The 230,686-nt window shown below is 36.5% G+C and carries 235 protein-coding genes, 1 pseudogene and 1 other annotated feature (2 of these 237 running past the window's edge); of the genes and pseudogenes, 220 read left to right on the top strand and 16 right to left on the bottom strand.

Annotation, left to right across the window (positions count from 1 at the left end; all coding sequences use genetic code 11):
- The 3 genes in view from ABC228_RS05285 to lpdA are tightly spaced (at most 22 nt apart) and all read left to right on the top strand, a layout consistent with a single transcriptional unit that may run on beyond the window.
- Positions 1 to 496: the 3' portion of an alpha-ketoacid dehydrogenase subunit beta gene (locus ABC228_RS05285; protein WP_345824039.1), read on the top strand. 482 nt of this gene lie to the left of the window's left edge; 496 of the gene's 978 nt are visible here — the last part of the coding sequence; its start codon lies off the left edge, out of view; the stop codon is at positions 494 to 496.
- Positions 497 to 518: 22 nt separating this feature from the next.
- Positions 519 to 1,805, top strand: coding sequence for a dihydrolipoamide acetyltransferase family protein (locus ABC228_RS05280; protein WP_345824038.1), 1,287 nt, complete (start codon positions 519 to 521; stop codon positions 1,803 to 1,805).
- Positions 1,806 to 1,809: 4 nt separating this feature from the next.
- Complete coding sequence (gene lpdA, locus ABC228_RS05275; RefSeq protein WP_345824037.1) at positions 1,810 to 3,216, top strand: dihydrolipoyl dehydrogenase; 1,407 nt, start codon at positions 1,810 to 1,812, stop codon at positions 3,214 to 3,216.
- Between the two features lie 109 nt (positions 3,217 to 3,325).
- Here lpdA and ABC228_RS05270 read toward each other — a convergent pair whose 3' ends face one another.
- Positions 3,326 to 4,849 carry a glycine betaine uptake BCCT transporter gene (locus tag ABC228_RS05270; RefSeq protein ID WP_345824036.1) on the bottom strand — a complete coding sequence of 508 codons (1,524 nt, stop codon included), beginning with the start codon at positions 4,847 to 4,849 and terminating at the stop codon, positions 3,326 to 3,328.
- Between the two features lie 191 nt (positions 4,850 to 5,040).
- Here ABC228_RS05270 and ABC228_RS05265 point away from each other — a divergent pair, with 191 nt between their 5' ends.
- The 4 genes from ABC228_RS05265 (at position 5,041) to ABC228_RS05250 (ending at position 7,539) form a co-directional block, all read left to right on the top strand.
- Positions 5,041 to 5,901 (top strand): polysaccharide deacetylase family protein, encoded by an 861-nt coding sequence (locus ABC228_RS05265; RefSeq protein ID WP_345824035.1) that lies wholly within the window; start codon positions 5,041 to 5,043, stop codon positions 5,899 to 5,901.
- A gap of 135 nt (positions 5,902 to 6,036) precedes the next feature.
- Complete coding sequence (locus ABC228_RS05260; protein ID WP_345824034.1) at positions 6,037 to 6,156, top strand: GapA-binding peptide SR1P; 120 nt, start codon at positions 6,037 to 6,039, stop codon at positions 6,154 to 6,156.
- A gap of 141 nt (positions 6,157 to 6,297) precedes the next feature.
- Positions 6,298 to 7,251 carry an NAD(P)H-dependent flavin oxidoreductase gene (locus ABC228_RS05255; RefSeq protein ID WP_345824033.1) on the top strand — a complete coding sequence of 318 codons (954 nt, stop codon included), beginning with the start codon at positions 6,298 to 6,300 and terminating at the stop codon, positions 7,249 to 7,251.
- Between the two features lie 18 nt (positions 7,252 to 7,269).
- Entirely contained in the window at positions 7,270 to 7,539 is a 270-nt protein-coding gene (locus ABC228_RS05250) for a UPF0223 family protein (protein ID WP_345824032.1), read from the top strand.
- Positions 7,540 to 7,625: 86 nt separating this feature from the next.
- Here ABC228_RS05250 and ABC228_RS05245 read toward each other — a convergent pair whose 3' ends face one another.
- Positions 7,626 to 8,243 (bottom strand): YktB family protein, encoded by a 618-nt coding sequence (locus tag ABC228_RS05245; protein WP_345824031.1) that lies wholly within the window; start codon positions 8,241 to 8,243, stop codon positions 7,626 to 7,628.
- Positions 8,244 to 8,480: 237 nt separating this feature from the next.
- Between ABC228_RS05245 and ABC228_RS05240 the strand changes: the two genes are divergently transcribed.
- Both ABC228_RS05240 and ABC228_RS05235 read left to right on the top strand, forming a co-directional pair.
- The gene (locus tag ABC228_RS05240) at positions 8,481 to 8,675 is read left to right on the top strand and encodes a hypothetical protein (protein ID WP_427902208.1); all 195 of its coding nucleotides are present in this window, start codon (positions 8,481 to 8,483) and stop codon (positions 8,673 to 8,675) included.
- Between the two features lie 155 nt (positions 8,676 to 8,830).
- Positions 8,831 to 9,640 carry an inositol monophosphatase family protein gene (locus ABC228_RS05235; protein ID WP_345824029.1) on the top strand — a complete coding sequence of 270 codons (810 nt, stop codon included), beginning with the start codon at positions 8,831 to 8,833 and terminating at the stop codon, positions 9,638 to 9,640.
- A gap of 1 nt (position 9,641) precedes the next feature.
- On the opposite strand, the gene ABC228_RS05230 is transcribed toward ABC228_RS05235, so the two are convergent.
- Positions 9,642 to 9,833, bottom strand: coding sequence for a DUF5325 family protein (locus ABC228_RS05230; RefSeq protein WP_345824028.1), 192 nt, complete (start codon positions 9,831 to 9,833; stop codon positions 9,642 to 9,644).
- 133 nt (positions 9,834 to 9,966) lie between these two features.
- On the opposite strand from ABC228_RS05230, the gene ABC228_RS05225 reads away from it, so the two are divergent.
- Positions 9,967 to 10,281, top strand: coding sequence for a YlaH-like family protein (locus ABC228_RS05225; RefSeq protein ID WP_345824027.1), 315 nt, complete (start codon positions 9,967 to 9,969; stop codon positions 10,279 to 10,281).
- Positions 10,282 to 10,336: 55 nt separating this feature from the next.
- On the opposite strand, the gene ABC228_RS05220 is transcribed toward ABC228_RS05225, so the two are convergent.
- A complete protein-coding gene (locus ABC228_RS05220) occupies positions 10,337 to 10,540 on the bottom strand; it encodes a YlaI family protein (RefSeq protein WP_345824026.1) in 204 nt (67 codons plus the stop codon).
- 121 nt (positions 10,541 to 10,661) lie between these two features.
- Here ABC228_RS05220 and ABC228_RS05215 point away from each other — a divergent pair, with 121 nt between their 5' ends.
- A complete protein-coding gene (locus ABC228_RS05215) occupies positions 10,662 to 10,904 on the top strand; it encodes a hypothetical protein (protein WP_345824025.1) in 243 nt (80 codons plus the stop codon).
- 46 nt (positions 10,905 to 10,950) lie between these two features.
- On the opposite strand, the gene ABC228_RS05210 is transcribed toward ABC228_RS05215, so the two are convergent.
- Together ABC228_RS05210 and ABC228_RS05205 are read right to left on the bottom strand one after the other, a co-directional pair.
- Positions 10,951 to 11,565 (bottom strand): YhcN/YlaJ family sporulation lipoprotein, encoded by a 615-nt coding sequence (locus tag ABC228_RS05210; protein ID WP_345824024.1) that lies wholly within the window; start codon positions 11,563 to 11,565, stop codon positions 10,951 to 10,953.
- Positions 11,566 to 11,689: 124 nt separating this feature from the next.
- Positions 11,690 to 12,172 carry a hypothetical protein gene (locus ABC228_RS05205; protein WP_345824023.1) on the bottom strand — a complete coding sequence of 161 codons (483 nt, stop codon included), beginning with the start codon at positions 12,170 to 12,172 and terminating at the stop codon, positions 11,690 to 11,692.
- A 372-nt stretch (positions 12,173 to 12,544) separates the two neighbouring features.
- Here ABC228_RS05205 and ABC228_RS05200 point away from each other — a divergent pair, with 372 nt between their 5' ends.
- The 3 genes from ABC228_RS05200 (at position 12,545) to pyc (ending at position 17,600) form a co-directional block, all read left to right on the top strand.
- Positions 12,545 to 12,826, top strand: a complete 282-nt coding sequence (locus ABC228_RS05200; protein ID WP_345824022.1) for an Fpa/YlaN family protein — start codon at positions 12,545 to 12,547, stop codon at positions 12,824 to 12,826.
- A gap of 155 nt (positions 12,827 to 12,981) precedes the next feature.
- The gene (locus tag ABC228_RS05195) at positions 12,982 to 14,172 is read left to right on the top strand and encodes an FtsW/RodA/SpoVE family cell cycle protein (protein ID WP_345824021.1); all 1,191 of its coding nucleotides are present in this window, start codon (positions 12,982 to 12,984) and stop codon (positions 14,170 to 14,172) included.
- Positions 14,160 to 17,600, top strand: a complete 3,441-nt coding sequence (pyc, locus tag ABC228_RS05190; protein ID WP_345824020.1) for a pyruvate carboxylase — start codon at positions 14,160 to 14,162, stop codon at positions 17,598 to 17,600. Before ABC228_RS05195 ends, pyc begins: the two co-directional genes overlap by 13 nt.
- A gap of 33 nt (positions 17,601 to 17,633) precedes the next feature.
- On the opposite strand, the gene ABC228_RS05185 is transcribed toward pyc, so the two are convergent.
- Positions 17,634 to 18,584, bottom strand: coding sequence for a COX15/CtaA family protein (locus ABC228_RS05185; RefSeq protein ID WP_345824019.1), 951 nt, complete (start codon positions 18,582 to 18,584; stop codon positions 17,634 to 17,636).
- 547 nt (positions 18,585 to 19,131) lie between these two features.
- Between ABC228_RS05185 and cyoE the strand changes: the two genes are divergently transcribed.
- From cyoE to ABC228_RS05150, 7 genes are all read left to right on the top strand, one after another.
- Positions 19,132 to 20,076 (top strand): heme o synthase, encoded by a 945-nt coding sequence (cyoE, locus tag ABC228_RS05180; RefSeq protein WP_345824018.1) that lies wholly within the window; start codon positions 19,132 to 19,134, stop codon positions 20,074 to 20,076.
- Positions 20,077 to 20,139: 63 nt separating this feature from the next.
- On the top strand, positions 20,140 to 21,192 hold the full coding sequence (gene coxB, locus ABC228_RS05175) for a cytochrome c oxidase subunit II (protein WP_345824017.1): 1,053 nt from the start codon (positions 20,140 to 20,142) through the stop codon (positions 21,190 to 21,192).
- A gap of 46 nt (positions 21,193 to 21,238) precedes the next feature.
- Positions 21,239 to 23,089 (top strand): cytochrome c oxidase subunit I, encoded by a 1,851-nt coding sequence (gene ctaD, locus ABC228_RS05170; RefSeq protein WP_345824016.1) that lies wholly within the window; start codon positions 21,239 to 21,241, stop codon positions 23,087 to 23,089.
- Position 23,090: 1 nt separating this feature from the next.
- A complete protein-coding gene (locus tag ABC228_RS05165) occupies positions 23,091 to 23,714 on the top strand; it encodes a cytochrome (ubi)quinol oxidase subunit III (protein ID WP_345824015.1) in 624 nt (207 codons plus the stop codon).
- A 3-nt stretch (positions 23,715 to 23,717) separates the two neighbouring features.
- Positions 23,718 to 24,029 (top strand): cytochrome c oxidase subunit IVB, encoded by a 312-nt coding sequence (ctaF, locus tag ABC228_RS05160; protein ID WP_345824014.1) that lies wholly within the window; start codon positions 23,718 to 23,720, stop codon positions 24,027 to 24,029.
- 140 nt (positions 24,030 to 24,169) lie between these two features.
- A complete protein-coding gene (gene ctaG / locus ABC228_RS05155; protein ID WP_345824013.1) occupies positions 24,170 to 25,087 on the top strand; it encodes a cytochrome c oxidase assembly factor CtaG in 918 nt (305 codons plus the stop codon).
- Between the two features lie 59 nt (positions 25,088 to 25,146).
- Complete coding sequence (locus tag ABC228_RS05150; RefSeq protein WP_345824012.1) at positions 25,147 to 25,602, top strand: DUF420 domain-containing protein; 456 nt, start codon at positions 25,147 to 25,149, stop codon at positions 25,600 to 25,602.
- 37 nt (positions 25,603 to 25,639) lie between these two features.
- On the opposite strand, the gene ytvI is transcribed toward ABC228_RS05150, so the two are convergent.
- Together ytvI and ABC228_RS05140 are read right to left on the bottom strand one after the other, a co-directional pair.
- A complete protein-coding gene (gene ytvI, locus ABC228_RS05145) occupies positions 25,640 to 26,683 on the bottom strand; it encodes a sporulation integral membrane protein YtvI (RefSeq protein ID WP_345824011.1) in 1,044 nt (347 codons plus the stop codon).
- Between the two features lie 170 nt (positions 26,684 to 26,853).
- Positions 26,854 to 27,222: a YugN family protein gene (locus tag ABC228_RS05140; RefSeq protein WP_345824010.1), complete on the bottom strand. Its 369-nt coding sequence runs from the start codon at positions 27,220 to 27,222 to the stop codon at positions 26,854 to 26,856.
- A 265-nt stretch (positions 27,223 to 27,487) separates the two neighbouring features.
- Between ABC228_RS05140 and ABC228_RS05135 the strand changes: the two genes are divergently transcribed.
- The 7 genes from ABC228_RS05135 to coaD all read left to right on the top strand — a co-directional run bounded on the left by ABC228_RS05135 (position 27,488) and on the right by coaD (position 31,625).
- Positions 27,488 to 28,558, top strand: a complete 1,071-nt coding sequence (locus ABC228_RS05135) for a CAP domain-containing protein (RefSeq protein ID WP_345824009.1) — start codon at positions 27,488 to 27,490, stop codon at positions 28,556 to 28,558.
- Between the two features lie 130 nt (positions 28,559 to 28,688).
- Positions 28,689 to 29,075 carry a YlbD family protein gene (gene ylbD / locus ABC228_RS05130; protein ID WP_345824008.1) on the top strand — a complete coding sequence of 129 codons (387 nt, stop codon included), beginning with the start codon at positions 28,689 to 28,691 and terminating at the stop codon, positions 29,073 to 29,075.
- Positions 29,076 to 29,083: 8 nt separating this feature from the next.
- Positions 29,084 to 29,317 (top strand): YlbE-like family protein, encoded by a 234-nt coding sequence (locus ABC228_RS05125; RefSeq protein WP_345824007.1) that lies wholly within the window; start codon positions 29,084 to 29,086, stop codon positions 29,315 to 29,317.
- Between the two features lie 54 nt (positions 29,318 to 29,371).
- The gene (locus tag ABC228_RS05120; protein WP_345824006.1) at positions 29,372 to 29,812 is read left to right on the top strand and encodes a YlbF/YmcA family competence regulator; all 441 of its coding nucleotides are present in this window, start codon (positions 29,372 to 29,374) and stop codon (positions 29,810 to 29,812) included.
- Positions 29,813 to 29,887: 75 nt separating this feature from the next.
- Positions 29,888 to 30,163 carry a YlbG family protein gene (locus ABC228_RS05115; protein WP_345824005.1) on the top strand — a complete coding sequence of 92 codons (276 nt, stop codon included), beginning with the start codon at positions 29,888 to 29,890 and terminating at the stop codon, positions 30,161 to 30,163.
- 385 nt (positions 30,164 to 30,548) lie between these two features.
- Positions 30,549 to 31,106 carry a 16S rRNA (guanine(966)-N(2))-methyltransferase RsmD gene (gene rsmD / locus ABC228_RS05110; RefSeq protein ID WP_345824004.1) on the top strand — a complete coding sequence of 186 codons (558 nt, stop codon included), beginning with the start codon at positions 30,549 to 30,551 and terminating at the stop codon, positions 31,104 to 31,106.
- A gap of 33 nt (positions 31,107 to 31,139) precedes the next feature.
- Entirely contained in the window at positions 31,140 to 31,625 is a 486-nt protein-coding gene (gene coaD / locus ABC228_RS05105) for a pantetheine-phosphate adenylyltransferase (RefSeq protein WP_345824003.1), read from the top strand.
- Between the two features lie 90 nt (positions 31,626 to 31,715).
- Here coaD and ylbJ read toward each other — a convergent pair whose 3' ends face one another.
- On the bottom strand, positions 31,716 to 32,927 hold the full coding sequence (ylbJ, locus tag ABC228_RS05100; protein WP_345824002.1) for a sporulation integral membrane protein YlbJ: 1,212 nt from the start codon (positions 32,925 to 32,927) through the stop codon (positions 31,716 to 31,718).
- A gap of 231 nt (positions 32,928 to 33,158) precedes the next feature.
- Here ylbJ and ABC228_RS05095 point away from each other — a divergent pair, with 231 nt between their 5' ends.
- Positions 33,159 to 34,181, top strand: coding sequence for a SepM family pheromone-processing serine protease (locus ABC228_RS05095; RefSeq protein WP_345824001.1), 1,023 nt, complete (start codon positions 33,159 to 33,161; stop codon positions 34,179 to 34,181).
- 50 nt (positions 34,182 to 34,231) lie between these two features.
- Here the strand turns inward: ABC228_RS05095 and ABC228_RS05090 are convergent, their stop codons facing one another.
- Complete coding sequence (locus ABC228_RS05090; RefSeq protein ID WP_345824000.1) at positions 34,232 to 35,446, bottom strand: nucleotidyltransferase; 1,215 nt, start codon at positions 35,444 to 35,446, stop codon at positions 34,232 to 34,234.
- Positions 35,447 to 35,646: 200 nt separating this feature from the next.
- Here ABC228_RS05090 and ABC228_RS05085 point away from each other — a divergent pair, with 200 nt between their 5' ends.
- From ABC228_RS05085 to ABC228_RS05070, 4 genes are all read left to right on the top strand, one after another.
- The gene (locus ABC228_RS05085) at positions 35,647 to 36,174 is read left to right on the top strand and encodes a YceD family protein (protein WP_345823999.1); all 528 of its coding nucleotides are present in this window, start codon (positions 35,647 to 35,649) and stop codon (positions 36,172 to 36,174) included.
- A gap of 43 nt (positions 36,175 to 36,217) precedes the next feature.
- Positions 36,218 to 36,391, top strand: coding sequence for a 50S ribosomal protein L32 (rpmF, locus tag ABC228_RS05080; protein ID WP_345823998.1), 174 nt, complete (start codon positions 36,218 to 36,220; stop codon positions 36,389 to 36,391).
- A 98-nt stretch (positions 36,392 to 36,489) separates the two neighbouring features.
- A complete protein-coding gene (locus ABC228_RS05075) occupies positions 36,490 to 37,254 on the top strand; it encodes an enoyl-CoA hydratase/isomerase family protein (RefSeq protein WP_345823997.1) in 765 nt (254 codons plus the stop codon).
- A 92-nt stretch (positions 37,255 to 37,346) separates the two neighbouring features.
- On the top strand, positions 37,347 to 37,826 hold the full coding sequence (locus ABC228_RS05070; RefSeq protein ID WP_345823996.1) for an RsfA family transcriptional regulator: 480 nt from the start codon (positions 37,347 to 37,349) through the stop codon (positions 37,824 to 37,826).
- 93 nt (positions 37,827 to 37,919) lie between these two features.
- Here ABC228_RS05070 and ABC228_RS05065 read toward each other — a convergent pair whose 3' ends face one another.
- On the bottom strand, positions 37,920 to 38,399 hold the full coding sequence (locus ABC228_RS05065; RefSeq protein WP_345823995.1) for an N-acetyltransferase: 480 nt from the start codon (positions 38,397 to 38,399) through the stop codon (positions 37,920 to 37,922).
- A gap of 188 nt (positions 38,400 to 38,587) precedes the next feature.
- On the opposite strand from ABC228_RS05065, the gene ABC228_RS05060 reads away from it, so the two are divergent.
- The 42 genes and pseudogenes from ABC228_RS05060 to ABC228_RS04855 all read left to right on the top strand — a co-directional run bounded on the left by ABC228_RS05060 (position 38,588) and on the right by ABC228_RS04855 (position 82,836).
- Complete coding sequence (locus tag ABC228_RS05060) at positions 38,588 to 38,968, top strand: DUF3397 domain-containing protein (protein WP_345823994.1); 381 nt, start codon at positions 38,588 to 38,590, stop codon at positions 38,966 to 38,968.
- Positions 38,969 to 39,156: 188 nt separating this feature from the next.
- The gene (gene bshC / locus ABC228_RS05055) at positions 39,157 to 40,770 is read left to right on the top strand and encodes a bacillithiol biosynthesis cysteine-adding enzyme BshC (protein WP_345823993.1); all 1,614 of its coding nucleotides are present in this window, start codon (positions 39,157 to 39,159) and stop codon (positions 40,768 to 40,770) included.
- A gap of 238 nt (positions 40,771 to 41,008) precedes the next feature.
- Complete coding sequence (gene mraZ / locus ABC228_RS05050) at positions 41,009 to 41,440, top strand: division/cell wall cluster transcriptional repressor MraZ (RefSeq protein WP_345823992.1); 432 nt, start codon at positions 41,009 to 41,011, stop codon at positions 41,438 to 41,440.
- A 33-nt stretch (positions 41,441 to 41,473) separates the two neighbouring features.
- Entirely contained in the window at positions 41,474 to 42,451 is a 978-nt protein-coding gene (gene rsmH / locus ABC228_RS05045) for a 16S rRNA (cytosine(1402)-N(4))-methyltransferase RsmH (RefSeq protein ID WP_345823991.1), read from the top strand.
- A complete protein-coding gene (gene ftsL, locus ABC228_RS05040) occupies positions 42,451 to 42,819 on the top strand; it encodes a cell division protein FtsL (protein WP_345823990.1) in 369 nt (122 codons plus the stop codon). The genes rsmH and ftsL overlap by 1 nt, the downstream gene beginning before the upstream one ends.
- 15 nt (positions 42,820 to 42,834) lie before the next feature.
- Positions 42,835 to 45,069: a penicillin-binding protein gene (locus ABC228_RS05035; RefSeq protein ID WP_345823989.1), complete on the top strand. Its 2,235-nt coding sequence runs from the start codon at positions 42,835 to 42,837 to the stop codon at positions 45,067 to 45,069.
- A gap of 99 nt (positions 45,070 to 45,168) precedes the next feature.
- Positions 45,169 to 47,118, top strand: a complete 1,950-nt coding sequence (locus tag ABC228_RS05030) for a stage V sporulation protein D (protein WP_345823988.1) — start codon at positions 45,169 to 45,171, stop codon at positions 47,116 to 47,118.
- Between the two features lie 449 nt (positions 47,119 to 47,567).
- A complete protein-coding gene (locus ABC228_RS05025) occupies positions 47,568 to 49,043 on the top strand; it encodes a UDP-N-acetylmuramoyl-L-alanyl-D-glutamate--2,6-diaminopimelate ligase (RefSeq protein WP_345823987.1) in 1,476 nt (491 codons plus the stop codon).
- Positions 49,043 to 50,407, top strand: a complete 1,365-nt coding sequence (locus ABC228_RS05020; RefSeq protein ID WP_345823986.1) for a UDP-N-acetylmuramoyl-tripeptide--D-alanyl-D-alanine ligase — start codon at positions 49,043 to 49,045, stop codon at positions 50,405 to 50,407. The genes ABC228_RS05025 and ABC228_RS05020 overlap by 1 nt, the downstream gene beginning before the upstream one ends.
- 67 nt (positions 50,408 to 50,474) lie before the next feature.
- The gene (mraY, locus tag ABC228_RS05015; RefSeq protein ID WP_345823985.1) at positions 50,475 to 51,461 is read left to right on the top strand and encodes a phospho-N-acetylmuramoyl-pentapeptide-transferase; all 987 of its coding nucleotides are present in this window, start codon (positions 50,475 to 50,477) and stop codon (positions 51,459 to 51,461) included.
- A complete protein-coding gene (murD, locus tag ABC228_RS05010) occupies positions 51,458 to 52,807 on the top strand; it encodes a UDP-N-acetylmuramoyl-L-alanine--D-glutamate ligase (protein ID WP_345823984.1) in 1,350 nt (449 codons plus the stop codon). Before mraY ends, murD begins: the two co-directional genes overlap by 4 nt.
- An 81-nt stretch (positions 52,808 to 52,888) precedes the next feature.
- A complete protein-coding gene (spoVE, locus tag ABC228_RS05005; protein ID WP_345823983.1) occupies positions 52,889 to 54,001 on the top strand; it encodes a stage V sporulation protein E in 1,113 nt (370 codons plus the stop codon).
- A gap of 144 nt (positions 54,002 to 54,145) precedes the next feature.
- Positions 54,146 to 54,952 (top strand): cell division protein FtsQ/DivIB, encoded by an 807-nt coding sequence (locus ABC228_RS05000; RefSeq protein ID WP_345823982.1) that lies wholly within the window; start codon positions 54,146 to 54,148, stop codon positions 54,950 to 54,952.
- Positions 54,953 to 55,161: 209 nt separating this feature from the next.
- Entirely contained in the window at positions 55,162 to 56,445 is a 1,284-nt protein-coding gene (ftsA, locus tag ABC228_RS04995; protein WP_345823981.1) for a cell division protein FtsA, read from the top strand.
- 65 nt (positions 56,446 to 56,510) lie between these two features.
- Positions 56,511 to 57,638 (top strand): cell division protein FtsZ, encoded by a 1,128-nt coding sequence (ftsZ, locus tag ABC228_RS04990; protein WP_345823980.1) that lies wholly within the window; start codon positions 56,511 to 56,513, stop codon positions 57,636 to 57,638.
- A 306-nt stretch (positions 57,639 to 57,944) separates the two neighbouring features.
- Positions 57,945 to 58,865 (top strand): sigma-E processing peptidase SpoIIGA, encoded by a 921-nt coding sequence (gene spoIIGA / locus ABC228_RS04985; RefSeq protein ID WP_345823979.1) that lies wholly within the window; start codon positions 57,945 to 57,947, stop codon positions 58,863 to 58,865.
- Between the two features lie 19 nt (positions 58,866 to 58,884).
- Positions 58,885 to 59,604, top strand: coding sequence for an RNA polymerase sporulation sigma factor SigE (gene sigE, locus ABC228_RS04980; RefSeq protein WP_345824163.1), 720 nt, complete (start codon positions 58,885 to 58,887; stop codon positions 59,602 to 59,604).
- 120 nt (positions 59,605 to 59,724) lie between these two features.
- A complete protein-coding gene (gene sigG, locus ABC228_RS04975; RefSeq protein ID WP_345823978.1) occupies positions 59,725 to 60,504 on the top strand; it encodes an RNA polymerase sporulation sigma factor SigG in 780 nt (259 codons plus the stop codon).
- A gap of 166 nt (positions 60,505 to 60,670) precedes the next feature.
- Positions 60,671 to 60,928 carry a YlmC/YmxH family sporulation protein gene (locus ABC228_RS04970; protein ID WP_345823977.1) on the top strand — a complete coding sequence of 86 codons (258 nt, stop codon included), beginning with the start codon at positions 60,671 to 60,673 and terminating at the stop codon, positions 60,926 to 60,928.
- 56 nt (positions 60,929 to 60,984) lie between these two features.
- Positions 60,985 to 61,794 (top strand): peptidoglycan editing factor PgeF, encoded by an 810-nt coding sequence (gene pgeF / locus ABC228_RS04965; RefSeq protein WP_345823976.1) that lies wholly within the window; start codon positions 60,985 to 60,987, stop codon positions 61,792 to 61,794.
- Between the two features lie 24 nt (positions 61,795 to 61,818).
- Positions 61,819 to 62,490 (top strand): YggS family pyridoxal phosphate-dependent enzyme, encoded by a 672-nt coding sequence (locus ABC228_RS04960; protein WP_345823975.1) that lies wholly within the window; start codon positions 61,819 to 61,821, stop codon positions 62,488 to 62,490.
- A gap of 16 nt (positions 62,491 to 62,506) precedes the next feature.
- A complete protein-coding gene (locus ABC228_RS04955; protein WP_345823974.1) occupies positions 62,507 to 62,926 on the top strand; it encodes a cell division protein SepF in 420 nt (139 codons plus the stop codon).
- 8 nt (positions 62,927 to 62,934) lie between these two features.
- Positions 62,935 to 63,219: a YggT family protein gene (locus ABC228_RS04950; RefSeq protein WP_345823973.1), complete on the top strand. Its 285-nt coding sequence runs from the start codon at positions 62,935 to 62,937 to the stop codon at positions 63,217 to 63,219.
- A 9-nt stretch (positions 63,220 to 63,228) separates the two neighbouring features.
- On the top strand, positions 63,229 to 64,008 hold the full coding sequence (locus ABC228_RS04945; RefSeq protein WP_345823972.1) for a YlmH family RNA-binding protein: 780 nt from the start codon (positions 63,229 to 63,231) through the stop codon (positions 64,006 to 64,008).
- A gap of 168 nt (positions 64,009 to 64,176) precedes the next feature.
- The gene (locus ABC228_RS04940) at positions 64,177 to 64,680 is read left to right on the top strand and encodes a DivIVA domain-containing protein (RefSeq protein ID WP_345823971.1); all 504 of its coding nucleotides are present in this window, start codon (positions 64,177 to 64,179) and stop codon (positions 64,678 to 64,680) included.
- Between the two features lie 60 nt (positions 64,681 to 64,740).
- Positions 64,741 to 64,967, top strand: a binding site (T-box leader).
- 86 nt (positions 64,968 to 65,053) lie between these two features.
- Positions 65,054 to 67,810, top strand: coding sequence for an isoleucine--tRNA ligase (gene ileS, locus ABC228_RS04935; protein ID WP_345823970.1), 2,757 nt, complete (start codon positions 65,054 to 65,056; stop codon positions 67,808 to 67,810).
- A gap of 96 nt (positions 67,811 to 67,906) precedes the next feature.
- Positions 67,907 to 68,203 (top strand): annotated as a pseudogene (locus ABC228_RS04930) (SDR family oxidoreductase); the annotation flags it as partial.
- Positions 68,204 to 68,377: 174 nt separating this feature from the next.
- Complete coding sequence (lspA, locus tag ABC228_RS04925) at positions 68,378 to 68,845, top strand: signal peptidase II (RefSeq protein WP_345823969.1); 468 nt, start codon at positions 68,378 to 68,380, stop codon at positions 68,843 to 68,845.
- On the top strand, positions 68,846 to 69,754 hold the full coding sequence (locus ABC228_RS04920; protein WP_345823968.1) for an RluA family pseudouridine synthase: 909 nt from the start codon (positions 68,846 to 68,848) through the stop codon (positions 69,752 to 69,754).
- Between the two features lie 156 nt (positions 69,755 to 69,910).
- Positions 69,911 to 70,453, top strand: coding sequence for a bifunctional pyr operon transcriptional regulator/uracil phosphoribosyltransferase PyrR (gene pyrR / locus ABC228_RS04915; protein ID WP_345823967.1), 543 nt, complete (start codon positions 69,911 to 69,913; stop codon positions 70,451 to 70,453).
- Between the two features lie 195 nt (positions 70,454 to 70,648).
- On the top strand, positions 70,649 to 71,488 hold the full coding sequence (locus ABC228_RS04910) for an aspartate carbamoyltransferase catalytic subunit (RefSeq protein ID WP_427902210.1): 840 nt from the start codon (positions 70,649 to 70,651) through the stop codon (positions 71,486 to 71,488).
- Positions 71,485 to 72,771, top strand: a complete 1,287-nt coding sequence (locus ABC228_RS04905; protein WP_345823965.1) for a dihydroorotase — start codon at positions 71,485 to 71,487, stop codon at positions 72,769 to 72,771. Before ABC228_RS04910 ends, ABC228_RS04905 begins: the two co-directional genes overlap by 4 nt.
- On the top strand, positions 72,764 to 73,864 hold the full coding sequence (gene carA / locus ABC228_RS04900) for a glutamine-hydrolyzing carbamoyl-phosphate synthase small subunit (RefSeq protein WP_345823964.1): 1,101 nt from the start codon (positions 72,764 to 72,766) through the stop codon (positions 73,862 to 73,864). The genes ABC228_RS04905 and carA overlap by 8 nt, the downstream gene beginning before the upstream one ends.
- A complete protein-coding gene (gene carB / locus ABC228_RS04895) occupies positions 73,857 to 77,057 on the top strand; it encodes a carbamoyl-phosphate synthase large subunit (RefSeq protein WP_345823963.1) in 3,201 nt (1,066 codons plus the stop codon). The genes carA and carB overlap by 8 nt, the downstream gene beginning before the upstream one ends.
- The gene (locus tag ABC228_RS04890) at positions 77,054 to 77,809 is read left to right on the top strand and encodes a dihydroorotate dehydrogenase electron transfer subunit (protein WP_345823962.1); all 756 of its coding nucleotides are present in this window, start codon (positions 77,054 to 77,056) and stop codon (positions 77,807 to 77,809) included. Before carB ends, ABC228_RS04890 begins: the two co-directional genes overlap by 4 nt.
- On the top strand, positions 77,806 to 78,720 hold the full coding sequence (locus ABC228_RS04885; RefSeq protein ID WP_345823961.1) for a dihydroorotate dehydrogenase: 915 nt from the start codon (positions 77,806 to 77,808) through the stop codon (positions 78,718 to 78,720). The genes ABC228_RS04890 and ABC228_RS04885 overlap by 4 nt, the downstream gene beginning before the upstream one ends.
- Positions 78,717 to 79,418 carry an orotidine-5'-phosphate decarboxylase gene (gene pyrF, locus ABC228_RS04880; RefSeq protein ID WP_345823960.1) on the top strand — a complete coding sequence of 234 codons (702 nt, stop codon included), beginning with the start codon at positions 78,717 to 78,719 and terminating at the stop codon, positions 79,416 to 79,418. The genes ABC228_RS04885 and pyrF overlap by 4 nt, the downstream gene beginning before the upstream one ends.
- 2 nt (positions 79,419 to 79,420) lie before the next feature.
- Positions 79,421 to 80,041, top strand: coding sequence for an orotate phosphoribosyltransferase (pyrE, locus tag ABC228_RS04875; RefSeq protein ID WP_345823959.1), 621 nt, complete (start codon positions 79,421 to 79,423; stop codon positions 80,039 to 80,041).
- Positions 80,042 to 80,117: 76 nt separating this feature from the next.
- Positions 80,118 to 80,978, top strand: coding sequence for a LysR family transcriptional regulator (locus tag ABC228_RS04870; RefSeq protein WP_345823958.1), 861 nt, complete (start codon positions 80,118 to 80,120; stop codon positions 80,976 to 80,978).
- A gap of 146 nt (positions 80,979 to 81,124) precedes the next feature.
- Positions 81,125 to 81,622: an HIT family protein gene (locus ABC228_RS04865; protein ID WP_345823956.1), complete on the top strand. Its 498-nt coding sequence runs from the start codon at positions 81,125 to 81,127 to the stop codon at positions 81,620 to 81,622.
- A gap of 115 nt (positions 81,623 to 81,737) precedes the next feature.
- Positions 81,738 to 82,553: a lipid II flippase Amj family protein gene (locus tag ABC228_RS04860; RefSeq protein ID WP_345823955.1), complete on the top strand. Its 816-nt coding sequence runs from the start codon at positions 81,738 to 81,740 to the stop codon at positions 82,551 to 82,553.
- A 160-nt stretch (positions 82,554 to 82,713) separates the two neighbouring features.
- Positions 82,714 to 82,836, top strand: a complete 123-nt coding sequence (locus ABC228_RS04855) for a hypothetical protein (RefSeq protein ID WP_345823954.1) — start codon at positions 82,714 to 82,716, stop codon at positions 82,834 to 82,836.
- Between the two features lie 81 nt (positions 82,837 to 82,917).
- Here the strand turns inward: ABC228_RS04855 and ABC228_RS04850 are convergent, their stop codons facing one another.
- Positions 82,918 to 84,621, bottom strand: a complete 1,704-nt coding sequence (locus ABC228_RS04850) for an Rqc2 family fibronectin-binding protein (protein WP_345823953.1) — start codon at positions 84,619 to 84,621, stop codon at positions 82,918 to 82,920.
- A gap of 111 nt (positions 84,622 to 84,732) precedes the next feature.
- On the opposite strand from ABC228_RS04850, the gene ABC228_RS04845 reads away from it, so the two are divergent.
- The 15 genes from ABC228_RS04845 (at position 84,733) to spoVM (ending at position 100,946) form a co-directional block, all read left to right on the top strand.
- Positions 84,733 to 87,390 (top strand): calcium-translocating P-type ATPase, SERCA-type, encoded by a 2,658-nt coding sequence (locus ABC228_RS04845; RefSeq protein ID WP_345823952.1) that lies wholly within the window; start codon positions 84,733 to 84,735, stop codon positions 87,388 to 87,390.
- A gap of 131 nt (positions 87,391 to 87,521) precedes the next feature.
- Positions 87,522 to 88,397 (top strand): YicC/YloC family endoribonuclease, encoded by an 876-nt coding sequence (locus ABC228_RS04840; protein ID WP_345824162.1) that lies wholly within the window; start codon positions 87,522 to 87,524, stop codon positions 88,395 to 88,397.
- 72 nt (positions 88,398 to 88,469) lie between these two features.
- Positions 88,470 to 88,730: an extracellular matrix/biofilm regulator RemA gene (remA, locus tag ABC228_RS04835; protein ID WP_345823951.1), complete on the top strand. Its 261-nt coding sequence runs from the start codon at positions 88,470 to 88,472 to the stop codon at positions 88,728 to 88,730.
- Between the two features lie 29 nt (positions 88,731 to 88,759).
- Positions 88,760 to 89,377: a guanylate kinase gene (gene gmk / locus ABC228_RS04830; protein WP_345823950.1), complete on the top strand. Its 618-nt coding sequence runs from the start codon at positions 88,760 to 88,762 to the stop codon at positions 89,375 to 89,377.
- The gene (gene rpoZ, locus ABC228_RS04825; RefSeq protein ID WP_345823949.1) at positions 89,377 to 89,577 is read left to right on the top strand and encodes a DNA-directed RNA polymerase subunit omega; all 201 of its coding nucleotides are present in this window, start codon (positions 89,377 to 89,379) and stop codon (positions 89,575 to 89,577) included. The genes gmk and rpoZ overlap by 1 nt, the downstream gene beginning before the upstream one ends.
- Before the next feature lie 128 nt (positions 89,578 to 89,705).
- Positions 89,706 to 90,914, top strand: a complete 1,209-nt coding sequence (gene coaBC / locus ABC228_RS04820) for a bifunctional phosphopantothenoylcysteine decarboxylase/phosphopantothenate--cysteine ligase CoaBC (RefSeq protein ID WP_345823948.1) — start codon at positions 89,706 to 89,708, stop codon at positions 90,912 to 90,914.
- Positions 90,911 to 93,319, top strand: coding sequence for a primosomal protein N' (gene priA / locus ABC228_RS04815; protein ID WP_345823947.1), 2,409 nt, complete (start codon positions 90,911 to 90,913; stop codon positions 93,317 to 93,319). Before coaBC ends, priA begins: the two co-directional genes overlap by 4 nt.
- A 15-nt stretch (positions 93,320 to 93,334) precedes the next feature.
- Positions 93,335 to 94,279 carry a methionyl-tRNA formyltransferase gene (gene fmt, locus ABC228_RS04810; RefSeq protein WP_345823946.1) on the top strand — a complete coding sequence of 315 codons (945 nt, stop codon included), beginning with the start codon at positions 93,335 to 93,337 and terminating at the stop codon, positions 94,277 to 94,279.
- Positions 94,279 to 95,628, top strand: a complete 1,350-nt coding sequence (rsmB, locus tag ABC228_RS04805) for a 16S rRNA (cytosine(967)-C(5))-methyltransferase RsmB (RefSeq protein ID WP_345823945.1) — start codon at positions 94,279 to 94,281, stop codon at positions 95,626 to 95,628. Before fmt ends, rsmB begins: the two co-directional genes overlap by 1 nt.
- A 188-nt stretch (positions 95,629 to 95,816) precedes the next feature.
- On the top strand, positions 95,817 to 96,578 hold the full coding sequence (locus ABC228_RS04800; RefSeq protein ID WP_345823944.1) for a Stp1/IreP family PP2C-type Ser/Thr phosphatase: 762 nt from the start codon (positions 95,817 to 95,819) through the stop codon (positions 96,576 to 96,578).
- Positions 96,572 to 98,620 (top strand): Stk1 family PASTA domain-containing Ser/Thr kinase, encoded by a 2,049-nt coding sequence (gene pknB / locus ABC228_RS04795; RefSeq protein ID WP_345823943.1) that lies wholly within the window; start codon positions 96,572 to 96,574, stop codon positions 98,618 to 98,620. The genes ABC228_RS04800 and pknB overlap by 7 nt, the downstream gene beginning before the upstream one ends.
- Positions 98,621 to 99,502: a ribosome small subunit-dependent GTPase A gene (gene rsgA / locus ABC228_RS04790; protein ID WP_345823942.1), complete on the top strand. Its 882-nt coding sequence runs from the start codon at positions 98,621 to 98,623 to the stop codon at positions 99,500 to 99,502.
- Between the two features lie 2 nt (positions 99,503 to 99,504).
- Positions 99,505 to 100,167: a ribulose-phosphate 3-epimerase gene (gene rpe, locus ABC228_RS04785; protein WP_345823941.1), complete on the top strand. Its 663-nt coding sequence runs from the start codon at positions 99,505 to 99,507 to the stop codon at positions 100,165 to 100,167.
- A 2-nt stretch (positions 100,168 to 100,169) separates the two neighbouring features.
- Complete coding sequence (locus tag ABC228_RS04780) at positions 100,170 to 100,814, top strand: thiamine diphosphokinase (protein ID WP_345823940.1); 645 nt, start codon at positions 100,170 to 100,172, stop codon at positions 100,812 to 100,814.
- Positions 100,815 to 100,844: 30 nt separating this feature from the next.
- Positions 100,845 to 100,946, top strand: a complete 102-nt coding sequence (spoVM, locus tag ABC228_RS04775; protein WP_306418992.1) for a stage V sporulation protein SpoVM — start codon at positions 100,845 to 100,847, stop codon at positions 100,944 to 100,946.
- A 144-nt stretch (positions 100,947 to 101,090) separates the two neighbouring features.
- On the opposite strand, the gene rpmB is transcribed toward spoVM, so the two are convergent.
- On the bottom strand, positions 101,091 to 101,279 hold the full coding sequence (gene rpmB, locus ABC228_RS04770; RefSeq protein ID WP_345823939.1) for a 50S ribosomal protein L28: 189 nt from the start codon (positions 101,277 to 101,279) through the stop codon (positions 101,091 to 101,093).
- A 300-nt stretch (positions 101,280 to 101,579) separates the two neighbouring features.
- Between rpmB and ABC228_RS04765 the strand changes: the two genes are divergently transcribed.
- A complete protein-coding gene (locus ABC228_RS04765) occupies positions 101,580 to 101,942 on the top strand; it encodes an Asp23/Gls24 family envelope stress response protein (protein ID WP_345823938.1) in 363 nt (120 codons plus the stop codon).
- 34 nt (positions 101,943 to 101,976) lie between these two features.
- Positions 101,977 to 103,638, top strand: coding sequence for a DAK2 domain-containing protein (locus ABC228_RS04760; RefSeq protein WP_345823937.1), 1,662 nt, complete (start codon positions 101,977 to 101,979; stop codon positions 103,636 to 103,638).
- 40 nt (positions 103,639 to 103,678) lie between these two features.
- On the opposite strand, the gene ABC228_RS04755 is transcribed toward ABC228_RS04760, so the two are convergent.
- The gene (locus ABC228_RS04755; RefSeq protein ID WP_345823936.1) at positions 103,679 to 104,950 is read right to left on the bottom strand and encodes an NCS2 family permease; all 1,272 of its coding nucleotides are present in this window, start codon (positions 104,948 to 104,950) and stop codon (positions 103,679 to 103,681) included.
- 164 nt (positions 104,951 to 105,114) lie between these two features.
- Between ABC228_RS04755 and sdaAB the strand changes: the two genes are divergently transcribed.
- The 9 genes from sdaAB to rnc all read left to right on the top strand — a co-directional run bounded on the left by sdaAB (position 105,115) and on the right by rnc (position 113,116).
- On the top strand, positions 105,115 to 105,777 hold the full coding sequence (sdaAB, locus tag ABC228_RS04750) for an L-serine ammonia-lyase, iron-sulfur-dependent subunit beta (protein WP_345824161.1): 663 nt from the start codon (positions 105,115 to 105,117) through the stop codon (positions 105,775 to 105,777).
- A gap of 14 nt (positions 105,778 to 105,791) precedes the next feature.
- Entirely contained in the window at positions 105,792 to 106,667 is an 876-nt protein-coding gene (gene sdaAA / locus ABC228_RS04745) for an L-serine ammonia-lyase, iron-sulfur-dependent, subunit alpha (RefSeq protein ID WP_345823935.1), read from the top strand.
- A 15-nt stretch (positions 106,668 to 106,682) separates the two neighbouring features.
- The gene (recG, locus tag ABC228_RS04740) at positions 106,683 to 108,716 is read left to right on the top strand and encodes an ATP-dependent DNA helicase RecG (RefSeq protein WP_345823934.1); all 2,034 of its coding nucleotides are present in this window, start codon (positions 106,683 to 106,685) and stop codon (positions 108,714 to 108,716) included.
- Between the two features lie 107 nt (positions 108,717 to 108,823).
- Positions 108,824 to 109,396 (top strand): transcription factor FapR, encoded by a 573-nt coding sequence (gene fapR, locus ABC228_RS04735; RefSeq protein WP_345823933.1) that lies wholly within the window; start codon positions 108,824 to 108,826, stop codon positions 109,394 to 109,396.
- Between the two features lie 5 nt (positions 109,397 to 109,401).
- On the top strand, positions 109,402 to 110,409 hold the full coding sequence (plsX, locus tag ABC228_RS04730) for a phosphate acyltransferase PlsX (protein WP_345823932.1): 1,008 nt from the start codon (positions 109,402 to 109,404) through the stop codon (positions 110,407 to 110,409).
- The gene (gene fabD, locus ABC228_RS04725; protein ID WP_345823931.1) at positions 110,406 to 111,344 is read left to right on the top strand and encodes an ACP S-malonyltransferase; all 939 of its coding nucleotides are present in this window, start codon (positions 110,406 to 110,408) and stop codon (positions 111,342 to 111,344) included. The genes plsX and fabD overlap by 4 nt, the downstream gene beginning before the upstream one ends.
- On the top strand, positions 111,345 to 112,085 hold the full coding sequence (fabG, locus tag ABC228_RS04720) for a 3-oxoacyl-[acyl-carrier-protein] reductase (protein ID WP_345823930.1): 741 nt from the start codon (positions 111,345 to 111,347) through the stop codon (positions 112,083 to 112,085).
- A gap of 38 nt (positions 112,086 to 112,123) precedes the next feature.
- Positions 112,124 to 112,360, top strand: coding sequence for an acyl carrier protein (gene acpP, locus ABC228_RS04715; RefSeq protein ID WP_345823929.1), 237 nt, complete (start codon positions 112,124 to 112,126; stop codon positions 112,358 to 112,360).
- A 72-nt stretch (positions 112,361 to 112,432) separates the two neighbouring features.
- Positions 112,433 to 113,116, top strand: coding sequence for a ribonuclease III (gene rnc, locus ABC228_RS04710; RefSeq protein ID WP_345823928.1), 684 nt, complete (start codon positions 112,433 to 112,435; stop codon positions 113,114 to 113,116).
- A gap of 97 nt (positions 113,117 to 113,213) precedes the next feature.
- Here the strand turns inward: rnc and ABC228_RS04705 are convergent, their stop codons facing one another.
- Positions 113,214 to 113,435, bottom strand: coding sequence for a DUF1128 domain-containing protein (locus tag ABC228_RS04705; protein ID WP_345823927.1), 222 nt, complete (start codon positions 113,433 to 113,435; stop codon positions 113,214 to 113,216).
- A gap of 210 nt (positions 113,436 to 113,645) precedes the next feature.
- Here ABC228_RS04705 and smc point away from each other — a divergent pair, with 210 nt between their 5' ends.
- The 119 genes from smc to glnA all read left to right on the top strand — a co-directional run.
- Positions 113,646 to 117,212, top strand: a complete 3,567-nt coding sequence (gene smc / locus ABC228_RS04700; RefSeq protein ID WP_345823926.1) for a chromosome segregation protein SMC — start codon at positions 113,646 to 113,648, stop codon at positions 117,210 to 117,212.
- A gap of 15 nt (positions 117,213 to 117,227) precedes the next feature.
- Positions 117,228 to 118,226 carry a signal recognition particle-docking protein FtsY gene (ftsY, locus tag ABC228_RS04695; RefSeq protein WP_345823925.1) on the top strand — a complete coding sequence of 333 codons (999 nt, stop codon included), beginning with the start codon at positions 117,228 to 117,230 and terminating at the stop codon, positions 118,224 to 118,226.
- Between the two features lie 80 nt (positions 118,227 to 118,306).
- Positions 118,307 to 118,633 (top strand): putative DNA-binding protein, encoded by a 327-nt coding sequence (locus ABC228_RS04690; protein WP_345823924.1) that lies wholly within the window; start codon positions 118,307 to 118,309, stop codon positions 118,631 to 118,633.
- Between the two features lie 13 nt (positions 118,634 to 118,646).
- On the top strand, positions 118,647 to 119,996 hold the full coding sequence (gene ffh, locus ABC228_RS04685; RefSeq protein WP_345823923.1) for a signal recognition particle protein: 1,350 nt from the start codon (positions 118,647 to 118,649) through the stop codon (positions 119,994 to 119,996).
- 119 nt (positions 119,997 to 120,115) lie between these two features.
- Complete coding sequence (gene rpsP, locus ABC228_RS04680; protein ID WP_345823922.1) at positions 120,116 to 120,385, top strand: 30S ribosomal protein S16; 270 nt, start codon at positions 120,116 to 120,118, stop codon at positions 120,383 to 120,385.
- 14 nt (positions 120,386 to 120,399) lie between these two features.
- Positions 120,400 to 120,627 carry a KH domain-containing protein gene (locus tag ABC228_RS04675; protein ID WP_345823921.1) on the top strand — a complete coding sequence of 76 codons (228 nt, stop codon included), beginning with the start codon at positions 120,400 to 120,402 and terminating at the stop codon, positions 120,625 to 120,627.
- Between the two features lie 95 nt (positions 120,628 to 120,722).
- Complete coding sequence (locus tag ABC228_RS04670; RefSeq protein ID WP_345823920.1) at positions 120,723 to 121,112, top strand: YlqD family protein; 390 nt, start codon at positions 120,723 to 120,725, stop codon at positions 121,110 to 121,112.
- Between the two features lie 12 nt (positions 121,113 to 121,124).
- A complete protein-coding gene (gene rimM, locus ABC228_RS04665; RefSeq protein ID WP_345823919.1) occupies positions 121,125 to 121,640 on the top strand; it encodes a ribosome maturation factor RimM in 516 nt (171 codons plus the stop codon).
- Positions 121,640 to 122,377 (top strand): tRNA (guanosine(37)-N1)-methyltransferase TrmD, encoded by a 738-nt coding sequence (trmD, locus tag ABC228_RS04660; RefSeq protein WP_345823918.1) that lies wholly within the window; start codon positions 121,640 to 121,642, stop codon positions 122,375 to 122,377. Before rimM ends, trmD begins: the two co-directional genes overlap by 1 nt.
- A gap of 162 nt (positions 122,378 to 122,539) precedes the next feature.
- Positions 122,540 to 122,884: a 50S ribosomal protein L19 gene (gene rplS / locus ABC228_RS04655; RefSeq protein ID WP_345823917.1), complete on the top strand. Its 345-nt coding sequence runs from the start codon at positions 122,540 to 122,542 to the stop codon at positions 122,882 to 122,884.
- 123 nt (positions 122,885 to 123,007) lie between these two features.
- Positions 123,008 to 123,550 carry a signal peptidase I gene (gene lepB / locus ABC228_RS04650; RefSeq protein WP_345823916.1) on the top strand — a complete coding sequence of 181 codons (543 nt, stop codon included), beginning with the start codon at positions 123,008 to 123,010 and terminating at the stop codon, positions 123,548 to 123,550.
- 7 nt (positions 123,551 to 123,557) lie between these two features.
- Complete coding sequence (ylqF, locus tag ABC228_RS04645; RefSeq protein WP_345823915.1) at positions 123,558 to 124,412, top strand: ribosome biogenesis GTPase YlqF; 855 nt, start codon at positions 123,558 to 123,560, stop codon at positions 124,410 to 124,412.
- 124 nt (positions 124,413 to 124,536) lie between these two features.
- Complete coding sequence (locus ABC228_RS04640) at positions 124,537 to 125,310, top strand: ribonuclease HII (RefSeq protein WP_345823914.1); 774 nt, start codon at positions 124,537 to 124,539, stop codon at positions 125,308 to 125,310.
- A gap of 11 nt (positions 125,311 to 125,321) precedes the next feature.
- Complete coding sequence (locus ABC228_RS04635; RefSeq protein WP_345823913.1) at positions 125,322 to 127,022, top strand: hypothetical protein; 1,701 nt, start codon at positions 125,322 to 125,324, stop codon at positions 127,020 to 127,022.
- Positions 127,019 to 127,303, top strand: coding sequence for an EscU/YscU/HrcU family type III secretion system export apparatus switch protein (locus ABC228_RS04630; RefSeq protein ID WP_345823912.1), 285 nt, complete (start codon positions 127,019 to 127,021; stop codon positions 127,301 to 127,303). The genes ABC228_RS04635 and ABC228_RS04630 overlap by 4 nt, the downstream gene beginning before the upstream one ends.
- A gap of 90 nt (positions 127,304 to 127,393) precedes the next feature.
- Positions 127,394 to 128,560 carry an ADP-forming succinate--CoA ligase subunit beta gene (gene sucC / locus ABC228_RS04625; protein ID WP_345823911.1) on the top strand — a complete coding sequence of 389 codons (1,167 nt, stop codon included), beginning with the start codon at positions 127,394 to 127,396 and terminating at the stop codon, positions 128,558 to 128,560.
- 52 nt (positions 128,561 to 128,612) lie between these two features.
- On the top strand, positions 128,613 to 129,515 hold the full coding sequence (sucD, locus tag ABC228_RS04620) for a succinate--CoA ligase subunit alpha (protein WP_345823910.1): 903 nt from the start codon (positions 128,613 to 128,615) through the stop codon (positions 129,513 to 129,515).
- A gap of 73 nt (positions 129,516 to 129,588) precedes the next feature.
- Entirely contained in the window at positions 129,589 to 130,488 is a 900-nt protein-coding gene (gene dprA / locus ABC228_RS04615) for a DNA-processing protein DprA (protein WP_345823909.1), read from the top strand.
- Between the two features lie 260 nt (positions 130,489 to 130,748).
- Positions 130,749 to 132,827 (top strand): type I DNA topoisomerase, encoded by a 2,079-nt coding sequence (topA, locus tag ABC228_RS04610; protein WP_345823908.1) that lies wholly within the window; start codon positions 130,749 to 130,751, stop codon positions 132,825 to 132,827.
- Positions 132,828 to 133,238: 411 nt separating this feature from the next.
- On the top strand, positions 133,239 to 134,141 hold the full coding sequence (gene xerC, locus ABC228_RS04605; RefSeq protein ID WP_345823907.1) for a tyrosine recombinase XerC: 903 nt from the start codon (positions 133,239 to 133,241) through the stop codon (positions 134,139 to 134,141).
- A gap of 17 nt (positions 134,142 to 134,158) precedes the next feature.
- On the top strand, positions 134,159 to 134,704 hold the full coding sequence (hslV, locus tag ABC228_RS04600) for an ATP-dependent protease subunit HslV (protein WP_345823906.1): 546 nt from the start codon (positions 134,159 to 134,161) through the stop codon (positions 134,702 to 134,704).
- A gap of 18 nt (positions 134,705 to 134,722) precedes the next feature.
- Entirely contained in the window at positions 134,723 to 136,114 is a 1,392-nt protein-coding gene (gene hslU, locus ABC228_RS04595; protein ID WP_345823905.1) for an ATP-dependent protease ATPase subunit HslU, read from the top strand.
- Positions 136,115 to 136,144: 30 nt separating this feature from the next.
- Complete coding sequence (gene codY, locus ABC228_RS04590; protein WP_345823904.1) at positions 136,145 to 136,924, top strand: GTP-sensing pleiotropic transcriptional regulator CodY; 780 nt, start codon at positions 136,145 to 136,147, stop codon at positions 136,922 to 136,924.
- Between the two features lie 377 nt (positions 136,925 to 137,301).
- Positions 137,302 to 137,697, top strand: coding sequence for a flagellar basal body rod protein FlgB (gene flgB / locus ABC228_RS04585; protein ID WP_345823903.1), 396 nt, complete (start codon positions 137,302 to 137,304; stop codon positions 137,695 to 137,697).
- Between the two features lie 2 nt (positions 137,698 to 137,699).
- The gene (gene flgC / locus ABC228_RS04580) at positions 137,700 to 138,155 is read left to right on the top strand and encodes a flagellar basal body rod protein FlgC (protein ID WP_345823902.1); all 456 of its coding nucleotides are present in this window, start codon (positions 137,700 to 137,702) and stop codon (positions 138,153 to 138,155) included.
- An 11-nt stretch (positions 138,156 to 138,166) separates the two neighbouring features.
- Positions 138,167 to 138,469, top strand: coding sequence for a flagellar hook-basal body complex protein FliE (gene fliE / locus ABC228_RS04575; RefSeq protein ID WP_345823901.1), 303 nt, complete (start codon positions 138,167 to 138,169; stop codon positions 138,467 to 138,469).
- An 89-nt stretch (positions 138,470 to 138,558) separates the two neighbouring features.
- Positions 138,559 to 140,160 carry a flagellar basal-body MS-ring/collar protein FliF gene (gene fliF, locus ABC228_RS04570; protein WP_345823900.1) on the top strand — a complete coding sequence of 534 codons (1,602 nt, stop codon included), beginning with the start codon at positions 138,559 to 138,561 and terminating at the stop codon, positions 140,158 to 140,160.
- 12 nt (positions 140,161 to 140,172) lie between these two features.
- Positions 140,173 to 141,189 carry a flagellar motor switch protein FliG gene (gene fliG, locus ABC228_RS04565; RefSeq protein WP_345823899.1) on the top strand — a complete coding sequence of 339 codons (1,017 nt, stop codon included), beginning with the start codon at positions 140,173 to 140,175 and terminating at the stop codon, positions 141,187 to 141,189.
- Positions 141,182 to 141,922, top strand: a complete 741-nt coding sequence (gene fliH / locus ABC228_RS04560; RefSeq protein WP_345823898.1) for a flagellar assembly protein FliH — start codon at positions 141,182 to 141,184, stop codon at positions 141,920 to 141,922. The genes fliG and fliH overlap by 8 nt, the downstream gene beginning before the upstream one ends.
- The gene (fliI, locus tag ABC228_RS04555; RefSeq protein WP_345823897.1) at positions 141,919 to 143,238 is read left to right on the top strand and encodes a flagellar protein export ATPase FliI; all 1,320 of its coding nucleotides are present in this window, start codon (positions 141,919 to 141,921) and stop codon (positions 143,236 to 143,238) included. The genes fliH and fliI overlap by 4 nt, the downstream gene beginning before the upstream one ends.
- 2 nt (positions 143,239 to 143,240) lie before the next feature.
- The gene (gene fliJ / locus ABC228_RS04550; RefSeq protein WP_345823896.1) at positions 143,241 to 143,684 is read left to right on the top strand and encodes a flagellar export protein FliJ; all 444 of its coding nucleotides are present in this window, start codon (positions 143,241 to 143,243) and stop codon (positions 143,682 to 143,684) included.
- Positions 143,685 to 143,693: 9 nt separating this feature from the next.
- The gene (locus ABC228_RS04545) at positions 143,694 to 144,281 is read left to right on the top strand and encodes a MotE family protein (protein ID WP_345823895.1); all 588 of its coding nucleotides are present in this window, start codon (positions 143,694 to 143,696) and stop codon (positions 144,279 to 144,281) included.
- A 33-nt stretch (positions 144,282 to 144,314) separates the two neighbouring features.
- Positions 144,315 to 145,586 carry a flagellar hook-length control protein FliK gene (locus ABC228_RS04540; RefSeq protein WP_345823894.1) on the top strand — a complete coding sequence of 424 codons (1,272 nt, stop codon included), beginning with the start codon at positions 144,315 to 144,317 and terminating at the stop codon, positions 145,584 to 145,586.
- A gap of 9 nt (positions 145,587 to 145,595) precedes the next feature.
- The gene (gene flgD / locus ABC228_RS04535) at positions 145,596 to 146,096 is read left to right on the top strand and encodes a flagellar hook assembly protein FlgD (RefSeq protein WP_345823893.1); all 501 of its coding nucleotides are present in this window, start codon (positions 145,596 to 145,598) and stop codon (positions 146,094 to 146,096) included.
- 32 nt (positions 146,097 to 146,128) lie between these two features.
- The gene (locus tag ABC228_RS04530) at positions 146,129 to 146,503 is read left to right on the top strand and encodes a TIGR02530 family flagellar biosynthesis protein (RefSeq protein WP_345823892.1); all 375 of its coding nucleotides are present in this window, start codon (positions 146,129 to 146,131) and stop codon (positions 146,501 to 146,503) included.
- Positions 146,504 to 146,579: 76 nt separating this feature from the next.
- Positions 146,580 to 147,524: a flagellar basal body rod protein FlgG gene (gene flgG / locus ABC228_RS04525; RefSeq protein WP_345823891.1), complete on the top strand. Its 945-nt coding sequence runs from the start codon at positions 146,580 to 146,582 to the stop codon at positions 147,522 to 147,524.
- Positions 147,525 to 147,571: 47 nt separating this feature from the next.
- Complete coding sequence (locus ABC228_RS04520; protein ID WP_345824160.1) at positions 147,572 to 147,790, top strand: flagellar FlbD family protein; 219 nt, start codon at positions 147,572 to 147,574, stop codon at positions 147,788 to 147,790.
- Positions 147,783 to 148,205, top strand: a complete 423-nt coding sequence (gene fliL, locus ABC228_RS04515) for a flagellar basal body-associated protein FliL (RefSeq protein WP_345823890.1) — start codon at positions 147,783 to 147,785, stop codon at positions 148,203 to 148,205. Before ABC228_RS04520 ends, fliL begins: the two co-directional genes overlap by 8 nt.
- A 32-nt stretch (positions 148,206 to 148,237) precedes the next feature.
- The gene (fliM, locus tag ABC228_RS04510; protein WP_345823889.1) at positions 148,238 to 149,230 is read left to right on the top strand and encodes a flagellar motor switch protein FliM; all 993 of its coding nucleotides are present in this window, start codon (positions 148,238 to 148,240) and stop codon (positions 149,228 to 149,230) included.
- A complete protein-coding gene (gene fliY / locus ABC228_RS04505) occupies positions 149,227 to 150,390 on the top strand; it encodes a flagellar motor switch phosphatase FliY (RefSeq protein ID WP_345823888.1) in 1,164 nt (387 codons plus the stop codon). Before fliM ends, fliY begins: the two co-directional genes overlap by 4 nt.
- Before the next feature lie 21 nt (positions 150,391 to 150,411).
- Positions 150,412 to 150,774: a response regulator gene (locus ABC228_RS04500; RefSeq protein ID WP_345823887.1), complete on the top strand. Its 363-nt coding sequence runs from the start codon at positions 150,412 to 150,414 to the stop codon at positions 150,772 to 150,774.
- A gap of 16 nt (positions 150,775 to 150,790) precedes the next feature.
- Positions 150,791 to 151,489: a flagellar biosynthetic protein FliO gene (locus tag ABC228_RS04495; protein WP_345823886.1), complete on the top strand. Its 699-nt coding sequence runs from the start codon at positions 150,791 to 150,793 to the stop codon at positions 151,487 to 151,489.
- Positions 151,482 to 152,147 carry a flagellar type III secretion system pore protein FliP gene (gene fliP / locus ABC228_RS04490; protein WP_345823885.1) on the top strand — a complete coding sequence of 222 codons (666 nt, stop codon included), beginning with the start codon at positions 151,482 to 151,484 and terminating at the stop codon, positions 152,145 to 152,147. The genes ABC228_RS04495 and fliP overlap by 8 nt, the downstream gene beginning before the upstream one ends.
- A 34-nt stretch (positions 152,148 to 152,181) precedes the next feature.
- On the top strand, positions 152,182 to 152,451 hold the full coding sequence (gene fliQ / locus ABC228_RS04485; protein WP_345823884.1) for a flagellar biosynthesis protein FliQ: 270 nt from the start codon (positions 152,182 to 152,184) through the stop codon (positions 152,449 to 152,451).
- Between the two features lie 3 nt (positions 152,452 to 152,454).
- Positions 152,455 to 153,234: a flagellar biosynthetic protein FliR gene (gene fliR, locus ABC228_RS04480; protein ID WP_345823883.1), complete on the top strand. Its 780-nt coding sequence runs from the start codon at positions 152,455 to 152,457 to the stop codon at positions 153,232 to 153,234.
- A 2-nt stretch (positions 153,235 to 153,236) separates the two neighbouring features.
- Positions 153,237 to 154,316, top strand: coding sequence for a flagellar biosynthesis protein FlhB (flhB, locus tag ABC228_RS04475; RefSeq protein WP_345823882.1), 1,080 nt, complete (start codon positions 153,237 to 153,239; stop codon positions 154,314 to 154,316).
- Positions 154,317 to 154,334: 18 nt separating this feature from the next.
- Positions 154,335 to 156,371 carry a flagellar biosynthesis protein FlhA gene (flhA, locus tag ABC228_RS04470; protein WP_345823881.1) on the top strand — a complete coding sequence of 679 codons (2,037 nt, stop codon included), beginning with the start codon at positions 154,335 to 154,337 and terminating at the stop codon, positions 156,369 to 156,371.
- A complete protein-coding gene (flhF, locus tag ABC228_RS04465) occupies positions 156,368 to 157,492 on the top strand; it encodes a flagellar biosynthesis GTPase FlhF (RefSeq protein ID WP_345823880.1) in 1,125 nt (374 codons plus the stop codon). Before flhA ends, flhF begins: the two co-directional genes overlap by 4 nt.
- Positions 157,482 to 158,348, top strand: coding sequence for a MinD/ParA family protein (locus tag ABC228_RS04460; RefSeq protein WP_345823879.1), 867 nt, complete (start codon positions 157,482 to 157,484; stop codon positions 158,346 to 158,348). Before flhF ends, ABC228_RS04460 begins: the two co-directional genes overlap by 11 nt.
- A 9-nt stretch (positions 158,349 to 158,357) precedes the next feature.
- Complete coding sequence (locus ABC228_RS04455) at positions 158,358 to 159,410, top strand: protein-glutamate methylesterase/protein-glutamine glutaminase (protein ID WP_345823878.1); 1,053 nt, start codon at positions 158,358 to 158,360, stop codon at positions 159,408 to 159,410.
- Positions 159,411 to 159,412: 2 nt separating this feature from the next.
- On the top strand, positions 159,413 to 161,440 hold the full coding sequence (locus ABC228_RS04450; protein ID WP_345823877.1) for a chemotaxis protein CheW: 2,028 nt from the start codon (positions 159,413 to 159,415) through the stop codon (positions 161,438 to 161,440).
- A 26-nt stretch (positions 161,441 to 161,466) separates the two neighbouring features.
- The gene (locus ABC228_RS04445) at positions 161,467 to 161,940 is read left to right on the top strand and encodes a chemotaxis protein CheW (protein WP_345823876.1); all 474 of its coding nucleotides are present in this window, start codon (positions 161,467 to 161,469) and stop codon (positions 161,938 to 161,940) included.
- A gap of 1 nt (position 161,941) precedes the next feature.
- The gene (locus ABC228_RS04440; RefSeq protein WP_345823875.1) at positions 161,942 to 162,580 is read left to right on the top strand and encodes a chemotaxis protein CheC; all 639 of its coding nucleotides are present in this window, start codon (positions 161,942 to 161,944) and stop codon (positions 162,578 to 162,580) included.
- Positions 162,573 to 163,070: a chemotaxis protein CheD gene (locus ABC228_RS04435; RefSeq protein ID WP_345823874.1), complete on the top strand. Its 498-nt coding sequence runs from the start codon at positions 162,573 to 162,575 to the stop codon at positions 163,068 to 163,070. The genes ABC228_RS04440 and ABC228_RS04435 overlap by 8 nt, the downstream gene beginning before the upstream one ends.
- Positions 163,071 to 163,109: 39 nt before the next feature.
- Positions 163,110 to 163,880, top strand: coding sequence for a FliA/WhiG family RNA polymerase sigma factor (locus ABC228_RS04430; RefSeq protein ID WP_345823873.1), 771 nt, complete (start codon positions 163,110 to 163,112; stop codon positions 163,878 to 163,880).
- A gap of 24 nt (positions 163,881 to 163,904) precedes the next feature.
- Entirely contained in the window at positions 163,905 to 165,275 is a 1,371-nt protein-coding gene (locus ABC228_RS04425; RefSeq protein WP_345823872.1) for a flagellar assembly protein A, read from the top strand.
- Positions 165,276 to 165,301: 26 nt separating this feature from the next.
- Entirely contained in the window at positions 165,302 to 165,607 is a 306-nt protein-coding gene (locus ABC228_RS04420; RefSeq protein ID WP_345823871.1) for a hypothetical protein, read from the top strand.
- Between the two features lie 7 nt (positions 165,608 to 165,614).
- The gene (locus ABC228_RS04415) at positions 165,615 to 166,055 is read left to right on the top strand and encodes a DUF6115 domain-containing protein (RefSeq protein WP_345823870.1); all 441 of its coding nucleotides are present in this window, start codon (positions 165,615 to 165,617) and stop codon (positions 166,053 to 166,055) included.
- 169 nt (positions 166,056 to 166,224) lie between these two features.
- Entirely contained in the window at positions 166,225 to 166,971 is a 747-nt protein-coding gene (gene rpsB, locus ABC228_RS04410) for a 30S ribosomal protein S2 (protein ID WP_345823869.1), read from the top strand.
- Between the two features lie 112 nt (positions 166,972 to 167,083).
- A complete protein-coding gene (gene tsf, locus ABC228_RS04405) occupies positions 167,084 to 167,968 on the top strand; it encodes a translation elongation factor Ts (RefSeq protein ID WP_345823868.1) in 885 nt (294 codons plus the stop codon).
- A gap of 101 nt (positions 167,969 to 168,069) precedes the next feature.
- On the top strand, positions 168,070 to 168,792 hold the full coding sequence (pyrH, locus tag ABC228_RS04400) for a UMP kinase (RefSeq protein WP_345823867.1): 723 nt from the start codon (positions 168,070 to 168,072) through the stop codon (positions 168,790 to 168,792).
- Between the two features lie 2 nt (positions 168,793 to 168,794).
- On the top strand, positions 168,795 to 169,352 hold the full coding sequence (gene frr / locus ABC228_RS04395; protein WP_345823866.1) for a ribosome recycling factor: 558 nt from the start codon (positions 168,795 to 168,797) through the stop codon (positions 169,350 to 169,352).
- Positions 169,353 to 169,618: 266 nt separating this feature from the next.
- Positions 169,619 to 170,380 (top strand): undecaprenyl pyrophosphate synthase, encoded by a 762-nt coding sequence (gene uppS / locus ABC228_RS04390; protein WP_345823865.1) that lies wholly within the window; start codon positions 169,619 to 169,621, stop codon positions 170,378 to 170,380.
- Positions 170,381 to 170,395: 15 nt separating this feature from the next.
- A complete protein-coding gene (locus ABC228_RS04385; protein WP_345823864.1) occupies positions 170,396 to 171,202 on the top strand; it encodes a phosphatidate cytidylyltransferase in 807 nt (268 codons plus the stop codon).
- A gap of 75 nt (positions 171,203 to 171,277) precedes the next feature.
- On the top strand, positions 171,278 to 172,546 hold the full coding sequence (gene rseP / locus ABC228_RS04380) for an RIP metalloprotease RseP (protein ID WP_345823863.1): 1,269 nt from the start codon (positions 171,278 to 171,280) through the stop codon (positions 172,544 to 172,546).
- A gap of 179 nt (positions 172,547 to 172,725) precedes the next feature.
- The gene (locus ABC228_RS04375; protein ID WP_345823862.1) at positions 172,726 to 177,015 is read left to right on the top strand and encodes a PolC-type DNA polymerase III; all 4,290 of its coding nucleotides are present in this window, start codon (positions 172,726 to 172,728) and stop codon (positions 177,013 to 177,015) included.
- A gap of 182 nt (positions 177,016 to 177,197) precedes the next feature.
- The gene (locus ABC228_RS04370) at positions 177,198 to 178,073 is read left to right on the top strand and encodes an STAS domain-containing protein (protein WP_345823861.1); all 876 of its coding nucleotides are present in this window, start codon (positions 177,198 to 177,200) and stop codon (positions 178,071 to 178,073) included.
- 326 nt (positions 178,074 to 178,399) lie between these two features.
- Positions 178,400 to 178,870 carry a ribosome maturation factor RimP gene (gene rimP / locus ABC228_RS04365; RefSeq protein ID WP_345823860.1) on the top strand — a complete coding sequence of 157 codons (471 nt, stop codon included), beginning with the start codon at positions 178,400 to 178,402 and terminating at the stop codon, positions 178,868 to 178,870.
- Positions 178,871 to 178,887: 17 nt separating this feature from the next.
- The gene (nusA, locus tag ABC228_RS04360; protein WP_345823859.1) at positions 178,888 to 179,988 is read left to right on the top strand and encodes a transcription termination factor NusA; all 1,101 of its coding nucleotides are present in this window, start codon (positions 178,888 to 178,890) and stop codon (positions 179,986 to 179,988) included.
- A 13-nt stretch (positions 179,989 to 180,001) separates the two neighbouring features.
- Complete coding sequence (rnpM, locus tag ABC228_RS04355; RefSeq protein ID WP_345823858.1) at positions 180,002 to 180,277, top strand: RNase P modulator RnpM; 276 nt, start codon at positions 180,002 to 180,004, stop codon at positions 180,275 to 180,277.
- Positions 180,270 to 180,572, top strand: coding sequence for a L7Ae/L30e/S12e/Gadd45 family ribosomal protein (locus tag ABC228_RS04350; RefSeq protein ID WP_345823857.1), 303 nt, complete (start codon positions 180,270 to 180,272; stop codon positions 180,570 to 180,572). The genes rnpM and ABC228_RS04350 overlap by 8 nt, the downstream gene beginning before the upstream one ends.
- A 20-nt stretch (positions 180,573 to 180,592) precedes the next feature.
- Positions 180,593 to 182,755 (top strand): translation initiation factor IF-2, encoded by a 2,163-nt coding sequence (gene infB / locus ABC228_RS04345; RefSeq protein ID WP_345823856.1) that lies wholly within the window; start codon positions 180,593 to 180,595, stop codon positions 182,753 to 182,755.
- Positions 182,752 to 183,030: a DUF503 domain-containing protein gene (locus ABC228_RS04340; protein ID WP_345823855.1), complete on the top strand. Its 279-nt coding sequence runs from the start codon at positions 182,752 to 182,754 to the stop codon at positions 183,028 to 183,030. Before infB ends, ABC228_RS04340 begins: the two co-directional genes overlap by 4 nt.
- A gap of 45 nt (positions 183,031 to 183,075) precedes the next feature.
- A complete protein-coding gene (gene rbfA, locus ABC228_RS04335; RefSeq protein ID WP_345823854.1) occupies positions 183,076 to 183,420 on the top strand; it encodes a 30S ribosome-binding factor RbfA in 345 nt (114 codons plus the stop codon).
- Between the two features lie 87 nt (positions 183,421 to 183,507).
- Positions 183,508 to 184,404 carry a tRNA pseudouridine(55) synthase TruB gene (truB, locus tag ABC228_RS04330; RefSeq protein ID WP_345823853.1) on the top strand — a complete coding sequence of 299 codons (897 nt, stop codon included), beginning with the start codon at positions 183,508 to 183,510 and terminating at the stop codon, positions 184,402 to 184,404.
- A gap of 20 nt (positions 184,405 to 184,424) precedes the next feature.
- Positions 184,425 to 185,366 carry a bifunctional riboflavin kinase/FAD synthetase gene (locus ABC228_RS04325; protein ID WP_345823852.1) on the top strand — a complete coding sequence of 314 codons (942 nt, stop codon included), beginning with the start codon at positions 184,425 to 184,427 and terminating at the stop codon, positions 185,364 to 185,366.
- A gap of 148 nt (positions 185,367 to 185,514) precedes the next feature.
- Complete coding sequence (rpsO, locus tag ABC228_RS04320) at positions 185,515 to 185,784, top strand: 30S ribosomal protein S15 (RefSeq protein ID WP_090866595.1); 270 nt, start codon at positions 185,515 to 185,517, stop codon at positions 185,782 to 185,784.
- 121 nt (positions 185,785 to 185,905) lie between these two features.
- Positions 185,906 to 188,020 carry a polyribonucleotide nucleotidyltransferase gene (gene pnp, locus ABC228_RS04315; protein ID WP_345823851.1) on the top strand — a complete coding sequence of 705 codons (2,115 nt, stop codon included), beginning with the start codon at positions 185,906 to 185,908 and terminating at the stop codon, positions 188,018 to 188,020.
- Positions 188,021 to 188,145: 125 nt separating this feature from the next.
- Positions 188,146 to 189,099: a polysaccharide deacetylase family protein gene (locus tag ABC228_RS04310; protein WP_345823850.1), complete on the top strand. Its 954-nt coding sequence runs from the start codon at positions 188,146 to 188,148 to the stop codon at positions 189,097 to 189,099.
- Between the two features lie 23 nt (positions 189,100 to 189,122).
- On the top strand, positions 189,123 to 190,343 hold the full coding sequence (locus tag ABC228_RS04305) for a M16 family metallopeptidase (RefSeq protein ID WP_345823849.1): 1,221 nt from the start codon (positions 189,123 to 189,125) through the stop codon (positions 190,341 to 190,343).
- Positions 190,344 to 190,427: 84 nt separating this feature from the next.
- Positions 190,428 to 190,661 (top strand): YlmC/YmxH family sporulation protein, encoded by a 234-nt coding sequence (locus ABC228_RS04300; protein ID WP_345823848.1) that lies wholly within the window; start codon positions 190,428 to 190,430, stop codon positions 190,659 to 190,661.
- Positions 190,662 to 190,834: 173 nt separating this feature from the next.
- Positions 190,835 to 191,716, top strand: coding sequence for a dipicolinic acid synthetase subunit A (gene dpaA / locus ABC228_RS04295; protein WP_345823847.1), 882 nt, complete (start codon positions 190,835 to 190,837; stop codon positions 191,714 to 191,716).
- 2 nt (positions 191,717 to 191,718) lie between these two features.
- A complete protein-coding gene (gene dpaB / locus ABC228_RS04290) occupies positions 191,719 to 192,309 on the top strand; it encodes a dipicolinate synthase subunit B (protein ID WP_345823846.1) in 591 nt (196 codons plus the stop codon).
- A gap of 79 nt (positions 192,310 to 192,388) precedes the next feature.
- Positions 192,389 to 193,441, top strand: coding sequence for an aspartate-semialdehyde dehydrogenase (gene asd / locus ABC228_RS04285; RefSeq protein WP_345824159.1), 1,053 nt, complete (start codon positions 192,389 to 192,391; stop codon positions 193,439 to 193,441).
- Between the two features lie 26 nt (positions 193,442 to 193,467).
- A complete protein-coding gene (dapG, locus tag ABC228_RS04280) occupies positions 193,468 to 194,721 on the top strand; it encodes an aspartate kinase (RefSeq protein ID WP_345823845.1) in 1,254 nt (417 codons plus the stop codon).
- A 6-nt stretch (positions 194,722 to 194,727) separates the two neighbouring features.
- On the top strand, positions 194,728 to 195,600 hold the full coding sequence (gene dapA / locus ABC228_RS04275) for a 4-hydroxy-tetrahydrodipicolinate synthase (RefSeq protein ID WP_345823844.1): 873 nt from the start codon (positions 194,728 to 194,730) through the stop codon (positions 195,598 to 195,600).
- Positions 195,601 to 195,721: 121 nt separating this feature from the next.
- On the top strand, positions 195,722 to 196,453 hold the full coding sequence (locus ABC228_RS04270; protein WP_345823843.1) for a ClpP family protease: 732 nt from the start codon (positions 195,722 to 195,724) through the stop codon (positions 196,451 to 196,453).
- The gene (locus ABC228_RS04265) at positions 196,450 to 196,656 is read left to right on the top strand and encodes a YlzJ-like family protein (protein WP_345823842.1); all 207 of its coding nucleotides are present in this window, start codon (positions 196,450 to 196,452) and stop codon (positions 196,654 to 196,656) included. The genes ABC228_RS04270 and ABC228_RS04265 overlap by 4 nt, the downstream gene beginning before the upstream one ends.
- Positions 196,657 to 196,783: 127 nt before the next feature.
- A complete protein-coding gene (locus ABC228_RS04260; RefSeq protein WP_345823841.1) occupies positions 196,784 to 199,051 on the top strand; it encodes an FtsK/SpoIIIE family DNA translocase in 2,268 nt (755 codons plus the stop codon).
- A 292-nt stretch (positions 199,052 to 199,343) separates the two neighbouring features.
- Positions 199,344 to 200,066, top strand: a complete 723-nt coding sequence (locus ABC228_RS04255; protein WP_345823840.1) for a GntR family transcriptional regulator — start codon at positions 199,344 to 199,346, stop codon at positions 200,064 to 200,066.
- Positions 200,067 to 200,172: 106 nt separating this feature from the next.
- Positions 200,173 to 201,276: a BMP family lipoprotein gene (locus tag ABC228_RS04250; RefSeq protein ID WP_345823839.1), complete on the top strand. Its 1,104-nt coding sequence runs from the start codon at positions 200,173 to 200,175 to the stop codon at positions 201,274 to 201,276.
- Positions 201,277 to 201,449: 173 nt separating this feature from the next.
- Positions 201,450 to 202,976: an ABC transporter ATP-binding protein gene (locus ABC228_RS04245; RefSeq protein WP_345823838.1), complete on the top strand. Its 1,527-nt coding sequence runs from the start codon at positions 201,450 to 201,452 to the stop codon at positions 202,974 to 202,976.
- 1 nt (position 202,977) lies between these two features.
- Complete coding sequence (locus ABC228_RS04240) at positions 202,978 to 204,024, top strand: ABC transporter permease (protein ID WP_345823837.1); 1,047 nt, start codon at positions 202,978 to 202,980, stop codon at positions 204,022 to 204,024.
- Positions 204,025 to 204,978, top strand: a complete 954-nt coding sequence (locus tag ABC228_RS04235; protein WP_345823836.1) for an ABC transporter permease — start codon at positions 204,025 to 204,027, stop codon at positions 204,976 to 204,978. It begins immediately after the preceding gene.
- 164 nt (positions 204,979 to 205,142) lie between these two features.
- Complete coding sequence (yfmF, locus tag ABC228_RS04230) at positions 205,143 to 206,432, top strand: EF-P 5-aminopentanol modification-associated protein YfmF (protein ID WP_345823835.1); 1,290 nt, start codon at positions 205,143 to 205,145, stop codon at positions 206,430 to 206,432.
- The gene (gene yfmH / locus ABC228_RS04225; RefSeq protein WP_345823834.1) at positions 206,425 to 207,708 is read left to right on the top strand and encodes an EF-P 5-aminopentanol modification-associated protein YfmH; all 1,284 of its coding nucleotides are present in this window, start codon (positions 206,425 to 206,427) and stop codon (positions 207,706 to 207,708) included. The genes yfmF and yfmH overlap by 8 nt, the downstream gene beginning before the upstream one ends.
- A gap of 9 nt (positions 207,709 to 207,717) precedes the next feature.
- Positions 207,718 to 208,434, top strand: coding sequence for an elongation factor P 5-aminopentanone reductase (gene ymfI, locus ABC228_RS04220; protein ID WP_345823833.1), 717 nt, complete (start codon positions 207,718 to 207,720; stop codon positions 208,432 to 208,434).
- A gap of 88 nt (positions 208,435 to 208,522) precedes the next feature.
- Positions 208,523 to 208,780, top strand: a complete 258-nt coding sequence (locus tag ABC228_RS04215; RefSeq protein WP_345823832.1) for a DUF3243 domain-containing protein — start codon at positions 208,523 to 208,525, stop codon at positions 208,778 to 208,780.
- Between the two features lie 170 nt (positions 208,781 to 208,950).
- Entirely contained in the window at positions 208,951 to 209,739 is a 789-nt protein-coding gene (locus ABC228_RS04210) for a DUF3388 domain-containing protein (protein WP_345823831.1), read from the top strand.
- A 20-nt stretch (positions 209,740 to 209,759) separates the two neighbouring features.
- Positions 209,760 to 210,707, top strand: a complete 948-nt coding sequence (locus ABC228_RS04205; protein WP_345823830.1) for a helix-turn-helix domain-containing protein — start codon at positions 209,760 to 209,762, stop codon at positions 210,705 to 210,707.
- Positions 210,708 to 210,817: 110 nt separating this feature from the next.
- Complete coding sequence (gene pgsA, locus ABC228_RS04200; protein ID WP_345823829.1) at positions 210,818 to 211,396, top strand: CDP-diacylglycerol--glycerol-3-phosphate 3-phosphatidyltransferase; 579 nt, start codon at positions 210,818 to 210,820, stop codon at positions 211,394 to 211,396.
- Positions 211,396 to 212,643 (top strand): competence/damage-inducible protein A, encoded by a 1,248-nt coding sequence (locus ABC228_RS04195; protein WP_345823828.1) that lies wholly within the window; start codon positions 211,396 to 211,398, stop codon positions 212,641 to 212,643. The genes pgsA and ABC228_RS04195 overlap by 1 nt, the downstream gene beginning before the upstream one ends.
- Before the next feature lie 174 nt (positions 212,644 to 212,817).
- Positions 212,818 to 213,855, top strand: coding sequence for a recombinase RecA (recA, locus tag ABC228_RS04190; protein WP_345823827.1), 1,038 nt, complete (start codon positions 212,818 to 212,820; stop codon positions 213,853 to 213,855).
- A gap of 235 nt (positions 213,856 to 214,090) precedes the next feature.
- Complete coding sequence (gene rny, locus ABC228_RS04185) at positions 214,091 to 215,662, top strand: ribonuclease Y (RefSeq protein WP_345823826.1); 1,572 nt, start codon at positions 214,091 to 214,093, stop codon at positions 215,660 to 215,662.
- A 111-nt stretch (positions 215,663 to 215,773) separates the two neighbouring features.
- Entirely contained in the window at positions 215,774 to 216,571 is a 798-nt protein-coding gene (locus tag ABC228_RS04180) for a TIGR00282 family metallophosphoesterase (protein WP_345823825.1), read from the top strand.
- Positions 216,572 to 216,694: 123 nt separating this feature from the next.
- Positions 216,695 to 216,955 (top strand): stage V sporulation protein SpoVS, encoded by a 261-nt coding sequence (spoVS, locus tag ABC228_RS04175; RefSeq protein ID WP_010093295.1) that lies wholly within the window; start codon positions 216,695 to 216,697, stop codon positions 216,953 to 216,955.
- 262 nt (positions 216,956 to 217,217) lie between these two features.
- Positions 217,218 to 218,795, top strand: coding sequence for a tRNA (N6-isopentenyl adenosine(37)-C2)-methylthiotransferase MiaB (miaB, locus tag ABC228_RS04170; RefSeq protein WP_345823824.1), 1,578 nt, complete (start codon positions 217,218 to 217,220; stop codon positions 218,793 to 218,795).
- Positions 218,796 to 218,797: 2 nt separating this feature from the next.
- Complete coding sequence (locus ABC228_RS04165; RefSeq protein ID WP_345823823.1) at positions 218,798 to 219,226, top strand: YlbF/YmcA family competence regulator; 429 nt, start codon at positions 218,798 to 218,800, stop codon at positions 219,224 to 219,226.
- Between the two features lie 190 nt (positions 219,227 to 219,416).
- Positions 219,417 to 219,995, top strand: a complete 579-nt coding sequence (gene cotE, locus ABC228_RS04160) for an outer spore coat protein CotE (RefSeq protein WP_345823822.1) — start codon at positions 219,417 to 219,419, stop codon at positions 219,993 to 219,995.
- A 142-nt stretch (positions 219,996 to 220,137) separates the two neighbouring features.
- Entirely contained in the window at positions 220,138 to 222,735 is a 2,598-nt protein-coding gene (mutS, locus tag ABC228_RS04155; protein WP_345823821.1) for a DNA mismatch repair protein MutS, read from the top strand.
- A 24-nt stretch (positions 222,736 to 222,759) separates the two neighbouring features.
- Positions 222,760 to 224,628, top strand: coding sequence for a DNA mismatch repair endonuclease MutL (gene mutL / locus ABC228_RS04150; RefSeq protein WP_345823820.1), 1,869 nt, complete (start codon positions 222,760 to 222,762; stop codon positions 224,626 to 224,628).
- Between the two features lie 54 nt (positions 224,629 to 224,682).
- Positions 224,683 to 225,132: a Dps family protein gene (locus ABC228_RS04145; RefSeq protein ID WP_345823819.1), complete on the top strand. Its 450-nt coding sequence runs from the start codon at positions 224,683 to 224,685 to the stop codon at positions 225,130 to 225,132.
- A gap of 29 nt (positions 225,133 to 225,161) precedes the next feature.
- Positions 225,162 to 226,094: a tRNA (adenosine(37)-N6)-dimethylallyltransferase MiaA gene (gene miaA, locus ABC228_RS04140; RefSeq protein ID WP_345823818.1), complete on the top strand. Its 933-nt coding sequence runs from the start codon at positions 225,162 to 225,164 to the stop codon at positions 226,092 to 226,094.
- A 41-nt stretch (positions 226,095 to 226,135) separates the two neighbouring features.
- Complete coding sequence (gene hfq, locus ABC228_RS04135; protein ID WP_345823817.1) at positions 226,136 to 226,360, top strand: RNA chaperone Hfq; 225 nt, start codon at positions 226,136 to 226,138, stop codon at positions 226,358 to 226,360.
- 112 nt (positions 226,361 to 226,472) lie between these two features.
- Complete coding sequence (gene spoVK, locus ABC228_RS04130; protein WP_345823816.1) at positions 226,473 to 227,411, top strand: stage V sporulation protein K; 939 nt, start codon at positions 226,473 to 226,475, stop codon at positions 227,409 to 227,411.
- A 65-nt stretch (positions 227,412 to 227,476) separates the two neighbouring features.
- Complete coding sequence (gene hflX, locus ABC228_RS04125; protein WP_345823815.1) at positions 227,477 to 228,730, top strand: GTPase HflX; 1,254 nt, start codon at positions 227,477 to 227,479, stop codon at positions 228,728 to 228,730.
- Positions 228,723 to 229,958, top strand: coding sequence for a methionine gamma-lyase family protein (locus ABC228_RS04120; protein WP_345823814.1), 1,236 nt, complete (start codon positions 228,723 to 228,725; stop codon positions 229,956 to 229,958). The genes hflX and ABC228_RS04120 overlap by 8 nt, the downstream gene beginning before the upstream one ends.
- Before the next feature lie 97 nt (positions 229,959 to 230,055).
- The gene (locus ABC228_RS04115; RefSeq protein ID WP_345823813.1) at positions 230,056 to 230,451 is read left to right on the top strand and encodes a MerR family transcriptional regulator; all 396 of its coding nucleotides are present in this window, start codon (positions 230,056 to 230,058) and stop codon (positions 230,449 to 230,451) included.
- Positions 230,452 to 230,525: 74 nt separating this feature from the next.
- A protein-coding gene (gene glnA, locus ABC228_RS04110; RefSeq protein WP_345823812.1) for a type I glutamate--ammonia ligase crosses the window boundary here: on the top strand, positions 230,526 to 230,686 show its 5' portion. It continues 1,171 nt past the right edge of the window; 161 of the gene's 1,332 nt are visible here — the first part of the coding sequence; the start codon lies at positions 230,526 to 230,528; its stop codon lies off the right edge, out of view.

The raw sequence follows: 230,686 nt of genomic DNA, 5'->3' as shown, positions 1-230,686 counted from the left end.
AATTCGTGATAATGACCCGGTTATCTATCTAGAACACATGAAACTATATCGTTCTTTCCGTGGCGAAGTTCCTGAGGGAGAATACACAATCGAATTAGGAAAAGCAGATGTAAAACGAGAAGGAAAAGATGTAACAATTGTGACATACGGTGCTATGGTACATGCATCATTAAAAGCTGCCGAAGAGCTTGAAAAAAATGGAATTGACGTTGAAGTTATTGACTTACGTACTATTTCTCCAATTGATCTTGATACTATTTTGGAATCCGTTCAAAAAACAAATCGCGTAGTAGTCGTTCAAGAAGCACAACGTCAAGCAGGTATTGCAGCAAACGTTGCAGCAGAAATTCAAGAAAGAGCGATTCTACATCTAGAAGCTCCTGTATTACGTGTTACGGCACCTGATACGGTTTACCCATTCTCTGAAGCAGAAGAGGTATGGTTACCAAATTATAACGACATCATAGAAAAAGTAAACACTGTAATGAATTTCTAACAATAGATAGGAGGCTATATTAATGGCTTTTGAATTTAAATTACCAGATATCGGTGAAGGGATCCACGAGGGTGAGATTGTTTCATGGATGGTAAAAGAAGGCGACGAAGTTAAAGAAGATGATGTACTTTGTGAAGTACAAAATGATAAAGCTGTAGTTGAAATTCCTTCTCCGGTAGAAGGAACTGTTAAAAAGATTTATGTGCAAGAAGGTACTGTAGCAGTGGTTGGGGATACACTAATCTCTTTTGATGCGGAAGGCTATGAAGATGCTGGTAGCGAAGAAGCAGCAGAAGAAGCTCCTACAGAAGAAACAAAAGAAGAATCACCAAAAACAGAACCAGCAGCAAATAACGCACAAGTAGACGATTCTGTAGATGAGAGCAAACGTGTTATTGCAATGCCATCGGTCCGTAAATATGCACGTGATAATAATGTCAATATTAAACAAGTAACTGGTTCTGGAAATAACGGCCGTGTTACTAAGGAGGATATTGATAGCTTCTTAAATGGTGGTCAACCTGCTACACAAGCTACAGAAGCTGAAGCACCAGCTGCCGATGCGGATGCACCAGCTGCTGAAAAAGCTCCTGTTCTTGAAGGTAACTTCCCTGAAACACGTGAGAAAATGAGCTCAATCCGTAAAGCAATTGCAAAAGCAATGGTTAACTCTAAAACAAAAGCACCACATGTTACGCTTATGGACGAGGTAGATGTTACAGCGCTAGTTGCACATCGTAAGAAGTTTAAACAGGTTGCTATTGACCAAGGTATCAAATTAACTTATTTACCATATGTCGTAAAAGCAATCACATCTGCATTAAAACAATATCCAATCTTGAATGCTTCTATTGATGATGCAACGGAAGAGATTGTACAAAAACACTATTACAACATTGGTATCGCTGCAGATACGGATAAAGGACTATTAGTGCCAGTTGTTAAGAATGCTGATCGTAAGTCAATCTTTGCAATTTCTGCAGAAATTAATGAATTGGCAGATAAAGCTAGAAATGGTAAACTAGCACCAGATGAGATGAAAGGTGCTTCAAGTACTATTTCTAACATTGGTTCTGCTGGTGGACAGTGGTTTACGCCAGTTATTAATTACCCAGAAGCAGCTATTTTGGGTATCGGACGTATTGCGGAAAAACCAATTGTTCGTGATGGAGAAGTAGTAATTGCTCCAGTACTTGCAGTTTCATTGAGTTTCGATCATCGAATTGTTGATGGTGCAACAGCTCAAATGGCCCTAAATCAAATCAAACGTTTATTAAATGATCCACAATTAATCATGATGGAGGCGTAAGGATATGGTAGTAGGAGATTTTCCAATTGAATTAGACACATTAGTTGTCGGTGCTGGACCTGGAGGATACGTTGCTGCAATTCGTGCTGCACAATTAGGTCAAAAAGTTACAATCGTAGATAAAGGTTCTCTTGGTGGAGTTTGCTTAAACGTTGGATGTATTCCTTCAAAGGCACTAATCCAAGCGGGACATTCAGTTGAACATGCTCATGGCAACGAAGACCTTGGTATTAAATCAGGTAAAGTAACTGTTGATTTCACAAAAGTACAAGAGTGGAAAGCTTCAGTAGTTAACAAACTTACCTCTGGCGTAGAAGGCCTATTAAAAGGAAATAAAGTAGACATCGTTAGTGGAGAAGTTTACTTTGTTGATAAAAATACAGTAAAAGTTATGGATGAGAAATCATCGCAAACGTATACATTCAAAGATTGTATTATTGCAACTGGTTCATCACCAATTGAAATCCCAACTTTCAAATTCTCGGACCGTGTACTAGACTCAACTGGTGCCTTAAACCTGAAGGAAGTACCGAAGAAATTAGTCGTTATTGGTGCAGGTTATGTTGGTAGTGAGCTTGGTTCTGCATATGCGAACTTCGGAACAGAAGTTGTATTTTTAGAAGGTGCTAAAGATATTCTTAGCGGTTTTGAGAAACAAATGACTGCACTAGTTAAAAAGCGCTTGAAAAATAAAGGTGCTACCATTATTACTGAGGCAATGGCTAAAGGTGTAGAAGAAACAAAAGATGGTGTTAAAGTAACCTATGAGGTTGGCGGAAAAGAAGAAACTGTAGAAGCTGACTATGTTTTAGTTACGGTTGGACGTCGTCCTAATACTCGTGAAATCGGCTTAGAGCAGGTTGGAATCGAAGTAGATGATCGCGGTCTTATCAAGATTGATAAGCAATGCCGTACAAATGTTGAAAACATTTATGCAATTGGTGATATTGTTGCAGGACCACCACTTGCACATAAAGCATCTTATGAAGGGAAAATCGCTGCGGAAGCAATCTCGGGTGAAAAATCTGAAATTGATTACATCGGAATTCCGGCAGTAGCATTTGTTGAGCCTGAATTAGCGACAGTTGGTTTAACTGAAAAAGAAGCGAAAGATGCTGGCTATGATGTTAAAGTTGCGAAGTTCCCGTTCGGTGCAAATGGCCGTGCGCTTTCACTCAATAGCACAGATGGTTTCTTAAAACTAATTACTCGTAAGGAAGATGGTTTAATTTTAGGCGGACAAATCGCTGGACCAAATGCGAGTGACATGATTTCTGAAATTGGCTTGGCTGTTGAAGCTGGCATGACTGCTGAAGACATCGCATTAACAATCCATGCTCATCCTACTTTAGGTGAGATTACAATGGAAGCAGCAGAAGTTGCGTTAGGTACTCCAATTCACATGCTATAGAACTCAAATAGAGAGTGATGTCTAACATCACTCTCTATTTTTTTGATATGAAATTGAAAATTTGGATATCTTAGGAAAATGCTTTACTAATAAAGCGATTTGTGTGAATTTATGTTTTTCTTCTTTGTTCCATCTCTTTTACTTCTTGTTTAAAGGATTTCAATAGTGACAGTACAACTAAAAGCATAATAATGGTAAATGGAAAGGCAGCGATAATGGATGCGGTTTGTAAAGCATTTAATCCACCTTGCCACAGAAGAACTGCAGCTGCACTTGACTGAATAATTCCCCATATCAATTTAACCGTGTTGGGTGGATCAAGTCTTCCGCCGGTAGTTTGCATTCCTAATACAAAGGTTGCGGAATCAGCTGATGTGATAAAGAAAGTGCTAATAAGGAGTACGGCAATGATAGACATGATAGTGCCTAATGGAAAGTTTTCTAGTACAGCAAATAGGGCCGCTTCTTCACCGAGGTCATTGATATAACCCATGATATCTTTCCCACCAAAAAATTCTAAGTGAATTGCAGATCCACCAAACACAGAGAACCATAGTGCCCCGAAAATTGTTGGTACTAATAATACACCGAGTACAAATTCACGTATTGTTCTTCCACGAGATACTCGAGCAATGAAGGTACCTACGAATGGTGCCCAAGCGATCCACCATGCCCAGTAGAATATTGTCCATCCCTTAATCCAATCCGTATTATCCTCGTTAAATGGAGTCATCCGAAAACTCATATTTGGTAAGTTTTGAATGTAGTTTCCGAATGAGGTAGTAAAGAAATTAAGAATAAACGTTGTTGGTCCTAAAAACAGTAAAAATAGCATTAAGGCAACTGCTAGTACAATGTTGGAATTACTTAAATACTTAATCCCTTTGTTTAAACCGGTTGATGCTGAAAGCATGTATAAGACAGTAACAATAAGGATAATTAGTAATTGAAATAGAAAGGTTTGATCGATACCAAAGACAAATGATAGACCTCCACTAATTTGGATAGCCCCAAACCCAAGTGATGTAGCAACACCAAATACAGTAGCAAAAACGACAATGAAATCTACAACTGTTCCCCAGACATTTATTCCACGTTCACCGAATAATGGAACGAGAACACCACTTACTAGGCCAGAAGATTGTTTTCTAAATTTGAAGTACGCCAAGGCTAAAGCGATTGTTGCATACACCGCCCACGGATGGAATCCCCAATGAAAAAAGCTATACTGCATGGCTGTTTTAGCAGCATCACTGGTAACTGCCTCCCCGTATGGAGGGTTATGAAAATGTGAAAGTGGTTCTGCAGCACCCCAAAATACTAATCCAATACCCATACCAGCACTAAATAACATGGCAAACCAAGTTATATAGGAGTACTCTGGTTTATCGTTTGGTTTTCCCAGTTTTATCCCACCATATTTTGAAAAAATAAGATAGAGGGAAAAGACAAGGAATAGTGTAGCACTAATTAAATAAAACCATCCAAATTTATCAACAATGTACGTCTGAATTTTTGTTGTGACTGCATCTAGATTGCCATTCGGTAATATTGTGTCAGGAATTACACCCCAGATAATAAATAGAATACTTATAATAACAGATATGTAAAAGACTTTGGATACTTTACTCATACTTTTCATCCTTTCTATGTATTGATGTCAACCTAGTTGATAAAATGGTGGTACTGTCCTTACTATTACCAACTATTTCAATTACTATTTCACCTTTTTTTGGAATTACTATAATAGTGGTTGTCTTCCTTTTGAGGGTCGATTACACTTAGGATGAGACAAGTCTTATTATGACATCAGGAGGGAAATGTATGAGATTGGTGGTAGTATTTATTTCTTTACTTCTTCTTTTGTTCTTAGCAGCTTGTAATACCGCTGAACAAAACGGGGAATTAGAAGAAGGCTCAACAAAAAAAGAAGAGCAACCAACAGAATCACACCAAGAAGAAAACAAAGATTTAACTAGTGAGGAAACTGAAGTAGAGAATGAATCCGAAACAAACGAAGAGGATTCTACAATAGAAGAAGAAATAGTTACAGAAAAGTACCGAGTCTCAGAGAATTGGTCGATTGTTCCAATCGAAGAAGGGACAAATGAAAAAGTTGTTCTGTTAACAATTGATGATGCTCCAGATAAATATGCACTTGAAATGGCGAATACCTTAAAAGAACTAGAAGCTGGTGCGATTTTCTTTGTAAATGGTCATTTTCTTGATACACCAGAGGAGCAAGAAGTGCTAAAACAGATACACGATATGGGCTTTTTAATAGGTAACCACACCTATTCACATCCTTATCTTCCGAATTCAAGTGAAGCAGAACAACAGGAAGAAATAATAAAACTAAATGATCTTATTGAACAGGTAATTGGAGAACGTCCAGCTTTCTTTAGAGCGCCAAATGGTGCCAATACCGAATATACTAAACAAATTGCGAGTGAAGAGAAGATGGTATTGATGAATTGGTCTTATGGCTATGATTGGGAAGAAGAATATCGTTCAAAAGAAAAAATTATAGATATTATGTTAAATAGTCCATATTTAGGAAATGGGTCGAATTTATTAATGCATGATCGCGAGTGGACTGCAGCTGGATTACAGGATATTGTTACTGGACTAAGAGAGCAGGGTTATGAAATTTTAGACCCACATGAGATTGAAACAATTAAATAAACTAGAAATAATGACCAGTGAAGTGTTTTCACTGGTCATTATTTAACTTAATGTGTTATACTAATTATGCAATAAACAAATAATGTAACATATTATATTATGAATACTATAACATATTGAGAGGGGTTAGATTTGATGGGTACCATTGTTTGTCAACAGTGTCAGCAAACCATTGAACATTATGAAAATGAAAAAGTAACAATTCTTTATGGTACATGTCCAGAATGTAAATCAATTCCTAATCATAAGGATTAATATTAGTAGAGCTTGAAATTATTTCGAAGCTGCATCATTTATGCAGCTTTTTTTACGTTTTAATTGTGACGTTTAGTTAGCTATCATGTGATAGGAAATGTTAGGATATATAATATAACTGTCATAACGGGGGAGAATAGGATGACTTGGGAAACAAAATTGACAAAGCTATTATCAATAAAGTATCCAATTATTCAGGGTGGATTAGCTCATCTAGCTTATGCTGATTTAGCTGCTGCTGTATCCAATGCAGGTGCTTTAGGTCAAATTACCGCTATGAGCTTAGAAAGTCCTGAAGCACTGCAAAGAGAGATTATAAGAGTTAAAGAGCTAACGAATAAACCTTTCGGTGTGAATTTTGCCATTGGCCAGCATAACCGCCCTTTTGAAAAGATGGTTGAGGTCGCAATAGAGGAGCAGGTACCTGTTATTTCTGTAACTGGAGGAAATCCTAAGGCAGTATTGGATATGGTAAAGGGGCACTCGATTAAAACTTTAGTATTAGTTGCTGCAAAAAGGCAGGCAATGAAAGCTGAACAATTAGGTGCCGATGTCGTAATAGTAGTTGGGCATGAAGGTGGGGGACATCTGGGGAGATTTGATACAGGAACAATGGTATTAACGCCACAGGTTGTTGATAATGTTGCCATACCTGTTGTTGCTTCAGGGGGGATTGTTGATGGCAGAGGATTAATGGCAGGGTTAGCGCTTGGAGCAGAAGGAATCGAGATGGGAACTAGATTTATTGCTACGAAAGAATGTGTTCATGCCCATCCAGTGTATAAGCAAGCAATACTAAATGCGGATGAAAATGCAACTGTAATAATTAAGCGGTCACTTGGAGCTCCAGCCCGTGCACTAAAAAATAATTGGACAGATCAAATATTAGAATTAGAGAGCCAGGGCGTAGGTTATGATGGATTGAAATCGTATATAAGTGGAGAAGCTAATAGGAATTACATTCATAGTGGGATTCCCGATCAAGGATTCGGTTGGGCTGGTCAAAGTGTGGCCAGTATTACAAGTATTCCGACTGTGAAAGAATTGATTGATGCCATCATAAAAGAAGCAGAAGAAATTAGAAACAAATGGTAAATATAAGGGGTTGAAAAAGTGAATTATCAGTATCCATTTGATGCAAGCTGGACTAAGCAGGAAATAATCGATGTCATACAGTTTTTTTCACTAGTTGAAAAGGCATATGAAAAGGGGATTGACCGAGAAATCTTGCTTGCGGGCTATCGAAAGTTTAAGCGAATTGTTCCATCAAAAAGTGAGGAAAAGAGATTTTTTGCTGATTTTGAAAAGGATTCAGGGTATTCTAGTTACCAAGTAATGAAACATGCAAGAGAAAACGAAAACAAGACTATTAAAATGAACTAAGAAAGCCATTGTCATCGATAGACAATGGCTTTCTTATTGCAGAAGAAATAATTCATTTTTTAAATGACAATTTTTAAAAAGTTATCCTACTTCGCGGAAAGTGCCATTTTATAAAATGGTACTAATTGGTCATACGTTGCTTTAATTGTTTCAATCAAAGCATCTCCGTTTGTTACGGTTGGGTCATTAGGTAATAAATGTCTACCTACAAGAAACTCTGCTTTCTTTACATCACGAAAACGTTCAAGATGTTCTTCTTTTAGCTCTGTTAGTGAAATTGAATCTTTTTTCATGTGATCTAAGGAGATCACAAAATCTGTAGGCAATTTTTTTAGCTTGTTGAAATTAGCTAGAAAGCTCTTGGCAATATCATGTTTATTATCCAGTTCATATATACATGCAAACCATATGAATAAGTGGTCATCGAATAGGCCTACCTGAAAGTGAGGATGCTTCTTATAACCACGTTTATTATGTGATATTGCTAGCCATGTGTCATTAGGTGGATTAATCGTCCTTCTCGCATGCTTTGCAATATGTAAATATACTTCATTGCCTAATTGGCTAGATAAATAATCGACTAGTTCCTGTCCTATTTCTTTAAACTTTGGCTGAATTCTTGTTTGAATTGCTTCCATTCTCGCCTCTAGCCCATCTATATGGAAAGTCTCAAAATCATTGTTAACAAACCCATTAATGCTCATGTTATAAACAGCCCTTCTTTTTAAAAAATCAAATTATATTTATTATTATTAACAAGTAAATATAAACAAGTCAAGCTATAATACTTCGAATCAAATCAGCAAGAATTTAGAACGAAATCATGAAAACCTCATATATATAAAGAAAACAAAGAGATAAAAGAGTAAGAAATTTATGCAATTATATGTATTTTATTGATGGTAAGAATTCTTATTAATGGTTGAAAGGGTGTGGGAATTTTGAAGTACATTCTAGAAGAAGTAAGACGACAAGATGAAATGGAAAGAATACCGGTAATTCGAATGGAAATTGATTATGAATTATTGACCCTATATGACGCGTTACAAGCTGATGATAACGTTCAAATAATTAAGTCTAAAGAAAGACTAAAACAATTACGTAAGCAATTACTAACTATACTTGATAATAAATAACTTATTGTCTCAAGGTGAGTGACCCAAACTTACTTTGAGTCCTTTTTTGTGAATAACCTCCAACGAAATAAGAATCATATGCTATGCGTAATATATGACTGGTCCTACACATTCTGATACTATTAATATAAGATGACTAGATGGAGGCTTAACAAATGGAGAAAATGGAACGAAATAGACTCTTTCGTGATGCAAAAGAATGGATATTAGAAGCGGGTAAAGAAATTCGAAACAAGATGAGTGATCCGTTTGAGGTTGATACGAAATCAAACCCAAATGATCTGGTTACAACAATGGATCGAAATACAGAAAAGTATTTTGTTGATCGAATTAAAACCAAATATCCAGATCATTTATTGTTATCAGAAGAAGGATTCGGTGACGATGTTCGTTCCTTAGATGGCACGGTTTGGATTATTGATCCGATTGATGGCACAATGAATTTTGTGCAACAAAAACGAAATTTTGCCATATCAATTGGTATTTATCATCATGGAATTGGGGAGATAGGTCTTATTTATAACGTGATGGAGGATGTGTTATACCATGCTATTCGTGGTGAAGGGGCATATAAGAACGGTGAACGGCTACCACATTTAAAGTCTGGTGCAGTATTAGAAGAATCCGTAATAGGATTAAATCATTTTTGGTTATGCGAAAATCGTTTGGTTGAAGAAAAGGCTATGCAAAAGCTTGTAAAAACAGCTCGTGGTACTAGAACGTATGGTTCGGCTGCCCTCGAGTTCGCATTTGTTGCGGAAGGTGTTTTAGAAGGTTACATAACGATGAGTCTTTCGCCTTGGGACATCGCTGCTGGAGTAATTCTTGTTGATGAAGTAGGAGGGATTTCAACAGATATTGATGGAAATCAATTAAATTTAGTTGAGAAAAGCTCTGTATTTACAAGTCACCCTAGTATTCATAGACGGATTATTGAAGATTTTATTCAGAAAGGAAGAAAGTGACTCATGCTTGAGAGTCACTTTTTCTTCTCTTCATCGAAATTCCCATGCCCATTATAGTAAAACCTAATGCAATGAATATTACAATAAGCCAAATGTTTCTTAATGCTATCGCGAATCCAACCCCAATAAACATGAGTATAACTAACATGGCTAATAGAAGCATTGGTATATTTACTTTGTTCAATTTTGTCACCTCTTTTTTACTCAATGTAAGTATATCGTAATTGTTATGGATGTACAAAAGATTATCAATTAGTTAAGACTAGCATGATTGTCATAAATTTAGTATTATAAACGATGATGAACATAGATAATGGGGGATTCTTATGGTTTACGATTTTGTAATAGATCGATATGGTGTTGATCAACTTTTTACGGTTTTATACATAGCAAATATAATTTTAGCAGCCATCGCCTATAAACTAGGTTTCGCAAAGAAATTACCTATATTAAAATCAATCATCGTATATATTCTGCTTGCGGTTGGGATATTTGTATTGAATATATTGTTTATTGTTCTACCAGCAACATTAGCAGCAGATCCACTACCGATGACGGAAAGTCTAGTGATTATTTGTATTGTATTAGCCATTTACCGAGTTCGTATGTATCTGCAACGCCAGGCTAAAAAAACTTCTTAAATCATAAAAAGCCATCTTACAATTAGTAGGATGGCTTTTCTTGTACTTGTAGCTTTTATATCAGTTCATCCTCATTTTTCTTTTCTTCAAAAAATCGGAATTTTCCTGTTGAAATACGTTGTAAAGTTCTATCTTTTATTCTTTCATTACAACTATTACATAAGTACATATTAATTTTACGATTGCGAAGTCTTTTTGCTTGAAGAGAGTAATCCTCTATGGTTTCGACTATATCACATAATACACATTTTACTTGCATTAAATCACCTCACGTTGGAGTATATATCATTACTATATCATAAACTACAAAGGAACAGTTAAGATGTTTAATTTGTCCAATCTAGAGGAATATAATAACAAAAGCAGAAAAGGGTGATGATATGAAAACAAAGTATGTTATCTCCGCTATGGGAGCTGGTGTTGTAGGTTATTTGGTGGGAGCTAATTTAATGAAGAAAAAAGAAAAGGACAAACATGACGAGGAAGGCTCAACACTATACAATGCAGGTAAACCTGATCAGGTGGAAACTCTTGAATTGGATCAACTTGAAAATGCGAAAATGGTATCTGAAGGCTCGCAATTTGGCGTTCAATATTACAATAACGTAAAAGAAGAAGAGTAAATAAAAAAAATGAGGTGCTACCTGTATGGAGCACCTCATTTTGGGATTAGTTCTCTCGCTTCTCTCTTTGGTTTTCTGATTGTTCATTTTCGATATCATCAAGCTTTTGTTCGTCGCCATCTTCTATAATTTCTTTATTTTGATCAGGTTCTTCCGGTTGATTTTCTGGAAGTGGGAAGTCAGGCATATACCTACCGATAATCGCAGCTACTTCATCGACAACTCCTTGAATAGGATACCCTTGTTGTATCTTGTCGTTCATTCTCCGAATTCTTTCCATAATATCTGCATCAGCAGCAACTACTGCAGTTCTACCGTATGGGTCGTGCTGAAGTGCTTCTAACACAGAATATTTAATTGTTCCGACTCTTGAGCGATCTAATTCTTTATCAACATCTATTCCAACTAGAGCATAGGGTCCAATTACGATTGCCACAGCATCATTCACTTGAGGGACATCGCCAGCAATATTAGCTAAATGATTGGCAACTTCCTCATTTGATAAATCTCTTTTTTCTCTAGGGTCCGAGTTTTTCACATTTATAATTCGATCATTTTGATTTTCTTTCTCGGTTGGCAACGCGTTATCTTCGTTATCTTGTTGACATCCTACTAGCAACAGTATACTAGCTATGAACACGATACCGTTTCGTTTCAACATCTAACACTCCTCCTTATAGTGGAATAAAGTTATTCACTATACGGATATTTTGTGTACTTGATGCCGTATTATACAATTTAAACAAAAAACAGGCATCTATAGAGAAGATACCTGTTTTGTAACATTAGTTTATTACGATTTTATTCACGCCTTTAAGAGGGGTATCTCTATTAGAACCATCCTTATACATAAGGTGAACAGGCCCGTCATCTGTTAAAGGCTTACCATCAATAGCAAATAACAAATAGCTTTCGTACAACTCCTGAAGAGTTATCCTCACTTCTCCAGAATCTGTTGCAATAGTAGCATGTGTTGCGTCACTGTTTATTTCAGCATGATTTAAAAAATCATCTATCGGCATGACATAGGAATACTTAAGTATATCTTCTCGTTCATGACGTGATAGGCTTTTATTAACTGGGGGCTTTTCTTGCCTGCTAATTGCGCGATCCCATCTCTCAGCAGCTTCTTGAAGAGTATCGCTTTCTTCAAGCTTGTCGCTTTCATTAAATGCTTCTTCTAAAATAATTTTACGATCATCAAAGATCCAAACAGTCGGATCCATTGTTATGGAGTATGCTACATTTCCAATTATCGGAACAATCATGTTTTTCCACCTTTCAAAATATGTATCACTTATTAAGAATAGCAGAGATAGTCAATAAATTCACGAGTTATTAATTGAAAAAAATTATTATAAACAGTCTATTTCTAATGGATCTTGCAATAGAATGATAATAAGCGTAAAAAGAAAAGGAAATAGAGGTTGGAATTCAAATGCCAGTAAAAGTCCGATAAGTCAAACTTGAGATATAGAAAACCACTGAATGAAGTTTGACAAACCCGCATTAAACATTTGCAATTTCTAGTAGGAAAGGATAATATAATATAGAGAAACGTTCATGATTAATGTTGAAAAACAAGCTTATAGAAATAATGTATTTTAAATAGGTTTGTTTTTGTGGAGGGGATTTTTTTGATGCCAGAGGTAACGATCGATCATCGTGAAAAAGCCTACGCCCTTCTAAAGGCTGATGCTGATAAAATATTGCGGCTTATTGAAGTTCAGATTGATAATTTAACGATGCCGCAATGTCCATTATATGAAGAAGTTTTAGATACACAAATGTTTGGTCTCTCAAGGGAGATAGATTTTGCTGTTCGCTTAAACTTAGTTGATGAGGATGAGGGAAAGTCACTCCTTGAAAATCTAGAGAGGCAACTAAACATCTTACATGAAGCAGCACAAAAATCTGTCTGAGACGAACCAGTTTCTTGTAGTAGGATTTCTGTGATAAAAACTTTGCCTGCATATGAAATGGCAAGGTTTTTTTGTTTAAGTACTTAAATTAAATCTTTACTGCATAATTATTATTCTTCATTATCAGTTATTTATACAAATTGGAGAGGGACAAGATGCTACGAAAATTTAAAGATTATGATTTTACACTAATCATAACTCCATTGCTGTTGACCGGGTTTGGAATTGTCATGATTTATAGTGCTAGTATGGTTCTTGCAGTTGTTGAAGGATTTGAAAGTAATTACTACTTAATTAAACAAATTCAATGGTTTATTATTGGTCTTGCTGGGTTTGTGTTTTGTACCTTTTTTCCATATAGAAATTATCAGAAGCTAATAAAGCTAATTGTACTTGGTATTCTGTTTTTATTAGTTGCAGTTAAATTATTTGGAGAAGTTAGAGGTAACGCTAAGTCTTGGTTTGATATTGGTCCTATTAGTCTCCAACCAGCTGAATTTGCCAAGTTGGGGATTATTATGTATCTGGCTTCTGTTTACTCGAAAAAGCAAGCATACATAGACAATTTTAATCGAGGTGTATTACCACCGTTAATTCTTACTGTAATTATGCTTGGACTTATTGTTTCCCAACCAGACATTGGGACAGCATCCATCATATTTTTAATTGCTTGTTCCGTAATCTTTAGTTCAGGAATCCGATTTAAACATTTATTCTCACTAATAGCAATTGGATTGTTAGTGGTCGCAATTGCGATTCCAAATATGATTACTGATACTCGAATTGGGCGTTTTACAGGTGCTTACGCGCCATTTGAGGCACCTGATTCAACTGGTTATCACTTGATTCAATCTTACTTAGCAATTGGAGTAGGGGGGCTAACTGGTGAAGGACTAGGGCAGAGTATTCAAAAGTTAGGATATTTATTTGGGCCACATACCGATTTCATTATGGCAGTAATTGCGGAAGAATTGGGCTTTATTGGAGTCTTTATCGTAATAGGAGCGCTAGCAACTATCGTTTTACGTGGAATATTTATTGCAAGAAAATGTGAGGATAGTTTTGGATCATTGATGGCGATAGGGATATCATCGATGATTGGAATTCAAGCATTTATTAACTTAGGCTCAGCTAGTGGTATCCTACCAATTACCGGAGTTACACTACCTTTTGTAAGCTATGGTGGTTCTTCTTTATTAGTATTATTAGTATCCATGGGGATATTAAATAATATAGCAATGTCAGTAAAAAAGAAAGAACAGGAACCTACTTCACAGGATAGACAGGAGCTTCCAGAGACGAGGAAACAGTTTCAATTTAAAGGAGGAACAAAATGGTCAAGTTAAATAGGATTAACAAAGTATTAGTTGCTAATCGTGGTGAAATTGCTATTCGTGTCTTTAGGGCATGCACAGAGCTTAATTTACGAACAGTAGCAATTTATTCGAAGGAAGACCTTGGGTCCTATCATCGTTATAAAGCAGATGAGGCATATTTGGTTGGTGAAGGAAAAAAACCAATTGATGCATACTTAGACATTGAAGGCATTATTGAAATCGCAAAAAGAGTTGGAGTAGATGCCATTCATCCTGGTTACGGTTTCTTATCAGAGAATATTGAGTTTGCTAGACGATGCGAAGAAGAAGGTATTATTTTTATTGGCCCTACAAGTGAGCACTTACATATGTTTGGGGATAAAGTCAGAGCAAGAACTCAAGCCATTCAAGCTGGACTACCAGTTATACCAGGTAGTGATGGTCCTGTCCATTCTTTAGAAGAAGTAGAAGCATTTGGAGAAAAGCATGGTTTTCCAATTATAATTAAGGCCTCTCTAGGTGGTGGCGGACGTGGGATGCGTATTGTTCGCCATGCGACCAGTTTACGTGACAGTTACGAGCGAGCAAAGTCAGAGGCTAAAGCAGCGTTTGGAAATGATGAGGTTTATGTTGAAAAATTAATAGAACAGCCTAAGCATATAGAAGTTCAGATTATTGGAGATGATCACGGAAATATTGTTCATTTATATGAACGTGATTGCTCGATTCAAAGAAGACATCAAAAATTAGTTGAAGTTGCTCCAAGTCTTTCACTACCTTCAGAGCTACGAGAAGAAATCTGCAATGCGGCAGTTAAATTAATGGAAAATGTAAGCTATCTTAACGCAGGAACTGTAGAGTTCTTGGTAAAAAACGATCAATTTTACTTTATTGAAGTAAATCCACGCGTACAGGTGGAACATACCATTACCGAACTAATCACGGGTGTTGATATTGTACAAACACAAATAAAAGTAGCGGATGGTCAAAATCTACATGATTCTTCAATTGGAATTCCGCGACAAGAAAACATTTCGACACAAGGGTATGCAATTCAATCTCGTGTAACAACAGAAGACCCATTAAATAATTTTATGCCTGATACAGGTAAGATAATGGCTTATCGTACTGGTGGCGGATTTGGGGTGCGTCTTGATGCTGGTAATGGATTCCAAGGGGCAGAGGTGTCGCCACATTATGATTCATTACTTGTTAAGGTATCTACGTGGGCACTAACCTTTGAGCAAGCTGTTCAAAAAATGGTCCGCAATTTAAAGGAATTCCGAATTAGGGGAATTAAAACCAATATTCCGTTTCTTGAGAATGTAATGGTACACAAGCAATTTGTTACAGGAGAATATAATACAACCTTTATCGATGAAACTCCGGAATTATTTGTTTTTCCTAAGCGGAAGGACCGCGGTACGAAAATGCTTTCTTTCATTGGACATACGACCGTTAATGGTTATGAAGGAATGCCGAACAAAAATAAACCAACATTTGATGAAGTGAAGGTTCCAAAAGTTGATCATCTTGATTTACAAAGCGGCACAAAACAGATACTTGATGAGCAAGGGCCAGAAGGATTAGCAAAGTGGTTGACGACCCAGAATGAAGTATTATTAACAGATACTACGTTCCGTGATGCACATCAGTCATTATTGGCGACTCGAATAAGAACTAAGGATTTGGTGAAAATTGCGGAGCCGACTTCACGTCTTCTTCCAAACCTTTTCTCGGTTGAAATGTGGGGAGGAGCTACTTTTGATGTTGCTTACCGTTTTCTTAAGGAAGATCCTTGGGAGAGATTATTAAAGTTACGAGAAAAGATGCCTAATGTATTGTTGCAAATGCTGCTTAGAGCAAGTAATGCTGTTGGTTATAAGAATTATCCAGATAATCTAATTGAAGAATTTGTCCAAAAGAGCGCTAATGGTGGTATTGATGTTTTCCGTATATTTGATAGCTTAAACTGGGTGGAAGGAATGAAACCTGCGATTCAAGCAGTTCGAGATAATCATAAGATTGCGGAAGCTGCCATTTGTTATACCGGCGACATTTTAGATCCTAATCGGACAAAATACAATTTAGCATATTACAAAAATCTTGCGAAAGAGCTCCAAGAGTCCGGTGCACATATTTTAGGTATTAAGGATATGGCGGGATTACTTAAACCGGAGGCTGCGTATCAATTAATAACGGAATTGAAAGAAACCGTAGAAATTCCAATTCATTTACATACGCACGATACGAGTGGCAATGGTGTATATACGTATGCTCGAGCTATTGATGCTGGAGTTGATGTGGTGGATGTTGCATGCGGCCCAATGGCAGGATTAACTTCACAACCTAGTGCACAAACGCTATACCATGCTCTAGATGGTAAAGAGCGTCAGCCGAAGATGAACATTGGCTCCTATGAGAAGCTTTCTCATTACTGGGAAGATATCCGAGAATATTATAAAGAATTTGAAAGTGGTATGAAATCTCCTCATACGGAGATATATGAACATGAAATGCCTGGAGGACAGTATAGTAATTTAAGACAGCAAGCTAAAGCAGTTGGCTTAGGCGAACGTTGGAATGAGGTTAAGACAATGTATCGTCGTGTGAATGATATGTTTGGTGATGTTGTTAAAGTTACACCATCCTCCAAGGTGATTGGTGACATGGCATTGTTTATGGTGCAGAATAATTTATCTGAAGACGATATTTATGACAAAGGTGAAACGATTGACTTCCCGGATTCTGTAGTAGAGTTTGCTAGTGGCTATCTTGGCCAACCTTATCAAGGTTTTCCAAAAGAACTACAACGAATCATTCTAAAGGGTAAAAAACCAATTACTGAGAGACCGGGTAAGCTACTAGATCCAATTAACTTCGAGCACCTTAAAGAATCCTTATTCAAGTCATTGAATCGACATGTTACAAGCTTTGATATGATTGCCTATGCCCTGTATCCAAAAGTATTTATGGACTATCATGAGTTCTATGAGACATATGGTGACGTATCTGTTTTAGATACACCGACATTCTTCTACGGCATGAAAATAGGTGAAGTAATAGAGGTGGAGATTGAGCAGGGTAAAACGTTAATCGTTAAACTGGTTTCTATTTCTGAGCCTAGAGAAGATGGAACTAGAGTTGTTTACTTTGAGCTTAATGGGCAAGCAAGGCAAGTCAATATTCGAGATCATAGTGTGCAAACTCAAGTAACAACAAGACCAAAGGCATCTAAGACCAATGAAAAGCAAATTGGTGCAACAATGCCAGGAACTGTTCTTAAGGTTACCTGTGAACAGGGGCAGCATGTTGAAAAAGGCGATCATTTACTCATTACAGAAGCAATGAAAATGGAAACAACTGTTCAGGCGCCATTTACTGGTGTAATAAAAGCGATTCATGTTCAAGATGGTGACACAATCGCTGTTAATGATTTACTAATTGAATTTGAATAATAAAACAGGTAGCAGAAAATTTTCTGCTACCTGTTATTTAATGTTTGCTAATTCGTCTGGTTTTTGGTTCCTTCGTTCCATTAGTGCGCTTCTGGTTGATAAAAGGATGAAGTAGCTTAACATACCAAAATAGCACGTAATCACTAGTGCATGCAGTAATGCGATTCCAAGATTTAACATCGTAAAGATTATCATGGCCCCAAAGAAGACCTGTAGTAATATTAATGAAAACGTTACGATCCAACCGCCAATCATGACTTTACTATGACGATAATCTTTCATTATCCTAATAAATAGTGTTAGCGTCCACAAAAATAAGATTCCTGCAGCGAGACGATGCCCCATCTGAACCCATTGCTCAAATCTAAAGGTCGAAAAATTAAATGGAGTAGTATTCGTGCAAAATGGCCAATCACCACAAGCTAAGTTGGCGTTTGCATGTCTTACTAGTGCACCAGTGTATACTACGATTAATGTATAGATTGTCAGAGCATAAATCTCTACTCGATGCTTCTTCTTAATGACTAGAGAAGCTGCATCAAATTTCTTGTCAATTTCAAATATAAGTAACATTAATAAAAAGATTGCAGCAAATGAAATAAGTGAAATACCGAAATGTGCTGCAAGTACAAAGTCAGATTGTGCCCAGATTACAGCTGCAGCACCAATTAGTCCTTGTAGTACGAGAAAAAATACGGATAGGATTGCAAGAAACTTTACTTCACGAATATGTCCGATATGCTTCCAAGATAGATATGCCAATAGTAGTACCACTATACCGACTGATCCAGACACTAATCGATGACTCAATTCGATTACCAATTCAAAATCTATTTCGGAAGGTACCAGCTCACCCTTACATAATGGCCAACTATCACCGCAACCATCACCAGACTCAGTTTTTGTTACGAGTGCACCACCAATTAAGACAAAAACCATTCCGATAGTAGCGAGCACCGCTAGCCATTTTAATGTTTTAATCATCTGTTCAATCCTCACTTTATTCTAGTTGTTACAATTAAAGGAATTGTGTTAGTACGATTCACGTTTCTATTTTTTATTCCACTCTCAATGATAAGCTTTTTCTATACTAGAAATCAATTAAATTTATAGAGAAATCATGAATTGACACAGAATTGTTAAACTATACCTTAAATACGATAGCAACAACATAAAATAAGAAAAAAACCTTGCAATGTTTTTCATTGTCTGCTAGAAATAGTATAGGGGATATTCTGCAAAATAGTTCATTCTTCTGACTAAGTAAGTTGACATTTACATATGTACAATAGGTATTTGAAGGCGGTTTAGCCTTTTATTTATTTTTATTATGAAATTCACGAAATTGTCAGAAGTTATGAAAGATATCGCATTATATTACCTGTGGGCAAATAGATTGTAAACGGAAACCGTGATACAATTAGCATTATAGTTAGCATACTTTAGGGGAATATTAACAAGTAGTATGAAATGAAGTATGCTTATTTAATATGTCCCTTTTTATTAGGGAGTTGAAGGGGGGATATACACGATGGATAATGCAGAAACGACTTCCTCACAAATTATGGGAGATGCTAATGTATCAACGGGACTAAAAAGCGAAACAACTATAATAAGTGATGTGAAAGCACTAATTAAGGTTGGTATTGTAAATTCTAATTTGATTACTGCATTCACTGGATTCTTATTAGCACTTCACTTTACAGATGCTGCTTTTCGAGAAAATTGGCAAATCCTTTTGCTAACGCTTTCTGGTACGGCATTTGTCATCGCTGGTGGGTGTATCTTAAACAATTGGTATGATGCTGACATTGATCCATTAATGACTCGAACGAAGACTCGTCCAACAGTCACAGGAACTTTGTCGATGCAAACGATATTAGTGCTCGGATTATCTTCAACTGCAATAGGCTTCCTCTTATTAGTGTTTACGACAATTGAGGCAGCATTAATTGCAATGTTTGGGTGGTTTGTCTATGTCATTTTGTACACAATGTGGACAAAGAGAAGGTATACATTGAATACTATTGTAGGTAGTTTTTCAGGAGCTGTTCCACCGCTAATAGGCTGGGCCGCAATTGAACCAAGTATACATATTGTTCCAGTTGCATTGTTCTTATTGATGTTTGTATGGCAAACACCACATTTTCTTGCACTAGCAATGAAGAAGACAGAAGAATATCGTTATGCAGGTGTACCAATGCTTCCAGTAGTATATGGATTTGAGTTTACCAAGAGACAAATTGTCATTTATATTGCTTGTCTGTTGCCATTACCATTTTTACTTTTCTCTTTAGGACCGATATTTTTATGTGTTGCAAGCTTATTAAATATTGGTTGGCTTGTAATTGGACTAAGGGGATTTCTTACTAAAGATGATATGGGATGGGCAAATAAGATTTTTGTTTATTCCTTGAACTATTTAGTTATTATGTTTTTAACGATGGCGATTGTCACAATTGAATTACCCTTTTAGAAACGATATCCTTACTAATTAACATATATAAGGAAGGAATTATAGAAAGAGAGGTATGAATACATGAAAGGTTGGATGGGAAAATTTAAGGTATTATCCCTGTTAAGCTTGGTAGCGTTATTTCTATCAGCCTGTGGTATGGAAAACTTAACAGCTTTAGACCCTAAAGGTTATGGTGCAGAAAAATCTTTGGATCTAATAATTTTACCTACTGTAATAATGTTATTTGTTCTTCTGATTGTAATGGTTATCTTTACAATTGCTCTTGTGCGTTTCCGTAAAAAGAAAGGTCAAGAGGATTTTGTACCAAAACAAGTTGAAGGAAATAAAACATTAGAAACAGTTTGGACAGTTATTCCGATAATTTTAATTATCATAATCGCGGTGCCAACAATTATTTATACATTTAAGTTAGCTGATGAAACAGAAGCGAAGGATTCATTAAATGTAACTGTAACAGGTAACCAATATTGGTGGCATTTTAATTATGAAGGTCAAGAGATTCAAACGAGTCAAGACTTGTACATTCCTGTTGGCCAAAAAGTATACCTTAATATGAAATCCTCTGACGTAATCCATTCACTTTGGGTTCCTACGCTTTCCGGTAAAATGGACGTAAACCCTGAGAATGAAAACACGTTATATATCGAGGCATATGAAGAAGGGGTGTATTGGGGGAAATGTGCTGAGCTATGTGGACCTTCACACTCACTGATGGATTTCAAAATTGTAGTCGTTAGTCAAGAAGAGTTTGATCAATGGGTAGCTGATTTACAAAACTTTGATCCAGAAACTCAGCCAGAGACACAAACTGCTGTTGATGGTAGAGCATTATTCGAGGAAAATAATTGTATTGCTTGTCACGCGGTTGGATCTTCGCCAGTACAGGTTGGTCCTAACTTAACGAACTTCGGAGAGCGTTCTAAGCTTGCTGGAGTAGAAGAAATGACAAAAGACAAACTTATTGAATGGTTACTAGACCCTGAATCAATTAAGCCTGGAAATAATATGACTGGTAAATATCCAGAACTTAGTGAAGAAGATGCTGCTTTAATTGCCGATTATCTATTACAATTAAAGCCTTCTGAAATTACTACTGAAGATGCAGGTAACTAATCTGATTTAGATTTGGGATGGAAGATGGAAAAGGGAGGTTTATTTTGTGAGTATAGCAACTACTCAGAATAAAAGCTTCACTGCCGCTCTCTGGGATTATCTAACTACTGTTGACCATAAAAAAATAGGTAAGCTATATATTTATGCAGGTGGTTTCTTTTTCCTACTCGGTGGGTTAGAAGCGCTAATAATTCGTATTCAATTAATTCAGCCAGAAAATAATTTTATCTCTGCTGGCTTATACAATGAAATGATTACAATGCATGGGACAACGATGATTTTCTTAGCGGCGATGCCGTTGTTACTAGGGCTCATGAACGCAGTCATGCCATTGCAAATAGGAGCACGTGATGTTGCGTTTCCATTTGTAAACTCATTGGGTTTTTGGTTGTTCTTATTTGGTGGAATCATGCTTAATGTAAGTTGGTTAACTGGTGCGCCAGATGCCGGCTGGACAGCTTATTCACCATTATCAACTCAATCGCCTGGGCATGGAGTTGATTATTATGTATTAGGACTACAGATATCTGGTGCAGGAACGCTAATGGGTGGTATTAACTTCCTTGTTACCATCGTAAATATGCGTGCACCTGGTATGACATACATGCGTATGCCTTTGTTCACATGGACAACATTTGTTGTTAGTGTATTAATTTTATTTGCTTTCCCTGCTTTAACAGTTGGTTTATTCTTACTAATGTTTGATCGTATGTTTGATGCGGCATTCTTTGATGTAACACTAGGTGGTAACGGAATAATTTGGCAACACTTATTCTGGATTTTCGGTCACCCAGAAGTTTACATTTTAATCTTACCGGCATTTGGGGTCTTTAGTGAGATTTTCGCTACATTCTCTAAAAAGCGTCTATTTGGGTATACCGCAATGGTATTTGCGACAATATTAATTGCATTTCTAGGCTTTATGGTATGGGCCCACCACATGTTTACAGTAGGTATGGGACCAGTTGCCAACTCTATCTTTGCTGTTGCCACAATGGCAATCGCAGTGCCGACTGGTATTAAAATCTTTAACTGGCTCTTAACGTTATGGGGCGGAAGTATTACGATTAATTCTGCGATGCTATGGTCATTAGCATTCATACCTTCCTTTACTATTGGTGGTATGACTGGTGTTATGCTAGCAACTTCAGTTGCCGATTATCAATACCATGATTCTTACTTTGTTGTCGCACACTTCCACTATGTAATTGTAGGTGGGGTAGTATTTGGTATCTTAGCTGGCTTACATTATTGGTGGCCATTAATCTTTAGAAGAGTACTAAATGAAAAATTAGGAAAGCTTGCTTTCTGGACATTCTTTATTGGTTTCCATTTAACATTCTTTATTCAACACTTCTTAGGCTTAATGGGGATGCCACGTCGTTACTGGGTATTCTTAGATGAGCAAGGACTGGATACTGGGAACTTAATTAGTACAATTGGTGCCTTCTTTATGGCATTTGGTGTCATTGTCTTCCTAATTAATGCATTCTATTCTTGGTTTAAAGAAGAACCGTCACCACAAGATCCATGGGGTGGACGTACATTGGAATGGGCTGTTAAATCACCAACTCCATATTATAACTTTAAACAGCTTCCATTAGTTCGCGGACTTGATCCACTATGGATTGAGAAAACAGAAGGAAATGGCAAGATGACACCAGCTGAACCAGTGGGTGACATCCATATGCCAAACGGTTCTATCATTCCATTTATTATGTCGTTAGGATTCTTCATTGCAGGGTTTGGATTCATTTACCATAATGATACGAACCTAGCTTATATCCTACTATTTGGTGGTATGGCAATTGCATTAGGAAGTATGTTAGCTCGTTCATTGAAAGATGATTTAGGTTATCATATTTCAAAAGAAGAACTTGAAAGGGAGGCTGACTAATATGGGTCACGATCATTCCTTAAACCCAGAAACAATGCCACATAACCCTGAAAAGGCAACCCTTGAAGGGAAAAACAAATTCCTAGGATTATGGTTCTTCCTAGGCGGGGAAACAGTTCTATTTGCCAGCCTATTTGGTACGTATTTAGCTTTAAAGAACTCCACAGCTGGTGGACCTACTTCAGAGGAGCTTTTTGGTTTAGAATTAGTATTCCTGATGACAATGCTATTATTGACTAGTTCTTTAACTAGTGTATATGCAATGTATCATATGAAAAATAATAACTTTAAGAAAATGCAGCTTTGGTTAGGAATTACAGGACTTCTTGGTTTAGTATTCCTTGGATGTGAAATCTATGAGTTCTATCATTATATTCATGGTGAGCATTTCACGTTCCGCTCATCTGCATTTGGTTCTGCATTCTATACATTAGTTGGATTTCATGGAGGACACGTTCTATTTGGTCTTTTATGGTTATCTGCTTTAATGATTCGCAATGCAAAACGTGGCTTAAACCTTTATAATGCACCAAAGTTTAATACATTCAGTTTGTATTGGCACTTTATTGATGTTGTTTGGGTATTCATCTTTACAGTAGTATACCTAATGGGAAAGGTGGCGTAGCATATGGCAAATAACACCAAATCCGAATTTCATAAGCAACAGCATAAAGAGGAAATGAAAAAGCAAGTCATTACATTTGCCTTAATGATCTTTTTTACAATCTTAGCTTTCGTGGTTGTAGGAACGAATATGATGGATAAAATGCTTGCGATTCCACTATTACTAGTTTTAGCAGTCGTACAGGTAGGATTTCAGTTCTATTATTTCATGCATATGAAAGATAAAGGTCATGAAATGGTAGCAACTATGATTTACGGTGGTGTCTTTGCTGCAATATTAACTGTAGCTGCACTTAGCTTAGTAATTTGGTGGTAGGAATTAACAAAACCGGGGAAAATATTCTCCGGTTTTTTCTTTCTTTTTATAGTTAAAAAGTTGTCACATAATATATGTGTGCCATGAAAATAAATAGGTTATAATTAGGGATAGAATAGGTTTACTATGGAGTGAAAAACATGTGGCTTGAATTACAAATTTTTGGATTTCGTGCATTATGGAGTCCATATTTCTTCTTATTTGTTGTCTGTTTGGGATTATCATATTATCTAATTACTGGTCCATACCGACATAAGTTTGGTGTTAGCGAAAAACCTACAGGCAAACAACAAAGCTTTTTTTACATAGGCTTGATTTTGTTGTACCTTGTAAAGGGTTCTCCAATCGATTTATTAACCCATATCATGCTTTCAGCACATATGATTCAAATGGCTATCTATTTAATTATTTTTCCGATATTAATAATTAAAGGAATTCCAACATGGATTTGGGAAAAAATCCTACTAAAACCATTTATTAAACCAGTAATGAAACTTCTAACATTACCATTGATTTCGATTTTATTGTTTAATGCATTATTCTCGGTTTATCATCTACCGTTTGTTTTTGACTTAACGAAATCATCACAGGTAGCACATACACTAATTCATGCTGTTTTACTAGTGTTTGCCTTCCTTGTCTGGTTTCCAATTATGTCGCCAGTCAAAGAATTTGATAAGATGAAACCATTAGGGAAAATTTTCTATATATTTGGTAACAGTGTCTTGATAACACCTGCTTGTGTATTAATTATTTTCTCAGATGTTCCACTATACGCTGCTTACAGTGCTAGTGGTGCGTGGATTCAGGCATTAGCATTATGTGTACCAAATGATGTATTAAATGGGCTAGCATCATCCTTTACGATATCTGGTCCAGAAATGTTTTCCTCAATGGGAACGCTTGAAGATCAGCAGCTCGGTGGGATTATTATGAAGATTATGCAAGAAATAACCTATGGCGTTATATTAGCACGGGTATTTTATTCTTGGTTCAATCCTGAAACGCTTAAGATTGATCCGTTGCCAACAACTAGTACACATGATGCAAATAAATAGTGGAAACTACTTTTTCAATCTACGAAATAAATAAACTAAGAGAGAGGAGAGCTATTCTTATGGAAATTTTACCTACAATAAGTACATCGTTTATTCTACTGAGTGCAATTTTGGTAGCTATTGGCTGGAGATTCATTGCGACAAATAGACCAAGCGCTCACAAGAAAACGATGATTGCTGCTGCAATTAGTGCATTATTGTTTTTCATCATTTATATGTCTCGTACAATATTTCTTGGAAATACTAGTTTTGGAGGCCCAGATAACTTAGAGATTTATTATACAATTTTCCTAGTGTTCCATATTACATTAGCTACTACGGGAGCAGTATTTGGTATTGTAACGCTATTCTTGGCGTTCAAACGGAAGATTAGTAAGCATCGAAAGATTGGTCCGATTACGTCCATTATCTGGTTCTTTACAGCAATTACAGGAATTATTGTATATTTACTACTTTATGTGTTTTATCATGGTGGAGAAACGACTAGCTTAATTAAGGCTATATTAGGTATATAATAAAGAAAATGTGATAGCATCGCGCTATCACATTTTTTTATATTTTGAAATTTAGCTTGATAATTTCTGCTTCTCTAGCTGAAATATATACGATTACTAGCAATGGTCCGATAATGAATCCAAGTATTCCAAAAACCTTAAGTCCTAGGAACATTGATATGAGTGTTGCAAGAGGGGATAGTCCCATATGTTTTCCCATAACCTTAGGCTCTACTGTTCTTCTAATTGCTAGAAGAATAATGGCCAATATAGATAATTCAATACCCATTTCTACATTACCAGCCATGAACATGATTAATGCCCAAGGACCAAGAACGATAATGGAACCAATAATTGGTATTAGATCAATAACCCAAATGATGAGAGACATGATTAAGGCGACCTCTGGTGTAATAAGGAACAAACCAATTAAGGAGACAGCAAATATTAACAGACTTACAAGAAATTGTGCTTTAAAGAAGCCTACAATAACGCTTTTTATTTTAGAATTCATGTACGCTACTTTTTTAGCAGTTTCTTCTTTAAAGAAAATATATGTTTTCTGCTTTAGAATAGGAATCTCGAGCATGAATAAAAATAACGCTATTAAATATACAAGTAAACTAACAATATATTGTGGAACCTCAGCAAATATACTAGCAACCTTGTTAATTGTTACTTTTTCTTTTAATGTCGTACTAACACTGTTAACATAGTTATTAAAACTGTCAGTAACCGTTCTAACAAATTCATCTGGAAGATTTTTTCCATATTGACTAAATCGATCTTCCCATTCTCCGTAGATCTCATTAATTTTATTGATATGAGATGGAACATCTTCTACAAAGTTGATTGCTTGACCAACTGCCTTTGTAACTAAAAATGTACCAGCTACTCCCATAACGATTAGAAATAGTAGAAAAACAATAATAACTGCATTTTTTCGGCTTAATTTTATTCTGTTTTGAATAAAACGTACTATTGGATTTAGTGCTAAAGCTGTAATAAATGCTACGATTAGTGGAACAGAAATAGACAATACAAAATAGCCAATAATTAATAATACTATTGCTATTAGAAAAAACATTATTTTACGGAACAAAAAAAGTGATCTCCTTCCCCAAAAAACGGAAAAATTTTATGTAATTTACTTATACAAAATATAGCATGAATTGATGCATTTGGATAGGACTTATTTACTTGCCAGCCAAAAGAAGAGAATAAAAAATAAACCAGCTACATCCAGTAATTGAGTAGCTGGTTAAAAAAGTATTACTCACCTTTTAATTCTTTGAGTTCGTCACTAACTTTTTCTAAGATTTTATTAGCACGTTCCACTAGATTTTCTGGGAAGTTCTCTTCTTCACCATACTCAACTCCGTGCGGATAATAATGTTTTCCAAGAAGTGGCGTTAGTAATTTGATTACTGCATTACCACGATCAACATCGCCCTCTAGGGCATAACCTTGTATACGGATATAGTATGTTATATTATTTTCATTTGAACCAATCTTATAATCGTATGTAACGCGTTCATAGTCCCATTGACCTGCACGAATGAATGCATGCTTTCCCATAATATGATCCAATGGTTTTAAATCAACAACTGTATCTTCAATACCTAAATTTTCTAGTTTCATTATTTACACCTCACAAATTTTTGCTCACTAAATTTATAATAGTATTATTTTCCCCAAGTTGCAATGAAAAATGGGGAAATTTTGCACGATTTCTATTTTTATTCGTCATGAAATTGTAACCAAATAATAGAGTCGACTAGTATAATTATAATAAAAAATGGGATAACTTGATATAATTAAGTAGATTATTTTATCTTATATGAATGTTCTTTTATAGTAATACATATAGTTTACTATAAGAAATAGTAGAGGGAGTTATTTGAAGATGCGCTTTATTAGAGGGATTATTTTATTTTTAGTCGTTGCAACCATTACTTTTTATATACTAGAGAAAAATGACATTAAACCAGAAGAGGCAATAGACAGTATTAATCATATTATCACGCAAAAAAAAGATGATGTAAGCAAGAAAACCGTACCGGAAAATATTCTGGTAAACGACAAATTTAATGGCGATTTATATAAGTGGGTAGGGAAAAGCACAACTGAATTATTGGAGCAGTTAGGAGAACCAGTTCGCAAGGATTTAAGTAGCTACGGATATACTTGGTGGGTCTATACGAATAGCTCCACACAATATATTCAGTTTGGAATTATGGAAGACACCATTCAGACGATTTATGCTACAGGTAAGGATATTAATATTGATCCTTTAAGCATCGGTGAATCCTATGAAACTATAAACAGTGAACAAGAGATACTAGACGAGGTAACGTATAGTAGTGGTATTTCTTCTTATACCTTCCAATTAGAAGAAAAGGATCGTACAATGCGTCCGCTAATCAAATTATCGAATGATTTATTCTTGCAAGCTTATTTTGATACCTTTACTAATAAGCTTTCTTCTGTACGTATTATGACTGCTGAGGTTTTACTTCGTCAACGACCATATGGACTACAATACAGAGGTGAGTTACCGGAGGAAGTCACATTAACGGATGAGGAGTGGATAAAGGTAGAGGAAGGAATGGAACAACAGATTTTTGACATAACCAATGTTATTCGTCATAGCTTTGATAAGGGTACACTGACTTGGGAGGATAACGCCAGTGAGGTTGCATTCCTGCATAGTAAGGATATGTCGGAGAATAATTATTTTTCACATTACAGCTTGAATGGAGACGGTTTGAAAGAACGATTAGAAGCAAAGGATATTAATTATTTTTCAGCTGGTGAAAATATTGCAGCTCAGTATGTAGATGCTCCAGCAGCAGTAGAAGGGTGGCTGAATAGCGAAGGACATCGTAAGGCATTATTACATGATGACTATACACATCTAGGAGTCGGTGTATATCGCCTATACTATACACAAAATTTTTTATCGAAACCATTTTAAAAAATCGCATTTATTTGCGGTTTTTTTGTTTAGGCAAAATTCACAGTAATGATAGTAATGGCATATTTTACTATAGAGAAGAACGAAATAGTGAGCATTATTTTCAAACTAGTGTAATGGGGTGAGAAAAGTGAGTGAACACAATGTACATCCTACTATCGCCGAATTTAGAAGCTTTATTAATAAACACCCCGACCTTCGAAAAGAAATAAGAAGGAGCGGGAGGTCATGGCAAGAGTATTATGAAAAATGGGTTCTGCTTGGAGAAGATGACCCATTCTGGGATGAATATAAAGAGAACTCTACTGAATCAAATGAGAAAAAGGAGAATAAAACCGAGTTATTTAATCAACTTTTAAAAATGACAGAGAATGTCGATATCGAAAAAGTACAAAAGCAAGTTCATCAGTTGAGTGGCGCCATTTCAACGGTACAAGAATTAATTGATCAATACCAGGGGAGTAAAAAAAATAGTGGTACACCTAATAATCAAACCTTTAACTGGTTTAGGGATTAGGGATAGCTATGCATAAAGACGTGTACAATCACTTGCAAGCAAATCCAGAACTATTGAATTTTGTTCGACATAACCCTGAATGGTATCGATATTTAACAAGAAATCCATCTAGTATTATGGATATTCATAAGGAATCAAAGCAGTTTTATGGTAAAACATTTTCGCAACGACTGGATAAAGCAAACCAAAATGTTCAAATGATCGGTATGCTTTTGCAATTTGCAGAAATGATGAAAGATTAATTGTTTTTCATTTTCACCGTATAAATGATAAAATATTGGTGGAGGTGATTTCATATGATAGCTACCCTAGAATATGTAGACATTCTGGATCGATCTGAAATGCTAGGAAGAATGGTTCTCAATTCAGAAGTATTCGAAGCATATCAAGAAGCTAAATTGGCTTTAGACAATGATTCAGAAGCCCAGCAGCTTATTAACGATTTTAATGCTGTGAAGGATCAATATGAGGATGTACAAAGATTTGGTAGATATCATCCAGATTATTCCGAAATAATGAAATTAGTCCGCACAAGAAAACGTGAAATGGACTTAAATGATAAAGTAGCAGCATATAAGATTGCAGAAAGAAAATTTCAAGCTATGTTAGATGAAATTAGCCAATATATCGCATTTAGCGTAAGTGACAAAATCAAAGTTCCTAAAGATGGCGGAGCGCTAACTGATAGCGGCTGTGGCTGTGGCAGCGGTGGAGGCTGTGGTTGTAAGGCTTCCTAGTTTCGCTACTATTTGAACTTAATGATTTGTTTTGTTAAACTATTTGCAAAATAAGTTGAAATGTGAGGATATTTCATGAGAACAAAGAGACAAGGTATTGTTGTCTGGTATCAACATTCAAAGAACATAAAACAATTAAAACGATTTGGACATTTAATCTATACATCGAAGAGATTGAAATATGCAGTTCTATATGTTGAACAGGAAGGCTTGGAAGAGTTGGAAGCAAAATTATTAAAATACCCATTTGTATCAAAAGTTGATCGATCTTATAAGCCCTTTATTCGTACCGAATATGAAAATGCTAAGCCTGATAAAGCCAAGCAATATGATTATAAGATGGGGATATAATACCTTTGCGGGAAATCCGCAGAGGTTTTTTTGTGCATACGACAACGACACGAAATACATGGAATTCAATACATGCGTTAGTGTTATGAGATGGACATAAAAAAACCTGCAGAAATAATTTCTGCAGGTCCCTTTGTTTTCTTGCTAGAAAACAAAAAGGCAAAGGGAGAGGAGAAACCGGAGGAGAACTTATGGGGAAGTGTAAGTCTTCTCCGTGTTTTGAAACAACCAAGCTACGCATTAGCTGTTCCATTATGCTAGTATGTACAAGAGATAAATTTATATACATGTTTAGATGATTTTTTGTAAAACAATTATTTTTATTTTCTTACCTATTTGCTTTATGGTAGGATTGTAACGAGTGATGTACGAATGAGGTGGTGTAATGCGTGTAATCGCGGGATTACATAAAGGAAGACAACTAAAGGCAGTACCAGGAAAATCTACTAGGCCAACAACCGATAAGGTAAAAGAAGCAGTATTTCAAATGATTGGACCCTTTTTTCAAGGTGGTAGCTGCTTAGACTTATTTGCTGGTAGCGGTTCGTTAGGAATAGAAGCCTTAAGCCGTGGAATGGAACAATGTGTTTTTGTGGACAAGCATCCAAAAGCTATTCAAACCATTCGTGAGAATATAACTACTTTAAAATTAGAAAGTCAGATAGAAGTTTACCGAACAGATGCCTTAAGAGCGTTATCAGCAGCTGGAAAACGTGAACTCTCATTTCACTTAATCTTTCTAGATCCACCATATGGTAAACATAGCTACCGTGAATTATTAGAGGCTATTGAAAGGGAAAACTTATTGGCTGCAGATGGTATTATCTATTGTGAGCATGATTCAAGTGAACATTTACCAAATTCTGTAGGGAGATTCTCTATAAAAAAGCAAGCGGATTATGGTGGTACCATTGGTGTTACAATTTATCATTTAGAACAATAGGAAATTATACATATCATTCAAAGGGGTGCTGGCATGACAAGACTAGCAATTTGTCCAGGGAGCTTTGATCCGATTACTTATGGGCATTTGGATATCATTGAGCGGGGCGCAAAGATTTTTGATGAAGTTATTGTAGCTGTATTTAACAATCAATCGAAGGCTCCTTTATTCTCGGTAGAAGAGAGAATGGAGTTAATTAAAGAATCCACTAGACATATTCCCAATGTGACGGTAGATTCGAGCGCCGGGCTATTAATTGAATATGCAGATCAAAAAAATGCTCAGGTAATATTAAGAGGACTTCGTGCGGTTAGTGATTTCGAATATGAAATGCAGATTACTGCTATGAACCGTAAATTGGATAATAAAATCGAAACCTTATTCATGATGACGAATAATCAATATTCGTTCTTAAGCTCGAGCATAGTAAAAGAGGTTGCCAAATATAAAGCGGACGTAATGGATTTAGTTCCAAGTGTGGTAGCGGAGGCCTTAAAGAAGAAATATAATCACAAATAAAGAAGCCGACTATCTTGAAGTGCACCCGTTATTTTAGATCGTGTCTAAAAAAACGGGTGCACTTGAACTTTGCAAGCTACTTTTCGTTTGTTACGAATGATTTTTATAAATTCGTCGGTAGAGTAAGGCAATACTGATTCCGATAAAGCTAATGGTAAGAATAGGCCCAAATCTTTCTAATAATTCTAGCGTAGAAGTCCATTCATTCTTTTCGATCGGTGTAATAACAGGCATGTCTCTCATATCAAACACTTGTCGTTCTAAATATAGTGGCTTATAAAGCAAGATAGTCAGAATACTAGCAATAAATCCATGTAATATACGAGCAAAAAAGTATGGATAAAATCGGATGTCAGTTTTCGAAATAATGCTTGCAACCTGTGCCTGTATGGAGAACCCATTAAACCCTAAAATAAAACTGATAATAATAATACTAGAAAGTAGCGGATCGATACTCTCCTTTGATATCATGTTTGCTCCAAGGGTAATTTCAAATAATCCTGAAATAAACGGTAATGCTAATTCGAGTGGAAGCATTAATACGCTAAATATTTGATGAAAATACATTGCAATAATAGGTGTCAATCCGATTAAAAACAGCATTTTATTTAATACTGAAAATAAGATGATAAAGCCACCAACCATGACCAAGGTCTTAATAGAATGAATTACTGCATCCCCCATTATTTCACCAAATGGTCTAGTATCCCTTATTCTTGTCTCATGCATTAATTGAAATGCTCGTTTCAAGGAAACTCTTCGTTTTTCTTTTTTTATTGGTTTTTCAGAGGATCTCCCATAGAAACGCATGCAGATTCCGGTCAAAGTATTTCCAAGGTAGTGACAAATAGCTAACAACAGTCCGAGCTTGGCATCGTGGAAAAAACCGACTGAAATCGCGCCAAAAATAAATAATGGACTTGAGGAGTTTGTAAAGGCCACAAGACGCTCTGCTTCAATTTTTGTCAATTGCTTTTCTTCTCTTAATCGAACAGAAATTTTTGCTCCAGTAGGGTAACCACTAGCCATCCCCATAATCCATGCAAAGCTACCTACACCAGGTACGTTAAATAATGGCCGCATAATTGCCTCGAACAGCACTCCTAGAAATTTTACAACTCCAAAACTCAATAATAATTCTGATGTTATAAAAAATGGTAGTAAGGATGGAAATACAACCTCCCACCACATGTCGAGTCCACGTATACTAGCTTCTAATGCATCGTTTGGATATTTAATTAGAGTTACGGCAAAGAACACAGTTATCCCGGCCAATGCCAATGTTTTAACTATCTGCTTCAAATGACTGCCTCCTAGTAAAGAGCTTGACTGTACTTATTTTTTTGATAGTAGTAAAATAAATTTAGCTTCAAATAGTGCATCGAATATTTAATAAGACAAGTTGTAGATATCTATATCAATATACGCACATACAATGCCCGATTATGCCATACACTTTTAGAGTAAACTGAAATCTAACAAAAAAATGGGATGATAATGGGCCTTAAAAGAAGCTTTAGAGGGGGTCTACAGATGAAATTTTCAAAAGGACAGGTTTTTTCGGTTGTGATTGCAATCATTATTGCATTTTTCCTTAGTACATATGATCTTCCTTACTATATTCAAAAGCCAGGAGGAGCCGATGCTCTAAACCCAATTGTTCAAGTGGATAATGGCGATGATAGTGAGGGGGATTTCCACTTAGTTACAGTAAGAGGTGGACAAGCAACACCGATTCAATATGCATTAGCAAAAATCCTACCACATCATGATGTATTACCGCTGGATCAGGTTCGGCCAGAGGGAATATCTGATGATGAATACTTTCAAGCTCAATTACATATGATGGAAAGTTCTCAGGAAGCTTCGACGGTTGTTGCTTATACAGCAGCTAATGAGGATATTTCGATAGACTATAATGGCGTATATGTTGTAAGTGTAGTAGATGGAATGCCGGCTGATGGAATCTTGAAAATGGGGGATCGCATTATCGGAATTGATGACACTGAAATTAGTGAATCTGATGATCTTATTTCATATATAGATTCGAAAAAAGCAGGAAATACGGTTAGATTAACTATAGTACGTAACGAAGAGGAACTGGAAAAAGAAGTAACACTTGAAGCTTTTGAAGGTACGGACAATAAAATTGGAATTGGAATACAGCTTGTTACAGATCGTGATGTAAGTGTTAGTCCAGAAATTACATTTGCAAGTGGTAGTATTGGTGGTCCTAGTGCAGGGTTAATGTTTTCTTTAGAAATCTATGATCAGCTTACAGAAGGTGATTTAACTAAAGGACATCAAATTGCTGGTACTGGAGAAATCGATTATAACGGTAATGTAGGTCGAATTGGTGGGATTGATAAAAAGATTGTAGCCGCTGATCGAGAAGGAATAGAGGTATTCTTTGCTCCAAATGAAGGTGGCAGAGGCGGAGATTCTAACTATGAGGTTGCAAAGAAAAAAGCTGAGGAAATTGGTACAGATATGGTAATTGTGCCGGTTGATACCTTTGAGGATGCATTACATTATTTAGAAGAGGAATTACAATAAATAGAGAACGAACAGACTATAAGAATTAGTCTGTTCGTTCTTTTATCCTATTATTTTAATAGAACCGGTCCCATGAATTCCTGCTTTTGTAATGTATATCTGTTTGCAAAAGATAAAATACTATAATAAGTATTGGAAGCTCTCTCCTCTATTTCAAGCATCGGGTGCACATCTCGAGATAGCTTGGAGTAAATCGGAACCTCCATTTTCTTTTTTCTAGTATTAAGGTAATCTTGGCCTTTTTGACTGATACCTAATAAACGAACATATGGTACTGATGATTGGCTAGTAAGTGTTTGGATTTCACATTTTGTGGTATTGGTTAGTAAATGTACAAATATACGTTGAATTCTTGTCCATGTATATCGTTTCGTCTTAATGCGTTCGACCCAGTCATGAAATGATTTTGCTTCCTTGGCAGTCTTTTTGATGCGATATTCAATTCCTTCTTCCATCCCGTGAATATGTGAAAGCTGTTCTAGTGACATCGTAATCACGCGAAAATGGAGGAGAGGAAAGTAGCTTTCCCAATGATGTAGTGCCTGTGCTTTTTCTTCATATTCCATTAGTGCTGTAATTGTAGCCGAGGGCATCGTATGTGTTAAATCAGACAGTCTAGCTTGATGTTCAAAAAGCTGCTTACGTATACTAGTAGCACTTGCTATATTGCCAGTTATTTCGGAATCATGATAATTACTGCTTTTTCGCTTTATCGTTAACGGCTGAATTGGTAACTGATTTTCCAATATTGTCTTTACATAACTAAACCCTAAAATATTATTCGGTTGTGATAAGTCCATATCTTCTGTCGTAAGCCCAATTGATTGGTAAGCCTTTCTACTAGCTTCGGGAAAGGCTAATCCTTCGTTTAATGCTTTCTTCAAAGCATCTTGGTATACAGGCTGTTGGTTGATAAAATCAGAATAACCCTGAATAAAGTTATTTATGTTGCCGGATTCGCTGCCAAAACAAATGCTGTCAACTCCCAACTCATGAAGGGTCAAAACAGCTCCTTTGGAAAATAAATCACTACTTTGAACTGCAAATACAAATGGTAATTCGACTACGATGTCGACACCAGAGGAAATCGCAGCTTTTGCTCGATGAAACTTATCGATAACAGCAGGTTCTCCGCGCTGCAAAAAGGAACCGCTCATAACAGCAATCATACAATCTGCGTTAGATTTTTTCTTTGCTTGTTGAATATGGTAAGCATGTCCATTATGAAATGGATTATATTCTACAATCAGACCGCAAGTATTCATAAAAAACCTCCCGAATCCCATAAAATATATAATATAATTTTACCCTTAATATTTCCTGTTATGGTTGATTATAGAAAATATGGTACGGGAATGCTAATAATAAGAGAATTATTTCAATTATTTTTTATACTGTAAAGAAAATATATTGACAAAAGTACATTTTCCTTTTAAAATTACTCTTGTTGCCTTGAGGTGAAATTATGAAATTTACATTAGCACAATTAAAGAAAAATGCCTTTAACAAGCCTTATCAATTCTCTGCGGAAGTAGATGTTACAGAACTTGAAACCATGAACAATGATATTCGAAAGATTGGCCCTGTTCAGGTACAAGGAGTTTGTACGATGCAAGGCGACCAATATTTTTTTAAATTTACCATTACTGGTCAAATGACGTTACCTTGTGCACGTACACTTGTTGATGTAATATATCCTTTTGAAATTAAAGCAGAGGAGATCTTCTCCAGCTCCTCATATTATGATGAGGAAGATGATACGGAAATTCATCCGATTGATGGAGAAGTGCTTGACTTAATGCCGTATATAAAGGAAAATATTCTATTGGAGGTTCCTTTTCGAGTTTTTTCCGATGATGCGGATCCCGAGAAGGATACGCTTCATAAGGGAAATGGCTGGGAAGTACTTTCAGAGAAGCCTGAAGAAGCGAAAATTGATCCACGTTTTAAAAAACTGGAGTCATTATTTAAAGATAACGAGAAAGAAAAATGAGATATTCATGTTTTTGCTTTCGTATTTGAAGGAGGTGTAAGTCATGGCAGTACCTAAACAAAGAACTTCTAAAAAAGTTAAAAGACAACGTCGTACTCATAAAAAATTACACGTGCCTGGCATGGTAGAATGTTCAAATTGTGGTGAACTAACAAAACCACACCATGTATGTAAATCTTGTGGGCATTATGATGGAAAAGAAGTTGTTAACAACTAATAAATCTATCGAATGAAAAAGCAGATCACAGCAAGTTGTGGTCTGTTTTTTTTGTACATATAGCTTATTCAATAGATACAGATATAGGAGGTAACTAGATGACAGAAACGGTTATATATGAAAGAATAACTGAAAAAGAATATGGAATAATCACATTGAATCGACCTAACAAAAGAAATGCCATATCATTAGCAATGGCCGAAGAGCTTATGCAATGTATTCAATTTGCAAAAAAAGACAAGATTAAATTCCTTGTCGTAACTGGTGCAGGGGAGAGGACGTTCTGTGCGGGTGGAGATTTAAATGAAATGCACGGAAATCTTTCAGAACATGAGGCATTTGACAGTCTTATCAAAATGATGCAGGTTTTATATGAATTAGCAACGATTCCTATCCCCACTATTGCTCTGTTAAATGGAAGTGCAGTGGGTGGAGGATGTGAGCTAGCAACAGCTTGTGATATTCGTATCGCAAAGAACAACACAAAATATGGTTTTGTTCAAACAAATCTTGGTATTATACCTGGCTGGGGAGGCGGTGTGCTGTTAGCCAGAAGAGTGCACCATAGCTTTTCCAATCAATGGATAATGGAAGGAAGCCTATATGAAGCGGAGGCTTTACGGGAAAAAGGGTGGATTCATAGAATAGTGGAGGAAAGTGAATGGGAAGATACAGATAAACTACTAAAGCCTTATTTAACCAAATCTTTCAAACAAATGGAAATACTAAAGGAACTTTTCCTAGATACAATAGGCGTAATAGGTTTAGAGGACAAGATGAAAAGGGAAGTTCAAAAATGTGCATCACTATGGGAATCAGAGGCACATAAAAAAGCCGTTACTGATTTCCATAATAGAAGCTAGTATATAAAAGAATTATAACTTTATGGTAAAGAATTATTCTATCACTCCTATTTTCTGCATACATTGATAGCAAATAGATAAGGAGTGATGTTATGAATGCAACAAGGCAGGATGCCTGGACAGAGGATGAGGATGTTATATTAGCAGAAACAGTGCTTCGCTATATTCGAGAAGGAAAAACGCAGCTAGAGGCGTTTAAGGATGTAGCGAAGCAGCTATCCAGAACCTCTGCTGCGTGTGGGTTCAGGTGGAACGCTACAATACGTAAACAATATCAGGAAGAAATACAACGTGCAAAGGAAGAAAGGAAGCTTGGCGGTAGAAAACCAAATTGGGGAAATGAAGCTTTAAAATTAGATCAAGAGAAAGATACGATAGAGTCTGCTATTATGTTGCTCGAGAAGATGAAAACTAATTTTGCTCAACATCAAGATTTAGCCAAAAAAGAACAGGAAAAGCTATTATCTAAGTTGGAAGAAGAAAATGAAAAACTGAAGATGCAATTACAACGTTATGAAAATGCCTGGGAAGAAATGGGCAACCTATGGCAATGGATCAAGAACAAAAAATAATTTTGGTTCTATCATTGCTGCATTTATATAATTTTACATGATAAAAGACATGAACATCATTCATGTCTTTTATCTAATGAAAACGCTTATGAATTAGTTAATGATACGTTCATTAACTCCTTCTGGTAACCAAAGTAAAGGATTTTGACCGAAGTCTCTTTCCATCTCATATTTCGCTTTTTGAAATCCCATCTTCTCCCAAAAGCCATGTGAATTTACTCTTGGATTTGTTTTTATTGGTAAATTATCCTGCTTTGCAAAGTCAACTAATTTTTTTCCGAAGCCTTTACCTTGATAGTGTGGTAACACTTCCAGCTTCCAAAGCTCAAGATAATCATGTGATGGCTCAAAATATTGGTCATATTTTTTGTCCACCTTATACAAGCTCATCCTGGCTATTAAGGTGTCTCCATAATAAATCCCATAGAATGGTGATTCACTATCATTCTCCACAATATTAGATTGTAAATCTTCTAACATGGATAATTCCTGATTACCATACTCTTTAAAGCGCTTAAATTCTTCTAAAGTTTTATAATTGATTAATAGTCTTTCAACTCTTACATCGTTCATCTAACCCAACCCCTTTGTTGTCAGAAAAATTATTTATTTTAGTATTATTATAATATAAATTCTCAAAGAATTAAACTAACATTAAGTATTATTAAAAATTGTTAGGAAGAAATAAGCACAGAATATCGATATTTTGTTACAATTAAGAAATGATAAATCAAGAGTGCTTGAAGGGGTTACAATAACGAATGGGTGAACTTATCTTATTTATACTAGCGTTTCTAATCACATTACCAATATTTAGTACGATTGTTGTTTATTACATCTTAAAGTATATCTATGGGAATCCAATAAGGGCTTTTCACAAGGCAATTAATTGGACAACAGTACTTTATATTCTTGCTGTTAACACCATGTTAACCTATTTATTCGAAAGCTTCTTTATCGGGGATATTTTTGTTGTAATGCTCCTTATTTTAACCTTTCTAATTGTGAATCAATGGAAAAGAAATACTGAAATAGATTATGGTAGAGCGTTTAAATTGTTGTGGAGGTTAAGCTTTCTCCTTTTTTTCATTCTCTATATTATTCTTGTCGTCTACGGAATTATTGATCACATGCTGAAATAACAATATTCACAAACAGATTACATGAAATAATCAATTCTTTTTAGTACAATACGAATAGTTATGTAACATAAAATGGCTTTTAGACTCTTGGCTTGTAGTTGAGCGTAATCCGGCACGGAGAAGATAGGAACGAGTCTGAAATATCCATTATGTGAAGTGCTGAAAAACTCTAAAGGAGTACGTAATGAATGCGAATAGAACCGGTACATATTGAAAAACAAAATAATCTCGTTCGCGATTACCGTAACCAAAAAAAAATGGTTACGCAATATTTTGATTATGGAATAATGGATTTTGAGAAGCGAGTGCAAGAGCTAACTAACAGAACCTTTAAACGGCAGCAGGTTGCGGAGGTGTTAACTAGATTAAATAAAGCCTGGGGTGCACCGAGTTCAACCTTTGAGAATATTGAACGGTTAAAGTCTGAGGATAGTGTTGTGGTAATTGGTGGACAGCAGGCAGGACTATTAACCGGACCATTATATTCAATAAATAAGATTATTTCAATTATCCAGTTAGCTAAGCAGCAAGAGAAGCAGCTTGGCATTCCGGTTATTCCTGTTTTTTGGATTGCAGGAGAAGACCATGATTTTGAAGAAATCAACCATATCTTCATTCATCAGGATTCTAGAATGAAAAAATATAAGGTACAGCAGCGTATTCTTGATAAACGTTCCGTATCAGAAATCGACCTGAATCGTGATGATATAGATGAATGGGTTGATATTATTTTGAAGCAAATGCCAGAGACTCAATATACGAAGGATATCCGAAGAACGATTCTATCCTGTCTTGAAAACGCAACGTCTTATGTTGACTTTTTTGCGAACTTCATTTTTAAGCTCTTTCAAGAAGAGGGCTTGGTGCTAATGGATTCAGGAAATGAATTTGTAAGAAGGTTGGAAAATGATTACTTTACTCAGATGATAACCAAACGAGAAGAAATTAGTTCTGGTGTATTCACTGCCCATAAAGAACTACATGAAGCAGGATACGCAATTTCACTAGATGTCTCTCCGCATGACGGGAATCTATTTTATCACAAAGATCAAGAGCGGATCCTATTGATGATTAATTCAGAGGGGAACTGGGTTGGAAAACAAAATGAGATTTGTTTGACAACAGAAGAGCTGATTTCAATTGCTGAACATTCCCCGGAAGTATTGAGTAATAATGTTGTGACACGTCCTTTAATGCAGGATTTAGTATTTCCAACATTAGCTTTTATTGGTGGTCCTGGAGAAATTAGTTATTGGTCTGTGTTAAAACCAGCTTTTCATGCCTTGAATATGAAAATGCCACCTGTAGTACCGAGATTATCCTTTACGTATGTTGAACGCAAAATTCATAAGCTGCTACAAAGATATGAAATCACTCCAACAGAGGCGATTAATGGCGGTGTACTTCAAAGGAGAAAAGCGTGGTTTAAGAAGAAGATCAATCCACCAATAGAGGAAACAGTGACCGATATTAAAGCGGTTATTGAAAATGCTCATAAGCCTTTACGAGATATTGCAACAACCATTCGGGCTGATTTGGGAGATTTAGCCGAGAAGAATTTAGGGTATCTAATTCGTGATATAGAGTTTTTAGAAAAACGAATCACGAAGGCACTAGAACAACGATTTGAAAAGGAATTAAGTGAGTTTGATTTACTGGAAAACACGCTGCATCCGAATGGGCTGCAGGAGCGTATGTGGAATCCACTTCCGTTCTTAAATGATTACGGACTGGACTTCTTTAATGAGATTAATGGTGCCGTGTGCTCCTTTGATGAGGATCATTATATCGTGTATATCTAATACCCACCACTTCCCAACACTTTGAGATGAATTACAATATTAACTGTCTTTCTAATGAGATATAACCCTATAAACCCTTAATGATAAAGGGATATAGTGGTTTTATATCTATAGAAGGACAGTTATTTTTTTGTGTAAAATCAACTGGTATTTGGTTATTATAAATTTTTTGAAATATATTGTGGTGAAAAGTGGGGGGATGTGGTAATATTGAGATATGAAAGTGGGGGCGGACTAAATGTTCATGGGTGAATTCCAACATAACTTTGATACAAAGGGTAGAATAATTGTCCCTTCTAAGTTTCGTGATGAGCTTGGTGAACGTTTTGTTGTCACTCGCGGACTAGATAAATGTCTGTTTGCATACCCCATGTCCGAATGGTCCTTAATAGAGGAAAAGCTTAAGAAGCTCCCTTTAACAAAAAAAGATGCTAGAGCATTTACGAGATTTTTCTTCTCTGGAGCAGTGGAATGTGATGTTGATAAGCAGGGAAGAATAAACATACCACAGCCACTTCGAAATTATGCAGGTTTAGATAAAGAGTGTGTGGTAATTGGTGTTTCAAATCGCATTGAATTCTGGGCAAGTGAAAACTGGGATGACTATTTCAATGAATCTGAGGAGTCATTTGCAGAGATTGCTGAGAACCTAATGGATTTTGATATTTAACCAAAATCGTAAATCGCAAAAGTAGGTGTTAACATGTTTGAGCATTACACAGTATTAAAGGAAGAGTCCGTAAAAGGGTTAGATATTAAACCAGATGGTACATATATAGATTGTACGTTAGGTGGTGGAGGTCATTCTGAAAGAATTGCTTCACAGCTTAACGAAAATGGTTTATTAATTGCTTTTGATCAAGATATTGATGCGCTAAATGCAGCAAAAGACAGATTGTCTGACTATCAAGACCGGATATTATTTATTCATAGTAACTTTCGCAATTTACAAGAAGAATTAGTAAATAATCAAATTACTAATGTTGATGGTATCCTATTTGATCTTGGTGTATCTTCTCCGCAGCTTGATAGAGGAGAAAGAGGATTTAGCTATCAGCATGATGCTAAATTGGACATGCGTATGAATCAGGGTCAGAAATTATCAGCATTCGAGGTTGTTAATAATTGGTCCTACAACGAATTAGTTTCAATCTTCTTTAAATATGGCGAAGAGAAATTTTCAAAACAAATAGCAAGAAAGATTGAGGAATATCGAAAAACAACTACCATTGAAACAACCTATCAATTAGTTGAAATAATAAAAGAAGCGATTCCGGCACCGGCAAGAAGAAAAGGTGGACATCCTGCTAAAAGAATTTTTCAAGCAATTCGTATAGCTGTCAATGATGAACTTCAAGCCTTTCATGATGCGCTACACCAAGCGGCGCAAGTTGTAAATGTTGAGGGTAGAATAGCAGTGATTACCTTTCATTCGCTGGAAGACCGAATCTGTAAGCAAGCATTTAAAAAATGGAGTACGCCTAAGGAAACCCCTCGGAATTTACCGATAATTCCCAAAGAGTACGAGGCCCCATTTAAAGTCATAAATCGAAAGCCAATCGTGGCAGATGATCATGAATTAGAAGAAAATCGAAGGTCTAGGTCGGCGAAGCTGAGAATTGTAGAAAAGGTAAATAGCTGGTCTGAAGACTTTAATTTTGAGGAAGGGTGGAATAAATAATGGCAGCAAATCAAGCAAGAAGTTGGCAACAAACCTACACTTCATATCAACCGCAAGTAGAAAAAAAGGTTGTTATTCGTAAAAAAAGCTGGATTACAAAAGGTGAAAAAATGTTGTATACTGTTGTAGCAGCAGCTTTATTATTATTTGGTGGGTTTATTGTTTCTTATTCCTCCTCGATGGACGCATTGAATCGTGATATTCAATCACTTGAACAAACTGTTTCGAATCAACAAGTTGTGAATGAAGGATTAGTGTACGAAATTAAGGAGTTAAGTAGACCAGAGCGTATTACGCAATACGCGAAAGAAAATGGTTTAACCATTCAGGCTGCAGAAGTTAAGCAAGCAAACGCTTTTAATCAATAATGCAGGTGATAATAGATGAAAAAAAATAAAACAACCCATGCCATGGCTGGAGTGTTAATGGTTATCTTCGTCGTGGCATTTTTAATTGTAACAGGAAGGTTTTTATATATTCAGGCATCTGGCGCAGTTGAAGGTGTTTCGCTAGAGGAATGGGCTGATGATGTGAGGACGACCTCCTACACACTTGATTCTGAACGTGGGAAAATTTTCGATAAAAATGGCATGACACTTGCTTATGATATGCCAACCTTCCGAATGTACGCTATAGTCGATGAGGAATACTCAGATAATCTAGAGGAGCCTGAGCATGTCGCTGACCCAGTTGGTACAGCAGAAAAGCTGGCTCCTTTGTTGAATGCTGAGTCGAAATACATTTTAGAACGACTAAACTATGGTATCGAAAATGATAAATCTCAGGTTGAATTCGGCTCTATTGGTAAGGGAATTTCACTTCAAACGAAGGACGAAATTGTCGCATTGAATTTACCTGGAATTCGATTCGTCAAAGAGAATGTCAGGTATTATCCAAATGGGCTTTTTGCATCCCATATTATTGGTTTTGCTAGAGAGACAGAAGTTGAAACAGAAGATGGTGTAACGAACCAGATTAATGGGGTAACAGGTATTGAACATGAAATGGATGATTTGTTAAAAGGGCATGATGGTTATATTTCTTATCAGCGTGACCTTTATAATAAAAAGCTATTAGATCCTAACGAAGTCATTCAAATGCCAGATAATGGTGATGATGTTTATTTAACAATTGACCAAAAAATACAAACCTTACTTGAGGATGTTATGACACAGGTAGATGAGAAATATGAACCTGAACGTATGACGGCGATTGTTATGAATCCAAAAACAGGTGAAATCGTTGCAATGAGTAATCGTCCTAGCTATAATCCGAATAATCCAGAGGATGTTCAGAACTGGTATAACGATGCAATCTCAACACCATTTGAACCAGGCTCTACCATGAAGATGTTCACATGGGCAGCTGCAATAGAGTCAGGTGTATACAATGGTGAGGAGAAATACAAATCTGGGAGCTATCAAATAAGTGAACGAGTTACTGCCATTAATGACTTCAATAATGGTGAAGGCTGGGGAGCGATTTCTTATAACGAGGGCTTTGCGCGTTCTTCTAACGTAGCTGCTGGGAAATTGCTATGGGAAAAAATGGGACCTGATACCTTTTTAGAATACTTGAATGCATTTGATTTCGATGCAACGTCAGGTATTGACTTACCAGGAGAGGTTCAAGGAGAAATCCTTTACAACTGGCCATTAGAAAAACTAACAACCTCCTTTGGACAAGGTAGTACGACAACTCCAATACAATTAATGAAGGCTGCGACAGCAATTGCAAATGACGGAAAAATGGTAAAACCGTATATTATTAGTAAGGTAGTAGATTCGGATACTGATAGTGTTCTAGAAGAAAATCAACCAGAGTTAGTAGGGGAACCGATTTCGAAGGAGACTGCAGAACAAGTTAGAGAGTTACTAGTTTCAGCGGTTCAATCAGAATATGCAACTGGTAGTAGATTTAATTTGGATGATTATTCAGTTGGAGGGAAGACAGGTACAGCCCAAATTCCAAATCCGGATGGAGCAGGATATTTAACTGGAAATGAAAATTATGTGTTTTCTTTCTTAGGAATGGCACCAGCAGATGATCCACAATTAATGATGTATGTCTCAGTCAAGCAACCTAATTTAGAATTTGACTCTGGTATTGAACCAGGATCAGCACCTGTATCCTTTATTTTCAATAATGTTATGGAAAATGCACTACACTATCTAAATATTAATCCTGATAAAAGTGAGATGGAGAATGTAACAGTTTATAAAATGCCTAATTTAATTGGGAAATCAGTTACAGAAGCTAGTGAATTACTAACAAGTGCTAGTATTACGAACACCATTATAGGAACAGGGGATAAGGTAGTCGCTATAAGTGTTGAAGAAGGTGCTGAAGTTCTCCCAAATGAACGTATATTACTTGTAACGGATAGTCCGACAATGCCAGATATAATTGGCTGGTCCTTACGTGATGTGTTGAGGTTGGGTGACATGTTAAATCTTGACACGGAGACTATTGGAAATGGCTATGTTGTGACACAAAGTATCGAAATAGGAAGAGAAATTAGTGAAAGTGAATATTTAGGTGTGGAATTAAAGACACCTATGGAGAATGTGTCTCAAAGCAGTAAAGAAGAGGAACAGCCTGCTGATACATTCGAATAGATAAAGATAGAATGATAATTCTAGAATGAAAACAGTGTTCTAATCAGTTTTTTAAATCATATAGTTGATACAAGCCTACCTATGTAAAGGAGATGGACGATGAAACGAGTATCAACTGTAACAGTTAGAAAACGATTAGTCGCTGTTTTTCTTATTGGTATAATCTTTTTCGGTGTCATTGATTTTCGCTTAGGATACGTACAATTCATACTTGGCGATCAGTTAATGGAAAAAGCGGATGAGTCATGGAGTAGGAATATTTCTTTTCAGCCAGAAAGAGGGCGGATATTGGATAATAGCGGTAATATTTTAGCCGAAAATGTTACGGCGCCATCCGTTGTAGTTGTTCCGAGGCAAATAAAGAATCCAGAAGAAACTGCCAAAAAGCTAGCTGAAATATTGGACATGTCTGAAGAGACAGCTTATGAATACGTTACAAAATCAGCTATGTCTGTGAATATTCATCCAGAGGGAAGAAAGATATCCAATGAACAAGAGAAGGCAATACGAACGTTAAATCTTGAGGGAGTTTACTTGGCGAAAGACTCTATTCGGCATTATCCATATGGTGATGATTTAGCGCATGTTCTTGGTTTCGCTGGAATTGATAATCAAGGACTGATGGGGCTTGAATTATATTATGATGATTTATTAAGTGGTGAAGAGGGGAGTCTATCCTTTTATTCTGATGCAAAAGGAAGAAGGCTAAATCAATTGGCTGATGTCTATACACCACCAAAGGATGGTTATGATTTAGTGACAAGTATTGATTCACAAATCCAAACCATTATTGAGAGAGAGCTAGATTTAGCTGTTGCCAAATATAATCCTGATGGGGCATTGGCCATTGCTGTTGATCCGGATACAGGTGGGATCTTAGCCATGTCTTCTAGACCAAATTTTAATCCTGAAAATTATCAGGAGGTTGATGCGTCCATTTATAACCGAAACTTACCGATATGGAGTACGTATGAGCCGGGCTCTACCTTTAAAATCATTACACTTGCTGCTGCCTTAGAAGAAGGAATTGTTGATTTAGAAAAAGATGAGTTTCATGACCCTGGATATATTGAGGTTGGGGGATCGAAACTTCATTGTTGGAAGGCTGGCGGACATGGTAGTCAAACTTTTTTAGAGGTCGTACAAAATTCTTGTAACCCCGGATTTGTTCATCTAGGTGAGGAATTGGGTAAAGAAAAGCTATTTAGCTACATTGAAGAATTTGGATTTGGTTCTAAAACCGGTATAGATTTACAGGGAGAAGGATCTGGTATCCTATTTAAACCGGAAAATGTTGGTCCTGTTGAGTTAGCCACAACGGCATTCGGACAGGGAGTTTCTGTAACCCCCATCCAACAGGTTATGGCAGTCTCAGCTGCGGTTAATGGAGGGTATCTTTACGAACCCTTTATTGCTAAAGAATGGGTAGATCCTCAAACAAGTGAATCTGTTTCTAAAACAGAGCCTACCATGAAAAATCGAGTTATTTCGGAAGCAACATCAGAAGAAATACGAAATGCATTGGAAAGTGTTGTTGCCAAAGGGACGGGAAGACCAGCTTATGTGGACGGCTATCGAGTAGGGGGAAAAACCGGAACGGCTCAGAAGGTTGGTCCAAATGGTGGCTATATGGAAAATAATTATGTTGTGTCCTTTATAGGATTTGCACCGGCAGATGACCCGGAAATCGTAGTTTATGTAGCGGTAGATAATCCAAAAGGTACCGTTCAATTTGGTGGAGTAGTAGCCGCCCCGATTGTTGGGACCATTATTGGCGACAGTTTACGAGTGATGGGTGTAGAGCCTAGAGAAGACGGACTAGAGAAAGAGTATCAATGGCCTGATCAACCAAAAGTTGAGGTGCCAGACTTAATTGGTGTAAAAAAGGGTGAGTTGATGGAATATATGACAGATCTGACGATTGAGACTAATGGAACTGGAGATTATATTCTAGATCAGGAACCAGCGGCAGGAACAAAGGTAGAGGCTGGATCAAAAATTAGAATTTATTTATCGGAAGAGAAGAAATCGAAGGAGAAAGAAGAATAACGAATAATAATTTGCTATTTAGCGGGTAAGTTTACGGCATGGAGATTCCAATAATGAAGTATTATATTCATAAATAACGGGCGGGAAATTCCTAATAAGAGAAAGCGTAAGCATAAATGGTTAAAAGAAGAGCCTGCCCTTAAATTCTCTATAATGGTTTATGATTCATTAAATTGTTCCCCTTAAATTGCGAAATTAATATAAGGTATTTTTTTAAGCATATGTATAAAAGTCTCACCGGAACCTCCTTGTGAAATATTGAAAGACGAATATCCTTACAGCTGAATTTATTACAAATGTTGTTTCACTTTATTTAAGAAAATGATTCAGAATAACAGCTTCATTTGGTATAATAGATAGGATGAAAAAGTATTTAAGAAGGTAAACAACCCTCTTAAATCGACAATTGAAAGAGAATATTATGTTGGAGATAAGAAAGGATGTAATGGATGAGATTAAAGGAACTTCTTTCTTTACTTCCATTCTCTGAACAATTCTCTAAACTATACGACATCGAAATCAATGCTATTAAAATGGATTCTAGAGAAATTAAGAAGGGTGATTTATTTGTTTGTATCAACGGATTTTCTGTTGATGGACATGATTATGTAGAAGAGGCGGTGCAAAATGGAGCGTCTGTTATCGTTGCTGAGAGAGAGATAAATGTATCTGCACCTGTGCTTAAAGTTCCGGATACAGTTCGTTTTTTAGCGATGGCTGCAGCGAAGTACTACCAGCATCCAACCAATTATGTACCACTAATTGGTGTCACAGGGACAAATGGAAAAACTTCCGTTACCTATCTTTTAGAGACGATTTTTAATCATAATCATCAAAAAACAGGTGTCATTGGTACCATTCAAATGAAAATTGGCAGTAATACCTATCCTGTTGAAAACACTACACCGGACGCCTTGTTTTTACAAAAAACGATTCGTCAAATGGTTGACCAAGGGGTAGAACAGGTAATAATGGAAGTGTCCTCCCATGCACTTGATTTGGGAAGAGTTTATGGATGTGATTATAATATTGCTATCTTTACCAATTTAACACAGGATCACTTGGATTATCATGAATCCATGGACGATTATCTTAGAGCGAAAAGTCTTTTGTTTGCACAATTAGGAAATAGCTATCATACGAATAATAAGAAATTTGCTATTATCAACGTAGACGACTCAGTTAGTTGGCGGATCTCGCGTTCAACTGCTCAAGCAATAATTACATATGGAATTAAGGGAGAAGCAATTATTACTGCTAAGGACATACAATTAACACCAATGGGAACTCGATTTTTATTATGTACTCCATATGGTAATGCTGATATTAAAAGTAATTTGATAGGTAATTTTAATGTTTATAATATGTTAGCTGCAAGTGCAGCTGCCATTATATCAGGCATTTCATTACCAATCATAAAAGAAGCTTTACAAAGTATACAAGGTGTTCATGGAAGATTTGAACCTATAGTAAATGGTCAATCCTTTTCTGTCATTGTGGATTATGCACATACACCAGATTCGTTAGAAAATGTGTTGGCAACCATTCAAGATTTTGCTAAAAAGAAGGTATTTGTTGTCGTTGGCTGCGGAGGTGACCGTGACCGTTCGAAGCGCCCATTAATGGCTCAAATTGCGGTTAAATATGCCGATCAAGCCATCTTTACATCAGACAATCCTAGGACGGAAAATCCGCAAACAATACTAAACGATATGACCGCAGGAATTGAGGGATCTACAACCAATTTTCAGGTGATATCTGACCGAAGAGAAGCTATTCATTATGCAATCAAGCAAGCTCAAAAAGATGATATTATACTAATTGCAGGAAAAGGGCATGAAACATACCAACAAATTGGCCATATTAAACATCATTTTGATGACAGGGAAGTGGCCTTGGAAGCACTGCAAGCTAAGGAGAATTGATGATGCTATTTACAACCAATTGGTTAAGTACTATTTTTTCAACTAATAAAGGGAATATTCGTGAGGAATTCGTTATTGAAACAGTAAATAGGGATAGTCGAGTGAAAGCTAAGAACTCATTATTCATACCAATAGTTGGAGAAAATTTTGATGGGCACGATTTTGTTACCCAAGCCCATGAAAATGGTGCTGTTGCTGTATTATGGGAAAGCTCTAAAGAACTACCTAAAGATTTATCGAACGAATTGATCGTTTACTATGTTGATGACACAACAAAAGCGTTACAGGAGCTAGCAAGTCATTACCGTGATGAGGTGAATCCAATTGTAGTCGGGGTAACAGGATCCAATGGAAAAACCTCAACAAAGGATATCATTGCTTCTATTTCAAAAGAAAAATTTAAAACCCATTCAACAAATGGCAATTATAATAATGAGATTGGAATGCCATTAACTATTTTATCGATGGCTAGAGATACGGAAATCTTGGTTCTTGAAATGGGTATGAGTAGTTTTGGGGAAATTGAATTACTTTCAAAAATTGCAAAACCAGACTATGCTATTATCACAAATATTGGCGAGTCCCATATTGAATTTTTAGGGTCAAGAGAAGGAATTGCAAAAGCAAAATTGGAGATCACTAGTGGACTAAAGGAAAACGGGCGAGTCATTATTGATGGTGATGAAGAATTATTGTCACATGTCCATCAACAAGATAATGTACTATCTGTTGGATTTGGTAGTGAGAATGATTATGTCATTTCAAATATAGATTTAAATAGAAATGAAACGGTGTTTACTGGATCCGATGGTAATTCTTATGGCATACCTTTACTAGGTACGCATAATGCAAAAAATGCATCCTTTGGAATTGTTTTAGCTAGTTTACTTGGAATAGAAACCGAACAGGTTCAACATGCACTACGTAATCTAACCTTATCCGGAATGCGTTTTGAAATGCTATACGGTAAGAATGGTGTTTCTATTATAAATGATGCCTATAATGCATCTCCAACATCCATGAGAGCAGCGATTCAAGTTGTGAAGCAGTTAAATGGGTATCGAGAAAAAATATTAGTTCTAGGTGACATTTATGAACTCGGTAGTCAATCAGTCAGTATGCATGAATCGGTAGCAGAGGTAATTGATCAGTCGATTTCCGCATTGTATACAATTGGAGAAGATTCCCAAGCTATATCCAGTATCGTAAAATCGAAGTACCCAAAAATGAGGGTAAAACACTTCAACGATAAAGAGGATGTATTGGAGCCTTTGAATCAGTACTTAAATCAAGATTCACTCATCTTATTCAAGGCATCGAGAGGCATGAAGCTAGAATCATTAATTGTCGCGATTAATGACTAACAAAATTAGATAAGAATAAATATAGATTAATGGGTTGGACGGTTGGCAATTTAAGGAGGAAGAATTCGTGAATATAACTGTATTAATACTAACAATAGCAATAGCTTTTTTAATTACCGTCCTCTTGTCACCAATTTTAATTCCGTTTTTAAGACGTTTAAAGTTTGGACAAAGCATACGAGAAGAAGGACCGAAATCTCATATGAAGAAAACGGGTACCCCTACAATGGGCGGTATCATGATAGTGTTAAGTATTGTTATTACTTCTATCATTTTGGCTAATAAATATGGTGATGGGGAAATTGGGTATGAGCTAGGATTATTATTATTTGTTCTACTAGGATATGGTTTATTAGGATTTCTTGATGATTTTATCAAGGTAGCATTGAAGCGCAACTTGGGACTGACTTCTAAGCAAAAAATGCTTGGCCAGTTAGTAATTGCAATTATTTTCTATCTTATATTAAAGAATCACGGGTTTCCAACATATATTCAAATACCAGGAACAGATATTAAGTGGGAAATGGGATTTGGATATGCGATATTAATTATTTTTATGCTTGTTGGCGCTTCAAATGCTGTTAACCTTACGGATGGATTGGACGGTTTGCTGTCAGGAACTGCTGCGATTGCATTTGGTGCTTTCGGAATATTAGCTTGGTATCCAAACCCACAGGCAGAAGTCACAATCTTCGCCTTAGCAGTTGTAGGAGCATTATTAGGGTTCCTAGTGTTTAATGCACATCCTGCAAAAGTATTTATGGGAGATACCGGCTCTTTAGCTCTAGGTGGCTCAATAGCTGCCGTTGCTATTTTAACAAAATTAGAGGTCCTATTAGTTATTATTGGTGGGGTCTTTGTGATGGAAACACTATCGGTAATAATACAGGTTATATCATTCAAAACTACCGGAAAACGGGTATTTAAAATGAGTCCATTACATCACCACTATGAACTAGTAGGCTGGTCCGAGTGGCGAGTAGTTACGACATTCTGGTCTATTGGACTTATTTTTGCTGCTCTAGGTATATACATCGAGGTGTGGTTAGGTTGAATAAATTAGTTGATTTCCCTTATTCGCATGTGCTTGTTTTAGGCCTTGCAAAAAGTGGCACTGCTGCAGCAAAGGTCCTTATTGATAGTGGTGTGAGCGTACGTGTAAATGATTTGAAAACGTCTGAAGATGATGAGGTTGTTGCACAGTTACGTTCCATTGGGGCAGAAGTTATAGTTGGAGCACATCCTATGTCTGTTCTGGATGGAATTGATTTAATTGTTAAGAATCCAGGAATTCCATATGAGAATGTAGTACTTAAAGAAGCTGAGAAACTTGATATTCCGATTATTACAGAAATTGAACTTGCAGGACAATTAGCGGAAGGTACTATTATAGGAATCACTGGTTCTAACGGTAAAACAACGACGACAACACTTGTTTTTGAGATGCTTCGAAATAGTCAACAACCTGTTAAGCTAGCAGGAAATATTGGGATAGTGGCTACAGAGACTGCTCGAGAACTTCAACATAATGAAAAGATGGTTTTAGAGCTTTCATCATTCCAGTTAATGGGTATAAAAACCTTTAGACCGAAGATTGCAGTATTATTAAATATTTATGAGGCACATTTGGATTACCATAAGACCTTTGATAATTATAAAGAAGCGAAGTGTGCTATTTTTCAGAATCAACTTCAAGATGATTATTTAGTCTTCAACGCAGATGACCCACAAATTATGAGTGAGGCTAGCAATGCTATAGCAACTAAGGTTCCTTTTTCTGTTTCAAGTAAACTGGAAACAGGAGCCTGGATAGACGAAAAGGATCTTTATTTTAAGTCAGAAAAGGTTATTTCCTTAAAGGAAATTGTGTTGGTAGGTGCTCATAACCTAGAGAATATTTTAGCAGCAGTTTGTGCTGCTAAGTTAGGTGGGGCTACTAATGATGGAATACGAAAAGTGTTAACTACATTTACTGGTGTTTCGCATCGTTTACAATTTGTTAGTAATGTCGAAAGTCGGCTGTTTTACAACGATTCAAAAGCAACGAATATTTTAGCTACCCAAAAGGCCCTATCCTCTTTTACACAACCCATTATTCTACTTGCAGGCGGGCTTGATCGTGGAAATTCTTTCGATGAATTAATTCCTTATTTAAAACATGTAAGAGGGATGGTTGTGTTTGGAGAAACTGCTGAAAAATTAAGGGATACTGCAACAAAAGCGGAAGTACCAATAGTAAAATCTGCAATTGATGTGCAGGATGCCGTGCGTAAGGCGTTTTCATTCTCGGAAGCGGATGACGTGATTTTACTATCACCTGCTTGCGCTAGCTGGGATCAATACAAAACGTTTGAAGAAAGAGGAGACATGTTTATACAAGCTGTGCATACAATTAAGTAGGGGCTTGTATGAAGTTTTAAAGTAAAGGTTATACCCATTAAAAGAAACGCCCCTATATCAATTTGGTAAGGGGTGTTTTTATTGTTTAAAAATCGTATTACAATTAAGGACAAGCCAGATTATTTTCTGCTTTCGATAATTTTACTATTGTTACTAATTGGAATTGTAATGGTGTACAGTTCTTCTTATATATGGGCTGAATATAAATACGCAGATTCATTCTATTTTGTTAAACGACAGCTATTATTTGCAGGGGTGGGTGTAGCTGGGATGTTATTCTTCATGTACATCCCATATAGTAATTGGGCAAGATACTCGCGTATAATTCTTCTAGTATGCTTTGGACTATTATTACTAGTGTTAATTCCGGGAGTAGGATTGACGCGCGGAGGAGCGCAGAGTTGGATTGGTGTTGGTGCATTTAGTATTCAGCCATCAGAGTTTATGAAACTGGGACTTATCATTTTTTTATCGGTATACTTGTCTACAAATCAAAAATATATTACATCATTTAAAAAAGGTTTCTTTCCAGCGTTAATTCTTGTTTTTGCTGCTTTCGGATTAATTATGCTCCAGCCGGATTTAGGGACAGGAATGGTATTGGTATTAACCTGTATGATTATGATCTTTGTATCTGGTGCAAGAATACTACACTTCGCTGGGTTGGGGATGTTAGGTCTTGTAGGTTTTGCGTTATTAATATTATCAGCACCTTATCGTATTAGTAGAATTACAGCTTTTCTTAACCCATGGGAAGATCCACTAGGAGATGGGTTTCAAATCATCCAATCACTGTATGCAATTGGACCAGGTGGATTAATGGGTGTTGGATTAGGAAATAGCCTACAAAAGTATTTTTATTTACCAGAACCACAAACTGATTTTATCTTTGCTATTCTTGGTGAAGAGCTTGGATTTATTGGTGGAACAATATTGTTGGTTTTGTTTATTCTTTTATTCTGGCGTGGAATCCGAGTAGCTATTGAAGCTCCAGATTCATTTGGAAGATTCTTAGCACTTGGTATTGTTTCCATGCTAACAGTTCAAGTCATGATAAATATTAGTGTTGTAATAGGCCTAATACCTGTAACTGGTATAACGCTGCCCTTTTTAAGCTATGGAGGGTCTTCTTTAACACTCACACTTTGCTCAGTTGGCATATTACTTAATATAAGCAGATCGGCAAAATTATAAATTAGGTAAATTTTTATATAGAAAACTATTAACTGTGTACTATATGTTTTCTAGAATAGTATGTTATAATTTACCTAGCTCTTTAAAACGGCATCACATATGCCGTTTTAATGTGTTAATTTTTCTAAAAAGGAAAGAATAGGAATGAGCAAAGAGAAGATTGTTTCAATAGAGGACCGTATTCCAAAATTGAAACAAGCCCGTAAAAAGAAGGCCAATCGACGCCTTGTATTTTACCTATCTATTTTTTTCTTCTTAATATCTATCATTGTCTATCTCCAGTCTCCACTTAGCCATGTGAAAACAATTGCTGTTACAGGGAACTCGTTTTATCCAGAGCAAGAGGTTATAGAGCAAAGTGGAATTCAAGACGATACGAATATATGGACGATTAATAAAGAGGAAATAATTCGAACGTTGGAAAACAATCCACTAGTTAATTCGGTAACTGTCGAAACGAAGCTACCTTGGACTGTAGAAATCCATTTGATAGAACATGAGCGAATTGGTTACATAAAAAAGGATAATAGCTATTATCCAATTTTGGGAAATGGAACGGTATTAACACAAAGCAAAAAAGATCAGTTAACTGGAGATGCTCCATTACTTGTTAATTTTACAGAGGACGAAACGTTAATTAACATGTCACAGGAATTAAGCAATCTCCCTACAAAAATACTAAATATTATTTCAGAAGTCCATTGGGCACCTACTGACAGCAACAAGAACGAAATCATCTTGTATATGAGTGACGGTTATATGGTGGAAGCCTCAGTTCGTGAGTTTGCTGAAAGGATGACTGTCTACCCATCAATTGTAGCGCAATTAGAACCAGGGAAAGAAGGAATTATTCATATAGGTGTCGGAGCGTATTTTGAAGCTTTTGTTCAGGAAGCGGATGAAGAGGAAGCTGATTCTGAAGAAGAAGTTCAAACAGACGGACAGAATTAATGAAATAATAGAGAAGTAATGTAATATCCATTTTTTTCTAAGCGTAGTTTTCTAGTTTTTTTGAGAAATATCTATTATATATTTCTTTTTTTAAGAAAATCCTTTAAAATAGTAGATTATAGTATAGTATTAATTAGATAATAGAAGTAATCATTGCACTAGACAATCTATTAGTTATCTTGATGCTTCTGAATTAGGAGGTGCCTTTGTTGAACAACAATGACATACTTGTCAGTCTTGATATAGGTACAGCAAAAATTAAAGTAATAATTGGAGAAGTTTTAAATGACTCACTAAACATTATTGGTGTTGGCACTGCTAAATCAAATGGAATGAAAAAAGGTGCTATTGTCGATATTGATCAAACCGTTCACTCAATACGTAGTGCTGTTGAACAAGCAGAACGAATGGTAGGAATGCAAATTGATAGTGTAGTAGTCGGTATCAGTGGCAATCACATTCAATTGCAGCCTTGTCATGGTGTTGTAGCAGTACAAAGTGAAAACCGAGAAATAACAAATGAAGATGTAAAGCGTGTAATTGATGGGGCTCAAGTAATTTCGATACCACCGGAAAGAGAAATCATTGATGTTATTCCTAAACAATTTATAGTGGATGGGCTAGATGAAATTACTGATCCAAGAGGAATGATTGGCGTTCGCTTGGAAATGGAAGGAACAATTATTACCTGCTCAAAGACCGTACTACATAATATTCTTAAATGTGTTGAACGAGCGAATTTACAAGTAGCAGATATTGTTCTCCAACCATTAGCAGCCGGAACAGTTGCGCTTTCAAAGGACGAAAAAAACTTGGGAGTTGCATTAATTGATGTAGGTGGGGGTTGCTCTACCGTCTCCATCTTTGAAAATGACCACATTGTTTCAACGAGTGTTGTTCCACTTGGTGGCGATAATATTACGAAAGATTTATCAATTGGCTTACGGACTTCAACTGAGGAAGCTGAAGATATTAAAATAAACCATGGTCATGCATTTTACAATGATGCCCAAGAGGATGAAGTATTTGAAGCGTCCATAATTGGAAGTAATGCCAAGCAAACCTTTAATCAGTTACAAATAGCAGATATGATCGAAGCTAGACTCGAGGAGATTTTTGCTTTTGCTGAAAGAGAAATCCGGAGAATGGGATACCAAGGATTACCAGGTGGTTATGTATTAACTGGTGGAACGATGAAGATGCCTGGGGCACTTGAACTTGCAGGAGATTTGTTCCAAGCAAATGTTCGAATTGCAATCCCGGATTATATCGGAGTAAGAGAAGCACAATTTACAGCTGGTGTAGGAATCTTACAGTTTGCCTATCATAATGCAAAGATTCAAGGGAAAGAATTATTTCCAGCTATTAGCACATCGATGGAAGAACCAAAACCAAAACGGGTAAAAAAACAACCGACAAAAACAACAAGTACAAGTGAAAATAATAAAAAAGAATCTGGAATTGCTAATTTATTTAAGTATTTCTTCGATTAATCAGCGTTCCCATACTAAAATTAGCTTCTAGAAATCTTGTAATTTGCACATTAGGAGGAACGAAAATGTTAGAGTTTGATACAAGTATTGACCAATTAGCTACGATAAAGGTTATCGGTGTCGGCGGCGGCGGAAATAATGCTGTTAACCGTATGATTGACCATGGTGTTGAAGGTGTTGAATTTATTGCAGTTAACACAGATGCTCAAGCGTTAAACCTATCGAAGGCTGAAATAAAACTACAAATCGGTGGAAAGCTTACACGTGGACTTGGGGCAGGAGCAAACCCTGAGGTAGGGAAAAAGGCTGCCGAGGAAAGCAAAGAACAGTTAGAAGAAGTACTACAGGGTGCAGATATGATCTTTGTTACTGCTGGTATGGGTGGAGGAACTGGTACTGGTGCAGCACCTGTTATTGCACAGATTGCGAAGGATTTAGGAGCGCTTACTGTAGGTGTTGTAACAAGACCATTCTCTTTTGAGGGAAGAAGAAGATCTTCACAGGCGGTTTCCGGTATAGATGCATTAAAGAGCAATGTCGATACGTTAATTGTTATCCCGAACGATCGTTTACTAGAGATTGTAGATAAAAATACGCCAATGCTAGAGGCATTTAGAGAAGCAGACAATGTTTTACGTCAAGGTGTCCAAGGTATTTCAGATTTAATTGCGAAACCAGGCTTGATAAACGTTGACTTTGCCGATGTTAAAACCATTATGTTCAACAAAGGATCTGCGTTAATGGGAATTGGTATTGCAACAGGAGAAAATCGTGCAACAGAAGCTGCAAAGAAAGCTATTTCTTCTCCATTATTAGAAACTTCTATCGATGGTGCACACGGTATTTTGATGAATATTACTGGCGGAACGAATTTAAGTCTCTATGAAGTACAGGAAGCAGCTGATTTAGTAACGAATGCTGCCGATGAAGAGGTAAATGTTATCTTCGGTTCTGTCATTAATGAAGATTTAAAGGATGAAATCATTGTAACAGTTATCGCAACTGGATTTAATGAAACCAAGAAAGTAGAGCAACCGACGAGACAACGCCCTACTGTAACCCATAATCAGACCGCTGCTACTAGAGCAAATGATGATTATGTAAAAGAACCTACTCAACAAAGTAGACCAAAACAAGAAGAGGATGTTTTAGATATTCCTACCTTCTTACGAAACAGAAATCGTAATCGATAAATAATATGTTTAAAGGACGTATCATCTTGGATGATACGTCCTTTTTTATTCATTTTGCTATGAATTATCTTATGGAAATGCTCGACATAACTAGTTGAAATTAGCATTATTTTGCATACAAGAAGTGACAGACTTCGCTTATTAACTAAGCTATACTTCTTTTTATACTAAAACTTTGTACAGACTTATAAGAGAACTAGATAATGCCACAGCTCTAAGAACAACGGATGGATACTTATTATTAATTGTCAGTTCTTCTTATAAGTCTAGGATATGCACTTAGTCCGTCAAGAAAGGAAGCGTATCATGACCATATACCTTGATGCGGTTTGGGTATTAAATCTTCTTTTGGACATGATGCTGTTATTGCTTACACAAGCACTATGTAGGGAGCATACATCCAAAATTAGATTAGTGCTTGGAGCATTTGTTGCGTCCCTTATTGTGCCAATTACTCTTTACTTTCCTGAGTCCTACATCACGACCGTAATTGGGAAGATAGTATATTCTATTCTAATTATTTTGGTTACATTCCGATTTGTATCGGTAAATCGAACGATGAAGCAACTTTTACTATTCTATTTTGTATCCTTTGCCATTGGAGGTGGATTATTCGCTGCGCACTATTTTTTACAAGAACCAATAGCTTTATCGACTTCGGGAATCTTTTCCTTTAGTAGTGGTTATGGAGACCCAGTGAGTTGGATGTTTGTAGTAATTGGATTTCCAATTGCCTTTTGGTTCACGAAGAGCCGTATGGACAAGCATGCAATAGAAAAGATTCGATACGACCAATTATATAATGTAACGCTTATGATTAAGAAGAGAACATTCTCTACGTTTGGATACATTGATAGTGGCAATCAATTAGTTGACCCATTAACAAAAAGACCAGTTGTTATCTGTGATGAATCCTTCTTAATTCAATGGTTTGAACAGGAAGAATGGGACCAATTAAAACAAGCAGCTGAAGAAATTAATGTTGACAAGATCCCAGCCGGTTGGGAAGAGCACATAAAAATCGTGCCATTCCAAGGAGTAGAAGGGAAAAGCAACTTATTGTTTACAATTAAACCAGATGAATTAACCATTTTTTATGAAGGGCAACGAATTGTTTCTACAAAGCTTTTAGTTGGCATTCAATTTGCTGCCTTAACGAAAGACAAACGATACCATTGCTTATTAAACCCACAAATCATAAAATTAGCTGCTGTACACTCAGCATGACGAAAAGGAGCGATACATGGTGAAGAAACTTAAAATTAGAATGCGATTATGGTGGTACAGATTATTAATAAAACTAGGGATTAAGTCAGAAGAAATATATTATATAGGTGGAAGTGAAGCACTGCCACCACCCTTATCAAAGGAAGAAGAGAGTGAACTGCTTGTATTACTAACGAAGGGAGATTCTTCGGCACGATCAGTATTGATTGAACGTAACCTGAGATTAGTCGTTTATATTGCTCGTAAATTTGAAAATACAGGAATCAATATTGAAGATTTAATAAGTATTGGAACAATAGGATTAATTAAGGCTGTAAATACCTTCAATCCGGAAAAGAAAATTAAGCTAGCTACATATGCGTCGAGATGTATTGAAAATGAAATTCTCATGTATTTGAGAAGGAACAATAAACTAAAATCTGAGATTTCTTTTGATGAACCATTAAATATTGATTGGGATGGAAATGAGCTATTACTGTCCGATGTTTTAGGGACGGATGATGATATCATCACGAAAAATTTAGAAACGAAAGTAGATAAACATTTACTCCAAGATGCTTTATCCCAGCTGAATGCACGAGAAAAACAAATAATGGAGCTACGCTTTGGCTTAATTGGCGAAGAAGAAAAAACGCAAAAAGATGTTGCAGATATGTTGGGAATTTCTCAATCCTATATTTCTCGTCTAGAAAAGAAAATTATAAGACGACTTAAAAAAGAATTTAATAAAATGGTGTAGCCTTGATACTACAATAATCGATAAGGATTTTCATCGTGATTGGGTGATTTACATTGCATAAATTTTCCCTCTAGAGGAGATACTGTCCATGAACAGCATCTCCAACTGGGAGGGTACAGAATGACTAGACATAAAGTTGTAATATGTGGTGTTGATACATCCAAACTACCTGTGTTAACCAATGAAGAAATGCGTGAATTATTTATTAAAATGCAAGAGGGGGATATATTTGCGAGAGAAGATCTAGTGAATGGAAACTTACGTCTTGTATTGAGTGTCATCCAACGATTTAACAATCGTGGTGAATATGTAGATGATTTGTTTCAGGTTGGTTGCATCGGACTTATGAAATCCATTGATAATTTTGATTTAAGTCATAACGTAAGATTTTCAACCTATGCCGTACCGATGATAATAGGTGAGATTCGTAGATACCTACGTGATAATAATCCGATTCGTGTATCTAGGTCATTACGTGATATTGCCTACAAGGCATTACAAGTACGTGAAAAGCTTATAAATAAAACGTCTAAGGAACCTACTCCAGCTGAAATTGCCGAGGAGATGGGTGTACCGCATTCTGATGTGGTATTTGCAATGGACGCTATACAAGACCCCGTATCATTATTCGAACCAATCTATAATGATGGTGGAGATCCGATCTATGTTGTGGATCAGATTAGTGATGAAAAGGATAAGGACGATTCTTGGGTTGACAAGCTTTCGTTAAAAGAGGGAATGTATCAACTCAATGAAAGAGAAAAGATGATACTTAATAAACGCTTTTTCCAAGGGAAAACGCAAATGGAAGTTGCTGATGAAATTGGTATATCGCAAGCACAGGTTTCACGCTTAGAAAAAGCTGCAATTAGTCAAATGAATAAGCAAATGTTTGAGTAAATAAATACTTAAATAAACAAAGAGGAACAGATTATTGGATCTGTTCCTCTTTGTAGTTCATAAATACATACGCAACAATATGTCTTATCGATAAAAGTAACAGATTCTACTCTGAATGAACTTCTCTGTCACTGCATATATATTTCTACTAAGGCAGGTGAATCGGATGATTAAATTATCAGAGCTACAAGTGAAAGAGGTTATCATCGTTAATGATGGAAGAAAATTAGGTCATATCTCAGATTTGGAGATTGATCCAGATAGAGGTAAAATAATTGCTTTGGTCATCTATTTACGTGAGAAAAAAGGAGGTTTTTTTGGAAAACCAGAGGAATTAATGATATATTGGGAGCAAATCGTAACAATAGGTTCTGACGTAATTCTAGTCAAAGATGTTGATGGTCCAAGACTATACATTGATTAATCTTATAAATGAATCATGAATCAGTAGTTGTTACATATAGGGGGTATCCTATCACCATGCAAGAAATATTCCAGTACGATGACAAATCATTATTGCAATTAGATAAATGGCAAACGATTAATCCAGGATTACGAGCTGGCTTTACCTCTCGTAATGGTGGAGTAAGTCAAAAACCCTTCTTTACGAATAACCTGGGATTACATGTGTTTGATCATAAGAATGATGTGATATTGAATCGACAAGGATTGTCTGAAACAGTCGGTATACCCCTATCGAATTGGGTAGCAGGAGAACAAGTGCATCAAACATCTATTCATATAGTTGAAGCAGGAGATGCTGGGAAGGGCTCAACTTCAACTGATTCTGCTATCAAAGGTGTAGATGGACTAATAACAAAGGAAAAAGGAATACTTTGTACGGCTTTTTTCGCTGATTGCGTACCATTATTCTTTTTTGATCCGATTACGGAATATATCGGAATTGCTCATGCTGGCTGGAAAGGAACAGTTGGCCAAATTGCAGAAAAAATGGTAAAAGAATTAAGAGCACTAGGGGTTAATGTGGAGGATTTATTAGTAGCAATAGGACCATGTATTTCGAAAGAAAAATACGAAGTAGACGAATATGTTAAGGAGCGTATCCCAATTAAGCATTGTGAGAATGTGCTAACACCAATAGGTAATGAGCATTATTTACTCGATTTAAAGCAGTTAAATGTCGAAATTCTTTTACAATCAGGGGTCATTCGTAATAATATAGATATAACAAATTTTTGCACATTTAGCGATGATGCATTATTTTTTTCACATCGTCGTGATAATGGAAAAACAGGTCGTATGCTAGGATATATTGGATATACCCGTTAGTATTAAGGAGGAGATTGGGCAGTAATGGACGTATCACATAATTTAGAAATGATACAAGCAACTATTCAAGAAGCTTGCGGTAAAAGTAAACGAAGTCCGAAGGAAATAAACATCATTGGTGTCACGAAATATGTTACAATAGAAAGAACAAAGGAAGCACTACAAGCAGGAATTGAACACCTTGGCGAAAATCGTCAAGAAGGTTTCATGGAAAAGTATGAGCATTTTGGTAAACAGGCGACATGGCATTTTATTGGAAGTCTACAAACTAGAAAAGTCAAAGAAATTATTGATAAGGTAGATTTTATTCATTCCTTGGACAGACTGTCATTAGCCAAAGAAATTGATAAAAGGTCCGAAAAGACAGTAAATTGCTTTGTGCAAGTAAATGTAAGTGGGGAAGAATCCAAACATGGAATGAAGCCTGATCAAGTAGTTCCTTTTTTAGAAGAGATTTCGAAATACTCGAAAATTAAAGTTGTAGGTCTTATGACGATGGCTCCGCATACAGATGATGAACAGGTTATCCGAGGTGTATTCCGTGATTTAGCTGAACTAAGAAATGCAATAAAGGAAGAACATTATCAACATGCACCTTGTGATTTCTTATCCATGGGCATGAGTAATGATTATCATCTTGCAATAGAAGAAGGTGCAACCCATATACGAATCGGCTCTAAATTAGTTGGTTCTTAATAAGTGAGGTGGAAATATGAGTATTAAGAATAAGATTAAAACATTTTTCACGATGGATGATGAGTATGAGTATGAATATGTGAATGAAGAAGTGAGTGAGCATGCCAGTAATACGAAGCAAGGAAGTAATGTCATCAATTTACAGAGTGTGAAGGCTTCCTCCTCTAAAGTGATTCTTTGCGAACCTAGAACCTATGAAGAAGCACAGCAAATCGCCGATAATATTGTGAACAAACGTGCTGTTGTCATTAATCTACAGCGTGTCGATCATCAACAAGCTAAACGAATTGTTGACTTTTTAAGTGGTACGGTTTATGCAGTCAATGGTGTTATTCAACGTTTAGGTTCACAAACGTTTCTCTGCGCTCCTGATACAATTGATGTTTCAGGTTCTATTTCTGAAACATTGGAAGAAGATACTGATAAAGGATGGTAATGTAGATTATGTGGTTATATCATATATTTAATACACTCTCAATGGCTTTGCACATATATAGTGTTGGGTTGATTGTTTATATTTTTATGTCCTGGTTCCCTGGTGCTAGAGAATCCTCGTTTGGTAGTTTTATGTCAAGAATATACGAGCCATACTTAGAGCCATTTAGAAAATTTATTCCGCCATTAGGCTTGATCGATTTTTCTCCAATTGTTGCTATCTTGGTTTTACAGTTAGCAGGGACTGGAGTTAGAGAGTTGTATAATATGCTTGCTCCTATCATACTTGGGTGACCCTATTAGATGGATATTTATCAACATTTTAGAAAAGAGGAACATGGATTTATTGATCGGGTGTTGTCGTGGAAGGAAGGAGTAGAACGCTCTTTTCAAGCAAAGCTGACAGACTTCCTTGATCCGCGGGAGCAGCAGGTTATTGAGATGCTAATCGGTACTACAAGTGATGAACTACAAGTGAAGTTCTTTGGTGGTGGCAAGTACTCTGAACGAAAGCGAGCAATTATTGCGCCGTACTACGAGGAAATTACAAATGATTCCTTTGATATTTCATTAGTACAAGCCTCGTATCATGAGAAATTTGTCACTGTTGCACATCGAGATGTATTAGGAGCTTTCTTATCATTAGGGATAACGCGTAAAAAACTCGGGGATATCTATGCTGCTGATGGTAAGATTCAAATAATTCTAGATAAAGAAATTATTTCTTACGTCATAATGAATTTAACAGGTATTAAAAGAGCTTCAATTAGGCTTGAAGAAGTACAGCTTAAAAATGTAATCGAAATAGAATCAGTCTGGAATGAATCCGAGAAAATCGTCTCATCCCTAAGGCTTGACACCATTGTTAAAGAAATATACTCCATTTCTCGTAAAGATGCCCAAGTTCTGATACAAAAAGGAATGGTAAAGGTTAATTATAGGGTTGTTGAAGATGGAAAATTTCTACTGCGAGAAGATGATTTAATCTCCTTAAGAGGAAGAGGGAGAAGTAAACTTATTGGAATTAATGGACAAACTAAAAAAGATAAATATAAAATAACAACTGCCATCCTAGAAATATAGTAAAGAATTACTTTTTGATATATAATGAGTATCAAGGAGTAGTTCTTTTTCAATTTTAAAGGGAAAAATTATCTGAAATTGCAGGAAATCCGTATTTTTTGTCGAAATTTATTGTTATACTAAAATTGCACTTATATTATTTATTGATTAAATAGGGAGGTTAGTATTATGCCATTAACACCGTTAGACATCCATAATAAAGAGTTTACAAGAGCATTTCGTGGATATGATGAAGATGAGGTTAATGAATTCTTAGATCAGGTCATTAAAGATTATGAAATTGTCATTCGTGAAAAGAAAGAACTAAAAGAAAAGCTAGAACAAATGAATGAAAAGCTTAGTCATTTTACCAATATTGAGGAAACATTAAACAAATCCATTCTGATTGCACAAGAAACGGCAGAAGAACTAAAAGGAAATGCATCAAAAGAATCGAAGCTAATCATAAAAGAAGCAGAGAAAAATGCAGATCGCATCATCAATGAATCGTTAAGTAAGTCTCGGAAGATTTCTATTGAAGTAGAAGAATTGAAAAAACAAGCTAAAGTTTTCCGTACAAGATTAAAAATGCTTGTAGAAGCTCAATTAGATATGATTGGTTCTGATGACTGGGAAGATTTGTTTGAAGCTGAGATGGGGAAAGAGCTGGAATTAGCGAATCAAGAGTCTTAAACCTTGACGTATGTAGGAATTTTACATATAATGCTTACACAAATAGTAATCAAAATAAAACCAAATACGATGACAGAGCTAGTATAAAAACAAGTACTTGTTAAGCGAGCTAGGAAATGGTGTAAGCCTAGTACAGTACGTTTTTAGAAGATCACTCTCGAGTATCCATTCGAACGAATAGCTAGTAGAAATGGACGCATTATTCACGTTACGAATATCGAGTGAATTTAAAATGGTAATCATTTTAAGTTTATAAGGGTGGTACCGCGAGTCTTCTCGTCCCTTTAGGGATATGAGAGGCTTTTTTTATTTCTTTTTAAAATATTTTGGAAGTAATGAATTGTTTGAATGAAAAATAAGGAGGATATGATCAGTGGATTATAAAGAAACTTTACTGATGCCAAAAACGGAATTTCCGATGCGTGGAAATTTGCCAAATAAAGAACCGAAGCGTCAAGAGCAATGGGAAGCAGAGAATTTATACGATAAGGTCCAAGAAAGAACAAAAGGTAGACCATTATTTATCCTTCATGACGGTCCTCCATATGCAAATGGTGACTTACACATTGGGCATGCGTTAAATAAAATTTTAAAGGATTTTATTACTCGTTATAAATCAATGACTGGCTATCATGCACCATATATTCCAGGTTGGGACACTCATGGTTTACCAATTGAAACTGCTCTTACAAAGAATAAGAAAGTTGACCGCAAAAAACTATCGATTGCAGAGTTTAGACAGCTTTGTGCTGAGTATGCGATGGGACAAATTGATAACCAACGCACACAGTTTAAACAGCTGGGAGTACGTGGCGATTGGGATAATCCTTATATGACACTAACAGAGGACTACGAAGCTGCGCAAATCAAGCTATTCGGAGATATGGCAAAAAAAGGGTATATCTATAAAGGATTAAAGCCAGTATATTGGTCTCCATCTTCAGAATCTGCACTTGCAGAAGCGGAAATTGAATATTACGATAAGCGTTCTGCATCCATTTATGTTGCCTTTGAAGTAACAGATGGTAGGGGTGTTGTAGAAGAGGGCGACAAAATTATTATTTGGACAACAACACCTTGGACAATTCCAGCAAACCTAGGAATTAGCTTACATCCAGCTATCGATTATGTACTTGTGGAAGAAAATAAAGAAAGATTTGTAGTAGCGTCAGCCTTATTAGAGACAGTATCGAAAGAGTTAGAGTGGGAAAACCCTCAGGTTGTTAAGAGCTTTAAAGGAGCAGAATTAGATCGTGCAACAGCGAAGCATCCATTCTATGACCGAGAATCTCTTGTAATGCTAGGTGATCATGTTACAACAGATGCAGGGACTGGATGTGTACACACTGCACCAGGTCATGGGGAAGATGATTTCTTTATTTCCAAACAATATGGATTAGATGTTTTATGTCCTGTTGATGAAAAGGGTGTATTTACAAGTCAAGCACCAGGTTTTGAAGGCTTATTCTATGATGAAGCGAATAAAGTAATTACGGAGAAGCTTGAATCAGTGGGAGCACTCTTAAAGTTGGCATTTATCACACACTCCTATCCACACGATTGGCGAACTAAAAAACCAACAATTTTCCGTGCGACAGCGCAGTGGTTTGCATCGATTAAGGATTTTCGTCAAGATATTTTAAATGAAATCAAACAAGTAAAATGGTACCCAGCATGGGGGGAAACGAGACTGTATAACATGGTTCGTGATCGCGAGGATTGGTGTATTTCTCGTCAGCGTGCATGGGGAGTTCCTATCCCAGTCTTTTATGGTGAAGATGGAACACCAATTATTACCGATGAAACAATTGACCATGTATCCAATCTGTTTGCTGAGCATGGCTCGAATGTTTGGTTTGAGCGTGATGCCAAGGACTTATTACCAGAAGGATTTACTTCTGAGCATAGTCCTAATGGAAACTTTACAAAAGAAACAGATATCATGGATGTATGGTTTGATTCTGGTTCTTCGCATGCTGGTGTTCTACTACAACGTGAAGACCACAGGAGACCTGCTGATATTTATTTAGAGGGAAGTGACCAATATCGTGGTTGGTTTAACTCTTCCTTATCAACTTCTGTTGCTGTTACTGGTAAAGCACCATATAAATCGATAATTAGTCATGGGTTTGTACTAGATGGAAATGGTCGTAAAATGAGTAAATCATTAGGAAATGTCGTACTTCCAAGTAAAGTATTAAAGCAATTAGGTGCTGACATTTTACGGTTATGGGTTTCATCTGTTGACTATCAAGCAGACGTTCGTATCTCAGATGACATCTTAAAGCAAACATCAGAAGCATATCGTAAAATTCGTAATACGTTCCGTTTCATGCTTGCGAACCTTGCTGATTTTAACCCGGAAACAGATGGGGTTTCAGAATCAGAAATGACGGAAGTAGACCGTTATATGTTACATCGTCTGCAGCAACTTGTAAAAGAAGTTAAAGAAAGCTATGAAAAATACGAGTTTTCTCCTATTTTCCATCGAATTCATAACTTCTGTGCAGATGATCTAAGCTCGTTTTACCTTGATTTTGCAAAAGATGTGCTATACATTGAATCAGAGGATAATCTCAGACGTAGAAGCATCCAAACGGGCTATTACGAAATTTTAACAACATTAATTAAACTGTTAACACCAATTATTCCTCATACAGCTGATGAGGTCTGGGAATATATTCCTGGTGTGAATGAGTCAAGTCCACAATTAACAGACATCCCTGAGCCTAGAGTAATTGAAGGCTTTGAAGGGTTAGAGAATAAGTGGAATCACTTCATGGCTGTTCGTGATGATGTCTTAAAAGCATTAGAGGAAGCAAGAAATGAAAAAGTTATCGGTAAATCCTTAGAAGCTAAGATTACAGTTGTACCCAAAGATCAAGATACAAGAGAGGTACTTCAAGCAATTGAAGATATCCATCAGCTCTTTATTGTTTCAGAAGCGGTTATAACAGATCATGCAGAAGGAGCAACAGCATATCGCCTTGTTGATGTACTCGTTGAAAAACACCCTGGTGAGAAGTGTGAACGTTGCTGGATTGCTTCAGAAACCGTTGGTCAAAGTCAAGAACACCCAACATTATGTTCTCGTTGTGCAGACGTTGTGGAGAAACATTATACGGTTTAAGGAATTATTGTGTATCGAAAGACCAAGTCACAGTGGCTTGGTCTTTCTTAGTAATCAATTATGTCAATATGTGGCAAGCTGATGCCAAGATAAACCGGGCCAATGCCTGGTGAAGTAGCTTATGCAACAACTAAGGGGGCTATTGATGCACATACAATTACATTAGCGGCAGATCTAGCTCCTTTAGGAATTACGGTTAATGCTGTAAATCCAGGTCCTACTGATACAGGTTGGATGACAGAAGAAATTAAAAGCCAGTTGTTCCCAAAATTTCCTTTTGGACGAATCGTTGTCCCAAAAGATGCGGGAAGAATTGTTAAATTTTTAGTCAGTGAGGAAGCGGAGTGGAATACTGGTCAAATTATCTATTCAGAGGGTGGATTTAAGCGATAGGATGAGGGTGTAAAGATAACGAGGCATTCATGTCATTTTCCTTTACTAATTTAAATGCCCCTCATTATCATTGAATTTTGCTACGATACAGTATAAGATTAACTAAGGATTTTAATAGTTATTTATAAATTAAACATTAACTTACAGAGAGCAGTTGGAATCGGAGGACGGAGAATGTATCGTTACTATATTTTAGCAATTGTTGTTATTGCAATTGATCAATTGACCAAATATCTTGTGGTAAAAAATATGGAGTTATACGAGCAAATACCAATTATAGATAATTTCTTCTATTTAACATCACATCGAAATCGTGGTGCTGCATGGGGGATTTTAGAAGGAAAAATGGGCTTCTTTTATCTCATAACAGTTGTTGTCATAATAGGGGTTATTTTTTATCTACATAAATTCGGAAAAAATAACAAGCTGTTTGCAGTTGCCCTTAGCTTAATTCTAGGAGGTGCTATCGGTAACTTTATCGATCGTATATTCCATCAAGAAGTAGTAGATTTCTTTGACTTTGTCATATTTGGGTATGATTTTCCTATATTTAACATTGCGGACTCTGCCCTTACCATAGGTGTGGTTTTTGTTATTATTGCGACAATATTAGATGAGAAGAAGCAGAAAGGAAATGCTTAAATGTTATTACAACATGTCGTTACAGAATCTGAGGCTAAAACAAGAATTGATAAAATAATCTCTAACGTAAACCAGGAACAGTCTCGTTCACAAGTGCAATTATGGATTAACAAAGAGCTTGTAAAGGTGAATGGTGAGATTGTTAAGGCAAATTATAAATGCCAAGAAGGGGACCTTATTACATGGTCCATTCCTGAATCTGAGCCACTTGATATTGAACCCGAGAATATACCGCTAGCAATTCTATACGAGGATAAGGATTTATTAGTAGTCAACAAACCGAAAGGGATGGTTGTGCATCCTTCAGCTGGACATCAACGTGGTACATTGGTAAATGCTCTACTGTATCATTGTGATGATTTGTCTGGTATTAATGGTGTTGAACGACCTGGCATTGTTCATCGTATTGACAAGGATACAAGCGGACTATTAGTAGTCGCTAAAAATGATAAAGCACATTCATCCCTTGCAGAGCAATTATCAAATAAAGAAGTAGAACGCAAGTATGTAGCTGTCGTTCATGGGGTTATCAATCATGATACAGGTATGGTCGATGCACCAATAGGTCGAGATCCTAAAGACCGACAAAAAATGAGTGTTGTTGAAAATGGAAAGCATGCAGTTACTCACTTCCAAGTGTTAAATCGTTTTCAAGAATACACACATATTGAATGCCAGTTAGAGACTGGAAGGACACACCAAATTCGTGTTCATATGCGATACATTGGGTTTCCATTAGTGGGTGATCCAAAGTATGGACCGAGAAAGACATTAGATACCGAGGGACAAGTATTACATGCTAAAGTCCTTGGTTTCAAACATCCAACAACAGGTGAATGGCTACATTTTGAGGCTGAACCTCCAGCTTATTTTGTGGAGTTGCTTACAACATTAGAAAATATGTATTGACAGCTTACATGATTTCTGAAATAATGTAACAAATGAATAAGAGACCTTTAATTCAGTCCAGAGAGGCTAAAAAGGAAGCGGATTAAGTCGTAGGGATACGTCTATATAAAACCTTTTTTCCTCATGGAGAAAAGGTTTTTTTATTGAGGTGATAAAATGAACAAGAAAACAGAAATTCTAGACCAACAAGCAATCAATCGAGCACTTACTCGTATTGCACATGAAATACTTGAAAAAAACAAAGGTGGAGAAGACCTTGTAATTGTGGGTATTAAAACGAGAGGAGTTCCGCTTGCGAAACGAATACAAGAAAAGATTATGAAGATTGAGGAATTAACCTTGCCAATAGGTGAGTTAGACATTACGTTATATCGCGATGATTTGCAGAAAGCAGTTGAGAATAATGAACCTGAAATTCGAAATACGGATATTCCGGTTGATTTAACGAATAAGAAAGTTATTTTAATTGATGATGTGTTGTATACAGGAAGAACAGTAAGAGCTGCAATGGATGCAGTTATGGACTTGGGAAGACCATCGCAAATACAGTTAGCAGTATTAGTTGATCGTGGTCATCGAGAATTACCTATCAGAGCTGATTATGTTGGAAAAAATATACCAACATCTGATAAGGAAATCATTGTGGTTCAACTTGATGAAATAGATCGCGTCGATTTAGTTTCGATCTATGAAAAGTAAATAAGGTAGGGACCTTTAAATAAATCCAGAGAGGTTTACAAGGTTGCTTTGTTCATGTGTACGATTTCCTACTACACGTGTACCTCTTTGCGACCAAAATTGCAAAGAGGTTTTTTTATGCAACAAACAGTCACAATATTAGGAGGAGACATGGAACATTTTATATCTATTAATCAATTATCAAGTGACAAGATTATGCAATTACTAGATTCTGCTTCTTCCTTCCAGAAGAATAGTCCTACATTCTCGAAGCAAATATTTGCAGCCAATTTATTTTTTGAACCGAGTACGAGAACGAAAATGAGTTTTATTGTGGCTCAGAAAAAGCTTGGACTGGAAATACTGGACTTTCAAGCCGATTTCTCCAGTTTATTAAAAGGTGAGTCCTTATACGACACGGTAAAAACCTTCGAATCAATCGGTGCAGATGTTGCCGTTATACGTCATGAAGCAGACGATTGGATAACAGAATTAAGCACCGGTATTAACATCCCAATTATTAATGCTGGCGCAGGAAAAGCAGAACATCCTACACAATGTATGTTAGATCTATTAACCCTATATCAGGAATTTGGAAGTTTTGAGAATGTAAAAGTCGTGATTGTTGGTGACATAATACATAGTCGGGTAGCGAAGTCAAACGCCCTTGCCCTCCAACGTCTTGGTGCAAAAGTCTATTTAAGCGCAGCACCTGGATATGAGGATAATTCACTTGATTTTCCATATGTGACCATCGATGAAGCTGTAAAGCTTTGTGATGCATTGATGCTACTACGAATTCAGCATGAAAGACATGATACTCAGTATAAAACCATGGATTACCTAGAGAACTATGGGTTGACCAAACAACGCGAGAATGCCATGAGGAATCATGCAATTATTTTACATCCTGCACCAATTAATCGAGGTGTGGAAATAGAGGATGAATTAGTGGAATGTAGCCGTTCTAGAATTTTCAAGCAAATGTCTAATGGTGTCTATGTCAGAATGGCTATTTTAAATCATGTACTAAAAGAATGGGGGATTTCTAAATGAAGCTATTGTTAAAAAATACTAGAACATTAACGGAAAACGGTGAATTTGAAGCATGCGATGTTTTAATAGTAGAGAATATGGTTCAAACGATAAGTTCGTTCATTGAAATAGAGGATGTTGATAGAATAATTGATTGTCAAGAACGACTACTGGTACCAGGATTTATTGATGTACATATCCATTTGAGGGAGCCAGGAGGAGAACATAAAGAAACGATAAAGACAGGGACGAAAGCAGCGGCCAGAGGTGGTTTTACTACAGTTTGTGCAATGCCAAATACAAACCCAGTCCCAGACAAATTGGAAACCGTACAGCAGCTGTTAGAACGAATTAAAAATGATGCACTTGTACGTGTACTTCCATATGCCGCAATTACAAAAGGGTTGAAGGGTGAGGAACTTACAAATATTGATCAACTTTCTAAGCTTGATATCTTTGGGTTTACTGACGATGGGGTTGGAATACAAGCAGCCGATGCAATGTATCGTGCAATGCAATTAGCTGCCCAAAATGGCAAAGCAATCGTAGCACATTGTGAAGATAATTCAATCGTATACGGTGGTGTTGTTCATGATGGTGCTGTGAGTAAACGCCTTGATTTACCAGGCATTCCTTCCCTTAGTGAATCTGTACAAATTGCACGTGATGTTTTATTAGCTGAAGCAACTGGCTGTCATTATCATGTTTGTCATGTAAGTACGAAGGAATCTGTTCGTGTTATACGAGATGCTAAAAAAGCTGGTATTAAGGTAACCGCTGAAGTGACACCTCATCATCTCTTACTAAGTGAAGATGCGATAGAACAAGATGATGCAAATTTTAAAATGAATCCTCCGCTGCGAAGTAAAGAGGATCAAGATGCTTTATTAGAGGGATTATTAGAGGGGACAATTGATTTCATCGCAACAGATCATGCTCCACATAGTTCTGATGAAAAGGCACAAGGAATGCTACATGCACCATTTGGAATTGTTGGTTTAGAAACTGCTTTCCCACTACTGTATACCTACCTTGTAAAGCAGAACAAAATAACCTTAAAGCAACTAGTAGATTGGCTAACAATTAAACCAGCATCTATTTTCGGTCTACCTTATGGCAAGTTAGCAGCAAATGTAGTAGCAGATTTAACATTAATTGATGTGGAAAGAGAAATGAATATTGACAAACATACTTTTTATTCCAAGGGTAAAAATACACCATTTCACAATTGGAACGTAACTGGAGTACCAGTTTTAACCATATGTGATGGAGAAATTGTCTATGAGGAGGATTTTCATGTCTAAACGAAAGTTAGTCTTAGAGGATGGAACAATATTTATTGGGGAAGGGTTCGGTAGTAAACGAGAGATTAGTGGAGAGGTAGTATTTAATACAAGTATGACAGGATACCAAGAGATAATATCTGATCCGTCCTACTGTGGACAAATTGTAACACTAACCTATCCCCTTATAGGAAACTATGGCATCAACCGGGATGACTTCGAAACAGTAGCACCATTTATTAATGGATTAGTTGTGAAAGAATATAGTGAATTTCCATCTAACTTTAGATGTGATGAGACGATATCTAGCTACTTAGAAGCACATGATATTCCCGGGCTTACAGGCATTGATACAAGGAAGCTGACAAAACGCATCCGAGAAGCAGGAACAATGAAGGGCTACTTAGCTAACATTGATGTTGAAGACAAGGTCATCCTGGATAAATTACAAGCTACTCCGGAATTACACAACCAAGTTAGGCATACATCCACCATAAAGCCCTATATTGTTCCAGGTCGAGGATATCGCATTGTATTAGTAGATTTTGGGATGAAACATGGGATCTTGCGCGAATTAACGAAGAGAAATTGTCATGTAACAGTTGTTCCTTACAATTATTCAGCTGAGGGAATTTTACGACTTAAACCAGACGGAATTATGTTAACAAATGGACCAGGAGATCCAACAGATGTTCCTGAAGCGATTGATATGATTAAACAGGTGCTTCCGTATATTCCGATATTTGGGATATGTCTTGGTCACCAGCTTCTAGCACTTGCATGTGGGGCAAAAACAGAGAAAATGAAATTCGGTCATCGTGGAGGAAATCATCCAGTACAAGATATCGTAACTGGTAAAGCCTTTCTAACCTCACAGAACCACGGCTATGCTGTAACAAGGTCATCCTTAGACGAAACGAATCTTGCACTAACACAAGTTGCTTTAAATGATCAATCTGTAGAAGGAATTCGTCATAAAATATATCCAGCATTTTCAGTTCAATACCATCCTGAAAGCTCTCCGGGACCAGAGGATTCCAATTATTTATTTGATGATTTTCTTGAGTTAATTAAACAAAATTTAGTAAAGCAGGAGAGTGAAGTGTATGCCTAGAAATAAAGACATCCAGAAAATACTCGTCATTGGTTCAGGTCCTATTGTTATAGGTCAGGCAGCAGAATTTGATTATTCGGGAACACAAGCCTGTCAAGCGCTACGTGAGGAAGGATACACCGTAATCTTAGCAAACTCAAATCCAGCTACCATTATGACGGATCAAACCGTAGCAGATAAAGTATACATGGAACCTCTGACAGTAGAGTTTTTAACAAAGATTATACGAAAGGAACAACCAGATGCACTCTTACCAACATTAGGTGGTCAGACTGGATTAAACCTAGCAGTTGCTTTAGATAAAACAGGGATTTTACAAGAATATCATGTGAAGCTACTAGGAACTTCATTAGAAGCTATTCAAAAGGCAGAGGATCGAGAAAAGTTTCGCGATCTAATGAGAGAAATACATGAACCTGTCCCTGAAAGTCAAATTGTGACAACGGTAGACCAAGCACTTGTCTTTGCAGAAGAAATTGGTTTTCCATTAATCGTTCGCCCTGCCTATACATTGGGAGGAACTGGAGGTGGTATGTGCTACGATGAGACAGATCTCAGAGAAATAACTCGGAATGGTTTAGCATTATCACCTGTGAACCAATGTTTAATTGAACGAAATATCGCAGGGTATAAAGAGATTGAGTATGAAGTAATGCGCGATAAAAATGATCAAGCGATTGTCGTGTGTAATATGGAAAATATTGATCCTGTAGGTATTCATACTGGAGACTCTATTGTTGTAGCTCCTTCACAGACATTAAGTGACAGGGAGTATCAGCTTTTACGAAATGCATCACTAAAGATTATTCGAGAATTAGAAATAGAAGGTGGTTGTAATGTTCAGCTGGCGTTGGACCCACATAGCTTTCATTATTACGTAATTGAAGTTAATCCACGAGTTAGTAGATCGTCAGCATTGGCCTCGAAGGCTACTGGCTACCCAATTGCGAAGATGGCAGCCAAAATCGCAGTAGGGCTTACATTAGATGAAATAATCAATCCAATTACTGGTAATACGTATGCGTTATTTGAGCCAGCTCTTGACTATGTCATTACAAAAATTCCACGCTTCCCATTTGATAAATTTGTGACAGGAGATCGGAAGCTTGGTACACAAATGAAAGCTACTGGTGAAATTATGTCCATTGGTAGGAACTTCGAGGAATCCTTACTAAAAGGAATTCGTTCCATGGATATTGGAACAGAGCAACTTTGGTTGCAAAGCGTAACAACTGAATCCGTGGAAACCATAAAATCACGGTTATCAAAAGCTGATGATGAAAGGATCTTTATCATAGCAGAAGCGATAAGAAGAGGAATAAATACTGAAGAAATTTATCAACTTACAAAAATTGATTTATTTTTCCTGAGGAAGATTGAAGGGATTGTTCACTTCGAACAAGTGATACAAGCCAATAAATTTGCTAACGATATATTACAAGAAGCAAAGCAGAAGGGATTCTCTGATGCTCATATAGCTAGGCTTTGGGAAATTTCAGAGGATGAGCTCTTTCAATATCGTATATCAGATAATATTTCGCCAGTATACAAAATGGTTGATACTTGTGCAGCAGAATTTTATTCAAGTACTCCTTACTTTTACAGCACTTATGAAGAAGAGAATGAGTCGTTTGCTTCAACAAATAAGAAAGTTCTAGTTCTCGGATCAGGTCCTATTCGAATAGGGCAGGGAGTGGAGTTTGACTATGCAACAGTACATTCTGTATTGGCTATTAAAGAAATGGGCTATGAAGCGATTATCATGAATAATAATCCAGAGACCGTTTCAACTGATTTTAGTATTTCCGATAAGCTTTATTTTGAACCACTGACTTTAGAAGATGTGATGCATGTCATTCGTCTTGAAAATCCGATCGGTGTCATTGTCCAATTTGGCGGACAAACAGCTATTAATCTAGCTGAAGGTTTGGCACGAAGAGGTGTCACCATCTTAGGGACAGATTTAAATGCAATCGATACAGCTGAGGATCGAGACAAATTTGAGTTGCTATTAGATGAACTTTCTCTATTACGTCCACAAGGAAAAGCGGTCAAACGAATGGAACAGGCAATTGAAGTTGCGGAATCTATTGGGTATCCAGTGCTTGTAAGGCCATCATACGTCATTGGTGGGAGTAGAATGGAAATTGTCTATAGTACAGACGAGTTACAATTATATTTAAATAAAACAGGCCATATTAATGATCGCCATCCTATTCTAATAGACAAATACATTACTGGAATTGAAATCGAAGTTGATGCGATTAGTGATGGTGAAACAACGATTGTTCCTGGAATCATGGAGCATATTGAACGGTCAGGTGTCCATTCTGGAGATTCAATTGCTGTGTATCCGCCACAGAGAATCTCAGAGAATGTAAAGCAAAAATGCTTTGAGGCGACGATGAAAATTTCTCATGCACTACGTGTAAAGGGGCTCGTTAATATTCAATTCATTATTCAAGAAGAAGCGGTATATGTACTAGAGGTAAACCCAAGAGCAAGTAGAACCATTCCTTTCTTAAGTAAAATTACGGGTGTTACAATGGCGAATCTAGCAACGAGATGTATCCTTGGAGAAAAATTAAATGACTTAGGCTATGAATCTGGTATTCTCCCGGAGACAAGTCAAGTATCTGTAAAAATTCCAGTATTTTCATTTGAAAAACTACGAAGTGTTGATACTATTCTTGGGCCTGAAATGAAATCAACTGGAGAAGCAATTGGTTATGATAAGACGTTAGAAAAAGCGTTGTACAAAGGCTTATTAGCAGCAGGAATTTCGGTCCCAAGTGAAGGTGCAGTACTGTTAACGGTTGCTGATAAAGATAAGGTAGAAATGCTTGAAATAGCTGAACGATTTCATCAATTAGGTTTTCAACTATATGCAACAGAAGGCACGGCGTCCTTTCTAAGAGGAGCGAATATACCAGTTGCTGAAGTTGCAAAAATAGGTGCCAAAGAACCCAATGTATTATCAATTATTGAACAAGGACAAGTACAATTTGTGATTAATACACTAACTTCCGGTAAACAACCAAGATCAGACGGTTTTATGATTAGAAGGTTCTCTGTTGAGCATGGAATTGCTTGTTTAACGAGTTTAGACACAGCTAACGCAATATTGAATGTCATTGATTCAACAACATTTAGTGCACGTCCAATATCGACAAAAGAGGCTGTTATATTATGATTCATAAAGAGCTAATGACGATTATATCCACCAATAGAATTGCAGAGGATTCAATTGAAATGGTCCTAAAGAATCCGTGTATTAGTGAAATAGCTATACCGGGTCAATTTTTGCATATTCGGATTGGCGAGAAAACATTAAGAAGACCAATTTCCATTGCTGACTGTAACCGAGAGCAACAAACCATTACGATTATTTTTAAAATAAATGGAGCTGGTACGGAAGAATTAGCTATGTATCGGTGTGGAGATGTTTTAGATGTGCTAGCTCCAGTTGGCAACGGCTTTTCCATTGATAAAGAGTCACCCTCCACTATTTTACTAGTTGGAGGAGGAATCGGTGTTCCACCATTATATTTCCTGGGAAAAACTTTAAAGGATAAAGGATATACGGTAGTGTCCGTATTAGGATTTCAACATAAAGCTAGCGTGTTTTATGAAGATGAATTTAAAGCCTTAGGAGAAACAATCATTGTAACGAATGACGGAAGCTATGGTGAGAAAGGCTTTGTTACGGATGTATTGGACAAAGTTCCAACCTTTGATTCCTACTATTCTTGTGGTCCAATCGTTATGCTCAAAGCACTATCTACAAAACTAGCTGGTAAAGAGGGCTATTTATCCTTAGAAGAACGAATGGGATGTGGAGTTGGAGCCTGCTTCGCATGTGTGATACCAACAAAGGATGGAAATGGCTATAAGAAAATTTGTAAGGATGGTCCAGTCTTTCATGCAGAGGAGGTAAGTCTATGACACAGCTGCGAGTAGAACTGCCGGGACTTAGCCTAAAAAATCCTATTATGCCTGCTTCTGGATGCTTTGGATTTGGAAGAGAGTATAGTGAATTCTATGACCTTAGTAAGCTAGGTGCTGTGATAATGAAGGCTGCAACAGGTAGTGAGCGATTTGGTAATCCCACTCCTCGCGTTGCGGAGACTGCTTCTGGTATGCTGAACGCTATTGGACTGCAGAATCCTGGGGTCCAAAAAATTATCGAAACCGAAGTTCCTTTTCTAGCGCAGTATAATACCAATATCATAGCGAACATCGCAGGAAGTTCCTTAGAAGAATATGAATATGTCGCTCGTTCCTTTAACGATACCTCTTTTGTTCATGCATTAGAATTAAATATTTCCTGTCCTAATGTTAAAGAAGGTGGTATCCAGTTTGGTACGAATCCCAAGATGGCAGCGCGTGTTACAGAAATCGTGAAGAAGGCAAGTAAATTACCAATCTATGTAAAGCTGTCGCCAAATGTTACGAACATTATTGACATGGCGAAAGCAGTGGAAAAAGCAGGTGCAGATGGATTATCCATGATTAATACGATTACAGGTATGCAAATCCACTTAACAGAGAGAAAACCAATTATAGCAAATAAAACGGGTGGATTATCTGGCGCTGCGATTAAACCAGTGGCTATCCGTATGATTTATGAAGTAAGTCAGCAGGTGAAAATTCCAATTATTGGTATGGGTGGAGTGCAAAGCGCTGAAGATGTTCTAGAGTTTTTATTAGCAGGAGCAAGTGCAGTTGCTGTTGGAACAGCCAATTTTCAAAATCCTTTTATTTGTTCAGACATTATTGATGCGTTGCCAAGTACGTTGGAAAAGTATGATTTTCAATCGGTACAAGAAGCGATAGGAAAGGGGATTTTAGTATGACAGACTCCATTTATTTAGCATTAGATTTCTCCAATAAGAAGACATTGGATCAGTTTTTAGAAAGCAATCAATTTCAGGGTATCCCTGTGAAAGTTGGGATGGAACTATATTATCGTGAGGGTCCAAAGATTATAGAGAGTCTTAAAGCAAACGGTCATCGCATTTTTTTAGACTTAAAATTACATGACATTCCAACAACCGTAATGCATGCTATGAATGTTATTGCTAGCTTAGAAGTGGATATGGTAAATATTCATGCGCTAGGCGGAAGTGAAATGATAAAACGAGCAAAGGAAGGTCTTGTGGAAGGGAATCCAAATTATCACACGAAACTTATTGGCGTTACCATGCTGACATCTATGGATAATAAACAGATGAACGAGGAACTATTAATACCTGGAGATTTGACAAAGAATACAGTATATCTTGCGCGATTCGCACAAGCTAATGGTGCTGATGGGGTAGTATGTTCTGTTCACGAAGCGAGCCAAGTGAAGAAGGCTTGTGGAGAAAGGTTTGTTACCGTTACACCAGGTATTCGATTAGTTGATACAGCTGTAAATGATCAAAAGCGTGTGGCAACTCCTAGCTATGCACGTCAAAATGGTGCTGACTATTTGGTTATAGGCCGGAGCGTGACACAAGCTGCTAATCCACAAAAAGCTTATCACCAGGCTGTTATGGAATGGGAGGAATGACTATGAAATTAGCTCAGGAATTAGCAAGAGATCTATTACGTATTAAAGCAGTGCAAATTAATCCTGAAAATTATTTTACTTGGACATCTGGTATTAAGTCGCCCATTTATTGTGATAATCGAATAACGATGTCCTTTCCAGAGATACGCAAAAAAATAACATTAGCTTTTATTGAAAAAATGGAGTATTTGGATATAAAGCCTGACATAATTGCCGGATGTGCAACTGCTGGCATTCCTCATGCGGCATGGCTTGCAGATAGCTTGAATCTTCCTATGGTATATGTTCGCTCTAAACCAAAGGGACACGGTAAAGGAAATCAAATTGAAGGTTATCAAGTAGAAGGGAAAAAGGTGCTTGTTATAGAAGATTTAATCTCAACTGGTGGATCAGCACTAGAGGCTGTAGAAGCCTTGGAAAAAGCAGGGGCAATAGTAGTCTATGTGTTATCCATCTTTACATATGGTCTAGAAAAAGCAACCGTTAATTTTGAGCAAGTAAATCTAAATTTTCAAAGTCTCACAAACTATGATGAATTAATTGAGGGATTAGAAGCGGATGGGAAGCTTGATGCATTTCAAAAATCAGCGCTAATTGAATGGCGAAACTCAATCAAAATCTAATCGATGTGCAATAACTAGATTCTTATTATATAATGAAGATGTATAATAAAAAATTATCTATAAGAGGATTTAAATTATGAAGATTGAGGATTACGAATTACTTCTAAAATTAAATAAAATTGGTACTATTAGAGGAACCGCAAAAGCAATCTTAATTTCTCAGCCTGCTGTTACACAACGATTAAAATTTATTGAAGATTATTTTGGCGAAATGATTTTTATTCGAACACCAAAGAATTTGGTGCTAACACCTAGTGGAGAAATTATTTTACAGCATGCCAAACGAGTTATTGAGGAAGAGCAGGCGTTAAAAAACAGGCTCTCAACCTCAAGTATGGAAGTGCAAGGAACACTTTCTATTGCTTGTTCATCATTAATTAGTCAGCGATTTCTTCCAAAGATATTAGGGGAATACACAAGTCTTTTTCCAAAGGTAACGATTGACTTAGTAACAGGTATTAGTGAAGACATTAAGAAAAATCATAAGGATTATCATGTCTGTATTATTCGAGGTGAAAAGCTTAAAGAAAGTACTAGTATTCGGTTGTTTGATGACCCATTGTATATTTTTGATACAGAATCCTTTCCAAAAGAAACCTTAAAAGAGCGCCCATTAATATCATTTAAGAGTGATGATAGCATGCATGAACTAGTAGATAATTGGCTTTATCATCATCAGCATCGAATTAAACCTTTAAGAACGATTACGGTCGATCAGATTGAAACCTGTAAACAGTTTATGAAGCAAGGAATTGGCATGGCAGTATTACCCAAAAGTGTATCGGATTCGATGATGGATGAATTTCCACATGTTGCATTAGAATCTGATGGAAAACCTGTAACGAGATATACGTGGGTATCTTATCAAGAAGGAATTCGCGAGCTACCTCAAGTAGATCAATTTATTAATATGCTAACGGATGAGACGTTTTTTTAATAGGAATCAATATCACCTTATAAGATGAAATACCTATCAATTCATATGAAAAAAATTGATAGGTATTTTTTTACACACATGCATGAATCTATTGCGTTAGGGTAATAAGAGATACACTATATATTATGTATTCTAGGAGGTTAGCGATGCGAAAAATAACACTTTCCAATGGTAGCAAAGTGGAAGTCGACTGCTTAAGTTGTGCAATTACAGGTGGAAGCATGAAACCAGATGGTGGCGTTGTCATGGAGACAGAATTTTTTCACGCGCACCAAGATGTTGCCTATCCAATTAAAGGATTAATCATCCTGGCTTCTAAACGACATGTAACATGCCTTGATGAACTGACGGAAGAAGAGCAATTAGATTATATGAAGGCTTTATCGAAGATTAGAAAGGCCCAAAGAAACGTATTAGGAATAGAATATGTTTATTATTTTTATAACGAAGATACAACTCACCATTTTCATACATGGATGGTTCCAAGATATCAATGGATGTACGATTTCGGAAGATCAGTAGAATCAGTGAGACCGGTATTACTACATGCTCGCAATAATATGAATGATAAGGAAAATATTCAAGAAGTAATGAATGCCATTAACAGTCTGACAAAGGAATTAAATAAAGGTCCGTCATTGTAATAGGCTCCTCTAGTTAATTCTCTATATTTTATTAGATTCAGCATAAAAAAATGGGATTCTATGTTAAGATTGCTATATTCCATTTTGATTTAATTTAAGAAAAGAAGGTAATAAAGTGGAGTTTTTAACCGAAAAGCTATTATATATTGCTTTGTTTATTTTTGTCATTCATTCTATTGAAACACTTGCTTATGCAGTAAGATTATCAGGCGCAAGGGTGAAAATGATTGCTTCTGCTTTATCCTTATTCAATGTAATGGTTATACTGTCAAGATTAGCAAATATGATGCAACAACCGTTTACTGGTAGTTTAATTGATGGAGCACCTAATGAAAATGCACTAGAGTTTGTGGAGAATCAATTTCGCTTTTTGATTGGCGCTTCTACAGTTGGAACCGTTTTTGGAATAATACTTCTCCCGACGTTTATTGCAGTATTTTCCCGAGCGATTATCCATTTATCAGAAGAAAGAGGATCTATTCCATCTTTATTTAAACGAATATTTTCGTTGAAATACATAAAGCGTGGTATAAAGCATTTTAACCTACCAAAATTTACATACTTAAGATCGACTATAATGAAAGACATTCCGATTAAATTATTTTTTGTAAATATGGTTATAACTGCTATTTACACAATCGGTGTTTTATCAGCCTTGTACGCAGCGTTGTTAGTCCCTGAAAGAGCTTCAACAGCAATCATGGCTTCGGGCTTGATAAACGGGATTGCAACCATTCTATTAGTTATATTCATTGATCCTAAAATTTCCGTCATTGCGGATGACGTTGTCAATCAAAGAGGGAGCTATCAGAAACTTAAAAGTATTTCATTGTTGATGGTGACATCTAGGTTTTTAGGAACATTACTAGCACAATTATTGTTTATTCCGGGTGCAGCATATATTGCATGGTTAACCGGGTTTATTGTGTAACACTTTCTATTCATTTATGTGCTTGAGGTTGACAGTTAACAAAGTATTTATTGAGTGATTTGGGCTGAATTGTTGCAATTTTCACTTGGGTATCGGTTATCGTTTTTATATAGAAGAGAAGTCTTTAAAATATTTTTAAGGTTTATTTGGTAAAAGGTGGATGTGCGAAGATGACCCAGAGGTTAGTGAAGATGCAATACGATTTACCAAGAAGTTAGCTGTAATAGGTCTAATCTTTATATCATCGATTATTGCAATTTTACTTATATTCACTTTCTTATAAATAACTATTATTGTAAGCAAGAATACTATAAAACGGAACCGGACATCACGATAATCGTAAATGCTTTGGTTCCGTTGTTGGTTATTTCTTTAATTGAATAATCATTGATTTTTCAGGTGTAACAAATACCGTTTTTTGATTATCATACGTTACAAATCCAGGTTTAGATCCGTTCGGTTTTTTGACATGGCGTACTCTTGTATAATCAACAGGCACCGAGGATGATTCCTGAGACTTACTATAATAAGCGGCAAGCTGTGCTGCCTCTATTATGGTCTGCTCACTAGGATCTTTTGACCGGATGATGACATGTGAACCAGGAATATCCTTGGTATGTAACCAAAGTTCGTCTCGATGTGCTAACTTCATCGTCAGGTATTCGTTTTGTTTGTTATTTTTCCCTACTAAAATCAAGGTGCCATCTGATGCTTCATACTCCTCTGGCTGTGGAAGATGCTGCTTGCTTTTCTTCTTATTTTTTGTTTGTTTTTTTAAATAGCCTTCTTCTCGAAGCTCTTCTCGTATTTCTTCGATGTCCTCAACACCAGCTACTTGAACTTGTTGTAACAGCTGTTCAAAGTAGGTAAGCTCTTCGTTTGTTTTCACAATTTCTTCTTCAACTTTTACTTTAGAAGTCTTTAGTTTCTGATAAGTTTTAAAAAAGCTTTGTGCATTTTCACTCGGACTTTTATTAGGATTTAGATCAATAGTCATTTCATTTTGTTCTGGATCATAGTAATCCACAACGTTGATGGAGGAATCTCCTGGTTTAATTAAATGCATATTTGCCGTTAATAACTCACCCTGTTTTTGATAGCTATCAGCATTTTCTGCTCTTTTTATCGTACGCAAATGCTTTTTAAGCTTACGTTCATTCTTATCTTTCTCATTTTGAATAAATCGATATAAATCCTTTGCTTGTTGTTTTACTCGGTCTCGCTCCGCTTTACCAGAAAAAAATTCATCAAGCATTTTATTTGTAGAAGAGAAAGCAACTGTTTCACCTTTAAAGGAGTGAATGGCTATGACATGGAAATCTTCCCTAGTCCCTTTATAGATAACAGGTTCAAAGGAATCCGTTAACAGTTGATTTTTAATTTCTTGAAACTTCTCCATAAATACTTGTGCTGAACCTAAATTAGTTCGACTGACAATTTCCTTTGCGATAAAAGGCGATAACCCAACTAATTGAGAGACAATTTGGTTCTCTAGCTTACCAGCATTAAAATCTAGACGTTTGACAAATGCTTCACCGTCAACTTCCAATGGATTTAATTTGTCCTGCTGTGGCGGCAACACATACGCTGACCCTGGTAATACAGTCCGGTGCCTATTTTGTGCCATGGAAATATGTTTTAAGCTGTCTATTATTTGACCTTTATCCGTGTCAACTAGCATTAGGTTACTATGCTTACCCATTAGCTCTAAAATTAGTGTTTTAGAGGCTATATCTCCAATTTCATTTCTCGTTTTTATCGTAAAGTTAATGATACGTTCCATTCCGAATTGCTCAATGGATTCAATAATTGCACCAGATAGATGCTTTCGTAATACCATACAAAACATAGGTGCTACTGGTGGATTTTGATACGTATCATCTGTTAGATGGACACGAGAATATGTAGGATGAATCGATAATAGTAGTACATGATTTTTACCTTGACTTCTTACTGTCATCACAACTTCTGTGTCGGTTGGTTGATGTATTTTAGTAATTTTTCCTGGTGTTAGATATTGTTCTAATTCCTTTGTAACAGCTCTTGTTACGATTCCATCAAATGGCATGTGACTCACCTCTCTTCCTAAATTATATCATTTTTTGGGACAAGTCTGCATAGATATCACTAAGAGAATAGGAGATATTATATGCTCTCAATAAGCGTGGAGGAATGCAACGTGAAAAAGTGGTATCAATTAGATGTGGAACATGTAGAACAAAAGCTTCAAGTAACAGTAAATAGGGGACTTTCATCAAAGCAAGTAGAGCAGCGTCAGAAGCAATACGGTTACAATTTGTTGGAATCAAAAAAACAAACACCGAAATGGCTTATATTTTTGAAGCAGTTTCAGGACTTTATGGTATTGGTGTTACTTGCAGCCACATTAATTGCAGGAATGCTTGGTGAATTTGTTGACGCAGTTGCGATTATGGTAATTGTTTTAGTGAATGGATTTATTGGCTATTTTCAAGAGCAGAAAGCGGAGAAATCACTGGAAAAATTAAAAGAACTTTCAGCTCCTATGGCAAATGTTTTTCGCGATAAAAGATGGGAGAAAGTAAATTCTCGTGAGCTTGTTGTAGGAGATATTGTGAAGGTAGGTAGTGGTGATAGAATCCCTGCAGATATCCGTATCGTAAAATCAAGCAGTATGGAAACAGAGGAATCAGCTTTAACAGGTGAATCGTTGCCAGTAATGAAGCATGCATCGGCAATCATGAGAGACGATTTGGATGCTGGGGACCAAGTGAATATGGGATTTATGGGGACGTTAGTTACGCGTGGTTCAGGTATTGGAATAGTGGTTGGAACAGGAATGAATACTGTAATGGGCCAAATCGCTTCTCTCATGTCAAATACGAAAAAAATACCAACTCCTCTCGAGAGAAAGCTTGCTGAATTAGGAAAGATATTAATTGTTGTTGCAATATTATTAACAATTCTTGTAGTAGGACTAGGAGTAATACAAGGACATCCAGTTTATCATATGTTCTTGGCAGGAGTTTCTCTTGCGGTAGCAGCGATTCCAGAGGGGTTACCTGCTATCGTTACGGTTGCATTGTCACTTGGCGTTCAGCGTATGATTCGGAAGAAGGCTATTGTTCGGAAGTTATCCGCAGTGGAAACGTTAGGATGTGCCTCTGTCATTTGTTCGGATAAGACAGGAACCATGACAGAGAACCAGATGACTGTAAAAGAAGTCTTTTTAAATGGTGAGAATTTAACGGTGACTGGTGATGGCTATGATATTGAAGGACATTTTCAGATAGGAAAACAACAGCTAAAACGAGATTATCCAAATTTAGAGATGATGCTATTATACGGACAGCTTTGTAATAACGCAGCGCTTCAAGTGAAGAAGGGGAAGTACTTTGTTGACGGAGACCCCACAGATGGAGCTTTATTAGTTGCTGCCCGTAAGATTGGACTATCCACTAGCAATAGTGAAAGCTTTCAAGTAATTAAGGAAATACCGTTTGATTCTGATCGAAAAAGAATGAGTGTTGTAGTTGAGGATGAAAATGGAAGACGATTCCTCATTACCAAAGGTGCACCAGATGTTCTACTACCTCGTTGTAACTACTTCCTAGAAAAAGATGAACGAAAAATCCTAAAGGAGCAGGATAAACAAAACATTGAGCATGCGATAGATGATATGGCAGAAAAAGCACTGCGGACTATTGCCATAAGCATGAAGCAATTATCGAAAGATGTATCACTTGAAACGGGGTTTTTAGAAAAGGATTTAACATTTATTGGTTTATATGGAATGATTGATCCGCCAAGAAAAGAAGTAAGACATGCAATTGAAGAATGCAGACAAGCTGGTATAAAAACGGTCATGATTACTGGTGATCACGTCAAAACAGCTCGAGCGATCGCCAAAAACTTACGATTATTGCCGGATGATGGCTTGGTACTAGAAGGACAGCAATTAAATCAAATGTCGACTGATGAATTAGAAGAAATGATTGAGGATGTTTATGTCTTTGCAAGGGTCACACCCGAGCATAAATTAAAAATTGTTAAGGCATTTCAAAACAAAGGTCATATTGTAGCGATGACAGGTGATGGGGTCAATGATGCTCCAGCAATTAAAGCTAGTGATATCGGAATCAGTATGGGAATTAGTGGGACTGATGTTACAAAGGAGGCTTCCTCGCTTGTATTAATGGATGATAACTTTGCTACGATTAAAGCTGCTATCAAAGAAGGGCGTAATATATATGAAAACATTCGTAAGTTCATTCGATATTTACTTGCATCGAATGTAGGAGAAATATTGGTGATGTTGTTCGCGATGTTACTCGGAATGCCTCTTCCATTAGTACCGGTGCAAATTCTTTGGGTCAACTTAGTGACGGATGGTCTACCAGCTATGGCATTAGGGCTAGATCAACCTGAAGGCGATGTTATGAAGCGTGGACCTCGTAGCCCGAAGGAAGGTGTCTTTGCAAGAGGGTTAGGCTTTAAAATTATTAGCAGGGGATTCTTAATTGGAGCGGTAACATTAATCGCCTTTATGCTAACTTACCAAAACAATCCAGAAAATCTAATATATGGTCAAACCATTGCTTTTGCTACTCTAGTAATGGCTCAATTAATTCATGTATTTGATTGTCGTAGTGAAAAATCAGTGTTTGATCGAAATCCCTTCGAAAATATATATCTCGTACTAGCGGTAATATCTTCTATATTGTTATTACTAATTGTGATTTACTGGCCACCTTTACAACCAATCTTCCATACCATGACCTTAACATTACGAGATTGGATGTTAATAATTGGACTAGGTGCGTTGCCAACTGTCTTATTTGGATTTACAAAAAGATAATCTGTAAAAGAACCTTTCATTTATTGGAAAGGTTCTTTATTTTGATTTCAAACGATGGTATTCGTGCCGGGCAAAATCTTGTGCTATAATAACCAATAGTAATCGTTTTAGAGTGGGTGATATTAGTGGTGATGAGTATGACAGGGTATGGGGCGAGTTCTTTTCAACTTGATAATACTGCTATCACGGTAGAAATAAAATCGGTTAACCACCGATTTTTAGATATTATACCAAAATATCCAAGAGCTTTTTTGTTTTTAGAGGATAAAATAAAACAAATTATAAAGCACTATTTTAACAGAGGTAGAATAGAGATACATATTGATATTGAAGGGGAAACTTTTGTAAACAAATCCATTGTTACGGATTGGAGTCTAATGGATCAATTTATACAACAAATACATATTGCAAAGGAACGATATCAGTTAGAAGGCGATATTCCTGTTTCTATTATTACGCAATTACCAGAGTTGATTACGGTAACAGAGAAAGAAGAGAAGCCAAATGAGCTTCAAGAACAGCTTTTAGATTGCATTAAGCTTGCCTGTGAGCAAATGCTCAAGATGCGATTGGAAGAAGGAAAAAAATTAATACACGATATCATGAATCGTGTACAGGTTATTCGAGATATGATCCATCTACTGGAAGAGAGAAGAGAGACCGTTGTTTCGGAATATCGAACTAGAATTCAAAGCAGAATTGAAGATTATTTAGAGGACGCAACAGTTCTAGAGGAAAGTCGGCTTCATCAGGAAATAGCACTTCTAGCGGAAAAAGGAGATATATCTGAAGAAATTACTCGCTTATTAAGTCATGTAGATCACGTCGAGGAGATTTGCAAAAGTAATCAACCTATTGGTAGAAAGCTTGATTTTGTCCTTCAAGAAATGAACCGTGAAGCAAATACGATTGGGTCAAAATCTACTGATCATAAAATAGGTGTATGGACAGTAACAATGAAGAGTGAAATTGAAAAAATTAAAGAACAAGTTCAAAATATAGAGTAATGACATACAATCATACTTTAATTTTCGTAAAAAAGCTTATATAATAGGTTAGAATGATAAGGGGGAAGAAAATTGGGATTACAATTAATTAATATTGGTTTTGGAAATGTAGTTTCAGCCAATCGAGTGATATCGATTGTATCACCGGAATCAGCACCAATTAAAAGAATTATCTCTGTTGCAAGAGATAACAATAAATTAGTAGATGCTACATATGGAAGAAGAACTAGAGCGGTTATTATAACTGATAGTGACCATGTTGTCCTTTCAGCAGTACAGCCTGAGACAGTTGGACAACGTGTGCTGAGTCATGATGAAATATCAGATGAATAATCGCTGACAATCACATAGGAGGAAAAGACTTGATTGAAGAGAAAGGTATATTATTTATTCTCTCAGGCCCATCAGGTGTTGGGAAGGGAACGGTAAGAAAAGAGTTATTTGAACAAAAAACAGATTTAAAATATTCCATTTCCATGACAACCCGTGAAAAAAGGCCAGGTGAGATTGATGGAATTGACTATTTTTATAAAACAAATGAAGAATTCGAAAAACTAATTCAAGAAGATAAGCTACTAGAATACGCTAAATTTGTGAATAATTATTATGGAACTCCTAAGGAATATGTTGAAGAAACCTTAGCAAAAGGTCATGATGTATTTCTTGAGATTGAAGTTCAGGGTGCAATGCAAGTAAAGAAGAACTTCCCGGAAGGTGTATTTATCTTCTTATTCCCACCAAGCTTAGAAGAACTGAAGAATAGAATTGTAAATCGTGGGACAGAAACGGAAGAGTTAATCTTAAATCGGTTAAAAGAAGCTCGGAATGAAATTGAAATGATGGACGCCTATGATTATGTAGTTGTTAATGATGATGTCGAAAAGGCAGTTTCGAAAATTCAATCCATCATACAAAGTGAACATTGTAAGCGGGAACGTATTGCAGCGCAATATAAAAAGTTATTGGAGGATGAAATGTAATGATGTTAGAACCATCAATTGATGCATTACAAGAAAAAATCAAGTCTAAATATTCTTTGGTTACGTTATCTGCTAAGAGAGCGAGACAACTACGTGAATTAAAAAACGTTCGAATTGAAAAGCCAAAATCACAAAAATTTGTTGGCATTGCACTAGAGGAAATCGCAGCTAATGAATTGATATTAGAAGAAAACCAGTAAAATTAAATCCCTTGCATCTTCGTATGCGAGGGATTTTCCTATTCGTTCTAGAAATTATCTTTATCGAAAATTTATGGTATAACTAGACTAGAAGAATATTTTTCCATGTACGAGAAAGGTGTTTGTTAATGATGCAGAACAAAAATATTTTACTTGGTGTATCAGGTGGAATTGCAGCATATAAAGCTTGCGCACTAACGAGTAAGTTAACCCAGCAAGGCGCTAATGTAAGAATAATCATGACTGATAGTGCAACAAAATTTGTTTCACCACTTACTTTTCAAGCTCTATCAAGAAATGATGTCTATATGGATACTTTCGAGGAGAAAGATGCTGCAAAGATTGCACATATTGATTTAGCTGATTGGGCTGATATTGTGATTTTAGCACCAGCAACAGCCAATATAATTGGAAAGCTTGCTAATGGAATTGCAGATGATATGCTTTCAACAACACTTCTTGCTACCAAAGCTACAGTGTATATTGCACCTGCCATGAATGTTAATATGTATGAACATCCTGCTGTAGTGAGAAACATGAACCTGCTTACAGCGTATGGCTATCACTTTATTGAACCAGGTGCTGGTTACCTAGCGTGTGGTTGGATTGGGAAAGGTAGACTAGAAGAACCAGAAGCAATTATTGAAGTAATAAAATCCCATCAAGAAAAAGAAACACTATTAGCCGGTAAGAGAATTCTAATATCAGCAGGACCTACACGTGAAAAAATCGATCCGGTCCGTTATTTTACAAACCAATCAACCGGAAAGATGGGCTTTGCTTTAGCAGAAGCGGCAGCAGAAATGGGAGCAGCAGTCACCCTTGTATCTGGTCCAGTATCACTCGAAATTTCATCTAATAAGATTAAACGAATTAATGTCACTACTGCCGAAGAGATGTTTCAAGTAATGAATGTGGAATTTTCATCACATGACATTGTGATTAAATCTGCTGCAGTAGCTGATTATCGACCGAAGATTACCTATGATGAGAAAATGAAAAAGAAAGATGGTAAACTTCATATTGAAATGGAGCGAACAAAGGATATTTTAAAGTCTCTAGGTGAAAAGAAAGCACATCAATTTCTAGTTGGCTTTGCTGCTGAAACCCAGAACCCTATACAATATGGAAAAGGTAAGCTGAAGAACAAAAACTTGGATGCCATTGTTATCAATAATGTCTCAGAGGAAGGGGCAGGGTTTGGTAGTGATACGAATATCGTAACCTATATCAACAGTAAATCTGAGGAGCACGAGATCTCGATTGCTTCCAAAAAAGAGATTGCAAGAAGCGTTTTACAGTTAATTTTGCAAGATATGAAGGATGACGTAGTGTGAATATAGCGAAGGTAATTGTTGATGTACAAGCAAAGGCTATCAATCAGACATTTGACTATCTAATTCCAGATAAATTCCAAGATATCCTGACTGAAGGGATGCGTGTGATCGTACCATTTGGCCCTAGAAAAATAACTGGATTTGTTGTTGGGAAAAAAACAACTTCGGATTATTCTCAGCTTAAGAAAATAATCGATGTGTTAGATATCAGCCCAGTGCTGACAGGTGAATTACTAGAATTAGGGAGATGGGTTGCTGACGAGACCGTAACCTTATATATTACAGCTTATCAGGCGATGCTCCCACAAGTGTTGAAGGCACAATATAAAAAGGAATTAATACGCAATACAGCCGAGGAATTAATTCCAGAATTAGAGCATTTATTTGCAGGGCGAGATGTTATTAGTTATGAGGAGTTTGTGCATTCGAACATATCGTATGCCAAATTACAACGTGCTATCCAAGAATCTTTTATCTCCATTAATTATCTTGTAAAGTCAAAGATCACAAAGAAACTTGTTACTATAATCGAGCCTAGCCAGGAGACATACCAATTAGAGGAATCACTAATTGATATGTCACAGAACGCGAAGAAGCAAAGACAATTATTATCCTATTTTATTGAAAAACCAGAACCAATTGAACAAAGTAAACTATTTCAAATTACAAATACGAATCGAACTGTACTACGTGCCTTATTAGATAAGCAGCTACTCAAGGAAAATAAAAAGGAAATCTATCGAAATCCTTATCAGGATACGAATTTTGAAAGAACTTATCCATTGCAACTAACAGAGCAGCAATCGATTGCACTAAATCCTATTAAAGAAAAGATAAGTCACGAGGAGCATGATGTTTTTTTAGTTCATGGTATTACAGGAAGTGGGAAAACGGAGATTTACCTACAAGCTATTCAAGAAGTCATTAGTAAGGGAAAGGAAGCCATCGTCTTAGTACCAGAAATATCCCTCACACCCCAAATGGTGAAACGTTTTAAGGGGCGATTCGGCAGTGATGTCGCTGTTATGCATAGTGCACTTTCAAATGGTGAGAAGTATGATGAATGGAGAAAAATTCAGGCAAAAGAAGTTAAAGTTGTTGTCGGTGCAAGATCTGCTATATTTGCTCCATTTGAAAATATTGGAATTATTATTATCGATGAAGAGCATGAGACTACCTATAAACAGGAGGATCAGCCGAGATATCACGCGAGGGATGTGGCGATAAGACGTGGTCAATATCATAATTGTCCCGTTATTCTAGGTAGTGCAACACCGACGCTTGAATCATATGCAAGAGCAAAAAAAGATGTTTACCAACTCGTAACGTTAGATAAACGGACAAATAATCAAGAAATGCCGGCTGTCGAAATTGTGGATATGCGAGAAGAATTACATGCTGGCAACCGTTCTATGTTTTCGTCAACATTAAAGGAAAATATGGAAGCGACCATCGGTAGAGGAGAACAAATTGTATTATTATTGAATAGAAGAGGATATTCTACTTTTGTGATGTGTCGGGACTGTGGCCATGTTAAAGAATGTCCACACTGTGACATTGCGTTAACCTATCATAAGAAATCAAATCAACTTAAATGTCATTATTGTTCTTATGAAGAACCAATGCCTATTGTCTGCCCAGAATGCAATAGTGATTTAATTCGTTATTTTGGGACAGGAACACAAAGAATTGAGGAATCATTAAATCAATTAATGCCACATGCTCGTGTTATCCGAATGGATGTTGATACAACTAGGAGGAAAGGATCACATGAGAAGCTTCTTCACCAATTTTCAAACAAAGAAGCGGATATTTTATTAGGAACACAAATGATTGCGAAAGGACTCGACTTTGCGAATGTCACCTTGGTGGGAGTCTTGACAGCAGATTCAATGCTGCATCTTCCAGATTTTCGTTCCAGTGAAAAAACATTTCAGTTACTCACACAAGTTAGCGGCAGAGCTGGAAGGCATGAATTGCCTGGAAAAGTGATTGTCCAATCCTATACGCCAGAGCATTATAGTATTCAATTAGCTAGTAATTATGATTACAATCAATTTTTCATGCAGGAAATGCAAATTAGAAAATCCTTCCGTTATCCACCTTATGTTTATCTATCATTGATAACCGTTTCACATCCTAATCATGTAAAAGTTGTTCAAATCACACAACGTATTGTGCAGCTTCTATTAAAAGTAGTCCAAGAAGATACGACAGTTCTTGGTCCGACGCCTTCTCCCATTACACGGGTCAAAGATAGATATCGCTATCAATGCATGATAAAATACAAAAAAGAACCGAAATTACGCACTTATATTCAAAAAATAATGGATCAGTTTTCGGATGAAGTACGTAAAGAGAACTTATTAATAACAGTTGATATGCAACCATATCATCTGATGTAGAAAGTAGGTAATTGAATGAAACGAATTGTATTCATGGGTACGCCAGATTTTTCAGTACCAATTTTAAATAAGCTAATTCATTCCGAATATGAAATTGTATTAGTGGTTACACAGCCAGATAGACCAAAAGGCAGAAAAAAGGTAATTACACCTCCTCCTGTAAAAGTAGAGGCAGAGACACATGGAATTCCAGTATTCCAACCTGAAAAAATTGGTCGAGATTATGCGGAAATACTGACCTATAAACCTGACTTAATCGTGACCGCTGCATATGGCCAAATCCTCCCGAATGAATTGCTTACCGCACCTCGGTTTGGTTGTATTAATGTTCATGCATCCCTTTTACCTGAATTACGTGGTGGGGCTCCTATTCATTATGCAATTATGCAAGGGAAACCAGAGACCGGTGTAACGATTATGTATATGGTTGAGAAGTTAGATGCTGGTGATATGTTAACACAAGCTAGTATTCCAATTGAATCAGATGATCATGTTGGTTCCATGCATGACAAGCTTTCAACATTAGGAGCAGATTTATTAATGGAAACTATTCCTCAATTATTCGAAGGAAAAATTAATCCTGTTCAACAAGATGATTCGAAGGCAACGTTTGCATCGAATATAAAACGGGAGCAAGAGCGTATTGATTGGAATAGGTCGAATCTAGAGATTTACAACCAAATTAGAGGGCTTCACCCCTGGCCAGTTGCTTTTTCGACGTATCAACAAAAAAATATGAAAATTTGGTGGGGAGAACTTGATAATCAAAAGTATGATGGGGAGCCTGGCGAAATAGTTGCTAAGGATCAAGATGAAGCGTTCATTGTAGCTTGTGGAAATGGTAAAGGTATCCGTATTACCGAAATACAGCCTGAAGGTAAGAAAAAAATGGCTGTTAAGGATTACCTTCAAGGATCCAGTGATCGAATACAAGTAGGAATTAAAATGGGTGAATTGTAATGAGTAAATATCTTCTAAGAAATACAATCATAGATTTATTATTGCGAATTGATCAGGACAGTGGTTATAGTCATCTTTTAATTAGTCATGAAATAAAATCTAAGAACATTTCCGCAAAGGACGAAGGATTATTGACAGAAATCGTGTATGGGACGATTCAACGGAAATTGACTTTGGATTATTTTATCGATCATTTTATTAATGCGAATAAGAAGATGGATTCTTGGGTTAGAATGCTTCTACGTATGTCAATTTATCAAATGGTTTACCTTGATAAAGTTCCAGATCATGCCATTATTCATGAAGCTGTTGAGATTGCAAAATATAGAGGTCATAAAGGTATATCATCTCTCGTTAATGCTATACTCCGAAATGTTCAGCGGAATGGTGTACCAGATACTGCATTAATATCAGACGAGGTTAGACGGCTTTCCATTGAAACGAGTCATCCTGAGTGGCTTGTAAAGCGCTGGATAAATTGCTATGGATTTGAAACAACAAAGGAAATGTGCGAAGCAAATTTACACCATAAACCTATCTCTATTCGTGTCCAACCGATGAAAATGTCGAGAGAAGATGCCATTAACCACTTAATAAATGAAGGGTTCGAGGTATCGAAATCATTTTTTTCTGAACAGGGCATTATTATTGAAAAAGGAAACATTCTACGTTCTTCGTTATTTTCAGAAGGTCTGGTGACCATTCAAGATCAAAGCTCTATGCTAGTAGGGGAGATGCTTGATGTGAAACCAGGATATAAGGTACTTGATGCATGTAGTGCTCCTGGTGGAAAAGCGACACATATTGCTGAAAAAATGGAAAATGAGGGTGTTATTCATGCTCATGACCTTCACGAGAAAAAAATTAAGCTAATAAATAAGAAGGCTAAAGAATTAAGTCTTTCTATCATTGATGCAAAGGCAGCGGATGCTAGAGGATTAAAGGACCTGTATGAACCAGAAACCTTTGATAGAATATTGATTGATGCACCTTGTTCTGGTTTAGGGGTTATGAGAGGAAAGCCAGATATAAAATATAACAAAAAAAGCGAAGATATTGAGCGACTAGCTGTTATTCAAAAAGATATACTAGCTAGTGTTTCAACCTTATTAAAACAAAATGGCTTGCTAATCTATAGTACCTGTACAGTTGACCCTGCTGAAAATGAAGAAGTGGTCGAGGAATTTCTAAAAAGTCATCGTAATTATTCTGTTGATACAGACTTTTTCGAAGAATTACCAGATTGCCTTAAGAATTCAAAAGGTATTACAGATTTCGGACTGCAGCTATATCCTCAAACCTATCATACAGATGGATTTTTCTTAACGAGATTAATTCGTACTACGTAATTCTAAAAGACTTTTAATGTAAGAAAAAAGTAGAAATAAATATTCTTCTTTGGTAATTTGTGTAATACTTATATACAAATAAATATTTAGGAATATTGTAAAATCATTAACATGATAACGTCGAAATGTAAGGCGTATAGAAGTATTTTTGCTTGGCAAGAGTCAAGTTTTCTTTAAGGGGTGGTAGTATGAACGGACACTTTTTGACCGACAGGGGTCAAGTAAGAAGTCATAATGAAGACTCTGGTGGTATTTATAGCAACCCCAGTGGACAATTTTTAGCAATTATTGCTGATGGTATGGGGGGGCATCAGGCGGGCGATGTAGCAAGTCAGATGGCTACTTCAATCATGGACAAAAAATGGCAGGAAAAGCATGGCTTTGAGTCTCCCGAAGAGACAGAGGGATGGTTAAAACAAACCTTACATGACATGAATGTAGCAATCTTTGAGCATTCACAAGAAAATGAAGAATGTCAAGGTATGGGTACAACTATTGTAGTGGCCATTTGCACCGAAGAATTTATTACAGTTGCTCATATTGGAGATAGTAGATGCTATCTCTATAATGATTATAGCTTCAAACAGATAACCGAAGACCACTCTTTAGTTAATGCACTTGTTCAATCCGGGCAAATTACAAAGGATGATGCACTTGTCCACCCTAGAAAAAATGTTGTTTTACGTGCACTAGGAACAGGTGAAGTAGTAGAGCCAGATGTTCAGTCTATCAGCTGGGAAGAAGGAGACAAGCTATTGCTTTGTTCAGATGGTTTATCTGATAAAGTTCGTGATCAGGAGTTAGCTGATTATTTGGATTCTAGTAAAGATATTCAAGAGCTTGGTCAGGAATTAATCAATTTAGCGAATGAACGAGGCGGGGAGGATAATGTTTCACTAGTCATCATACAGCATGAAGCATTCAAGGAAGAAGGTGAATCATTATGTTAAATGGTCGCCTGCTAAATGATAGATACCAAATAAAAGAAAAAATTGGCGGGGGCGGTATGGCAGATGTTTATCTAGCCAAGGATACGATACTTGACCGAAGAGTAGCGATTAAGGTGCTTCGTCTAGAATATGCAAATGACGAAGAGTTTATCGCTAGATTTGACAGAGAGGCTCAGTCTGCAACAAGCCTATCGCACCCAAATATAGTGACGATATATGATGTTGGAGAAGAGGAACAAATTCTCTATATGGTAATGGAGTATGTCGATGGCATGACCTTAAAGGAGTTTATTCAACGATATGGTCCTGTCGATGTGCCTGAAGCAATTGAGATTATGAAGCAAATAACTGCTGCAATTGCTCATGCACATGAAAATGATATCGTGCATCGAGATATCAAGCCTCAAAATATATTAATTGATACATATGGACATATAAAGGTAACCGACTTTGGTATCGCTGTAGCATTAAGTGCAACATCTTTGACACAAACGAACTCTATTCTAGGCTCTGTACATTATTTATCTCCTGAACAGGCAAGAGGGGGATTAGCTACTAAGAAATCAGATATTTATTCCTTAGGGATTTTGTTCTTTGAAATGTTAACTGGTAGACTCCCTTTTTCAGGGCAATCTCCAGTATCAATTGCTTTAAAGCATTTACAAAGTGACACACCCTCTGTAAGAAGATTCAATCAGGATGTTCCACAAAGTGTAGAAAATATTGTTCTGAAAGCAACAGCGAAGGATCCATTCCACCGCTACAATACAGTTTATGAGATGGAAGAGAGTTTAGAAGTAGCACTTTCTCCTGAGAAGATAAATGAATCGAAATATGTGCCTCCTACTGAAGTGGGAGAAGAAACGAAAGCAATACCAATTATTACGGAAAGTCATTTAGAAAATGTTCATCAAGATACTATTGTACATCAAGCAAATGCAGAGACAAAGAAGGTACCGACTGGACAAGCTGTTAAAGGTAAAAAGAAAAAGAAGAAGGATCGAGATAATAGTAAAAAACGTAATAAGAAGCTGTTAATCATCTCCATTAGTCTTTTTGTGCTGTTGGCGATTATTCTACTTACCATATTTCTTGTACCGACCTTTACGGGACCAAAGGACGTTGCTATTCCAGATGTCATAGAATTGGAGTATAGTGAGGCTGTCCAAGAATTAGAAGCCAATAATTTGAAAGTAGAACGAGAAGATATCTATTCCGAAGATATTGAGGAAGATTTAGTAGTGAAAACGGATCCTAGACCAGGTAGAACGGTCAAGGAAGGCTCTAGTGTAACGGTTTTTGTAAGCCAAGGTAAGGAAAAAGTAGAATTCGAGGATTATGTGGGGCAGGAATTTACTCAAGTTGAACGACTTTTAAAAGAAAAACTATTCACTGATATTGTGGTGTACGAGGAATTTTCGGATCGTCCTGCAGGAGAAATTTTGACCCAAGTCCAGCCGGAGCCAGGTGAAAAGGTTATTCCTGGTGAAACAACAGTTATTTTTGAGGTAAGTAAAGGAAAAGAACCAATTGAACTGGATAATCTTATTGGTTTAACAGAGGAAGAAGCAAAAAGTTATCTGGATTCTATCGGATTGAAGATAAACGTTATTAAGGAGAATTCTGATACGGTAGCAGAAGGATTAATAATCCGTCATAATCCTGACAAAAATTCTGAGGTTGATGAGGGAGACACGGTTGATGTTTATGTCTCTATTGGTCCTGAAGAATTACCACCAAGGACACATTCTGTTCAGTTGTTTATCGAATATAATCCGCCGCAGGATGATTCTAATGGGGGCGGAGAAGACAACGGAGAAGGAAATTCAGAGCAAGACCCTGTTGAGCAAACAATTAGAATCTTTATTGAGGACATGAATCATCCGGATATAACAGAAGTGTACGATGAGTTTGAAATTACGGAGAACGAACAAAAAAAGATTGAACTTAAGATTGCTCCGGATTCTGTAGCCCGCTATAGAGTTATGCGTGATGATGAGGTAATTTATGATGAAACAATACCATACGAAGAGGGTGAATAGATGCCAGAGGGCAGAATAGTGAAAGCGCTAAGTGGTTTCTACTATGTTCAAGTGATGGACGATATCTATCAATGTAAGGGTAGAGGTGTATTTCGGAAAAGGAATATCACACCACTAGTTGGCGATTTTGTATCCTTTGATGTTCGTGAAGGAAACGAAGGGTATATAACAGAGATAGAACCAAGGACGAATGAATTAATTCGTCCTCCTATTGCCAATATTACCCAAGCGATTATTGTGAGCTCTGCTGTGATGCCAGATTTTAGCACAACTTTATTAGATCGCTTCTTAGTGTTAATAGAGGCCAAGGGTATTGAACCGGTTATTTTTATAACAAAGACCGATTTATTAACGGACGAACAGCAGCATGAAATGATAAAGTACCAAAAAGACTACGAAGCAATCGGATACCGAATAGAATTATTTTCAGCAAAGGAACCCACTGATATTGAACGGATCAAGCGTTATATGAATGATCATGTAACCGTAATTGCTGGTCAATCCGGGGTAGGTAAGTCGACACTCATTAATTCATTAAGACCTGAGTCAACCCTGAAAACGGGTGATATTTCAAAGAGTCTTGGTCGTGGGAAACATACGACACGCCATGTCGAATTATTTGAAATAAATAATGGATTAGTTGCCGATACGCCTGGTTTTAGTGCACTAGACTTTGAAGAGATTGAAGCAGAGGAATTATCCGCATGTTTTCCTGAATTGAGAGAGCGTCAGGATTTATGTAAGTTTAGAGGATGCTTACATGATAAGGAACCTAAGTGTGCTGTGAAAGAATCGGTAGAAAAAGAGGAAATTCCAAGCTACCGATATGAACATTATTTGAATTTCTTGGAAGAAATACAAACACGAAAGCCGAGGTATTAAATATGATTAAGATTGCACCATCCATACTATCAGCAGATTTTTCAATTCTTGGAGCCGAAATAGAAGATGTAGATAAAGGTGGAGCGGATTACATACATGTTGACGTCATGGATGGAAAATTTGTGCCCAATATAACAATAGGTCCATTAATAGTTGAAGCTATAAAGCCTAAGACATCTTTACCGTTAGATGTTCATTTAATGATAGAGAATCCTGATAACTACATACAGGCATTTGCTAAAGCCGGTGCTTCTATTATTACTGTACATCAAGAGGCGACTGTTCATTTACACCGAACCATACAGTTAATTAAGGTTGCTGGTGTAAAAGCAGGAGTCGCGCTTAATCCTGCTACACCTGTTGAAATGATACGGGATATCTTAGGAGATCTAGACCTGGTATTAATTATGACAGTCAACCCTGGTTTTGGTGGTCAATCCTTTATTCCACAGACGATTGAAAAAATTAAACAAGTAGCCAAATGGCGTGAACAATATAACTTATCATTTGAAATAGAGGTTGATGGAGGCGTTAACGGGTCAACGGCAAAAGAATGCGTTGAAGCGGGAGCTGAGGTATTGGTCGCAGGAAGTGCTGTATATAATCAAACTGACCGTAAAAAAGCAATTTCAGATATCCGAACTGCGGCAGAGCAATCGGAGTAGCGATGCGAAATGTAGCAATTATGGGTAATGGTCCAACTGATGTGCTACCTGATTTATCACGTTATACAGACTTTGTAGACTACTGGATTGGTGCAGATAGAGGGGCACTTACATTAATTGAAAATGATGTAGCACTTGATTTGGCAATTGGCGATTTTGATTCCGTATCGAGCTTTGAAATAGAGAAAATTAAACGAAAAGCGTTTCAATTTGAGCAGTATCCAATTGAAAAGGATAAGACTGATGTTGAAATTGCGTTGGATGAGGCTATGAAACAAAAGCCAGACACGATTTATTTTTTTGGAGTTACTGGGGGGCGGATGGATCATACGCTGATTAATATCCAACTACTCCATCAAGTCATAAGCAAAAAGGCTCGTGGTATAGTAATTGATAAACATAATGAAGTGGAATTAACTAACCCTGGTCACTATACGATTGAACAAGATAGTGCCTATGAAACAATTTCCTTTATTCCATTTACACCTGTTGTGAAAGGATTAACGCTAACAGACTTCTATTACCCTTTGAAAAAGGCAACGATTACGATGGGGTCAACTCTTTCTATTTCGAATAAGCTGATTTCAAATAATGGTACTTTTTCATACGATGAAGGCATAGTATTAGTTGTAAAGAGTCGTGATTAATTTTGCGATTCGCGGTAAGCGTGTTTGTAAATGGAGGAGGGCGAACTCATGAAATTTTATACTATCAAGCTCCCTAGAGTACTCGGAGGATTTGTTCGTGTAGTGATTGGTATCTTTAAAAAAGATAAATAAGCTTTCCTATGCTTTTGTCAAGAATGGCAGAAGCACTTTTTTTGACGATTGGATGAGCTTGATAAAAATTAGAAAAGCACCCAGTTTATAATGGGTGCTTTTAGCTAATAACTAATGTAAACAGTGTAAAATAGATCGGTTATATTAAACGCGTTCCACTTTACCTGATTTAAGTGCGCGTGCAGAAACATAAACACGTTTAGGTTTTCCATCTACCATAATACGAACTTTTTGCACATTAGCTTTCCATTTACGCTTGTTGGAATTCATAGCGTGAGAGCGTTGGTTTCCACTGCGAGTTTTACGTCCAGTTACAACACATTGTCTTGCCATGGTAATCCCTCCTACTCTAAACAAAAGTCAATTTAATACTTATACAATTTACCACATGTAAGGCAAGATTGCAATATATATAAAGAAATATCTCTTGACAGAATTAAGGGAATCGTTCATTGTAATAAGGGGTGAAAGCTTGCTTGCACCTTATTAAGTCATAATTTCTATACAATCATAAGGTAGTTTTGCTTTATAAAAATTATTATTTGCTATGGAACCTAAAGTGCAAAATTGGGTCTGTTGTAGTAAAATATCCTTAAGAACCTTAAGAATACAGATTTTTAAAGGAGGATACTAATGTCCATTGAGTTGAATACAAATGATGGTCATGTAACCATAACTAATGAAGTCATTGCTACAATTGCAGGTGGTGCTGCGGTAGAATGCTACGGTATCGTAGGTATGGCATCAAAAAGTCAAATAAGAGACGGAATTGCGGAAATACTACGTAAAGAGAACTATTCTCGAGGTGTTATTGTACGTCAAGAAGATAATCACCTACATATTGATATGTACATTATCGTAAGCTATGGCACAAAAATTTCAGAAGTGGCACATAATGTTCAATCGCAAGTTAAGTACACATTAAGTAAAACTTTGGGATTAGAAATTGATTCTGTTAATATCTACATACAAGGAGTACGTGTAGCAAAAGATTGATCTTTGCTCACCTGATTTAGAGGGAGGAACTATTGTGGCAGTACAGAAGCTTGACGGCATTACCTTTTCGCAAATGGTACTAACTGGAGCTCACCATTTAACGAACAATGCCAAAAAAATTGATGCACTGAATGTGTTTCCAGTACCAGATGGAGATACAGGAACGAATATGAATTTATCAATGACTTCAGGTGCAAATGAAGTAAAGAAAACGAAGTCTGAAAATATTTCAGAGGTGGCACAAGCATTCTCGAAGGGATTGCTTATGGGTGCTAGAGGTAACTCTGGCGTAATCCTATCCCAAATTTTTAGAGGCTTTGCAAAGGGAATGGAAAAGAAAGCAGCCCTGACAACGAATGATTTGGCTATTGCCTTTGATTCGGGTGTTCAAACAGCTTATAAAGCTGTTATGAAACCAGTAGAAGGAACTATTCTTACGGTCGCAAAAGATGCAGCAAAAAAAGCTGTTGAGGTTGCAAAACAGGAAAAAGATATTGTCATCATGTTTGAAAAAGTAATACAAGAAGCAAAAGCATCTTTAAAACGAACACCTGATTTATTACCAGTTTTAAAAGAAGTAGGTGTTGTCGACTCGGGTGGCCAAGGGCTTGTAACCGTATATGAAGGCTTCCTAGCAGCGTTAAAAGGTGAAGAACTTCCTGAGGATACAGAAGTTGTTGAAATGGATGATATGATTAATGCAGAGCACCATAAATCTGCTCAAGATTTCATGGATACGTCACAAATAGAGTTTGGATATTGTACGGAATTTATGGTTAAGTTTGAGGATGAAAAGCTTAGCAATCATCCATTTGATGAGGATGCATTCCGTAACGAATTAAGCGAGCATGGTGATTCCTTGCTTGTTGTTTCAGATGATGAAATTGTAAAAGTACATGTTCATACCGAATATCCAGGTAATGTGCTAACAATTGGTCAGCGCCATGGTAGTCTAATCAATATGAAAATTGAGAATATGCGAGAACAGCATACAGCAATTGTTGGTGATAACAAGCCAAAGGCCACGCCAAAAGAGAAGGCAGAGTTTGGGATTGTAACGGTTGCAATGGGCTCTGGACTAAAGAATTTATTTGAGAGTCTTGGAGCAACAGTTGTAATTGAAGGTGGACAAACCATGAATCCTAGTACGCAGGATATTGCGGATGCGATTGAACAAGCCAATGCGAAAAATGTGATTGTGCTTCCAAATAATAAAAACATTATCATGGCCGCTGAACAAGCAGCAGAATTATCAGAATTAAATGTTGCGGTTGTAACATCAAAAACCATTCCACAGGGAATAAGTGCTTTATTAGCATTCCATCCGGAGGAAGACCTTGAATCGAATAAGAATAACATGCTTGATGCAAGTGCAGCTGTTAAAACTGGTCAAATAACATATGCAGTACGAGATACGCAAATTGACGGTATTACCATTGAAAATGGTAATTTCATGGGTATTGCTGAAGGTAAGATCGTGACAACGCACAAAGAACGAATGGAAGCTGTAAAGCTTTTATTCCAAGAACTAATCACGGCTGAAGATGAAATTTTAACGATTCTTTCCGGTGAAGATGTCAATGAAGAAGAAGTGAATGAACTGATTAGCTTTGTTGAAGAGAATTATGAGAATGTGGAAATTGAAGTCCACAACGGAAATCAACCGATTTATTCTTATATTTTCTCTGTTGAATAAAAAAGATTCGCCAATATTTGTTGGCGAATCTTTTTTTGTGTTAAACACCGATAATTTTTAATAGGAAATCACATACAAATAATAAAGAAATCATGATAACGGCGAAAGATAGTTCTTTCTGTTTTCCTAGTGCCATTTTAACGATAGGATATGCGATGAAGCCGAACGCCATACCATCTGCAATACTGTAGGTAAAAGGTATCATGACGATGATAAGGAACGCAGGTATTGCTTCCGAAATATTATCTAATGGAATATGACGGATATTTTGTACCATTAAAAACCCTACAATAATTAGAATAGGACTAATTGCTACGTTTGGGATCATGGAAATCCATGGAATGATGAAGATTGTTGCGATAAATAGAATACTCGCTACAATCGCAGCTACTCCAGTTCTACCTTTTGATGCAATCACTGCTGCATTTTCTGCTGCCGATACAGTTGGTGATGTACCTAGAAATGCACATGAAAGCGATGATAGTGCAGTCGTTTTGTAACTAGCTTGATATGATTTCTCTCTGTTTAACATGTTTAATTGTCCGTTTAGTAATCCCATGTTCTCGAAGATTAAAATCAACGCCAAAGGAAAAACTGCAAGCCAAAATGATAAATTATCTAGAGCTGTAAATGCAGGCATAAACAGAAGGTCGGTTGACCCTAGGTTAACAGCACTTTGACCAGTATCTACAATTCCAAATAAAAAGGCCAGGACAGTACCAACAATCATCGTAATTAAGAAGTTAGCTGGAACGTTTTTTACAAATAAGAAAATCGCTATAAATAACGTTATCAGACTGACGAAAATAGCAGGTGAAGAAAAGTCACCAATTGCAATAATGGTGCTTTCACCACTTTTGATTAAGCCACTTTTTTCCAGACCAATTAGTATTAGGAAAAACCCTAATCCTACACTAATAGCATGCTTTAACGAATCTGGAATCGCTTCTTTTAGCTTGATACCTAATTTGGTAAATGCAGTTATCAAAAAGATTAACGAAGCAACGAAAACTACTGCAAGTCCTTCCTGATACGTAAGTCCACTTCCTTGTACAATTGAATAAGCAAACAATGCATTGATTCCCATACCGGGAATTAATATCAATGGTAACTTACCAAATACACCCATAAGAAGTGTTCCTACAAAGCTAGCTAGTATCGTAGCCAACATACCAGATTCAAGTGAAATTCCAGCTTCGCTTAAAATAGAACCATTAACTACAACTATATAGACAGTTGTTAAATACCCTATAATTCCAGCAATGATTTCATTACGAAATGTAGCTCTGTTGTTATTAGGAAATAAAGGCATGTATACTCCTCATTTATTTTGCTTATCCCTCTCCCACCCGATTATAAAGACTCTCAAGAGAAATTGAGAAAAAAATCTATAATCCACAAATGATTATTATAGTAGTTTTTGTTATAATTTACAATAGACGTTAAATTTTAAATAGAATTATAGGCGGTGTAATGATGAAGTACAATTCCGTTTTCGATATTATTGGTCCCGTAATGGTAGGGCCATCAAGTTCACATACAGCTGGAGCAGCTAGAATTGGTCTTGCAGCTCGTAATTTATTTGGAAAAGAACCATCATGGGCTAAAATACATCTATACGGGTCCTTTGCCAAGACCTATCAAGGACATGGAACAGATTTCGCCCTAGCAGGAGGTCTGCTAGGATTCGAAACAGATGATATTCGGATGAGTAAGGCTTTAGACATTGCTAAAGAAAGAAGCCTGGCAATCGACTTTATAGAAGATAGTGCTAAGACAGAACATCCGAATACGGTTCGTCTGATAATAGGTGATGATAAAGACCAACTTGAGATTGTCGGCGTTTCCATCGGTGGTGGAAAAGTAGAAATTACAGAGTTAAATGGCTTTGAATTACGATTATCTGGAACGCATCCAGCTATTCTTATTATGCATAATGACCGTTTTGGGGCCATCGCCTCCGTAACGAAGATATTAGCAAAACATGAAATAAACATCGGACACATGGAAGTAAATCGTAAAGATGTCGGTAAGGAAGCGTTGATGGTCATAGAAGTGGACCAAAACATTGAGGATGACATTTTGTTAGAATTAGAAGATGCAGATCATATTATTCAAATTTCCAAAATAGTTAGCTAGAGAGGAGATTTCACATGTTTCGAACTGTTGCGGAATTAGTAGAAATCGCAGAAAAGGAAAATATCTTAATTTCAGAAGTAATGATTCGTCAAGAAATGGAAGTGAAAAATAAAAGTCGAGAAGATGTTTTTGCAGGGATGGAAAAGAATCTTCAAGTAATGGAGAAAGCAATTGAAGATAGTTTAAAGGGAGTTCAATCTGTAACGGGACTAACCGGTGGAGATGCTGTAAAAATCCAAACGTATATGAGGGAAAGGAAGCCATTATCTGGACATTTATTATTAGATGCCGTCAGTAAAGCGATGGGTACAAACGAAGTAAACGCAGCGATGGGCGTGATTTGTGCAACGCCTACTGCTGGAAGTGCAGGATGTGTTCCTGGAACCTTATTTGCTGTTAAGGAACAATTAAACCCAACCCGTGAGCAAATGATCCGCTATCTGTTTACGGCAGGTGCATTTGGTATAGTTGTTGCAAATAATGCCTTTATTTCTGGTGCAGCAGGTGGTTGCCAAGCAGAGGTTGGCTCAGCTGGAGCAATGGCCGCTGCTGCTATCGTGGAGATGGCAGGTGGCACTCCTCAACAATCTTCTGAGGCGTTTGCCATGACACTAAAAAATATGTTAGGACTCGTTTGTGATCCCGTAGCTGGTTTAGTTGAAGTACCTTGCGTGAAACGAAATGCTGCTGGCTCTTCGCTTGCGATTGTCTCTGCAGATATGGCTTTAGCTGGAGTAACAAGTCGTATTCCTTGTGATGAGGTAATTGGTGCGATGTATCGAATAGGAAAACAAATGCCTGAATCATTGCGTGAGACAGGCGAGGGTGGTTTAGCCGATACCCCAACTGGAAGACTTCTCAAAGAAAAGATTTTTGGGATGTCGGTTTAGAAAGAGTGATGAAAGGTGTTAAAAAATTCTGTAATAGAAATTAAAGGTGTAGGGGAGAAATTTGCAGAGGATTTGCAGGCGTTAAATATTTTTACAATTGAAGACCTGTTACTGCATTTCCCCTCACGATATGATGTATATGATATAAAGCCTTTAAGTGAGTTAATACATGAGGATAAGGTGACATTAGAGGGAAGGGTGATACATGCTCCTTCTCTCTCCTTTTATGGGCGGAAAAAGTCCAGGCTATCGTTTACAATTGAGGTCGAAAATGTTGCTATAAAAGCTGTTATGTTTAATCGTGCCTTTGCCAAAAATCAGATTCATGCTGGAGATACAATAACATTAACCGGGAAGTGGGATGCTCATCGCCTGCAGATTACCGTTAGTAATTTTAAAAAGGGATCGATACAAGATAACACTGAGATTCAACCGATTTATTCGGTAAGAGGAAACGTGACAAGCTATAAACTTAAAAAGGCTATTCGGCAAGCAATCAATGATTATGGGAATGATTTGGAGGAATTTTTGCCTCAAAATTATGTAACAGCATATAAAATACCCACTCGTGGTGAGGCAATTAAAACGATGCATTTTCCTGCTAGCCGAATTGCCTTAAAGCATGCTAGAAGAAGATTTACATATGAAGAGTTTTTATTGTTCCAATTAAAAATTCAAGTGTTACGGAAGAGGAAAAAAGAAGCTACAATAGGGAATGCCCAAGATTATAGTTCTCAGAAGCTGAACAGCTTTATCGAGCAATTTCCTTTTGCGTTAACAAATGCCCAACAAAAATCATTAGAACAAATTCTATCCGACATGAAATCTCCCAATCGCATGAATCGCCTTTTACAGGGGGATGTGGGTTCAGGGAAGACAGCGGTTGCTGCAATTGCACTTTACGCAGCCATTACAGCTAATAAACAAGGAGCATTAATGGTTCCGACAGAGATACTAGCCGAACAGCACTACCAGTCTCTTCAATCCTTATTTGGTAATCTAGCAAGAGTGGAATTGTTAACTGGGTCTATTAAAGGGAAAAGAAGAAAAGAAATTTTATCTGCCATGGAGAATCAGCAGATAGACATTTTAATCGGTACACATGCCCTCATTCAAGACGAAGTATTTTTCCAAGATTTAGGGTTGGTTATTGTTGATGAGCAGCATCGGTTTGGTGTTGAACAGCGTAGAGCGTTAAGCAATAAAGGGCTACATCCAGATGTTTTGTTTATGACAGCAACACCAATCCCAAGAACATTAGCAATTACAGCCTTTGGAGATATGGATGTTTCGGTTATAGACGAAATGCCTGCAGGACGTAAGGAGATTGAAACATACTGGACAAAGGCTAATGCATTTGACCGTGTTTTAGATTTTATTCATCAACGAATAAATGCAGGAGAACAGGCCTATATAATTTGTCCGTTAATTGAAGAATCGGAAAAGCTGGACATACAGAATGCTGTAGATTTATTTCAAGAATTAGTATCGTATTATCCACCTTCAATTCAAATTGGTCTCATGCACGGAAGATTACATGCGGATGAAAAAGAGCAAGTCATGAAGGATTTTGCTTCGAATGAGGTTCAAATACTTGTATCAACAACAGTTGTGGAAGTAGGGGTAAATGTTCCAAATGCTACTACAATGGTTATCTACGATGCAGAACGATTCGGGTTATCTCAGCTACATCAATTAAGAGGTAGAGTTGGTCGAGGAAGTAAGCAAAGTTATTGTATTTTGATAGCAGATCCGAAGAGTGAGACTGGAAAAGAGAGAATGCGAATTATGACAGAGACGACTAATGGTTTTGAACTAGCCGAGCAAGATCTCAAATTAAGAGGACCTGGAGACTTTTTTGGAACAAAACAAAGCGGGTTACCAGAATTTAAGGTAGCGGATATGATTCATGATTACCGGGCATTAGAAACGGCTAGAAATGATGCACAAGAAATTATTGAGTGTAACCTATTAGAAGAGGATTCGAAGTTTTCTAAATTAAGAAAGCTACTTGAGAATGAAGGAGTTTATGATACGACACTTGACTAACTCTTACTTGCATAATTTGTTTTGGTATAATATATTACTATTAGTACCAAGTCATAATAGTAACGACAATTTACCAAATATAATCAATATAAGTGGATGGTGCTTTAATGAGGATACCAAAGATAAAGAGACAAGAACGACTTAGGGAAACGATAGACGAGACTCCTTTTATAACCGATGAGGAGTTAGCAAAAAAGTTTAATGTCAGTATTCAGACAATACGGCTAGATCGAATGGAGTTATCCATTCCAGAGCTTCGAGAAAGAATAAAGACAGTAGCTAAACATCAATGGAATGAAACGGTAAAATCATTACCGCTAGAGGATGTTATAGGAGAAATTATTGATTTAGAACTTGATACACGAGCAATCTCTATACTAGATATTGGCAGAGAACATGTATTTACAAGAAATAATATTGCAAGGGGTCATCATTTATTCGCACAGGCGAATTCACTGGCTGTTGCTGTTATTAACGATGAACTTGCATTGACAACAAAGTCAGAGCTTCACTTCATGAGACAAGTTCATCAAGGTGAGCGGGTGGTTGCCAAGGCTCTTGTTAAAGGACCAAATGAAAAAGGACTGACACTTGTCCATGTAGATAGTTTTGTAGATAGTGAAAAAGTTTTTGTCGGCGAATTTCATATGTACCGGTCAACGGAGAAAAAAGGAGATTAACATTCATGAAGATTGCAATTGATGCTATGGGAGGCGACCATGCTCCTAAGGAGATCGTATTAGGTGCTATGGATGCTATCAAGCAAATTGATAACCTACATATAACGCTTGTTGGTAATGAAGAAGAAATTAAAGAACATTTAACAGATAGTGAGAGGATTTCCATCATCCACACGGATGAAATGATTACTGGTGAAGATGAGCCAGTTCGTGCTGTTCGTCGCAAAAAAAATTCTTCTTTAGTGAAAATGGCTGAAGAAGTTAAGGAAAAACGCGCGGACGCTTGTATATCTGCTGGGAATACGGGTGCACTAATGAGTGCAGGGTTATTCGTAGTCGGAAGGATTCCTGGGATTGATCGGCCGGCATTAAGTCCAACCTTGCCAACTATAGACGGAAAAGGGTTTGTTATGCTGGATGTTGGTGCAAATGTTGATGCAAAGCCTAACCATCTCGTACAATATGCGATAATGGGGTCAATATATGCTGAACAAGTTCGAGCAATTAAAAATCCGAGAGTTGGACTTCTAAATATAGGAACTGAAGATGGCAAAGGGACAGAACTTACGAAAAAAGCCTTTGAACTGATGAAAAAAGCTCCAATAAACTTCATTGGTAATGTGGAGGCACGTGACTTACTAGAAGGTGTGGCAGATGTAGTCGTTACCGATGGGTTTAGTGGAAATATCGCATTAAAAACGATTGAAGGAACTGCTAGCGTATTGTTCTCGATGATTAAAGAAACTTTTATGTCTTCCTTAAAAACAAAAATTGCTGCTGGATTAATAAAAGGTGATTTAAAGGGTTTGAAGGATAAATTAGATTATTCCGAGTATGGTGGAGCGGGGTTATTTGGTCTTGCAGCACCAGTAATTAAGGCGCATGGTTCCTCGAATCGACGTGCGATTTTTAATGCGATAAAACAGACTTGTCATATGGTTGATAATCATGTAACAGAAACCATTAAAGATACGGTTGAATCAATGCAATCGACTGAGGAGGAAAATGAATGAAAAAAGTAGCATTTATGTTTCCGGGTCAGGGCTCGCAAAGTGTTGGTATGGGGAAAGAACTTCATGATCAATTTGCTGAAGTGGAATCACTTTATGCAAAGGCGAACGATTTGCTTGGCAAAGACTTGAGAAAATTAATGTTTGAAGGTCCAGTTGAAAAATTAACAGAGACAGAGAACACACAGCCTGCACTTCTATTGTCTAGTATCGCGATACATAAATTATTAATGAAAGAAGAAATTCATCCTTCTATGGTAGTGGGGCATAGTTTAGGTGAATATAGCGCACTAGTCGCGGCTGGATCCATTTCATATGAAGAAGCATTGCCACTTGTTGCTACTAGGGGAAAATTAATGGAAGATGCCTTTCCTAAGGGGCAAGGTACGATGGCTGCCGTATTAGGACTGTCAGAGCAAGCTGTAGATGAAGTGATTAAGCGTGTAACGGATGAAGTAGTTGATATTGCAAATTTAAACTGCCCAGGACAAATTGTTATATCAGGTTCACAGGCAGGTGTAGAGAAATCTAGTGCTCTATTAAAAGAACATGGTGCTAAACGAGTGCTCCCTTTAAATGTAAGTGGTCCATTCCACTCCAGATTAATGGAAGCTGCTAACGATGATTTTGCGAAGTACTTGGACAATGTTGCTATTCAGGATGCAGGCGTTCCAGTTTATGCTAACGTTACGGCAACTCCTGTCACCAATCATCGGGAAATTAAAGATTTACTATTAAAGCAATTATATTCACCTGTTCGATTTGAAGCATCTATTCGTAATATGCTAGAAGCTGATGTAGATGCATTTGTAGAAGTTGGGAATGGTAAAGTATTAAGTGGACTAGTAAAGAAGATTGATCGAAAAGCACCTATTTTTACTGTTCAAGATTTAGCTTCTATGAATGATTTTATTAAATGGTATAGGGGTGAAGCGTAAATGTTAACTGGAAAAACCGCAGTTGTTACTGGAGGTTCACGAGGAATAGGTCGTTCAATTGCTTTGGAATTAGCAAAAAAAGGTGCGAATGTTGTGGTGAACTATGCTGGTAGTGAGTCAAAAGCACAAGCAGTTGTTGAAGAAATTGAACAATTAGGTGTGAAGGCATTTAAAGTACAAGCAGATGTTGCCGATGAAAATCAGGTAAAAGATATGATTGGTGCTGCTATTGAAAAGTTTGGAAGTGTTGATATTCTGGTTAATAACGCAGGAATTACACGTGACAATCTGTTAATGCGAATGAAAGAATCTGAATTTGACCAAGTTATTAATACGAATTTAAAAGGCGTCTTTGTTTGTACAAAAGCTGTTACGAGACAGATGATGAAGCAACGCTGTGGTAGGATTATTAATGTTGCCTCAATTGTTGGAGTTAGTGGGAATCCGGGGCAAGCGAATTATGTTGCCGCCAAAGCAGGTGTGATTGGTTTAACCAAAACAACTGCGAAAGAGTTAGCTTCACGTAATATTCTAGTAAATGCGGTTGCACCTGGATTTATTTCAACTGATATGACCGATGAATTAACAGATGAACAACGAGAAGGAATGTTAAGTTTAATTCCATTAGCCAAATTAGGCCAGCCTGAGGACATTGCAAAAGTTGTTCGCTTCTTAGCATCTGAGGATGCAAATTATATTACGGGCCAAACCATTCATATTGATGGTGGTATGGTCATGTAATGGATAATGATTTTTCTTTGAAGGGAGGTGAACGTGTTATGGCAGACGTATTTGATCGCGTAAAAGAAATTATTGTTGATAAATTAGATGTTGAAGAATCTAAAGTAACAATGGAAGCATCTTTTAAAGATGATCTAGAAGCAGATTCATTGGATGTAGTTGAGCTTGTAATGGAGCTAGAAGATGAATTTGATATGGAAATTGCTGATGAAGAAGCAGAAAAAATAAACACTGTTGGTGATGCTGTGAATTACATAAATAATTTACAGTCCTAATATACCTAAGTTGGAAAGTCTCGCATCATGCGAGACTTTCCGTATATCAACAACCAGAGGTGGCAAGGCTAAATGAATCGTAAAAAATTAGAAGCAATGCTTGATATTGAATTTTTAAATATAGAGGTTATTACACAAGCATTTACACATTCATCTTATGTGAATGAGCATCGTGAGAAAAACTATTCTGATAATGAACGATTAGAATTTTTAGGAGATGCAGTGCTAGAATTAGGTGTTTCTCAATATTTATTCCGTAAATACCCAAAAATGCCAGAAGGAGAAATGACGAAGCTACGTGCTGCTATCGTTTGTGAACCCTCCTTAGAATTATTTGCCCGCAGATTACATTTCGGTGAGCATATTCTTTTAGGGAAGGGTGAAGAAATGACTGGCGGTAGAAATCGTCCAGCACTACTTGCTGATGTTTTTGAAGCATTTTTAGGTGCACTCTACTTGGATAAGGGGTTTGATACGGCTTTAGATTTTTTAGAGAAACACGTATTTCCTCAAATAGACACTGGTGCTTTTTCGCATGGGATGGATTATAAGAGTAAATTGCAAGAAATTGTACAACAGGATAAGAATCGAACAATTGAGTATAAGATTGTAGATGAAAAGGGACCTTCTCATAATAAAGAGTTTGTAGCAGAGATAAGTATTAATCAAACGGTATTCGGTGTTGGCGTAGGTCGTACAAAAAAAGAAGCGGAACAGCGTGCAGCAAAAAATGCCTTAGACAAGCTTGGGAAGTAAAAGGAAGCGTTTTTTCTTCAATGTGTAATTCTTAACAAAAATTAAACAAGTAAAGACTGTATTCATGTCTTTTCATGAAGTACAGTCTTTTTTGTTCTTACTTTCTTACCGTTCTTAACTCCTGAATGAAAGCTTGAGTCTCTGAAGCTGATAATTTTCCTTTTTGCACAACCATATCATACATAAATTTGATATCGTCGTATTTGGAAATATCATAGTCTTCAGCATCCATAATAGAGCGATTGACAACTGCTAGTCGTTCTGCGAGTTCTTCTAAAATAAATTGCAAATTTTCTTTTGATGGATTTTCTAAATTCATATTACACCTCTTAAATTATTCTTTTAGTAGAGCTATAAATCTTTCGAATACCTCGTTGCTCTTCTTTTGTGTCTATGTTTATGATAAAATAAATGCGTTAAAAAGCCAATGTGAAATCATATTTTTATTATTTTAATCATCCATTTTATAAAAAGAGAAACAGATTCGGATTAATAGTTAGATTATTTCGTATCTAATAGGAGAATGACTATGTTTTTAAAACGATTAGAAAGTGTGGGGTTTAAGTCTTTCGCAGAGAGAATCGGCGTTGATTTTGTACCAGGTGTTACGGCTGTTGTAGGGCCAAATGGAAGTGGTAAAAGTAACATCACCGATGCTATGCGTTGGGTTTTAGGTGAACAATCAGCTAAATCACTCCGTGGTTCTAAGATGGAAGATATTATTTTTCAAGGTAGTGACACTAGAAAAGCGTTGAACGTAGCGGAAGTAACGCTAGTATTAGATAATAGTGATCAGGCATTACCGCTTGACTATGATGAAGTAAGTGTGACAAGAAGAGTGTATCGTTCTGGAGAAAGTGAATTTTATATCAATAAGCAATCCTGTAGATTAAAGGATATTGTTGATTTGTTTTTAGATTCTGGATTAGGGAAAGAAGCTTTCTCTATCATTAGTCAAGGTAAAGTAGAAGAAATACTAAGCTCTAAAGCCGAAGAGCGTCGAACAATTTTTGAAGAGGCGGCAGGAGTATTAAAATATAAGCAGCGTAAGAAGAAAGCAGAATACAAGCTTGCTGAAACACAAGAAAACCTAAACCGTGTCGAGGACATTATTTATGAAATCGAAAATCAGCTTGAGCCTCTAAAACTACAAGCAGAAACGGCAAAAGAATATTTAATGCAAAAGGATTTATTAAAGGGTCAAGAGATTTCCTTACTCATTACAGAAATTGAAATGCTTCACGATGAATGGCAGGGATTATTGCAAGAAATTGAAGCAGAAAAAATGAACGAGATCAAACTGAAGACAGCCATTCAGAAAAAAGACGCTGCTCTCGCTAATGAAAGACAAGAAGTTGAACGAATTGATGAACAAATAAATGATTTTCAGGAGCGGTTATTAATAACGACGCAGCAGCTCGAACAATATGAGGGGAAAAAGCAAGTATTCCATGAGCGATCAAAACATTTCTTAGAAAATAAAGAAAAACTAGAAGTAGATAAGCGAGATGCCGAGAGTAGAATTCAAAAGCTAGAATCGGAGCTGTCAGAGGAAAATCGTAGACTTACAGATTTATTAGAAGCGAAGCAAAAAACAAAGCAGTTAGTGGATGATTTAAAGAGGAAATTAACTACTGACAAAGAACACCTATCTATTCAAATAGAAGAGCTTAAATCTGAGTATATCGAGTTTCTAAATAAACAAGCTGCGATGCGAAATGAAAAGCAGTCAATTACCCAACAATTACAGCAGATTACAGGTAAAAAGGATAAACAAGCTGAAAAGTTTCAAGATCTACTTCAGCTAAGAGAAGACTACTCGCAGCAGTTATCGAATACAACGGAATTACTTCAGGCAGAAGAGAATAACTATAGGCAAAAAGAAAATACTGTAAGACAATTGAAAATGGATATTGATTCAAAACGGAAACAATATCAAGAATCACAAACGAAGTTATACCAAGGATATCAATACATTGAGAAGCTAAAGTCTAAAAAAGAAATGCTTGAGGAAATGAAAGAGGATTTCCAAGGATTCTTTCAGGGGGTTAAAGCCGTTCTCAAAGCTAGGGAGGATGGTAAGCTTCATTCTATTCATGGTGCTGTTATTGAACTAATTGATGTGCCAAAATCATATATAACAGCAATTGAGACTGTTTTAGGTGGTCAAGCACAACATATTGTTGTCGAAAGTGATGAATCAGCTCGCAAAGCCATTTCTTGGCTAAAGCAAACAAATAGTGGAAGAGCGACGTTTTTACCATTAGGTTCTATTCAATCACGATTTATCCCTCAGGACGTACTGTCACAGGTAGAAAGGCATCCAGGTTTTGTAGGGGTGGCAGGAAAGTTAGTTTCTGTAAATGGCGCATATCAAAAAGCCGTCGATCATTTAATGGGACATGTAATAATCGCAAAATCACTAAGGGATGCAAATGATATTGCTAAGCTTGTGATGCGTAAGTATCGGATTGTTACACTAGAGGGTGATGTGGTAAATCCGGGTGGCTCGATGTCAGGAGGAGCTCAGAAAAAAACAAATCAATCCCTTTTTACGAGAGAAAAAGATCTAAATGAATTAACAGATAAATTATCTGACTTCCAAGCAAAAGCCACCGAATTTGAACAACAAGTACAAGAACAGAAAAACCAAGTATCGGAATTAGAATTAAAGCTACAGGAATTAGAGCAAGGTATTGTAGGAGATCAAGTACGATTACAGGAAGTAAGATCCAGCCATAAGGAAATCGAATTGAAGCTATCTTCCTTACAAGAAAATTTATCCATTTATGATCAGGATAATCAGCAATTCGAAAAAGATCGTCAACAGTTACAAAACCGTGAGCTAGAGCTGACAGATGATCTAAATAAAATCGAAAAAAAATTAATCGATTTCCAACAAGAAATTGATATGCTTTCCAAACAGGAAGTTGAATTTAAAGAGAACCAAGATCAACTCCAAAATGATTATCACCAATACCAAGTTCAATTAGCAGAACAAGAAGAGCGTGTTCGGAACCAACAGGAAAAAACGAATGCACTTCAAGGTCAAATAAGTGAATTAACTGACCGACATGATTCATATGTCGATGAATTAGACGAGCTAATAAAGCTTTCGCAATCAAATGAAACAGAAGATGAAATCAATGAAAAGCTTCATGAAAAAAGCAGTGAAAAAGAAACCATTACTACTTCTATTCAGGAATTACGCGCCGAGAGAATGGCGCGTACGACTCGAATGCAGGATAATGAGCGAGAATTAAAGGAAGAAAATAAAACACATCAGCAGTTGATGGAGAAGCTTCAACAGAAAGAAGTAAAAGCAAATCGTATTGATGTAGAGCTAGAAAATCGGCTATCTATATTACAAATGGAATATACGATTACTTATGAGAGAGCGAAGCAAGATTATGAGAAGGTTTCCGATATTGATGAAGCTAAAAATACAGTAAAAGAAACCAAAACACGTATTGAACGTTTAGGTAATGTAAATATTGGTGCTATTGAGGAATATGATCGTATTGCAGAGCGCTATACTTTTCTTACAGAGCAACGGGATGATTTGGTTGAGGCAAAACAAACGCTATTTTCTGTCATTAAAGAAATGGATGATGAGATGGAGCATTTGTTTAGTACAACTTTCTCTCAAATTAAAGAAGAGTTTGCAATTGTGTTCCAAGAACTATTTGGCGGAGGACACGCTGAATTAAAGCTAACAGATCCTAGTAATTTACTTGATACAGGTGTTGATATTATTGCCCAGCCACCTGGTAAGAAGCTACAAAATTTAGGGCTCTTATCTGGAGGAGAACGTGCATTGACAGCTATTGCATTGTTATTCGCTATCTTACGAGTTCGACCTGTACCTTTCTGTGTACTGGATGAAGTAGAAGCAGCCCTTGATGAAGCAAATGTTGTAAGGTTTGCTAAATATGTAAAACATTACAGTGAGCATACTCAGTTTATTGTAATTACACATCGTCAAGGTACAATGGAACAAGCAGATGTCCTATATGGTGTTACGATGCAGGAATCAGGAGTATCACGATTGGTATCTGTTAGGTTAGAAGAAACAAAAGAGCTTATTCAATCGTAAAGGAGTGCTCGGTACATGAGCTTTATTCAGAAACTAAAGAATAAATTCAAACAAGATAACCAAGAAGAGGTATCATCCAAGTATAAAGAAGGAATGGAAAAAACGAGGAAGTCCTTTTCCAGTAGAATTAATGATCTAATAGCTCGCTATCGTAAAGTCGATGAAGATTTCTTCGAGGAGCTTGAGGAGGTGCTAATATCAGCAGATGTTGGCGTTATGACAGTCATGGATTTAATCGAGGAGTTGAAGTTTGAAGTTCAACGCCGCAACATAAAGGATTCAATGGAAGTGAAAGACGTCATTTCTGAAAAATTAGTAGAGATCTACTATGGTGATGATGATGAACAAATAGAAACGTTGCAATTACAAGAAAAAGAACTTACGGTTATTCTAGTTGTTGGTGTTAATGGAGTTGGAAAGACAACATCCATTGGAAAATTAGCTCACCAGTTAAAACAGGAAGGTAAGAATGTAATGCTTGCAGCTGGCGATACATTCCGTGCAGGTGCAATCGAACAATTAGAGGTTTGGGGGGAGCGAGCTGAAGTAGAAGTGATAAAACAAAATGCTGGAAGTGACCCTGCAGCTGTTATATTTGATGCCATCAAGGCTGCTAAATCACGTCAAGCTGATGTTTTATTGTGCGATACAGCCGGTCGCCTTCAAAACAAAGTAAATTTAATGAATGAACTCGCAAAAGTAAAACGGGTTATTGAAAGGGAAGTTCCTGGTGCTCCGCATGAGGTTTTACTAGTATTAGATGCTACGACAGGTCAGAACGCTTTAAATCAAGCAAAGACTTTTTCAGAGGCAACAGATGTAACAGGAATTGTCTTAACAAAGCTAGATGGTACAGCCAAAGGTGGTATTGTACTTGCTATTCGTAACGAATTAAATATACCAGTAAAATTCGTTGGCTTGGGTGAAAAGGCAGAAGACTTACAAAAATTTGATGCGAATGCGTTTGTTTATGGTCTTTTTGCAGATATGCTAGAAGACACAAAAGAAGATTGAGGTTGTCTTCCACTTGCAAATTATGTATACGTTCGTTATGATAAAATGTAAAGGATTTTCACTTAACAAGGGGTGTTGAAATGCTAGAGAAAACGACGAGAATGAATTACCTTTTAGATTTTTACCAAGCATTACTAACACCCAAACAACGTAATTATATGGAAATGTACTATTTAGAGGACTATTCGTTGGGTGAAATTTCAGAGGAAGCAAATGTTTCAAGACAAGCGGTATATGACAATATAAAACGTACGGAAGCAATGCTAGAATCGTATGAGGAAAAATTGCACTTATACCAAAAGTTTGAAAAACGTATGAAGCTTATTCACAAGCTCGAGGAAAGGGCATCTTTATTAGAAGATAAAGAACTCTTAACCTATATTAATCAATTAAAAGAATTAGATTAGGGGGACACCTTCTATGGCATTTGAAGGATTGGCCGACCGCCTGCAGAATACCATTAAAAAGATTACTGGAAAAGGGAAAGTTTCCGAGCAAGATGTTAAGGAAATGACCCGTGAGATTCGCCTTGCATTATTAGAGGCAGATGTGAATTTTAAAGTTGTAAAAGATTTAATTAAGAATATTAAGGAACGTGCCATTGGTCAGGAAGTAATGGAAAGTCTGACTCCAGGTCAACAGGTAATAAAGGTTGTTAAAGAAGAGTTAACGGAGTTAATGGGAGGCGAGCAAAGCAAAATTGCTGTCAGTGATCGACCGCCGACCGTTATCATGATGGTTGGGTTACAGGGTGCAGGTAAAACAACAACAACTGGTAAGCTTGCTAATCTACTACGCAAGAAGCATAACCGTTCGCCACTACTAGTAGCATGTGATGTATATCGCCCTGCGGCCATTAAACAGCTGGAGACACTTGGTCAACAATTAAGTATGCCTGTGTTTTCAATGGGAACAGAAGCAAATCCGGTTGATATTGCCAAACAAGCATTAGAAAAGGCTAAAGAAGATCATCATGATTATGTTATCATTGATACCGCTGGTCGACTTCATGTCGATACAGATTTGATGAATGAATTAGAAGAAATAAAAGCAACTGTAAAGCCTGATGAAATATTCTTAGTTGTAGACGCTATGACAGGTCAGGACGCAGTTAATGTTGCAGAAAGCTTTAATAATCAGTTGGATATTTCTGGTGTTGTACTAACGAAGCTCGATGGTGATACTCGAGGTGGTGCTGCCTTATCGATTAAAGCTGTAACAGGAAAGTCAGTAAAATTCGCAGGTATGGGCGAGAAATTAGACCAGCTTGAAGCCTTCCATCCTGAGCGTATGGCTTCACGTATTTTAGGCATGGGTGATGTATTAACATTAATTGAGAAGGCCCAAGCATCTGTCGATGAAAAACAAGCAAAAGCGCTAGAAGAAAAAATGCGAACCATGTCCTTTACATTTGATGATTTCCTAGAGCAAATGGGGCAGGTAAGAAATATGGGTCCACTGGATGATTTACTTGCAATGATTCCAGGAGCAAATAAGATGAAGGGCTTAAAAAATGCCCAAATAGATGAAAAACAGCTTGTTCATGTAGAAGCTATCATTCAATCAATGACTAAAAAAGAACGCGAAGACCCAAGTGTCATGAATGCAAGTCGTAAGAAACGTATTGCAAAAGGATCTGGTACATCAGTTTCTCAAGTAAACCGTCTCTTAAAGCAATTTGACGAGATGAAGAAAATGATGAAGCAGATGACAAATATGCAAAAAGGTAAAAAAGGAAAAGGCTTCAAGCTTCCATTTAACCCATTTTAGCAGCTGGTTAAATCATATTAATTAATCAAAATAATGATGTAATGGAAAAACACTTTACAGACAAACAAGTTTCTGTTAGAATTTATTCTTGTGAGAAACTTTTAATGGAGGTGCAAGTAATGGCAGTAAAAATTCGTTTAAAGCGTATGGGATCTAAAAGAAATCCATTTTATCGTATTGTTGTAGCTGATTCACGTTCTCCTCGTGACGGACGTTCTATTGAACAAATTGGAACTTATAACCCTGTAGTTGATCCAGTTGAAGTTAAAATAGATGAAGCAAAAGCACTTGATTGGATGACAAAAGGTGCTAAGCCAAGTGATACAGTACGTAACTTATTTTCAAAAGAAGGCATCATGAAAAAATTCCACGAACAAAAAAATCAGTAAAGTAGTGTGATATCATGAAAGCCCTAATTGAATCGATTGTTACACCATTAGTCGATTACCCAGATGACGTTGTTGTGACAGAAAAAGAAGAAGATACAAAGGTTATTTATCATCTTACTGTCAATCAACAGGATGTTGGAAAGGTTATCGGCAAAAACGGGCGCATTGCAAAAGCGATTCGTACGGTTGTTTATGCAGCAAAGACGGATGCTAACAAACGAATCTATTTGGATATAATGTAAAAAGAGGGAAAGGGAAACCTTTCCCTTTTTATACATGCATAGATTTTCACGCATATGACCGCAACTCTAATTCGGCCGAGAGTGAGGAAATAAAAGTGAATATAATTAAAAAGATCGTTATTAAGCAAGTTATAACGGAAACAAGCAAGCAAAAGCTATACGGAAAATTTCATAAACATAAAATGCGGCTTGAGCAAGAGTGTCAACAGCTATTATTTGAGCAGCGTAAACTTCAGAATAAAAAAGGAATATCGAAGCAGGAACTACAGGAACGCTTTCAACAGGAAATTAAGAACCGTAAAGAAAAAATGAAGTTAGTTGAGTTTAAAATGAATCAATTGGAAATGCTAGAAATTGGTAGTGAAATTGTGGAACGCGAGGTTGAAGCTCTTGTTGAAGTCAATGTTGGTACGCATTGGAATGAAATCATGGAACAAACAGCAATAGTTATAAAGGATGATGTTGTTGTTCGAATTGATAATTAGCAGGTGAGAAAAATGGAAGAAAAATTGTATACAGTAGGAAAAATAATTAATACTCATGGAATACGTGGGGATGTGAAAGTTCTTCGAATTAGTGACTTTGAAGAGCGTTTCGAAATCGGGAATACATTATATTTAGTAACGGACAATACCGTTGTTCGGGAGTTAACCATTGATGGGCATAGAGTTCACAAAGGGTTTGATTTACTACATTTTAAAAACCTTAATAATATCAATGATGTAGAGCATTTTAAGGAATCCCACCTGAAAATCCCGGAATCAAAGCTAACTGAATTAGATGAAAACGAGTTCTATTATCATGAAGTTATTGGAAGTGAAGTATTTACCAATGATGGAAAACTCCTAGGTGTTATTAAGGAGATACTTGCCCCAGGTGCTAATGATGTCTGGGTTATTAAACAACCTAAAGGGAAGGATATATTAATTCCTTATATAGAAGAGGTAGTGCTTGAGGTAGATGTTGACGAGAAACGTATCGTTATTGAACCAATGGAAGGATTGCTTGAGTAATGCATATCGACATTTTAACATTATTTCCAGAAATGATTGAGAGTGTATTAAATACATCCATTTTAAAAAAAGCACAAGAGAAAAATAAGTTCAGCTATAACCTAGTAAACTTTCGAGATTACACAGAAAGCAAGCATAATAAGGTGGATGATTATCCTTATGGTGGTGGAGCGGGTATGGTGTTGTCACCACAACCGGTCTTTGATGCGGTAGAAGCAATTACAAAGGAAACATCATCAAAACCGAGAGTGATTCTGATGTGTCCGCAAGGGGAACGGTATACGCAAAAAAAAGCGGAAGAATTCGCTACATCAGAGCAGCTTATCCTTATTTGCGGACATTATGAAGGTTATGATGAACGCATTCGAGAGCATCTCATTACGGATGAAATTTCCATCGGAGATTATGTCTTAACGGGAGGTGAGCTAGGTGCCATGGTGATTGTAGATAGTGTAGTAAGACTATTGCCAGATGTACTTGGAAATAAGGAATCAGCCCCGCAGGATTCGTTCTCAACAGGGTTATTAGAGCACCCTCACTATACGAGGCCAGCAGATTTTCGTGGCATGAAGGTTCCTGATATATTGATGTCAGGTGACCACGCAAAAATTGAGGCTTGGCGCCGTAAGGAATCTCTTAAACGCACCTATGAACGTCGAAGAGATTTATTTGACGATTATCCATTAACAGAAGAAGATAAGAAAATTCTTGATATGATATCCAATCAAGATCGCTGACAAGGTTTGCTTAATCTCTTTTTCTTATAAAAAATCTAGTTGAAGTCTGGTTTGGATTATGGTATATTATTTATTGTGCTTAAGTGCGATTAAGTGCATATAAACGATGTTCCGCTGTTGCCATCGGGAATATGAGCATTGGTTTGGAAGGAGTGAAGCAGGATGCAAAAATTAATCGAAGAAATCACAAAAGATCAGCTTCGTAACGATCATCCTGATTTCCGCCCAGGAGATACTGTTAAAGTTCACGTTAAGGTTGTCGAAGGTAGCCGTGAACGTATCCAGGTATTCGAAGGTGTCGTTATTAAACGTCAAAACGGTGGAATCAGCGAGACATTTACAGTAAGAAAGATTTCTTATGGTGTAGGTGTTGAACGTACTTTCCCAGTACATTCACCTCGTATTGATAAAATCGAAGTTTCTCGTCGCGGTGTTGTTCGTCGTGCGAAACTATACTATCTTCGTAACCTACGCGGAAAAGCAGCACGTATTAAAGAACGTCGATAAGACTAGAAATCGAAGAATGCAATTAGAAAGGAGCTTGGTATTTTATTCAAGCTCCTTTTTACATAAAAAAATATAGTAGGGTAAAAAATAATCTTATACTTAGCAGGCCTCGGAGGTTAGATTATGGCGAAACGAAAAAGCGAATGGTTTGATTGGGTAAAAGCACTGCTAATTGCGTTTGCGTTAGCTTTTCTAGTAAGAACCTTTTTCTTCACACCCATTATTGTTGATGGGCCATCTATGCTGCCAACACTCCATGATCGTGATCAAATGATAGTGAACAAATTTACTTACCGATTTGATCAACCAGAACGTTTTGATATTGTGGTCTTTCATGCCAATGATAAGAAGGACTTCATTAAACGTGTGATTGGATTACCGGGAGAACACGTAGCATATAAGGATAATGTTTTATACATAAATGGACAACCGATTGACGAGAATTTGCTAAGTGAAAATCCATCTATCATGACAGAGGATTTTACAATGGAAGAGGTTATGGGCAACTATGAGACCGTTCCTGAGGGACATGTCTTTGTATTAGGGGATAACCGTACCAATTCTACAGACAGTCGATTACTTGGTCCAATACCAATCGATCAAATTGTTGGTAAAGCAAGTGCTATCTACTGGCCATTTGATAGAATGCAATTTATAGGAGAGTAGATTCAGGATGACAATACAATGGTTTCCAGGCCATATGGCCAAGGCCAGAAGAGAAATAGAGGAAAAGTTAAAGCTCGTAGATTTTGTGATGGAACTAGTAGATGCTCGCGCACCATTATCTTCACAAAATCCAATGCTTCAACAAGTATTACAAAATAAATCCAAAATGATCTTATTAATGAAAAAAGATTTGGCTGATACGAAGGTTACGAATGAGTGGATTTCATATTTTAAGGAAAGAGATATTCCGGCGTTAGCGGTTAATGTAAATGATAAGAGTGATATCAACAGGGTAATTCAACTAGCGAAGGAGCTTGGTCAGATAAAGCTGGATAAGCTGATTAAGAAAGGGATTCAGCCTAGACCTGCTAGAGCCATGATAGTTGGTATTCCAAATGTTGGAAAATCTACCTTGATTAATCGACTTGCAAATAAAAAGATTGCCAAAGTTGGCGATCGTCCTGGTGTAACAAAGCAGCAGCTTTGGATTAAAGTAAAAAAAGATTTTGAGTTATTAGATACTCCTGGTATCTTGTGGCCTAAGTTTGAGGATCAAATGGTGGGATACCGACTAGCTGCAATTGGTACTATTAAAGATCAATTATTATCGTTACAAGATATTGTTGCATTTGTGATTAATTATATGAAAGAACACTATCCACTTCTTCTAGAAGAACGGTATCAGCTTGAACAAGATGTAGAAGATATGTTGGAAATATTTAATCAGATTGGTAAATTTAGGGGTGCCCTGGAAAGCGGAGGAAATGTGAATTTTGATAAAGTCGCTGACATTGTCCTGAGAGATTTAAGAACTGGTCGCTTAGGGAATATCACCTTGGAGAAGCCAGGAAATGAAGAATAAAGACATGCATCAACTAGATGGATGTCTTTTTACTTGTTAAGAAGAGAATTAATATTAAACACGCTAATTTTCTTTTATTTTCATAATAATATGCCGATATAAGTATTGAGAGATAGGTGACAAGATGGAAAAACAATCGATTACAACATTACGAAAATTATTCCAGGATAATTTAATATCCACTAATGATATTGAGACATTAAAAAAGGACGAACGTAAAGGTGTTCAGCAGCTTATTACTTCATACGAGAAACAGAAGCAAAAAGAACGAGCGTTAGAGATTGCCTTTAACGAAATGTGTACATATGAGCAAAGAGCTTATGCTGCAGGGAAACGATTTGTAGCAGGTATTGATGAAGCTGGAAGGGGACCTCTTGCAGGACCTGTAGTTGCTGCTGCCGTAATATTACCATCAGATTTTAAATTACTAGGATTAAATGATTCCAAGCAATTAAAGGAAGAAGCAAGAGAAGCATATTTTCATTATATTAAAGAACATGCAATCTGTTATGGGGTATCCATTATTGATAGTGAAACAATTGATAGGATTAATATCTTTGAAGCAACAAAATTAGCTATGAAAGAAGCTTTAAACCAATTAACCCCTACAGCAGATCATACATTAATCGATGCAGTTAAACTTGAGGGTTTATCATGCAGTTCAGAAGCGATTATTAAAGGGGATGCTAAAAGTATTTCTATTGCAGCGGCAAGTATATTAGCTAAAGTAACTCGCGATAATATTATGAAGGAAATTCATCAGAATTATCCTATGTATGATTTCGAATCGAACATGGGATATGGTACAAAGGTCCATCTTGAAAAATTGATGGAACATGGTATTTCTCCATACCATCGAAAAACATTTGGACCTGTCAAAGATGTTTTATTGAAATGAGGTGAATCTAATTGAGTATCCAGAAGATTAATATCCACCAATTGACAAAATTGAGTGACACAACACAAGCTTTTAGGCCAGGCCAAATCATTCAAGGGAAAATTATCAAGCTTTTTCCAAATAATAAAGCTCAAATTCAGCTTGGCTCGCAACAAATGGTTGCTCAATTAGAAGCTGCCCTTGAAGTTGGAGCAAGGTATCATTTTCAAGTACAGGGTGGTGACAAAGTTGTTTACTTAAAAGTAGTTGGTGAGTCGTTAAAATTGAATAGTCAAATGAATCTCGTAGACTTGTTACAGCAACTTGGATTAAAGCAATCTAAACTAAGCGAGTCGCTTGTACAAGGACTATTAAACAATAAAATTCCTTTTGACAAACAGCAACTGCAAAGAGCGCTACCTTTATTAGAAGGAGCACCGAATAAAGTTCTAGCACATACTGTTCTGCATAAAATGATAGCGAGTAAGTTGCCTATCACAAAATCTACTTTCCAAGCGTTATATACAAGAATGGATGGAACTTTCTCGGCAAACCTTTCAGAACTGCAAGGTGTTTTACAGCGCACGGATGGAATTCAACCAATTCATAAACAGACTCTAATGAATCAGATTACACAATTTACGGGAATCAAAACGGATTCGGAAGTTAAGCAAATCATACAATTATCTCAAAACCCTTCTGTATTTAATTTGTTAAAAGCAACTGGTTCAATAAGCCGTGATATGCAGTTTTCAGAATGGAGTAACCAAGTTAAAATGTTTTTAACTGGTGATACATCATCAGCAAAACTTGACTTTCCTAAGGTGGCAACGGCAATTGAGCAGTTGGTACAAAACCAGGGTATTTTGAAGCAAAATGCTAGTAGTATATTGGGTAAGTGGGGAGAAACATTACATACCAGTATTGCAAAAGGTGTACCTATTTCAGATAATCAATTTAGCCGATTGCAATTGGAAATACAGCAAAACATAGGAAATCAAAATAGGAGCAATCCAATTCAAAATACACCGATGGACTTAAGAAACTTAGTCATTGACCTTGAAATTTTAGCAAACACTCAGATAAATAAGGACTCTGAACAACTAATTCAGCAAACGATAAAAAATCAGTTCTTAGAACAAGTGAGCAATGTATTACACCATACAGGATTACAATATGAAAAGTCTATTGTTGATGAAAAGCTAGATCAAACCAATACTCTAAAAGGATTATTGCTTCAGCTTATTCAGCAAGCAGATGGAAATGTTCAAGACCAAGCATCTAAATTGCTACATTTTATTAATGGAATGCAATTACAGTCGTTGAGTGAAACAGATAATTTTCTTCAAGCGAGTTTGCTTATACCATCCGAGAAACTAGGGCTCAAGCAAGATATGGAGATTTCGTTTGAAGGACAGAAAAATGAAGCTGGTGAAATAAATCCAGATTATTGTCGTATTGTATTTTATCTAGATTTACAACAATTACAAAAGACAGTAATCGACATGAATGTTCAGAAGCGAAACATTTCGATAACCATATTAAATGATCAAGAAATAAGCGGTTTAACGAAGTCATTCAAGCCACTACTAAAGGAAGGGCTGGAGAGGATTAACTACCAGTTGTCTACCATTACTTGTAAACCATTGACCAATCACGAAGAAAAAGAAATCTATAGTAAAAAAAAGGAAAAGCAACAGGCTTCCTATCGTGGAGTTGATTTTAGGATATGATAGAAAAAAGACAAAAAGCCGTAGCGCTTAGTTATGACCATGATAAAGACTATGTTCCAAGAATATCAGCCTCCGGTAAAGGACTGGTCGCGGATAACATATTAAAAAAGGCGAAGGAGCATCAGATACCTATACTAGAGGATTCATCCCTGGTTGAAATTTTAGCTGAGCTAGATATTAATGAAAAAATACCGGAAGAGCTTTATCAAGCAGTGGCAGAAGTGTTTGCTTTTATATATCGAACAGATCAAAGCATGGAGCAAATGAAAAAAGAAGAATGATTATACGACAATATTTTTGCTCTTTTCTTGTTATATTTCATGTTTTTTAATACAATGAAAATGCAGTGAATTTTGATGGGAGGATATAGAATGAATATTCATGAGTATCAAGGGAAAGAAATTTTACGCAACTATGGTGTAAAAGTTCCTAATGGATATGTTGCATATACAGTAGATGAAGCTGTAGAGGCTGCGAAGAAATTAGGTACTTCTGTTACCGTTGTCAAAGCACAAATTCACGCTGGTGGACGCGGGAAGGCTGGTGGTGTAAAAGTTGCTAAGAGTTTAGAAGAAGTACGTACATATGCTGATGAAATTCTAGGTAAAACACTTGTTACACATCAAACTGGTCCAGAAGGTAAAGAAGTTAAGCGCTTGCTTATCGAAGAAGGCTGCGATATTCAAAAAGAATATTATGTTGGTGTTGTACTAGACCGTGCCACATCTCGTGTCGTTATGATGGCATCAGAAGAGGGCGGTACAGAGATTGAGGAAGTTGCAGAAAATACACCAGAAAAAATCTTCAAAGAAGTAATTGATCCAGTAGTTGGATTAACTGGTTATCAAGCTCGTAGACTAGCATTTAATATAAATATTCCAGACGAACTACTTAATAAAGCAGTTAAATTTATGAATGGTTTATATCAAGCATTTGTAGAGAAAGACTGTTCTATTGCTGAAATTAATCCATTAGTTACAACTGGTGATGGAGAAGTCCTTGCATTAGATGCAAAATTAAACTTTGATGATAACGCTTTATATCGTCAAAAAGACGTTATTGAATATCGTGATTTAGATGAAGAAGACGAGAAAGAAATTGAAGCATCTAAATATGATCTAAGTTATGTTGCTTTAGATGGTAACATTGGTTGTATGGTAAATGGTGCTGGTCTTGCAATGTCTACTATGGACATTATTAAACATTATGGCGGAGAACCCGCAAACTTCCTTGACGTTGGGGGCGGTGCTACTGCTGAAAAAGTTACCGAAGCATTTAAAATCATTTTGTCCGACAAAAATGTAAAAGGTATCTTCGTCAATATCTTCGGTGGAATTATGAAATGTGATGTCATCGCAGAAGGTGTTGTAGAAGCTACAAAACAGGTTGGATTAAACATACCATTAGTTGTTCGTTTAGAAGGAACAAATGTAGACTTAGGTAAGAAAATCTTAAACGAATCTGGATTAAACATTATTTCTGCAGATTCAATGGCTGATGGCGCAGAAAAAATCGTATCCTTAGTAAAAGCTTCATAATTTATGAAATTTTCTATTTGAATAGACTAGTTTTGAGAAAGGACGGACGAAAATGAGTGTATATGTAAATAAAGATACGAAAGTAATTGTCCAAGGGATTACTGGCGGAACCGCTAGATTCCATACAAAACAAATGCTTGAGTATGGTACTAAGATTGTTGGTGGTGTTACACCGAAAAAAGGTGGAACAGAAGTAGAAGGTGTTCCAGTTTTTAATACAGTAAAAGAAGCTGTAGATGCTACAGGTGCAAATGCATCTGTAATCTATGTACCCGCTCCATTTGCTGCTGACGCAATATTAGAGGCGGTTGATGCAGAGTTAGACCTAGTCATCTGTATTACAGAGCATATTCCTGTTCTAGATATGGTAAAAGTTAAACGTTATATGGAAGGGAAGAAAACACGTTTAATTGGACCGAACTGTCCAGGTGTTATCTCTCCAGAAGCGTGTAAGATTGGTATTATGCCTGGTTATATCCATACAAAAGGACATATTGGTGTTGTATCACGCTCTGGTACGTTAACTTATGAAGCGGTTCATCAACTATCACAAGAAGGCTATGGTCAAACTACTGCAGTTGGTATCGGTGGAGACCCTGTTAACGGAACAAACTTTATCGATGTTTTAAAAGCATTTAATGATGACCCGGAAACTTACGCTGTCGTGATGATCGGCGAAATCGGAGGTACAGCTGAAGAAGAAGCTGCAGAATGGGTTAAGGCAAATATGACAAAACCTGTAGTTGGTTTCATTGGTGGAGCAACTGCACCTCCAGGAAAACGTATGGGTCATGCTGGTGCGATAATTTCAGGTGGTAAAGGTACTGCAGATGAGAAAATTCGTGTTATGAATGAATGCGGAATTCAAGTTGCGGAAACGCCATCAGTAATTGGAGAAACAATGATCCGAGTGCTTGAAGAAAAAGGTTTAGCAGAAAAATGTAAAACACATTAATATTTTATAAGGAACCTAAAAGACGCTATCTTTTAGGTTCCTTCATTATAATTTAATAAAAGGAAGTGAGTTCTTGTACACTGAAACTCAAGTTAACCTGCTTCATCTTCATCGATGTAGAGGCATATCGAGAAGTAAACTTCGTAAGTTACTCCAAATTGATCCATCTTTACAAACCATCTATTCTTACTCCTCTGCACAAATAATTCAATATTTATCCATCCCTCATAAAAAAGCAGAAATGCTATACCATGATATTCATAATCCGACTATTAGAAAGGAATTATTCAAGGATTTGCAAACATATCGTGGTATAACGATAAATGACGAATTATATCCACCTATGTTAAAAACTATAAAAGATGCCCCGCTTGTTCTCTATGCCTCGGGGGATGTCAGCTTATTAAAAAAACTGCCGGCAATTAGTGTGATTGGAACAAGAAGTCCATCACCAATGGCAAGTCATAAAATCAAATTTCTTGTAACGCCATTGGTTAAAGCGAATTGGGTCGTCATAAGTGGAATGGCTAAAGGAATCGATAGTTATGCACATCAGCTTGCTTTACACTATCAAGGTAAAACCATAGCTGTACTTGGGAGTGGCTTCCGCCATATATATCCTAGAGAGAATCAGCCTCTTTTTCACCAAATTGAACACGATGGATTAGTACTTTCTGAATACCCTCCCAATACCCCACCAAAACCGTACTATTTTCCGGAAAGGAATCGAATCATAAGTGGTTTAAGTTTTGGGACATTAGTTATAGAAGCAACAGAAAAAAGTGGTACTTTGATAACAGTAAATCAAGCATTAGATCAGGGAAGAGAGGTATATGCAGTTCCTGGTTCTCCGCATATTCTGCAGTCAAAAGGATGCCTGAAATTAATCCAGGAGGGTGCGAAGCTTGTTATTACGTATGAAGATATTCATCAAGACTGGGAGTTACTGGGTGATAATTGGATGAATTTGTAATTTTAATGGATAAGATATTAACAGTATGTTTGACAAATGTATTGTATATATTTAATATTAGTGAGGATTTAGTGGTAAAAATTTGGTAGCGAAATTGTAAGTAAAATAGTTTATTTTTAGAAAGTTTAAAATGAATTTGTTGACATTTTAAACATATATTCTTACATTTAGATGTATAAAACTTTTTGATTCGAATGATTTAGGTATTACTTTATATTAGGTTATTCGCTTAAAGTTACCTCAGCTTAGGAGGAAATAAGATGGCAGACTATCTCGTAATTGTAGAATCACCGGCTAAAGCAAAAACAATTGAACGATACTTAGGTAAAAAATATAAAGTTAAAGCTTCTATGGGACATGTTCGTGATTTACCAAAAAGTCAAACAGGTGTTGATGTAGAAGATTCGTATAAACCAAAGTATATTACAATACGCGGTAAAGGTGATGTTTTAAAGGACTTAAAGAAATCAGCTAAAAAAGCAAAGAAAATTTACCTAGCAGCCGACCCAGATAGAGAAGGGGAAGCGATTGCATGGCATTTGGCACATGTCTTAAATGTAGATGAAAATTCAGAATGTCGGGTGGTCTTTAATGAAATAACAAAGGATGCTATAAAAGAATCCTTTAAACATCCACGTTCTATCGATGCTGATTTAGTAGATGCGCAGCAGGCTAGAAGAATTCTAGACCGACTAGTAGGATATAATATAAGTCCATTACTTTGGAAGAAGGTTAAAAAAGGACTTAGTGCTGGTCGTGTACAATCCGTAGCGTTGAAAATGATAATTGACCGAGAAAATGAAATAGAGAATTTCAAACCAGAAGAGTACTGGTCAATTGAAGCAAACTTCTCACAGGATACCGAACAGTTTGATGGCTCTTTTTATGGAATTGATGGTAAAAAACTAGAGCTAAAATCAGAATCTGAAGTAAAAGAGGTTTTAAGTAAATTAGTAGATAAAAAGTTTACAATAGAAAAGGTTACGAAGAAGGAAAGAAGACGTAATCCAGCAAAACCTTTCACAACCTCTTCTTTACAGCAAGAAGCGGCAAGAAAGTTAAACTTCCGTGCAAAGAAAACCATGATGATTGCACAGCAATTATATGAAGGAATTGATCTTGGGAGAACAGCTGGAGGAATTACTGGTTTAATTACTTACATGCGTACGGATTCTACTCGTATTTCTGAAACAGCTAAACAAGAAGCGAAAGGTTATATTGAGGAGAAATATGGAACTGAATTCTTAGGGGGAAATAAAACGGATAAGCAGAAGGAAAACGCTCAGGATGCTCATGAAGCTATTCGACCTACTTCTGTACTGCGTGATCCTAGCTCTTTAAAAGCGATTCTATCAAGAGATCAATTACGACTATATAAGTTAATTTGGGAACGCTTCTTAGCGAGTCAAATGGCTCCAGCAATCTTGGATACCATGACTGTTCAATTAGCGAATAATAATGTAGAGTTTCGTGCTACTGGTTCAAAAGTAAAGTTCAAAGGCTTTATGAAGGTCTATGTAGAGGGAACGGATGATAATAAAAAGGATGAAGACAAATTTCTACCAAACCTTGAAGAAGGAATGGTTGTGGACGCTAACGAAATTAATCCGAATCAACACTTTACACAGCCGCCACCACGATATACGGAAGCTAGACTTGTTCGGACGATGGAGGAATTAGGAATAGGGAGACCTTCCACCTACGCTCCTACGCTAGATACGATTCAGCGCAGAGGCTATGTGACACTAGATAATAAGCGATTTATTCCTACAGAACTTGGAATAATTGTAATTGAATCATTAAAAGAATTTTTCCCAGAAATCCTAGATGTGGAATTTACGGCAAAAATGGAAAATGATTTAGATGCTGTAGAAGAAGGAAAAGTAGAATGGGTTAATATTATCGACGATTTCTATCAGGGATTCCATAAACGCTTAATCAAAGCAGAAGAAGAGATGGAGAAAATTGAAATAAAAGATGAACCCGCAGGAATTGATTGTGAGAACTGTGGGCATGAAATGGTTTATAAAATGGGTCGATACGGAAAGTTTCTAGCTTGTTCAAACTTCCCAGACTGTCGCAATACAAAGCCTATTCTGAAGGAAATTGGTGTTACCTGTCCAAAATGTAATGAAGGAAACGTTGTGGAACGGAAATCAAAGAAACGTCGAGTCTTTTTTGGATGTGATCGCTTTCCAGAATGTGATTTTGTATCATGGGATAAACCAATCGCAAGACCATGTCCAAAATGTGATTCACTGCTCGTAGAAAAAAGAACGAAAAAGGAAACGCAGATTCAATGTACGAACTGTGATTATAAAGAAAATACACAAAATTAAATGAGTCGCTCATTTTTGAGCGACTTTTCCTTTGCTCTTTTAGCTCGACGCATGCCAATTTTGATTTTTCTGATTATAATTTCGAATAAATGGAAACACTAGTTGATGTACTATTTTTTTCAATATTTAAAGGTATCGAATAATGTCGAAAAATGAATAGTTCTTTGTTGACTATTTAAATATGAACCGATATAATTATCCAGTGGTAAGCCAAACTACTTGACAGTAAGAATTACATAGCGCAGAGTAGCTACAAAATACAATAGCTTTACAAATTAGGGATAATATTCGAAAGTATTGCACTCAATTCTGAATTTTGTTACAATTTTGTTAAGTTTATTGCATTCAATATCCTATGTGTGATATATTTTAATCGCTGTTCAAGCAAGAGGTGAGAAGTTGGAAAGTTTCATGAACGATCACAAGGCGTTTATAGAATACCTACAAATTGAAAAAAATGCGTCACCATATACAGTAGAATATTACCAACAAGACTTAAAGGAATTTTTTTCTTTCTTACATCAAGAAGGGATTCAAAGCCTTGGGGATGTTGATCAACAATGTGTTCGACTGTTTTTGACAACACTTTACGATCACCAACTATCCAGAAGGTCTGTTTCTAGAAAAATTTCAAGTTTGCGAACTTTTTTTAGGTTTTTGGAACGAGAAAAGCTTGTCGAAACAAATCCTTTTATGCTAGTAACATTGCCAAAATCGCCAAAGCCAATACCAGGGTTTCTTTATATGGAAGAATTGGAGAAATTATTTGAAGTAAATAATGTAAATGACCCATTAGGACAGCGAAATCAAGCGTTATTAGAAACATTGTATGGTACAGGAATGCGTGTGAGTGAATGTCAAAACCTTAAACTAAGGGATGTTGACTTCACCATCGGGACAATGTTAGTCAGAGGTAAAGGAAATAAAGAAAGGTATGTTCCTTTCGGTAGCTTTGCGGAAAAGTCCCTCAAAACATACATACATGATGGTAGAGATCAACTATTAGAAAAAACAGGTATACATACAGATGTTATCTTTCTGAATTCGAGAGGTAACCCCTTAACAACGAGGGGCATTCGTACAATTCTTAAAACAATGATGGAAAAAGCTGCTCTAACTGTAAACGTACACCCACATAAACTTAGGCATACTTTTGCGACGCATATGTTAAATGAAGGTGCAGATTTGCGGACAGTTCAGGAGTTATTGGGGCATGAGAACCTATCCTCAACACAAATATATACGCATGTCACAAAGGATCATTTACGTAACATTTATTTAAATAGTCATCCGAGAGCTAAAAGTCGGGATTAACAGATGAGGTGATTTTATTGGCGCTTGAAATACATGCAACCACAATATTTGCGGTACATCATAAAGGGCAATGCGCGATGAGTGGTGATGGTCAAGTAACGCTTGGGAATTCTGTTGTCATGAAACATAAAGCCAAAAAGGTACGAAAGTTATACAATGGCCAAGTATTAGCAGGTTTTGCGGGTTCTGTTGCAGATGCCTTTACTCTATTTGAGAAATTCGAGGGAAAGCTTGAGGCATTTGGTGGGAATTTAACGAGAGCTGCAGTTGAATTGGCACAAGAATGGCGCAGTGATAGAGTTCTGCGTAAATTAGAAGCAATGTTAATTGTTATGAATAAGGAAAGCATGCTGCTCGTATCAGGTACAGGTGAAGTGATTGAACCCGACGATGGGATTTTAGCAATTGGTTCTGGGGGTAACTATGCACTTAGTGCTGGTAGAGCATTGGTGAATTATTCCGAAGATTTATCAGCCAAAGACATTGCACTAGCTGCAATGAAAATAGCTGGAGAAATTTGTGTGTTTACGAACGATCAAATTACGCTGGAAGTACTTGATTAATGAGGAGGCCAAGAATATATGGGGATTAATTATACTCCAAGACAAATCGTTGATCAGCTAGATCAGTATATTATAGGCCAACAAAGCGCAAAGAAATCAGTTGCTGTAGCACTAAGAAATCGATATCGACGAACATTGCTTGATGAAAAAATTAAAGATGAAATAGTACCCAAAAATATCTTAATGATTGGTCCTACTGGAGTAGGGAAAACTGAAATCGCAAGGCGACTTGCCAAGTTAGTAGGTGCACCATTTGTAAAAGTGGAGGCTACCAAGTTTACCGAAGTTGGGTATGTCGGCAGAGATGTGGAATCAATGGTTCGTGATTTAGTTGAAATGTCCTTGCGAATGGTTAAAGAGGAAAAAATGAACCAAGTAATGACAAAGGCGAAGGAAGAAGCGAATAAAAAATTAGTTAAGCTATTAGTTCCACAGGTTAAAAAACAATCAAACATTACGAATCCTTTTGAAATGCTATTTTCCGGTGGTAATCAAGAGGATGCTGATGATAGTCACGATAAAGATGATGAAATAAAAAACAAAAGAAATAGAGTTGCACATCAGCTAGATTTGGGAGAACTGGAAGATAATATTGTGACAATTGAAATTGAAGAAATCCCGCCTTCCATGTTTGATTTATTACAGGGTTCGGGTATGGAACAAATGGGTATGAATATGCAGGATGCTTTAGGTCAGTTCATGCCAAAGAAAAAGAAAAAACGGAAGCTTCCGGTTTCTGAGGCAAGAAAGGTACTAACACAACAAGAAGCTCAGAAATTGATTGATATGGAAGAAGTCTCTCAAGAGGCAGTTAATCGTGCAGAACAGTCTGGCATTATTTTTATTGATGAAATTGATAAAGTAGCTGGAAAACAAGATAATTCACCCAATGTATCACGTGAGGGTGTGCAGCGAGATATTCTGCCTATTGTAGAAGGTTCAACTGTTGTCACGAAGCATGGTCCTGTTAAAACAGATCATATGTTATTTATTGCTGCTGGTGCTTTCCACATGGCAAAGCCATCTGATTTAATACCGGAATTACAAGGGAGATTTCCAATTCGTGTAGAATTGGAAAAATTATCAGTAGAAGACTTTGTTCGCATCTTAGATGAACCTTCGAATGCCCTATTGAAACAGTACCAAGCCCTGCTGAAAACGGAAGGTATAAATGTTTTCTTTACAGAGAAAGCTGTAAATAGAATTGCGGAGATCGCTTATCAAGTAAACCAAGACACAGATAACATTGGTGCAAGAAGACTTCATACAATACTAGAAAAATTATTAGAGGATCTATCCTTTGAAGCTCCTGACGTTATGATGGAGACAATTGAAATTACTCCGGAATATGTCGACCAAAAGCTTAGCACTATTGTTAAAAATAAAGACTTAAGCCAATTTATACTGTAAAAATAATTTAAATGGAGGATTAACAATCAAATGGAACTATTAAATCGCGCAAGAAAAATTAACTCAATGTTGCAAAAAGCAACAGGTAAATCAGTAAACTTCAACGACATGGCTGCATCATTAACGGACGTTATTAAAGGTAATGTGTTTATTCTAAGCAGAAGAGGAAAACTATTAGGATATGCTATTAATCAAGAAATAGAAAATGAGCGTATGAAATCTATGCTAGAAGAAAGACAATTCCCTGAAGAATATACAGAAGGTCTATTCCATATTCACGAAACAACTGCTAATTTAGACGTAAATAGCCAATATACAGTATTCCCAGTTGAAAACCGTGAGCTATTCAAAAATGGCTTAACAACTATCGTACCAATTATTGGTGGTGGAGAACGACTAGGAACATTAATTATCGGTAGATTAACAGAAAGCTTCAATGATGATGACTTACTTCTTGCGGAATATGGTTCAACCGTAGTTGGTATGGAAATTCTTCACCAAAAAACAGAAGAAATTGAAATGGAAGCAAGAAGTAAAGCGGTAGTTCAAATGGCGATAAGTTCACTTTCTTATAGTGAGTTAGAAGCTATTGATCACATTTTTGAGGAACTTAATGGTCATGAGGGCTTATTGGTAGCAAGTAAAATTGCAGATCGCGTAGGCATCACTCGTTCTGTTATTGTAAATGCCCTTAGAAAACTTGAAAGTGCTGGCGTTATCGAATCCCGTTCACTAGGAATGAAAGGTACATATATTAAAGTACTAAATGATAAGTTCTTAGTAGAATTAGAAAAATTACGTTCAAGATAATATGTTAAAAAAGAATTCATACACTTGTGATATGAATTCTTTTTTTTGTATAAACTTGGCATACGACATGTCAAGTTTTTTTTGTGCGCAATAACTAGTTCTTTTGAACTAGTTATAAGAAGACTATTTACCTGAAATTTTACATATATCTACAATGGTTTTTTGTGGTATACTCTAAAAGGTTCTAGAAGTCGATTAAATTAACGCCAATATAGTTAATTTTACCTAGTATTTAGCTACTATTTTGAAAATCCACAATGAAAAATGTCGAATTTTGATAGACTTTATACCTGATATAAATTACAATATTCGTATACTATTTATTTTTTATGTCCGTTATATTATTTCTTAATCAAACTGTAAAAGGAGGTTTTTGTATGGATTTATTTGGTGGAACGATTAACACATTACAGCAATCACTTAACTATGCATCTGTGAAAAATCAAACAATATCTTCAAATATTGCAAATGCCGAAACACCAGATTATAAAGCGAAAGATGTAGTCTTTAAAGATATTCTAAATAAAGAGTTAACAAGTTCAATTACGGCTAAGCGAACTAACTCCAGACACTTACCTTTTGAAAATGATGTCCAATCAGCTTATCAAGTAGTTACGAGAAACGATACAACCTATAATCATAATGGGAATAATGTCGATATTGATAAGGAAATGTCAGAATTAGCACAAAATCAAATCTATTACCAAAGTTTAGTGGAAAGATTGAATGGTAAGTTTAATAGTTTACAGACTGTTATTAAGGGAGGTAGATAACGATGTCAATATTTAATGCATTGAACGCTAGCTCAAGTGCACTTACTGCACAACGATTGCGTATGGACGTTATCTCTTCAAATATCGCGAATGCAAATACAACAAGAGCAACAGTGAATGAAAATGGTGAGTTTGAGCCTTACCGTAGAAAAATGGTTGAAGTTGCACCATCAGACAACAGCTTTAAATCATTCTTAAATAAGGCAACTAATTCTTCATCTAATCCAGCAACAGGTGTCAAGGTTACAGGTATAGTCGAAGATGAAGAACCTTTTAAACTGTCCTATGATCCAACACATCCTGATGCTAATGAAGCTGGCTATGTACAATTGCCTAATGTTGATCCATTAAAAGAAATGGTGGATTTAATGAGTGCTACAAGATCCTATGAGGCTAATATTACTGCACTTAATGCAAGCAAAAGTATGCTAATGAAGGCATTAGAAATTGGTAAATAAGGAGAATAGTGATGAGTATACCTATTAGTGGGTTAAATAATAATGTGATCGGTGTAACAGCTAAAGATAAAGTTATTACACCTGGTCAGGCACAGTCTAATTTTGCAAATGCATTAAAAAACGCAATAAATAATGTGAATGAATTACAGAATGTTTCAGATCAAAAAACAGAGGCACTTGCAAAAGGAGAGATTGATGATTTGCATGATGTCATGATTACTGCGCAAAAAGCGAGCATCACATTACAGGCAACGGTAGAAATTCAAAGTAAAGTCATTGATGCTTATAAAGAAATGATGAGAATGCAAGTATAGTAGCTATTCTATTATATTTATCGGTAACTTTTACAAAGCTTTAATAGATTTTCAAAATATTATTGTTTTGAAATTTGGCGGGGGAGTACATGAACGAAAAAATAATGAAATTTAATGATAAGGCAAAAACTTTTTGGTCAAAGCGGTCGAAAAGTCAAAAGGGATTATTAATAGGCTCGATCGTTGCGGTTATTGTGTTAATAGCAGCTATTTCATTATTTGCGACGAGATCGAATTACGTTCCATTGTATAATAACTTATCCCTACAGGAAGTTGGACAAATAAAAAGCGAGTTAGACGCTAGAGGCGTCCCTTATGAACTCCAGGGCAACGGAACAACAATTTTAGTTCCGAAAGAGCAAGCTGATGCTTTACTCGTTGATCTGGCAGGTCAAGGAATTCCAAACAGTGGTAATATTGATTACTCATTTTTTAGTGAAAATTCTTCTTGGGGAATAACAGATAATGAATTCAACATCATGAAACTAGATGCAATGCAAACTGAATTAGCAAATCTGATTAAGGGTATTGATGGAATTAATGATGCACAAGTCATGATTAATATGCCAGATGATCCAGTTTTTGTTAGTGAGACGACAAAACCAGCAAGTGCATCAATTGTTTTAGAAACGGCACCTGGATATCAATTTGAAGGTAATCAAGTAAATGCTTTATACCAACTTGTGTCAAAGGCAGTTCCTAATCTAAATCCGGAGAACATCTCCATCATGAATCAATACTTTGAATATTTCGATCAGAACACACAAAACACAGCCGCTGGCTATCAAGATGCCTACACCTATCAACAAACAGTCAAAAAAGATATTGAACGTGATATTCAACGAAGAGTTCAACAAATGCTAGGAACAATGGTAGGCTTGGATAATGTCATCGTATCTGTGACTTCAGATATCGACTTTACACAAGAAAATCGAGTAGAAGAGATTGTTGAACCAGCAGATCCTGAAAGCATGGAAGGATTACCAGTTAGTATTGAGACGATTACAGAAACCTATACGGGTGATGGTGCTCAAGCTGGTGGTGTAGTTGGTACAGGTGAGGAAGACATTACGAATTATCAAGGCGCGGATGAAGCTGGCGATGGGGAATATGAGTATATTAAAGAAACGATAAACAATGAGTTCAACCGTATTCATAAAGAAATTGCCGAAAGCCCATATAAAATTCGTGACTTAGGGATTCAAGTAGCAGTAGATAGTGTGAAAAGCCGCGATGGTGATGAGGTAGAATATCTATCCGAACAGGATATGGGTGTTGTCCAAGAAGGAATAACATCGATTCTAAATTCTATCATTACAACATCTGTCGATGGGGCATATGGTGAGATTGCACCTGAAGAAAAAACATCTATTGTATTTCAAGAGTTCAGTGGCAGTTCTATCCTTCAAGAGGATCCAGGATTTAAGATTCCTTTATGGATGTATATTGTTGGTGGTGCGCTTCTATTAATTATTATCGTATTAATAATTCTTTTAATAGCGAGAAAACCGAAATCAGCAACAACGTATGAGGACAGTGCTGTTACAAGTGAGCCAATTGATAAATTACCAGACCTTGACTCAACTGAAGAAACGGAATCCATACAACGCAAAAAACAGTTAGAAAAGATGGCGCAAGAAAAACCAGAAGACTTTGCAAAATTATTAAGAGGCTGGATAGGAGAAGAATAGGAGGGTTTACGTATGGCAAGACAACAGCAAACAGAATTATCGGGTAAACAAAAAGCTGCTATTCTCTTAATCTCCCTAGGTCCAGATGTTTCAGCGCAGGTCTACAAGCATCTTACAGAGGAAGAGATAGAGAAGTTAAGTCTTGAAATATCATCTGTTCAAAAAGTAGATGGCGGTATGAAAGAGCAGGTTCTTGAACAATTTCATCAAATAGCACTTGCTCAGGATTACATTTCTCAAGGTGGTATTGGATACGCAAAAACTGTACTTGAAAAAGCCTTTGGAGAATCGGAAGCAAGTAATATTATTAATCGATTGACATCTTCTTTACAAGTGAGACCGTTTGATTTTGCGCGAAAAGCAGATCCGCAACAGGTTCTAAATTATATCCAAAATGAGCATCCGCAAACAATCGCGCTTGTATTATCGTATCTTGATCCTGAACAAGCTGGGCAGATATTATCTGCCTTACCTCAGGAAATGCAAGCTGAGATTGCAAAACGTATTGCAACAATGGATTCTACTTCTCCTGAAATTATCAGTCAAGTCGAGGAAGTTCTAGAACGTAATATATCATCTTCCTATACAGAAGATTACACGCAAACTGGTGGCATTCAAACAGTTGTAGAGGTATTAAATGGAGTTGACCGAAGTACAGAAAGAACTATCTTAGATGCTTTAGAAATACAGGATCCTGAATTAGCAGACGAAATCAAAAAACGAATGTTTGTATTTGAGGATATTGTTATTCTTGATAACCGTGCAATTCAGCGAATTATTCGTGAAGTTGAAAACGATGACCTACGTCTTGCTCTTAAGGTTGCTAGTGATGAAGTGAAAGATATTGTCTTTAAAAACATGTCACAGCGTATGGCAGAAACCTTTAAAGAAGAAATGGAATACATGGGGCCTGTCCGCTTACGTGACGTTGAAGAAGCACAAACTCGTATCGTGGCAATTATTAGAAGACTTGAAGATATCGGTGAAATCGTAATTGCTCGTGGTGGAGGAGACGATATCATTGTCTAATTCCAGTGCTGAAGTGAAACGAATTATCCAAATCAGACAAATCCAAAGACAAATTGATGAAGATGAGAATAGCTATGAGGATACTATTCAATCACAACTTTCAAAATTAAATGAAGCAAAAGAAGAGTTATTCAAGCTTGAAGAGCAAAAAAAATTATTGCACTCTCAAACAGAAAATCAAATACAGAAGCTAAGAGATGACTGGGAGCAAGAAAAACTTGAATTGGCTGAGCAAGCTAAGGAACAAGGGTATGAGGAAGGCTTTAATCAAGGAAAAGAAGATAGCATTTCTCAGTATCAACATTTGATTGAAGAAGCCAATTCAATCACGATTTCTGCAAGAAAAGACTATGAAGCAACGGTAGAAAAAAATGAAGAAACGATTTTAAACCTTGCCATTCAAGTTGCAGAAAAAATCATTAAGAAAAAACTAGCCGAGGATCCAGAATCGTTTCTACCAATAGTAAAAGAAGCAATAAATGATATTAAGGACCAACGAGTTCTATCTATCTATCTATCACCTAAGAATTATGCATTTGTATTGGCTCAAAAAAGTGAGTTAGAACGAATTCTTGATAAGAAAACAGAATTATCTATATATGTAAATGAAAGCTTGGAGCAAGGAAGTTGTGTAATAGAACATCCATTTGGCAAAGTAGATGCTAGTGTCGATACTCAGTTAAGTCAAATACAACAAGTTTTGCATGAAATTGTAATGGAGAATAGAGAATGAATGTATCTAACTACCTAAATGCAATTGAAGAAGCAGATTTGTACAAACGCTTTGGTAAGGTTCAGCGAGTTGTAGGCATTATGATTGAATCAATCGGGCCCGCTGTAAACATTGGCGAGGTTTGTTACATTCATCCAACTATTAACCTGAATAAGAAACCTGTTTTAGCAGAGGTTGTTGGGTTTCATGATGAGAATATCATATTGATGCCTTATAACGAGGTGACAGAAATCGGACCAGGTTGTCTTGTAGAGTCAACTGGAAAACCGCTGACCGTGAAAATTGGAAGAGGATTAATTGGTAATGTAATTGATTCATTAGGGAAACCGTTAGATGAATCTGCACTTCCAAACGGGCTGTCTAGTTATTTAACGGAACAGTCGCCTCCAAATCCTATGTCAAGACCAACTATTTCTGAACATATTCAAGTCGGGGTCAAGGCAATTGATACCATGCTTACAGTTGGAAGAGGCCAACGAATTGGTTTGTTCGCAGGTAGTGGGGTTGGAAAAAGTACTTTGCTAGGAATGATTGCTAGAAATAGTACCGCTGACATTAATGTTATTGCATTAATAGGAGAGCGTGGTCGAGAAGTTCGAGAGTTTATTGAAAAGGATCTCGGACCTGAAGGATTGAAAAAGTCAATCGTTGTCGTAGCAACTTCCGACCAACCTGCTCTTATGAGAATAAAGGGTGCTTATACAGCTACTGCGATTAGTGAATACTTTCGTGATTTGGGTTACCAAGTGAATCTCATGATGGACTCTGTTACTCGTGTAGCAATGGCTCAAAGAGAGGTCGGACTAGCTACCGGTGAACCTCCTACAACAAAAGGATATACGCCTTCTGTTTTTTCAATATTACCAAAATTGCTAGAGCGAACTGGTACCAATAAAAATGGTGCAATAACAGCTTTCTATACAGTCCTAGTAGATGGAGACGATATGAATGAACCAATTGCAGATACGGTGCGAGGGATTTTAGATGGTCACTTTGTTATGGATAGAAAGTTAGCTGAGCAAGGACAATACCCTGCACTTAACGTGCTTAAATCAATCAGCAGGGTTATGAATAATATTGCTGGGAAGGAACATCGAGAATTAGCTCAAACAGCGAGGGCGTTATTAGCAAAATTCGAAGACAATAAAGAGTTAATACAAATCGGGGCTTATAAGCGAGGTACCGATCAAGAAATTGATAAAGCAATTCTTTATTACCCTAAGATAATGAATTTCCTTAAACAGGATGTGTTTGAAAGTCTATCTTTTGAAGAGACGTTAGAAAAGTTTAAAGCGTTGCTAAATGGAGGTAGTTGATAGTGGCAGGAACAATCGCCTTATCGAAAATATTGGACATACGAGAGCAAGAGAAAAAAGATGCTCAATTAGCATATCATCAATCCGTTGATTCATTTGAACAAGTTGCAACAAAGCTCTTCAATATTCTTAAAAGAAAAGAGATGGCTGAAGAAGCATATGATGAAGCGCTAAAGGAAAGTATGCATCTTGATTACATTCAAGATCAATTAATGTATATCGAGACTTTAAACAAAAAGATTCTAGAACTACAGGGCCAGGTACAGCAGGCGAGAACAACTATGGAGTCTAAGCAAGTTAAACTTTCCAATGCACATGTGGAAACAAAGAAATTTGAGAAAATAATCGAATTTCGAATTAACGAAGAATCGGATGCGCGAAAGAGAGCAGAGGATTCGCTGATGGATGAAATATCCATTCAACAATATCTTAGTCACAAAAAATAGGTGAATGCGATGGCAAAGGAAAAAGTACTAGAAGAAAAAGAAAAAATGAACCCGTTTCTATGGTTCCTGTTTGCAATTGTAATTCCAATTATAATTGCAATTACGCTGACAGTTATAGTGTTTGCTGTGGCCGGGGTTAATGTTGTGGATTGGGCAAAGAATACAGGAAATAACATTCCGGTCCTTTCATCGATTATTACGACTGATGAAGAAGCAAGAGAGACTCAAAAAGAGGAAGATATCCAAGGTAGACTGGATGCAAAAGATGCGGAGATTGAACAATTAACCGCTGATAATACAAATCTAGAAAGTACGATTGAACAATTAGAGCAAGAAATCGTAAAACTAGAAAGAGATCTAAATGCATCTAGTAACGTAGAGGATACCACCGATGAAACACAAGAAACAGTAAAGCAAATTTCAAGTTCATTTTCTGAAATGAAAAGTGAGCAGGCTGCTCTAATCCTTCAAGAGCTTGAGGATGACGTTGCTATCGCTATTTTAAGTGAAATGTCTAATGAAGATCGCGGGCTTATAATGGAAAGCATGACACCAGACAGAGCAGCAACACTTACGGAGCAATTCCTACAAAATTAATAATCCGTAGTCAACTTGGAAGGAGGTGAACACATGAGTACAATCGGAATGTTTTTACAAACTGGTCCAACAGTGGAAGGTCGAAATCCAATCATGAAGAACAACGGAAAATCTAGTGAAGGTACACTTTCTTTTCCATCCTTATTAAAGGAAGGTGACATACTGTCAGGAAAAGCACCTGTGAAAGGTCATCCGACATCAGGAGAGTTACCGAGTAGTATCCAGAACTTGTTAGAGATGATGAATATTTCGAGTTCCAACTTATCTGCTATTCTATCCAAAGGAAATGAAGGAACAGAAGATTCTAGATTGTTAGAGCAATTGATTAGCAAAGCTTCGGCTGAAGAAATGACTGTTTCAGCTGATTCACTTCTGCAATCCTTAAATTTACTTGCTGAGTTAAATGTACAGACAGATCCTGCTGAACTGATAGCACTTCAACAGCAACTGACAGAAATTCTTTCCAAAATAGAAAACTTACTTTCTGAGGTTAGTAATCAACAGGATAGCAAAAAAGTCGCGCCAAAAATCTTAGAGCTCTTACAAAAATGGTCTGAACTAGAATCAAAGGTAGCGGCATCGGGAACAACAACTAACTTGGTAAATACCTCTAAAGATGTTGAAGTAAACCCGGCGTTAAAAGAGATTTTAGTAGCTTATCAAAACCGAACAAAAATGACGTCTAAACAACAGTATAATACGGATTCACAGGTCACAGTAAAGGATGTTGCAAAGTGGATTGAGAATGCTTTACATAATCAGCAAATGGCTGATAAAGCTTCTCCTGTACAGAATGCTTCCTTTAATCCAAATACGGTGATGCCGAAGCTAGAGCAATATGTTATTTACGTGAATCAAAACCAGACAAATCAATCTGTTGAACAACAGGTGATGGACCAATTCCAACAAGTTATGAAGTCGAGTAAGTTTTTATCCATGCCTAATGGGTTAAATCAATTATCTATTGCACTTAGACCACAAAATCTTGGTGAGATGATGGTACGTTTGACACAAATTAATGGAGAAATGACAGTTAATATCGTTGTAACAACACAAGCTGCTAAAGAAATGCTAGAGTCGAATATTAATCAACTAAAGCATATGTTCTCACCACAACAAGTAGTGATTGAAAGACAAGATGTAGCTGCTGGACAAGCACAGTCACAATCAAAACAGAATGATGAGCAACTTTTTAATGAGCACAATCAAAGTCAGTCAGAACAATCGAACCAACAGGAAGGTAATCGAAATGAAGAGGACTTTGAAGCACATTTAAACGACTTAATTCTTAACGAGAAAGTGTAGGTGAGATAATTGGCAACGATTGATCCCACATTATATTTAAAAAATCAATCAACAACAAGAACTCCAAGTAATGATCTAGGTAAGGAAGAATTTTTAAAAATCTTAATGACCCAGCTTCAAAACCAGGATCCAACAAATCCAATGGAAGACCGTGAATTCATTTCACAGATGGCACAATTTTCATCATTAGAACAAATGATGAATATGTCCAATGCAATCAGTTCGCTTGTTATGAATCAGCAAGTATCTCCAGTAGTTCAGTATAGTCACATGATTGGAAAGGAAGTCTCTTATCAATCTTTTGATAAAGAAACTGGCGAAAAGCTTGATGTGAAAACTAGTGAAGTTGTTGCAGTTAGTCAATATCAAGGTTATGCAGTGCTAGAGTTGGAGAATGGTGAAAAGGTATATGCGGATGATATCTTGGAAGTAAAAGCAACAAATGATGATGCTTCCGAAGTTGAAACACCAGAAGAAGACACTTCAGAAGAAGATAAATCTCAAGCATAAACAAGGGTTTTAAAGTAAAGGAAGTGAAAGGTATGGATCACAGAATCCATCAAGTACCTAGCCAACATGCTTTGCAGTTTCCTGTTACCAAAAAACCAAAATCCATTGAAACAAAGCTAGATTTTAAGGCGGTTCTAAATGAACAGCAGGAACTAAAGGTTAGCAAGCATGCGAATGAGAGATTAATGGAAAGAAATATTCAATTAAATGATAAGCAATGGCAGTTAATAAACGATAAAGTTTCAGAGGCAAAGCAAAAAGGAATCAAAGATTCGCTAGTTGTTATGAATAATGCTGCTCTACTCGTAAGTGCCGAAAACCATACTGTCGTGACGGCCATGAACTTAGAAGAAGCATCTAATAGAATTTTTACGAATATTAACGGAACAATCTTAATTAACGAATAGGCTGGACCCTAATGGGAAGCCAATAGCTGTTGACTGATTGATACAGCTTATAAAACCAATTAAAGGGGAGAAAAAAATGCTACGTTCAATGTATGCTGGAATTTCAGGAATGAAAAATTTTCAAACGAAATTAGATGTAATTGGTAATAACATCGCTAACGTAAATACAACAGGTTTTAAAAAAGGTCGAGTGACTTTTGAAGATATGATGAGTCAAATGACTTCTGGCGCACAAGGTCCAACAGCTACACGAGGTGGGGTTAACCCTGCACAGGTTGGGCTAGGTTCTCAACTAGGTTCAATAGATAATATTCACACCCAAGGCTTTCGTCAAACGACAAACAGTCCTTTAGATTTCGCTTTAGAAGGTGATGGAATGTTTGTAGTTGCAAGTGACTTACAACCAGTTTTTGAAGATTCAAATATTTCTTATACACGTGCAGGTAATTTTTATCTAGATGAGCAAGGTAATATTGTTAATCCTCAAGGTTTATATTTAGCAGGTTTTCAAACAGATGATTTTGGAAACATGATCGTTGAGGATCCTGCGGGTACACAATATTCAGTTGATGAAGAAGGTAATTTCTATAACTTTAACACTGAAACCCCGCTTGCAACTCCACCAGCGGATTATGCTCGAGTTTTTGGACCAATTAATATACCAGCTAATGCTCAAAGCTTCAGTGTACAAACAAATGGGACGGTTAACTTTGTAGATGAAAATGGTGCTACACAAGTGGCTGGAAGAATAGCAGTTGCTAATTTCTCTAACCCTGCAGGTCTTCAAAAAGCGGGAAGTAATTTATTCCTAAACAGTGATAACGCTGGTTTTATTGATTATGTCCTACCAGAATCAAATGGTGCAGCTTCTATTGTATCTGGTTCACTTGAAATGTCTAACGTCGATCTTTCTGAAGAATTTACAGAAATGATTACTGCACAACGTGGTTTCCAGGCGAATACTAGAATTATTACTACTTCTGATGAAATCCTACAAGAACTCGTTAATTTAAAACGATAATAAGGAGGTAGGAAGTGTCCGGTTATTCGGACACTTCTTCCAATAACATGATAAAACTTAAACGATTAAATGGTGAGCAATTCACATTAAATGCGTTCATGATTGAGCAGATTCAATCCTTTCCAGATACAACAATTACATTAATAAATGGCAAAAAATTTGTTGTGAAAGAGACTGAGGAAACAGTAGTTGAACTTATTACTTCTTATTATCAACGAATTGGAATTATTCAATCGCTAAGTGAGGTGGGAAAGACAAGTGAGTAAATTAGTAAAAACCATGCTTATCTCGTTAGTAATTATCATTGTAATTGGTGCAGCAGCAGCAATCATTTTTCTAAATGTATTAGATAAAAAAGATCATGCTGAAGAAGAAAAATCGATTGATGAAATCGTTGAGTACTCTTATCAAACTCCTGAAGTAACGACTGACCTTAGTGATGGAAGTTTTGTACGTATCCAATTTCAAATTGTGACAGATAGTAAGCATGCGAAAGAAGAAATTGAAAAGCGTGAGTTTCAAGTTCGCAATGTCATAATCAAAGAACTAGCAAAAATGGATGAAGAATCATTTAAAACAGGCCTTACAGATGTAGAAGATGTTCTAAAAGTTCAACTTAATGAGGTAATGTCTGAAGGCAAGATAGAAGATGTCTATACAATAAGTAAAATATTACAGTAGAAAACAATACTCCGATATGGAGGTGAGTATCTTTGGCAGAGGAAGTTCTTTCGCAAAATGAAATTGATGCCCTTCTATCAGCATTAACAACTGGTGATATGGACGCAGAAGAACTGAAAAAAGAAGAAAAAGAGAAAAAGGTCCGTGTTTATGATTTCAAGCGTGCATTACGATTTTCTAAGGATCAAATCCGAAGTATCGGTAGAATTCATGAGAATTTTGCACGGTTATTGACAACCTTATTTTCATCACAACTAAGAACGTATGTCAACATTACCGTTGCATCGGTCGATCAAATACCATATGAGGAATTTATACGTTCTATCCCTAAAGTCACTGTATTAAATCTTTATAATGTGGAACCACTGGATGGGAAAATTATTATGGAAGTAAATCCTAATATTGCTTATGGGATGCTTGATCGCTTACTAGGTGGAAAAGGGGATTCTGTTAATAAAATTGATAATCTAACGGAGATTGAAACCATTCTCATCACACAGTTGTTTGATAAGGCAACAATTAGTTTAAAAGAAGCATGGTCATCCCTAATTGAGACTGAACCACTTCTGGAAGATTTAGAAATTAATCCGCAATTTTTGCAATTGGTTTCACCAAATGAAACGGTTGTGGTCGTATCGTTGAATACGGCAATTGGCGAAGTTAGTGGAATGATAAATATATGTATACCACATATTGTTTTAGAGCCAATTATTTCAAAGCTTTCCGTTCAATACTGGATGCAAAATGAGACTAAAAAGCCTGATCCTGCAGCAGTGGATAAGCTTTCCAAAAATCTTAAAAATGTTTCCGTTGATGCAAAAGCAATTCTTGGAGAAACTACGATTAGTATGCAACAATTGTTGAACTTGAAGTCCAAAGATGTATTTGCATTAAATCAATCAATTGACCAGCCGTTAATATTGAAAATAAATGATGAACCTAAATTCCACGTACAACCTGGTAAATTTAAAAATAAATTATCTGTACAGGTGTTGGAAGAAATAAAGGGAGGGGTTGAAGAATGATGAATGATGGAATGCTTTCCCAAGATGAAATAGATGCACTACTTAATGTGGGTGCTGAAGATGAGGAAGATTCAGAGACAAGCGAAAATGTAGACAGCAGCGAATATCTTACCAATATCGAAATCGATGCGCTAGGTGAAATAGGCAATATATCATTTGGAAGCTCTGCAACTACGCTTTCAACGCTATTGAACCAAAAGGTTGAAATAACAACTCCTACGGTTTCAGTAATTCATCGAAGTCAAATAGAAGATTCGTTTCAATTTGAACATGTAAGTGTTCAGGTGAAATATGTTGAAGGATTTTCTGGTAGTAATGTTCTTGTAATTAAGGCAGAGGATGCTCAAATTATTTCGGATGTTATGCTTGGAGGTAATGGTGAGGGTCCGTTTGAGGAATTAAATGAAATCCATTTAAGTGCGGTACAAGAAGCAATGAATCAAATGATGGGGGCTGCAGCAACTAGCATGTCAACTGTATTTGATAAACGTGTTGATATATCGCCACCCTCAATTTCACAATCTGATGTATCAGACGAATCGAATGATCAGGAAGATGTCTTTGTAAAAGTATCGTTTCAGTTGAAAGTGGGTACATTAATTGATTCAAATATTATGCAATTAATGCCAGTAAAATTTGCGAAGCAATTGGTAGAAGATTTACTAAAAGAAGATCAAGTGAGTCAAGCAGAATCAGCAGTAGCTGTTGAACAGGTTGAGAGTAATACAATGTATGGAGCAGCAAATACTGCACCTCAAGCTATGGCTCAAGTAAATGAGGGTATCATGAGTGGTCGAAATGAAGCACAATTCTTAGGTAATCCAGCAGTAAATAATAATTCAAATGTTCAACAAGCTGAATTTTCAAGTTTTGAGCAATCAGCTCCTACTACTAGTCAACAAAGAAATTTAGATATGCTATTAGATATACCTTTAAAGGTGACAGTAGAACTTGGCCGTACCAAACGAACAGTGAAAGACATTCTTGATCTAACATCCGGTTCTATTATTGAGTTGGACAAATTAGCTGGGGAACCAGTTGATATATTAGTAAATAATAAATTAATTGCTCAAGGGGAAGTAGTTGTAATCGACGAAAACTTTGGAGTTCGTGTCACTGATATTATCAGTCAATCGGACCGATTAATGAAGCTGAAATAAACATACTAGGAGGAATTTTACATGAGCAAACGAATCTTAATTGTAGATGACGCCGCATTTATGCGAATGATGATTAAGGATATCCTATCTAAAAACGGGTTTGATGTAGTTGGGGAAGCGCAAGATGGCGCTCAAGCAGTGGAGCTATATAAAGAACATACGCCTGATTTAGTAACAATGGATATTACAATGCCAGAAATGGATGGATTAACTGCTTTGAAAAAAATTAAGGAAATTAACCCAAGTGCTAAAGTAATTATGTGTTCTGCAATGGGACAACAAGCAATGGTAATTGATGCAATTCAAGCCGGTGCAAAAGACTTTATCGTAAAACCTTTCCAAGCAGATCGTGTTATTGAAGCTATTCAAAAGGCATTGGATTAAGAAACGAGTGAGTAACTTGAGTAAAAAATTTGGTTTGGGGATACTTCTTGGTCTGTTTTTACTTCTAATAAGTTCCCCTTCAGATGTATATGCAGATGGAGATAAAGTCAGTGACATGTGGGATGAAAACACAGACGTATCAGAGGAACAAAAATCTGATTCTCCTGATACCAATTCAGATGAAGATGGCCAAGTGTCTATTCCTAATCAAGAGGATACTCCTCAGGTTGAACCGGAATCAGATAACGGTGGATTAGCATTTGATTTAATCAGAATGGTTTTTGCTTTACTCTTAATACTTGCTCTGATTTATTTGTTGTTAAAATTTCTAAACAAACGAAATAAGTTGTTTAATCAAGTAAAGACATTAGAAAACCTAGGTGGAATAGCTGTAGGTCCCAGTAAATCAATTCAGATTGTGAGAGTGGGCAGTAAGCTTTACATGATCGGAGTTGGAGAAAATGTTCAGTTGCTTGAGGAAATAACAGATGAAGCAATGAAGGAAGAGATTCTTAAAAGTAATGAAGAACAAACTAACTTCACGGCTGGAAACATTCTAAATATATTCCGACAAAATAGAGAACAATCATCCACGAAATCAAAGAAGTCAGGTCATGATTTTAAACAACTTTTTTCAAACGAACTAGAAAAATTAAAGCAAAACAGAAAAAATCTAATGAATAGACATACCGAGAAGGAAGATAATCATGAATGAATTTATCGATATGTTTTCTAGTTCAGATCCTACAAACGTTTCGACATCTGTAAAACTAATTATACTCCTTACGGTCTTCTCGCTTGCACCGGGGATATTAATATTAATGACAAGCTTTACGAGAATTATCATCGTATTATCATTTGTTCGAACATCGCTTGCTACGCAGCAAATGCCGCCGAATCAAGTGCTCATAGGACTGGCGTTATTTTTAACATTTTTCATTATGGCTCCAACTTTTAATGAAGTGTACGAACAAGGTTTACAACCTTTGTTCAACGAAGAAATTACGCTTGATGAAGCTTATGACCGAGCAAGTGAACCAGTTAAGAATTTTATGGCAAACCATACAAGGCAAAAAGATTTAGCGTTATTTCTAAATTATGCAGAAATTGAGGCACCCGAAAGTATAAATGATGTACCATTAACAGCATTAGTACCTGCTTTTGCAATCAGTGAATTAAAAACAGCATTTCAAATGGGCTTCATGATTTTTATTCCATTCTTAATCATTGATATGGCAGTTGCAAGTATATTAATGTCTATGGGGATGATGATGTTACCACCAGTTATGATTTCACTTCCATTCAAGATATTGCTCTTCGTAATGGTGGACGGTTGGTATTTAATCACACATTCCTTACTTGCCGGATTTTAATGTTAATGAAGGATTTAAAGGAGGGGGTTAAACGTTGAGTAGTGAATTTGTATTGTCTTTAGCAGAAAAAGGAATATATACGGTGCTACTTGTTACAGGTCCGCTGCTTATTCTAGCACTGGCAGTTGGATTACTTGTTAGTATTTTTCAAGCAACCACTCAGATTCAAGAACAGACCCTTGCCTTTATTCCAAAAATCGTGGCAGTATTGGTAGGATTATTATTCTTCGGGCCGTGGATGCTATCAACTATTATGGAATTTACAGTTGACTTATTTCAAAATCTGAATCGATTTGTAGGTTAACTCATGCTTGATTTAATTAACATCAATAGCTTTCCAATCTTTCTGTTAATCTTAGTTCGAGTGTTAGGTTTTTTTGTCACGATGCCATTACTATCGTATCGAACAATTCCACTTCCGTTTCGAATTGGTTTAAGTTTCTTCTTAGCTTTTATCATGTTTTATACGGTAGATGCTTCAGCAATTGTAATTGATGAGTTGTATTTCTTTCTAATTGCGAAAGAAGCACTTGTTGGAATATTCATTGGACTTATCGGCTATATTATTATCTCTGCTGTACAGGTAGCTGGGGGATTTATTGACTTCCAGATGGGTTTTGCCATTGCTAATGTAATGGATCCACAAACCGGGGCCCAGAGTCCATTGACAGGACAGTATTTTTATATTCTTGCCTTATTATTCTTATTATCGGTTGATGGCCATCATTTATTAATAGATGGAATCTTTAATAGTTATCGTTTTATTCCAATTGATGCCTTTATTCCTTTTCATGATGGTAATATTGCTGATTTTGTTATTGAGGCGTTTAATACTATGTTTCTCATAGCTTTCCAAATATCCATACCAATTGTCGGATGTTTGTTCTTAGTGGATGTTGCACTAGGAATTATTTCAAAAACTGTACCACAACTTAATGTTTTTGTTGTAGGTTTACCACTTAAAATTTTGGTTAGTTTTGCTGCTATTTTTGTTTTCTTAAGTCTGTACATGGTTCTTGTACGTAATTTGTTTAATACGATGTTTGAAGTAATTCAAGGACTTATGCAGCTATTTGGAGGTGCTTAATCTTGCAATTAAAACTTGATTTGCAATTCTTTGCAGGAGAAAAGACCGAAAAAGCAACTCCTAAAAAGAGGAATGAGGAACGAAAAAAGGGTAAAGTAGCTAAAAGTCAAGACGTTAATACGGCATTTTTATTATTATTTGCTTTAATTTTAATGGCTGTATTTGGAAGCTTTATGAAGGATAATATGCTTGCCTTATTTCAGCATTCGTTTACGGAATATATTAATTGGGAACTTACCGAGAAAACAGTGTTTCAAATATTTCTCGAAGGAAGTATGGAGCTACTAAAGATTGTTGGACCAATAATGCTTATTGCTGTTATTGCTGGAGTTGCTTCCAATTTGATGCAAATTGGATTTTTATTTACAACCGAGCCACTAAAATTCGATTTGAAAAAGATTGATCCAATACAAGGTGCAAAAAGAATCTTTTCATTACGAGCATTGGTGGAATTGTTGAAATCTTTCTTGAAGATTGTGGTCATTGGTGCCATAACATTTACGATTATTTGGATGTTCAAAGACGATATGCTTATGATGGCATTTAAGAATGCTGAAAGCGCGCTATCATTTTTCGGAAGAGTAACATTAATAATGGGGATTAGTGCAACTGTTGCGTTACTATTCTTAGCTATATTTGACTATGCTTATCAACGCTATGATTTTGAAAAAAACATGCGAATGTCTAAGCAAGATATAAAAGATGAATATAAAAATACAGAAGGGGATCCTTTAATTAAATCAAAAATTAAAGAGAAGCAGCGTCAGATTTCGATGCGACGTATGATGAGTGAGATTCCAAACGCAGACGTTATCATTACGAACCCAACACACTATGCAATTGCAGTAAAGTATGATGAGAATAAAGCAAGTGCACCTTATGTAGTAGGAAAGGGTGTGGACCATATTGCTTTTAAAATCAGAGAAATTGCAAAGGCAAATAATGTTATGACGGTTGAAAATAGACCACTAGCACGTTCACTTTATTCATCTGTTGAGATTGGAGACGTAATCCCTGAAGAATTCTACCAAGCGGTTGCAGAAGTACTTGCATATGTATACCGGATGGAGAAAAAAGTTTAGCAATGAGGAGAGACATCCATGAAAGCCCGTGATTTGTCCGTTTTAATTGGAGTAATTTTAGTTATTATAATGCTAGTCATCCCACTACCCGGATGGCTTTTAAGTGTTTTTATCCTGATTAATATTATACTCGCATTGATCGTACTATTAGTTTCAATGAACACCCAGGAACCACTACAATTTTCAGTGTTTCCAACGTTACTACTACTATTGACATTGTTTCGTCTGGCGTTGAATGTGTCTACTACAAGAGGTATCCTTAGTGAAGCAGATGCAGGCGGTGTAGTTGATACGTTTGGTTCTTTTGTTATTGGTGATAATCCGTTAGTAGGATTTGTTGTCTTTATAATTTTAGTTATTATAAACTTCCTGGTTATCACGAAAGGTTCTGAACGTGTATCTGAAGTAGCAGCGAGATTCTCACTTGACGCGATGCCAGGTAAACAAATGAGTATAGATGCTGACTTAAATGCAGGATTGATCTCAGAAAATGAAGCAAAAGATAGACGTAAAAAAGTAGAAAATGAAGCGGATTTTCATGGATCAATGGATGGTGCCAGTAAGTTTGTTAAAGGAGACGCAATTGCTGGTATTATCATCGTTCTTATTAATGTTATGTTTGGACTAATCATTGGGATGGTTCAAATGGACATGTCGTTCCAAGAAGCGATTGATACCTTTATGCGCTTAACGGTAGGAGATGGACTAGTCAGTCAGATACCTGCTTTATTAATCTCTACAGCTACAGGTATCGTAGTAACACGTAGCTCTGCAACAGGTAATAATCTTGGTAGTGATGTTAGTGCACAGCTTCTACAATATCCAAAATTATTATTCATTGCAGCGGGTACAATATTCTTATTAGGCTTGACACCGATTAACTTTTTCTTAACAACTACAATTGCTGCCATACTTGCAATTGGTGCATATTATATGCTTCAGAAGCAGAAAGTTCCAGAAGTTAAGAATGAGGAAGTAGATGATCAAGAAGAAGGTACCGCCATGAAGACACAAGAAAATGTCATCAACTTACTCAGTATGGATCCTATAGAGTTTGAGTTTGGGTATGCCTTAATTCCATTAGTAGATGCCAAGCAGGGGGGAGATTTATTAGACCGAGTAATTATGATTAGAAGACAGCTTGCGATAGAGCTTGGAATTGTAATTCCAGTTGTAAGGATTCGTGATAATATTCAACTTAACCCCAATGAATATCGATTAAGGATAAAAGGCAACGAAGTGGCTTCAGGAGAGATATTACTTGATCACTATTTGGCAATGACACCGGATATGGATAATGATTTTATTGAAGGAATCGAGACGCAAGAACCTGCCTTTGGTCTTCCTGCAAAATGGATAAGTGAAGAGAACAAAGATGATGCTGAATTAACAGGTTATACGGTAGTAGATCCACCTTCTGTTGTGTCAACACATATTACAGAAGTAATCAAACGCCAAGCTCACACATTATTAGGAAGACAAGAAACAAAAGAGCTAGTGGATCATCTAAAAGAAAATTATCCAATTTTAGTGGAAGAGGTTACACCAGAACCACTAGCCATTGGAGATATTCAGAAAGTTTTAGCTAAACTGTTAAGAGAGAATGTATCTGTACGTAACCTACCAATTATTTTTGAAACACTAGCAGATTTTAGTAAGCTCACGAATGACACTGAGCTTTTAGGAGAATATGTAAGACAAGCACTTTCTTCACAAATAACTAAGCAATATGCGAATGCGGATAAATCATTGAAGGTTGTTACGGTTTCTGGAAAAGTTGAAAAAATGATTGCAGAAAGCATTCAACAAACAGAACATGGCAATTATTTGGCATTAGACCCAGATTCACAGCAAATGATTGTAAAATCAATTAACGAAGAGATGGAAAAACTAACCTTACAGGAAGAAAATGCCATTATTTTATGTTCGCCTGCTATACGCATGTATTTAAAACAATTACTAGATCGCTTTTTACCTCAGGTTGTTGTGTTATCTTATAACGAACTAGAACCGACTGTGCAAGTACAAAGTGTTGGGGTGGTGAATGTAGCATGAAGGTAAAAAAATATGTAGCACCAACAATGCCAGAAGTAATGAGTAAAGTACGGAAAGAGCTCGGTGCAGAGGCTGTTATTTTGAGCTCAAAAGAAATACAAGATGGTGGTTTTTTAGGTTTCTTTAAAAAAAGAAAAATTGAAGTTATTGCTGCGTTGGACAAGAGTCCAATTCCACCTAAACAACCAAAGGCAACCATGAATCAAGCGAAGATGCCTAAAACAGTAAAACCAAAAACTACAATGGATGCAGAAGTAATTCAGGAAATAAAGAATATGAAACGAATACTTGAACAGCAATCATTACAACAAAAATCAAGTAAATTTGCTATCGACTATGAAGTTGTTTATCAATATTTACTTGAGCAGGAAGTTGATGATGCTATTGCAACGGAGATCATCCAGAATGTCATGAATAAACATGAGGAAGAAAATGTATCCCCAACTGCATCCATTATAAAAAATGATGTACAGAATGAAATTGAAGCAATGTTAAGTGGACTATCGTTCGAAGGGATCTCTAACACTGCAAAAGTTGTTCATTTTGTCGGCCCTACGGGTGTCGGAAAAACGACAACAATTGCCAAAGTAGCAGCAAATAGTATGCTCCAGGAAAAAAAGAAGGTAGCCTTTGTAACCATGGACACTTACCGAATAGCCGCAATTGAGCAATTAAAAACGTATGCAAAAATTCTAGATACACCAGTTGAGGTAGTCTATTCAATTGAGGATTACCGAAACGCTATGGAGAAATTTCAGAACTATGACTTAATTCTAGTAGATACTGCTGGAAGAAACTATCGTGACGAGAAATATGTTAAGGAGTTAACGAAAAACATTTCAGCGAATGGCCCTGTTGAAAATTTCTTAGTTCTTTCCTTAACATCAAAACCAAAAGACATGCATGATATTTTTCATAGCTTCCGACACATCGATATTAAAGGGCTAATCTATACAAAAATCGATGAGACAAGACAATATGGAAGCTTGCTTAATATTTCTTTAACGAGTCATATTGGTATTGCATACATCACGAATGGGCAAGAAGTCCCGGATAATATCGTTAAACCGACAAAAGAGGTCATCAGTAACTATATAGTAGGTGATTTAAGTGGTTTATGATCAAGCAGATAGTTTAAGAAGACAACTAGAGCTATCTAAAAACCCAAGGGAAGCGAAGACGATTTCTTTTGTTAGTGGTAAAGGCGGTGTAGGTAAAACTAATATTGCCGTAAATTTTTCCCTAGAGCTTTGTAATCAAGGAAAAAAAGTACTCATCATTGATTTAGACATTGGAATGGGAAATGTCGAAATTTTACTTGGCTTGCATGCAAAAAAAACAATTGTCGATATGATGCACGACCAATTACCTATTTATGATATTATGGAGATAGGTCCAAATAACTTGTCATATATAGCAGGTGGTTCGGGACTTGCGAACTTGTTTTCCATGGATGAATATAAGATGAACTACTTTTTAGAACAATACCAATTAATTGTTAGAATGTTTGATTACATTATTTTTGATATGGGAGCTGGAGCAACTCAATCAAGTATTGATTTTATTTTAGCATCTGATGAGTGTATTGTGATTACCACTCCGGAGCCGACATCGATAACAGATGCATACAGCATGATCAAGCATATCTTAAGCTATGATCGGACAATGCAACTATCCATTATCTTAAATCGTTCTGATACAACCAATAATGGGCTAAGAACAATGGAGCGATTTCAAAATGTTATATCGAAATTTTTAGATGTTGAAATAAAGCTTCTTGGTATGCTTCCTGATGATAAAACTGTGTCTTCAGCGGTTATTCATCAAGCACCATTTGTGCTTGCAAATAAAAAATCAGCAGTAGCAAAGTCATTAAAGCAGCTAACCGCTAACTATTGTAGCAGTAATACTACTGTTCATAATGTAGAATCCACATCATTTGTACAAAGGTTGAAAAATCTATTAAAGAATAGGTAGGTGGGCATCGTGTCTCCCATTCGTGTAATCGTGATCGATGATTCTGCTTTTATGAGAAAAATGATCACGGATATATTAGAAAGTGACAACCGGATCCAAGTAATTGCAACAGCGAGGAATGGGGAAGAAGGGCTTAAAAAAATCAAGACGCTTTCACCAGACGTTGTAACATTAGATGTTGAAATGCCTATTATGGATGGAATTACAGCACTTGGTTCTATCATGAGGGAACATCCCTTACCTGTAGTTATGCTATCTAGCTTGACAAAAGAAGGAGCTAGTAATACTTTGCAGGCATTATCGATAGGTGCTGTTGATTTCATTGCAAAACCATCAGGTTCCATTTCACTGGATATTGGAACCATTAAACAAGAAATAATTGATAAAGTATTAGCTGCCTCCAAGGTTAACTTATCAAAAACAGTAGAAAAAGAAGAAAGTCCAAAAGTAATTCCTTCTAAGAAACGATTTTCGAAATCGGTTGTATTTGTCGGGGCATCAACTGGGGGACCTAGAGCTTTGCAACGACTACTTTTAGATATACCAAATGACTTTTCTGACCCGATTCTTATTGTTCAACATATGCCAGCCGGTTTTACGAAATCACTAGCAGAACGCTTAAATAATTTGACAGAATTTCATGTTAAAGAAGCAGTACACGGTGAAATTATTAAAGAAAAGACGGTGTATATAGCACCGGGTGATTTCCATATGAAAATTCGAAAAGTTGGCACTGTTAATGCGATTGAACTTACACAGGAAGATGAACGTTCTGGTCATAGACCAGCAGTAGATGTACTTTTCGAATCTGCTTCTGAGATAGAAAGAGTAAATAAAATCGCTGTTGTTTTAACAGGTATGGGTAGTGACGGTTCAAAAGGGGTTGAGCGTTTAAAACAGGTAGACCCTAATACGATTGTTCTAGCTGAGTCTGAAGAATCTGCAATAATCAATGGTATGCCGAAAGCTGCAGTTAAAACGAACGCAGTAAATTATATCGTACATTTACATCAAATGGGTGAGATGATTCACGCATTAACCAAAAGAAGCGGGGGGATGTAGTAATGGACACTACGCAATATTTGGATGTCTTTATTGATGAGAGTAATGAACATATCGAAGTATTATATAAAAAATTACTAGAACTTGAAAAGTCACCTAACGAGAAAGCGATAATTGAAGAAATATTTAGAGCTGCCCATACGTTAAAGGGAATGTCAGCAACAATGGGATTTAGTGACTTAGCGACCATCACCCATACACTGGAAAATGTTTTTGATGCAATTCGATATGATCGCGTAACTGTACAATCTGAAATGATTGACTTATTAGTTGATACGGTAGACATCCTAAATTCAATGGTAGAGGATATTGCGAATGGCGGAAAGGGCGCACATGAGGTAGATTCAATCGTTAGTAAACTTGAAACGATTGAAACTGGTGTTGCAGCTGCAAATGAAACGACTCAAGAAGTAAAGCAAGACATTGAATCAGAAATTCATCATATTAGTAGTGATTTAGATGAGTTTGAAATATCGATATTAAATGAATCACATGAACGTGGCTTCTCAAACTTTGAAATCACGGTTCAGCTTCGGGAAGATTGTTTATTAAAGGGTGCTCGAGTTTTCATGGTATTTGAAGTACTGGAGCAGCTTGGTGAAGTAATTAAGTCTAATCCAACAGTAAATGATCTAGAGGAAGAAAATTTCGAATCATCGTTTACCGTAATATTAGTGTCAGAGCATCCAGAAAAGGAAATTGGTGAAAAGATCAAAAAAGTATCAGAGATAGAAACAGTTACGATTCATCAGTTTTCCGTTTCGAATTATCGTGAGAAGAAAGAGGAACAGAAGGACTCAACAACGGAAGAAAAGAACCAATTGGTGAATACGAAAAAACAGCAATCTTCTAGAGCAGATAATGATACTACGAAAAGCTCTCAACATAAAACAATTCGAGTCAATATTGAAAAATTAGATGTATTAATGAATTTATTTGAGGAATTAATCATTGATCGAGGCCGTCTGGAGCAAATCTCAACAGATCTACAGAATAATGAATTACAAGATACAGTTGAACGTATGTCAAGGGTTTCAAGTAACTTGCAAAATGTTATTTTAACGATGCGTATGGTTCCAATTGATCAAGTGTTTAGTCGATTCCCTAGAATGGTTCGAAAGCTTGCAAGAGATCTACATAAACAAGTAGATATCGAGATTATTGGTGCGGATACAGAATTAGATCGTACTGTGATAGATGAAATAGGTGATCCTATTGTACATTTATTACGCAATGCGATCGATCACGGAATTGAAACACCAGAGGAGCGACTTCGAAAAGGTAAACCAGAAAAGGGTACCATTACCTTAGAAGCATTTCATAGTGGAAACCATGTCTTTATTGAAATAACAGATGACGGTGCTGGAATTAATAAGGAAAAAGTGTTAAACAAAGCATTGAGTAACGGAATATTGTCGGAACGGGAAGTGACTGGTCTTACCGATCAACAAATATATGAGTTGATTATGGAAAGTGGTTTTTCAACGGCAGAGAAAATTTCTGATATTTCTGGTCGTGGAGTAGGTTTAGATGTCGTAAAGAATACGATTGAATCACTTGGAGGGAACATCTCTATTGATTCTACTTTAGATAAGGGTTCGGTTTTCTCTATTCAACTGCCGCTAACTTTAACCATCATTTCTGTGTTGCTTGTTGAATTAAACCAAGAGAAATTTGCGATTCCATTATCATCAATTATCGAAACAGCTATTATTTCCAAAGAGCAAATTTTATCTGCTCATCATAAAAAAGTAATTGATTTTAGAGGAAAAGTCATTCCTTTAGTTAATTTAAAAGAAGTTTTCGATATTCCTAAAGAGAATGACGAGGAAGAATATACTTCAATTGTCATCGTTAAAAAAGGTGATAAGTTAGCAGCACTTGTGGTTGATGCATTTATTGGGCAGCAAGAGGTTGTCTTAAAGTCTTTAGGCTCATATTTAACCAATACATTTGCAATCTCTGGGGCAACAATTCTTGGAGATGGTGAAGTTTCACTAATTATTGATAGTAATGCAATTATTAAATAGTATTTTTAAAACGGGGAGGATTTAAAATGGCGAATGAAATAGCTACTGAAAAAAAGGTGATTGTTTTTCAATTAAAGAATGAGGAGTTTGCTGTATCCGTACAGCAAGTTGTTACGATTGAACGTGTACAAACTATAACAAGAGTTCCTAATACTTCGAATTTTGTGAAAGGTGTTATTAACTTAAGAGGAGTAGTAACGCCAATAATTGATTTACGTACTAGACTTGGAATTGAAGAATCAGAGTACAATGAATCTACACGTATTGTAATTGTATATCTAGATGATATGGAAGTAGGTTTGATCGTAGATGCAGCAAACGATGTAATTGATATTCCAAGTGATGTCATTGAACCAGCACCAGAAGTAATTGGAGCTGTTAACGCAGATTATATCGAAGGCGTGGCGAAGTTAGACAGTCGCTTACTTATCTTACTAGACTTAAAAAAGGTTTTAACAAATGAAGAATTAAACGAGTTAAAATCACCTGAAGGTCAATAATATGAATTATGAACAACTTTCGTTAATACAACTAGATGCCCTTAGAGAAATTGGAAATATTGGTGCTGGTAATGCTGCCACATCAATGTCTAAACTTATCGATAAAAAGGTCGATATGGAAGTTCCTGATATTAAAATTGTTGCATTTGATGAAGTGATGGAAATGGTTGGTGGGGCCGATAATTTGGTTGTCGGTATCCTGTTCGAAATTCATGGTAAGGCACCAGGAATGGTTTATTTATTGTTCTCACTTGAAGAAGCGGAATCCCTGACCAAGCACTTGACAAACAATGAAGATATCAAGTTATTTGATAGTGAAGCAGACAATGAAATAGCTTTTTCAGCACTTCGTGAGGCTGGGAATATTTTAGCGGGTTCTTACTTATCTGCCCTTTCTGATTTTACGAATATTAATATGCAACCCTCAGTACCACATTTGAGTGTTGATATGGCTGGTGCAATATTGACTGTTGGATTGCTACAAGTATCTGAAGTGACCGATTACGCGATTATTATTAATACGAAGATAAATGATCTTAACGAAAAGCATAATGGCATTAATGGTCAATTTCTGCTATTGCCATCTCCTGAATCGTTCACGAAAATTTTTCAAGCATTAGGAATACAAGATTATGAATAAGGAACAGACAATTATTAAGGTAGGTATAGCAGATTTAAATATTGTCACAGCGCCAGATGTTATTCGTACTTCCGGATTGGGTTCATGTGTTGGAATTGTCATTTATGATGTTGGAAAACAAATAGCTGGAATGGCACATGTAATGCTTCCAGATTCCAAACACGCCAAACAACAAACTTTAAATCATTATAAATACGCAGACACGGCAGTAGATATTCTTATTGAAAAGCTATGTATGAAGGGGCTACGTAAGCCCTTAATGAAAGCAAAATTAGCAGGTGGTGCACAAATGTTTCAGTTTAACTCTGGCAGTGATATGATGCGGATTGGACAACGAAACACAGAGGCAGTGCTACAAAAGCTAGCAGAACATAACATTCCTGTAATATCGTCTGATGTTGGTGGTAATTTCGGAAGAACAATTGAATTCGACCCTCAAACTGCCAATCTCCGAATAAGGACGATTACAAAAGGTGAAGAAATTATCTAGACTTTCTCTTTAAAATATGGATAGGGAGGAGCAAGTCATTTGGGTACAAAAATCTCTCCTCTAGAGCAAGAGTTATGGAATAGATGGAAAAACACTCAAGATAGTGAAGCGGCAAATGAATTAATACAAAATTATATGTACTTAGTGAATTATCATGTTGAAAGGACTATAAGTCATTTGCCAAGTAGTGTCATGAAAGATGACTTGAAAAGCCTTGGCTTGCTAGGTCTCTATGATGCACTAAAGAAATTTGATCTTGAAAGAGATCTAAAATTTGATACCTATGCTTCATTTCGAATAAGAGGAGCAATTATTGATGGCTTAAGAAAAGAAGATTGGTTACCTCGTTCTATTCGTGAAAAAACAAAGAAGATTGAACAAGTAACCCAAAAGCTTGAGCAACGCTTTCAACGGCAGCCAAGTTCTGAAGAAATTGCGACGGATTTAGAAATGCCTGTGCAAGAGGTTGAATCGTACGTTCGGGATGCCCTGTTTTCCAATATGCTATCAATTGAGGAAAAACCAAAGGATGGTAGTTCGCATCATAAAGAAGGTATTGGATATACCATTCCTGATGAGTCTAGTATTCAACCAGATAATCATCTTGTTAAGCATGAACAATATAAGGAGCTTGCAGATAGTATTAAAGGCCTAAAAGAAAATGAACAAATGATTATTAGTCTTTTCTATCAAGATGGACTTACATTTACGGAGATAGGACAAGTATTAGGATTAACAACATCAAGAATCTCACAAATTCATAAAAAGGCAATTTTTAAATTGCGTCATACACTGGAAAAAGCTTTATAGCTTTGATAAAGGAGATACAAGGTGATGTTTAATCTAAATGAACTCTTTACAATTGTAATATCAAAGGATCACATGATAGCAGAGCTCCACTACACGGATGAATACCTGGTTAATCGAGATTTAGATATAACGTCTGAAGCATTTCATGATTTTTTAAACGATAATCAAATCGTATATGGAATAAAGGAAGAGGCTGTTGAATTAGTGATTTCAGGGATTCCACTTGATGATTTCCCAGTAGCTATTGCAACAGGTGTTCTCCCAGAACATGGAACAAATGCAGAAATCATTTATGAAATTAACTTAAATCCAACTATTGAAAAAACAGAGAAGAGGGATTTTCGAGATGTGATGCAAATTCCTTCTGTTGAGAAAGATCAGAAATTAGCATCTGTATCATCTCCCACTAAGGGAAAAGATGGTACAGATGTTTATGGTAATTTGATACCAGCACAGCCCGGAAAACCCTTAACTATCAAAACGGGTAAAAATGTTCGTTATGAAGAGACAGAATCAGCCTTCTACGCAACATCAGAAGGACAAGCTAGTGTACAAAGAAATATCATCCATGTTCTTCCTGTATTTGAAGTGAAGGACACACTTTCCTTAAAGGAAGGAAATCTAAATTTTATTGGTACTATTATCATAAAGGGAGATGTTCCTTCTGGATATAAGGTAAATGCTGGTGGTGATGTCAAAATTTTCGGAATGGTTGAAGCTGCCTCTATACATGCAGAAGGATCGGTATTTATCTCAGAGGGGCTTTCCGGCCTTCAAAAAGGACAGGTTGTTGCACGTGAGAATATTCAAATAGGCTATATTAACCAAGGTAATGTTAACGCTGGTAACAATCTCTATGTTGAAAACTCCATTCTTCATAGTAACTGTACTGCAGGAAGTGAGATAATATGCCAAAAAGGCAGCATAATTGGTGGTACTGTTTCAGCTGGTGATTCCATACAAGTTAAACATGTTGGAAACCAGATGAGTACAAAGACTGAACTAATGCTGGGTCAAAGTCACAATGAAGTGCAACTAGCTGAAAATCTTCAATCTCAAAAGAAGGAAATTGAAGATAGTTTAGCGAAGTTAAAAATTATTGGTGAAAAGTTATCACAGACACCAAATATTGAATCTAATCCGAAATTACTTCATGCTTTAAAAAGGCAGAGGGCGTCCTATGATAAAAACACAGAGATGCTTTCCACCATAAATGAACAACTAGAGTCGTTATCCATAGATGCGAAAGAAAAGTATGCTAAATTAGTTATTACCGGTAATGTATATGCCAATACAATTGTATCATTTGGTAAGTATAAGCGAGTTATCAATACTATTAATCAGCATGTGGAATTTGAGCTTTTAAATAATGAAATTTTTATGCGTACACGATAATGGGTACAATAAGGAAGTGATTCTAGATGAGTTGGAAATCTGTTGAGATGCAGGTTGCGCTTCCCCGGACACATGATGCAGGTAAACTACAAGACCAAATGCTCAAGCAAAATCAGCATTTTCAGGAGGCACTCGCCCAAAGTCAGTTAGTGCAAGAGAATAGAAAAAGAAAAAAAGTACAAGAATTTGAAGAGACTCAGCTTCAAAAGGATGGTAGAAAAGAGCAAGGTGCGCAAAATCTAGAAAAACAGAAAAAAAATAAGAACAGTAATCAGGCCTTGCAAGCATATAAGCATCCATATTTAGGCAACAACTTTGATATTAGGAGATAAATGTTATATGACATCATTTCTATTTATTATCAGTTTTTTATTACATATAGTTTCATTAGTCGCTATTTACGTTATGTATAAGCAATTAACCATTTCTAAAGGTTCAGACACTGCGGAACTCGTGAATCTCATGGAAAGTTATTTAGAAGAGATAAAGGAAGAAAACAGATTATTACAACAAGAAGTAAATCAAGTCCGAGAGCGGAAACCCTCGGACCAATCATTGAAAAATACGAATCATTCAATCACACCTACTGTTGAAGAAGATGAACAGGAAGAATTTTTAGTGCCAATTGATGAATACGCACAAGATGAAATAGAGGTTTCCTTACAATCACGAATATTCAAGCTACATGAAGAAGGGCTGAGCGTTGACGAAATTGCTAAAACATTAAACTGTGGAAAGACAGAAGTTGAATTAATTATTAAATTTAGCGAAAAAAAATAGCATTTAAGCTTGATTACCGTTTTTCGGTATGATATATTTATTTTTGGTGTAAATACAATAAAATATATTTATAACCACACACGCTTGTTGATTTGTATAATTGGTGCCTAAAATGGTCTTTATACAAAAATGATTCAAGCGGAGGGAAAAACCAAGGAGGAAAAAAACTATGTCAGTAATTTCTATGAAGCAATTACTAGAAGCTGGTGTACATTTCGGACATCAGACACGTCGTTGGAACCCTAAGATGAAAAAGTACATCTTTACGGAGCGTAACGGCATCTACATTATCGACCTTCAAAAAACAGTTAAGAAGGTTGAAGAAGCTTACAACTATGTGAAAGAACTAGCTGCTAATGGTGGTACAGTTCTATTCGTAGGTACGAAAAAACAAGCTCAAGACTCTGTTAAAGAGGAAGCTATTCGTTCTGGAATGTACTATGTTAACCAACGTTGGTTAGGTGGTACATTAACTAACTTCCAAACAATCCGCAAACGTATCAATCGTTTAGTTGAGATTGAAAAAATGGAAGAAGATGGAACTTTTGAAGTTCTTCCGAAAAAAGAAGTTGTTGGCTTGTTAAAAGAAAAAGAACGTCTTGTGAAATTCTTAGGCGGAATTAAAGAAATGAAGAAGCTTCCAGATGCACTATTTGTAATTGACCCACGTAAAGAACGTATTGCAATTGCAGAAGCGCATAAATTAAACATTCCTATTGTAGGAATCGTTGATACAAACTGTGATCCAGATGAAATTGATTATGTGATCCCAGCAAATGATGATGCAATTCGCGCTGTTAAACTTCTTACAGCTAAAATTGCTGATGCTATCCTTGAAGTTAAACAAGGTGAAGAATTAGAAGTAGCTGCTGAAGCACAAACAGAAGGTTCAGTTGAAGAAACTGAAGAAGCTTAATTTCTGAAAAGGTCAGGTGATAAGAGGATAAGCCTTTTATCACCTTTTTTTAAGGATGTAATAAAAATAGCTAGATTAGCTAAAAATGTAATTATAATAAGGAGGATTTATTATGGCTATAACTGCACAAATGGTAAAAGAACTGCGTGAAAAAACAGGCGCTGGAATGATGGATTGTAAAAAAGCATTAACAGAAACGGATGGTGATCTTGAAAAAGCGATTGATTACCTTCGCGAAAAAGGTATTGCTAAAGCTGCTAAAAAAGCAGACCGTATTGCTGCAGAAGGGTCTACATACATCGCATCAGAAGGTAATACTGCAGTACTTATAGAGGTTAACTGTGAAACAGACTTCGTTACAAAAAATGAACAATTTAAAACATTGCTAGAAGACTTAGCGAAACATTTACTAACTCAAAAGCCTGCAACTGTTGAAGAAGCACTACAACAAAAACTAAACGGTGATGGAGATACAGTAGAAACATATATTAATGAAGCTGTTGCGAAAATTGGTGAAAAGATTTCACTACGTCGTTTTGAAATCTCTACTAAGACTGATAATGGTGCATTTGGAGAGTACCTGCATATGGGAGGAAGAATCGGTGTACTTGCATTACTAGAAGGTACTACTGATGAATCTGTAGCGAAAGACATTGCGATGCATATTGCTGCCGTAAATCCTAAATATGTAAGTCGTGATGAAGTCTCTGAAGAGGTTATCAATCATGAGCGTGAAGTGTTAAAACAACAAGCATTAAATGAAGGAAAACCTGAGAATATTGTTGAAAAAATGGTTGAAGGTCGCTTAGGTAAATTCTTTGAAGAGATTTGTTTATTAGAGCAAGGCTTTGTTAAAGATCCAGATCAAAAGGTTAAGAAATACCTTGCAGACAAAGGTGCAACTGTGAAATCTTTTGTTCGTTTTGAAGTAGGAGAAGGTTTAGAAAAACGTTCTGAAAACTTTGCAGAAGAAGTAATGAGCCAAGTTAAAAAATAATGAAAAAGGAAATAGGGGACATTATATGTTCCCTATTTCACCATGAAGACATAGATTATTGTACACAGAATATATAAATTATTTTTTCTATGGAGGTTAATATGACAACAGCTCGTTACCGTAGAATTGTACTTAAATTAAGTGGTGAAGCGTTAAGCGGAGACCAAGGTTATGGTATTGAACCTAAAATCATTCAATCGATAGCAGCACAGGTTAAAGATGTGGTAAGCCTCGGAGTAGAGGTTGCTATCGTTGTAGGTGGAGGAAATATTTGGCGTGGAAAAGTTGGCAGTGAAATGGGAATGGACCGTGCAACTGCAGATTATATGGGTATGCTAGCAACTGTTATGAACTCTCTAGCGCTCCAGGATGCTTTGGAAACAATTGAGATTCCGACGCGTGTGCAAACATCAATTGAAATGCGCCAAGTTGCCGAGCCGTATATTAGAAGAAAAGCAATTCGCCACTTAGAAAAGAAGCGTGTTGTCATTTTCGCAGCCGGAACTGGAAATCCTTACTTTTCAACAGATACTACAGCTGCATTAAGAGCTGCAGAAATTGAAGCCGAGGTTATTTTAATGGCTAAGAACAATGTTGATGGCGTTTATTCGGATGATCCACGAACCAATAAAAATGCGAAAAAATACGAAAATATAACGTATATGGAAATGTTGAACGAAGGTCTTGGTGTGATGGATTCAACTGCTTCTACATTATGTATGGAAAACGACATTCCGTTAGTCGTATTCTCAATAACTGAAGAAGGTAATATTAAAAGAGTTGTCCAAGGTGAGACAATCGGAACGACGATAAGGGGGAAATAAACATGTCAGATCAAATTTTAAACACATGCCGTGATAAAATGAAACAAGCTGTACAAGCATTTTCGAGAAATTTGGCAACTGTTCGTGCGGGTAGAGCTAATCCTAGCTTGTTAGACAGTGTGTTTGTAGAATATTATGGCGCGTCTACTCCATTAAATCAGTTAGCAACAATTTCTGCACCAGAAGCTCGCTTACTAGTTATTACGCCATATGATAAAACGGCGATGGGTGATATTGAAAAAGCGATTCAAAAGGCAGATTTAGGACTTTCTCCAACAAATGATGGAAATGTAATACGCATAAACATTCCAGCTTTAACCGAAGAACGTAGAAAAGACCTTGTAAAAGTTGTTGGTAAATATGCGGAAGAGTACCGTGTACAAGTAAGAAATGTTCGTCGTGATACAAACGATGCGCTTAAAAAAGCTGAGAAAAACGGAGAATTAACTGAGGATGAATTAAGGCTTGCTCAGGATGACGTCCAAAAAGAAACCGATAAGCATATTGCTGAAGTCGATCAGCTTGCAAAGAACAAAGAAAAAGAAATTATGGAAGTTTAATATAGCGTAATTATTTTCTAATTGATTAACTATATGTTAATACATTAGTATGCCCTCTTGAAAAAGGGGGCTTTTGTATTCTAGCTGCAATACCGTTATAATAAAATGGAGCTTACCTATTTATTTTTATATATACATGTAAAGAAAGTGTAGTATAGTATATGATAGAATGTGCAACTATTACAGGTGTCATATCGAATTATTTTTTAGCATACGCTATTATAGTATTTTTTAAATGTTAAACACCAGTGTTCGGAGGACAAATTATGTCAATAAAACTTCCTTTCTTTAAATCAAAGCGTGAAGCCCCTATACAAGTGGATGAACTTAAGCATGTTCCTGAACATGTGGCGATAATTATGGATGGAAACGGGCGCTGGGCTAAAAAAAGAGGTCTACCACGTATTGCGGGTCATAAAGAAGGTATGGATGTTGTCAAAAGAACTGTTGAAATAGCAGTACATTACAACATAAAAATACTTACGCTATTTGCTTTCTCAACAGAGAATTGGAAAAGACCAAAATCTGAAGTTGAATATTTATTGAAATTACCGAAAGACTTTATACATACGTACTTACCAGATATGATTAAAAATAATGTCCGTATTGAAACAATTGGTGATTTTGATTCGTTGCCAGAGCATACAAAAGAAGCCGTTCAGTATGCAAAGGATAAAACAAAGGATAATGATGGTTTATTATTAAATTTTGCTTTAAACTATGGTAGTAGAAAAGAAATCATGCGTGCTATCAAGTTAATTATGAAAGATTTAGATAATCAACAACTTGACCTTGATAATTTAGATGAAGAGATAGTATCAAAATATCTATATACAGAAGGTTTATCAGACCCTGATTTGTTGATTCGTACGAGCGGGGAAAGAAGATTGAGCAATTTCTTACTTTGGCAACTTGCTTATACGGAGTTCTGGTTTACGGATGTACTCTGGCCAGACTTTAAGGAAGAAATTTTTGTTGAGGCGCTCTTAGATTTCCAAAAGAGATCTAGGCGTTATGGAGGTATATAAGGTGATGAACGGTAGATGAAACAACGAATTCTAACAGCAATCATAGCACTAATCCTATTTGTACCAGTCGTAATTTATGGTAATTGGCCGTTTGAGATTATCATTTACTTATTAGCTACAATTGGTTTAGTTGAACTATTAAAAATGCATAACGTTCCATGGTACTCCTTTGCGGGAATATTATCAATTGCTTTATTATGGTTAATTTTATATCCTGCGACGGAGGAGTTACTTTCTTTTACACTCCCTACCAATACAGCTGAAAACATATTATTGTTTGTTCTAATACTACTTGCCTATACAGTTTTATTAAAGAACAAGTTTACATTTGATGATGTTGGAGTTATTCTCTTAGCTGTTTTATATGTAGGGATGGGGTTCTTTTATTTTCTAGAAACGAGAAATATGTCCGATGGCAATGGACTAGCCCAAATATTTTTTGCACTACTCGTAATTTGGGCAACAGATACTGGAGCTTATTTTAGCGGAAGAGCCATTGGGAAACATAAATTATGGCCCGAAATTAGTCCTAATAAGACAGTTGAGGGAGCAATCGGCGGCATTCTTCTTGCGAGTATTGTAGGAGTTGTATTTCATTCAATATATCCATTTCCATATGGTGTTTTTTCTGTCATTATGATTTCTATATTAGTATCTGTTTTTGGACAAATTGGAGATTTAGTTGAGTCCGCTTTTAAGCGGCACTATCATGTAAAAGATTCAGGGAAAATTTTGCCGGGGCATGGGGGAATTTTGGACAGATTTGATAGTGCAATATTTGTTTTTCCTGTATTGCATTTCATCTTACAATTTGTTTCCTAAATAAGTACGAGCGAATCATTATATCGAAATGACTTCTTCTTGCTTATTCTACTTCAATTAAGGAAGGTGTTAGATTTGACAACCGTTATAGCGTTTATTTTTATGTTTGGACTTCTGGTATTTGTACATGAACTGGGACATCTAATATTTGCAAAGCGAGCGGGGATGTTGGCGCGAGAATTTGCAATCGGATTTGGACCGAAGATTTTTTCTTTCATGAAAAATGATACATTGTACACGATAAGATTATTACCAATTGGTGGTTACGTTCGTGTGGCAGGAGAAGATCCAGAAATTATTGATCTAAAGCCTGGACACCATATTGGTCTTGAATTTAACGATGAAGGAAAAGTAAACAAGATTATTGTTAATAATAAATCCAAACATCCTAATGCGCGAGTTATTGAAGTAGAAAAAGTAGATTTAGATCATCAGTTAATAATTGAAGGCTATGAGTTAGACGAAGAAGAAAATCTGTTACACTTTGATGTGGATCGTAGAGCTTTATTCGTTATGGATGAAAAGGAAACACTCATAGCACCATATGATCGACAATTCGCATCGAAATCTCCGGCTAAACGTGCCATGCAATTATTTGCTGGACCAATGATGAATTTCCTCCTAGCGATTCTTATATTTATTATCTTAGGAGTGGTTCAGGGTGTTCCAGTGGATGAAGCAAAAATGAGCCAAATCCAGCCAGATAGCCCAGCTGAGGAAGCTGGTTTTCAGGTGAATGATGAGGTAATAAAAATTGACGACCAATCGATATCCACGTGGGAAGAATTTACAACGATTGTGCGTGAAAATCCTGGTGAAGAGCTAAGTATGACTGTTTTGCGGAACGGTGAGACAGAGATTCTAACGGTTGTGCCAAATGAAATTCCTGCACCAGAAGGGCAAGAAGGATCAGTTGGACAAATAGGAGTTTATCAAGCTTTTGAAAAGTCTTTTTGGGGATCATTTAAATATGGTGCTGAACAGACGTACGAAACAACTTCCATGATTCTAACAAATCTAACCATGTTAATTACAGGTCAATTGGGCATTGATATGCTTTCAGGACCAGTTGGAATATACGATGCTACTGATCAGGTTGTCCAAACAGGATTTATGAACTTTTTAATGTGGACAGCAATTCTAAGTATTAACTTAGGAGTAGTAAACTTAGTTCCATTACCAGCACTTGATGGTGGAAGGTTATTATTTGTGGGTATTGAATTACTTCGTGGAAAACCAATGGAGCCGGAAAAAGAAGGTATTTTTCACTTTGTCGGGTTTGCATTATTAATGTTGTTGATGATAATTGTAACTTGGAATGACATCCAACGATTATTCTTATAATACTTTAATTTACCAAATGAAAAAGGTTGTATCCTCTTGTTAAAGTGGGTACTATAGAAATAGAATAATGTTAACCAAAGTAGACCCTTGTCTTGCCATTACCTGACAAGGGTTTACATGTTTTAAAATTCCTGAACTACCGTTATACGGTGCGGTACTATTTAACAGGAGGAATACGAATGGATATATCTAATAAAGAAAAGATGGAGCTGCTTTTACAACAAATAAGTATGCCTGAGCAGCAAGTGGTAGAGCACTTTCAAAATAGTGTTCTATCAAAACTAGAAATCTATAAAATGCAAAAGGTATGGCATTTTCATGTCAACGTTTCAAAGGTATTACCTGTAGACGTATATCAAGAGTTTATTACTAGGTTAAAAGAATCATTTCAACAAGTAGCAACAGTTGAATTAACAATATATAGCGAAGATATTCAATGCCATGCAGATACAGTATGTGCATATTGGAAGCTATTTTTATCCTACACACCAGATTTATCACCTGCGTATCGTGATTTAGTATACAATCAAACTCCTACTGTTAACGGTAATAAGATTATGTTAATTGCTAGAAACGAAGCAGAAGCAAGTGCCTTAAAAAAACGTTTAGATGAAAGCTTTAAAAATTTTTGTAAAAAAGTCGGGCTTGCTTATCATCCATTATCAGTTGATGTGAAGGCTGAAGAAGATGCTATTCAAAAGTTTCGGGAACAAAAAGCCATCGAAGACCAGAAATTAATATTGAAAACAATTCAAGAAAAAGAAAAACGAGATAAGGACCGTTCGCAAGATGATTCAGCACCATTTGGAATTGGTTACAAAATCCAAGATGACATTACTGAAATGAGAGAAATCCAAGAGGAAGAAAAGCGAATTGCTATACAAGGTTATGTGTTTGATGTGGACATTCGCAAATTACGTTCTGGTAGAAGTCTACTGATTGCAAAGGTAACTGATTATACAGATTCTCTTCAGATAAAAATGTTCTCAAAAGGTGATGAGGATGCTGCGAAGTTTGAGCAATTAAAGAAGGGTATGTGGATAAAAGCAAGAGGAAGTATTCAAACCGACATGTATTCCAATGAATTAGCTATGATGGCTAATGATATGCATGAAGTTAAAGTTGACACCAGACAGGATACTGCACCAGAAGATGAAAAACGAGTTGAGTTCCATGCCCATACTACTATGAGTCAACTTGATGCTGTAATTTCGGCAGGTAGACTTGTTGAGCAAGCTGCAAAATGGGGTCATAAGGCAATCGCCATAACCGATCATGCTGGTGTTCAAGGATTCCCTGAAGCGCATAGTGCAGGTAAAAAACACGGAGTCAAAATACTATATGGTGTAGAAGCCAACTTAGTGGATGATGGCGTCCCTATCGCTTATAATGAGCACGATGTTCATCTGGAAAACGGAACCTATGTCGTATTTGACGTTGAAACAACTGGACTTTCAGCTGTTTATGATACGATTATTGAGCTTGCTGCGGTGAAGATTCATCAAGGAGAAATTATCGATCGATTTGAGTCGTTTGCAAATCCACATCATGCACTTTCGCAAACGACTATTGATTTAACTGGTATTACAGATGATATGGTAAAAGATGCCCCCGAAATTGATGATGTATTACGTGATTTCCATGTTTGGAGTGGAGATGCAATATTTGTCGCCCATAACGCTAGCTTTGATATTGGTTTCCTTAATCAAGGTTATCAGAAAATTGGCTATGATAAGGTTGAAAATCCAGTGATTGATACATTAGAGTTAGCTAGATTTTTATTCCCAGAATTAAAGAATCACCGACTAAATACATTATGTAAGCATTTAGATATTGAATTAACACAGCATCACCGTGCAATTTATGATGCTGAGGCTACAGGATATTTATTATGGAAATTAGTCCAAGCATTATTGAAAAAGGAGATTACGAATCATCTTCATTTAAATAATCATATGGGAGAAGGCAATGCTTATCAACGATCAAGACCATTCCATTGCACGTTGATTGCTCAAACACAAGAAGGACTAAAAAATCTATATAAGCTAGTTTCCCTAGCACATATCGATTACTTTTATCGTGTACCACGGATACCAAGATCACTGTTACAAAAGCTTCGTTCGGGGGTTTTAGTAGGAACAGCTTGTGACAGTGGAGAGGTATTTGAGACCATGATGCAAAAGTCAGCAGAAGAAGCTGAAAAGGTTGCAGAATTTTATGATTATATCGAAGTACAGCCTCCTGGGAACTACACCCATCTTCTGGATAAAGATCTTGTTCAGAATGAAGCTCAAATTCTAGATATCATTAAAAAGATTGTCGACCTCGGTCAAAGAATGAATAAAAAGGTTATTGCTTCTGGAAATGTTCATTATATCGATAACCATGAAAAGATGTATCGCCAAATTCTGATTGCTTCTCAAGCTGGAAACCCATTAAATAGGGTAACTTTACCTGACACGCCTTTCCGTACAACGAATGAAATGTTGGATTGTTTTAGTTTTCTTGGGACTGAAAAGGCAAAAGAAATTGTTGTGACTAATACTCAGGCTTTGGCAGATGAAATTGATGAACTTTCACCAGTTAAGGATGACTTGTATACACCAACAATTGAGGGTGCAGATCAAGAAATCAGAGATTTATGCTATACTCGCGCGAAGCTCATCTATGGTGAACCCGTTCCGAAAATTGTCACGGATAGATTGGAAAAAGAATTAGACAGTATTATTAGCAATGGGTTTGCCGTAATCTATTTAATATCACATAAATTAGTTAAAAAATCATTAGATGATGGCTATTTGGTTGGTTCTAGGGGTTCAGTTGGATCCTCCTTTGTCGCAACCATGACAGAAATTACAGAAGTTAATCCTTTGCCTCCTCATTACGTCTGTCCAAGCTGTCATTATAACGAATTTATTACCGATGGATCCGTTGCAAGTGGTTTTGATTTAGCTGATAAAGATTGTCCAACATGTGGGACTTCACTCAGTAAAGATGGACAGGATATTCCGTTTGAAACATTCTTAGGATTCAAGGGGGATAAAGTACCCGACATTGATTTGAACTTTTCAGGTGAATACCAACCGAATGCTCATAATTATACGAAGGTACTGTTTGGCGAGGACAATGTCTTTCGTGCTGGAACAATTGGTACTATAGCTGAGAAAACAGCTTATGGCTACGTAAAAGGTTTTGCATCAGATAAACAATTAGTGTTTAAAAACGCTGAAGTGGATCGATTGGTGCAGGGATGTACAGGTGTAAAAAGAACTACAGGACAGCATCCAGGTGGTATTATTGTTGTTCCAGACGATATGGAAATTTTTGATTTTACACCAATACAGTATCCTGCCGATGACCGTAAAAGTGAATGGCGCACAACACATTTTGATTTCCATTCCATTCATGACAATCTGTTAAAACTCGATATACTGGGACACGATGATCCGACCGTAATACGTATGCTTCAGGACTTAAGTGGTATTGATCCGAAGACAATTCCAACTGATGATAAAGAAGTGATGAAGATATTCTCGGGCACAGAGTCTTTAGGTGTGACACCAGAACAAATTAACTGTAAAACCGGTACATTGGGTGTACCTGAATTCGGAACCAAATTTGTACGCCAAATGTTAGAGGATACAAAGCCGAGTACATTTGCAGAATTGGTTATTATTTCAGGCTTATCACACGGGACGGATGTTTGGTTGGGAAATGCTCAAGAATTGATTAATGAAGGCATTTGTGAACTACCAGATGTTATTGGGTGTCGTGACGATATTATGGTTTATCTCATGCATAAAGGGTTAGAAGCATCACTCGCATTTAAGATAATGGAATCCGTTCGTAAAGGGAAAGGGTTACAGGATGAATGGATTGTTGAAATGAAAAAGCATGATGTACCTGATTGGTATGTCGAATCCTGTAAAAAGATTAAGTATATGTTCCCGAAGGCACATGCTGCCGCCTATGTATTAATGGCTGTAAGGATTGCTTATTTTAAAGTACACCATCCTATTTACTTTTATGCTGCATATTTTACCGTTCGTGCAGGGGATTTTGATTTAGATACTATGATTAAAGGCCCAGAAGCAATTCGTAAGCGAGTAGAAGAAATTAGTGTAAAAGGAAATGATGCTTCTCCTAAAGAGAAGAACCTACTAACCGTACTAGAAATTGCATTAGAAATGTGTGAGCGTGGTATTTCATTACAAAAAGTAGATTTATATAAATCCAAGGCTTCAGAGTTCGTCGTAGAGGGTAATACATTAATACCACCTTTTAATGCAGTTGAAGGACTTGGTACAAATGCAGCAATTAATATTGTTAAAGCAAGAGAAGAAGGAGAATTTCTATCGAAAGAAGATTTAAGGGAAAGAAGTAAAATCTCCAAAACTGTATTAGAATATCTTGATAACCATGGCTGCTTAGAGGGTATGGAGGAAAAGAATCAACTATCTCTATTCTAGATTTCTTGTAGGTTTGTCATTTGATAATATTTGGTCCCGAGCTGAATTCGTGATGCACGGGATCATTTTTTCTCATTATTGGTTGAATAACACTATCTAGAGTAGATATAATTGATTTATAATTGTAATTATTCTGATTAAATTACATACTTTTCTGACCACAATAGGATAAGGAAGTGAATATGTTGTCAAATTTCGAAAAAAGTGAAGACTTACACGAATTCTTAGTATTAAATCGGTCATTATTTGAAAAAAGATTATTAGATGTAGCGGTCAATGTACGTGATAAAATTAACGAGATTCGATTAATTGGGAATATTAATTTGCTAGATAACGCGCATCACTTAGTGCTATTAGTAGTTGATCAGGAAAAAGAAGAGGTAAGCAAATTTGCTAGAAAAGAAGGGGTTCTATGGGCAAAATTTGCGATGACGCTGAGCTTTAAATTAGAATGGCTTCGGTCAATTCGACGAACGCTCTGGGAGTTTTTAAATCAATATGATGTTTTATGTGGTAACACCACAAAAACCAGTGAAATATTTTACAAAGAAACAATACGTTATAATGATTTAATCGACCATTTTACCAATGGATTTTTCATGAGTTATTCAAAATACAAGGATGAGCTTATTGAAAAACAACAAAAATTGGTCAATAATCTTTCTGTTCCAATAATTCCTATAACACCAGATGTTTGCATTTTACCTTTAATAGGTACAATCGATTCAAATCGAGCAAATATAATTGAAGAAAAGGTATTGCTAGAAGTAGGAAGACGACGAATTCAAACTTTAATCATGGATCTTTCAGGCATTGCAGAAATGGATAGCGATTCTATCCAATTATTTTTGAAATTGTTGGATGGCGTGAACATGATGGGGTGTGAATTAGTGATAACAGGTTTACGTCCAGAAATAGTAAGGAATATGGTAAAGCATGATGTGGACTTTCGATCAAAAGCAACTACCAAAGCATCGCTTCAAAAAGCACTTCAGGACTATTTAAAATTAGATACAAACAGAAACACAAACTCGTTTATCGATTTCTATAATAGTTGAGTTCTTGTTAAGTGAAACGTGTAAGAGAAGGAAAGAGTCATACGGACTACTAAGGCTTGATAGGTAATAATGAGACGTGTTTTACTTTATCCGAATGCCTTGCATGCTTAAATAACTTATGGTATATTCTAGAAGTAAGTACTGATAACATCGGACAAAAGAGTGGGCATATCCCACTCTTTCTTCGTAATCTGCTACTCTGTTTAAACATCCCTTGCCTTTATTGGCAAGGGTTTTATATTGATACATACCTAAATTAATTTATAGGAGTTTGTCAATAATAAGAAATAGCAATGCAGCTAGAGTTAAAAGGAGGATGGTGAGCTTTGAGCTCTCAAGTTGTAAAAACAACAGAAGAATTAGTGCAGCCGATTTTAGAAAAAAAGAATTTAGAATTAGTTGATATCGAGTATGTAAAAGAAGGTAAGAACTGGTTCCTACGTGTTTACATTGATAAAGAAGGCGGTATAGACATATCGGAGTGTGGTGAAGTGTCGGAACATTTAAGTGAAAAATTAGATGAAGTCGATCCCATTCCTGAAGCTTACTTTTTAGAGGTTTCCTCGCCAGGGGTTGAACGTCCTTTAAAAACAGCGGAAGATTTCACAAAAAGCGTGAACAAAAATGTCTATGTCAAATTATTTGAGCCAATCAATGGTGAAAAGGTTTATGAAGGTATTCTTGTAGATTTTTCTAACAATACCGTAACGATTGAATATAAATTGAAAACTCAAAAGAAGCAAGTGGAAATTCCATTTGATAAAATTGCAAAGGCAAGAATAGCAGTCGTACTATAAAAGGGGGAAAAAGGGAAATGAGTAGTCAATTGTTTGATGCAATTGAGAATTTGGGTAAAGAAAAAGGTATTGATAAGGAAGTATTAATAGAAGCATTAGAAGCTGCATTGATATCAGCTTATAAGAAAAATTTTAAATCAGCTACTAATGTTCGTGTGGAATTAGATGAAAATGCAGGAACGATGAGAGTCTTTTCACGAAAAACGGTTGTGGAAGAAGTTGAGGATAATCAACAAGAAATTTCGCTAGATGAAGCGAAGAAAATTAATCCAAATTATGATATAGAAGATGTTATTGAAGTAGAAGTAACACCAAAGGATTTTGGAAGAATTGCAGCACAAGCTGCTAAACAAGTTGTGACACAGCGTGTTCGAGAAGCGGAACGTGGTGTGATTTTTAGTGAATATGCAGATCGCGAAGAAGATGTTATGACAGGAATTATTCAACGAATTGACCCTAGATTTGTCTATGTTAACTTAGGTAAAATAGAGGCTAAGCTTCCAGAAGCAGAGCAAATGCCAACAGAGGACTACCAAGTACATGATCGATTAAAGGTCTTTGTTACAAAAGTTGAAAATACTAGTAAGGGACCTCAAATCTATATTTCTAGATCTCACCCAGGATTATTAAAGCGTTTATTTGAAATGGAAGTTCCAGAAATTTATGATGGAATTGTGGAAATAAAATCAGTAGCTAGAGAAGCAGGAGATCGTTCGAAGATTGCTGTTTATGCAGCTGATCCTGAGATTGATCCAGTCGGTTCTTGTGTTGGTCAAAAAGGTCAACGTGTTCAAGCGATTGTAAACGAATTGAAGGGTGAAAAAATTGATATCGTAGAGTGGTCAGAGGACCCGATAGTTTATGTATCAAATGCACTTAGTCCTTCAAAAGTTGTTGAGGTACTAGTAAATGAGGAAGACAAATCAACAACAGTTGTCGTTCCGGATTATCAGTTATCCCTTGCTATTGGTAAGCGTGGTCAAAATGCACGTCTTGCTGCGAAATTGACTGGGTGGAAAATCGATATTAAGAGTGAAACAGAAGCACGTGAAGAAGGAATATTATCTGATAAAGAAAAGGAAGATTACGCAGATTTCGAAGAGGATTTATTCGAATAAGGGAGAGGTTTATATGGTGCAAAAGCGTAAAACTCCAGAGCGTAAATGTGTCGTTACAAATGAAATGAAACCCAAGAAAGAGTTAATTCGTGTTGTGAGAAACAAAGAAGGAGAGGTCTTTGTTGATTCAACAGGAAAGAAAAATGGCAGAGGGGCCTATTTAACAAAAAATCTACAAGTGATAAATAAGGCAGAAAAAACTGGCGTGTTAAGTAGACAGCTCAATGCTACTATTGATCAGACGATTTATGATGAATTAAGAAGACTTGTTGAGGATCACAATGAATAATCAATACTTAAATCTTATCGGCTTAGCGTTTCGTGCAGGCAAATGTTCAACTGGGGAAGAAACGATTGTAAAAGACATACAGAAAAGAAGAGCAAGATTAATACTTATAGCAAATGATACTGGTCCCCAAACAATGAAAAAGCTAACAGATAAGTGTCAGTCATATAATATTCCTTATATTATCGTAGCCGATAATCGAGATACATTATCAAATGCTATTGGAAAATCCCATAGAGTAGCCATTGCAATATTAGATGATGGTTTTGCAAATAAATTAAAGTCGTTACTCGGGTAAATAAATTCGGGGGTGAACATATGCGTAAAATGCGTGTATATGAGTATGCGAAACAACAAAATATCACAAGTAAGGATGTTATTAATTTCTTACAAGAAAATAATATAGAAGTAACAAATCATATGTCTACGATAGATGATAGTGCCATTTCAAAGTTAGATGGTAAATTTAATGCAAACAAGAAAGACCAAAAACTAGAAAGAAATGCTGATAAACCTCGTCATAATGAGAAAAAAACACCTAATTCCGACGGGCAACAAATTAAAAATTCAACGAAGAATCCGAATACAAAGCAACAAGTTCAACATAATAAAAAACAAATGAATAACAATAAACCAAAACCCAATAACAACAAACAACAGAATAAGGGACCAAAAAACAAAAAGCATAAACAACCACAGAATTCCCAGCAACCGGTTGTAAAAGAAGCACCTAAGGAAATTAAATATAGTGGGACTTTAACTGTGAGTGATTTAGCAGGGAAGCTAAATAAAGAAGCATCTGAAATCATAAAAAAATTAATGTTCCTGGGTGTCATGGCAACTAAAAACCAAGACCTTGATGACGACGCAATTGAACTAATCTGTGCTGAGTATGAAGTAGAGGTTGAAAAAGAAATTATTTTAGAAGATACTGACCTAGATAAATATACTGACGAGGATAATGAGGCTGATTTAGTGGAAAGACCTGCCGTTGTTACCATTATGGGGCACGTCGATCACGGTAAAACAACCTTACTGGATTCCATTCGTAATACAAAGGTTACAGAAGGTGAAGCAGGTGGAATCACGCAACATATTGGTGCTTATCAGGTTACACGAAATGGTAAAAAAATCTCTTTCTTAGATACGCCTGGTCACGCTGCTTTTACAAGCATGCGTTCACGTGGTGCCCAAGTTACCGATATTGCAATTCTAGTAGTTGCTGCAGATGATGGTGTTATGCCGCAAACTGTTGAAGCAATAAACCATGCTAAAGCAGCAGAAGTTCCAATTATCATTGCGGTTAATAAGATTGATAAAGAAGGTGCAAATCCTGATCGTGTGATGCAGGAATTAACGGAATATGAATTAGTTCCTGAGGACTGGGGCGGAGACACTATCTTTGTTCAATTATCAGCAATTAAAGGTGAAGGAATCGATGACTTACTAGAAATGATTGTCCTTGTATCTGAGGTTGAAGAATTAAAGGCTAATCCAAATCGAAATGCTACTGGAACAGTAATTGAAGCACAGCTGGATAAAGGTCGTGGCTCTGTAGCTACTCTCTTAGTGCAAAATGGTACATTACGCGTTGGGGATCCAATTGTTGTCGGAAACACATTTGGTCGTGTCCGTGCTATGGTGAACGATTTAGGACAACGTGTTAAAGAGGCTGGTCCATCAACACCAGTTGAGATTACAGGTTTAAATGATGTTCCTCAGGCCGGCGATCAATTTTTAGTATTCGATGATGAAAAGAAAGCACGACAAATTGGTGAGGCTCGTCAACAAAAGCACATACAAGAAAACAGAACTGAGCAAACTAAGGTTAGTCTTGATGATTTATTTGACCAAATCAAACAGGGTGAAATGAAGGAAATTAACGTTATTATCAAAGCAGATGTTCAAGGCTCTGTTGAAGCTCTAGCAGCTTCTCTTCGTAAAATTGAAGTGGAAGGTGTAAAAATAAAAATTATTCACACAGGCGTAGGGGCAATTACAGAATCAGATATTATTTTAGCATCTGCTTCCAATGCAATTGTAATTGGATTTAATGTTCGTCCTGATGCAAATGCCAAAAGTTCTGCTGAGTCTGAAAATGTGGATGTGCGATTACATCGTGTAATCTATAAAGCGATTGAAGAAATTGAAGCAGCAATGAAGGGTATGCTTGATCCAGAATTTGAAGAAAAAGTTATTGGTCAAGCGGAGGTTAGAGAGACATTCAAGGTTTCGAAAGTCGGAACTATTGCTGGTAGCTATGTGACAGATGGTAAAATTACAAGAGACGCAGGAATTCGATTAATTCGTAATGGTGTTGTACTGTTCGAAGGAGAAATTGACGCACTGAAACGCTTCAAAGATGATGTAAAAGAAGTTGCGCAAAACTATGAATGTGGGATAACCATTAAGAATTATAATGATATTAAAGAAGGCGACATTATTGAAGCATACGTCATGGAGGAAATTGAACGTAAATGATAATTTCACTTGAAGTTGAATGCATGCTATATGATGGACACTCATTAAAAGAGAAACGTTCTGTAATTAAGCGTCTAATTGCCAGACTTCGAAATGATTTCAATGTGTCTGTGACAGAATTGGATTATCATGATTTATGGCAACGTACTAAGCTAGGTGTAGTCACCATTACAAATGAACGAACTCATGGTGAACAGGTAATGCAGGAGGTACTTCGGGTGATTGATACGTATTCCGAATTGGAAAGAACCATTACAAACATGGATGTTGTATGAGTGTAAAGGTAAGGCGTATGTGTTTCGAACAAAGAGGTGATGGAGATGAGTAATCTACGTGCAAATCGTGTAGCAGAGCAAATGAAAAAGGAACTCGGTGAGATTTTGACTCGAAAGATTAAAGACCCACGAGTTGGTTTTGTTACAATTACTGATGTAGAGGTTACTGGTGACTTACAGCAAGCAACTGTATATATTTCTGTTCTTGGAGAAGAATCGAAGAAGAAGGATACTTTACTTGGTTTAGCAAAAGCAAAGGGATTTATCCGCTCTGAGATTGGAAATCGTATCCGGTTACGAAAGACACCTGAAATTAATTTTGAATTCGATGAAGCACTTGACTATGGTAATCGAATTGAAACGATTTTGCGTGATATAAACAAGCAATAATTGAATAATCTCTTTAATAAAAATCTGGCTCAATGGGCCAGATTTTTATTAAGGCAATAGGTGTAGTAGAACTTTGGAGGTTTTAATATGGATGGTATTCTGCCGCTTTGGAAGCCAAAAGGTATGACATCTCATGATTGTGTGATGAAAGTAAGAAGATTATATAAAACAAAAAAAGTGGGACACACGGGAACTTTGGATCCAGAAGTAGAAGGCGTTCTCCCTATATGTATTGGACAAGCTACAAAAATCGTACAGTTTCTAACGGACACGAAGAAGGAATATATTGCAGAGCTAAAGCTTGGTACTTCAACAGAAACAGAGGATGACCAGGGTGCCATAATTGAAGAAGCAAGCGTTACACAATTTCCCTCTAAACAAGAAATAGAAAACGTGTTACAATCTTTTATGGGTGAGATTGTACAAGTTCCACCGATGTATTCGGCTGTAAAAGTGGATGGAAAAAGACTTTACGAATATGCCCGACAAAATCAAACAGTAGAACGGCCAAAGCGTACGGTTACAATCCATGCGATTGCTTTTCTTCCTACCCCAAAACAAAAGGATAACGTAATAAAATTCCAAGTGATTTGTTCAAAAGGAACATATATCCGAACATTATGTGTTGATATTGGCAAGGAATTAGGCTACCCTGCACATATGTCTAATCTGGTTCGGGAAGAAACCGGCTCCATCAACCGAAAAGACACCGTTGACTTTCATGCAATTGAAGAAGCCTGTCACCAAGAATTAGGGCATACACTTTTATTGCCAATTACACGTGGATTGACACATTTAAATAGTATTCATGTGGATAAAGATACGAAGCAAAAGGTTCTATTCGGACAAAAATTGAATAAGCCGGAGAATTTTGTACATACAAGTCCTTTTAAAGTAATGCATGGCAGTCAGTTATTAGCAATCTATCAAATACACCCTGAGAATTCTAACGAGATAAAACCGATTCGCGTTTTTAGCGAGTAAGAAGAGTGTAGGTGAAAAATATGAAAACAATAAAGTTGACATACCCGCATGAATTAAGTAGAGAACAACTACCAGAAACCGTAGCTGCAATAGGCTTCTTTGATGGGATACATAGAGGGCATCAAACTGTTATAAAACAAGCAGTAACAGAAGCAAAACATCACAACATGGAAAGTGCTGTTATTACATTTTATCCGCATCCATCTGTCGTTCTTAAGAATAACCACCAGGTAAAATACATTACTCCTTTACGAGAAAAACAAGAAATTTTAGAAGAGATGGAAGTAGATCGGTTATATTTGATTACATTTGATAAAGAGCTATCGGCTTTATCTCCACAAGATTTTATTGATCATTTTATCATTGGGCTGCATATTAAACATGTTGTTGCAGGGTTTGACTTTTCTTATGGACACAAAGGTAAAGGAAATATGGAAGTAATCGGTGAGCATTCGAGAGGTGAATTCAGCCATTCAATAGTTGAGAAGGTCTCGTTACATAATGAGAAGATAAGCTCAACAAAAATAAGAAACCTGTTAGAAATTGGTGACGTGGAACAGGCAAATGTATTGTTAGGGAGACAATTGACCACTAGTGGTATTGTAATTGAAGGGGATAAGCGTGGACGAAAGATTGGTTATCCAACTGCCAATATTAACTATGATGAGGATGCATTATTACCAAAGCCGGGTATCTATGCAGTTCGTGTAACTATTGGTGATACTACATATGATGGTCTGGGAAGTTTAGGCATTAATCCTACATTTACAGCCGACCGTAAAGATTTATCACTAGAAGTAAATATTTTAGATTATCATAACCATTTATACGGGGAAGAATTAATACTAGAATGGTATAAATTTGTTCGAGATGAGGAAAAATTTGATAATGTAGAAAAGCTCATTGAGAAGATAAAAGAAGATGAAAGCATCATTCGGGAATATTTTAGCAATCTTGTTTAGTGGATTGCTTTGATTTATCTAGAAATCACTTGCATTTCTTATTAAAAAGATGTACGATATAACAGTTACAACCTTCGCTTGGCAAATCGTAACTCCGACGATTGCTAGGGGACAGGGGATATCAAAAAAATTTAGGAGGTAACCCAAGATGGCTATCACAAAAGAACGTAAGAATGAAATTATCAATGAATACAAAGTTCATGAGAATGATACTGGTTCTCCTGAAGTACAAATCGCTGTACTAACAGAAGAAATCACTACATTAAACGAACATTTACGTGTTCATAAAAAAGATCACCATTCACGCCGTGGTCTATTGAAAATGGTAGGTAAGCGTCGTAACTTACTTAACTACCTACGTAATAAAGATGTTACACGTTATCGCGAGTTAATTAAAAAACTTGGATTACGTAGATAATTTGAAAAGCAGGAGTAATCCTGCTTTTTTTCACGTTTATAGCATACATAAAATTTACATTACTGTCTATAAGCTATAAAATATAGAAAAGAATGCTTTAATGAAAGGAGTACTAAGAATAATGGCACAAGAGAAACATGTATTCTCCACAGAGATAGCTGGTAAAAAGTTTACCGTTGAAATCGGAGAGCTAGCAAAACAAGCAAATGGAGCTTGTATGGTGCAATATGGAGATTCATCTGTATTAGCCGTAGCAACTTCATCAAAAGAACCTAAAGATTTACCATTCTTTCCACTTACGGTTAACTATGAAGAACGATTATATGCTGTAGGTAAAATTCCTGGAGGATTTATAAAGCGTGAGGGAAGACCAAGTGAAAAGGCAATATTAGCATCACGATTAATTGATCGTCCAATTCGACCTTTATTTCCGGATGGTTACCGAAACGAAGTTCAAGTAATCAGTACGGTGATGAGTGTGGATCAGGACTGCTCTACAGAAATTGCAGCTATGGTTGGATCATCAATTGCACTTTCAGTATCCGATATACCGTTTGAGCAACCTATTGCGGGTGTACATGTCGGTAGAGTTAATGGAGAATTTGTCATCAATCCAAGTGTAGAACAAGAAGCAGTTAGTGATATTGAATTAACCGTTGCAGGTACAAAAGATGCCATTAACATGGTGGAAGCTGGTGCACAGGAAGTTCCTGAAGAAGTAATGCTTGAGGCGATTATGTTTGGCCATGAAGAAATAAAACGTCTTGTAGCTTTCCAAGAAGAAATTGTACAAGCTATTGGTCAAGAAAAATCCGAAGTTGTGTTATTTGAGTTAGATCAGGACATAAAAGAAAAAGTGGAAGCAGAAGCTAAAGAACAATTATTAGAAGCAATACAAGTGAAAGAAAAGCATGCTAGAGAGTCAGCTATAAGTGAAGTTAAATCACAAGTGTTAGCAAAATATGAAGAAGAAGAGTCAGAACATATTTCACAAGTAAGATCTATTCTAGATAAAATGGTGAAAGAAGAAGTTCGACGCCTAATTACCAAGGAAAAAATTCGTCCAGACGGCCGTAAAATTGATGAAATCCGTCCACTTTCTTCTCGGATAGGAGTTCTTCCGAGAACACATGGTTCCGGATTGTTTACTAGAGGTCAAACACAGGCATTAAGCATCTGTACACTAGGAGCACTTGGTGATGTGCAAATCTTAGATGGATTAGATTTAGAAGAGTCGAAGCGTTTCATGCATCACTATAATTTCCCGCAATATAGTGTCGGTGAAACAGGTCCAATAAGAGGACCAGGACGCCGTGAAATTGGTCATGGTGCTTTAGGAGAGAGAGCGCTTGAAAAAGTTGTTCCATCTGAAAAAGATTTCCCTTATACAATTCGCCTTGTATCTGAAGTATTAGAGTCAAACGGATCAACTTCACAGGCAAGTATCTGTGCTAGTACACTAGCTATGATGGATGCGGGTGTTCCGATTAAAGCCCCAGTTGCAGGAATTGCAATGGGACTTGTGAAGTCCGGTGATGATTACACCATTCTTACTGATATTCAAGGGATGGAAGATGCATTAGGAGATATGGACTTTAAGGTAGCTGGGACAGCAAAAGGTGTAACAGCCCTACAAATGGATATTAAGATTGATGGTCTCTCAAAAGAAATTTTAGAAGAAGCACTTACGCAAGCGAAAAAAGGTCGTATGCAAATTCTCGATTCGATGTTACAAACAATCAATGAACCTAAAAAAGAGCTTTCTGTTTATGCGCCGAAGATTCTAACAATGGCTATAAATCCAGATAAGATTCGTGATGTTATTGGGCCAAGCGGAAAACAAATCAATAAAATCATTGACGAAACTGGTGTGAAAATTGATATTGAGCAGGATGGAAGTATCTTTATTTCATCTACGGACACTGCTATGAACGATAAAGCAAAACAAATTATCGAAGACTTAGTTCGCGAGGTTGAGGTTGGACAAGTTTATTTAGGAACAGTTAAACGTATTGAGAAGTTTGGTGCTTTTGTCGAGATTTTTAAAGGGAAAGATGGATTAGTTCATATATCTGAACTAGCAGAAGAACGCACGAATAAAGTTGAAGATGTTGTCAAAATTGGAGACCAAATCATGGTCAAAGTAAAAGATATAGACAATCAAGGTCGTGTTAACCTTTCTCGAAAAGCGGTTCTTAAAGAACAAAAAGAAAAGGCAGAAAAATCAACACTGTAGTACCCACAAGAAGCTGGAATTCCAGTTTCTTTTTTACTTATTAGCTTCAAAATGAAGCAAACATAAAAACATCATTTCATATCTTGTCCTCCTTATTCATATAAATGAAAAGGAGGAGTGATGATATGAAAAGCTATCGGAATTATATACATTTTATCGTATTTATAATAATTGTGATGATATCGTTTAATATAGATCAAAACCCTTTTCAGAACGATAATCAAACAGTATTTTCGCAGATAGAAGTAGTGAACATGAAAGAAGATCCACTTTATAAAGAGATTGTGAAAAGAAGCACTTCTTTTAACGAGGATGCAAAGAATGCGTACATAGATTCAGTTTGGAAAAAAACGCCTGGTAGAAATGGTCAGAAGGTAGATGTTGTTGCTTCCTATAAACGTATGAAGGAAGCAGGTAGTTTTATTGAGGAACTATTCGTGTATGACCAAATTTCTCCTAAAGTTTCGTTAGATGATTTAGAACCTGCTCCTATATATCGAGGACATCCCGAGAAGAAAATGGTTTCCTTCTTAATCAATGTCTCCTGGGGGACAGAGTATATCCCCGATATTTTAGATACTTTAAAGAAGCATAATGTCAAAGCAACCTTTTTTATAGAAGGAAAATGGGCAAAAGAAAATGTAGATTATGTGAAAATGATTCAAGAACAGGGGCATACTATTGGCAATCACGCATATAATCATCCGGATATGTCCCGATTGAGTCATAACCAAGTTCTTAAACAAATACAAGATACAAATGAAGTTATTCATGCTATTACTGGAAAAACGCCAAAATGGTTTGCTCCACCTAGTGGTAGTTTCTCGGACGAAGTTGTAAATGTGGCTGAGAATATGAATATGTACACCATTCTTTGGACAGTAGATACGATTGATTGGAAGAATCCTACTGTTAATGTTATGATGAATCGAGTAATGGAGAAAATTCATCCAGGTGCAACAATATTGATGCATCCTACTCCATCAATCGTCAAAGCATTACCAACTCTAATTACGTCAATTAAAGAGCAGGACTATAAAATAGGAACAATAGAAAAATTATTATCCGAAAATCGATAGCTTGTTATACAGGAGGAACTATATTGATTGAAAAACATACTAGTAAAAACGGATTACGAATTGTACTAGAGAAGATACCAGCCGTTCGCTCGGTGACAATTGGAATATGGATATTAACTGGTTCAAGAAACGAGAATGAAGAGAATAATGGGATCTCACATTTTCTTGAGCATATGTTCTTTAAAGGTACAAAAACTAGGTCAGCTGCTGATATTGCTGAGGCCTTTGATTCAATAGGTGGTCAAGTCAATGCATTTACATCAAAGGAGTATACTTGCTTCTATGCAAAGGTCTTAGATACCCATAAAGAACATGCGCTAGATATCTTAGCGGATATGTTTTTTAACTCCGCATTTGATCAGGAAGAAATGGAGCGAGAGAAAAAGGTAGTATTTGAAGAAATTAAAATGTATGAAGATACACCTGATGATATCGTTCATGATTTATTAGCGAGAGCATCCTATGGACAACATCCATTAGGATACCCAATCCTAGGAACAGAAGAACATTTAAAGTCATTTTCTCCAGACACGTTAAGAAATTACATAAAAGAATATTATACACCAGAAAACGTGGTCATCTCTGTTGCAGGGAATGTAGAGGAAGATTTTATTACGAAAATTGAAGGATATTTTGGCTCATATCAATCTAGTTATCAAAGACCTGCAATCCAGAAGCCTGCTTTTTTAGGTGGTTCTATTGAACGAAATAAAGATACCGAACAGGCTCATTTATGTATTGGATATAATGGACTGCAGATTGGTGCTGAAAATATTTACAGTCTTATCATTCTTAATAATGTTTTAGGCGGTAGTATGAGTTCTCGCCTTTTCCAGGAGGTAAGAGAGAAGCGTGGCTTAGCATATTCAGTATTCTCGTATCATTCATCCTTTTTAGATAATGGATTGCTAACCATCTATGCTGGTACAGGAAAAGAGCAATTACCACTACTTCAAGATACAATTGAGAACGCAGTTAAGACATTAGTGGATAGTGGACTCACGGATAAGGAATTGCGAAATAGTAAGGAGCAATTAAAGGGAAGTTTGATGCTAAGTTTAGAAAGTACGAATAGTCGTATGAGTAGAAATGGTAAAAATGAGTTACTATTGAAACGACATAAATCACTGGATGAGATGATTCAAGAAATTGATTCGGTTAGTCATGATACGATACAACAAGTGATTGATTTTACCTTTAGTCAGGACCCATCCATTGCCTTAATAGCACCAAAAGTTAATTAATGGTTAAAAGAATCTATGCTGAAAAACATAGGTTCTTTTTTTGTGCATATACTGTTACAAAGATGAAAATGTGGGGGATTGTATATGCGATATAATGATATTAGTGGTAAGGAAATAGTAAATGTCACCCATGGTAAAAGACTAGGTATTCTTGGTCAAACTGATTTAGAAATTGATGAACATACCGGTCAAATACGTTCCTTTATCCTTCCTAATTACAAATGGTTTGGATTAAAAAAGGAAGGTGCAGTAGCAAAAATACACTGGAATTCGATTAAAAAGATTGGTGACGACATGATTATGATTGAAGCTGAATAAAGACATTGTGGCTAGTACCGTATACCGGATACTAGCCTTTTTTTTGCTTTTTAATAACTAACATTCACTATCCGCCTATATCCACATAAGCTATAAAGAAAATGCTTTAAGTATATAAAGGATTTATTGGAATCAAGATTTTCTTAAACAAAGGTTGGAGGGTGTTCTTGGTAATGAAACAATTAATAGCTGTAATAGGTGGAGATGCGAGATATTTAGAGTTAATTCGGCAACTAAAGGCCATTGAAAATATAGAGATAATTCTAGTGGGCTACGATAAATTGGAGCAAGGGTTTACGGGATTAAATCAAGTTGATTTTCAAGAATTAGAGGTTGAAAATCTTGATGTCGTAATATTACCTATAACAGGAACTGATGATAAAGGCAAGGTAGAGACTGTCTTTTCCATCCAAGATATCAATCTTACAGAAGAGTGGTTTCAACGATTGAAGAAATCTTCTGTTGTATTTACAGGAATTACAAATGAGTATTTAACCACTGTAACCCGAAGAACAAATAGAACTTTAATACCACTACTTGATCGTGATGATGTAGCAATATATAACTCAATTCCAACAGCTGAAGGTGCTATAATGATGGCTATTGAGCATACCGATTACACCATTCATTCTTCGAGTGTGATAGTAGCAGGATTTGGTAGAGTGGGTAACACTGTTGCAAATAAGTTTGCAGCACTTGGTGCTAAAGTTTCAGTTGCGACTCGAAGCACGAAGGATTTAGCAAGAATTACGGAGATGGGTTTGACACCAATTTCTTTAGATAAGCTACCAGCATATACTAGTGATTGTGATTTACTTATTAACACAATTCCTGCACAGGTGATTAATAAGGATGCTATTCAAAATCTTCCTTCGAATGCACTTATTATTGATCTTGCCTCGAAGCCAGGAGGCACTGATTTTGAATATGCGAAGCAAAGGGGAATAGAAGCAATATTAGCACGTAGTTTGCCAAGTATCGTTGCCCCTAAAACAGCAGGAAAGATATTGGCTGACGTGATCATTCAAATATTAACGATTGAAAAGGAGTTATGAGGATGGATTTAACTGGGAAACGAATTGGTTTTGGAGTGACTGGTTCTCATTGTACGTATGAAGCAGTGTTTGGCCCAATGGAACGACTGATGGACTTAGGAGCAGAGGTCGTTCCAATTGTTACGTATACGGTTATGAATGTGGATACAAAGTTTGGTAAGGCAAAAGATCATATTGAACGAATCGAATCCATTACAGGTAAAAAGGTGATCTCTACCATGCCAGAAGCGGAACCACTTGGACCTAAAAATCCACTAGATTGTATGGTGATTGCCCCTCTTACTGGTAATTCAATGAGTAAGCTTGCCAACGCGTTAACCGATTCTCCTCCTTTAATGGCTGCCAAAGCGACGATGCGAAATCAAAGTCCAGTTGTATTGGGGATATCTACGAATGATGCCCTAGGTCTAAATGGTGTGAATTTAATGCGGCTTATGGCAAGCAAATTTATCTATTTTGTCCCATATGGTCAGGATGATCCATATAAAAAACCAAATTCACTTGTCGCAAACATGGAATTACTTCCAGAGACCATTTCATCAGCTATAGAAAGGAAACAATTACAGCCTGTATTAGTTCCATTTTTGGATTAATATATGATAAAATTAAAAGCTAAGAGTTTTACAAATCTTTTAACTTATTATGTATCCTATTGGGGAAGGAGTCATCATGATGACGATGAAATTAAAATATAACATAGCAGTAGTTGGAGCAACTGGAGCAGTAGGTCAAAAAATCGTAAAAATCCTAGAGGAAAGAAATTTTCCAATAAACAATTTAAAACTTCTATCCTCAAAGCGTTCTGCTGGAACAAAGATTCAATTTAAAGATACTGAGTTAGTCGTTGAAGAGGCAACTAATGATAGTTTTCATGATATAGATATTGCACTATTTTCTGCTGGAGGATCAGTTTCAAAACGATTTGCTCCTGAAGCGGTAAAACGTGGTGCAGTAGTGGTTGATAACACAAGTGCATTTCGTATGGATGAAGAGGTACCACTGGTTGTGCCAGAAGTAAATGAAGATGATTTAAAAGCACATCAAGGTATTATTGCTAATCCAAACTGTTCTACGATTCAAATGGTAGCAGCCTTAAAGCCAATTCAAGATGCATTTGGACTTAGTCGAGTTATCGTATCCACTTACCAAGCGGTATCTGGTGCCGGTACGCAGGCGGTAGAAGAGTTAAAAACCCAAGCACAGCAAATCTTAGCTAATGAAGAGCCAGAGGCAACTATCCTACCGGTTAAGAGTGGTAAGAATCATTATCCAATTGCATTTAATGCATTACCTCAGATTGATTTGTTCCAGGAAAACGGATATACATTTGAGGAAATGAAAATGATAAATGAAACTAAAAAAATCATGCATGCTCCGGATCTTTCCGTGGCTGCAACTTGTGTTCGACTTCCGTTTTTTACATCGCATGCTGAAAGTGTATATGTTGAAGTTGAACAGAAAGGTTTGACAACAGAAGAGCTATGGAAGGTATTAGAGCATGCTGAAGGTATCATTTTACAAGATGATCCAGCGACTCAAACTTATCCAACTCCATTAAGTGCATCCGGTAAAAATGACGTATTTGTTGGTAGGGTGAGAAAAGATTTGGATCATGAAAATGGCTTTCACATGTGGGTTGTCTCAGATAACTTATTAAAAGGGGCTGCTTGGAATACAGTACAGATAGCAGAACGACTAATTGAAAAGAATTTGCTTTTAAAATAATATAAGATTAGGTCGAGGTGTAAGTTGTGCAGATATTAGTTCAAAAATTTGGTGGAACTTCTGTACAAAGTAAACAAACCAGACAACATGTTATCAATCAAATAGAAAACGCACTAACGAAAGATTATAAGCTTGTAGTTGTTGTATCTGCATTAGGAAGAAGTCCTGAACCATATGCAACTGATTCCTTATTAGATTTAGTGGGTTATCCAGAGCAAGCCATTACAGACCGAGAATTGGATATGCTAATGGCTTGTGGCGAAATTATTTCGTCTGTTGTCCTATCAAATGAATTGAAAAAGAAATCTATTAATTCAGTTGCCTTAACTGGAGCGCAAGCTGGTATTCAGACAAATGCAGATTATAATCAAGCGAAGATAAGAGAAGTGAATCCAACACGTATATATAGTGAGCTAAAGCGTCATGATGTTGTAGTGGTTGCGGGATTCCAAGGAAAGAATTCTATTGGAGAACTGACAACTTTAGGACGTGGAGGTAGTGATACAACCGCTGCTGCACTAGGAGCGGCATTAAACGCAGAAAGAATTGAGATTTTCACAGATGTTAATGGCATCATGACTGCTGATCCTCGGGTTGTAAAAGAAGCACGTGCATTAGATGTTGTAACGTATCGAGAGATTTGTAATCTTGCCTATCAAGGTGCAAAAGTAATACATCCAAGGGCAGTTGAAATTGCTATGCATGCAAAAGTTCCAATTCGAGTGCGTTCAACCTATGAAAATAATGGGGGAACACTTGTAACCACGATGCCCACGAAGAAAGCTGGAGTTGACGTTTCGGATCGATTAGTTACAGGAATCGCTCATCTAGCCAATGTTACACAAATTAAAGTTCAAACAAAAGAAATTCAAGCATATCGAATCCAATCAGATGTTTTTAAAGCAATGGCCGATGCTGGTATTTCAATTGACTTCATTAATATTTCACCTACGGGTGTTGTCTACACGGTACCAAATGTTCAAGCCAAAAAAGCAATTAGTATATTGGAGTCAAGGGATTTTAAACCAAAGGTAACGACTAATTGTGCGAAGGTATCCGTTGTTGGGGCAGGGATGACAGGAGTACCAGGAGTTGCTTCGAGAATTGTGCAAGCACTTACCAGTGAAGGGGTACAAATCCTACAATCAGCAGACAGCCACACAACGATATGGGTGTTAATTTCTGGTGAGGATTTATATCAGGCAGTAAATGCATTACATGATGAATTTGATCTGAGTAATAATTCGACAGTTTTACATGATTTTTATATAGAAAGGTGAGTTCTTATGAATTTTGGAAAAGTGTTAACCGCTATGGTTACTCCTTTTAATAATCAAGGGGAAATCGACTTTGAGGAAACAACAAAACTTGTAAATTATTTACTGAAAAATGGAACAGAAGGGTTAGTAGTTGCAGGTACTACAGGCGAATCTCCAACACTCACAACAAAGGAAAAAATTGCTTTATTTTCCCATGTCGTTAAAATTGTCGATAAAAGGGTACCAGTTATTGCTGGTACAGGAGGAAATAATACTCAGGCATCTATTGACTTAACAAAAGAAGCCGAGGCTTGTGGCGTGGATGCTGTTATGCTAGTTGCTCCGTATTATAATAAACCAAATCAACAAGGGCTATATGAGCATTTTAAAGCAATCGCCACCAATACAACGCTTCCTATAATGTTATACAACATTCCAGGAAGATCAGTTGTGAAGATGACATCCGAAACAATTATTGCATTGAGTAAAATAGACAATATCGTGTCGGTAAAAGAAGCAAGTGGAGATTTGGATCAAGCTGCAGATATTATTGAAAACACAAGTGATGATTTTACAGTATATTGTGGTGATGACGGTCTAACATTACCAATGCTTGCTATTGGCGGAGGTGGAATTGTATCCGTTGCGTCTCATGTTATTGGAAATGAAATGCAGGAGATGATCCAAATGTTTGAAAGAGGAGAAGTTAAACAAGCTGCAATTATTCATCGTAAGCTATTGCCAGTTATGAATGGATTATTTGAAGCGCCGTCTCCGTCACCTGTTAAAGCGGCACTGGTGTTCAACGGTATTCAAGCTGGAAGTGTCCGATTGCCGCTAGTTCCTATTACCGAGGAATTGGAAAAGAAACTACAAACATTACTAAATACGCTATCGTAAAAATAAGCATGAACGTAAAGGATTCTCTTGGAGACAAAGGGAATCCTTTTTCAATAGGAATGTAATTTCTTGTTTCCGTTCATACTATATCCATAGTGACTTTTAAAGGGGTGTTTATGAAATGGAAAAAGACACAGAAAAGAAAGAGGAACAGGAAGAACAGTCAGGCTCGTCTTCACTTGTGCAAAAGATTCAGGCGCTAGGGCAGACTAATGTGCCACAAGCTCCTGATTCCAATATTCACGTGTTATCTATTATTGGTCAGATTGAAGGTCATATCCAATTACCACCACAGAATAAGACAACAAAATATGAACATCTACTTCCACAATTGATTGCGATTGAACAAAATCCGAAAATTGAAGGGGTTATCATTTTATTGAATACAGTGGGTGGTGATGTTGAAGCAGGTCTTGCTTTGTCTGAAATGATCTCGTCTATTTCAAAGCCAACTGTTTCTATCGTTCTTGGCGGAGGACATTCAATCGGTGTACCGATTGCTGTATCAACAGATTATTCTTTTATAGTCCCGACTGCAACCATGACTATCCATCCAGTTCGACTGACAGGACTTGTGATTGGAGTACCGCAAACATTTGAATACTTAGACAAGATGCAGGAAAGAGTCATAAACTTTGTCGTAAACCATTCTCATATTAAAGAAGAGAAGTTCAAAGACTTAATGTTTGCAAAGGGTAATCTTACACGAGATATTGGGACGAATGTAGTTGGTACGGATGCAGTAGAATATGGTTTGATCGATGAAGTTGGTGGTGTGAAAGAGGCTATGAATAAATTAAATGAATTTATTAGTGAAATAAAAGGTGATGGTCAACAGGAGGTTATCCAATGATACACTACACACCTCTATCAGAACATGAGATTTTTCCGACCTCTGAGGAGGATTATGGAAATCGTCAGTGTATTACCTATGACGGTAAACCAGTTTATGTCGATAAAAACGAAGATGGAACCTATCAGTTGGTTCAGTTATTGTCGACGGATCCGCAAGACTTTTTGAATGAGCGCTACTTGCCTGGCACTTTTATACCATAATGTTCAAATGGAATCGTTAAATTAGTAACTCTATGATATACTATAGATACTCAACAAGACATAAACCCTTGCCATGTTGGCAGGGGTTTATATTTCAGAAAGTGTGCGTGTCGCAAGAGGTGATAATATGGCAAAAAAAAGAAGAAAAAAGAAAAAAGGTTCATTAAAAAAACAAGTCAAATTCGAATTGCTAGGATTACTATTTATATTTCTAGCAATTTTAAGTGTGCCACCAAAGTCAATTAGTGATGGTGTTATTCCAAATATATTACAGAATGTCTTTGTGTTTATTATCGGATATTGGTATCCTGTTTTGTCTCTTTTTCTTTTCGGAATTGGAATCTATTTTATTATTAAACGACGAAATCCAAATTTTTTACATAAAAAAATGATAGGTTTCTATATTATTGTAGCTGGGATTCTATTATATACCCATATTCAGATGCTAGTAGATGGTGCTGCTAATCAATCTATCATTTCAACTACCTTTAAAAATATCATTCAGTATGTTGGTGGAGATACATCGTCTATTATAGGGTCTGGTATGATAGGTGCGTTTATTTCGCAGTTTTGCTATTTCTTGTTTTCGGCTGTTGGTGCTAAGATTGTGTCTGTCTTCTCAATTTTAGTAGGTATCATCTTTTTAACAGAATTCTCTCTAGGTGATTTCTTTACGAAGACCATTAAAAGTGGAAAATCTTCAGTTAAAGGAATGAAGGAAAAAATTCAAACTATCCAAGCTAATCGAGAAGAACAAAAAATAGCGAACGAAGAAGTTGAGATTGTCGATAATTCAGATAGTGGTTTGGATTCTCAAGAAGCGGTATTTCCGGATGTAACATACGCATTTGATGAAAATACAGAATCGAATCCAATAATCGACCAGCCGTCTGATGATTCGGTTGAAAAGGCTGTTGAGGAAGAAGATGATGATGTCAATGTAATGCCTATGACAGAGACAGAGAACCCCGAATATATTCTACCTTCTCCTAATTTATTGGCAGAGCCTGCGCAAAATGCGCAACATCATGAAAAATCACAGATTCAAGCAGTCGTTCGAAAGCTAGAACGTACCTTTCAAAGCTTTGGCGTAAAGGCGCGTGTTACAAAAGTAAATGTAGGTCCTGCTGTTACAAAATATGAAGTATATCCAGAAGCGGGTGTTAAAGTTAGTAAAATTGTAAGTTTACATGATGATTTAGCACTTGCTTTAGCAGCGAAGGATATTCGTATCGAGGCGCCAATACCAGGGAAATCAGCTGTTGGTATCGAGGTCCCTAACAAAGAAATTGCAATGGTTTCTTTGCGAGAAGTACTGGATAGTACTGGGGGTAATCAGACTTCTAAACTATTAGTTGCTCTTGGAAAAGATATTTCAGGAGACGCGGTATTAGCAGAGTTAAATAGAATGCCTCATATGCTAATTGCTGGAGCAACTGGAAGCGGAAAAAGTGTCTGTGTGAATGGAATCATTACAACTATTTTAATGCGCGCTAAACCTCATGAAGTAAAAATGATGATGATCGATCCGAAGAAAGTAGAGCTAAATGTATATAATGGTATTCCGCATTTATTAGCTCCAGTAGTAACGGATCCAAAGAAGGCATCACGTGCATTAAAGAAAGTGGTAGCGGAAATGGAAAGACGCTATGAGTTATTCTCGGATACTGGAACACGTAATATTGAAGGGTATAATGAATATGTTAGAAAATATAACAAAACTGTAGATGAAGTAGAAAAGCAGCCTAATTTACCTTATATTGTCGTTATTGTAGATGAGCTAGCAGATTTGATGATGGTTGCCTCTAGTGATGTGGAAGATTCGATTACAAGGCTTGCTCAAATGGCCAGAGCAGCTGGTATTCATTTAATTATTGCTACGCAGCGACCATCCGTAGATGTTATTACCGGTGTCATAAAAGCAAATATTCCATCAAGAATAGCATTCAGTGTATCGTCTTCAACGGATTCTAGAACGATATTAGATTCTGGTGGCGCAGAAAAGCTGCTAGGTAGAGGGGACATGCTGTTTCTCCCAGTCGGTTCATCTAAACCAACGCGCGTGCAGGGAGCTTTCTTATCTGATGAGGAAGTCGAAAGAATTGTGGATCATTGTATTGAACAACAAAAGGCTGCTTATCAAGAGGAAATGATACCAGAAGATACGAGTGAAGTGGTAGAGGAAGTTGACGATGAGTTATATGATGAAGCAGTCCAACTAATTACAGAGATGCAAAGTGCGAGTGTATCAATGTTACAGCGTAGGTTTCGAATTGGTTATACGAGAGCAGCTCGTTTAATCGATGCAATGGAAGCAAGAGGTATAGTAGGTCCTTACGAAGGAAGCAAACCGAGATCCGTACTTGTTTCCCAAGCGGAAGAAAAAACTTCATAATCTAGTCATTTTGTATAAAATAGGAGCAAGGAGACATCGTAATAATAAATGATTGTTTCCTTGCTTTTTTGTTTGACTTCTTTTGACAATTTGCATGATAATGTAAACGCTATAGGATTTCTTTTCGGTTAAAAATTGCTTTAATAGTATGTTATAAATAAATAATGTACGTATTTTTTGTTAAAACTATTTATTTGTTTTAAAATAAATGATATATTATTCAAGGTATGGTTGTCAGAAATTGTCGGAAATCCATTTTCCTAACTTGTTAAGGTAATAAGGAGGGGCTCTATTGTCGATTAAAGCAGACTCGAGGCATTTGTATTTACAAGTAATCGACCGAATTAAAATGGATATTGAAAGCGGTCTATATAAAGCGAGTGAAAAACTCCCTTCTGAATTTGAATTATCGAAACAATTAGGTGTATCGAGGGCAACACTTCGTGAGGCTTTGCGAATTTTGGAAGAGGAAAATGTCGTATCTCGTAAGCATGGAGTAGGTACCTTTGTGAATCCGAAACCAATCGTATCCTCTGGAATTGAACAATTGACAAGTGTTACGTATATGATTGAACAAGCAGGTAAGACAGCAGGCTCGCAATATTATTCAACAGAACTAATCGAGCCAACAGAAGAAGAGAAATCAAAGTTTAAGTCAAATGATCAGGAGCTCATTAAAATTGAGCGGGTTCGTACAGCGGATGGTAAACCAGTCGTGTTCTGTATTGATAAAGTACCACGGGGGTTAATTCCAATAGAAGCAGCACATCAAGAAGACTCCTTATTTAAGATGATGGAAGAGTATGCGAATAAGCGGATTAGCTATGCGGTTACGTATATAGAACCAGTAAGCTATCACGAAAAAATATACGATATTCTAAACTGTGACTTTGAACAGTCTTTATTGTTACTGAAGCAAATGCACTATACGGAAGATGATGAACCCGTATTGTACTCATTAAATTACTTTCGTTCAGATGTGTTTAGTTTTCACGTATTACGGAAACGCATCTAAGGTTAGATTCCTTTTAGGAGGTGATTGTTGACAAGCAGTATTGTAAGAAACATAAGCGTTACACGATATAATACTTATCAAAAATTTGTTTAGGGGGCATTTATTCATGAAAAAATTAAGCTTTTTATTGGTATTAATCCTTGGATTAGGATTATTCTTAGCAGCATGCGGAACTGCAGATGAAGAAGGCGGTAAAGATGAAAATGCTGGCGATGACGCTAAAAATGAAGAAAAAACTGATTTCTCTGTAGGTATGGTAACTGACATCGGTGGTGTTGATGATAAATCATTCAACCAATCTGCATGGGAAGGTTTAACAGCATTCGGTGAATTAAATGGATTTACTGAAGGTGAAGAATTTGCGTACGAACAATCTAACGCAAGAGAAGATTACATTCCGAACTTACAACGTATGGTTCGTGATGGTTATGATTTAATCTATGGAATTGGTTTTGAATTAAAAGAAGATATAACAACTGTTGCAAAACAAAATCCTGATACGCATTTTGCTTTAGTTGATGACATTCTTGATACTGAAAACGGTGTAAGTATTACGTTCAAAGAGCATCAAGGTTCATTCCTAGTAGGTGTTGCTGCAGCACTTAAAACAAAAACAAATAAACTAGGATTTGTTGGTGGTGTGGATTCACCGCTAATCAACAAGTTTGAAGCTGGATTTATCGCTGGAGCTAAATCAGTAAATCCTGATATCGAAGTTGAAGTGCAATATGCTGAAAGCTTTGCAGATGCTGCAAAAGGTAAAATTATTGCAACTAGCATGTACGACAGCGGTGTAGATGTTATCTATCATGCTTCAGGTGCAACTGGTAATGGTGTATTCAACCAAGCGAAAGACCTTAAACAAAACGATCCAGAAAGAGAAATCTGGGTAATTGGTGTTGACCGTGACCAACATGAAGAAGGTCAAACTGGTGATTACAATGTTACATTAACTTCTATGGTTAAACGTGTAGATGTTGCGGTTGAGAAAGTTGCAACGATGTCAATGAATGGTGAGTTCCCTGGTGGTGAGCAATTAGAATTCGGTATTGAGGAAGATGGAATTGCTTTTGCGACTACTAACACAGAAGCGATGACAGAAGATATCATTTCTACAGTTAATGAATGGCAAGATAAGATTCTAAATGGTGACGTGAATGTTCCACAAACTCGTGAAGAATTAGATGCATTCGTTAAGGAACTTCAGTAATAAATAGTGGAAAAGGCCGTTTACCGGTCTTTTCCCATCTTTTTCTATAGCCATAAAATCTTCAACTGAAAAAGATGTTTAATGACGTCTTTTTCATTTGGTGATTTTATTTTATGAAATCATATAATTTATATTTTTACTTGTAAAATAGATGAAAAAGAGGGGTGACATTAGTGGAACATGTGATTGAAATGTTAAATATACGCAAGGAATTTCCTGGTATTGTTGCAAACGATAACATTACAGTCCAGTTAAGAAAAGGGGAAATACATGCGCTATTAGGTGAAAATGGAGCAGGGAAATCCACTTTAATGAATGTGTTATTCGGACTATATCAGCCAGAGGCTGGCGAAATTCGAGTAAAAGGTGAAAAAGTAAATATAACAAATCCAAATATTGCTAATGAGTTAGGTATCGGGATGGTGCACCAGCACTTCATGCTCGTCGAGCCTTTTACAGTAACTCAGAACATTATTCTTGGGAATGAACCGAAGGACAAGCTTGGTAAGATAAATTTAAAGAAGGCTGAACAGGAAATTCAAGAGATTTCCGATCGTTATGGTCTAAAGGTGGATCCTTCTGCGAAAATTAGTGAAATCTCAGTTGGTATGCAACAACGCGTCGAAATTTTGAAAACGTTATATCGTGGTGCAGAGGTTCTAATTTTTGATGAACCGACTGCAGTATTAACACCTCAAGAGATTAATGAACTAATCGAAATTATGCGCTCGTTAGTAAAAGAAGGTAAATCCATCATTCTAATTACACACAAGCTGAAGGAAATAATGGAAGTTTGTGATCGCTGTACGGTTATTAGAAAGGGTAAAGGTATCGGTACAGTTGAGGTTAGTGAGACAAATCCAGATGAGCTTGCATCCCTAATGGTTGGTAGAGAGGTAAGCTTTAAAACAGAGAAAAAACCAGCAGAACCAAAGGAAGTTGTTCTTCATATAGAAGACTTATTTGTGAAAGATGCGAGAAAAGTAGATTTAGTGAAAGGGCTTAATCTTGATGTTCGTGCAGGCGAAATTGTTGGTATTGCTGGCGTTGATGGTAATGGTCAAACAGAGCTGATTGAAGCAATCACTGGCCTTCGCAAATCACAGTCTGGAAAGATTTCGTTAAAGGATAAGAAAATCACCAACTTAAGTCCTCGTAACGTAACGAAGAGTGGACTAGGTCATATTCCACAAGACCGTCATAAATATGGGCTTGTTCTGGATTATCCAATTGGTGCCAATATTGTTCTACAAACCTATTATCAAAAGCCTTTTTCAAAGGTTTCAGTGCTAAATTATAAGGAAATCTACAACAAAGCTAAAGAAATTATTGAGGAATACGATGTTCGTACACCTAGTGAATTCACACCTGCTCGTGCATTATCAGGTGGTAACCAACAAAAAGCTATTATCGGGCGTGAGATAGATCGATCACCTGATTTATTAATTGCTGCACAGCCAACTCGTGGATTAGATGTAGGAGCAATAGAATTTATTCATAAGAAACTAATCGAAGAACGAGATAAAGGACGCGCAGTATTACTTGTGTCATTTGAGTTGGATGAAATTATGAATGTTAGTGACAGAATAGCAGTTATGTTTGATGGTAAAATTGTTGCTAATGTGAAGCCAGAAGAAACAAATGAACAAGAATTAGGACTTCTAATGGCAGGTAGCATTACAGAAAAGGTAGGTGATTAGAGTGACGTCGAATAATCGTTTATTTGGTATTTTAGTACCAGTAATTTCCGTAATTCTTGGACTAATTGTTGGTGCCATCATTATGATTGCTTCAGATGTTAATCCGATTGAAGCATACACAGCATTATGGAATGGTGCATTCTATGATGCATTTACAATAGGGGAAACTATCAGACGTATCACCCCACTAATTTTAACTGGTCTAGCAGTTGCGTTTGCTTTTCGTACCGGACTATTTAATATTGGTGCTGAAGGTCAAGTTATCGTGGGCTGGTTAGCCGCAGTATGGGTAGGTTTGACTGTAGACGCACCGATGATCATTCACTTACCACTTGCTGTATTAGCAGGTGCACTTGCTGGTGGACTTTGGGGATTTATACCTGGGCTACTAAAAGCAAAGCTTGGTGTACATGAAGTTATCGTAACAATCATGCTTAACTATATTGCATTGTATGTTTCAAATGAGATTGTTCGAAATGTTTTAACAGATCACGGTACGTCAACGGAACAAATTGCTGCATCAGCATCATTAGGTTCTGAATGGCTACAAAACTTAACACTTTATTCCAGAATGCATTACGGTATTTTGATCGCTTTATTTGCTGCTATAATTATGTGGTTTATCATTCAACGTACTACTGTAGGGTATGAATTAAAGGCGGTTGGTTTTAATCAACATGCTTCCAAATATGCAGGTATGAATGTAAGTAAAAATATAATTTTATCCATGGTTATCGCCGGAGCTTTTGCTGGTTTAGCAGGGGCAATGGAAGGTCTAGGGACATATGGAAGTGTCTCTGTTATTTCTGGATTTACGAATCTAGGTTTTGATGGAATTGCGGTTGCGCTTCTTGGAGCAAATAATCCGTTTGGTGTTGTTTTAGCAGCAATTTTATTCGGTGTATTAAAAGAAGGTGCAGGGGAAATGCCATCAGCAGGTGTTCCTACTGAATTAGTTGATATCATCATGGCACTTATTATTTTCTTTGTTGCATCAAGCTATATCATTCGTTGGGTATTACTTCGCTTTAAAAAGGAGGGGAAATAAATGCTAGACATTCTACAATCAATTGTACCAACTGTATTATTCTTTTCAGCACCCCTTATATTTACAGCATTAGGCGGAGTCTTTAGTGAGCGATCTGGTGTAATTAATATTGGACTAGAAGGACTTATGGTTATTGGAGCTTTTGTCGGCATTGTATTTAACCTAACATTTGCAGACGTATTTGGAGACTTTACACCATGGGCCTCTCTTATTGCTGCTACTATTGCTGGTGCTATATTTTCGATTATCCATGCAATCGCAGCAGTATCGTTTAGAGCAGATCAGACAGTTAGTGGTGTTGCAATAAATATGCTGGCGCTTGGTGTTGGTGTTTATTTAACAAAGGTTTGGTATGATAAAGGACAAACAGACATGGTAACGGAGCCGTTCTTGTCTACGAATATTCCTGTTTTATCAAAGATTCCAATAATTGGACCTATCTTCTTTGAAGGAATTTATGTAACTTCCTATATTGCAATCTTATTTGCATTTATTGCTTGGTTTGTATTATATAAAACTGCGTTTGGCTTACGCCTACGTGCTGTTGGTGAGCATCCGATGGCAGCTGATACAAATGGTATAAACGTCTATAAAATGCGCTATATTGCTGTTATTATCTCAGGTGCTTTAGGTGGCCTTGGTGGATCCGTGTTCGCATTAACAATTGTTTCTAATTTCTCACATGCAACAATTGTAGGACAAGGATTTATGGCGCTAGCCGCTGTAATCTTTGGTAAATGGCATCCACTAGGAGCCATGGGTGCTGCACTATTCTTTGGTTTAGCACAGAGTTTAAGTATTGTGAGCTCGGGAATACCTTTACTAGAGGATATTCCGCAAATCTTTCTACTAATCGCACCATATGTGTTAACAATATTAGCACTTGCTGGCTTTATCGGCCGAGCAGAAGCTCCAAGAGCAAATGGTATACCTTATGTTAAGGGTAGCCGATAAAATTATGAAACTGACTTGATATCTTCAATCAAGTCAGTTTTTTCTTTGACTGAAACATGGATAATAATGGTAAACTAAGGATATTAACAATTTGTTCATTGATTAATGAAAAACGTACAAACTAAGCATTAGCTTGTTGAATGTATAAAATTGGAGGAAATAAGATGCATACTATTCAGGAAGAAGTGAAACAACTCAACGGATACAACTTACATTTAGTACCTAATAAAAAGTTTAAAACAATTAACATTGTTGTTAAGTTTAAGGCTCCTTTGGAACGTGAAACTATCACAAAAAGAGCATTATTACCATATTTATTGCAGCAAGGACCAAATAAATATCCAAGTAGAAAGGAACTCCAAATAGCTTTAGATAGTTTATACGGCGCTGTATTATCGATTGATGGTGGCAAAAAAGGAAACCATCATATAATTAGTTATCGTCTCGAAGTTGCAAATGAGAAGTTTATTCCGAATGAATCGAATATGGTTGAAGATGCCTTTAATTTATTAAACGAAGTAATTTTTCAGCCAAATGTTACGAATAATGCATTTAAAGATGCGACTTTTAAACGAGAAACAGAGACACTACGACAAAAAATTAAGGCCGTCATTGATGACAAAATGAAATATGCAAATATGAGGCTGATTGACGAGATGTGTGAAGATGAAGCTTACCAACTTCATGTACATGGCTATGAAGAAGATCTTGCTACTTTAAATCCAGAACTAATTTACGAATACTATAGAACCATACTTCAAGAGGATCAGGTGGATGTATATGTTTTAGGTGACTTTGATCTAAATGATATGGAACGTATCGTTAGTTCTACCATGAAACGTATGAAGAAGGAAAAACCTACATCTGGAGAAGAAAATGCCCATACAAAAAAGGAAGAGTCGAAGGAAATAATTGATAAACAGAACATACAACAGGCAAAGCTGCACATAGGTTACCGGACAAATTGTCGTTATCAGGATAAAGCGTATCCAGCACTTCAAGTGTTTAACGGCATTCTAGGAGGATTTCCGGGTTCAAAATTATTTGTTAATGTACGGGAAAAAAATAGTTTGGCTTATTATGCCTCTTCCCGTCTTGAAAGTCACAAAGGACTTCTTCTTGTATTTAGCGGAATTGCACCTGGCGATTATGAAAAAGCACGTAAAATTATGGAAGAACAAATGGAAGCTATGATGAAAGGCGACATATCCAAACAAGAGTTATCGGAAACGAAGGAATTAATTGTGAATCAATTATTAGAAACACTTGATAATCCACAGGGAATTATTGAAATGCTCTATCAACAAGTGATAGCCGATGTAGACTTAAGTCCACACCAGCTCATTGAAAGTATAAAAAAGGTTAGCATTAACGAAGTGAAAGAAGTTGGAAATAAGATTGAGTTAGATACAGTATATTTACTAACTAGTGAAGGTGGTACTGCAAATGAGTAAGCAAGTATATGAACACATTGAAGAAAGCCTTTACCACGAAAAACTTGAAAATGGTTTAACGGTTTTTCTTTTACCAAGACCTGAAATGTCAAAAACTTATGCTATTTTTTCTACTAACTATGGTTCGATGGATCGAACTTTCGTCCCCATTGGTCAACAAGATAAAATAACGGTTCCAGACGGTATCGCACATTTTTTGGAGCACAAACTTTTTGAGAAAGAAGATCGTGATGTTTTTGCTGATTTTGGTAAGCAAGGTGCTTCTGCTAATGCATACACATCTTTTACAAAGACAGCCTACCTTTTCTCTTCAACAACAAATGTTGAGGACAATGTAAAAACATTACTCAATTTTGTTCAGGATCCTTATTTTTCTGAGAACTCTGTTGAAAAGGAGAAAGGGATAATTGGTCAAGAAATCAAGATGTATGATGATCAGCCAGATTGGCAATCCTTTATGGGTACCTTAAAAAGCTTATTTAAGGAAACCCCAGTTAATATTGACATAGCGGGAACTGTGGAGTCAATTGCCGAAATAACCAAAGATGATTTATATACCTGTTACCATACTTTTTATCACCCAGAAAATATGACGTTTTTTATTGCTGGTAATTTTGAGCCGGACAATATGTTAGCGCTTATAAGAGAAAACCAAGCTTCAAAGGAATTTTCAAAGCTAGAAGAAATCAAGCGAGACTTTCCTAATGAACCATCGGCAGTGGCGAAATCAGAAAACAAGATTGTTATGCCGGTCTCTGTCTCAAAATGTACGATTGGAATTAAGGAATCGACTAAGGAATTAGAACCACAAGAATTTATTAAACGAGATTTGCTACAGGACATTATTCTAACGTACTATTTTTCGAAAAGTGGTCAGTTCTATGAGGAGCTATATCAAGAGAACATTATTGATGCTAGTTTCTATTTTGAGACCAATCTAGAGAAGAATTTCGGTTATTCCATAATAGGTGGAAATACAGACAATCCTGAATTATTTACAAAAAAGATTATAGAATTACTTCTTTCAACCAAAACACAGCAGCTTACTGAAGATGATTTCGAAAGAATGAAAAAAAAGAAAATTGGTCAAGTATTGCGATCGATGAATTCATTAGAGAATATCGCTAGTAAGTATATTCATTATCATCATGTTGGTATCGATTATTTTGAACTAATTCCAGAAATCCAAAAACTAACCGTACAGGATGCGAATGGTTTCTTATCCGGTTGGATAGCGGAAGAGCGCTTAGCTGTGTGTAAAATCGTACCAGAATAAGGAGAAATTATGGGGAAAAATGTATTAGTAATTGGAGCAAGTGGGGACATTGGTCGTGCCATTGCCACCCAACTAGAGAAAGAAGGATATGATTTAATCCTTCATTATCATCAAAATTTAGATGCAATTCATGATATAAGAGTACGAATGAAGCCTGAGTCTGTTTTAGATGTTATAAAAGCTGACCTAAGTAAACCTAATGGGGAAAATGCGCTACTGAATCAAATCGTTTATCCAATCCACTCGATTGTGTTTGCTAGTGGAATTGCCTTATATGGATTATTTCAAGACACAACGGAAATCGCTATGGATCAAATGATAGCTATACATGTGAAAGCACCAATGGCAATTACAAAAGCCTTATTGCCTTCTATGATTCGCAATAAAGCAGGTAAAATAGTCTTTATCTCCTCTATTTGGGGTGAAGTAGGGGCAAGTCATGAGGTGCTATATTCTGCAGTAAAAGGCGCACAAAACAGTTTTGTGAAAGCATTAGCAAAAGAGGTTGGACCTTGTGGAATACATGTGAATGCAATCAGCCCAGGATACATTAAGTCAAAAATGAATCAACTTGAACCAGATGAGGAAAACGAGCTGCTTCAAGAAATTCCCCTAGGTCGTGCAGGACGACCAAGTGATGTTGCAAATGCAGTTAGTTTTTTACTTGGTGATAAATCAAGCTATATACAAGGGGAAATCATAAGAATTACTGGTGGTTGGAACTAAAAAAATAAATCAATCCCCCTTTATTGTCATGCATAATCAAAAAATAAAATCAAATACTATGCATGTACAAAGAGAAGGAGGAATGATGATGTCCGTATTGGATAATTTTGATTCTTGGAAGGACTTTTTGGCGAATAGATTAGAACAGGCACAATCACAAGGAATGTCTCAACAAACAATTTCTGAGGTTGCTTATGAAGTAGGAGATTACCTTGCAAAAAGTGTAGATGCCAAAAATAGCGAGGAAGCAGTTTTACGAGAGCTGTGGAATGCTGCGACCAAGGAAGAGCAACACGCAATTGCGAACTCCATGGTTAAATTGGTGCAAAACCAAGCTAATAGCTAAGGAATCCAAAATAAAGGAAGCTGCGTCTATTCGTAGCTTCTTTTCCATTCTCTTATGCCAGTCTCAATAATTATTTTGATTAAATTCTTTAAACTATAGCCAAAATCATTTATTATAGTGATATATATCTTTTTTATCCATTTTTTAGCATGTTTAAAGGGGAGTTTCTGATGGGACGGATAGAATGGTACTTAGAATATGAAATTGAAATAAATCGTCCAGGTTTATTAGGTGATATATCTTCTTTATTAGGAATGCTCTCGATTAATATCGTGACGATTAATGGAGTAGAGAATGGGAAAAGAGGTATGTTACTACTAGCTCAAAACGAAGAACAAATAACACGATTACAATTAATTTTACAAACAATGGATACAATAAGAGTAACGAAGCTTAGAAAATCAAAACTTAGAGATAGACTTGCTGTGAGGCATGGAAAATATATACATAGGGATGCAGATGACCGTAAAACTGTTCGTTTCGTAAGAGATGAACTTGGATTACTAGTTGATTTTATGGCTGAATTATATAAACAGGAAGGGCATAAGTTGATCGGAATACGAGGGATGCCTAGAGTAGGGAAAACAGAGTCTGTTGTTGCAGCTAGTGTTTGTGCTAACAAGAAATGGTTATTTGTATCGAGTACATTGATTAAACAGACGATTCGCAATCAGCTAATCGAAGGAGAATATAGTGTCGATAATATATTTATTATTGATGGGATCGTATCGAAGCAGAAGGCTAATGAAAAGCACTGGCAATTAATTCGAGAGATAATGCAGCTACCAGCAATAAAAGTTGTCGAACACCCTGATATTTTTGTTCAATCAACCGAATATAGTATTAATGATTTTGATTATATTATAGAGCTTCGTAGTGATGAGGATGAAGAAATAACGTATGACGTAGTAGAAAAACTACAGCTTAACCAGGGAAATGGTTTCTCAATGTTCGATTAAGAAATTGGATGGTGTTATAAATGGGAATAGGTGCAAGGTTAAAGGAAGCAAGAGAAGCTAAAGAGTTATCACTTGATGAACTACAAGATATCACGAAGATACAGAAGCGATATCTTGTAGCAATAGAAGAGGAGAATTTCTCGATTCTCCCAGGTAAATTTTATGCGAAGGCATTTATTAAAGAATATGCAATTGCAGTAGGTGTGGATCCCAATCAGTTGATGGAGGAGTATAAAGAAGAGATTCCTTCCCCTGAAGAAGATACCACTACTCAATACACAAGGATTCATCGTTCCAGAAAAGACAATATGCCAACTAGGAGCTCGGCAATTTTTTCATTTATTCCTACGTTAATCGTAGTACTACTTATTATCGGTATTGTTTTTCTAGCATGGTGGTTCTTAACGAAATCAAATGATAATGAGGACCCAAGTCCAGTGGATGAAACAGGTGATAATACCATTATTCGTAATGAAGATACCGACACTTCTGGTGAGGAAACAAGAGATGAAAATGGAGCGGAAGACCCAGACCCTGATTCGGAGGACACTAGTGAAGACGAGCAAGACGGAGAGGAAGGATCAGGCGAGGAAACAAATGAGGACCAAGTTGAAGAGGAAACTGATCTTAGCATGAACGTAGTTGAGCAAGGTAGTGGATCACCTCCAGTTTCAACCATTGAATTATCCAATACAGGCGAGGCGTTAATGTTCACATTTGAATCACAAAGTGGCGTTTGGTTAGATGTGAAAAATGAAGCTGGTGAGTCTTTCTTTGGTGCAATTACTGATCCAGAGAATTCACCAATGGAGATTGACTTAACTGGTCAAGAGAGAATTTTTCTTAATATTGGTCATGCGCCCGATCTGTCAATTAAGATAAATGGGGTGGATGTCGAATACCCTGTCGATCCAAACACAAGTGATCATCAGCAAATATGGTTTAATGTTACAGAAGAAAATGAATAATCATAAAACCCTTCTCAGTAACAGGCTAGAGAAGGGTTTTATCCCTTTATTAGAACTTATCTATTATTCATAAAGCTTATATAATTGCTTTTAGGAGGAGAATGTTGTACATGAATATTCCAAATAGAATTACGATTTCTAGAATACTATTAATTCCTTTATTTATTTTATTAATGAGTATTCCATTCCAGTGGGGAGAGTGGAATATTGGCGATGAATCACTACCTGTATCCCACTTTGTAGCGGCACTATTATTTATTATTGCTTCTACAACAGATTGGATAGATGGTTATTATGCCAGAAAGCATAATCTCGTTACCAACTTAGGTAAGTTTTTAGATCCGCTGGCTGATAAGCTATTAGTATCTGCTGCATTAATTCTATTAGTAGAAACTGGAGCGGCACCAGCGTGGGTTGTGATTATCATCATAAGTAGAGAATTCGCAGTAACGGGGCTACGTCTTGTCGCTGCAGGAGAGGGAACGGTTTTAGCAGCAGGTAATATGGGCAAGCTTAAGACCGCTACACAAATGGTTGCGATTTCTGTTTTGTTACTTCATAATTTTCCTTTTTCCTTTATCGACTTTCCGTTTGGAACAATTATGCTATATATCGCACTTTTCTTTACAGTATTATCCGGATATGACTATTTTGTGAAAAACTGGCATGTTATGAGGGACTCTAAATAATGAAAACAGTTAATGCGGAAATTGTTGCTGTCGGTACAGAGCTTCTGTTAGGGCAAATTGCGAACACGAATGCACAATGGATTTCTGAACAGTTGGCATTACATGGTATTAATGTTTATTATCACGGTGTTGTAGGTGATAATTTAACACGTGCAAAAGACATCTTTGACGCTGCACAAAATCGCTCTGATGTCATTATTGTTACGGGAGGATTAGGACCAACTGATGATGATTTAACACGAGAAGCCTTTCAACTTCTCAGTGGTATTGAAATCATTGAACATAATCCTTCTATGAAAAAAATTGAAGCTTATTTCAAGAGAAATAATACGGTGATGACACCGAATAATCGAAAGCAGGCTCGTGTATTTCATGGTGCTAGCATTATCGAGAACAATGTTGGAATGGCACCTGGTATGATAGTTGAATATCAGAGTAAGACGTGGGTCTTTTTACCTGGTGTTCCGCGTGAAATGAAGTCAATGATGAATGAAGGTGTCCTGCCTTACTTAAGTCAGTTGCACGGGCAGACAGATGTAATTAAATCGTATGTGCTACGTTTTATAGGTATTGGAGAATCAAAGCTTGAACACGAACTTAAAGAGCTTATCGATAGCCAACAAAATCCAACAATTGCACCATTAGCCCAGGCAGATGGTGTTGTGATTCGTTTAACGGCAAAAGCGTCATCTGAAGAAAGAGCAATAGATTTATTAGAACAAACAAAATCCGCTATTCTAGCTAAAGTAGGCCCTTATTTTATTGGAATGAATGATGAGAATATCGAGCATCGTATTGTTTCCTTATTAAGAGATGGCCAGCATAAAATCGCTTCCGCAGAAAGCCTGACAGGTGGGAAGTTTATCGAAAAAATGATAGCTGTTCCAGGTGCTTCTGTGGTTTGTAACGGGGCAATTGTCTGTTATGATGAATCAGTTAAACGAGATGTACTACAGGTATCATCATCTACTTTAGATAATTTTGGGACAGTAAGTGAAGCATGTGCACTGGAAATGTCTCAGAATGTAGCCAAATTATTAGGCACTTCGGTAGGAATTAGCTTCACAGGAATTGCAGGACCAGACTCGGTTGAAGGAAAAGCTGTAGGGACAGTTTATATTTCCATATACATTGAGGGTGTTGATCATTTTGCGAATAAATATGAGTTTATTGGTGATCGGGAAGCAATTAGACAAAGAGCTGTATTAAAGGGATATGAACTTTTATTCCATAACTTAAAAACATAATTTTAAGTGCTCTTCCGAGTATAGAATATTATTTTTATAGAATATCTCAGTTGAATTAATGAAAAATAATGAAAATAACCCAGAAAAAATATGAGAACATTTATTCGTTTTTTGCTTGGCAAAACATCGAAAACAATGTATGATAGATATAGTTAATTTAAGGAGGTAGTTTCGTTGAGTGATAGAAAACAAGCTTTAGATATGGCTTTAAGACAAATAGAGAAACAGTTCGGTAAAGGTTCTATTATGAAATTAGGTGAAACAGCTGATCAGAAACTAGCAACAGTTTCTAGTGGTTCGCTTACATTAGATATAGCATTGGGTATAGGTGGCTATCCAAAAGGTAGAATTGTGGAAATCTACGGACCTGAATCATCAGGTAAAACAACAGTAGCACTTCACGCAATTGCCGAAGCACAGCAAGCCGGTGGCCAAGCAGCATTTATTGATGCAGAGCATGCACTTGACCCTACCTATGCAAGAGCGCTAGGTGTTAATATTGATGAGCTTCTACTTTCACAACCAGATACAGGTGAACAAGCACTAGAAATTGCTGAAGCGTTAGTGCGTAGTGGAGCGGTTGATATTATTGTTGTGGATTCAGTTGCTGCATTAGTACCGAAGGCAGAGATTGAAGGGGAAATGGGTGACGCTCATGTAGGTTTACAAGCCCGTCTTATGTCTCAAGCTTTACGTAAGCTTTCAGGTGCTATCAATAAATCAAAAACAACCGCAATTTTCATCAACCAGATTCGTGAAAAAGTTGGCGTAATGTTCGGAAACCCTGAGACCACTCCAGGAGGACGCGCATTAAAGTTCTATTCTTCTGTCCGTTTAGAAGTTCGTCGTGCAGAAACATTAAAGCAAGGCAATGACATTTTAGGTAACAGAGCGAAAATTAAAGTAGTTAAAAATAAGGTTGCACCTCCATTTAAACAAGCAGAAGTAGATATTATGTATGGGGAAGGGATTTCTAAAGAAGGTGAAATCTTAGATATTGGCTCTGACTTGGACATCGTTCAAAAGAGTGGTGCATGGTACTCCTATGAAGGTGAAAGACTTGGGCAAGGAAGAGAAAATGCGAAGGTATTCCTTAAAGAAAACAAGGAAATCCTGGTAGAAATTCAACAAGCAATTCGTGATCACTATAACTTAGATAGTGATGTTGAAGTACCAGAAGAACAACCTGCACAAGAAACATTAGATGTTTAAGATATATTTTAAGCCCTTTACATAGTAAAGGGCTTTTTTCATTAACAGAAAATAGAAAATCAAAAACATATTTTATGTCGATTCCTTGACAATATTTTTACTGACAGATAAAATTAATATGTATAATTTTATATTTTTTATTATACGAAATGTAAATTATTCATTGAATATGGTACATGCCGACAATATGTAATGAATGAACTGAAACAATTTTATAGCAAGAGGAGGTGAAAACGTGGGAGACAACTTTCTACTCATCTCCATTTTGCTTGCCTTATTTTTCCTTGTAGTCGGTATTGTTGTTGGTTATCTGATTCGTAAATCTATTGCTGAGGCTAAAATTTCCAGTGCGGAAAATCTAGCAAAGCAAATAGTGGAAGAAGCACATCGAAATGCAGATGCCGCTAAAAAAGAGGCACTTCTTGAGGCAAAGGATGAAAATCATAAACTTCGCCAGCAGACAGAGCAAGAATTACGTGAACGTCGTTCTGAAGTCCAAAAGCAAGAAAGTCGCCTGATGCAAAGAGAAGAAAATCTGGATAGAAAAAGTGAGACACTGGACAAGCGAGAGCTCATGCTTGAAAAACGCGAACAATCGCTTACAGAAAAACAACAACAAATTGAAGAAATGGAAAGCAAAGTGGAAGCAATGTTACAAGAGCAGCAAACCGAGCTTGAGCGCATTTCTGGTTACACTACTGATCAGGCAAGAAGCATTATTTTAGAGCGTATTGAAAAGGAATTAGCACATGAATCAGCGATTATGATTAAGGAAGCTGAAAATCGTGCAAAAGAAGAGGCGGATAAGAAGGCAAAAAATATCCTGTCCTTGGCTTTACAACGCTGTGCTGCAGACCACGTTGCTGAAACTACTGTATCTGTTGTAAATCTTCCAAACGATGAAATGAAAGGTCGTATTATTGGTCGTGAAGGTCGAAACATACGTACATTGGAAACATTAACAGGAATCGATTTAATCATTGATGATACACCAGAAGCAGTTATATTATCTGGTTTTGACCCAGTTCGTAGAGAAACTGCTCGTATAGCTTTAGAGAAACTCGTACAGGATGGCAGAATTCACCCAGCAAGAATTGAAGAAATGGTGGATAAAGCTAGACGTGAAGTTGATGAATATATACGAGAAGTAGGGGAAGAAACAACGTTTGAAGTAGGTGTACATGGTCTACATCCAGATTTAATTAAAATCCTTGGTCGCCTAAAATACCGTACAAGCTATGGTCAAAATGTGTTAAAGCATTCTACAGAAGTAGCATACCTATCTGGTTTACTAGCTGCTGAATTAGGTGAAGATGTAAGGTTAGCAAGAAGAGCAGGATTACTCCATGACATTGGTAAAGCAATTGATCATGAAGTAGAAGGAAGCCACGTTGAAATCGGGAAAGAGCTAGCAATGAAATACAAAGAACACGAGGTAGTCATTAATTCGATTGCTTCTCACCATGGTGATGAAGAGCCTACTTCCGTAATTTCTGTTCTAGTAGCTGCGGCTGATGCTTTATCAGCAGCTCGCCCTGGAGCAAGAAGTGAAACCTTGGAGAATTATATCAAACGATTAGAGAAGCTTGAAGAAATCTCAGAATCGTTTGCAGGTGTTGAAAAATCATTTGCAATCCAAGCAGGAAGAGAAATTCGAATTATGGTTAAGCCAGATGAAATCGATGATATTGATTCGGCACGTATTGCACGTGATATTCGTAAGCGTATTGAAAGCGAGCTTGATTACCCAGGTCATATTAAAGTGACTGTAATTCGTGAAACAAGAGCAGTTGAATATGCAAAATAAAAAAAGCGGAGCATTTGCTCCGCTTTTTATATTCGAAATACAATTATAGCTTTATTTATTAGTGAAGAAGGTCTAAACTATACATAAAATGTACGATAGGATGGTTTTGGAATGAAGATATTATTTATTGGTGACGTCTTTGGATCTCCTGGAAGAGAGATGGTTCAAACATATTTACCAAAATTAAAAGAAAAATACAGACCCAACGCTGTTATTATTAATGGTGAAAACGCAGCATCGGGTAAAGGTATAACGGAAAAGATTTATAAGCAATTCATGGAATGGGGAGCGCAAGCAATTACCATGGGTAATCATTCATGGGATAAAAAAGATATTTTTGAATTTATTGATGACGCAAAAAACTTAGTCCGCCCTGCTAACTATCCAGAAGGGACGCCAGGGAAAGGCTTAACTTTCATCAATATAAACGGTACGGAAATAGCGATTATGAACTTACAAGGTCGTACATTCCTACCAGCAATCGATGATCCTTTTCGGAAGGCAGATCAGTTAATTGAGCAAGCTCAGAAGAGAACCAATATAATTTTTCTTGATTTTCATGCGGAAGCAACTAGTGAGAAACAAGCAATGGGCTGGTATGTAGATGGAAGAGTTAGCGCTGTAGTTGGTACACATACACATACCCAAACTGCCGATAATCGCATTTTACCAAAGGGTACTGCATATATTACAGATGTAGGAATGACTGGGCCGTACGATGGAATTTTAGGTGTTGAACGTGAGGCAGTGTTAAAGAAATTTTTAACAAGCTTGCCCGTTCGATTTGAACCTGATAAAAATGGAAGAAATCAATTAAATGGTATCATCGTAACAATAGATGATGCTAGCGGAAAAGCATCTAAAATTGAGAGAATTATGATAAATGAGGACAATCCATTCCTAGGTTAATAGCTGTTGTTCGTCGGAAATTTGAATTTTTTGAAATCTTGATGCATAATAAGGTTATAAGCTAACGTCTCCAAGAATATAGTAGCAATAGAACTATAATAGGAAATGAAGGAGGTACTAGTAATGGAAATATTAAAAGTCTCAGCAAAATCAAATCCTAATTCAGTAGCAGGAGCACTTGCGAATGTATTACGTGAACGCGGCACAGCGGAAATTCAGGCTATCGGCGCTGGTGCATTAAACCAAGCCGTAAAAGCAGTTGCAATCGCTAGAGGATTTGTTGCCCCAAGTGGAGTTGACCTAATTTGTATTCCAGCCTTTACGGATATCATGATTGATAATGAAGAACGGACAGCAATTAAATTAATTGTTGAACCTAGATAAGTATAGATGTCCTTAATTGTGTTGCGCGATAGCGTAGCACTTTTTTTATAGGTTCATAAGGTTCATATAAAAGAATTACTAGTTGTACTTTAGAAAGTTATGGAAGTAATCATTTATTTTTCCTATTTTATCTATTTCCGATAAATCTAATTGGGTTAGTGCTTTCACAAATATTGTTAAATTCATTGAAAGGCTTTATACTGTAATAATGTAAACCTATATACATAATTAATTTGTTCTAGAATAGAAAGGAGATTGTCTAATGAATGAAAAACAGCGTCTCGAACAAAATCAGATAAAGCAAATTAATCCAACAGACATAAACTCCGAACAGGAGAATATTGAACGAATCAAACAAATGTCCAGTGATGATATGATTGCAAAATACTTTCAAACAAGCTATCAGCCACCAGATTTAAAGAAAGCTAGAAAGCGACGTCGAGAAGAAGTTCAGTTTCATTATGACTTTTCCATTCCTGAGGATATGCAAGAAATTGGAAAAGGGAAGAAGTTCTTGATTCGTACATATGGTTGTCAAATGAACGAGCATGATACAGAGGTTATGGCTGGAATTCTGACAGATATGGGATATGAAGCAACAGCTGATACGAATGAAGCAGACCTAATCTTACTCAATACATGTGCTATTCGTGAGAATGCAGAAAATAAAGTGTTCGGCGAGATTGGTCATTTAAAGCCACTAAAAACTGAGAAACCAGATTTAATTCTTGGGGTTTGTGGTTGTATGTCTCAGGAAGAATCTGTAGTAGACCGTATTATGAAAAAACATCAGCATATCGATTTGGTGTTCGGTACGCATAATATTCATCGTTTACCACACTTAGTAAAAGATGCAATGTTTGGTAAAGCGCAGGTTGTCGAAGTATGGTCTAAAGAAGGAGACATTATTGAGAACCTTCCAAAGGTCCGTAATGGTAAAATTAAAGCATGGGTTAATATTATGTATGGCTGCGATAAGTTTTGTACGTATTGTATCGTACCGATGACTCGCGGTAAAGAAAGAAGTCGTCGGCCAGAGGATATCATACAAGAGGTGCGTCAATTAGCGGCACAAGGCTATCAGGAAATTACCTTACTTGGACAAAATGTAAATGCGTATGGTAAGGATTTCGAGGATTTGGACTACCGATTAGGAGATCTAATGGATGATATTCACAAAATTGATATCCCAAGAGTACGTTTCACAACATCACATCCACGAGATTTTGATGATCATTTAATTGAAGTGTTAGCGAAAGGCGGAAACCTTCTTGATCATATTCACTTACCAGTACAATCAGGTAGTAGTGAAGTGCTAAAACGCATGAATCGTAAATATACGCGTGAAGATTACTTAGAATTGGTACGAAAAATTCGTAAAGCAATTCCGAACGCGACGTTAACGACAGATATTATTGTTGGTTTTCCAAATGAAACCGATGAACAGTTTGAAGAGACAATGACTCTTGTAGAAGAGGTAGGATTTGAAGCGGCATATACCTTTATCTATTCACCACGGGAAGGGACACCAGCTGCAAAGAAAAAAGATGATGTTCCTGAAGAAGTTAAAAAGCAGCGTCTGTATCGCTTAAATGAGTTAGTAAATAAACAATCTGCAGCATCCATGAAGACATATGAAAACAAAACTGTAAAGGTTCTGGTTGAAGGAGAAAGTAAAAAGGATCCGAATGTATTAGCTGGATATACTGAGAAAAATAAACTAGTAAACTTTAAAGGACCTAAATCTGCTATTGGAAAGATTGTAGATGTAAAAATAACCGAAACAAAAACCTGGTCCTTAAATGGCGAAATGGTTGAAAATACAATAGAGGTGAAGTAATTATGGCTGAATTTACAAGAACACAAGTATTAGAAGAAGCTAAGCGACTAGCAGATATGCTTGCAAATACAGAAGAAATTGATCGTTTCAAGCAAGTAGAAGCAAAATTGAACGAAAATAATAAGGTGCAAAAATTAATACAGAAAATTAAAACTCTGCAAAAACAAGCTGTCAACTTTCAGGCATATGAAAAAAGAGAAGCATTAAAACGTATCGAAGAGGAAATTGATCGTCTGCAAGCGGAGATTGATGAAATTCCAATTGTTCAGGAATTCAAAGAATCGCAAATCGTAGTTAACGATGTATTGCAGCTTGTATCTGGTACAATTGCCCGAGAGGTTACTAATAAAGTAATTCAGTCAACTGGCGGGGATCCGTTATCTGGAAAAACTGCCTCTGGTGAAAAAAACAGTATTGGTTGTGACCATTAACGTTAAAAACAAGCAAAAATTAATTTTTTTGCTTGTTTTTTTTATTGCAATAAGCTTGCTAGAACTATCCGTCACAACTGATTTTTGCCCATAATTATTTTTTCTTCTTTATCTTTCGTAGAATCGCTATGCACTTTAGGTATTTGTCTTGCATAAAATGACTATGAAAAAAGAGGAGGTAAACGTAATTATGAGTTTTCTAGATAAAGACTACAGAGAGATTATTACAAAAGCGGTTATTGGCAAGGGAAAAAAATTCACGCAAGCTACTCATTCCATTTCGCCATCACATAGACCTACAAGTATCCTAGGATGCTGGGTTATTAATCATCTATATAATGCAAAGAAAAAATCTGAAGATACTGTTGAAGTTAATGGAAGCTATGAAATTAACATCTGGTATTCTTATAATGATAATACGAAAACCGAAGTAGTAACAGAACGTGTTACCTACACTGATTACATCCCACTTGGAATTCGTGATGATAATTGCATTAATGATGATTACGATGTGATTTGCAAGGTGCTGCAGCAACCAAATTGCTTAGAATGTAGAATTTCCAATCAAGGCTCTAAAATACTTGTAGATATCGAACGTGAATTCTTAGTTCAAGTCCTTGGCGATACAAAAGTATATGTGAGAGTAAAGCAAAAGATTGATAAATTTGATGATGAAGATGAGAGCTGGGATTATGCAGTAACAGAGGATGAGTTAAGCGATTTAAGTCCTGATTTCCTAGAAAGCAGTAGCAATAGAGGAAAAGATTAATCAACTTACGAGGGTATGTTCCTCGTAAGTTTTTTTTGTCTGTTTTCCCTTGTCTCAGCATATCTCTACAATCTAAACAATCGTTGTGGTTCATTTTATGCTATAATTGTAGAATAATATGTAGGTTTTTGGAGGATTTTTCATGGCAAAGTATACACCAATGATGGAGCAATACTTAACAATAAAAGCTGATTATAAAGATGCATTTTTATTTTTCCGTTTAGGTGATTTTTATGAAATGTTTTTTGATGATGCTATTAACGCGTCAAGAGAACTAGAGATTACATTAACGAAGCGTGAAGGGGGACAGGATGACCCTATACCAATGTGCGGAGTTCCGTATCACTCAGCGGCAAATTATATAAAAACTTTAGTTGAAAAAGGTTACAAAGTGGCTATATGTGAACAGGTAGAAAATCCCAAAACGGCAAAAGGGGTTGTGAAACGAGAGGTCGTTCAGCTTATTACACCCGGAACTGTTATGGAAAGTGCTATGCTAAGTGAACGGAATAATAATTATATTGCTAGTCTATCTCATTTCAAGGATGGATCATTTGTAGTAGTTTACTGTGATCTATCGACGGGAGAAAGCAGAATCGCTCAGATCACGTTAGGATTTGATGCAGTTATTCATGAGTTATATAACCAGCCAATTAAAGAGATTGTGGTTTCGTCAAACCTTCCAGAGTCGCTTCAGAAGCAGCTGATGGATAAGCTCCAAATTACACTATCCTATCAAGATGAAGTAACATTTAATGGAGAATATCGAGACCTCTGTGAGAACTTAAACGATGAAAGGCTAATAAAGTCATTCAGTCGTTTATTAAATTATGTACAATATACGCAAAAACGCTCACTTGATCATTTAAAACAAGCCGAAATTATTGAGCTTGACCATTATTTATCGCTAGACATGTATTCAAAACGAAATTTAGAGCTTACCGAGACCATACTTCGAAAAGGAAGACATGGGAGCTTGTTATGGGTATTAGATAAAACTGTTACAGCGATGGGATCTAGAATGCTAAAAAAATGGCTAGAACGCCCATTACTCGATCAGGTTCAAATTAATAATCGGCTAGAGGCAGTTGAAGGGTTTTACCAAGCGTTCCTAGAAAGAGACACCCTACGAGAAAGCCTTAAATCGGTCTATGATTTAGAACGATTAGCAGGAAGAATTGCATTTGGTAATGTTAATGCAAGAGATCTCATTCAATTAAAAAAATCATTAAAGAGAATTCCTGAAATAAAAGAGCTACTTTTGCAATTCGACCATAAACAAATAAGAGATCTCGCTAGCCTACTAGTTTACCCAGAGGAATTAGTGGATACTTTAGAAGCTAGTATCATTGAGGATCCTCCAATTTCTATAAAGGAAGGATCTATTATAAAAGATGGCTTTGACAAACAACTTGATGTTTACCGTGATGCATCTCGAAATGGCAAAAAGTGGATTGCTGAATTAGAACAGAAAGAGAAGCAGGAAACCAACATAAAATCGTTAAAAATCGGTTACAATCGAGTGTTCGGTTATTATATTGAAGTGACCAAAGCAAACCTTCATTTATTACCTGAAGGAAAATATGAACGAAAACAGACACTCACCAATGCTGAAAGGTTTATTACACCAGAATTAAAGGAAAAGGAACAATTAATTTTAGAAGCAGAAGAAAAAAGCGTTGAATTAGAATATAACCTATTTACTGAAATACGAGAACAGATTAAGGATCAAATTCCAAGACTTCAATATTTAGCAGATACAATCAGTAATATTGATGTATTGCAAGCATTTGCAACAGTTAGTGAAGCAAATAACTATAAACGGCCAACCTTTGTAGAGAAAAAGCTAGAAATCAAAAATGGTCGTCATCCTGTTATTGAACAGGTTATGGATGATGGGACATTCGTACCAAATGATATTACTTTAGATGACGATAAAAGTATTCTATTAATTACAGGTCCGAATATGTCAGGTAAAAGTACGTATATGAGACAGCTTGCTTTAATTGCTATTATGGGACAAATTGGTTGTTTCGTACCTTGTGAAGAAGCAGAGTTAATTGTGTTTGATCAAATATTCACGCGTATTGGAGCTGCAGATGATCTTGTCTCTGGCCAAAGTACTTTTATGGTGGAGATGCTTGAGGCAAATCATGCAATTTCTCACGCAACGGAAAGAAGTCTTATTCTTCTGGATGAAATCGGAAGAGGAACGAGTACGTATGATGGGATGGCTCTAGCACAAGCAATTGTTGAACACATTCACCACCATATTCATGCCAAGACACTATTTTCTACGCATTATCATGAATTAACTGCATTAGAAGGTGATTTGCCAAGATTAAAAAATGTTCATGTGCGTGCAGAAGAATATGAAGGTAATGTTGTGTTTCTCCACCAGATAAAAGAAGGAGCCGCAGATAAGAGTTACGGAATTCATGTAGCCAAGCTTGCCAATTTACCAGATAATTTAATCAATCGAGCGAGTATTATCTTAAAGCAACTGGAGAGTAATGATGCAACAGATTCAAAACAGATTGAAGTGGAATCTGATCAATTATCCTTCTTTTCGGAATCCGTTGCGGTAACAAAAGAAAATACCAACAGCGTATCGGAGCATGATGAAGAAATCGTACAACAGTTAAAACAAATTGATTTATTTGAAATGACACCAATTGAGGCGATGAACGAACTTCATCGATTACAAAAGAAAGCAAAACAAAAGCTTTCTCTAAAATAGCAAGAGTAGAAAGGGTTCTTTCTAATGAAAATATTCCAAATGCCAGATGCACTAGCAAATAAAATTGCTGCAGGAGAAGTAGTAGAAAGGCCTGCGTCTGTAGTGAAAGAATTAATTGAAAACAGTATTGATGCTAATAGCTCCTGGATAAAGGTTGACGTTTTAGAAGCGGGATTAGAGCAGATTAAGATAACGGATGATGGTGAGGGTATGGCGGAGGATGATGTCGAAAGAGCGTTCCTGCGTCATGCTACTAGTAAAATCCGAAATGAGTCAGATTTATTCCATGTCAATACGTTAGGATTTCGTGGTGAAGCTTTAGCTAGTATTGCTTCTGTAAGTAGATTATCCATTAAAACATCACAAGGTAATTCAGCAGGAAGCTTATTGTCAATGGAAGGTGGACAAGTAGTTGAGCGGAGTAAAAGCGATGCGAGAAGAGGCACAGAAATCATTGTTTCGGATCTATTCTACAATACTCCAGCCAGGTTAAAGTATATGAAGACCATCCATACGGAGCTAGGACATATTACTGATCTATTAAACAGACTTGCTTTGTCACATCCAGAGATTCGTTTCGAAGCGACTCACAATGGTAAGCCATTATTTAAGACGCCCGGAACAGGCGATATACTTCAAGTGATTGCTCAGATATATGGGATGGGTGTGGCAAGAAAGATGATACCAATACAGGAAGAAACATTAGATTTTAAGATTAATGGATACATTGCCAAGCCAGAGATCACCCGAGCTTCTCGTTCATATATTTCCATTATATTGAATGGGAGATATATCAAAAGTATTCCAGTAACACAAGCGATTATACGAGGCTACCACACGCTTCTACCAATTGGTCGTTCTCCAGTTGTTGTATTATCGATTGAGATGGACCCAATCCTAGTTGATGTTAACGTCCATCCTACGAAATTAGAAGCTAGGTTTAGTAAAGATAAAGAATTATATCGTTTAGTGGAGGATCTGATTCGTTCTACCTTTAGACAAACTCGGCTAATTCCGGAAATTGAACAAAAACAAACAGAAAAACCAACACCTTCCGTTCAAAATTCGTTTGATTTTGATTCCACAAGCTCGAAGGCAAAATTAACACCCGAGCTATCAAAATACCAAAAGACAATTTATCAAAATCAAACTGAGCAGAAAGCTGATCATCAATATCAGCATTTAGTAGAAAATAACTTCCGCGGAAGTAAGGTAGAGGAAACTCAAGAAAAACCTGATTTTCATGAATTGGCGAAGGAATCTATAACTAAGGAAGAGTCTCAGAAAAATATTCAAGTTCCTCAAGATGAACGTGTTCCAAAGATGTATCCAATTGGTCAATTACACGGCACGTATATTCTTGCGCAAAACGATAATGGTTTTTATATGATTGATCAGCATGCAGCACAGGAGCGAATTAAATATGAATTTTTCAAGCATAAGTTAGGTCAAACGTCTAATGAAGTACAAGAATTGCTGTTCCCAATTACCTTTGAATTCTCAAAGCAGGAATCAATTTTTATTGACCATTACAAAACAGAGCTTGAAAAAGTTGGGTTATTTTTTGAAACCTTTGGAAATCAGAGTTACATTATCCGCTCGTATCCAAATTGGTTTCCGAAAGGTTTTGAAGAAGAGGTAATTCGAGAAATGATTGAACAAATCATGCAGGACGAACGAATTAATATAGAAGCTATTCGGGAGGAAGCTGCCATATTAATGTCTTGCAAACGATCCATTAAAGCAAATCACTACTTGAATCATGATGATATGTTTCGTCTTCTGGAGGATTTACGAGGGACAACCGATCCATTTACTTGTCCTCATGGCAGACCAATAATTGTCCATTTTACAACCTATGAACTTGAAAAAATGTTTAAACGTGTCATGTAATAGGTATATTTCCGCTGCACTTCGCAAATGATAATAAAAAAAGGTGGAGTGCAGATGGAAAACCAAAGACTAGTGAATTTTTTAAATCAGTTATTATCAAATCAATTTGTCATGTATGTGAAATTACATCGATATCATTGGTTTATCCAAGGTAGACACTTTTTTCAGCTTCACGCCTTGTTTGAAGAAATGTATTCCAAATTTGCGAGTGATTTAGACACAGTTGCGGAGAGAATTCTAATGATCGATGGAAAGCCTTTAGCAACAATGTCAAAATATCTAAAGGAAGCAACACTCGTAGAAGCGAATGCAGATGATAAAGAAGATGAGATTATGGAACAGTTAATGGAAGATTATAAGCAATTAATCTCTGAAATTCGTGAACAGGGCTTTCATCTTGCTGACGAACGGAGTGATGAGCCGACCAAGGATTTGCTAGTATCACTTCTAGGAAGCTATGAAAAGTACATATGGATGCTATCAGCATATCGTGCATATAAATAAAAAGTATTTAATATCTTAGGGGAATAAGGATGAAACAAAAGGTTATCGCAATTGTTGGACCGACAGCTGTTGGGAAGACAAAGCTTAGTATTGAAGTTGCTAAGAAAATCAATGGCGAGATTATCAGTGGAGATTCCATGCAGGTATATAAGGGAATGGATATTGGAACTGCCAAAATTAAGCCGGAAGAAATGCAGGGCATACCACATCATATGATTGACATCAAAGAGCCCAATGAGGATTTCTCTGTAGCGGATTTTCAATACTACGTACAAAAATATATAAGCGAAATTACTTCGCGAAACCACATCCCAATCATAGTGGGTGGAAGTGGTTTATACATACAAGCAGTACTCAATGATTATAATTTTTCAAATGAAAAGAGGGATGACGCACTAACAAAACAATTAGAGAATGAAATGGAAGAAAGTGGTATTGAGCTACTGTTTAATCGCCTGAAGCGGTTAGACCCTGTCCAGGCATCTCGAATTCATCCAAACAATTACCGACGTGTCATACGAGCCTTGGAAATATATGAAAAGACAGGTCTCACCATGACAGAATACCAGCAGCAACAATCCAAGGACAGTCCATATGACAGTCTGTTAATTGGACTAGAAATGGAACGAGAGCTTTTATATGAGCGGATAAATCTACGAATTGATATGATGATTCGTGACGGTTTATTGGAAGAAGTAAAAGCCTTAATGGAACAAGGATTTGAAAACTATCAATCAATGAAAGCTATAGGCTATAAAGAATTGATTCCTTATTTTAATGGCGAAGCTGCTTTAGAGGACTCCATTCATTTATTGAAACGAAACTCTAGACGATACGCCAAACGTCAATATACATGGTTTAAAAATAAAATGGATGTCAATTGGTATAATTTCAGCGCGTCTAGTATCAACGAGAAATTTTCAGACATTTTTGTTGATTTAGCAGGATTTCTTAATGGATAAGTAGAAATATACAATATAGACAGAAAAGAGGAGGAAATGCGATGGCACAATCTGTAAATATCCAGGACCAATATTTGAACCAATTAAGAAAAGAGCATATTTCGGTTACTGTATTCTTAACAAATGGGTTTCAATTACGAGGTATCGTCAAAGCATTTGACAACTTTACAGTTTTACTGGAGACAGAAGGGAAACAGCAATTAATTTTCAAACATGCTATTTCCACATTTGCACCAGCTAAAAATGTAAATCTTGATAAAGAATAAACTGTAACGAACGCTTTTTTAGCGTTCGTTTTTGGTTGTGTAGCAGCGTATAGGCATTTGTCACACCTTTAACCTGGTAAACGTATACTATGGTGACTAAGGAGTGATGAAGTTGGGAACTCAAAGGATTCATAATAAGAATAGTCAAATCAATATTGTATTACATGATAACAAACCAACGAAAATTGAACATGAAAAACATAATCAATATATGGCAAAAGATCCCTTTTCTCATATCGATCAGGAATTAGCAAACTTTGTTGGGATGGAAACTTTAAAACAAAAAATTAAAGAGATTTATGCGACTATCATCATTAATGAGAAAAGAAGTGAGATGGGTCTTTCGAATACGAAACAAGTGCTGCATATGTTATTTAAGGGAAATCCAGGAACAGGAAAAACAACAGTAGCTAGAAAACTAGCAAAGATATACTTTGATATGAAGCTATTATCAAAAGGCCATTTCATCGAAGCGGAAAGAGCAGACTTGGTGGGAGAATACATTGGTCAAACGGCGCAAAAAACAAGAGCATTAGTACAAAAGGCTCTAGGTGGTATCTTATTTATTGATGAAGCTTATTCATTGGCTCGTGGTGGAGAAAGAGACTTTGGTAAAGAAGCAATCGACACACTTGTCAAGCATATGGAGGATAATGGCGATGATTTTGTGCTCATCTTAGCGGGTTATCCATATGAAATGGAACGTTTTCTAACTCTAAATCCTGGCTTGAAATCTAGATTTCCATTTATATTAGAATTTCCTGATTATGAGGTTGATCAGCTAATGGAAATTGCAAGACAAATGGCAGGAGAAAGGGAATATCAATTATCCAAGGATGCAGAGTGGAAATTACGAAATTTCTTATACAAACAAAAAAATAATACTGATAGAAATTTTTCAAATGCACGATTTATTCGGAATGTTGTAGAGCATTCCATACGAATGCAAGCTGTGAGGTTGCTTTATCAGGATAATATTTCTACAGATGAACTAATACTATTAACAGGAAATGATCTCCGATTAGATAATATCGAATCCGTTTGGTCTTAAGCTATACATTTCTGAATGATAATACACTAATGATGAAAGCTTGATTAGAGAGAGGTAATGAATTTATGTACGAAGAAAAAATACTAGTAATTGCAGTAAAAAAACCCAATCAGCTAGAGGACTATTTTGAATCATCCCTAGAAGAACTTGTATCCTTGGCCGATACAGCAGGAGGAAAGGTTGTTACCGTTGTTACCCAAAACAGAGATCGTCTCCACCCTGCTTATTATATTGGTGAAGGAAAGATGGCAGAAATTAAAGATACGATTGAAGAGAACGAGATTGATTTAGTCATTTCCAATGATGAGTTATCTGCTGGTCAATCAAGAAATCTTAGTGAATTTTTTGAGAGGCGTGTTATTGACCGAAGTCAGTTAATCTTGGATATATTTGCGGCTCGAGCACGTACTAAAGAGGGAAAGCTTCAGGTAGAATTGGCTCAACTCCAATATATGTTGCCTAGATTACACGGTCAGGGTACACAACTATCACGGTTAGGTGCAGGAATTGGAACCCGTGGACCAGGTGAGACGAAATTAGAGACGGATCAACGACATATTAGACGAAGAATTGATGATATAAAAAGAAGATTACAGCAGGTTGTTAAACAGCGTGAGCAATACAGAAAGCGCAGAAAAACGAATGAAGTTTTTCAAATTGCAATTGTTGGTTATACCAATGCTGGTAAATCCACCATATTTAATCGTTTAACAGACAGTGATTCACTAGAAGAGAATAAATTGTTTGCTACACTTGATCCATTAACACGAAAAATCCAATTGCCATCTGGTTTTCAATCTTTGTTAACAGATACGGTAGGTTTCCTCCAACAGCTACCAACGTCACTAATTGCTTCATTCCGTTCGACTCTGGAGGAAGTAAAAGAAGCTGACTTTATTTTACATGTAGTCGATGGCTCACATCCGGATAATGAGCAGCATCAGGATACCGTATTAAAGCTGTTAGATGAACTAAACAGTAGTTCCATTCCAATGCTTACAGTTTACAATAAAAAGGATTTAATAAAAGAGGATTTGATCCCGATGAGCCGCCCTTATATTGTGATTAGTGCGCTTTTAGAGGATGATTTAAACCGATTACTTCATAAAATCGAGGAAGAGATAATAATAAACTGGGAATCCTTCCTAATTAATCTGGGAGCGGATGAAGGACAATTGCTCAATCGCTTTGAGCATGAGACAATACTTAAAGAAAAAGTATATGAAGAAAGTTCAGAAACATATAAGGTAAGCGGATATATTCGACCTGATCATCCGCTCCAAGGCATAGTAAAGGAGAAATCATCGAAACATGATTGAGCAATTAGCAGCACAAGCAGAAAAAGACATACGAAGTATTCATGATGAAATCAATCAAACTGTAGAGGTAAATCAGAAACGAGTATTAGAAGCCTTTAAAAAAAATCGGGTAAGTGATAGCCACTTTAATTCAACAAGTGGCTATGGCTATGATGATATAGGACGGGATACGTTAGAAGCTGTTTATGCAGAAGTTTTTGGTGGAGAATCAGCAATTGTAAGACCGCAGCTAGTATCAGGTACTCATGCAATCACAACGGTATTATATGGATTACTAAGACCTGGCGATGAACTTATCTACATTACCGGTAAGCCGTATGACACCTTAGAAGAAGTGATTGGGACAAGAGGTGAAAATACAGGTTCGTTAAAAGAATTCAATATTACATATAAGGAAATAGGGTTAACCGACAATGGCTCGGTTAATTATTCAGAAATAAGAAATGCAATAAATGAAAATACAAAGATGATAGCCGTTCAGCGTTCTAAAGGATACGCAGATCGACCTTCCTTTCAAGTGGACGAGATTGCTGAAATGGTTGATTTTGTTAAGGGAATACGTGAAGATCTTATCGTATTTGTAGATAATTGCTATGGCGAGTTTGTTGAGGAAAAGGAGCCGCTTCATGTTGGAGCTGATATTATTGCGGGCTCTCTTATTAAAAACCCAGGTGGTGGAATTGTACGAGCTGGTGGTTATATCGTTGGAAAAGAAGAATTGGTAACATTATGTGCTTATCGTTTAACTGCACCTGGTTTAGGGAAAGAAGTAGGTGCAACCTTTAATTTACTACAGGAGATGTACCAAGGATTTTTCTTAGCGCCTCATGTTGTTGGAGAAGCACTTAAAGGGGCAGTGTTTACCTCTAGATTTCTAGAATTGTTAGGTTTTACGACCATGCCTCACTATCAGGAAAAGCGAACCGACTTAATACAAGCTGTCACCTTTAATACCGCAGATCAAATGGTTGCGTTTTGCCAAGCTATACAAAGGAATTCACCAGTAAATTCTTTTGTTACTCCATATCCTAGTGAAATGCCTGGATATGAGGATGATGTTATTATGGCAGCAGGTACTTTCATACAAGGTTCTAGTATTGAATTATCAGCTGACGGTCCAATAAGAGCACCTTTTACTGCGTTTGTGCAGGGTGGTCTAACCTATTCACATGTAAAAATCGCTTTAAAAGAAGCAGTAGCAGCACTTCATACGAAAAAGAGTTCTTAGGAGCTCTTTTCTTTTTGGTGTTAGGTTACCTAACAATGTATTGACACAATACATAACATCAATTATAATAAACCTAGATGAAAGGGAGGTCATAATCATGAATGATAAAGATCGCCGTTCAATGCCTTTGTTCGGAATCGGTATTGTTATGAAACTAACAGAACTGACCGCAAGGCAAATACGCTACTATGAAGAAAATGATTTGATAAGTCCAGAGCGTACCTCCGGAAATCAACGATTATTTTCATTCAATGATGTAGATCGTCTACTCGAAATCAAAAATTACCTTGATAAAGGATTAAACCTAGCTGGTATTAAGTTGTTATTAACAGAAGAAGAGAAAGTACAACCAGTGGAATCCGCACAAAAAAAGTCCGAACTGTCGGATAAAGAGCTTAGAACTATTTTAAGAAATGAGATCACAGAGGCTGGTCGATTTGGAAAAGCTAGTCTTCGTCAAGGTGAATTATCGCGATTTTTTGTTAAACGTTAGTAAATTAGAGAATAGTAAAGATAATAGTTCTTAGTTCTCTAGTGAATATAATTTATTTTTAGGAGGAGAAATTAATGAGTTTTACTCGTGAGGAAATTGAAAGAAAAATTAAAGAAGAAAATGTGAGATTTATTCGATTACAATTTACAGACATGCTTGGTACCATTAAAAATGTTGAAATTCCATTGAGTCAGTTGGAAAAAGCGTTAGATAATAAAATGATGTTTGATGGCTC

This window comes from Ornithinibacillus xuwenensis, from assembly GCF_039614845.1.
Taxonomy (GTDB): Bacteria; Bacillota; Bacilli; order Bacillales; family Amphibacillaceae; genus Ornithinibacillus; species Ornithinibacillus xuwenensis.
This window is presented reverse-complemented; position numbering and strand designations above follow the sequence as displayed.

Excerpts from the sequence above, each read along its gene's own strand:
- ABC228_RS04765 (WP_345823938.1), top strand. The coding sequence starts at position 101,580 with ATGTCCATTGAGTTGAATACAAATGATGGTCATGTAACCATAACTAAT.
- truB (WP_345823853.1), top strand. The coding sequence starts at position 183,508 with ATGGATGGTATTCTGCCGCTTTGGAAGCCAAAAGGTATGACATCTCAT.
- fliE (WP_345823901.1), top strand. The coding sequence starts at position 138,167 with ATGAGTATACCTATTAGTGGGTTAAATAATAATGTGATCGGTGTAACA.
- ylqF (WP_345823915.1), top strand. The coding sequence starts at position 123,558 with ATGACAATACAATGGTTTCCAGGCCATATGGCCAAGGCCAGAAGAGAA.
- fliF (WP_345823900.1), top strand. The coding sequence starts at position 138,559 with ATGAACGAAAAAATAATGAAATTTAATGATAAGGCAAAAACTTTTTGG.
- ABC228_RS05070 (WP_345823996.1), top strand. The coding sequence starts at position 37,347 with ATGAATGCAACAAGGCAGGATGCCTGGACAGAGGATGAGGATGTTATA.
- fabD (WP_345823931.1), top strand. The coding sequence starts at position 110,406 with ATGAAAAAAGTAGCATTTATGTTTCCGGGTCAGGGCTCGCAAAGTGTT.
- ctaG (WP_345824013.1), top strand. The coding sequence starts at position 24,170 with ATGTGGCTTGAATTACAAATTTTTGGATTTCGTGCATTATGGAGTCCA.
- ABC228_RS04865 (WP_345823956.1), top strand. The coding sequence starts at position 81,125 with ATGCGAAAAATAACACTTTCCAATGGTAGCAAAGTGGAAGTCGACTGC.
- ABC228_RS04250 (WP_345823839.1), top strand. The coding sequence starts at position 200,173 with ATGAAAAAATTAAGCTTTTTATTGGTATTAATCCTTGGATTAGGATTA.
- spoIIGA (WP_345823979.1), top strand. The coding sequence starts at position 57,945 with ATGACCATATACCTTGATGCGGTTTGGGTATTAAATCTTCTTTTGGAC.
- ABC228_RS04910 (WP_427902210.1), top strand. The coding sequence starts at position 70,649 with ATGCAATTACTAGATTCTGCTTCTTCCTTCCAGAAGAATAGTCCTACA.
- nusA (WP_345823859.1), top strand. The coding sequence starts at position 178,888 with ATGAGTAGTCAATTGTTTGATGCAATTGAGAATTTGGGTAAAGAAAAA.
- ABC228_RS05030 (WP_345823988.1), top strand. The coding sequence starts at position 45,169 with ATGAAACGAGTATCAACTGTAACAGTTAGAAAACGATTAGTCGCTGTT.
- ABC228_RS05095 (WP_345824001.1), top strand. The coding sequence starts at position 33,159 with ATGAAATTTTCAAAAGGACAGGTTTTTTCGGTTGTGATTGCAATCATT.
- ABC228_RS04120 (WP_345823814.1), top strand. The coding sequence starts at position 228,723 with ATGATTGAGCAATTAGCAGCACAAGCAGAAAAAGACATACGAAGTATT.
- ABC228_RS04420 (WP_345823871.1), top strand. The coding sequence starts at position 165,302 with ATGAGTTGGAAATCTGTTGAGATGCAGGTTGCGCTTCCCCGGACACAT.
- hflX (WP_345823815.1), top strand. The coding sequence starts at position 227,477 with ATGTACGAAGAAAAAATACTAGTAATTGCAGTAAAAAAACCCAATCAG.
- ABC228_RS04115 (WP_345823813.1), top strand. The coding sequence starts at position 230,056 with ATGAATGATAAAGATCGCCGTTCAATGCCTTTGTTCGGAATCGGTATT.
- ABC228_RS04415 (WP_345823870.1), top strand. The coding sequence starts at position 165,615 with ATGACATCATTTCTATTTATTATCAGTTTTTTATTACATATAGTTTCA.
- ABC228_RS05085 (WP_345823999.1), top strand. The coding sequence starts at position 35,647 with ATGAAATTTACATTAGCACAATTAAAGAAAAATGCCTTTAACAAGCCT.
- ABC228_RS04840 (WP_345824162.1), top strand. The coding sequence starts at position 87,522 with ATGAGTATGACAGGGTATGGGGCGAGTTCTTTTCAACTTGATAATACT.
- ABC228_RS04545 (WP_345823895.1), top strand. The coding sequence starts at position 143,694 with ATGGCAAAGGAAAAAGTACTAGAAGAAAAAGAAAAAATGAACCCGTTT.
- sdaAB (WP_345824161.1), top strand. The coding sequence starts at position 105,115 with ATGAAGTACAATTCCGTTTTCGATATTATTGGTCCCGTAATGGTAGGG.
- flgG (WP_345823891.1), top strand. The coding sequence starts at position 146,580 with ATGCTACGTTCAATGTATGCTGGAATTTCAGGAATGAAAAATTTTCAA.
- fabG (WP_345823930.1), top strand. The coding sequence starts at position 111,345 with ATGTTAACTGGAAAAACCGCAGTTGTTACTGGAGGTTCACGAGGAATA.
- ABC228_RS04940 (WP_345823971.1), top strand. The coding sequence starts at position 64,177 with ATGCCATTAACACCGTTAGACATCCATAATAAAGAGTTTACAAGAGCA.
- asd (WP_345824159.1), top strand. The coding sequence starts at position 192,389 with ATGACGATGAAATTAAAATATAACATAGCAGTAGTTGGAGCAACTGGA.
- miaB (WP_345823824.1), top strand. The coding sequence starts at position 217,218 with ATGAATGAAAAACAGCGTCTCGAACAAAATCAGATAAAGCAAATTAAT.
- fliP (WP_345823885.1), top strand. The coding sequence starts at position 151,482 with ATGAATGAATTTATCGATATGTTTTCTAGTTCAGATCCTACAAACGTT.
- ffh (WP_345823923.1), top strand. The coding sequence starts at position 118,647 with ATGGCATTTGAAGGATTGGCCGACCGCCTGCAGAATACCATTAAAAAG.
- sucC (WP_345823911.1), top strand. The coding sequence starts at position 127,394 with ATGAATATTCATGAGTATCAAGGGAAAGAAATTTTACGCAACTATGGT.
- dpaA (WP_345823847.1), top strand. The coding sequence starts at position 190,835 with ATGAAACAATTAATAGCTGTAATAGGTGGAGATGCGAGATATTTAGAG.
- rpe (WP_345823941.1), top strand. The coding sequence starts at position 99,505 with ATGATTAAGATTGCACCATCCATACTATCAGCAGATTTTTCAATTCTT.
- ABC228_RS05245 (WP_345824031.1), bottom strand. The coding sequence starts at position 8,243 with ATGAGCATTAATGGGTTTGTTAACAATGATTTTGAGACTTTCCATATA.
- ABC228_RS04520 (WP_345824160.1), top strand. The coding sequence starts at position 147,572 with ATGATAAAACTTAAACGATTAAATGGTGAGCAATTCACATTAAATGCG.
- rbfA (WP_345823854.1), top strand. The coding sequence starts at position 183,076 with ATGAGTAATCTACGTGCAAATCGTGTAGCAGAGCAAATGAAAAAGGAA.
- uppS (WP_345823865.1), top strand. The coding sequence starts at position 169,619 with ATGTCAATAAAACTTCCTTTCTTTAAATCAAAGCGTGAAGCCCCTATA.
- smc (WP_345823926.1), top strand. The coding sequence starts at position 113,646 with ATGTTTTTAAAACGATTAGAAAGTGTGGGGTTTAAGTCTTTCGCAGAG.
- fliY (WP_345823888.1), top strand. The coding sequence starts at position 149,227 with ATGATGAATGATGGAATGCTTTCCCAAGATGAAATAGATGCACTACTT.
- acpP (WP_345823929.1), top strand. The coding sequence starts at position 112,124 with ATGGCAGACGTATTTGATCGCGTAAAAGAAATTATTGTTGATAAATTA.
- ABC228_RS04145 (WP_345823819.1), top strand. The coding sequence starts at position 224,683 with ATGGAAAACCAAAGACTAGTGAATTTTTTAAATCAGTTATTATCAAAT.
- ABC228_RS04630 (WP_345823912.1), top strand. The coding sequence starts at position 127,019 with ATGATAGAAAAAAGACAAAAAGCCGTAGCGCTTAGTTATGACCATGAT.
- ABC228_RS05025 (WP_345823987.1), top strand. The coding sequence starts at position 47,568 with ATGAGATTAAAGGAACTTCTTTCTTTACTTCCATTCTCTGAACAATTC.
- rnpM (WP_345823858.1), top strand. The coding sequence starts at position 180,002 with ATGGTGCAAAAGCGTAAAACTCCAGAGCGTAAATGTGTCGTTACAAAT.
- ctaF (WP_345824014.1), top strand. The coding sequence starts at position 23,718 with ATGGCAAATAACACCAAATCCGAATTTCATAAGCAACAGCATAAAGAG.
- ABC228_RS04235 (WP_345823836.1), top strand. The coding sequence starts at position 204,025 with ATGCTAGACATTCTACAATCAATTGTACCAACTGTATTATTCTTTTCA.
- coxB (WP_345824017.1), top strand. The coding sequence starts at position 20,140 with ATGAAAGGTTGGATGGGAAAATTTAAGGTATTATCCCTGTTAAGCTTG.
- lepB (WP_345823916.1), top strand. The coding sequence starts at position 123,008 with ATGGCGAAACGAAAAAGCGAATGGTTTGATTGGGTAAAAGCACTGCTA.
- ABC228_RS04955 (WP_345823974.1), top strand. The coding sequence starts at position 62,507 with ATGAGTATTAAGAATAAGATTAAAACATTTTTCACGATGGATGATGAG.
- ABC228_RS05020 (WP_345823986.1), top strand. The coding sequence starts at position 49,043 with ATGATGCTATTTACAACCAATTGGTTAAGTACTATTTTTTCAACTAAT.
- ABC228_RS05195 (WP_345824021.1), top strand. The coding sequence starts at position 12,982 with ATGCTACGAAAATTTAAAGATTATGATTTTACACTAATCATAACTCCA.
- ABC228_RS05000 (WP_345823982.1), top strand. The coding sequence starts at position 54,146 with ATGAGCAAAGAGAAGATTGTTTCAATAGAGGACCGTATTCCAAAATTG.
- ABC228_RS04300 (WP_345823848.1), top strand. The coding sequence starts at position 190,428 with ATGCGATATAATGATATTAGTGGTAAGGAAATAGTAAATGTCACCCAT.
- ABC228_RS04675 (WP_345823921.1), top strand. The coding sequence starts at position 120,400 with ATGAAAGCCCTAATTGAATCGATTGTTACACCATTAGTCGATTACCCA.
- ABC228_RS05210 (WP_345824024.1), bottom strand. The coding sequence starts at position 11,565 with ATGTTGAAACGAAACGGTATCGTGTTCATAGCTAGTATACTGTTGCTA.
- ftsY (WP_345823925.1), top strand. The coding sequence starts at position 117,228 with ATGAGCTTTATTCAGAAACTAAAGAATAAATTCAAACAAGATAACCAA.
- pyrR (WP_345823967.1), top strand. The coding sequence starts at position 69,911 with ATGAACAAGAAAACAGAAATTCTAGACCAACAAGCAATCAATCGAGCA.
- ABC228_RS04425 (WP_345823872.1), top strand. The coding sequence starts at position 163,905 with ATGTTTAATCTAAATGAACTCTTTACAATTGTAATATCAAAGGATCAC.
- rimM (WP_345823919.1), top strand. The coding sequence starts at position 121,125 with ATGGAAGAAAAATTGTATACAGTAGGAAAAATAATTAATACTCATGGA.
- ABC228_RS04385 (WP_345823864.1), top strand. The coding sequence starts at position 170,396 with ATGAAACAACGAATTCTAACAGCAATCATAGCACTAATCCTATTTGTA.
- ABC228_RS04970 (WP_345823977.1), top strand. The coding sequence starts at position 60,671 with ATGATTAAATTATCAGAGCTACAAGTGAAAGAGGTTATCATCGTTAAT.
- sdaAA (WP_345823935.1), top strand. The coding sequence starts at position 105,792 with ATGTTTCGAACTGTTGCGGAATTAGTAGAAATCGCAGAAAAGGAAAAT.
- plsX (WP_345823932.1), top strand. The coding sequence starts at position 109,402 with ATGAAGATTGCAATTGATGCTATGGGAGGCGACCATGCTCCTAAGGAG.
- ABC228_RS04640 (WP_345823914.1), top strand. The coding sequence starts at position 124,537 with ATGGAAAAACAATCGATTACAACATTACGAAAATTATTCCAGGATAAT.
- tsf (WP_345823868.1), top strand. The coding sequence starts at position 167,084 with ATGGCTATAACTGCACAAATGGTAAAAGAACTGCGTGAAAAAACAGGC.
- ABC228_RS05065 (WP_345823995.1), bottom strand. The coding sequence starts at position 38,399 with ATGAACGATGTAAGAGTTGAAAGACTATTAATCAATTATAAAACTTTA.
- ABC228_RS04870 (WP_345823958.1), top strand. The coding sequence starts at position 80,118 with ATGAAGATTGAGGATTACGAATTACTTCTAAAATTAAATAAAATTGGT.
- pyrE (WP_345823959.1), top strand. The coding sequence starts at position 79,421 with ATGAAATTAGCTCAGGAATTAGCAAGAGATCTATTACGTATTAAAGCA.
- ABC228_RS05200 (WP_345824022.1), top strand. The coding sequence starts at position 12,545 with ATGCCAGAGGTAACGATCGATCATCGTGAAAAAGCCTACGCCCTTCTA.
- hslU (WP_345823905.1), top strand. The coding sequence starts at position 134,723 with ATGGGGATTAATTATACTCCAAGACAAATCGTTGATCAGCTAGATCAG.
- codY (WP_345823904.1), top strand. The coding sequence starts at position 136,145 with ATGGAACTATTAAATCGCGCAAGAAAAATTAACTCAATGTTGCAAAAA.
- rsgA (WP_345823942.1), top strand. The coding sequence starts at position 98,621 with ATGCCAGAGGGCAGAATAGTGAAAGCGCTAAGTGGTTTCTACTATGTT.
- flhF (WP_345823880.1), top strand. The coding sequence starts at position 156,368 with ATGAAGGTAAAAAAATATGTAGCACCAACAATGCCAGAAGTAATGAGT.
- ABC228_RS04270 (WP_345823843.1), top strand. The coding sequence starts at position 195,722 with ATGGAAAAAGACACAGAAAAGAAAGAGGAACAGGAAGAACAGTCAGGC.
- ABC228_RS04540 (WP_345823894.1), top strand. The coding sequence starts at position 144,315 with ATGAGTACAATCGGAATGTTTTTACAAACTGGTCCAACAGTGGAAGGT.
- ABC228_RS04210 (WP_345823831.1), top strand. The coding sequence starts at position 208,951 with ATGGGACGGATAGAATGGTACTTAGAATATGAAATTGAAATAAATCGT.
- rpsO (WP_090866595.1), top strand. The coding sequence starts at position 185,515 with ATGGCTATCACAAAAGAACGTAAGAATGAAATTATCAATGAATACAAA.
- ABC228_RS05075 (WP_345823997.1), top strand. The coding sequence starts at position 36,490 with ATGACAGAAACGGTTATATATGAAAGAATAACTGAAAAAGAATATGGA.
- ABC228_RS05165 (WP_345824015.1), top strand. The coding sequence starts at position 23,091 with ATGGGTCACGATCATTCCTTAAACCCAGAAACAATGCCACATAACCCT.
- ABC228_RS05140 (WP_345824010.1), bottom strand. The coding sequence starts at position 27,222 with ATGAAACTAGAAAATTTAGGTATTGAAGATACAGTTGTTGATTTAAAA.
- ABC228_RS04690 (WP_345823924.1), top strand. The coding sequence starts at position 118,307 with ATGCTAGAGAAAACGACGAGAATGAATTACCTTTTAGATTTTTACCAA.
- rsmH (WP_345823991.1), top strand. The coding sequence starts at position 41,474 with ATGTTTGAGCATTACACAGTATTAAAGGAAGAGTCCGTAAAAGGGTTA.
- mutL (WP_345823820.1), top strand. The coding sequence starts at position 222,760 with ATGAAAATATTCCAAATGCCAGATGCACTAGCAAATAAAATTGCTGCA.
- ABC228_RS04265 (WP_345823842.1), top strand. The coding sequence starts at position 196,450 with ATGATACACTACACACCTCTATCAGAACATGAGATTTTTCCGACCTCT.
- ABC228_RS04885 (WP_345823961.1), top strand. The coding sequence starts at position 77,806 with ATGACACAGCTGCGAGTAGAACTGCCGGGACTTAGCCTAAAAAATCCT.
- rplS (WP_345823917.1), top strand. The coding sequence starts at position 122,540 with ATGCAAAAATTAATCGAAGAAATCACAAAAGATCAGCTTCGTAACGAT.
- pyrF (WP_345823960.1), top strand. The coding sequence starts at position 78,717 with ATGACAGACTCCATTTATTTAGCATTAGATTTCTCCAATAAGAAGACA.
- flgB (WP_345823903.1), top strand. The coding sequence starts at position 137,302 with ATGGATTTATTTGGTGGAACGATTAACACATTACAGCAATCACTTAAC.
- rpsP (WP_345823922.1), top strand. The coding sequence starts at position 120,116 with ATGGCAGTAAAAATTCGTTTAAAGCGTATGGGATCTAAAAGAAATCCA.
- ABC228_RS04450 (WP_345823877.1), top strand. The coding sequence starts at position 159,413 with ATGGACACTACGCAATATTTGGATGTCTTTATTGATGAGAGTAATGAA.
- bshC (WP_345823993.1), top strand. The coding sequence starts at position 39,157 with ATGCGAATAGAACCGGTACATATTGAAAAACAAAATAATCTCGTTCGC.
- ABC228_RS04855 (WP_345823954.1), top strand. The coding sequence starts at position 82,714 with ATGTGCGAAGATGACCCAGAGGTTAGTGAAGATGCAATACGATTTACC.
- pnp (WP_345823851.1), top strand. The coding sequence starts at position 185,906 with ATGGCACAAGAGAAACATGTATTCTCCACAGAGATAGCTGGTAAAAAG.
- ABC228_RS04375 (WP_345823862.1), top strand. The coding sequence starts at position 172,726 with ATGGATATATCTAATAAAGAAAAGATGGAGCTGCTTTTACAACAAATA.
- ABC228_RS04920 (WP_345823968.1), top strand. The coding sequence starts at position 68,846 with ATGTTATTACAACATGTCGTTACAGAATCTGAGGCTAAAACAAGAATT.
- ABC228_RS04370 (WP_345823861.1), top strand. The coding sequence starts at position 177,198 with ATGTTGTCAAATTTCGAAAAAAGTGAAGACTTACACGAATTCTTAGTA.
- fapR (WP_345823933.1), top strand. The coding sequence starts at position 108,824 with ATGAGGATACCAAAGATAAAGAGACAAGAACGACTTAGGGAAACGATA.
- spoVS (WP_010093295.1), top strand. The coding sequence starts at position 216,695 with ATGGAAATATTAAAAGTCTCAGCAAAATCAAATCCTAATTCAGTAGCA.
- ABC228_RS05150 (WP_345824012.1), top strand. The coding sequence starts at position 25,147 with ATGGAAATTTTACCTACAATAAGTACATCGTTTATTCTACTGAGTGCA.
- ABC228_RS04165 (WP_345823823.1), top strand. The coding sequence starts at position 218,798 with ATGGCTGAATTTACAAGAACACAAGTATTAGAAGAAGCTAAGCGACTA.
- ABC228_RS04530 (WP_345823892.1), top strand. The coding sequence starts at position 146,129 with ATGGATCACAGAATCCATCAAGTACCTAGCCAACATGCTTTGCAGTTT.
- pyrH (WP_345823867.1), top strand. The coding sequence starts at position 168,070 with ATGACAACAGCTCGTTACCGTAGAATTGTACTTAAATTAAGTGGTGAA.
- ABC228_RS04850 (WP_345823953.1), bottom strand. The coding sequence starts at position 84,621 with ATGCCATTTGATGGAATCGTAACAAGAGCTGTTACAAAGGAATTAGAA.
- ABC228_RS05205 (WP_345824023.1), bottom strand. The coding sequence starts at position 12,172 with ATGATTGTTCCGATAATTGGAAATGTAGCATACTCCATAACAATGGAT.
- flgC (WP_345823902.1), top strand. The coding sequence starts at position 137,700 with ATGTCAATATTTAATGCATTGAACGCTAGCTCAAGTGCACTTACTGCA.
- xerC (WP_345823907.1), top strand. The coding sequence starts at position 133,239 with ATGAACGATCACAAGGCGTTTATAGAATACCTACAAATTGAAAAAAAT.
- cyoE (WP_345824018.1), top strand. The coding sequence starts at position 19,132 with ATGGATAATGCAGAAACGACTTCCTCACAAATTATGGGAGATGCTAAT.
- ABC228_RS05120 (WP_345824006.1), top strand. The coding sequence starts at position 29,372 with ATGATAGCTACCCTAGAATATGTAGACATTCTGGATCGATCTGAAATG.
- ABC228_RS04500 (WP_345823887.1), top strand. The coding sequence starts at position 150,412 with ATGAGCAAACGAATCTTAATTGTAGATGACGCCGCATTTATGCGAATG.
- rpmF (WP_345823998.1), top strand. The coding sequence starts at position 36,218 with ATGGCAGTACCTAAACAAAGAACTTCTAAAAAAGTTAAAAGACAACGT.
- ABC228_RS04905 (WP_345823965.1), top strand. The coding sequence starts at position 71,485 with ATGAAGCTATTGTTAAAAAATACTAGAACATTAACGGAAAACGGTGAA.
- ABC228_RS05260 (WP_345824034.1), top strand. The coding sequence starts at position 6,037 with ATGGGTACCATTGTTTGTCAACAGTGTCAGCAAACCATTGAACATTAT.
- dpaB (WP_345823846.1), top strand. The coding sequence starts at position 191,719 with ATGGATTTAACTGGGAAACGAATTGGTTTTGGAGTGACTGGTTCTCAT.
- ABC228_RS04890 (WP_345823962.1), top strand. The coding sequence starts at position 77,054 with ATGATTCATAAAGAGCTAATGACGATTATATCCACCAATAGAATTGCA.
- ABC228_RS04435 (WP_345823874.1), top strand. The coding sequence starts at position 162,573 with ATGAATAAGGAACAGACAATTATTAAGGTAGGTATAGCAGATTTAAAT.
- ABC228_RS05060 (WP_345823994.1), top strand. The coding sequence starts at position 38,588 with ATGGGTGAACTTATCTTATTTATACTAGCGTTTCTAATCACATTACCA.
- lpdA (WP_345824037.1), top strand. The coding sequence starts at position 1,810 with ATGGTAGTAGGAGATTTTCCAATTGAATTAGACACATTAGTTGTCGGT.
- pyc (WP_345824020.1), top strand. The coding sequence starts at position 14,160 with ATGGTCAAGTTAAATAGGATTAACAAAGTATTAGTTGCTAATCGTGGT.
- pknB (WP_345823943.1), top strand. The coding sequence starts at position 96,572 with ATGTTAAATGGTCGCCTGCTAAATGATAGATACCAAATAAAAGAAAAA.
- carA (WP_345823964.1), top strand. The coding sequence starts at position 72,764 with ATGTCTAAACGAAAGTTAGTCTTAGAGGATGGAACAATATTTATTGGG.
- ABC228_RS04310 (WP_345823850.1), top strand. The coding sequence starts at position 188,146 with ATGAAAAGCTATCGGAATTATATACATTTTATCGTATTTATAATAATT.
- ABC228_RS04205 (WP_345823830.1), top strand. The coding sequence starts at position 209,760 with ATGGGAATAGGTGCAAGGTTAAAGGAAGCAAGAGAAGCTAAAGAGTTA.
- mutS (WP_345823821.1), top strand. The coding sequence starts at position 220,138 with ATGGCAAAGTATACACCAATGATGGAGCAATACTTAACAATAAAAGCT.
- rpoZ (WP_345823949.1), top strand. The coding sequence starts at position 89,377 with ATGATGTTAGAACCATCAATTGATGCATTACAAGAAAAAATCAAGTCT.
- frr (WP_345823866.1), top strand. The coding sequence starts at position 168,795 with ATGTCAGATCAAATTTTAAACACATGCCGTGATAAAATGAAACAAGCT.
- mraZ (WP_345823992.1), top strand. The coding sequence starts at position 41,009 with ATGTTCATGGGTGAATTCCAACATAACTTTGATACAAAGGGTAGAATA.
- ABC228_RS04960 (WP_345823975.1), top strand. The coding sequence starts at position 61,819 with ATGGACGTATCACATAATTTAGAAATGATACAAGCAACTATTCAAGAA.
- carB (WP_345823963.1), top strand. The coding sequence starts at position 73,857 with ATGCCTAGAAATAAAGACATCCAGAAAATACTCGTCATTGGTTCAGGT.
- ABC228_RS04705 (WP_345823927.1), bottom strand. The coding sequence starts at position 113,435 with ATGAATTTAGAAAATCCATCAAAAGAAAATTTGCAATTTATTTTAGAA.
- rpsB (WP_345823869.1), top strand. The coding sequence starts at position 166,225 with ATGTCAGTAATTTCTATGAAGCAATTACTAGAAGCTGGTGTACATTTC.
- yfmF (WP_345823835.1), top strand. The coding sequence starts at position 205,143 with ATGCATACTATTCAGGAAGAAGTGAAACAACTCAACGGATACAACTTA.
- ABC228_RS04780 (WP_345823940.1), top strand. The coding sequence starts at position 100,170 with ATGCGAAATGTAGCAATTATGGGTAATGGTCCAACTGATGTGCTACCT.
- ABC228_RS05270 (WP_345824036.1), bottom strand. The coding sequence starts at position 4,849 with ATGAGTAAAGTATCCAAAGTCTTTTACATATCTGTTATTATAAGTATT.
- ABC228_RS04800 (WP_345823944.1), top strand. The coding sequence starts at position 95,817 with ATGAACGGACACTTTTTGACCGACAGGGGTCAAGTAAGAAGTCATAAT.
- infB (WP_345823856.1), top strand. The coding sequence starts at position 180,593 with ATGCGTAAAATGCGTGTATATGAGTATGCGAAACAACAAAATATCACA.
- ftsZ (WP_345823980.1), top strand. The coding sequence starts at position 56,511 with ATGTTAGAGTTTGATACAAGTATTGACCAATTAGCTACGATAAAGGTT.
- rpmB (WP_345823939.1), bottom strand. The coding sequence starts at position 101,279 with ATGGCAAGACAATGTGTTGTAACTGGACGTAAAACTCGCAGTGGAAAC.
- ABC228_RS05115 (WP_345824005.1), top strand. The coding sequence starts at position 29,888 with ATGAGAACAAAGAGACAAGGTATTGTTGTCTGGTATCAACATTCAAAG.
- ftsL (WP_345823990.1), top strand. The coding sequence starts at position 42,451 with ATGGCAGCAAATCAAGCAAGAAGTTGGCAACAAACCTACACTTCATAT.
- hfq (WP_345823817.1), top strand. The coding sequence starts at position 226,136 with ATGGCACAATCTGTAAATATCCAGGACCAATATTTGAACCAATTAAGA.
- ABC228_RS05135 (WP_345824009.1), top strand. The coding sequence starts at position 27,488 with ATGCGCTTTATTAGAGGGATTATTTTATTTTTAGTCGTTGCAACCATT.
- coaD (WP_345824003.1), top strand. The coding sequence starts at position 31,140 with ATGACAAGACTAGCAATTTGTCCAGGGAGCTTTGATCCGATTACTTAT.
- ABC228_RS04215 (WP_345823832.1), top strand. The coding sequence starts at position 208,523 with ATGTCCGTATTGGATAATTTTGATTCTTGGAAGGACTTTTTGGCGAAT.
- ABC228_RS05220 (WP_345824026.1), bottom strand. The coding sequence starts at position 10,540 with ATGCAAGTAAAATGTGTATTATGTGATATAGTCGAAACCATAGAGGAT.
- yfmH (WP_345823834.1), top strand. The coding sequence starts at position 206,425 with ATGAGTAAGCAAGTATATGAACACATTGAAGAAAGCCTTTACCACGAA.
- trmD (WP_345823918.1), top strand. The coding sequence starts at position 121,640 with ATGCATATCGACATTTTAACATTATTTCCAGAAATGATTGAGAGTGTA.
- ABC228_RS05225 (WP_345824027.1), top strand. The coding sequence starts at position 9,967 with ATGGTTTACGATTTTGTAATAGATCGATATGGTGTTGATCAACTTTTT.
- ABC228_RS04445 (WP_345823876.1), top strand. The coding sequence starts at position 161,467 with ATGGCGAATGAAATAGCTACTGAAAAAAAGGTGATTGTTTTTCAATTA.
- fmt (WP_345823946.1), top strand. The coding sequence starts at position 93,335 with ATGAAACGAATTGTATTCATGGGTACGCCAGATTTTTCAGTACCAATT.
- ABC228_RS04945 (WP_345823972.1), top strand. The coding sequence starts at position 63,229 with ATGGATATTTATCAACATTTTAGAAAAGAGGAACATGGATTTATTGAT.
- ABC228_RS04350 (WP_345823857.1), top strand. The coding sequence starts at position 180,270 with ATGAATAATCAATACTTAAATCTTATCGGCTTAGCGTTTCGTGCAGGC.
- rsmB (WP_345823945.1), top strand. The coding sequence starts at position 94,279 with ATGAGTAAATATCTTCTAAGAAATACAATCATAGATTTATTATTGCGA.
- sigG (WP_345823978.1), top strand. The coding sequence starts at position 59,725 with ATGACTAGACATAAAGTTGTAATATGTGGTGTTGATACATCCAAACTA.
- fliI (WP_345823897.1), top strand. The coding sequence starts at position 141,919 with ATGAATGTATCTAACTACCTAAATGCAATTGAAGAAGCAGATTTGTAC.
- lspA (WP_345823969.1), top strand. The coding sequence starts at position 68,378 with ATGTATCGTTACTATATTTTAGCAATTGTTGTTATTGCAATTGATCAA.
- ABC228_RS04950 (WP_345823973.1), top strand. The coding sequence starts at position 62,935 with ATGTGGTTATATCATATATTTAATACACTCTCAATGGCTTTGCACATA.
- miaA (WP_345823818.1), top strand. The coding sequence starts at position 225,162 with ATGAAACAAAAGGTTATCGCAATTGTTGGACCGACAGCTGTTGGGAAG.
- ABC228_RS05280 (WP_345824038.1), top strand. The coding sequence starts at position 519 with ATGGCTTTTGAATTTAAATTACCAGATATCGGTGAAGGGATCCACGAG.
- ABC228_RS05125 (WP_345824007.1), top strand. The coding sequence starts at position 29,084 with ATGCATAAAGACGTGTACAATCACTTGCAAGCAAATCCAGAACTATTG.
- ABC228_RS04755 (WP_345823936.1), bottom strand. The coding sequence starts at position 104,950 with ATGCCTTTATTTCCTAATAACAACAGAGCTACATTTCGTAATGAAATC.
- pgsA (WP_345823829.1), top strand. The coding sequence starts at position 210,818 with ATGAATATTCCAAATAGAATTACGATTTCTAGAATACTATTAATTCCT.
- spoVM (WP_306418992.1), top strand. The coding sequence starts at position 100,845 with ATGGAGGAGGGCGAACTCATGAAATTTTATACTATCAAGCTCCCTAGA.
- fliR (WP_345823883.1), top strand. The coding sequence starts at position 152,455 with ATGCTTGATTTAATTAACATCAATAGCTTTCCAATCTTTCTGTTAATC.
- ABC228_RS05035 (WP_345823989.1), top strand. The coding sequence starts at position 42,835 with ATGAAAAAAAATAAAACAACCCATGCCATGGCTGGAGTGTTAATGGTT.
- ABC228_RS05235 (WP_345824029.1), top strand. The coding sequence starts at position 8,831 with ATGGAGAAAATGGAACGAAATAGACTCTTTCGTGATGCAAAAGAATGG.
- dapA (WP_345823844.1), top strand. The coding sequence starts at position 194,728 with ATGAATTTTGGAAAAGTGTTAACCGCTATGGTTACTCCTTTTAATAAT.
- sucD (WP_345823910.1), top strand. The coding sequence starts at position 128,613 with ATGAGTGTATATGTAAATAAAGATACGAAAGTAATTGTCCAAGGGATT.
- ABC228_RS05255 (WP_345824033.1), top strand. The coding sequence starts at position 6,298 with ATGACTTGGGAAACAAAATTGACAAAGCTATTATCAATAAAGTATCCA.
- ABC228_RS04325 (WP_345823852.1), top strand. The coding sequence starts at position 184,425 with ATGAAAACAATAAAGTTGACATACCCGCATGAATTAAGTAGAGAACAA.
- rsmD (WP_345824004.1), top strand. The coding sequence starts at position 30,549 with ATGCGTGTAATCGCGGGATTACATAAAGGAAGACAACTAAAGGCAGTA.
- cotE (WP_345823822.1), top strand. The coding sequence starts at position 219,417 with ATGAGTTTTCTAGATAAAGACTACAGAGAGATTATTACAAAAGCGGTT.
- ABC228_RS04180 (WP_345823825.1), top strand. The coding sequence starts at position 215,774 with ATGAAGATATTATTTATTGGTGACGTCTTTGGATCTCCTGGAAGAGAG.
- ABC228_RS05185 (WP_345824019.1), bottom strand. The coding sequence starts at position 18,584 with ATGATTAAAACATTAAAATGGCTAGCGGTGCTCGCTACTATCGGAATG.
- ymfI (WP_345823833.1), top strand. The coding sequence starts at position 207,718 with ATGGGGAAAAATGTATTAGTAATTGGAGCAAGTGGGGACATTGGTCGT.
- ABC228_RS05265 (WP_345824035.1), top strand. The coding sequence starts at position 5,041 with ATGAGATTGGTGGTAGTATTTATTTCTTTACTTCTTCTTTTGTTCTTA.
- flhA (WP_345823881.1), top strand. The coding sequence starts at position 154,335 with ATGAAAGCCCGTGATTTGTCCGTTTTAATTGGAGTAATTTTAGTTATT.
- pgeF (WP_345823976.1), top strand. The coding sequence starts at position 60,985 with ATGCAAGAAATATTCCAGTACGATGACAAATCATTATTGCAATTAGAT.
- ABC228_RS05090 (WP_345824000.1), bottom strand. The coding sequence starts at position 35,446 with ATGAATACTTGCGGTCTGATTGTAGAATATAATCCATTTCATAATGGA.
- ABC228_RS04195 (WP_345823828.1), top strand. The coding sequence starts at position 211,396 with ATGAAAACAGTTAATGCGGAAATTGTTGCTGTCGGTACAGAGCTTCTG.
- ABC228_RS05215 (WP_345824025.1), top strand. The coding sequence starts at position 10,662 with ATGAAAACAAAGTATGTTATCTCCGCTATGGGAGCTGGTGTTGTAGGT.
- ABC228_RS04440 (WP_345823875.1), top strand. The coding sequence starts at position 161,942 with ATGAATTATGAACAACTTTCGTTAATACAACTAGATGCCCTTAGAGAA.
- topA (WP_345823908.1), top strand. The coding sequence starts at position 130,749 with ATGGCAGACTATCTCGTAATTGTAGAATCACCGGCTAAAGCAAAAACA.
- ABC228_RS04260 (WP_345823841.1), top strand. The coding sequence starts at position 196,784 with ATGGCAAAAAAAAGAAGAAAAAAGAAAAAAGGTTCATTAAAAAAACAA.
- coaBC (WP_345823948.1), top strand. The coding sequence starts at position 89,706 with ATGATGCAGAACAAAAATATTTTACTTGGTGTATCAGGTGGAATTGCA.
- ABC228_RS04340 (WP_345823855.1), top strand. The coding sequence starts at position 182,752 with ATGATAATTTCACTTGAAGTTGAATGCATGCTATATGATGGACACTCA.
- fliG (WP_345823899.1), top strand. The coding sequence starts at position 140,173 with ATGGCAAGACAACAGCAAACAGAATTATCGGGTAAACAAAAAGCTGCT.
- rnc (WP_345823928.1), top strand. The coding sequence starts at position 112,433 with ATGAATCGTAAAAAATTAGAAGCAATGCTTGATATTGAATTTTTAAAT.